We start from the raw sequence: 230,686 nt of genomic DNA, 5'->3' as shown, positions 1-230,686 counted from the left end.
TGGACCAGGTATTCGTTCGGGCATGTGGCGGTAGCCAATTTCTGGTAATGTTCCGCTATTTTCAGACCGAAGTTGCGGGAGCCGGAGTGGATGCACAGGAAGGCGTCCCGGTCTCCCTGCGCTATTTCAATGAAGTGGTTGCCGCCGCCCAGGGAGCCTACGGAACGGCGGTGCTTGTCCTTGTCCGTCCTCAGAATGTCCACGCAGATGCGGGCGATCTCTTCATCCAGTTCCGGATCGTCCAGCAGGGCCTGGTGGACAGCGGAACGGGCGTGCATGCCGGACGGTACGCGTTCGCGCAGACGGGCGTCAAACCCGGCAAAATCCGGAAGAGCGTCCAGACGCGCCGTGAGGACGCCGCAGCCGATGTCCACGCCGATCAGGTTGGGAATCACCTTGTCCGTTTTCAGTTCCGCGGTGAAGCCGATCACGCAGCCGGCTCCGGCGTGGACATCCGGCATGATGCGCACCCGGCTTCCTTCAAAGGCCGGGTGGTGGCAAACGTCCCTGATCTGGGTGCGTGCCAGGTCTTCCAGTTCATCCGTGAACACCCGGGCTTCCGTGTATTTTCCGTTGATGGTAATCATATGTCTCATTCCTATGGTTGAAGGGCGGCCGTAATGGCGTGCATGAAGTGCGGGAGGCGCCCTGTGACTTCGTGACCATAACGTATTTTCTGACTCTTGCATTATAGGAAGATGCATGTACTATGACTATATAGTCATGTTTGAGCATCTTTTTTCCGAACGCGGATTATCCCTGGACCGGTTGAAGACCCTGATTGAAGTTGCCCGGGCAGGCAGCATTGCCGGGGCTGCCCGGGGCGACAGTGCGCGGCAGAGCCTGTATTCCCGGCAGATCAAGGAACTGGAAGAATTCTTCGGCGTGGAATTGACACGCCGCCGCGGAAAGGTGCTGGTGCTCACCCGCCCCGGGTGGGAGCTGGTAAGGCGCGCCCATGAGAGCCTGTGCCTGCTGGATGATTTTAAGAGCCGCAGCCGGAATATGCCGTACCGCTTCACGATCGGAGCCGGGGACAGCCTTCACGCGTGGATTGCGGCGCCCGCGCTGGCGGAGATGCAGAAACGCGGATTGCCCTGGCTGTTTGCCCTGCAGAACCTGCGCAACAGCGACGTTCCTCTCAAGCTCCAGAACATGGACGTGGACTTCGGCATTGTCCGCACCAGCGCACTGGCGGCGGAAGGACTGGAAAGCCGGGTGATCCGGACCATGGACTATGCTCTGTACGTTCCTGCGGCGCTGGCGGGAAAGGGAACAAGCGGAACGTCCGCAGATTTTCCCCGTCTGATGGAAACGCTGCCTCTGGCCACATTGGCCGGCGGTTCCGGATTTTATGCCTCCCTGAAACGGAGCTGCATGGAATACGGAATAGACCTGCGGGTGCAGTGTGAAACTCAATCGTTCCCCTTTGCGGCGCGCATGTTGAAAAGCGGCGCCTTCATGGCAATCCTGCCCTGCATGGCGGAGGAGGAATTGGGAAAGGGTTTTTTCAAGGTCACCCATCCCGCGCTGGACAGACTGGCCCGCAGCATTTCCCTGGCCTGGAATCCGCGGCTGCTGCGCGTACGGCCTTCCGCCGGAAAAGTGATCGAGGCCTTTGCCGTTCCGGGACAGGTCTGACCGAGGAGGGCCGGGAGCTTCAGTCGGAATCCACGCCCAGCTTGTTTTTCCGGTAATGGTCCAGTGATATGCGGTAGAAATAGACAATGGCCAGCAGGTTCAGCAAGGCGCCTATGCCGAAGGCCCAGTTCAGGTTCAGGTACGCGTAAATCTTGCCTCCGCAGAACATGCCCGTTCCTACGCCGATGTCGAACGCTGTGAAGAAGGTGGAATTGACGGCTCCCCGGTGGCCGCGGTCCGCCATGTTCAGCTTCATGGTCTGGAAGGTGGGAATGAAGATGCCGAACCCGAAGCCGATCAGGATGGCGGCCGTGTAATACACCCATTCCAGCGGGAAGAGGGCCAGAGCGGCGAAACTGGCCGTCAGGATGCCCAGGGAAATGACGGAAAGCTCCGCCACGCGGCCGCGGTCGATCTGCCTGCCCACCATGAACCGCGAGACCAGCATGCCGATCCCCATCAAGGCATAAAACAGGCCCGCGTACTTGAAGCCGTACATTTTGCCGTACAAGGCGGAGTAAACGGCCACCACTCCGTAGGAAAAGGAAGCGATCATGACGTTGACCGCCAGGGGAATGCCCACGCGCAGCACGAGCCGGTCCAGCACCTTTTTGGGCGTTTCCTGCACGGGCTCCTGAACGGGGCGTTTGGGGGCGCGGATGAGGGAGGCAATGCCCGCTCCGGCCAGGCACAGGACCAGGGAGCTCCAGGTGATTACGTAAAAGCCGTACTGCTGGTACACCTGGAGGCCGATCACAGGCCCCAGGCACATGCCCAGCGTCATCGTCATCCCGAAAAAGCCCAGGCCTTCGCCGCGGCGGGAGGGCGGAATGATGTCCACGGCCATCGTCGGGCCGGACGTGGTCATGCCGCCCCAGATCAGCCCCTGGATAAAGCGCGTTGCAAAAAACATCAGGGCCGTGGCGGCAACGGCGTATCCGGAAAAGGACAGGGCCAGCAGGATGTAAACCGTGACGTAAATCTTTTTGCGGTCTCCGGAATCCACCCGGTGTGCGAACCAGGGACGGGACAGGATGGCCGCCAGCACGTAAATGGACATGATCCAGCCCAGCCAGCCGGAGGAGACCTGAAGCTGGCCCGTCAGGTACAGCGGAAGAACGGGAACCAGCTCGAAAAAGGCCAGCCCCATCATCAGGTTGGCGCAGCAGGCCAGCATATAGTCCCGGGTCCAGAGAGGGACTTTGACCGGTGGAATGGCTGCCGCCGCCAATTCATCTCTCGTCCGGTTCATGCAGGGGTTGTACAGCCATCTCCAAAAGTTTCAAATGATGGACGTGTCATGCGGAAGGGTGAGATGGAAAAGGAGAGGAATCACGGTTCTTTGTCTGAAGAAGCTTCAGGCTGATTGAAACTTACTCCGACCAGGGTGGACGGTTCTTTGATGGCATGGAGATAGCGGAACACTTCTCCGCAGGGAATATCATCGTCAACATGGAACATGAATGCCCTGCGTTGCCGGATATCGGCATTCGCCGTCGCGGCAAAAGCCATGAGGTCATTTTCCCGGGCGGCCGCATCCGTTTCTTTTTGAATGCGCCACCAGGTGAGCTGGTAGATTCCTCTGGCCGGGTCGCGCGACCGGATGGATTCCGTGAAGGGGTAGGAAAATGTTTTTTGGTTGGAATTGAGGGCAGGGGAGGAGTTGGCAGAAACGGGGATTTCCATGACCAGATGGTCTGAATTTTCCATTTCCGGCATGGGTTCAGGGCTGACGACGACAGGAAGGTCTTGTTCAAAGTAGTTCGGGAAAGCAGAGGCGGAGGCGTTTCCCTGGCGCAGGCGGATGTCCATGCAGAGGCAAAAGTTGTAGGCTTCTTGAATGCTTCTGGAAACGTGCGCCCAAGGAAGTTCCGGATGATCCAGGTTGATGATCAGGCGCCTGCCGGAGTCCGTAGGAAGAGTCTTCCATACCGGAAGGGGGCCCGGCAGCTCGGAGGCGTTCACGACCACGTCGCTGGTTAATGAATAAGGCTTGTCGTGAATGCATTCAAAGAATGGCAGGATAAAGAGAAATGAAAGCACGCAGGAGGGAAGTTGAATCATGGAGAAAATAGGATTAATGGTTTCAGTCTAATATTTTCACGCCCGGAAAGTCAAGGTAGGTAAGCAGGAAGGCAACCTGTTATTTTTGAAGCGTTGTATGAGTGCTTTTCCTGCGGGAATCATGCCTTCTTTTTTGCGTGCAGGCTGGGAATGGCATGATAGGGTACGGGGTATGAGCGTGATAACCAAGCGTGGAGACGATGGCGAAACGGATCTGATGTTCGGCAGGCGCAGCCCCAAAACGGCGCCGCGCATAGAAACATATGGAACCGTGGATGAATTGAATTCCCTGATAGGCGTCGTGCGGCATTCCGGAGTAAATCCGCGTACGGTGGTTGTGCTGGACGGCGTTCAGGCTCGTCTGGTGGGCGCCATGGGGGAACTTGCCACGCTGGAGGAGGATTTGCCGAAGTACGATGCCAAGGGTTATGCCCGTATTACGGCGGAGGACGTAGCATGGCTGGAGGAACAGGCCCACATACTGGAAAAGGAATGCGACATCCGTTTCAAAGGCTGGGCGCGCCCCGGCAAGGAAGGATCTTTGGGATCCGCCTATCTGGATCTGGCCCGTTCCGTCTGCCGCCGCGCGGAACGCCGGGTGGTGGCATTGAGGCTGGACAACGCCTTGAGCAATATAAACACCGCCCTGTTCCTGAACCGCCTGTCCGACCTCTGTTGGGTTCTGGCCCGTTTTGAAGCTCTCGACGCGAAGGAAAAGACAGGGGATGAGGGATAATGCTCCTTTACAGCCGCCCCTCCGGGAGACTGTGAAGCCCTGTTCCGTTTTGGAACGGCCTTGTACCCTAAAAGTCCTCTTATTCCAGGGAATGGGAGGGTTATACATTTTTACACGGGGTAATTAGATAGCAGGAACCATTAATTAACGCGTTTTTTCTTTAATCGGTTAAGGCGACAGATCAAGGGGAAAGAGTGTGTAGTTAATCTTCTTTACGTATAGTTTGAGGTTGTTTGAAGAAATTGCTGAGTTCGACATACCCCCAACTGAAAGAGTTTTCCGCAATCTAGAAATTTTCTTTAAAAATCTTTTTGCTTATACAAAAGAAATATTGGACCAATTCTGCTGTAGAAGCCGTAAGATATCCTTTTAATGACTGAGGAGAGGAAACAGAGATTGTTACACACATGCGTGAAGGATAGTGTGAGGCGTGAAATTTATAGATGAAATGATGGTGTTCTGTATAAGTAAGGAATTCATGACAAATGAATTATCGCCACATATTTCTATTTCTCTAATTTTTCTTTCATCCATCCAAGTATGTAGAGATCTCGGTCAAGCAGGAAATAGTAAATCGTTTTATCTGAAAGATCTCCCGCATTGGCCTTGGTGCGTCCCCATGCTGTTCTTGTCTCATACTCAACTATATATTTTACTTCATCGGCTTCTTTATTGCCGTGGTACCAATTGATGTGCAGGGAATTTAATTTCCCTTCCGTTATGTATCTGGCTGTGGCTCGCTCCAGCCGTTCTATATAGGACTGAAAGGCGGAATCATCCTGCCTGGGAAGAACTCTGTTTTTACCTAATCGTTGTTCTATATCGTATATATCTTTAGGATTTTTCTTGATAATTTCATCCATCATCCCAGGAGTCATCTCGGGGTTTAAAGTATATTTTAGATTTTCAACGGTTTGACTTAACCAATTGTATAATAAACTTTTAGCAAATTATTTAAGAAATAGTGGTAACGAGTTAGTAACCGTGCGAATTTCAGTGATTTGCGGTGCTACGCTGTCAAATAACTCTTTATAAAGTGCAAATATACGATTTTTCTAATTTACTCATCCCCATACAATATATATTTATCGTATGGGGATGTTATTTGAAACGGAGGAACAGGTATTTACTTATAAGAATCTTCTACTCCAGCTAAATAACCAGCAGCATAAGCTGCATGTGGGCTTTTATGCCTAACTGTTCCAGCTTGACTCTCTGGTAATGAATCCAAGTCCAAATCTAATTTTTCTTTACGATTTAGTCCATCTTCATACCCTCTCTCATAAGCACATCCAGCACAGCGATGTCTTCCTGCCCCACCTTGATCGACAGGTAAATTATTGTACTGAGGATCATAACGATGTTGTTTTTCACAAGCCATAATTCTTATTCTTTAAATTATTACTCTATTAGTTCTAATATCCAATTTATCCAAGATATAACAGTAGATGCCCTTCGTTTATATGTTTGTTCAGAATCAATATTATACAATTTTGCACTTTTCATTATTTCAACGACCTCGCCCTTTGTTGGAACATTGCCTTTATCAAAATACAGTTTCAAGGTGTTTTGAAATGCCGTATGTGCCAATATAAGTTTTACAAATTCCAATTGCCGTTCAATAATGGGCAGATTAAATATACGAGAGCCATTACGAGTTAGAATGCACCCTATTTGTTGATTCTCACGAACAACCTCTACTAATCCTAAATACTTTGCCGCATTTGAATAATAATCAGTTTGTCTGTGATCAAAGTCATAATTTTGCGTAATATCATCTTTACAAATAAATCCTTTTTGTTTTAATAGCTCGCAAAGATTAATTACTCGTTCAAAGCTATCGGCTTGAGGGAAAGGCAACTCAGGTTCTTTTACAACTTGAATACTATCCAAAATATTCTGTATATTCTCAACATTAATTCCTCCTTCTTGAACTGCATATTTTTTATGTTGTATTAATCGGATGGAATTATATAATTCAGGCGTAACAAATTCATATTCTCTCAAATGGAAAATACCATTTGAATACGTCAAGAATATTGGACGAACACGTTTCCCTATTTTATTACTCCATAATCTATATGGATAATATAGTTGTCGAATCAGAAAATCATCTGAAATATAATTTTTGGCTTCAATCAAATTTAAAGAACTATCTCCTTCATACCCTCCGTCTATTTCAATTTGTGAATTGTCAACATTAATTTTTAAAATGTTTTGTCCTGAATTAATCGTAAAATCAAAGACTGAAGAACTCATCCGACCAGAGACGGTAGGTAATAGATTTCCCTCTCCTGTAAAATCATGCAATATCTTAGATACAAAAGCACAATTTATAGCTATTGATTCACTCGTAATATCTTTATAATCTATACTTTCCAAGAAAGTTGGAAAGTCAATAGGAGTTATCTCTATATCATCTTTATTGAAATCACAAAAAGTTTTAAATTTTCCGATTTCATATGTGCCTCTGGATGTAGGTAATATTGATAAGTTATGATCTATAAACAATTTTGGAAGTTGAGATCTATGGTCAAACTTTGTCATTAAACGAGCCTCTCTAAACTGATTAATTTCTGTTGAAGAAATTGATATACGTTCATTATTGGCAAGTTTATCCAAGATGCAATACTTCTCAAAAATTTTCTCCCATGCTATGTCATTTTTGGATTTACTCATAATTGCTAATTAAAAATTCATCAACTTGCCCTCTTTTAGAAGAATCTGAATTTATAGCACGACTTGCCTGTACTACATGAATATTGTATTCCGCATAAATTTCTTTTATGAAATTAGATGCAGAATTTGATAGGAGAAATTTTATACCATTGCTATTTAATCTATTACAAACATCTCTTAGCCTAAGCTGATCCCTCTCACTCCATCCACCCTGCACGTATCCTGTAAAATTAGAACTCTCTGAAATAGGATGATACGGAGGATCTAAATACACAAATGAGTTTGTTGGTATATCTCTCAAAATCACCTCATAATCACCATTTGATATTTGAATCCGATTAGAACTTAAATATTTACTTACCGCCTTAATCACAGGCTCATTGACAATATTTGGATTTTTATATTTCCCAAATGGAGAATTAAATTCCCCGGCATTATTAACCCGATATAATCCATTATAGCAAGTTTTATTGAGATATATAATCCGCGATGCTCGCTCGATAGTGGTAAGATTTTTAAAAAGAGGTTGCCTATCCATAGATCGAATTTCATAAAAATACTCTGACGTATTTTTATGTTTCTTTAAATCCTCAATAAGTTCATTGGGATTGTCCCTTATAACCGTATAAACATTGATCAACTCTTCGTTATAATCATTTATAACAGCTTGTTTTGGCTGGAGTTCAAAAAATAAAGCTCCGCCTCCGATGAATGGCTCATAGTAGGGACGATTCGCTACCCCTTTGGGTAACATCTTTCTAATTTCTGGAATAAGTTGTCTTTTTCCTCCAACCCATTTCAAAAAAGGAACTACAAGTTTATTCTTAGCCATTTTATATAAAGTCTATTATATCAGTTACAAAGGTAACTACTTTTACTGATTTATCCTATAAGAATCCACAATAATTTGGTTGTTTTGATTTCAATTGCTGAGGTACAGCTAATTATTCGTTCTTAAATTCCCCTGCCTTTCCTTTGTGGCTGTATAGGTCGGTGTATGCTTTGCCGTAGCTTGTTGAATTGCTCTTTGAACCACTCGGCAATGGGCTTTCGGTCAATGGCAAGAACCAGTCTCGTCCCGTCCGTGGGGTCTTTCACGACTTGAAACCCTGCCTTTTCGGTCGTGAATTTCCGTCCGTGTTCCTCTGAATAAAGTTCCCCTGCATACTCCAACGGCTTTCCCTTGACGAGCGTTGCGGTCTGCCTTTCATCGAATCCCACAAGTCGGCAGAGGTTTTCGATACGGAGCATTTCACGGAAATAGGGAAACCATGCCGCCGCTCTTGCGATTACCGTTTTCAGGAACGATATTTCCTGCTTGTGCCTTGTGTCTTTGTCTGCTATCTCCCTGCCGTGCCTCTGCTGCATTTCCCGTATCTCTCTGCTGTGGTCTGCCTGCATGGTCTGTATTCTATCTTGCAGGGTTTCTATGGTTTCTTCGTGGTCGGCTATCTCCCTATGCAGGGCGGTGTTTTCCCTTTCCAATGTCTTGACCTTGTTACTACCGAAAAGAGAACCGACACTTTCAGCAATGTTGGTCACTGCTGTTGTGGCTGCGCCTTTCAGTTTTTCTGTCTGGACTTCTTTCCTGGCTCGTCTGAGTTCTTCCTGTGCCGTTTCTTTCTGATCCTGTAAATCCACCACTTCCGATTTCAAGTTGTCAGTAAGTTTCTGTATGTCCCGATAATACTGCTGCGTGGACTTGTGACAAGCCTTAGAACCGTCTATGCCACGTTGCAGACCGTACTTTGCCATAGCAACAGCATAACTGTCTTGGTAGGATTTCAGATTCAAGCGTGTCATGATGTCATCGGCACATAGCCTTACCGTATCGGCTGGTTTCTTGCGGTAGCGTTTCTTCGCCTGTTCCTCACGTTTCCTGCGCTTGCGCTCTCCCTTGACAATCGGGACGAGTGTAACGTGTATGTGTGGCGTTTCCTCGTCCATGTGCAGATGCGCTGCCACTATATTCTCCTTGCCGAACAGGTCGGCAAAGTATTTCATATTGTCGGTACACCATTCATCAAGTCTGCCCTCCCTTTCGATACGCTCCATATCTTCATGCGTTCCCGATACGTTGATGCGGATTGCACGAACTTGGTTGTTCCCGATTTTGCGTGTAAGCCCTGCTTCCTCCAATCTCTTTTGAATGGCTGCCGAGCGGTCTTTTATCCCATTGGGGTATGTGACAAGTTTTCGGTTAAGGTGCGTGCGGGTCGGGTCTGCGTTCTTCGGTATTATGAAACGCTCTATATGGGCGGTTGTTCCGCTGTCGGAACCGTGCGCCTTTTCCATGTGTAATACTACGAATCCCATATAATTTTCCTTTCTTATTTTGCTTGTGAAACAATGTTTGGTTATTATTATACGGCTGTTGCCGTTGGCTGGGGAGTGTCCAGAGAGGTGCAACCTCTTTGGCTTATTGGGGAATTTTCAGCGTTGCCTGCAATGCGGCTTGGAAAATTCCCTAATAAGCTACGGTATTTTCCCTCGGTAAATATCCGTGCCGCAGCAAGCCTGTTTCCCTCTACATTTTCAGCCTTCGCTTTTTCGGTGGCTGTATCATCCGTCTTGCGGATTGGACTTGCTTTGTCGGCTCTGTCTGATTAGCTGATTGTCTGTTGCACAGATACTCGTTCAAGTCGTTGTACCCTGCATAGTGTATCGACATATCCTGCAAGCGGTCGCCCAACATCCGTTTCAAGTTGTCGTATGCGTTCCGTCCTGCCGTGTCATTGTCAAGGTAGCAGCCGATTCGGGTGTAGGTCGCCAATATGCTTTCCGCTTTCGTGAGATTGGAAACGGAGTTCAGTACGATATAGTCCTGCGTTGTCAATCGTGGATATTGCGGATTGTTCTTCACTCTAATGGTGAGGAACGAGAGGTAATCCATGAAGCCCTCGAACAGATAACACACATTTCTCGGTTCGCCCTGTTGTCGGATATGGGTGATGTCTTTCGGGGCGACACACCCCTTGAAATATCTGTTGCGCACTTCATATCCTCCTGCCATATTCGGAAAGCCGATGGCAAAATAGGGTTTGTCGGCATTCATAAACCGAAGTTCCATGCATTCTCTTTTGGCGAGTTCGATGTTTATTCCCCTTTCTTGCAGATAGGCGATGAGCGCAGGGGAAGATAACTCGCCAACCCTTAAACCCCGATAAGTGCGGTTGTCGGATTGTTGCGCACTAAAAGAGAACGATGCAGGACGGATGTATGGTGTCCGTTCCTCTATGCGCTTCAACAGACAGGCTACATTTTCCGTATGGTAGAGTTCCGCAGCCAATGCGATGATGTTGCCGCCTTTGCCAAGTCCGAAATCATACCACCTGTTGAGTTCGGTGTTCACCTTGAAAGATGCGTCCCTTTCCTCTCTCAGCGGTGATTTGTACCAAAGGCTGTTGCCCTGTTGTTTGACGGGCGTATAGCCCAGACTTTGCAGATAGTCCGCAATGCGTATGTTCTTTGCTTCTTGTGTAGTCATAATTTTTCTACGGATTTAATGATAATTGTAAAAACGATGAATTGTTGAACGGGTAATGTAATCCGCTTATATACAGCACTGTATTTGCTCAACATCTTCTCAACAAACCACTCGCCAAAAGAGAAACCGACAATTGTGTGTTGTTCCTCTCTCAACTTCTCTTTTCGATTGTTGAGATTTTGTTGAAAGTGTATATTACTCATTACCAGTATGGTTATATACTTATTCATCAATTCAACAAAAAAAGAATGGTATTACAGGGATTCGAGTTGTTCTCTTGTGACGGTATAAAACCGCCCGACCCTTTTAACAGGCTCATACCGACATTCCCGATTATAGTCCAATTGGTAGGAGGTATAGGTCAGTCCGTTGGATGCAGGGGTAAGTTTCCAGCACTCCTGCAATACTTTCCTGACTTGGTGTTTCTCCACCTTTACCTGCGAATGTACCAGCAAAAGAAGAATGTCGTTGTAGCAGAACGAGAATGTGTCCGTGCCGATACTGTCCATAATGTCAAGTATAAGCTCGTGCATCTCTATCTCCAATCGGTTGCGGTTGCTGCGGATTATCTTCCGCAAGGCTTCTGTATGTAACAATGACGGAGCGAACCACATTCGGCTTTCCTTTTCGGTGGAAAGCTGCCTGTGTTGCAGGAAATGGAGAAAGGCGGGTATCTCCGCTTTCAGCCTTTGCAGGAAGTCGGTATCGTCCGACTGCAAGCGGTCTATCTTCCGCACCCAATAGCGTGTCTCCCCTGCGTCTATGATTACGGGCAGATACTCGTTATTGGAACATAATACGAACTTGGCGAAGAACGCTATCTCATCACGGTCTTTCCCTTTGGCTTCCATCTTGTAGGATAATGTAGTACTCAGGTTCTTCAACCGTTCGCTGTCCTCTCTGCGGTTGAGCAGCACCTCATCCACCACGATAAGGAGCTTTCCAGCCCAATCGGAATTGAATTGGCTGCGGAAGTCCTCGTTGGTGTTGAATGTCACGTTGTTCTGAAACAGGGCTTTCAGAAAGTTCAGGAACGTGCTTTTGCCTGTATTGCGTTCTTCCGATACCAACAACAGGATAGGCAGTTTTTGGATAGGTTGCAGGTAAAGCAGTTGCAGATAGTCCATCCCCAACTCGTATTGCTCCCCGAAGATGTGCTCCACCAACGAACGGATAGAGGGAAAATCACCCTGTCGGGGTACATGGTCTATCGGCTCATAGAGATTAAGGAACTTGCCGACCACAGGGCGGTAGCCGATGTGTTTGGGTACGGTACAAAAGCCGTCATACTTGGGAACGCTGCCGATGTAGTCCTTGCCGTAGTCTTGACGCAGGGTCTCGTTGTTCCACGCTATGCGTTTCCTTATATACCCTCCGTTCAGTTTGGGTTGCTCCACAATCTTGTAAAGCGTTGTCCCCACTCGGATGAATTCTTCCTTTGCCATGCCGTCATCCGATGGCGGTCGGTGGCTGTCTTGTTGTTTGTTAGCTGACATAATCAAATGGTTTTAAGTTTGAAAAATACCAGCTACAAAAGTATAAGCATTTAATGTATAGGTTGTTACGTAAAATATAGCAGAATGCGGAAAAAAGCCTCTCGAAACAAAAAAATCAATGGTTTGGTGCTGGAATCGGATTAGGAAGATGAAAAAACTCCCGAAAAACGAATTGTCGGATTGCGCTTTTCGGGAGAAAAATCAGAGTGCCTGTTTATACGTTTATGACAATGGTATGCCGTTTGTCCTGCCCATATTCAGCGAAAAGAAAACGGTTTGTTTTTCTTTTCGCAAGTATAGTCTTTTCAGAATGGCATTGCGCACTTGCTCCGCTCCGAATGTTCCGATGCGGAAAGCGAGGGCGATTATCGTTTCAAGATTGTAAGCTTCCATGCTGCAATTGTCGGATATGCGTATGGTACGCCTTATCCCATACTCCCTTAATGTGCCACTCTTGCAAAGAGCCTTTATCCCTGCCCGAATGGTCGGGACGGTTACACCGAACAAATCCAACAACTCGGCTTCGTTCATCCACACATCGGTTATATCTTTCGGCATAACCACATTGCCGAACTCGTCCATTGTGATGATATTTCTTTCCTTTTTCATTTCCGTTTGATTCAAGGGTTATTGAATGGCGTTGCAAATGTTCTTTTCCATATCCTCCAGCCTGTGCGACAGGGTTTCCATGTCCTGACTAATCTTTTGGGCGGTTATCTTTGCGTAGATTTGGGTCGTCTTTATGTTGGTATGTCCCAAAAGTCGGCTGACGGTTTCAATCGGTACTCCGTTGGATAATAGGACTGTAGTCGCTGCCGAATGTCTTGCGACATGATAGGTCAAACGGGATTTTATACCGCACAACTCGGCAATAGTTTTCAACTTCTTGTTGCAAGTCGTGTTGCTCGGCATGGGGAATACCTTGTTGTCCCTTGTCATGCCTTTGTACTTCTCTATTATCTTTCGGGGAACATCCAACAGTCTGATATTGGATTCCGTGTTGGTTTTCTTTCTTCGGGTGATAATCCATAGATTGCCGTCAAAGAATGTTTGCAGGTTGTCTTCCGTGAGGTTCTTGACATCGGAATACGCCAACCCTGTGAACGTGGAAAAGATGAACAGGTCGCGGACAAGCTCGTGTGTCTTGTCGGGCATATCGGTGTTCATCATCGTGTGTATCTCCTCATTTGTGATATATCCCCTGTCCACGCTTTCGGGCGAATTGATATATCCTGCAAATGGATTGAACGGCAAACGACCGTCATTCCTTGCTATGGAGATAATGTGTTTCAGCACAATCATGTAGCCCCAAATGGTATTGGTACGGCATTTCTTCTCCGTGCGCAAAAAATACTCGAAGTCGTTGATGAATGTGAGGTTCAATTCTTTCAGCGGAATATCCTCACGCTTGTAGGTATGGGACAGGAACTCACGGATGTGCTTACAAACGGTCACATAACGCTGGAACGTTCCCTTTGCTCTGCTGTGTCCCACTTTCTTGGAAAACTCGGTGTTGTGTTGCTCGAAGAGTTTTAGCAGGGTTTCCTGCTTGACACCGATACCGAGATAGGCATCCTTGAGTTTGGCGGCAGTAACATATCCGTCCGTCTGCATCAGTTCCTGATAGCGACGGTTTACTTCTACTCGGATTTTATCAACGGCAATGTTGATTCGCTGCGCTTCGACACTTTTGCCCGAAGCACGGTTGTTCTTCACATCCCACAGCCGCAAGGGAACATCCATCTTGCAACTGAATTGTTTAATCTCTCCGTCCACCGTAAGGCGGCACATTAAAGGCAGGTTGCCGTTGGTTTTCTCACTGCCTTTCTTTACATAGAACAAGACCTTAAAAGTACTTCTCATAACTCACTCATTTTTTTGGTTACAAAATTAGTTTATAGTGAGTTACCGACAGATACGACAAATGAAGCCAAACGATGCAAAATTTAGGTTTCGCAAAAAAATTGCATCATCACACGGGTAATGATGTGGTAACTGAACTTTTGCGTCATTTGTCTATATTATGGTTTTCTTTGGCTTTTTGCCGAGAGAAAAATATAGCATAACGAACGCTGTTCCAGTACATTCGCTACGCTTTTCTCAAATTTACTATTTCGCTATGTGTTTATTTTATGTATAAAAAGGGATACATGAAAGCAAACGGCATGACGATCCACATGACCCCCATTACAATAATAATGCCCGCAATGCATTTGAAAATAATTTTTATTGTTTTCATATTTGATATGTCGTTTGGAGGGTTCCATTCTAGGGATTCTGCAACATCCTCCCGGTAGTTTTGATTTTTCCAGGATCATATACAGCACTGTGGTCATCGTCAAAATCCTTGGTATATCTGGATCTGGCGCGGTTTGAGGCGCGGGGCATGAAGGAAAAGGCGCAGGATTAGGAATAATCTTTCCTTACGTCTATTTTCCCATAAATGGATGATCCTCAAATTTACAGCCAGAAGGTTTTTTAAAGAAACGGTTGATGGCCCTATGTTCTCCTGGAGAATCTGCTTGTTTCCATATCTTTCTATTTTTTATCAACACAATCTATTCTTTTTTGCAATTGACTTATCTACAATGCATAAAAGAAGGGAAAATTGTAGAGGCCAGGTATAGAAGCATGCTTTGCGCGTTTTACTGGGATATTACATTCAAAGGATGACGGCATGGAAAACGGCCGTGTGACTCGGCCGGAAAAATAAATCTGTTGGAATGGGCGCAGATCAGGAAAAGAAGAAAGAGCTAAGAAACTGCAAGACTATGGTCTTGATTCCATAGTTCAATATTCTGCTTTACAGGTTTTCTGATTTGGTTTTTTGATGTTTGGAAGAGATTTCCTTGAGATAATCAATGTGCCGTTGTGCATCGGCATCTCCCATTGCTTTGGCTTTTTCCAAAAATTCTATTGATTTTTTATAATTGATGGGAGCGTCTCCCTCGGTCCCATCATTAAATTCTCCGGCGTGAAGCAGGGCCAGATTGGTTAAAGCGGGGACATAGTTTTCCTGAACTGCTTTCAACAGCCATTTTTCAGCTTCCTTCAGGTTCTTCCTTGAATAAAAACCTGTCAGACAATGGTAACCATAATTGTTCATGGCCATGGCATCCCCACTCAGTGCTTCCCGTTTTAAAACGTCAACCATTCGCATTTTTTCCTGAGGAGAATAATTTTCGATGAGAGATGGTCCTGCAAGCATTAAAAAGGAAGCAAGCTTGTACTCCGCTTTTCGGTGATGCTGGTCGGCGGCAGACCGTAATGAAGAGATGAATTTCTCCCTCAAATGTTCCTTGAGGTCCGGATCGGATTGGTTCATGAAGCTGAGAAACAAATACGCTCCCAATTGATGTTGGGCCTCCGGCATTTTATTGACGGGCGGCCTGGACAACATGAAGGCGGCTATGCTCCAATCTCCGTCTGCCATATAGGTTTTTGCCTTTAGAATTATTCCAAGGGGATGATTGGCTTTGACAAGCTTTTCCACGCATTCTTTTTGCCGCTCCCCTGCCTGGTTCAAGGCTGCAATGTAAGTCAGGCGAGGAGATTGCAAAGCTAATTGGATCATGGCCTCGTCAATCTTGCCTGTGTCTTTTCCTGCCTGCTTCAGGAGTGTCTTCCGGGTGAGGAGAAGATACATTTGGGCTAGTGGAGAACCTTTTTCCGAGAGTTCTTTCAATTCTTGAATCTTTTCCGCAGATTCTTTCCCTTCTTCGAGGTCCTCTAAAATGCAGGCGGTCGTGAAAAGAACAGCCGCTTCCGGATCTCCCCCTTCTTTTGCTTCCTTTAAAAAGGAAAATGCATTTACCGGGGAAAAATCCGTGTACTGAAAATCAAGCAGCATTTGACCGATTATCCGTTTGGACACCTTGTCTCCCCGGCCTGCCGCCTTTTTCAGAATTTTAAGGGCATCAAGCCGGGCGTATGGGAGTTTTTCTCCTTGTAAATACATACCCGCTAATGCTCGGGCCGCACAGTTGTCTCCTGTTTCTTCCAGGGACTGGAGTTTTTTGACCACTTCAACAACGGGAATATGTTCGTCTTTTATCAGGCGGTAAGCATCATTTTCTTTTTCGGAAACGCTGAAGAAATCGGTTTTCCAATTACTGAAATCGTCAACAACAAGCTGAAAAGCCAATGAATTCTTTTCTTGCCGAATTTGTGGTACGAATTCAGTATGAACCGCTGCAGCCCCTAGGGGGCATATGAAGAAACAGATGAGATAAAATATGTATTTAATCATTTATTTATTATATTTTAAGATTATTATTTCTTTTTTGTTTCAATCATCATTTGTTGCTCAAAGTAAAATCGCGGAGAGTCGGTTTGTTTAAATTTTTTGTCACCTATCAACCAATGAATCAAATCTTGTCCTGCATGTGTATCTGTATAAAATCCAAAGCTATTGCCGCCTTGTCCGATTGATATTCCCCCCAATCCCCAGTTTAATGATTCTTGATAAGGTGTTTGATGATAAATCGTATCTGTCAGGCTCCTTTTTTCATTTAAATTAGCCTTCCCCGTAAACTGTTGATAAAGTAAAGAACAGATGGTGCCTTTGCCTAATTCTATATCTAATGCAAAAGTTGCCGTCCATGCCTGATCCGTTGTCGGATGCCACTTCTTTAACCATGATTGGTCATTTTGATACATGAGAACCACATTATCAAATTTCAATTGAACCAGGTTATGCGATGTTATCTCTGGAATGCAGGAGTTGAAATTGAATACATACCCGTAAGATATTTCATTTTGTGCGTGGGGAATGGGTGGTAGCTTGCCGTAGTTATTTAAAATTCTTTCCGGAATATTACTTCCATGAGGGCCACCCCATCCAACGGCGCCTTTTGCACCCCAACTAAAGTCAAATCCATCTCCCCCACCCTGATGGGGAGTTGACGGCATATTTTTTCTATACGATACTGTCCCAAAAAGTTCTCCTCTTATTCGGCAATCTCTATCTTGTGTAAATGCCGTGAGTGTGAGATCAATGGAATAGCCATCAGAAGGCGAAGAACCCATGCCGAAAAGATGAGTGAAATTTATAGCTATAGCTCCTCCGGAATTATTATTTTTTAACCCTTGATAATCATAATAAACAGAAGGAGAGTTGGAAACAAAACCATATAAATTTTCCCCTCCGTTTTCAGCAATGGGATCACGGCTGATCCATCTGCCGTCCAGGGGATTGAGATGGCGGTAATTGTAGTAGACAAGCTCCAGTTCATCATCCATGCATTCACAGGAAAACCTGAACCTGTTTTCCTGAGCCATGTCTCCCTGTGCCGTGATGAGGGCGCCAAAGGGGGCATACTCATAGCGTGCCCTTTGTACCTGCTGTTCATCGAAAATGGAGGTGACATTCTTCAATGCGTCATGGGTGAAGCAGAGATGTTCTCCAGCTGCCATTCCGTTTTCCTTCCAGCATGTCATCATCAGAATGCGCGTGGCTGTCGGCTCCGTCGGATCCCACAGGTAACTCTTTTCCAGTACGGGCATGGGATTCATCATGTTTAGCTCGGCAACTTGCAGATAACCTCGATACAGGTAATAGACGTGACTGATAGTTGATTCATTGAAAGTAACTTTTTTCTCAAAGCGTCTGCCCTGGTAGTCATAGAGGCAGGTGACGGCAGTCCGTCCATCCTGGCTGGTAAATTTTACAGGGCGGTTGTTGGCATCATACGAAACTTCCCAGATACCCGTTGCAGTCTTGATCCTGGTCTGGTTGCCGTCGGCATCGAAGGAGGGTGTGAACAGTTCTGCCTCCCCAGTCACGTCCGTGTACTGGTTGAGTTGGTTGGCCTCATAGGATACCTCTTCTTCCAGCTCCCGGGCGGACTTACGGTTGCCGATATTGTCATACTGATAACTGAAGCTCCCATCCTGACCGATCCGGTCTTCTACCAGTTCACTGCGGCTGTTGTAGGTGAAGTCCCTGGTGGTCACCGGTGTGGCGGCTTCCCAGGAATCCCTCCGTTGAACGGGACGCATCAGGCTGTCATACTCATACTGGTGAGCGGCAACTGTTTGCCCATTCTGGGTCTTCTCATAACCGATGGAGGTCAGGAGGTTGAGCTTGGGATGGTAAGTGTTGCTGCGGACCATGCCGTTGGGATAGGACAATTGATTAAGGAAACCACTGGCGTCATCGTATTCCCAAGTAAAGGGAGATGCCAAACCTTCCAGATTCATCCCGATCATGGCACCTTGACGGCCATAGTCAAGATGGGAGTGCTGAATGGTGCGTGATCCAAGCATGAGCCTGTATCCGGCGGGGCGTCCGAAGGCATCGTATTTTTCCTGGATGCTGCTTTCCGCCTGTCCAAAGGAAGTGTCCTGAATCATTCTGCCGTAGTTGTCATATGTGAGTTTCCTAAGTCCGGAGGTGTCCCGAACGGAAGTCATCTGTCCCAGATGGTTGTAGGTAAACTCCCATCCTGGAGTAGCGTCATTGTGGGAAACGGAGATGAGTTCCCCGGTCAGCGGCGCGTAGGCATAGGTTGTGGCGATGCCACGCGCTTTGGTGAATGTTTTCAGACGGTTGAGATCATCGTAAGTTTTGGAAATGAAAGAGCCGTCGGCATAGGTCTTCTTGAGTTCTAGCCCCGTAGCCACATCGTAGAGCCAGGTGGTGGTGTCTCCGTCGGTGCGGCCGGAAGGATCCGTAGTCACGTCTTCCTCTTTTGCCCGGAAAGTAGTCAGAGCAATCACTCGATCAGCCTCGTCGTAGGAGAAACAGGCCGGCTGGACGGCGGTGCCGTACTCGGCCGTCTTTCTGCCGCGGATGTCATAGGAATAGCGGGCAGTGCCTCCCAGGGCATCCATGATGCAGGTCACGGCATCGCAGCAGGGCAGGTAGCTGGTGGAGGTTATGTTGCCTTCTGCATCTGTTGTTTTGATGTTCCGTCCGGACAGGTCGGTTTCCATGGTGGTGACATTGCCGCGGCCGTCCGTCTGCTTCAGAATCATGCCTGTAGAGGTATAAGAGCATTCTTGTGAGGAATGAATGCCTGCATGATCGTTTTGATTGATCGTGAAACCGTCGACGACGAGGGATATTGCTGTGATATCAGAGGTTGGGATGCGGCTGAATTGAGTTCGCCGGGCAGGAGCAGTGTATTCTGACCATTGGATACTCTGTTGTCCGTAGACGTCGGTAGAAAGGACCTTGCTTTCCAGCACGGGATCTAGGTGGGAAACCATGGTTTCCGTAGTCTGGGTGATAGGAAGGCCCTCGGCATTGTAAGTAGTGGAAGTCTGAATCTGATAGATTCCGTCTTCCCTAATTTGGTAGCACATTGAACTTTCCGATATCCTATTTTTAGTGGGATCATCCGGATGGAGTTCATCCAGAAGGACGGTCTGCCTCACGACATTTCCCAGTTCGTTGTAAGCCGTAAGGGCAGGAGCCATACCCTCCATCTGGGAGTGCACAAGCTGACCTTTTCCATTGTATGAGTTTCTGGTAATGATGAATCCCCCGTGGGTATTGGGCTGTCCCTGGTGGCTGATTTGTCCGAAACCGTTTTTAAGAGTTCGAGACAGCACAACTCCGTGAGACAAGGTAGTCGTAAGAATGCCTTCTTTCGTCAACTCAACCTGGGTTTCCATTTCCCGTTGTCCCGTTCCTCCTGCCCAAAGGATAGCGCCATCATAGTACCTTTTTGTCACTAGAGTGGCGCCGGAAGGCAGTACTTCCGTTATGGCAAGCTGATTCTGACTATACTCGGTCCGGGTGATGCGCCCAAGAACGTCCGTTGTGGAAATAGTTCTTCCCAAGTCGTCGTACTCCGTGCTTTCAACTGTCGTCATGGCGCCGACATCGTGCCGTGTCGAAAGAATGCGTCCCGTGGCATCCCGCATGTAAGAGGTAATCGTTTCAGGCGTGGTTTCCGTGGCTGAACGGATGGTTTCCACGAGTTGTTTAGCCGAGTTGTAGCCATAGGTGGTCACTACTCCATCCTCGTCGGTTTCCGTCAAGGGACCGCAGCACATCCATTCCGTCGTGCTGAAGCGGCCGTTGCCCTTCGTCGTTTTGATTCGCTTGAGCTCGGCATCGTATTCATAGTCCTCCGTGGAAATCAATGACCAGTCTTCTCCCGTGTGGACATACTGCTCTTTTCTTGTGGTCGTGCCGTTTTCGGCAATGTATTGCACACTTTTGGTACTTTGGCCGGGAACAATGCTTCCATTAGCTTGCACAGTTTCTATCACTTTGTGAACGGCTCCATGGTCGGAGGCGGCTTCATAGGTATAGACGGTTTGCACTCCGTCAATACCCTGCCTCATCTTCTGTCTCCCCGGGCATAAGGGTACTGCGCTGCTTCTCCGTAGGTTTCCGAGACGCTTGTGTGAACCTGGTCGGAACCCAAAGCTGTTTCGGTCACTGTCGTGCGGTTGACTTCGGGGCTGTCTTCATAAGTGTAGCTCCTTTGGTTCAGAACGGTTTCCGTGCCGTCCGGAGCGATAATCACTTCTTTTTCCATTGCCGGCCTGAAATCATTGAAGCGCAGATCGGCGTAGGTGGTACGTGTTCCTCGCTCTCCTCCTCCAGCCCACGGCGTTGCTTGCAAAACTACCCGGCCCTGGTCGTCGTATTCATAACGCGTGTAGCCTCCGTTGGGCTTGATTTCCAAAGACACGCGGAACTGGTCGTTGTACGTGTAGAGGGTGGTCTGTTCACTGGAAGTATTGTATCCTTCCGTGCTGCTGATGGTCAGCCATCCCCCGTCGGTATACTTCTTCACTGTGCGTGTACTGCGGGAAGGCTGGGAATCATTGATGCCCCTGATAGTTTCAATGCGCTCCCACTTGGAGCCGGGCAGGGCGTTACGTTCAATCGTGCGCACGATGCGCTCATCCCCCTCTCCCTTGATGATGGTCACTTTGCCGTCTTCCTCCCGGCGTTCAATGAATCGAGGTTCCTCTCCGGCCCTCTGGTTGGTGATATGGGTCACTTTTACCCCATCCTCCATGGAAGTCTCATAAAGAGCCGTCTTGTAGGGCTCTCCGGTGACGGTAAATTCTCCATCGTTAGTGGGAGAGACATTCCCGGGAGCGTACCACTCCAGGGTGAGGCTGTTGTTTCCGGGAATGCTTCGCATCAGCCCCTGAGCCCGGGAATAAACACTGTTGAGCGAGCCGTCCGGGTTGTAGGCCACTTGGACCTTGCGGGCATACTCCTCGGCGGTCATAACGTGGCCTGAGGAGCTGGTGACGGAGACAACCTCTCCGGTAGAGGAAGAGAAGCGCAGGATCATGCCGGAAGGAAGCGTCATATCCATGTAGGACGGCATACCCTGTTGATTGGGAGTAAGGTCTTGGTTGAGCAGCCGTACCCGGTAGTCCAGTTTTCTGGAGCTGCCGACGGGAGAAGCATCAGAGCTGCCCGCTTCTGCCTTGAAATAGATATGGCTTCCGGAGGGGCGCTTGACGGTGACGCGCCGTTCGTCTTGGGAGAAGGAAGCGCTCCATGCCATGGGGTGGTTGTAGCGCAGGGAAGGCCCGCTGTTGGAGTTGAGGCTGGAGGGGGTGGAAGATCGCGCCATGCGCATGAACCTGACCGGAGCGGGGGGCGTTGGTCCTGTTGGAGAGGAAGGATTGATGCATGCATTTCCCTGGCAGTCCTGTTCATCGTCGGGGTCGCCCGGAGTGGGCTGCTGCTGGACGCAGTTTTCGTCGCCTTCTTCATCGCACGCATCGCATGGGCATGGACACGGTTCCTCTTCGGTGGGCGGTTCGCTGGAGGAAGAAGACAGGGAACTGGAGCTGGAACTGGAGCTGGAACTGGAGCTGGAACTGGAGCTGGAACTGGAACTGGAGCTGGAACTGGAGCTGGAGCTGGAGCTGGAACTGGAACTGGAACTGGAACTGGAACTGGAACTGGAACTGGAACTGGAACTGGAACTGGAGCTGGAGCTGGAACTGGAACTGGAACTGGAACTGGAACTGGAACTGGAACTGGAACTGGAGCTGGAACTGGAGCTGGAACTGGAACTGGAACTGGAACTGGAACTGGAACTGGAACTGGAACTGGAGCTGGAGCTGGAACTGGAGCTGGAGCTGGAACTGGAGCTGGAACTGGAGCTGGAACTGGAACTGGAGCTGCTTGACTTGGGATCAAACTCAAAATCATCCCCTCCTCCCTCCGAAGAGCTGCTGGAAGTATTCTCCTCTTCCTCGTCCCGATAAAGATTGACCAGGGTGATGACTTCCTCCCCTTCCTTGTCCGGAGGAGTTACATTGGGATTGAGGTAGGAATTGATGTCGGGCGCCTCCTCCTTGTCGGAAAGAATGGCAATACAGAACTCTTGTGCGGAGCCCAGGGCGGCATGGTGTTCATGGACGATTTGGCACCAGTAATACCCCTGTTCGAGGAGGACACTCTCCGGCTTCACGGAAAGGTCTTTTGCTTCGCTGGTCAGTTCCACATTCTTGAAGGGAATGGCCAGGGAGATGGAGGAATCGGCGTCCAGGGAAAGGAAATAGGTACCGCGTTTCATGATCTTGAGGTACCCGGTCCATTCGTGCCGGGTATCCTCGGAGACGGAGCGAGGGGAGATGAGAACGGGGGCGGTGATGCCGTTGACGTAGAAGTCGGCCTGCGGTTGCCCGTTGGCGAACATGGGAACGAAGGGATAGCGGGGATCCAGGGTAATTTGGGTATTGTTCATTGTCTTGTAAATCAGGATTGTTAAATGATTTGCAGACAATGTAGAACTACCGGTCGCCCAAATGAAAGACGCCTAAAATGTTATGCCGAAAAGCTCATTAGGATTTTATTTCTCAGGGCAGAGAATAGCTAATTCCCATATTTCTTAGAAGGAACTTTCTTTTCAGAAGCAAAACACGAACATTCCTTACTATAAAATATGCAATAAAATTTACGGACAGGAGCTTTTCCTGTCCGTAAATTGGCGAGCGGTTTTGTGTATAGGAAGGCACGTGTCAGGCTCAAATGAGCCACGTTCCGTATTGCTGGAGGCCCTTCTGCCTTCTCATGCTGTAATCAAGGATGTATTTAAGAATATCCGCCTGGGTGTAGCCGTGTTGTGCGGCCGCCAGGCAGATGGAGCCGCTTTTGCCCAGATGGCAGCAGATGTTCATTTCCAGAATGCGGCGTTCGCCCTTTTCAAAGTCGATCCTGTAGTCAATGCGAAAGTAGTCCAGGGGCCCCGGGGCCGCCCAAACTTTCCGGACGTCTGCAATGATATCCTGCTCCAGATCGTGCACGGATACAAGCTGGTAGCCCAGATGGTCATGCAGTTTGAGGTCTTCCGTGATGATGTTGCCGGGTTTGTCGGACTTCGGCTGTACGAATCCCAGGATGACGGGTTCTTCTCCCCCCAGCACTGGAACAGTAACGTCAATGCCTTCGCAGTATTGTTCCACAAGAACTTCATGCCCTTTTTCCATAAGGCGTTTGGCGCAGGAAGCCACAGCCTCCCAGGTGCCGCAGATGCTGTCTTCCCGGATTCCCCCGGAAGCGGCGCCAAAGCGTTTTTTGACGAAGTAGGGACCGGGGAAGGGGGCTTCCGCCGGAATTTCCCGCTCTTTGGAAAGTCCCATGCCCTCCGGCATGTTGAGGCCCAGGGAGCGGAAGACAAGCTTGGTCAGCAGCTTGTCTTCTGCAATGGCGCGAATGTTGGGAGGGGCGCCCAGATAGGGCACCTGGATGAATTCGCAGTAGGAGGAGATGAAGATTTCAGGCTTGGCCATCTGGAACCTGTTCATCAGGGAGAAGACATAGTCCACGTTTCCCTTGGCGAATTGTACGGAGTACGGCTTGGAGGAGGAGACTACATCATAGCCTATGTCCTGGATGGCTTTATAAATGTTGTAGTGGTACTGGGGATAACCTCCGTTGCCCGTGTAGGGTTTTTGGGAGAAATCGGGAGCGTCGGGCGCATAGGGGGCCAGATACAGGATTCTTGCGGGCTTGCCGTAGGCGTTTAATTGAATTTCCGGAACTTTGAACATACGTGGCGGTGATTGTGTGGAATGTTTCTTGGATTATGGAAATTGCCGACGTGTTCAAACAATATAAATAATAAGGGGCGGTATCACCGTCCCGGCGGAAGGAAGATGAAAAAGGAAAAGCGCCCGGGCCTTCCTATTTCCTGGTCAGGCCCCTTGCCAGCCTCTGGACATACTGCTCCATGGCTGGAAGTTCCTGTTCAATGCATTCCACCAGCTTAAGCTGGGTCCGGCAGCGGATCAGGTTGTGTCCGGGCCGGGAAACCTTGAAGTATTGGTCCCCTTCCAGATAATCCGTAAGGAAGCGGATGCCGATTTCCAGCGTGATAAGCTTTCCGGAAAAGGCGAGCTGATCTATTTCCGCTTGGGTCAGGAATCCGTGCGCGGCCTGCAGATAACCTTCCACAATGGATTGGAACATGGGCATGCGCATGCGGACTTTGCTCAGGTCTTCCTCATCTTCTTCCGTTGGCGGAGTGACGGTGCGCACCATGTCCCCGAAGTCGTACAGGACGAGGCCGGGCATAACCGTATCCAGATCAATGACGCAGACGGCGTGGTCCGTGTCTTCGTCCAGCATGACGTTGTTGATCTTGGTGTCGTTGTGGGTGATGCGGGTGGGCAGTATGCCTTTTGTCTGGAGGTCCAGGAGACGGTCTACGTCCTGCTCCCGCGCCCTGATGAATTCCAGCTCTGCCCGGCAGGAGGAAAGCCGCCCCCGGGGATCCTGCTCCGCCACTTCCATGAGGCGGTTGTAGCGATTCCGGGTGTGATGAAAGCCGGGAATGGTTTCCACAATGTCGTCCGGATTCATGTCGCTGATCAGGTCCTGGAAAGATCCGAAGGCGAAACCGGCCTGATAGGCTTGGCGCGTGTTTTCCACTACGTCGTACGTATGCGTGCCGGCCAGATAGTTGTAGCAGCGCCAGATGCCGTCTCCGGGGATGTCTATGTAGTTGCGCCCGCCGCGCGCCGGGTAGAGATTCAGGGTCTGCCCGGCGGAGTCTTTCACACGGCGCAGCACTTTCCAGTTGATATGGCGGGTGACTTTTTCCACGTTGCGCATGACGGCCCTCGGGTCTTTGAAGACATAGTCGTTGATGCGCTGCAGAATGTAGGAGTCTTCCGTCCCGTCGCTTTTGCGGTAGGTGGCTTTGTAAGTGGTGTTGATGTGGCCGCTGGGTATTTCCTTGCCGGTGACGAATTCCCCTTCAATGGCGAAGAGGTCTCCGATTCCGGCAATGCGGCACAGCAGCTGGTCGGGATCGGCTGGCGTGGAGAGCGGAGCGTTCATGGGGTTGTGTTTGAGGCAGTGTTGGGCGGAACGGGAATCAGTGAACGAATTTATAGCCTACGAGTTGATCGAGCTTGCTCTTGAGTTGTGCGATGCCGTCACCGTTGAGGGCGGAAAGGGGGACCACATCCACCTTCGGGAAGCGCAGTCTGAAGCTGGCCAGGTTGTCTTCCGCACCTTCCAGGTCCATTTTATTGGCGACGACAAACCAGGGTTGTTTGGCCAGGTCTTCGCTGTAAAGTTTGATTTCCGTGCGGAGGTTCTGCAAGTCTTCAATGGGGTCGCGCCCTTCGCTTCCGGCCATGTCCAGAACGAAGACGAGTACCTTGCAGCGGGTGATGTGGCGCAGGAATTCGTGCCCCAGGCCGCGGTTGCGGTGTGCGCCTTCAATGATGCCGGGGATGTCCGCTACCACGCAGCGGCGGAAACTGTTGAATTCCACCACGCCGATGATGGGTTGAAGTGTCGTGAACGGATAGTTGGCGACTTTCGGCTTGGCTGCGGAAATGTCGCCCAGCAGCGTGCTTTTGCCGGCATTGGGGTAGCCCACCAGCCCCGCGTCCGCAATGCGGCGCAGTTCCATGAAAAAGACGCCTTCCTCCCCTTCCCTGCCCAGTTCCGCTTCCGTGGGGGCTTGGTTGGTGGCGGAACGGAAGTGCCAGTTGCCTTTGCCGCCGATGCCGCCCTGGCACAGCGTGAACCGGGTTCCTATTTCCGTCAGGTCCGCGATTTTTTCCAGTTCAATGCCGTCGCCTTCCCGCTCCAGCCACGTGGCTTCCGACATGGAAGAGGCATTGCTGCGGTAGATGATGGTGCCGGGCGGAACTTTCCCGATGACGGATTTCCCGTTTTTGCCGTGTTTTTTAGCTCCCTGGCCGCCTACGCCGTCCGTAGCGATCAGCTTGGGATCGTAGAAAAAGGAACGCAGGTCATTCGTGTGTGGGTCCACTTCCAGAATGACGCTACCGCCATCGCCGCCGTCCCCGCCGTCCGGGCCGCCCTTGGGCACGAATTTGGCCCTGCGGAAGCTGACCAGCCCGTTTCCTCCCTTTCCTGCCTTGGCAAATATGCGGATGTTGTCAACAAACATGGCTTGATCTTAGGCATTTTTGGCCCGAAAGCAAGACAAGTGCAGGACTGTACGTCCGTTTCCACGGCATGGGATTCATGCCACCTAGGGGGGTGGAATACGTCCGGGAGGAATAAGACCGGCCCGATCGCTGCCTTCCGGATATTTTTCCGAAGGGCCGTATTGGTTTGTTTCCCGCTGGCTGTCCTCGCAAAAAAAGATGATGAGAAGGATGGGGCCCGCCAGCGGAATGAGGTTCAGCAGAAGAAGCGCGCCGCTTTTATTGGTATCATGCAGGCGTCTGCATCCCACGGCCAGAGAAGGGAGCAGCGTGAAGAGCGCCCATAACAGCACCGGGCTTTCTCCTGCCAGAACATGGTTGAAAACCCTGGAGGGCGGCATCTGCTGGGGATCATTGAAAATAAAAAGGTTCAGCATAAATGCCAGGCTGAGCATCCACAAGAGAATGAAAATCACCGTTTGTCCCAATGTCCAGTACCAGAATTCGGACAAGGTGGCGCGGCCTGAAAAGCGTGCGTATTTGCGGAAAACGCTTTTGACGGCTGTGGCCAGATTGTAGCCTGTAAAAGAAGGGGAGAGAGAAGGCACGAGTTATTAAATCACTATCAATCAGAGGTGTCAATAGATGGCATTGGTGCGGCTTTTTCCAATGGAATGCGTGCAAACGGTCTTTTGGATTGAAAAGAAGTGCCGGCATGGCATCATCAGCTGTAAATCATGCCCCGCCTTTCCATTCTGCTGCCTGACGGTTCCGAGAAAACCATTGTTCTCCCGAAAAACGGCGAATATTTCGCTCGCATCGGTCGGGATGAACATTGTGAAATTGCCATTCCCTCTCCTTCCGTATCAGGAGAACATGCGTTGCTCCAGTACAAGGACGGCGGTTATGTCATCGAAGACCTGGGTTCCACCAACGGCGTCAAAATCAACGGCCTGACTCCCATGGGGCCTGCCGCCCTGTATGAAGGGGACGATATTATTTTGGGAGAGGTGCATTTGAAGTTCTCTGAAGAACCGGTTTCCCTCCCGGTCTCCGAAACGGACCGAGAGAACAGTAAGGAAGAATCTATTTCTCCCGCCATGCAGAATTTGCAGCAGCTTGCGGACCAGGCTACCCGCACGGCCCGGAAAAATTACATGTGGATGGCTTTGTATGCCGTTCTGATGTTTTTCCTGGCGCTGTTCGCTGGGCTGACTTACAAGCATTACAAGGTTACCGGAGAACTCCTTCCTTTGCAGTGGCTGGGCATTGAGTCGCCCAAGGACGCCCTGAAATCCCTTGAGAATCAGGAAAACCAGGAGAATCAGGAGGAAGCTCCGCAGGAATAGGCTTTTTCCAGTTTTCCCGTCTTAACAGGTGGAGGAAAGGTCCCGGGACATGTGTTGCTCTTCCGGCAGGGGCAGGAAGGAAGATGTCGCCCCCTGTTCCAGTTCAAGCAAGTATTGTTTGATGGACAACCCTCCTGTATACCCAGTCAATTTTTTGTTGGCGCCAATGACCCTGTGGCAGGGAATAATAATGCTTATGGGGTTGTGCCCATTGGCTCGGCCTACGGGGCGGCAGGCAGACGGCCTGCCCGTTTGCCGGGCGATGTCGGCATAGCTTCTCGTCTCCCCGTAGGGAATGGTCAGAAGAGCCTGCCAGACGGCTTCTTCAAAGGGAGTGCCCTGCGGAGCGAGCGGCAGGTCAAAAATGCGGCGGACTCCCCGGAAATATTCGTCAAGCTGTCCGGCGGCATCTTTCAGCAGGGGAGTATCCTTCCATCGCAGTTGCTCCGGCCGCACCATGTGTCCCCAAAAGATATGCGTGATGGCCGTTCCGTTTTCCACGATGCCGACCGGCCCCAGGGGCGTTTGATGGAGCATCGCCGAGCATTTCTCCGGAAAATTTGTATTCATGGATGGAATATAACACAGGCAGGAGGCCATTTCTCCTTAAATTTTTACCAGGGCCTGAACAGGCTCGCTCCGGAATTTTCAATGGCAAGCATGCATGGGCTGGATTTTGATTGAAAGGCGGACCCTTCAAGTACAGTATTGGTCCATATGATGAAGAAAGGCCTGTTTGCCGTATTGCTGGCGGCGTGTCTGTGCACGTCCGGAAAGGGAGAAAACGTCAATCCTCCCAAGACCCTGCCGGGCGGCTGGGTGTACGTGTGGGGCGACGAGTTCAACGGCACCAAGGTCAACCCCAAGAAATGGCAGCCGGAACTGGGTGTTGTCCGCAACCAAGGTTCCCAGCAGACATATACCGCACGCCCGAAGAATTTGCGCGTGAAAGACGGCAATCTGGTGTTGGAGACCCATTTTGAGAAATTTGCCAACATCAATTACAAGAAAAGCAACGCGGAATGGATTAAAAACACCAAATTCATGCCTTATACTTCCGGCTCCGTCAGCACGCTTAAAACGAAGACTTTCCTGTTCGGCAGACTGGAAGTCCGCGCCAAACTTCCCAACAAGGCCAAGGGCATCTGGCCCGCCATCTGGCTGCTGGGCAAGAACAAGTGGGGATGGCCCACCAACGGGGAAATTGACATGATGGAAAATATTTCCCAGCAGCCGGACGTGGTTTATTCCACCTTCCATCTGAGCCCGGACGGCGTCTCCAAGAAAGACGCCTCACGCGGCGGCACGGTGAAGATCAACAATCTTTCCGACCATTTCCATATCTACGTCATGGAGTGGGATAAGGACAGCATCAAGCTGATGGTGGACGACAAGCTGGTAAAGTCCATCGACCTGAATACCACAAATTACGCGAATGGGGCGGGCAATCCCTTCCGGACGCCCTTTTACCTGATCCTCAATTCCGCCGTAGGCGGCAACTGGTGTGAAAAAGCTCCCCAGGACGGCACGGGATATCCGGTTGAGTTCCTGATTGACTACGTGCGTTTTTACCAGACCAAGGAACACATGGAGCAGGCCAAGCAGTTTGACCCGGAAACCGGTCTGCCGAAGAAGTAATAAGCCTGTTTTTTCATATTCCGATGTAAGGGGTTGGAACAGTTCCTCCCCTCTCATTCAGGATTAACTTTTAAGGAATCCTCCTGAAAGAAAAAGCCGCTCTTCCCGGAAAGAAGAGCGGCTTTACGGTTGAAAAGGAAACGGAATTAAAATTCCGTGCCCGTGTGCTGGGTCAGTTCCTGGAAGCGCGCCAGAATGCGGGCGGTCACGGGGCCGATTTTGCCGGAACCCAGCTCGTAGCTGTCCAATTTGGTGACGGGAACGCATTCTGCGGCCGTTCCGGTCAGGAAGCATTCGTCCGCGCACGTAACCGTGAAGCGGTTCATGGTTTTTTCTTCCGCCGGGATTTGCTGTTCACGGCAAATTTCCAGAACCACGCGGCGGGTGATGCCGTCCAGCGCACCGTCCGTCACCGGGGGCGTATAAACGGTACCGTCCTTCACGATGAAGATGTTGTCCCCCGTGCATTCCGCCACGTTGCCCTGGTCGTTCAGCATCAGGGCTTCCGCCGCTCCCTGACGCACGGCTTCCACCTTGGCCAGGATATTGTTGAGGTAATTGAGGGATTTCACCTGCGGGCAAATGGTGTCCGGACGATTGCGGCGGATGGAACTGGTGATCAGGGACAGGCCGTTTTCATAAACTGCCGGATCGTACAGGGATATTTTATCCGCGATGATATAAACGCAGGAACGCTTGCAGTTGAAAGGATTGAGCCCCAGGTTGCCGATGCCGCGCGTGACTACCAGGCGAATATAGCCGTCGTCCAGGCCGGAGGCCGCCGCGGTTTCGCAAACGGCTTTGGACAGTTCCTCCTTGCTGTAGGGCATGTCCAGCAGCAAGTAATGGGCACAGTTGAACAGGCGGTCCATGTGATCTTCCAGCCGGAAAACGCGCCTGTTATAAAAGCGGATGCCCTCAAAAATACCGTCGCCGTAAAGTGTGCCATGATCAAACACGGAGGTCTTGGCTTCCTCCTGTTCCACTAGCTTGCCGTCTAACCAAATCTTCATTGTCGTTTAAAATTAGGAAATTGTTTGTGCCGGAGCAGGATAGCCGCATTTGCCCGCCGGGGAAAGCTATAAATTCACGCGTGAGGGAAAAGTTCCGTCAATCACGGCACTTCGTGGAAGCCTCGCGCGCGTGGAATTATTATGACGGTATTCGTGGAGCAGGCTTGACATTTATTTTCCCGTGCCTTTAGCTCTCGCGCGAAATGTCAGATCCTTCCAAGTTCCGCAATCTCGCCATCATCGCTCACGTTGACCATGGGAAAACCACCCTGGTTGACCAACTTCTGCAGGCGGGCGGCGCCTACCGGGCCAACCAGGCCGTGCAGGAACGCGCCATGGATTCCATGGATCTGGAACGTGAAAAAGGCATCACGATCAAGGCGAAGAACACTTCCATCCTCTGGAACGGATACACCATCAACATCGTTGATACTCCTGGACATGCCGATTTCGGCGGTGAAGTAGAACGCGTGATGAAGATGGTGGACGGCGTTCTTCTGGTGGTGGATGCTTTTGAAGGGCCGCAGGCCCAGACGCGCTTCGTGCTTCGCAAGGCTCTCCAGGAAGGATTGATGCCTATCGTGGTGATTAACAAGATCGACCGTCCGCACGCCGATCCCGCCGCCGTGCATGACCAGGTGCTGGAACTGTTCCTGGAGCTGGGCGCTACGGACGAACAGTTTGAAGCCCCCTTCGTGTACGGCTCCGCCCGCGACGGCTATTTCATGAATTCCATGGAAGGGGAACCTCCCGTGGACTGCACGCCCCTCCTGTTCAAGATTGTGGAACATATCCCGGCACCGAAGGACGCCGACCCGGAAGGGGAGTTCAAGATGCTCGTTTCCAATATTGACTGGGATGATTACGTGGGCCGCGTCGCCATTGGCCGTATCACTTCCGGTTCCGTAAAGAAGGGAGACACCGTCTGGCTCCACCAGAGCGGAGGAACCTGTGTTTCCGGCAAGGTCACCCGCATGTTTGAATATTCCGGACTGGGCACTACGGATTCCGCCGTGGGCGTGGCGGGCAATATTGTGGGCGTGGCGGGGTTTGAGAACGTAAACATCGGTGAAACCCTCGGCGGTTCCCAGGAGACGGAAGCCCTGCCATTCGTGGCGATTGATCCGCCTACGATCTCCATGGAATTTTCCATCAACAACGGCCCCTTTGGCGGCCGTGACGGCAAGAACGTTACTTCCCGCGTGATTCGCGACCGCCTGATGCGGGAGATGCGTACGAATATTTCCATCCAGGTGGAGGATACGGACAAGGCCGGCGTGTTCTCCGTTTCCGCCCGCGGGGCCATGCAGATTGCCGTGCTTGTGGAAACCATGCGCCGTGAAAATTACGAGCTGTGCGTTTCCCGTCCCACCGTGATCATGAAAAGGGATGAGAACGACCGCCTGACGGAGCCGTACGAGACGATTTACGTGGAAGTGCCGGACGAATATTCCAACGGCGTCATGAAGCTCCTGAACGCCCGCAAGGGACAGATGGAAGACATGGTATGCAAGGAGGGCACGGGTCATACCTTCATCCAGGCGTACATCCCCACCCGCGGCATCATCGGGTTTGAATTCGAGCTGGTGAACCTGACGTCCGGCCACGGCATTTTCTCCCACTTGTTCCGGGATTACGGCCCCTACGCCGGGGAAATCACCACGCGCACCACGGGCACGCTTGTTTCCATGGAAACGGGAGTTTCCACCCCCTTCGCCCTGGCCGCCCTGGAAGAGCGCGGGCGCCTGTTCGTGGGACCGCAGGAGGACATTTACGAAGGGCAGATCGTGGGTGAAAACCCGCGCCAGATGGACATGCCCGTGAATCCGTGCAAGGAAAAGCATTTGAACAACATCCGTTCCGCCACGAAGGGGGACGGCATCCAGCTTTCACCTCCCGTCAACTTCTCCCTGGAACGCGCCATTGAATACATTGAAGCGGATGAACTGGTAGAGGCCACGCCTCATTTCATCCGCCTGCGCAAGCGCATCCTGAACGCCAACGACCGCGTCCGGGAATCCCGCAAGGCAGGGAACTAGAAGTGGAGGGTTGCAGGATTGAGTGAGGAGCTTGCCTTTCGTTGCCTCCGGAAGTTTTCCGGTCCAATATACGGGGGCTCCGGACGCCGGAACTGCAAATCTACGGTGAATCGGCATTTTTGCCGTTCCTTTTAGGGAACAGCATTCAGGATGCGGAGGGCTTGGGGTTTCCGGTCTATGCCTGTTTTTTAGAACCCCGGAAGAAGCGCTGTATTTTTCTCACAAGGCGCAGCAATTTCCTGGAGCGTTTCAAGGCACGGCTCCCACGGCCCCAGAAATACAGGACTTTCAGATCATCGGGTACGGGCTCGGGATACATGTACTTTGGCACAGCCCGGTCGAATCCGATACGGCGGTATTCCTCCAGGAAAGCCTGCCTTTCTTTCAGAGTAGCCAGTCTGGGGAAGAACCCTCCGTTCGTGAGGCTCATTTTCCGTGGACGCGTACACCAAATGAGAGAGGATTTGGCCGACTCGAAAGCATCCCTGCCTGATACCGTGTTGCACATGCACATGGAAATCCCCTTGTCGTCATTGGGAAAGCCTCCGTCGGAGGCGTCATAACCCCAAAAATCGCTCAAGGTAATGTCGGCGTAGCGTTCGTGCTTGCTGTATTTGCAGGTATAGCAGCTTTCCCTCAGGAAGTAGTCCCTCAGGAACCCGCGCATGAACGTGTCCTCCTCCCATGTACCCCGATAAACGGCCTTGCGGTTTTTAAATTCAGCTTTTGTATTGAAATGGTACCAGCTCCATTTCTTGTCACGGAAATTGTAATTTTTGACCGGGGATTTGTACTTGCGTTCAAGGTAGCTGATGTAGTCCGCAAAAATGACGGGAGATGGAACTCCGTGGCAGACGATGTCCACGGTCAGCAGTTTGTCATATTCTTTTCTGAGGAAGAGATGCAGCCCCGCCGTCTGGCACGGAGTTCCGGCAAACAGGACCTTTTCCCCCTGCTTCAGGAGCCGGAGGATGTCCCGGAAGCAGGTTCCGGTTCTGCTTTGCGTGTATTTGGATGTTCGCAGCCTGGGCAGCTCTTCCTCCGAGCGGATGATGACGTGGTGTACTCCCTTGAAATCGTCGTCATAGGATGCGGCGCAAACGTATCCTCCCTGTTTCAGCATCCATGAAGCCAGCGCGGAAAAGGCGCCTCCGGAGGAGGATGCCATGCGTATGTCTTCATCCCGGTGATAGGCCGCAAAAAACAGTTCTTCCGGGAGCCTGTCTTTACGGGACGGCGTTTGCCGGGCCGGGCAGGCCTTCCGGCACAGGTCGCGGTCAATGCAGAGGTCCTGGTCAATCTGAGGATGCAGAAATCCTTCCTGGTCCGGGATCAGGGTAACAGCATGCCTGGGACAGATGGAAAAGCATGCGGAGCATCCCGTACAGTCGGTTGTGGGGCAAATGTCGATCATGTATGGGGAAAATGAAGTTTCTCAAGGAGGTGGTCGTAATATTCCGTGGAAAAATAAGGCGGAAGAGGCTCCTTGGGCGGTTGGTCAACAATATGCTGCACATACCCGGGTACCTGGTCCAGCGTTTCGGCAAAATAGACGTGCCGGCTGAAAGATTCGGGGAACCATTGGACGCCGGAGGCGAGTTTATGGTCGCTGGAATTGAGGACAATGACGGGGGTGTTACCGATCAGGGAGAAGATGGTCCCGTGGTAGCGGTCCGTGACGACAGCCTGGAAGCGGGAGAAATAATCAAAGGTGGAATGGAGTATTTTCTTTCTGTCCGCAATGACTTCGCCGGGAGGAATATCGACGGTAGTGTCCGTTTGCTCCGTTGTGATAAACTCTTCCAGTTTCCGGCGGAGCTGTTCAATGGCTTCCGGCCGGTGGAAGGCTTCCTTGTCATTTCTCATGCAGAAGAGGACGCCCTTCCGAGAATATTCAGGCAGCTTGATGTTGCCGATGAGGGAGGTTACGATGTCCGGATAAAGAAAAAGGCGGCATTTATTGAATAATGCCCTGGCTGTTTCATAGGAATGCTCATCCCGGCAAAGGAGGGTGCAGTCGGGATGGGAGTTGAGAATGTCCGCCGTGGCTTGTGCATGGGAATCATCTTGATAATGAATAGTCTGGGGCAGAATGGTCAGAGGATGGTCGGGGAAGAGCTGGGCGATGCGGAGATAGTGGCTCTGTTCATTGTACAGGTCCGTCATATGGTAGCCGCTGTGGCACAGCAGGATGTCATTTTTCCGGATATGCCTGCGTATCATCTTCAGAAGCCTCGGGGAGGTATTCATGTAGGTGGCAATGAATATTTCGTGCCGGGGCAGATTTTTCCTGATCCAGGCAATAATGCATTCCGTCTGCGCCTGAGCCCCCAGATTAGAATGAAACGGGGAACCGAAAAGAAAGACGAACGGGCGTCTGAAAAAGCGGCGGAACCCCTTGGTCCATTCATGGAATGCCAGCCTGCGTTCCATGTTTTTCCGCTTTTTTTCAGAGAGTCCGGGAACATGGAAAGAGAGCTTTTGCAGGAGAGGGAGAATGGCCATGCTTGCTGAAGTGTCTGAGCCTGACAGTCTAACTTTTGCTTCTTCCGATGTGAAGAACAAAAGAGAAAACCCGGCCCCTTTCGGGAGGCCGGGTTTTGTACAAGCACCTTTCAGGTACTATTAGATCTTGCCGAAGAGGGTCTTGCCGGCGGACATGAGGTTGTCTGCGGCTTCCTGGAGACGGGCGGCAACGCCCTTTTCACCCTTGGCGAGATAGGAGCGTGGATCGTAGTCCTTCTTGTTGCCGACTTCACCGTCAATCTTGAGCACTCCGTTGATGTGCTCACAAATGTGGGTGACGATCGGGCGCGTGAAGGCATACTGTGTATCGGTGTCGATGTTCATCTTCACCACGCCGTAGGAGACGGCTTCACGGATGTCGGACAGTTCGGAACCGGAACCGCCGTGGAAGACGAGGGGCATGCGTGCCTCTTCGCCGTGCTTGGCGGCTACGGCGTCCTGACCGTCGCGCAGGATGCTGGGCTTCAGCTTGACGTGGCCGGGCTTGTAGACGCCGTGAACGTTGCCGAAGGTGGCCGCAAGCATGAATTTACCGATCGGAGCCAGGGCTTCGTAGGTCATCAGCATGTCTTCCGGGGACGTGTAAAGCTTGTCGGCCGGGTGGCCGGAATTGTCCACGCCGTCTTCTTCACCGCCCACGACGCCGATTTCAATTTCAAGGACGATGCCCAGTTCGGCGCATTCCTTCAGCAGTTCTTGGGAAAGCTTGAGGTTTTCGGCCATGGGCAGGGTGGAGGCATCCAGCATGTGGGAGTTGAAAAGGGGAGCTTCACCCCGTTCCACGCGGCGGCGGGATTCGGCCAGGAGGGGGCGCAGGAAGGTATCCACGTGTTCGGGCTGGCAGTGGTCCGTGTGCAAGCCTACGAGCACCTTGTGCTCTTCAGCCAGGCGGCGGGTGGCTTCCGCCAGAACAATGGCGCCGATGGCGGAGCTGCCGACGGAGGTGCCGGAGGCGAATTTGCCGCCGCCGATGGAAACCTGGATGATGCCGTCGCTCTTGGCTTCGGAGAAGGCGCGGAGGGCGCCGTTGATCACTTCAATCGTGGTTACGTTAACGGCAGGGTAGGCGTAGCCTTCCTTCTTGGCCGTTTCAAGCATGGTGATGTATTGTTCTGGTGTGGCTATTGGCATAACGGGGTTATGATAGGCGCTTTTTCAGGGAAGGGCAAGACTGAACTCCGGCGCTCGCGGTACGGCGCGGCGTCCGTGATTTTTCTGGGGTTCCGTTTACTCGCGGATCATTTTGGCATCCGGCTGCGCCGGTTCTCCGAAGTCCGTCCGGTAGTTGATCTTCAGGGCATCCAGGAAAGGCTTGTGTTTGTCCAGGCGTTCCTTGAAGTCCGTAAAGTCCCTGCGTTCCGCAGGCGTCCAGCCCAGTTCCGCCATGGCGAACATGCGGGAGAAAACCATATATTGCCACTTGGCCAGCGTGGTCATGTATTCACTCCAGCAGCTGGCTTGAACTCCCAGGACGTTTTTTCTTCCTCCCTGGTGAGGCCGGATGGAATGGGATTCATATTGTAACCCTTCTGGAGTGGAATAGTGGAGAAAGTAGCCATCTCGTATTGCGGACCTTCCGAATGGGGGCCTTCCTGCTGGATCACGGAAGCTTATTATTGATAATATATTTTTTCCAGTCACTGCAAGGCAACTCCATGAAACCTGATTTTCCGGATATATGAAAAGGCCGCCCCGGGAAAACGGAGCGGCCCTGGAAGCGGGACGGATTTCTGAAAGATATTACTTTTTCTGAACCAGTTTGGCGGTTCCCGTCAGGCCGGCTTTGGCTTCGCTGCTCTTCATCTGGACAGAAACGGTTACCTTGGACCCGGCAGGGGCTTTGACTGGGGCCTTGACCGTGCCGGAGGCGGGATTGTCCTTTTTGGCGACTTCCTGGCCGTTCACGAAGACTTGGGCGTTTCCTTTGACGCCTTCCAGCACCAGCTCCCAGTTGTTGCCGTTGGGCATGTCAAACAGGGCGCGGTAGGTAGCCCAGCCCTGCTTCTGGTCCCACTGGGGCTGGGGACCGCTGCCTACGGCAATGGGCTGCCAGGTGTTCATGTCGCCGTCCGCAATGGGGCGGTTGGGATTCTGCGGCTTGTCCGTGATTTCCGAGATGCGCCAGTCCGTCAGCACGATGCTGCCGTCAATTGTGGGATACTGGATGAAGCCGTTCCCCTTGCGGATGGAAAGCTTCAGGGAATAGGGCTTGAGGCCGGGAGAAGAGGCGGTTATTTCCAGCACGCCTTCTTCATCCCCGGGAGCCACGATGGCGGATGCCAGCCCATTGTACAGGGAACGTTCCGTAGCGATGTCCGGTTCATGGCAAAGTGGATCTCCATTGCCCACACCCAATACTTTTCCCCCCTTGACGGCGAAGGATACCTTGTTGGAGGCCGTAGGAACGCGTCGACCCTTGGAGTCCACGGCAAAGACGGTTACGGGCAGGGCGTCGCTAACGCCGGTCCGGGCGCTCTTGCGCTGCCAGTTGTCGAATTTCACTTCCAGGCCAAGGGCGACCGGTTCGCCCGTGGTCACTACTTTGGCTTCGGCATGCTTCCTTCCTTTTTTGTAGGCGACCATTTTCAGTTCTCCGGGCTGGTATTCCACATCATCCCAGTAGAGCTGCATGTACTTGTCCACAGGCTTTTTCCCCAGAGTCTTCCCGTTCAGGAAGAGTTCCGCTTCATCCCCGTTGGTGTAGGTGCCGACTTTCACTTTTTTGCCGATCATGTCCTTACCCAGATTCCAGTGGGGGAAGACGTGCGCCATGGGCTTGTCTGTCCAAAGGGCCTGCATCAAATAGAAGGAGTCCTTGGCAAAGCCGCAGGTGTCCACGATGCCGAAGTAGGAGGAGATGACCGGCCACGCGTTGACGGGGGTGGGTTCTCCGCGGTAATCGAATCCGGTCCAGACGAAGGTGCCTGCATCCCATTCCCGCGTATCCACGAATTTCCAGGTTTTGCGGAGGGAGTCCCCCCAGCCCACCCAATGGTTGTCGTAGTTGTTGTAAACGTGTTTTTTGTCCTGCCATTCCCCGCGGGAGGCGCTGTGGGATACGGATTCCGAGCTGTAGATGAGCTTGTTCGGGTACAGGTTTTTATGCACATGGTCGTGCACGCCCAGGGAGTAGTTGATTCCCAGCACGTCCAAGGGGGCGAACGCTCCGTCCTTGCTGAATCCGGCGCTCATGGCGCCCGTCACCGGACGCCTAGCGAAGTGGTCTCCGGCGTCGATGATGCGTTTCATGCGCTTCACCAGCTTGACGCCGCGCTCGTCGCCCTGCCAGTCTTCTTCATTGAAGGTGGACCACATCATAACGGAGGGGTGGTTGCGGTCGCGGCGCACTTGTTCATCCAGTTGGCGCAGGTAGTCCTCTCCGCTGTTGAAGAAGCGGTTTTCATTCAGAACCAGCATGCCCTGGCGGTCGCAGGCGTCCAGAATTTCCGGTGCGGGTGGGTTGTGAGAGCAGCGGTAGGCATTGACGCCGAACTGTTTGAGGCGGGTAATGCGGAAGCTGTGGATGGCGTCCGGCAGCGCCACTCCTACGCCAGCATGGTCCTGGTGCATGCACACGCCCTTGAATTTGACCGGTTTTCCGTTCAGGAAGAATCCCTTTTGCGGGTTGAATTCCAGGGTGCGGAAGCCGAAGTGGTCGCCGTGGGAGTCCACCTTTTTTCCATCCACGAACAGTTCCGTGCGGATTCCGTACAGATTGGGGCTGTTCAGGTCCCAGGGCTCCACCCTGTTTTCCGGGATGGCGAGGAATTGCTGGATTTTCGTGGTCTCTCCGCTTTTGGCGTCCACATCCCTGGTGGTCACGGCTACGGGCTTGCCCTTTTTATCCAGAATTGTGTTGACGACTTTCACACGGGCATCGCTCTCGCTTTCATTTTCAATGGCGGTTTCAATGGAGGCCTGCCATTTGCCGCCCTTCTTTTTGTCCGCACTAATGTAAACGCCGTAGGGCGCCACATGGACAGGATCAGCGATGGTCAGCCAGACATGGCGGTAAATGCCGCCGCCTTCGTACCACCAGCCTTGGGCTTCTCCAGGATCGCATTTGACGGAGATGACATTGGGGCGGTCGCCATAGTGGGCCACGTCGGAGATATCCACGCGGAAGCCGATGTAGCCGTTGTCGCTTTTACGGAGTTCCTGGCCATTGACCCATACCTGGGATTGTCCGAAGACGCCGTCAAAATACAGCCAGATCGTTTTGCCCCTGGCTTCCGCAGGAAGGCGGAATTTGCGGCGGTACCAGCCTTCTGGCCTGTCCAGGAAGCCGTGGGAGACCAGTTCCGGGTTCTGGGTGAACGTTCCTTCCACCACGTAGTCATGAGGAAGGTCCACGGTGCGCCAGCCTCCGTCGTCATACTGGAAGGCTGCCGGGCCGCGCCCTGCGCCGGCCTTGACGCTTTTATAAACCCAGTGGTGGCCTTTGGGCTTGGGTTGGTCTAGATGGCCGCGGTAGAATTTCCATCCCTTGTCTATCTGGTAGACTTCACGAGGGGATTCTCCCATGACCTGCTGGTCCACCCGCTGCGCGGAAGAGGAACCCGCAAAGGCCAGACAGAGGAACAGGAAGAAGGTTTTTTTCATGTGTATTGGCTTGTGATATGGTGTTGGATGATATGGTGACGTGTGTGAAGAAAGGGAATTGCCTACTCCCGGTTCCGCAAACGGAATTATTCCGGAATGGTTTCCCCGGCAATGAGGTCTTCCCAGGTCTGGCGGCGGCGGATGACGCTCCATTGGCCCCCGTCCACCAGCACTTCTTCCGCCATCGGACGGGAGTTGTAGTTGGAAGACATGGAAAAGCCATAGGCTCCGGCGGAAAGAACGGCCAGCAATTCTCCCTGCCGTACGTCCGTCATTTTCCTGTCCTGGGCCAGGAAGTCCCCGGATTCGCAGATGGGCCCCACGACATCCGCGGTGATGCAGGATTCCGAGAGATGTTCCCTGACCGGAATGATTTCATGGTATCCCTGATAGAGGGCCGGGCGGATGAGGTCGTTCATTCCCGCGTCCACTATCTTGAAAGTCTTTGCCTTGCCTGATTTTTCATACAGGCAGCGCGTGATGAGGGCTCCGGCGTTGCCGACGATCAGACGTCCCGGCTCCACAATGATATGCAGTCCCAGAGGCTGAAGGACGGGAACGACGGCCTGGGCGTATGTGCTCAGCGTAAGCTGGGCGCAATCCTCGTTCCACCATTCCTGAACGCCTGATTCCAGGGAGTTCTGGTAAACAATGCCTATACCGCCGCCGATGGAGAAGAATTCAATGCCGTGCTTTTCCTTCAGCCGTGCGGCCAGGGGCGCCACTTTCCTGACGGCCTCCATGAAGGGCTTTGCCTGGGTGAGCTGGGAGCCGATGTGCATTTGCAGCCCCTTCAGATGGACGTGCGGCAATGCGCGGGCGGCCATTTCATACAGGGATTCGATCTGTTCGAAATCCACCCCGAATTTGTTCTCCGACTTGCCGGTGGTGATATACTTGTGCGTGCCCGCCTCCACGTTGGGGTTGACGCGGACGGCTACCGGGGCCGTGAGGTTCATGGAGGCGGCAATATCGTTGATCGCTCGCATTTCCGCCTCGGATTCCACGTTGAAGCAGTAAATGCCCTGCTCCAGGGCATAGCGGATTTCCTTTTCCGTCTTTCCTACGCCGGCGTACGTGCATTTGGCCGGGTCTCCTCCGGCCTTGATAACGCGGAAGAGTTCCCCTCCGGACACGATGTCAAATCCCGCTCCATTGCGGGCCATGAGGTTCAGGATGGCAATGTTGGAGCACGCCTTCACCGCGTACGCTACTTCCGCATTCAGCGGTTCCAGGGATTCCCTCAGGCGGTGGAAGTGGCTCAGAATGGTATGTTTGCTGTAAACGTACAGGGGAGTCCCCTCCTTGTCCGCCAGTTCTTGGAGGTTGACGTTTTCACAGTACAGCAAGCCGTTTTTGTAAGCGAATGAGTGCATGGGTTTATTCCTTGTTGATGTTTTCGTTTGTTTTCCCGGAATGACGAGGAGGGAGCGGGAATCTGGATACGGGAGGATTGTCAACGAGCTGGGCGATCCACGCCAGATCCTTGGAGCTTTCCAGGCCCAGCTTCACCAGCATGGTGATGGGGACGGCCAGAAGCATGCCGATAGGCCCCCATACCCAGCCCCAGAAGATGACGGAGAGAAGGACCATGCTGGTGACGATCCCGAACTGGCGTCCCAGCAGCATGGGCTCCAGGCAGTTGCCCAGGGCCGTATTGATGAGCAGGTATCCTCCCGCCACGATGATGCCCGCCGTGGGGCTGATGAGCAGCAGGGCCAGCAGCGTGGGGGGAATGGCGGCGATGATGGAGCCGAACGTGGGAATGAAGTTGAGCGCGAAAGCCACGATGCCCCAGAGCAGGGGGAAGTCCACCCCCATGTAATAGCAGAGCAGGAAAGCCAGCAGACCGGTGAGGGCGCTGATGAATGTCTTGATGACCAGGTATTTCTGGACACCTTCAAGCGCTTTGGAGAATTTGCGGATACCCGTGTCGCTGTTGCTTCCCAGCTTGTTGATGTTTGCCCGGAATCTGGGGGCTTCCCCCAGGAAAAAGGTCATCAGAATCAGGATTAAGGTGGTGAAGGTGAGCATGGAGGCCAGTTGCCCCATGACCCCGGTGGAAAGAGCCACAATGCGCTGGCTGTTGAGGAGGTCGGGAATTTCCTGTAGCATCTGGTCTGCCAGATTGTTCCAGTCCCTTTCAATCAGGAACGCGCGGAATTCGTGGACTTTTTCAAACAGCAGGGGATAATATTTGGCATTGATGGTCTTGGCCAGGTCCTGTCCCAGATACTGGGCCAGATAACCGAGGCCGACCAGGACGCCGAAGTCCATGATGACCGTAAACAGGACTGCCAGCCAGTGCGGAAAACGGAGCTTGTTTTTGAAAAATGTGGTGATCGGGTAACTGACGATCGCCAGAAACCCGGACAGGACGATGGGGAGCAGCACCTGCTTGCCTGCCTGAAGGCCGGCCGTGATAATGATGGCGCTTGCCAGCATAAGCAGGATTTTCAAGCCTTCTTTTCCGGGTTCTTTCTGAGGAGTCATCAATGGATTGGGGTGAAATGAGCCGGATAATGTTGGTCGAATTTGCCGGGGATTGCAATATCAAAGGGCTGCATTTTGATGATTTGCATCCGCGGCGTGCTTTCGGAAAAAGGGTTCCAGGTCTTCAAACCGCGTCAGCAGCCAGTCGGGGCGGCGTTCTTCCAGTCCCTTGACGTCGGCTCCGGGAGCCCATCCCGCGGCAATGATGCGGACGGGTACGGCACGGCATGCGTCCACGTCCGACGGGGAGTCTCCAATGTAAACCGCTTCCCGTGCGGAAGCTCCCAGGCGTTTCAGAGCCCGGTTGATGCGGTCCGTTTTTACGCCGCCTTCCGGAGAACCCGTTTCCAGCACGGGGAAAAAACCGTCCAGATGAAAAAACTTGAGGGAAATATCCGCACTTTCCCTGCGTTTGCCCGTAACCATCGCCAGACGAATGCCGCTGTTGCGGAGACTGTGGAGCAATTCGACCGTGCCGGGAAACGGAGCGGGAGCCATTTCCGCATGCAATTCCTGATAATAATGGATAAACAATTCGCGCCCGTGTTCGTGCCATTCCGGTTTGCCGGGAAACAGCTTCCGGATGACGCCTAAATCGTCCGGACCGAAATTCCGTTCTATTTCCCTATCTGTCAGGACTCTTCCGTCCAGATCATTTACCGCCCGGCGGAAAGCTTCCAGGCACAAGGGGATCGTGTCTGCAAGGGTGCCGTCAAAATCGAAAATGGCAGTCTTGATCATATGGCCGTACCCTACATGCCGCATCCCGCAGGTTCAAGGGGAAAGCCGTGCCGGAATAGTCATGATGACAGAGGCCCTCGGATGGGCGGGAGACGTGTCATGCCGCGTGCAAAGATCAACGTTCCGGCGGCTGGCAGCCTCTAATTCCTTTATGCAAGGAGCGGCTCCCAAAGTTTATTTGTCCCTGTGGAACGTCATTGCATTGGGGATAGGCTCCATGGTGGGAGCGGGCATATTCGCCCTGATGGGTCAGGCGACCCTCATGGCGGGCAAAAACGTGTACTGGTCCTTCCTGATTGGCGGAGTGGCCGCCCTGCTTTCCGGATATACCTATGCACGCCTCGGGTCCCGTTATCCCGGTTCCGGCGGCATCATGGATTATTTCAACAAGGGATTCTCCCACAAAACGCTGGCTGGGGCCCTCACACTGATTTATCTAGGCACGCTGGTCATCACGGTGGCCCTAGTGGCCAAATCCTTCGGGGCGTACGCTTCCCGCCTGTTCCTGCCGGATGAATCCGTCACGGTGTTTACTACGGGTCTTTTTTCCAGTATTGCCATTCTGCTGCTTGGGGCGCTGAACATGGGAGGCGTCAAGGCCGTCGGCAAATCGGAAGTGGTGCTGGTAGCCTTCAAACTGCTGATTCTGACCATCCTGATGCTCGCCAGCTTCGGTTCTTCCGTGCCCGTTGGGGCGGACGTTATTCCCGTCAAGGGCCTGGACGGACTGCTGGGAAGCGTGGGCCTCACCTTCTTTGCTTTTGCCGGATACGGCATGATGGCCAACACGGCCGGCAATCTTCAAAATCCCGCCAGGACGCTTCCCCGCGCCATCTTTCTGGCGATCGGCGTTGTGATGGTTTTGTATCTGGTGCTGTCATACGTGGTGCTGACCAATGTCTCCGCGTCCTCCCTGGACAAGCATGCGGAAACCGCCGTGGCGCAGGCGGCCTTTCCTGTTTTGGGCGTGTGGGGATTCGTGGCCGTATCCGTGGCGGCCCTGATTGCGACGGCATCCGCAATCAACGCCACAATGTTCAGCATGCTAGACATTTCCCGGGGACTGGCCCGCAACGGGCAGTTGAACGCCATGTTCAAACAGCCTTTCTGGGGGAGGGGAACGCAGGGCTTCTTCTATCTGCTGCTGGGTATTCTGGTGCTGACCAACGCGTTTAATCTTGTCGCCATCGCCAACCTTGCGGGGGCCTGTTTCCTGATCAGTTATCTGGCCGTATTCGTAGCCCACTGGCGGCTACGGAAAGAGACGCACGGAAACGCCCTGCTGATCATTGCCGGATTTGTCCTGATGTTGAGCATTCTGGCGGCATTCTTCTACCAGATGTTTTTCAGCCAGCCTTACCTCATTCCGCTGATCGTGCTGTTTGTGGCCGGCTGCTTTATACTGGAAATCGTAATCCGGAAAAAGATTGGGCCCAAGGGCGCCTGAGAGTAGAATCTGATCTGAAAAGGATTTGGTTTGAGGAATTCTTTTTAAAATGCTCCCTGCGGGAAAACTTTCCTTTTGCTCTGGAAAAAATCTGACTATTAAGCTGAGGGATCATTGATTAATGATAGCTTAAATGGTCGTGAAAAGATGTGGGACATTCATGTAGCGCATGGCAGTACTAAGGCCATATCTTTTTTATTTTAATATATTTTCTGATTTGAAGCGGTGCTTGTAAAGAGCCTTATCATAAGAACAGATGAATTGCGGCATTTCATGGATGGGATACAGGGAGTGATTTCTTGGGGAAGTGGATTTTCCTGAATCAGACGGATCATATTTCCAGTCAGCTAGAAGAACCGTGGTTCTGGGAAGGTGATTAATCAATGCGACTGTTCTTTTGCGATCTTAATTAATGAGTTCTTCACTTGGGCACATTGCTCAAAAACTGCCCTGACTGCTGGCCAAAAAGCCCGCTCCCTCTATATCCTTTCTTCTCTTAAAAACGGGGGTGTTCACACGTAAACGTATAAGGCGTGGAAACCCTTGTGGCACAAATTATTGCCACAATCGTTCAAGGTAAGTTGCCTGTAACATTTTCTCCCTTTTCTCTCTTGTACCGTTGAATAAAACAACTAACTCTGATCCTGATTTTTACATTTTACAAATCATTCAAAAACCTAAGTTACAAGACAATGAACAATACCGACAACACCCTGGAACCCCGCTATCCCTTTGTTCCCATGTTCGCCAATGGCCTCCCGCAGGCCGACTTCTACGTCAACGGCATCACCGCTCCCGTTCTCATCTCCCCTCGCTCCGCTTCCGATGACACTCGCCATGAATGGACCGGGTACCTCAAGATCATGAAACGCGGTACCTATTTCCTCTCCCTGGACGCCGATTCCTCCATCTCCCTGTCCATTCCCTTCAAGAATGTGGAACTGACCAGCGAAGCAAAGGACCTTTCCGTGAAGCCGGAGAGCGTCGTGCTCGAACAGGGGTATTACTGGTGCCAAATCGTCCATGAATACCACCCCGCCCTGGGCTCCGGACAGGAGTTCTGCATTGCCGTTCTTTCCGACAAGGCGGAGGCGCCCGACATCAATTCCTACCTCGACCCCAATGCAACTCCTCCGGACAAGGAAGGGGAGGAAGTTATCACCCTGGTCAATCTTTATCGGGATGAAGAGGATGAGGGTACTTCAAGCAGTTCTTCGGAAGGAGGAGGGTTTGATTTTGAGTTTGATCCCAAGTCAAGCAGCTCCAGCTCCAGTTCCAGCTCCAGTTCCAGCTCCAGTTCCAGCTCCAGTTCCAGCTCCAGCTCCAGCTCCAGCTCCAGCTCCAGTTCCAGCTCCAGTTCCAGCTCCAGTTCCAGTTCCAGTTCCAGTTCCAGCTCCAGCTCCAGCTCCAGCTCCAGTTCCAGTTCCAGTTCCAGCTCCAGCTCCAGCTCCAGCTCCAGCTCCAGCTCCAGCTCCAGTTCCAGCTCTAGCTCCAGTTCCAGTTCCAGTTCCAGTTCCAGTTCCCTGTCTTCTTCCTCCAGCGAACCGCCCACCGAAGAGGAACCATGCCCGTGTCCCTGTGATAAGTGCGATGAAGAGGGCGACGAAAACTGTGTCCAACAATTACCTACTCCGGGCGATCCCGACAATGAACAGGATTGTCAAGGCGATGCATGTATCAATCCCCCTTTTGCAGGAACTCCTCCGCCTCCCTCTCCGACCAGGTTCGTGCGCATGGCACACTCTTCCACTCCCCTTACCCTCAATTCCAGCAGCGGCCCCTCCATGCGCTACAACCACCCCATGGCATGGAGCGCTTCCTTCTCTGAAGATGAACGGTGCGTCACCGTCAAGCGTCCCTCCGGAAGCCATATCTATTTCAAGGCAGAAATGGGAAGTTCCGAGGCTTCTCCCGTCGGCAGCTCCAGGAAACTGGACTATCGTGTACGTCTGCTCAATGAAAACCTCACTCCCAATATCCAGGACACTCCCGCCTACATGGACATGGTGCTTCCTTCCGGCATGAGCCTGCGCTTCTCAGCAGCCACCGGAGAGGTTGTCTCCGTCACCAGCTCCTCGGGCCACGTTATGACCGCCGAGGAGTATGCCCGCAAGGTTCAAGTGGCCTACAACCCGGACGGCTCTCTCAGCAGCGTCTATTCCCGGGCCCAGGGGCTGATGCGAAGCATTCCCGGAAACAACAGCCTTGCCCTGGAGTGGTACGCTCCCGGGAATGTTTCTGCCTCCCATGATGGGGAATTTGTGGTTACCGGAGAGCCCTACAAGACGGCCGTTTATAGAACTTCCATGGAGGATGGCGTAAAAGTGACTTACATCACCAATCAACGGGTCGGGCAGGAACCGCACTTCATCGAACGGCGGGAAGAAGGCAACAAGGTGAGCATCATCAAGGGAGAGGGGGATGAGCGTATCGTGCGCACGATTGAACGCAACGCCCTGCCCGGCTCCAAGTGGGAGCGGATTGAAACTATCAGGGGCATCAATGATTCCCAGCCTTCCCGCAGTACGCGCACGGTGAAGAAGTATACCGACGGCGGCTGGCTGACCATCAGCAGCACGGAAGGATACAATACTTCCAGTGAACAGACCACCCTCTACACGTACAACGACCAGTTCCGCGTGTCTTTGGAAATCCAGCCCAACGGAGGCTACACGCGCTACGAGTACGACGGCCAGGGCCGGGTAGTTTTGCAAGCTACGCCGTGGGCTGGAGGAGGAGAGAAAGGGATGCGTACCACGTACGCCGATCTACGCTTCAATGATTTCAGGCCAGCAACGGAAAAGGAAATTATCATTGCCCAGGACGGAACGGAAACCGTCCTGAAGACAAAGACCTACACCTATGAAGACACTTCTCAGGTGAACCGAACGACGATAACAGAAACGGCCTTGGGTTCGGACCAGGTTCACACAAGCGTCTCTGAAACCTATGGAGACGCAGCACAGTATCCCTATGCCAGGGGCAGACAGAAGATGAGCCAAGACATTGAAGGCATACAGACGCTCTACACTTATGAAACAACCGCGGAATATAGAGCCATCCACAAGGTGACGGAAACTGTTCAAGCCAATGGAAGCATTGTTCCCGGTCAAAGCACCAAAACCGTACAATACATCGCTGAAAACGGCACGATTTCCAGAAGTGAACAGTATGTTCACACCGGGGAAGGCTGGTCGCTGATTACCTCGGAGGATTATGAATATGACGACGAGCAGAGACGTGTCAAGACGACGAAGGGCAACGGCCGCTTCAGCACGACGGAATGGATGTGCTGCGGTCCCTTGAAGGAGATCGACGAGGATGGAGTAGTGACCACCTATGGCTACAACACGGCCAAGCAACTCGTGGAAACCATCCGCTCGGCAACGGAAACCACACCCGAAATAATCATTTCCTATATAAGGGATGCAGATGGACGCATTCTTTCCATACGGCGTGACATCGGTGCTCTGACAACAACTGAAAGCACAGAGTACGACGATTTAGGAAGAATTGTCTCTTCAACAGATACACTTGGCCGAGTAACCAAGACCGCATATAGTGACAATCATCTCACTAAAACCGTCATCACCCCTTCAGGGTCCACCTTGATTACCCAGACTTATTATGATGGCACCACTATTTTACAGGGCGGAACCGGTCAGCGGGAAATCGAAACTCAACTTGAGTTGAAAGAAGAAGGCATACTCACCACCACTCTTTCCAAGGGAATCATCCTCTCACGTTCTCTTTCCAACGGTTTTGGAGAAACCGTGTGGCAGGAACACCCCAATACTCTGGGAGGATTTATTGTCACCAAAAACACTTATAATAACAAGGGACAGCTTGTGCGTACCCAAATTGAAAACATGGCTCCCACCTTAACGAAGTATAATGAATTGGGCCAAACTGTAAAACAGATCATTCTTCTAGATGAACTTCAACCGGATAATCCTGCTAAAAACAGGATATCGGAAAGCTCCTCGTACTATCAGGCCCGGGAAGACGGCATTTATCAGGTTCAGACGTCTACTATATATAATTCCCAAGGACTGCCCTTGACACAAACTACCGAAACCATGGTTTCGCAGTTAAACTCCATATTAGAAAATAAAATTCTTTTTATTAATGCCTATGGACAACAAAGCACGCGATGGACAGAACACACTGCTCCCGCTAAACGCACCCAGTTCAGCAGTATTCCTACTTCCGATATCATAGCCGAAGCCATCATCATCGACGGGTTTACCATAAGTCAGGTCAACTATGCAGGCATCCATTCTTCGCAACAACGTTCTTTCACTTCCTCTGGAATAGTTCTGAAGCAAACCGATGCTCGCGGCAATATCACTACCATCGAAACCGACCTGGTCGGCCGCACCATCAGAACAACAGACGCACAGGGCAATATCACTACCACCACCTATCCTTCCTCTTGCGACACCCCTGCTTGCATTACCAACGCTTTGGGAGATACCACCTGTTATTCCTACGATATCCGGGGCAGAAAGACGGCCGAATACGGTACCGCCATTCAGCCGGCTTGCTTTGTCTATGACGACAATGACCATATGATTGCCCTGACCACTTTTAGGGTGGATGAAGGAGACATCATTACCGATCCTTCCAACCGTACCGATGGAGATACCACTACCTGGCTCTACGACACGGCTACGGGACTGGAACTCAAGAAAACCTATGCCGACGGCTCCTGTATTTCCAAAACCTACGACAGACTCAACCGCCTGGAAACACTCACCAAGGCCAGGGGCATTGTAACAACTTATCAGTACGCTCCGGCCACCGGGGAGCTTGTCTCTGTCTCCCACAGTGATGATACCCAGCCTTGGATCTATTCCTACAATCACCTTGGTCAGGCAATATCTGTTTCTGATGCTTCGGGCACCAGAGAATTCTCTTACGATGCCTATGGCAGGATGATCCAGGATACTACCTTTGGAACCATAGAAAACTGTCTCCAGGAAGAATACGATGCATTTGGTCGTTCTTGCGGATACCGCCTGATGCTGGGGACCCGCGCCGTGCAGCACTCCCATCTTGACTATGACCACAAAGGTGCCATTATTGGGATGAATCTGGAAGGTCTAGATACTCCTTTTATGTGGCAGTATGACGAAACCAGTGGTTTCCTCAACCAATTATCCTATCCCAACGGCATGGTTCGCAAGAATACCTACGATCCTACACTCAACCTCATCACCTCCATTGATTATGAAAATTCCGAGGATGGCAGTGCATCTATCGGATACGCTTACCAATACGACGAATTGATGCGCCCCATCCAGCGTCGAGATTCTAGAGAAGCGATCACATCCACCGCAACGAGAAACTTCACTTACAATAACCGTAGCGAATTGGTCAAGGATCAGTTCCAAGCTGGAGGAAGTTTCTCCTATCAGTATGATAATATCGGCAACCGTAAAACTGCCTATGAGTTAGAAAAAGAACTTTCTTACGAAGCTAATGATCTCAACCAATACACTAATATATCTACGGAAAAGACACTCTTCATTCCTGATTATGACACGGATGGCAACCAGACTAGGATTAAAACCTCCACAGGAATCTGGAATATTTGCTACGATGCCAATGATCGGCCTGTCACCTTCATAAGTGAAGATGAACGGATTGTCGTCACCTGTAATTATGACTGCCAAGGTCGTCGCTTTGAGAAAAAAATAGTCATTAATGGAACCACATCCGGCCACATCTACTATTTATACCATGGCTATCTGCAGATAGCGGAACTGGATCTAATGTATCCAATCCCAGCGTTGTTAAAAAGCTATTTGTGGGATCCAACAGAGCCGACAGCCACACGTATCCTGATGATGACCTACTGGAAGACGAACACCATGGAGATAGAAGAGCATCTTTATTACATGCACGATGTGCTGAAAAATGTCGCTTTTGTCTTTGATAGGGAGCAAAAACAAAGAGCCTATTACGAATATGCTCCTTTTGGAGGTCTTTTCACGGCATTGGGAGATATGGCTCAAGCCAACAAGTTCCGCTTTTCCTGTGAGCATATGGACGACGAGTTAGGGCTTATTTACTACAATTACCGCCATCTCAATCCCCAAGACGGCAGATGGATTAACCGTGATCCTCTTCAGGAGTCGGCAGGATGGAATTTATACAGGACTGTAAAAAATCTACCTACTAAATCTTATGATCGATTAGGATGTATTGGAATATTCGGAGCCTTAGGAGGAGCGTTAATTGATTACGGATTCCAAGTAGCTACTAACTATATAAAAGGTAAAGAAGAACCGTGGACAGATATTGATTGGGGTTCTGTTACTACATCAGCAGCTTTAGGGGCAGTAGGAGTGCCAGGAGCTCTCAAAACAGGAACCAAAATATATAAAAATATTCAAGGTGGATTGAAAATGCGTAAACGCATTAAAGCCGGTCAAAAGATTCGGATGTGTGATGGAAAGCCAAAAACGCCGCATGGTAGAAAACTTCACAAGAGACAACAAAATAAAAATGAGGTATACCAAATGTATAAAAACGGTGCTCAAGACAATGCATTGTTACTTGTTTCTATAATATTATTAAAACGTATTGGAAGTGAAATATATGAAGAGACGAAAAAAGAAATAGAACAACAAAACAAGGGGTGTTGTCAGGATATCATTGTTATAATAACAATAATATCAGTTCTTAGAATAGAAGATTTTGAAGAACATAATCCTTACGATCCTTACGATCCTTACGATCCTTACAACCCAATACAACCAATTGGACCATCCACTCCAGGACCAGATATCCTTGAGACAAATCCAAACTATATACCGCCTATACGTCCTTTTTATCCCTTAAGATAAATCCACATTATGAATTATTTGAGCGTAGTTTATTTATTTATTGCTTTCACTATTATAATTTATTTAAAAGGATGGAAGAAAGGTTTAATTTTAGGAATTATTACGCTCATTTTAATGATTTTATTATCTTGGGCAGAAGATATACTTTTTAATAATTCTTCTGTAATTACTGTAATTGTGTTGTTCATAATAAGTTTTTTATATGAATACATAGAAAAATATATTAAATCAAAAAATATTAGTAAAACACCTGTCGGCGAGTCAAATCTCAGTCGTCAGGCGTTTCCAAATGCTCGAATCAAACATGGAAAATCATACCATACATTTCGACGGCAAAAAAATAAGATTCTTCGAAAAGAATTAAAACATAAAAAAAGGAATTTTCATAATAAAAGAGAACCCTGATTATCTAAACAATTCAAAATATAATTCTCATATAAATTTTAGCTATTTTCTTCATTCATGATAATTTGAAGAATTTATAATTTATTTTCAACGGACAACAAATGTAAATGGCACGATGCACATAATGCGCCCTTCAGAGATAATCTATGACAGAAGGAGACATGGCTCAGGCCAATAAACTCCGCTTTTCCTGCGAATATGCAGACAATGAACTGGGACTTATCTACTATAATTACCGCTATCTCAATCCACATGATGGAAGATGGATCAATAGGGATCCAGTTGAAGAAAAAGATGGCTGGAATCTATACTCCTTTGTAAAAAATGCAACAACTTTGCATAGTGATTCTCTTGGGTTAGAGAGTATGATAAAAAGGTTTATTTCTGAAACAGAAAAGATAAAAAATGAAATTGTTGGAAATATAGAAAAACATTTAAATGACACAATAGAATGGACCACCTGTACCTATGAAGATAGTCGAAAACAAGGAAACAATATAGTTACTAGTAGTTTTAAAGCAGGGGCTACAGGTATGAGTAACTTCATTGGTGTAGTTGACATTGTAGAAGCCATTGAAGGAAGCCAAGTAGAATTTGTAAATTTTTCTCCTGTAACTATACCTATGGATGATGGAGAGCGTATGATTCACGGTGGTTTAGGAGCTCTTTCTGTTGCTCTTACAGTGGTGAGTTTAGGATGTGGAGGGGCGTCATCTACAAGTGGAAATGCTTTGAAAAATACTGCAAAAGTTAAACTTCAGCATATTACTACAAAAAAACTAGGGAATTAATTGGTCAATCTGGAAAAATAAAAGGTCCTGTTTATGCTGTGAATCGTAATCCTATGCAACCTATAACGCGTGGAACATTAGGAAGAGTAGGTGGGTATGGAAAACCTGATAACTTTGTTCAGATTCCGATACCTGAATCCGTATATCCTTATTTTAAAAATCCAGTGGGGGGCCCGATCTCTACAGTACAACGGATGTTGGGTCATTACCATTCCAGGTATACCATCACAATGAAAGGTACTGTCGAGGGATGTGCGAAAATTTTCCCTTTAAAGATATTGCAATGGCAAGCTTTGGACTCTTTGCTTAACGTCACTGCATTTCGTGGCGTCGAAGGTTTATATAACTATTTGCGAGATTTAATTAAATAATGAATTCTGGAGATTATAAAGTAATATCTGTTCTTATAAATGCATTTTTAGGTCCCGTATCGCTTAGATATTATCTTAATTATGGCTTACAGAGAAACAGTCTTAATGAATCTCTCTTTTTATATTCTTTGTTATGGTGGATATATTATATTATATACACATTTCCTTATTTCTTTAAATTATATTATGGAGAAGTATTTTTTTACTGGATATTATTTTGGATTATTATCATATTAATTTCTTTTATTATAAATAAAACTCATATATATTCTCGTTTAGAAAAATCAGTAAAAATATCTGGGGATGTAAGAAATGAGATAGAGAAAGCAAGTAATAATTTTTTCGTTTTCTGGTTTCCTGTTGGTTGTCTTATTTATTTCGGATACGCTCTCGCCAGAAGCTTTGATTCCAATTTAATTTATTATATATTTTTATGGTGGCTAATATGGTTTGTAATTTGGGTTTTCAGGCTATTGATTGTAATCTATTTTGGGAAGTTTATGATCTATGCTATTTCAACATTGTATAGAAAAAGAAAAAAATCTGTAATTAATCATATTTCATTTATATCAATATATAGTTGTGTATATGCATTTTCTTTTATAATATCCTTCATGAAATTTTTCTCATTATTTTTTTTAATAGGATTCTATGTGAAGAAAGGAAATTATTTAAATTTATTTTAAGATTAACTTATATTTTTAATTATGGTGAAAGATTATAATTTGGTAAGCACAGAAAAAAGTAAACTTAAAAAATGATAACCTCCTACTATTTTTTATATTCGGTAGAAATATAGTCGAGGTTCTAATCATCAGCGATTAATACAATTATGGATGCCTAAAATGGGAATCCACCGTAGCCGCCAGGATATCTGTAAAAGAACTCTTCGGAAAGTTTATGACCGCAGGAAGGACGTAAGGGGACTGGTGGCTGCCGCTTTGACGGAGACGGCGGCCAGTCCGGCCAGCCACGCGGACCTGCCTGCACGGCATGCCTGGGCGAATGCTTCCGCCATCAGGGAGGGGTTGCCTGCGGCGGCAATGGCCGTATTCACCAGGACGGCGTCCGCACCCATTTCCAGAGCTTCTGCCGCATGGCTGGGGGCGCCCAGGCCGGCGTCCACCACCACGGGAGCGGTGGCTTGTTCAATGATGATATTGATCAATTCACGGGTAAGTACGCCCTTGTTGGTGCCTATGGGCGCGCCCAGGGGCATGACGGCGGCGGCGCCCGCCTCCTGCAGGCGTTTGGCCAGTACGGGGTCTGCGTTGATGTAGGGAAGAACGGTAAAGCCTTCCCGGACGAGGGTTTCCGTTGCCTTGAGCGTTTCAATGGGGTCGGGCATCAGGTACTGCGCATCCGGGTGGATTTCCAGCTTGATCCAGTTGGGGAGTCCGGCCGCCACGGCAAGACGGGCCAGCCGCACGGCCTCTTCCGCCGTAGCCGCTCCGCTGGTATTCGGGAGAATGAGGTATTTTTCCGGATTGATGAAATCCAGGATGTTGGCGGCGGGATCGTGATTGCCCGTCAGGTCCGCTCGGCGCAGGGCTACAGTCACGATTTGGGAGCCGGAAGCTTCCAGCGCCTCCTTCATGCTCTCATTGGAGGCAAATTTCCCCGTTCCCATCATCAGGCGGGAGGTAAATTCACGATCGGCAATCCGCAAAGGTGTGTCTGTCATTGCGGCATGAAGACTACCTTCTCCACCTTCCGCGTGCAAGAGCGAATGCTGGAAGACAGGCCGCCTTTCAGCCAGGGCCGGATTACCGGGATGGGATGTATTCCGGAGAAAACGCGAGCTCCAGCTACTGCCGGAAACCTTGCAGGGCTTTCGGTTTCCCGAGGATTTCCTGATAGAGAATGGCCGTTCTCAGAGACTGGGAATGCCGAAGGGAATCTTTCAGGGGGCGGGGACCAGGAAGGGAGGAAGAAGGGATCGATTCGGGCTGCCGTTCCTTTTCCCGTTGCTGCAAACGCTGAAGAGCGGCCTGCTCCGCATCAGAGAGGGAACGGATGGATTCATGCGCTCCCTCCTCTGCCTTCACGTAGCGTTCCATCGTATTTCTGGCGGCTTCCTGCGCATGTCCGTGCCCCCAGTCCGGGACGGGGTCCGGTTGTGGACGCTGCTTGCGCTTCACGGAGGGATTCGGGAGTTCTACAGGGGAAGGTGCGGGTCGGGGCGCACGTGCGGCAACACGGGGCTGCGGCACTTCCTGGCGGGGAGCCTGCTGCGGGCGTTCGGGCACGGTTCGCCTCATTTCCGCAATGACTTCCCTGACGCGTTTTTCGTGATGGTCTTCCGTTTCCAGGTCGGGCTCTTCCTCGTTGTCTTCTCTCTTCGTTTTCAGGTAGCTGATCACACTTTTGCCGATAAAGACAATTGCTAGGACCAGATAGAACCACAGTTCCGGATTGCCGTCTTCGCCGCGCGCGGCAAGGATGTTTGCCAGTAGATTCATGAAGAAGGGCCGTGCGTCCGGCAGGAGGCTTTACATCCGCCGGACACCGGAAAGTTTATTTAATGGAGGAAGGAGTTGCTTCCGGTTTGGCGATGGAGTCCCTCATTTTGGTATCCGCCACCACGTTCTGGTAGCGTGCGTAGTCCAGCACACCCAGGTTGCCATTGCGGAAGGCTTCCGCCATGGCCATGGGAATCTGGGCTTCCGCTTCCACCACCTTGGCGCGCATTTCCTGCGTTTTGGCGGCCATTTCCTGTTCCGTGGCTACGGCGGCGGCGCGGCGCACTTCCGCCTTGGCCTGGGCAATTTGCTTGTCCGCTTCAGCCTGTTCCGCCTGAAGGCGCGCGCCCACGTTGCCGGCCACGTCCACATCCGCAATGTCAATGGAAAGAACTTCAAATGCCGTGGCGGCGTCCACCCCCTTGTCGCTGACGGTGCGGGAAATGACTTCCGGCTTTTCCAGAACGTCCTTGTAGGATGGCGCGGAGCCTACGGCGGAGACGATGCCTTCCCCGACGCGGGCCACCACCGTTTCTTCCGTGGCGCCCCCTACGAACAGGTCCAGATTGGTGCGCACGGTCACGCGGGCCCGTACCGCTACGGCGATGCCATCACGGGCTACGGCTGTCAGGCGCGTTTGTCCTGAACTCGGATTCGGGCAGTCGATCACCCTGGGATTGATGGAGGTCCGCACGGCTTCCAGCACAGTCTTGGAGGTGCCTTTCACCGCCAGGTCAATGGCGCATGCTCGGTCATAGCTCAGCGGAATGCCGGCTTTTTCCGCGGCAATCAGGGCCAGAACGCAGTCCACGATGTCGCCGCCGGCCAGGAAATGGGCTTCCAGCTCGTCCGTGCTGATGTCCAGCCCGGCCTTGGCCGCAGTGATGCGGGTGTCGACCACCAGGGGATAGGGCACCTTCCGCAGCCACATTCCGAGCATGTTGCCCATGGAAACGGGGGCTTTCGCCAGGCGCGCGCGCAGCCATGTTTTGAAAAATTTGGCAATGATGGCGAAGAAGATCACCAGGAAGATGACGAGAACGACAATGAGGAACGTTCCCCAGACAGTTGCATTGGACATGTCCGCTAACAGCAAATTGTTCATGCTTCCCTCCATACCATACTTGCCGGATGAGGGTAAAGAGATAATTGTGTTCCCCGATGTTCAAAGGTATTGACCTTTCGGCGGATTCGTGGCAATGCACTTGGCCGTGCGCACCATTGATTTTGATTATCCTCTGCCGGAGGAATTGATTGCGGACCGCCCTCTGCCGGACCGCGCCGCCTCACGGATGCTGGTGCTCCACCGGGATACGGGTTTGATGGAACACAGGCATTTCTGCGACCTGCCGGAGTACGTAAGGCCGGGAGACCATTTCATCCTCAATGATACCAGGGTGGTCCCCGCCAGGTATTTTTCCAATGACGGTTCCATTGAGATTGTCCGGGCCGAGGTGCTCAATCCCCTTCTGTGGAAGTGCATGGTGCGTCCGGGGCGCAAAATGAAGGTGGGACGCGCCGTTTCCATCGGAGAATCCGTGGGAATGGTGGAGGGAATCGATGCGGAAGGGTACCGCCTGATCCGGTTTGACCGGGAAGTGGACGAGGAAAAGTACGGACGGCTGGCGCTTCCCCATTACATGAACCGGGAGAGCGATCCTTCGGACAAGGAACGTTACCAGACGGTATACGCCAGGAATGAGGGGGCCATTGCCGCCCCTACGGCCGGTCTGCACTTTACACCGGAACTGCTTGCCTCCGTACCGCATGATTTTTTGACGCTTCACGTGGGCGTGGGCACGTTCCGTCCCGTCAAGGCGGACAATATTGAGGACCATCAAATGCACACGGAGCATTTTTTCCTGCCGGAAGCCACCGCCCGGGCGATCAATGAAGCCGAAAGAGTTATTGCCGTGGGCACTACCAGCGTGCGCGTACTGGAGCATGTGGCCGCGGCGGAGGGATTGCCCCTCCGTGAATGTTCCGGCTTCACGAACATTTTCATTTATCCGCCTTACAAATACAAGGTGGTGGATGCGCTGATCACGAATTTCCACCTGCCGCAAAGCACCCTGCTCATGCTGGTGAGCGCCTTTGCCGGAAAGGAGCTGGTCATGAAGGCATACATGGAGGCCATTCGGGAACGGTACAGATTCTTTTCCTACGGAGACTGCATGCTGATCCTGTAATGCTCAGGGCTTCTCTGCGTCCCGGCTGAATTCCAGCAGAGCCGTTCCGAGGTCCAGCGTGTTCTGGAGTTCTCCCAGAGTGTGAAGAATTTCACTGAGGATGACGACAAGAATGTTGGCATATCTGCCGGCGTCCGCCTTGTTGCAGATTCTATCCAGGCAGGAGGCTTCCAGGTCCGGGGCGTTCCATTTGCACCGGATGAAACGGCTTATGCGCGAATCCGGCTTCCAGATTTTCTCCCGCTGATCCGTCAGATAAGCTATGTAGCAGCTTCTGAGCAGGTCGATTTTGGGAAGCAGTTTGAAGCGGAACGTTTTCGTGCAGGCCGGAAGGTTGTGGAGCCTGTCCATCCGCATGTGAATGCCGGTGACGCAGAGAATAGTCCAGTAATGGATGGAGGCGGCCACGTCCCTGCTGCGTTTGTGGAACCGGCGGTGAAAATCAAGACTGAGGTCCAGGGCTGCCAGAGATTTTACATACTGCACGAGAACAAAAAGGTCATGCTTCCGGTCAATGAAGTGTTCCAGTTGCCTCCGGAGTGGACGGTCTTCCAGTTTCATCTCGCTTTTCAGGCTGTTCCATTGTCTGTTAAAATTGGAATGTTGTGGCATATCTTTGATAATATAATCATGGGTGAGACTATGATGTTCATGATTTAATTCAAATAAATAATAAATAATGATAAATAAAAGCGACATGAAAGGCGCCTACGCTGGCGGATGGGGACTCCGTTCACTGCGTTTTGTTCAGGAAAGGCGGCCAGGAGAAAGCCATGCCCGGCAGAATGGAGGCATGCCCTTTTTGAATCACGGTTGTGGATGCCGGTTAAGGAACGGGACCGTTGATACAATAAAACGGCATAAATCCATGTAACTCCCATGATCTCTTTTCTATCTTTCCCCGGACACGGTGAAAATACGGCTGTATCCGGGTGAAGCGCACTGCGTTCTTGTGGGGGCGGTCCAAACAGGATAGCCTTGAAAACCGCCGGGACCTTCACCAATTCCATCCCTCAGACCCGTCACTCCCCCATTTATGGATCACGATTTCAGCCTCATTCTTACATTCGTCGGCGGTTTGACCGCCGCTCTTCTCTTCGGTCTCATCGCCAGAAAGCTGCACCTGTCCCCGCTGGTGGGGTACCTGCTGGCCGGCGTTGTCGTAGGGCCTTATTCGCCGGGCTTTGTAGCGGACAGCCATACGGTGGAGCAATTTGCGGAGCTGGGCGTCATTCTGCTGATGTTCGGGGTTGGCCTCCATTTCCATTTGAAGGACCTGATTGCCGTACAAAAGGTGGCCGTCCCTGGCGCGGTGGTGCAAATCTCCGTGGCTACGGTGCTTGGGGTGATTGTGGGGTGGTGCTTCGGCTGGTCCACGATTTCCGGCCTTGTGTTCGGCATGGCTATTTCCGTAGCCAGTACCGTGGTTCTGACGCGGGTTCTTGAGGACCATCAGAATCTTCACACCCCCAGCGGGCATGTGGCTCTCGGCTGGCTGGTGGTGGAGGATTTGTTCACCATTCTTCTGCTGGTTCTGATACCCGCTGTCATGGAGGCCCGGCAAAGCGGAGCAGGGGGCTGGGACAGCATTCTTTCCGAATTAGGATGGATGTTCGTCAAGCTGTCCGTCCTGGTCGCGCTGACCCTGTTTGCCGGTAAAAAGATTATTCCGCTGGTCCTGCGTTATGTGGCGCGAACGGGCGCGAGGGACCTGTTTACGCTTGCCGTGCTGGTCATTGCGCTGGGGGTGGCGGTATGTTCCGCCGAATTTTTCGGGGCATCCATGGTGCTGGGCGCATTTTTGGCGGGCATGGTTGTCGGCCAGTCGGACTTCTGCGCGCGCGCCGCGGCGGAGGCCATGCTGATGAGGGACGCTTTCGCCGTTCTTTTCTTCGTCTCCGTAGGGATGATGTTTGATCCGATGTCCGTGGGCGACTGCTGGCCGCTGGCCCTGGCAACGCTGGCCGTGGTGATGATCGGCAAGCCCCTGGCCGCCTATGTGGTTGTACGCTGCCTGCGGAGGCCGCTGGCTTTGGCCTTGAACGTATCCGTGGCGCTGGCGCAGGTGGGGGAATTTTCCTTCATTCTTGCCGGAATAGGACTGGTGTACGGCATTCTGCCTCCGGAAGCCAACCAGGCCATCATTCTCGCCGCCGTCATTTCCATTTCATTAAATCCCATTCTCTATCGTAAGATTACTCCTGTGGTCAAATGGCTGGAAAGACGCGGCATCGGTCTTCCTGCTCACTCCCTGGCAAACGTCGTTCCGCCGCCTGAGGAAGATGCCCGGCGTGTGGTGCTGGTGGGGTTCGGCCCTACGGGACGCATGCTTAAAAGCATTTTAAACGACAACGGCGTGGAAGTCGTCATCGTGGAAATGAACATAGATACGGTCACCAGAATACGGGGACAGGGGGGTAAAATCGTGTACGGGGACGCGCGCCAGCGGGAGGTGCTGAAGCATGCGGGCATTGAATACGCGGAAAGCTTGATTCTTTCCTCCTCCATTCCGGATGCCAAGGATATTGTGGAGATGGCCATTGAACTCAATCCCCGCCTCGATGTGATGATTCACACCAAATACATGCGGGATGTGGACATTCTGAAAGAAGCCGGAGCTTCCCAGGTTTTCTCCTCGGAATCGGAAGTGGCCCTTTCCATGGCGGAATATTTCCTGCGCGAGGGTGGAGCGGACGATGAAAAGATCGTTTCCGAACGTTTGCGCATCCGGGCCGAACTGAATAACGAATGCACCTCCGATCTCTGCCATGAGGAACTGAACGCGTGAGGCGCGCTACTTTTTGCGGGCGGAAATGATGAGCATCATCGGGCGCCTCAACTCGTCCCGCATGCCGGGAACAGTATTCAGAAGCTCTCCGGAAGGCTGGGGCTCTTCCACGGCAATGATCTCAAATCCGTTTGCGGCTAGGGCGCCCAGGTAGGTGGTGAGCGTCCTGTGGTATTTGGTTACTTCCTCCCCCAGAAAGACGGCCTTGCGGGGGCCTTCCGCAAAATAACCGTCCACGGGCCAGTGCATGATGCCGCCGGAGCCGTCATAATGCCAGTCCTGGCGTCCCTGGGCGGTAAAAACGGGGTGCTCCACGGAAAAAACGAATGCGCCGCCGCTGCCCAGGCAATGGGAAACCTCCCGGCAGATGCGGGGGAAATCCCGCGTGTAGTGAAAGGCCAGTGAACTGATGACTATGTCAAAGGAAGAGGGAGGAAAATCAATGTCCTCCATGGGCATGCAGATGTAGTTGATGATATCCGTCTTTTCCATGCTTGCGGCTCTGGCGAGCATTTTTTCCGAAATATCCACCCCCGTGACGGAAGTCGCTCCGTGTTCCGCCGCATACCGGCAGTGCCAGCCGAATCCGCAGCCCAGGTCCAGAACCCGTTTCCCGTGAAAATCCGGCAGCATCCGTTCCAGCGTTTTCCATTCTCCGGCTCCGGCCAGTCCCTTGACGGAACGGTCCATTTGGCTGCATTTCCGGAAAAAGGAATCTTCGTCGTACTTGTTCTGCTTCATGGCGGAGGGAAAGGAGGAAAGAGCCTGACTGCCCCGGCTCAGGTCCGGGCCTCCGGCTTCAGGATGACGGTGACGCGGCCCAGATGGTGCAGCGCGTTTTCTATCTGGTCTTCCAGTTGCGAAGCTATCTGGTGGGATTGGCGGACGGTCAGCTCCGGATCGGCCGTGCAAAGACAGGTAAGGGTGGGGAAGCTGTCTTCCTTGTCCAGATCCAGCTTGACAATGTTGCGGATGTCGCGGTGCTGCTGGAGGATGAGGCGCACCTTCAAATGTACTTCTTCCGGGGAAACGTGTTCCAGGACGGAATTGGCCTTCATTTCACGGCAATCCGGTTCAATGCGGCAGACAACCTTTTCCGGCTGGAGCTCCTGGATAACGTCTTTCCTGAACGCTTCCACAACCTCGTATCCGCGGTCCAGCGGCCAGTCCGCGGGAACTTCCACATCCATGAAATAACAGGAGTCATGTTTGCCCCTTCCTTCATAAAAACCGTGAATGCGGACGTGATGGCGCAGGGCCAGGCGGTGGACGACCGCATCCGGCTCCATGCCGGCAAAGTCTTCATGGGCGGGTTCGATGTGCACGATGACATCCGCCTCCGGCAGCTCGTACTTCACAATCCCTTCTATGGACTCCGCCACGTCATGGGCTACGTCCACGTGCAATTCCGCCGGGGCTTCCACATCCAGTTCCACGAAAATGCGCGCCCCGCCGTCGCGCAGGCGGATGCGTTTGACCGGGTAATCCGGAGCGTTCTTCTTCATGGCAGCCAGCACCTGGTGCGTCAGGGCGGAGGAACCGCCGTCCATCAGGGCGTGGATGGAACGCTTGGCCAGGCCGTAGGCCACGGAACAGACCAGGGCGGCCACGAACAGGGCGGCCACGGCGTCCGCTTTTTCCAGAAGGCCGTGCCAGACGGAATCCGCAGGAACCAGGTGTGCCAGCCATACGCAGAAGAGGCCCAGCATCACCACGGCGGAGGACCAGATATCCGTCGTGAAATGCAGGGCGTCTGCTTCCAGAGCCTGGCTCTTGTGTTTTTTGGCTACCCGGCGGAGCATGGCGGAGCGGTTCACGTCCACCAGCAGGGAGACGGCCACCACGGCAAAGGCCCACCAGGTGAGAGTGATTTCCGCTTCATTGTAAAACAGGCGGTCTATGGCCTCCCAGACAATCCATCCGCAAGTGATCAGGAGCAGGGCCGTTTCCGCCAGGGCGGAAAGGTTCTCTATCTTTTCATGCCCGTAGGGATGGCTTTCATCCGCCGGGCGTGCGGCTATCCTTACGGCGTAAAAGGTCATTCCCGCCGCCATCAGGTCCAGTCCGCTGTGCAGAGCCTCCGAGATAATGCCCAGGCTGCCCGTTTTCACGCCGGCCCAGATCTTGATTCCGGTCAGGAAGGCAGACCACAGGACGGAGGAGAAGGCCGCGCGTGATTTTTCATGGTGGGCTGCTTGATCCATAAGACTGAAGAGAACGGAAAGCCAATCTAAGCCGGGTCCTCTCTCTTAGTCAACGATAACACATTCTTTGTTGAACGGGGCGACTGCCTTTTTGGGACAGCTATGGTTTCAGACGGCATACTGACGAAAAATCGTCAAGCCGGACGGAAGATGCGGGGAACAATTTTTGCCGGATGATGAAAGCTTCCTTGATGTTGAAGGCCAAATCATTTAATAAAAGACATTTGCCGTTTCCCATGCTCCACATGTGGTCAATTTTGCCCAGAGAATCTTTATCTTCCAGGTTATAGGAAGAAAATCATATGGATATGAAATATTTATTGGCTTTTTTGATGATGGCTCTGCCGGGGATGAGCCTGTTTGAAGGAGGTGTCCGCATGTTTGATGTGAGAGGATTGCCGGTGATGGACTTGTGGGAACCACCGAATCCCGGATATTTCGACCGAAAATATCCTCCCGTCAACTCCAGGAGTGTTGAGTTGAAGCCGATAGAATTCAATGGGCGGAAATTTCTGCAGTCAACATTGATTCTAGCCTGTGAAGAATGGGTGGATGCTCCTTCCCCGCCAACGGTGCGGCAGGGGGCGTTCTTGGATGTCCTTTCCAGTTTTTATCCCAAAAAAGAATACGATGAGGCAAACGACCGGAAGTGGACTGATATTCAGGATTACGGACTTTTCATTTACACGTATTTTACGATGGATGGCAAAATCTGCGAACTTGACGATCAGGGATACCATATGCGGGTAGTGGAAGAGAACAGGGGGAGAAACAGTGTTACTTTTTATAATGCGGAGGGAGAAGAATGCCATTGCGCAGACGGCTATCACCGCGGAGATGTAATTCAACAGGCGGGGTGGATTCTTCATGGACCTTTTGTTTTCAAGGAATCCTTTTTTGGAAAAGCGGAGAAGGAAAGCGGCATCTTCTATCAGGAGCCTGTAGATGTGGAGCGTCCGGCAATTTATCCGAAGGGGCGGACAATACGGTACCATCAATACAAGGCAACGCCCGCTCCCGGAGCCGGTGTGGCCTGCCTGGAAGTCCACAAGGGCTGGGAGGCGGAAGTGACGGCTTCTACGAGAAAAACATTTTATTTGAAGGGCAGGTTCGGCTACAACTATGGCATTGATGAATTACGAATGCTCCTGCCTGAAAAGCTGCTGCAGGCCAGATTTTATCTGGACCCCTACGACGTAGCCGAGGCGGAATATACGGACAAATTCGGACGGCTGACGCGCGGTCTGCAGGGCTGGGCACGGCGCTGCGCGGATCATTATGAACCTGGAAGTGATTTGGGAGGGGGTCGTGCCGTGAAGGAAATTCGTTACTATGACCAGCACGGCGAGTTAAGCTCCGATCACCGGCAGCAATGTGCGATTATCCGTTTTTCCTATCCGGAAAACGGTGTTCAACAGATCAGCTATTTTGACGAGCATGGCAGGGAGCTAAAGCATTTGCGGGAGGCGGAAGAAGGTCCTTTGGAAAGGAATGAATTTTATGCCTGTTTTTCCATGATTAATGAGGATGTGACCGCATATGAAGGCGGTAACCGCTATGATGATGAGGAGGAGGGAAATGAGGAATGAGGCATGAGCACAGCCCATATTTCTGGAAACTTTTACAAGTACCATGACCTTGATTCTGAATATGTGGAAAGGCATTCTTCTATTTCTGTTGCTGATTTCTCTGTGCATCTCCATTCTGTTGAATGTATTTTTAATTGTTGGAATCAGGGAAATGCGTGAAATAACGCCGGACCGCCTTTATAAAACGGTCTTGCGGATAGAACACTGGGGAGAGAGCAACTGGGAGCAGGCGTATTGTTTGCCTCCCGGTGACCCGCGGAGCGTTTATGCCGAATGTAAGGTTCCCCCGAGGCGTATCTGTCAATATGGGCAAATGGAAAGATGAAGAATTATGGGTAGGCTTGATCATTTATAACAAGTATTGGATACATTATTATACCGGTTCTCCCGATGAGTTTGCGATCCAATACGATAATGTTCCATAAAACTGGGATGAATGAGACTGAACATAAAAGAACCGTTTCCGAGGTCCCCAGGCATTCCTGGATGAAAAAGATGGCCATTGCTTTGGGGATCATTCTTTTGGCATCCGTTTCGCTGAATGTGGTGCTGTGGTTTGAAACACTGGAAGAAGTGCATACGAATATCTCTTCCGTAAGAGAAGAATTGAAGCAGATGGGTTTATGGGTCCGGGCTTTCCGTGAATCCCATGGACGCCTGCCGTCTGCCCGGGAGCAGGTTCAGTATGGGATGAAGGAAGGCAGGTACGAAGGGCTGGACATGGAAGTTTTCGAAGAGGATGACGGCATTCAGATAAGTTTTGAAATGAAGGATAAATATAAGGGGAAATATGATGTTTCCGGGCATCGGATTGTTTTCGACAAAGAACTGTTGAAAAAGTGGCGACGGGAAGCTGAAGAATAGCTTTCTCCCATTCCTGCCGGATTGGGATAAGACAGGAGAATCTCGTTTCAAATAAAGCCGGGAAAAAACTACGCAGAGGGAGATGATCAAAAATTCGGGAAATTTTCCGGCCGTTCTGTGGCTTTAATATTCCAACATCCATTGTCTGGAGGTTGGGAAAATGTCGGGAAAAGCGGCGCTACCGGAATAGCTTTTCCGGTAGGGACGGCAGTTTTTGTCTGAGAGTCGGAGTTCGAGGAGCCCCCGTTCCGACAGGGTATTTTCAAGAGTCGGAACCACGGCGGATTGTCCGGTCCATGCGGTGCAGGGACGCACGGAGGTGACCTAAAAAAGTATTGCCAACGCCGGGGAATGCTGTATTTTGCTTGCGTTGAGAGTGACTGCCAAGTGGTTGCCGTCATCCTTTTTGGGAGTTCGGCATATTTTCCGGCAGAGTATCTGGTCCCTGTAGCATGTTTACGGATGATCGAGCCCTGATCCCCCCCGCGTGGTATGATGCAGAAAGCAATATGTTCGCCCGGGTTGAAGGATAGCGCCACTTGCTAGTTCGTCTCTTTTCATTCACTTACTATTATCCCCAGTTAATTTCTATGTCCGGACATAACAAATGGTCTAAAATCAAGCACGTTAAGGCTAAGGAAGATGCCAAAAAGGGCAAGGTGTTCGCCCGTTTTGCCCATGAAATCATGCTGGCCGCCAAGAGCGGCGGGGGAGATCCGGACCTGAATCCTCGCCTGCGCGCCGCCATTGACGGAGCCAAGGCCGTGTCCACCCCCAAGGAAAACATTGAGCGCGCCATCAAGAAAGGAACCGGGGAATTGGGAGGAGCCTCCATTCAGGAAATTACTTATGAGGGCTACGGCCCGGCTGGAACGGCCTTCCTGATTGAAGTGGCTACGGACAATACGAACCGTTCCGCTTCCGAACTGCGTACCCTGTTCACCAAGAACGGCGGCAGCATCGGCACTCCCGGCTCCGTTGCCTACCAGTTTGAACGCAAGGGGGAAGCCCGCATCATGGCGGAAGGCCTCACGGAAGATTCCGCCATGGACCTGGCGCTGGAATGCGGTGCGGACGACGTGGAAACCGGAGATTCCGACAATGAATGGGTGTTTGTGACCGATCCCACGGAATTGAATAACGTATGCGCCGCCCTGCGCGCCGCTGGACACACGGTGACCTCCATGAAGCTGATTTCCGTGGCCCAGAATGTGACCATGATCAATGATGCGGATACGGCCAGGGCCGCCATGCGGCTGTATGAAGCGCTGGATGATTACGATGATGCGCTCAACGTGTTTTCCAATTTTGACGTGGCGGAGGAAATCCTCGAACAGCTTGACTAGCGCCGTTGTCTTTCAGGAAACGCTTTTTGCAGTTTAACCTTCTTTTTCATGTCTGATACTTCCCCAGATTTGACTCCGGAGCAGGGTTCTCCGGAGTCGGCAGTCAAAAAACGCACCGTGCGCAGGACCAAATCCTCTGCGGAGGCTCCGGCGGAATCCCTGGTGGACGCGCACTCTTCCGCATCCGCACAGGAATCTTCCCCCGCCCCGCGCAAGCGGACTGTCAGGAAAAAGGTGCCTGAAACGGAAATCAAAGGTGAAAGGGAAACGAAGGAGCCGGAAAAGAAGACCTCCGTCCGCAAGCGTACTGCCAAGGCCGTAGAAGAAGTCCCGGCGGAGGAAGCCCCCGCCAAACCCAGAAGGGGCCGTCCCCGCAAGAAGCCTGTGGAGGAAGTCTCCGATCAGGCCGAAACGCCTGCCCCTGCTGCGGAGACAGCAGTCAAGCCGGTGCGCAGGCGTTCCACAAAGACTGTTTCCGCCGGAGAACATGAGGCTGATGCCCCGGATTCCTCCACTCCCGCCCTGGCGCCGCAGCATTCCGCCACGTCCGCAGAATCTTCTTCCGGAGAAGCTGAGGAAAAGAAGCCCAAGGTGATCCGCCAGCGGTTCGTGAGAAAGAACCGGGCGCAGGATGCGGAGGGAAATCCCGATGCGGCACCTCCTGCCATCAGGGTGGTGCAGGAAGGGGCGGCAGACCTGTCAGACGAATCTTCCCGGGAACCCCAGCGGGGGAATGACCAGCAGCGCCAGCGTTTTGACCGGAACAACCAGCGCAATAACGACCGTTTTAACAAAAACCGGACCAACCGGCCCGACAACCGCAACGGAAATTATAATAATAAAAACGGCAACGGCCGATTTAAAAACCGCCGGAATGGCAATTTCCAGGACAATCCCTCCCCCCAGAACAATGCTCCGCGGGAACTGGGGCCGCCGGAATCGGTGGACGGCCTGCTGGAGATTACGAACAAGGGATTCGGCTTTCTGCGGAAGCCGGACAATGATTTTGACGCTTTTGCGGAGGCCGTGTACGTCCCGCAGGACATGATCCGCAAATTCGGCCTGCGCCCCGCCGTGTGGGTTCACGGGCAGGCTTGCCGCCATGACCGCGGCATTCTGCTGACGGAAATCACCTCCATCAACGGAGACCTTGCGGAGAAAGCCCGCAAGCATCCGCATTTTGAAGAACTCAAGGCGGTCAACCCGACCAAGCGCCTTTCCTTTGAAACCCGTCCGGAACGCTATACCACGCGTACGCTGGACCTGATTGCCCCCATAGGCCGCGGCCAGCGCGGGCTGATCGTCTCTCCGCCCCGCGCGGGCAAGACGACGCTCCTCCAGCATATGGCTGAGGCCATTCTGGAAAATTACAAGGACTCCGTCCACCTGATGGTGCTTCTGGTGGACGAACGGCCGGAAGAAGTCACGGAATTCAAGCGTTCCCTGCCCGGCGCGGAAATCTACGCTTCCTCCAATGACGGAAGAGTTCGCGACCACTGCCGCATGGCGGAACTTTGCATCGAACGCGCCAAACGCCTTGTGGAGGCGGGGCAGCATGTATTCCTGCTGATGGACTCCATCACCCGCCTTGCGCGTGCCTACAACAATGCGGACAAGGGGAGCGGCCGCACCATGTCCGGCGGCATTGACGCCCGTGCGCTGGAAATGCCGCGCCGCCTCTTTGCCGCCGCCCGCAACACCCGGCAGGCCGGTTCTCTGACCATTATCGCCACGGCGCTGGTGGAAACGAACAGCCGCATGGACGACCTGATTTTCCAGGAGTTCAAGGGAACGGGCAACATGGAGCTGGTGCTGAACCGCCGCATTGCGGAGCATTACATTTTCCCGGCTGTGGATATCCTGAAGTCCGGAACGCGCCGTGAGGAACTGATCATGCCGGATGCGTGGCTGTTCAAGATGAATCTGATCCGCCGTGCGCTGGCAGGCCACAAGCCCGTGGAAGCCATGGAACGCTTCCTGTTCTTCCTGAACAAGTACCCCAGCAATGCCCAGATGCTTCTGGATCTGAAGCAGAAGGCTTAGGGAACCAATATCTTCTTTTTTACGGCGTCCGTCCGATTTCGGAAAATACTGAAATCCGGTCAGACGCCTTTTTTACTGCCCCAAATGGCGATGTGCAGACGGTCGGAAAAGCGCAGACCGTAGCGCAGGCTCCATGCCACAACCCGCGGGCGCATGATGTCCAGTTCTTCCCGGCTGGCGGCCAGAGGCATGATGAGGATGCGCTCCGTAGGTATTCCCGCCTGTTGTGCCAGTCGCAAAACGCCTGCCACATCCTCTTCGCAGGAAGCCACAAATTTGAACCAGGCTTTTTTCGTTTCCGCCAGACGGCGCAGAATATCCGGTTTCCAGGCTCGGGCGGCATCATTGCCGGAATGGGGAAGCTTGGGGGAAACGTTGAACTGGCCGATATGGTGCAGCAACTCTTCATCCGGCAGGATGGCGCCGTTGGTTTCCATTTCCACGAAGTGTTCCGGAAGCAGCCGGAGCAACCCGGGAAGGGCCTTTTGCTGAACAAGAGGCTCGCCTCCGGTGATGACCAGGCGGCGGCACGGATAATGGAGGACGGCCGCCGCCGCCTCTTCAGGGGAAAGCTTCACAGCCGGGGATGTGCCGTTCCATGAATAGGCCGTATCACACCAGGAACAGGCCAGATTACACCCCGCCAGGCGCAGGAAAACACAGGGCGTACCCTGGGATGCTCCTTCCCCCTGAATGGAATGGAAGATCTCCGGTTCTCCGTGAAGCTGGGCCAGTTTTAACATCATCAAGCCGCATGAGACTACCATATCCCCCGCATCCGTCAACGCCTCCCTGCGGGAGCCGTCAGCCGTTGCTGCGGCGGAACGCGCCCACGGTGAATAGCAGCAGGATGAATCCGACGACGGAAACGGCTCCCGTGAATAGCTTCTGGAAGGAGGCATGGTCCTTTTCCTGCTTGTTCAAATCGGCCAGTTCCTCTTTGGAGGCTCTCCCCATGGCCGCCCGCGCCCTGTCATAGGCATGGGAAGCCTGTGCTTCTTCCTTCTGGGCCCGTGCGAATGCTTCCCGGACGGTTTTGGATTGTTCCCTGTATTCTGCGGTTGCCAGCAGATCGTCGTCCGTCACGTCCATCATGTCCGGCACTTTTTCCTCCCTGTCATCCGCCAGAGCGGTATCTTTCTGCTCAGTCAATTTTTTCTCGGCGTTCTGCAGGCGGAGTTCCAGCTTGACGGCCTTTTGTTCCTGGGTCGTCAGATCGGCGTCCAACTGGCGGATTTTTTCATTCGTGCCGGCGATTGCCTGGTGGATGCGGCCCAGTTGTGCCTGCAAGGCTTCCGTGTTGACTTTCTGGGAAGGGGCACGGGCGGCAGATTTTTTCTTGGTTTTGGAATCTTCCCGTGATTTTGCCGCCTCGCGTTCCGCATCCGCCAGTTCCTTTTGGATGCTCCGCTGCTTGTCTGTCAGTTTGGCAAGAAGGCCTCTCATCTGCTCTTTTTTCTGGAGCAGTTCCTGCCGGGCTGATTTGGTGCTTTCCCTCTGCTTGGCGGCGCGCTGCCGGAAGTGTTCCATTTTTTGGTTGTGATCGTTTACCTCCTCCTGATGGTCCTCCATGGCTTTCCGGTAGGAGGCATCGGCATTTTCCTGGTACTGCTGCCTTTTTTTATCCAGGTAATGCGCCTGGAATTTTTCCAACGCCAGCTCCGCGTCCCGCGTAGCGTCCTGGGCGTTGTTCAATTTTGTACGGCTTTCGTTGACGGTTTGCTGCAGTGTCACGGCTGCTTCTTCCATGGTCTGTTTCCGGGCGGCCAGGGCCTCTCCTTCCGGTGTGATTTTATGTTGGTAATACCAAACGGAGAGAGCGGCAGTCAGTATAGTCAGCAAGAGAAGTACGTAGCGCATGGGAATGTTCCAATGATTCGGGTAAAACTACAAAAATAAGGCTCTCTTGTCAATCAGGCAGAAATGAGAAAAGACCGCTCTCCCTCAGTATCAAGGAAAACGGTCTTTTTGGGGCCATTCCGGACAGGTTCCGGAAGCATGTTGCGGATCAGACGTCCAGAGAGAAGGCGGTTATGGCGTCTATCTCTCCGGCAATCTTGTTGAGCAACTCGTCGGAAACGGGCTTGTTGGTTTTGAGGACGGCCAGGGCTTCCTGGGTGGAGTGGTCGGCCGGGGCGGCGATGTTGTCGATATTGATGCCGTTGGAATACAGGGCCGAACCGATGGTGGCGATGATGCCGGGACGGTCCTTGTAGTGCAGGAAAATGGTCGTTCCGCGCAGGTCGGCATACAGGCCGTTGAAGTTGTTCAGTCGGGAGACCATGGGAATGCCCTCCGTCACGACGCCGCGCACACTGGTGTTGAAATATTCCCCTTCGTCCTCCATGACCACGTCCAGCGTGATGGAGTCTTCGTAGGGCTTGTCGTCCTTGGGTTCCCGGGCCTTGAAGACAATGCCGTGTTCCCGTAGCGACTCTTCCGCGGCGGGAGGCATGAGCCCTTTTTCCGCGTGCGGCAGCAACCCTTCCAGAATGGGGGCGGTGAACCATTTGCGGAAAACGCGCAGATTGCCGTAAAAGGTGCATTCCACGCGGCGTATGGGTTTGTTGCCGCCGGCCTTGCGGGCCAGGGCGGCCAGCAGGAAGGCCAGTTGCAGGTGGGCCGGATTGAGGCCGTTGGGGGATTCCCCGTTGACCACGCAGGAGGTATCCCCGTCGGAGAAATAAGCTACCATCTGTTCCGCGGCGCGTTTGGCGGCCTTGGTGTTGGCTTCCCTGGTATTGGCTCCCAAATGGGGCAGGAGCAGGTCCGCTACGGCGGCGGAGGGTTTCTCTCCGGCGGCGTCCTTGGGATGCACGTCCGTCAGGTAGCCGATGGTTTTGCCGGCGGCTTTTGCGGCGGCCAGGGCTTCTTCATCCACTACCCCGTAGCGGGAGCAGTTGATCAGGACAGCTCCATCCTTCATGCGACTGATGAGTTCCGCATTCACCATGTGGTGGGTGGAGGGACCGCCCGGAACGTGCAGGGTGATGATGTCGCACTGGGAGAAAATGTCTTCAATGCTGGTGGGCGTGACGCCGATGTTCAGGGCGCGCTGGCGGGCCAGGAAGTGGTCGTACCCCAGCAGGGTGGGTTCAAAGCCCTGGAGGCGTTTGACGAGGTTGCGGCCGATGTTGCCCAGGCCGATGATCCCCACGGTCTTCTTGGTCAACTCGCTGCCCATGTACTTTTTCTTTTCCCACAGGCCGGCGCGGGTGGTGGTGTCCGCCTGGACGAGATGGCGGTAATACGCCAGGATCATGGCCATGACTTCTTCCGCCACGGCATTGGAGTTGGCGCCCGGCGTGTTCATGACGTCCACATTCTTCTTGCGGGCGTACACGATGTCGATGTTGTCGTAGCCGGCTCCGGCGCGGATCACCAGTTTCAGGGAGGGGAGGGAGTCCATGATTTCCGGAGTGACTTTTTCACTGCGGACGATCAGGGCCACGGTATCCGGGTGGCTGGCCGCCTGTACGTCCAGGGGCGTGTCCGCGTCCTGAATGACTTCATATCCTGCCGTTTTAAGCGTGTTGGCCGCTACGTCGGAGAGTTTGGTGGGAATGAGAACCTTGTTCATGTTGGTATGGAGAGGGGAGGGTTAATGTTCAATGGTGTGGACGAAAAGCCCGCTGCGCAGTTTAGGCTCGAACCAGGTGGATTTGGGGGGCATGATTTCCCCGGCGTCCGCCACGCGGAACAGGTCGTCCATGGTGACGGGATACAGGGAAAAGGCCAGCGCCATTCCTTCGGCGCAGCGGCGTTCCAATTCTCCCAGGCCGCGGATGCCGCCCACGAAGTCGATGCGGTCGCTGGTACGCGGGTCGTCAATGCCCAGGATAGGGGCCAGCAGGTTGGCCTGGAGGATGGCGCAGTCCAGGCTTTCAATGGGATGGTTCGCGTCGAAAGTGCCCGGTTTGGCGGTGAGGGAATGCCAGCGGCCGTCCAGATACATGCCGAATTCATGCTTGGCGCGCGGGGCGTAGCCTTCTCCCGGAACGGTGTCGGCGGGGACCACGTCGAAAACAGTTTGGAGCCTCTCCATGAACTCGTCGCGGCTCAGGCCGTTCAGGTCGCGCACGACGCGGTTGTAATCCATGATGAACAGGTCCTCGTCGCAGAAGACAACCGCCATCAGGTAGTTAAATTCTTCCTGCCCCGTATAGTCCGGGTGTGCCTTCCGGCGTCTGGCCGAGACGGCGGCGCTGGAGGCCGTGCGGTGGTGGCCGTCCGCAATGTACAAAGCTTCCACTTCCTCAAATCCTTTCCGGATGGCCTCAACGGTTGAGGGTTCCGCAACAGGCCACAGAATGTGGGTTACGCCGTCCTCCGTGGTGAAATCGTATTCCGGCTTATGAAATTTGATCCATTCCCGGATGATGCGGGAAATCCCATCATGCTTCCGGTACGCCAGAAAGACCGGTTCCGTCTGCGCGGAACAGGCATCGAAATGCTCGATGCGGTCCAGTTCCTTTTCCCTGCGGGTCAGTTCATGCTTCTTGATGGTGCCGTTCGCATACTCGTCCACGGAGGCGCAGCCGACGATGCCCGTCTGCACGCGGCCCCACATGATCTGGCGGTAAATGTAAAAGGACGGTGCGCCGTCCCGGACGAGGTAGCCTTTCCGGATGAAGGCCTCCAGATTTTCCTTCGCCCTGGCGTAGGTTTCCGGGGCATGGATGGCTTCCTCGCTCGTATCAATGTCGGAACGGCAGATGTGCAGGAAGGAGGCGTCGTTTCCGGCGGCCATCTCTTTGGCCTCTCGGTGGTTCATGACGTCGTAGGGCAGCGAGGACACCCGGGCGGCCATATCCCGTGGAGGCCGCAGGGCGGGGAAGGGGTGGAGAGTGGACATGGAAAAGATGAACGGTTAGGAGTGACGGCGATGATACAGGGAGCGGATGGGGGAAACAAGCCCCGCCAAAATACATGCCGCAATGAACAGCGGTGCATGCCGGACGGGAAAGCCTGCCGAATCGGAAAAATGGAAGAATCCGGAAAATGCCCATCCGGGAGAATCTTCTCCCTGTGAAGCGGGTTGCCGTTCCCTCTTTCCCGGCTGTCCGGGAAAGAGGGAACGGAGTGGGATTGCTAAATCTTGAGGATGTCCACAATGTTGGAGGTGATGGAACGCATGTCGTCCATCGTCAGTTCGCCCATGTGGGCGATGCGGAACGTCTTGTTCTTCAAGTCGCCGTAACCGTTGCCAAGCTGCATGCCGCGTTCGATCAAAGCGTTGTTCAGCGCGGCTACGTCAATGTTGCGCGTGTTGCTGATCACCGTCAGGGTGCGGGAAAGGTGGTCGCGGTTGGCGAAAACGCTGAAATATTCGTCCGCCCAGGAGCGCACGAACTCGGCCATGGCTTCATGGCGCGCAAAGCGGTTGTCCACGCCTTCCTGCATGATGCGCTGGAGCTGGAGGTCCATGGCGTACATGATGGAAACGCACGGGGTGTTCGTGTACTGGTAATCCTTCTTCTGGATGGTGTCGTAAATGGAACGCAGGTCAAAATAGCAGCCGCGGTTGGGAACGGAAGCAGTGCGTTCGTAAGCCTTCGGGGAGAGCGTGCAGACGGCCATGCCGGGAGGCAGGGCCAGCGCCTTCTGGGTGGAAGTCACCAGCACGTCCACGCCCAGCTTGTCCGTTTCAATGCGGGAACCCGCGGCGGAGCTGACGGCATCCATGCACCAGACGACATCCGGGTACTTTCTGAGTACTTCCGCAATATCTTCCACCGGGTTTTGAATGCCGGTGGAAGTTTCGTTGTGCGTGATGCAGATCGTGTCGTATTTGCCGGTGGACAGGGCGGCGTCCACCATTTCCGGGGTGGTGGGCTGGCCGAGCTCGCTCTTGAAAATGTCGGCGGGGACGCCGTTGCCCGTGGCGATCTTGTACCATTTGTCGCCAAAGGCGCCCACGGAGAAAATGGCGGCGCGCTTGGCGGTGCAGGAGCGCACGGCGCCTTCCATCAGGCCCGTGCCGGAAGACGTGGAAAGCAGGATTTCCTGTTCCGTCAGCAGAATGCGGCGCAGATTGTCGGAAATGCGGCGCTGCAGGGCGGAGGCCGCCTTGGATCGGTGGCCCATCATCGGGCCGCTCATGGCGGCGAGTACTTCAGGTGCTACTTCGGTGGGTCCGGGAATGAATAATTTGGTTGCCATTGGTTTTAGAAACTGGGTACGTGTACTATAGCGTCTTCAAACCGTTTGGCTATTCAAAATTCTTTGCGGTTGGGGGAGGCGGATGGCTGGAAGTGCGGTTTCACCATGTCACGGCATTTCTCAGGCCATCCAGGCCGTCATTCCTTTCACAAGCCAGTAGCCGCCGAAGAAGAGCCACGCGTACAGCAGCGCCGCCAGCAGGAAGGGCCGCGCGCCCGCTTTTTTGAACTTCTCAAAGCTGGATTCCGCGCCCAGGGCCGTCATGGCCATGGTCAGCAGGAACGTATCCAGGGAATTGATGGCGCTTACAACGCCGGAAGGCAGCAGATGCAGGGAATTGAAGCCGATGACGGCCAGGAACAGGAAAGCGAACCAGGGAATGGTGATTTTCCGTTTTTGCCCCGTTTGTCCGGCAGCGGCTTCCCTGCGGGAAAGGATGATGCTCAGGATGACCAGTACCGGGGCCAGCATCATCACGCGGATCATCTTGACGATGATGGCCGGGTCTGAAATGGCCTGTCCCATGGCGTTGCCGGCGCCGACCACGTGCGCCACTTCATGCAGTGTGGCTCCCGTAAACAGGCCCATTTGTTCCGTCGTCAGGTCCAGCATTCCGGCCCGGAACAGGGCCGGATAGAGGAACATGGAGAGCGTCCCGAAGATAACGACGGTGGAGACGGCCACGGCCGCCTTGTACGGCTGGCTTTTCACGACGGGTTCCGCCCCCAGCACGGCGGCGGCTCCGCAAATGGAACTGCCGATGGAGGTCAGCAGGGCCGTATCCCGGTCCATCTTCAGCAGGCGGCCCAGTCCCGCGCCCAGCAAAATGGTGAAGGCCACGACGACCGCGTCAATGAGCAGGGCGGCGCCTCCGATGTCGATCACGCTCTGGAACGTCAGCTTGAATCCGTACAGGACGATGCCCGTTCTCAAAACCTGCTTGGTGCAGAACTGAATGCCGGGGACCCACGTTTTCGGCAGATGGTTGCGCAGGCTGTTGGCGTAAATCATCCCCAGCACGATGCCGACGATCAGCGGGCTGAAGGAAAGGTGCTTCACCCATTGGAAATCCGCAATGTAACAGGCGGAAAAGGAGAAGAGAACGATCAGCAGAATGCCGTGCAGGGGATTGGCGAGTCGTTTGGGAGACATGATTTTTAGCGGATGATGGTCCGGGCCGTTTGCGGCGTTCCGATGACCGGGGGCCGGACGGCTGAGCGGAATATATACTCCTGTTTCATGATGAAATCTAATCAAAAACGTTTATAGTTGATTAGATTTTGTTATAATAGTTCTTGCAGAACCTGATGAACAATTCGTTGATCCTGCTGTGGTCTCCATGTCCGGTCGCGAAATGGAAGGAACGGCGGATTTCCATATGGCGCAAGGGGATTCTTTTCAGGTTCCCGTTCTTGAGCTCTTCCCTGACGGCCAGGGAGGAAAGAAAGGCGCACGCCGGGGAATGTTCCAGGTAAAGTTTGATGCTCTCCGTATTGCCCAGTGTCATCAGGACATGCAATTCGGACGGGGAGACTCCCTGGGCTTTCAGCGCTTCCTCCACGATCCGCCGCGTGCCGGACCCGGGTTCCCGCATGATCAGGGGGATGCCGGAAAGCTGGGTGGCAGTGAGGCCGTCCCGGGGCGCCGGCGCGGCCTGCATCCCTCCTGCCAGAATGATTTCATCAGCCAGAAAGGGGAGGTAATGGAGGTCCTTTCTGGTTGCCGTGCCTTCCACAATGCCGAGCTGTACGGTTTCATCCTGCACGGCTTGTTCTATTTCTTCCGTATTACCGCTTTTCAACCGTATGCGGATATCCGGATAACGGCGGCTGAACAAAGCCAGGAGGGGAGGCAGCACGTACTGGGCCATCGTGGAACTGGCCCCCAGGCTCAGTTCGCCGGATACGGGTGCATTCCCGGCGGATGCCATGTCTTCGTTCAGCGCCTCGTATTCCTTCAGAATCCTGCGGGAATGGGCCAGCAGGCGGCTTCCTTCCTCCGTCAGGACGATGCCGCGCCCCTCCCGTTTAAACAGCCGAGCGTCAAGCAGGCGTTCCAGTTCCTTCACATGGCGGGTGACGGCAGGCTGGGTAATGAACAATTCCTCCGCCGCGCGGGTAAAGTTGAGCCGCCGCGCAACGGTTTCAAAAACTTTCAGTCGGAAATCCGTAATCATGGGAGGAATGATGCCATTCAACCATGCCGCCTTGGTTCCGGCAAGCTCCTTTCCTTCATCCGTTTTTTCCTGCTGAAGCTGATGGGAGTGAAAAACTTGTTATGACAGAATGCCGGCTCGTCCGGCTTGTCCGGAAGGAAGAGAACGGGGCAGCATGATAATCAGATTATGGACGATAGCCGCGGCCGCATTGTTTTTATTCGGATGGGCTTCCGGGAAGGAGTGGAATCAAAAGATGGATGAATGGCTGCTGCCTTCCGGTACGCTGAAAGCGTTTGCGGAATACATGCCCGCTTATGGCAAACGGGCGCTTCCCGGACCGGATGAACGCGAGGCGGCCCGCCTGGAACAGGCAGTGGATGCCGCCAGGAAAGCGAAGGATGCCCGCGCCCTGGCGGAAGCCGCCGCCAGGCTGGACGCCTATTGGCAGTCAAAGCTGGATTCCCTGTATGCTCCCGTGGTCGCATGGCTGGTTTCACGGTGGTTTGTGAAGGCGGAACTGATTCCGTTCAAAGGAGGCATGGCGTATGAAATGCCCATGCAGGAATTGCAGGATGAGCTGGTCATGCTTGCCTGGGCGGGGACGCAGGCCGCTTGGGAGAAATTCCTTCAGGCGGATGAAGAATTTTACCGGGCGTGGCTTCTGGCCGGACGGAAGCGCCAGGAATACCCGGACTTGGAGGAATCTTCATCCGGGGAGAAGCTGAGGGACACGGAAGAGGCGGAAGTGCTGGTGCACCGGGCTTTTAAAAAGATGGAGAGGGTCATGGCCATTGCCGATACGGCGTGTGCGACACATGCCTATCCCCTGGTGGATGCTGTTCCCGTCCATCCCGGCTGGCAGGAGGATGATCCAGTTCTGCACAGAGTGGAGCAGGCCGTATGTTCGTCCGATTATCCTTTCATCAAATCCATGATGATAGAGTACCGGAATTACTGGGAGGCCCGTCTGGACGGCATCAGGACAGCTCTGCTGAGAGAGGACGGCTACAGGCCCGGTATGGAAACCGGATGGGAGAAAAAACTGAAAATGGCGGATCGTGCCTGGAGGTATTATGTGATCATGTCCGTGGAATACGAGATACAACCCGGAATCTATTTCTGGAGTTCCGGTATTGACATTTACATGACGGCGCACTGGACATGGCTGTATCGGCAGCGGTGCCGGGATTTGATGACGCTGGCCGGCCTGGCTCCGGAAAGGAGGGCGGAAGGTTTTGAATGTCCTCCCCGTTCCTTTGCCGGATTCGGAGAGGCGCGTCTTGCGATGGAGCACAAGGCCGCCGCCGGAGGGCCTTTGGCGGCGCAATACGGGGAATTGGCGGAGAATCTGGAAAAACTGCGCACGGATTTGGAGGATGCCGTCTCTCCGTGGCAAGCCGTTTTTTTGGCCGTCAGGTTACAGGATGAAGACGCGCTCCGGTTTTTGACATCCCGTATCCGGCTGCATGAACAGCACGCTCTTCTCAAGGGCGCGGTTACGCCGCTCATGGAGGCCGCCGAGGCGGGTTCCTCCGGGATGGTCCGGATTCTGGGGACATGTTGGGGAATGATCAATGCGGAAGACTGGCGAGGGCGGACCGCACTGGACATCGCCCTGGAACATGGCCATGTGGAAGCTGCATCCCTGATCCGGGAGAATGGTGGAATGACCGGAGCGGAGAAAAGAAGGAAAGAAGAGAAGGAGGCTGCCCGCAAATAGAGACTTTTCCGGACAAGGCGCCTGCCGGGAGCCGGCTTGACGGCATGCTTCCATGGTTTCCGGAACATTTCCCCGGTGAATTCCGTACGAAGCCCGGACTGAAAAACGGCGTGGGGCTGATGAGGAAATGTCGGCGATTCATGCTTGTCCCTGTTCATTTTCAGCCGTCTGTTCCGTCATGGGTGACATTCTGTTGCCGCTCATCGTCTGAACGGTGACGCCCGGCGGGGACTCCAATGCTTATATGAAACTGCATTCCATGATCATTACCGGCGCCGCCGGACTTATGCTGTTGGGGGCCTGTTCCCCTTCTTCTTATCAGACTACGTTTCCGGAACCGGCTTATGTGAAGGTTTCCGCCAATAACGGCGCATACGTTCCGTATCCTGCCAATCCTCAGGGGCAGCAGGAATTGGTGTACTGGTACGAATCCCTGCGTGAACCCCTGACCGTTGTTGCGGAAGTGCCGCCCGCTCCCCTCGTCACCAGGGGCCCAGGTCCGGTAATTCTGGATTCCGACAATTTTTCCGCGAAGCTTTACCGCGACAGGACGGAAGTGAAAAAGAAGGACAAGGACGGCAAGTGGGTTACCAGCGTGCGTCCCACCACTCCGGCTGACCAGCGCATGAGGAATTACATCATTGCGAGCAGAAAATCCCGTTAACAGCAGTTTTTACTGCCCTTGAAAAAAAGAATCCGGCCTGTTCCTTGAAAAAGGGAACAGGCCGGATTCTTTAAAAGAGTCTGCGGCAGTTTCTTCCTGCATCCGGAAATGCGGGAGGAAACAACTCTCCGTGCTGTTTCCCGGCAGGCGGCCTTCAGCAGGGAGCAGGAGCCGGCATCCGCGGATGCGGACCTTCAATCACAGGTCTTCCAGCGTCCATTCATCCTTCCATTCCAGCTTGATCTGGTCGCCTTCCCATTTCATGGGCAGCCACAGGTAGCGTCCGTCGATGGCGTTTTTGGGCCGCCAGATGTCCGCCATGAAGATGAATTTGCCGGGCTTGCCCTGCACGGGCAGAATGTACGTGCTTTGGCCGCCGAAGGTGATGCCCGCCTTCGGGCCCACGCAGGGGTTTTTGAGTTCCTTCCACGGTCCGGCAATCCGGTCGGCCACGGCGCTGCGGGCGGCGTTGGGAGCCCAGCCGGAACAGCCGGAAGCGATCATGTAGTATTTGCCCTTGTGCTTGCAGATGGCGGGAGCCTCCATGTAGCGGTTGACGAAAGCCCGGACGTATTTCCCGTTATGCCCGGTGTAGTCCGGGGTGAGTTCCGCTATGTGGAGCGTGATGTTGCCTTCCGAGGAATAGATATGGTAGGCCTTGCCGTTGTCGTCCACAAAAATGGTCATGTCCCGGCTCATCTGGCCGCCGGGATAGTCACGCCTGATGATGCGGACGTAGTCGGGCATTTCCTTGGTGAACTCCGTGGTCTGGTCCTTTTTGTCCAGGTTCAGGGGCCATTTGCCCGGATTGACGCGCCCGGCCCTCAGGAACGTGAACGGCCCGGTCGGCTTGGTGGCCGTCGCCACTCCCGCATACGCGGAACCATAGCCTTTCCCCTTGAGCTCCAGATGGAACCACATCACGTACTTTTTGGTCTTCTTGTTGTAAACCACTTTGGGGCGTTCCAGGATGCACCCCTTGGCGATGGGGTGGGAATTGTCCCCTTCCACCACCTTCAGGGCGATTCCCTCGTCCTTCCAGTTGTACAGGTCTTTGGAGGAATAGCAGTGCACGCCCACCTGGGCGCGGTTTCCGGCGTCCCCTTCAACCTTATGTTCCCCGTACCAGTAATAGGTTCCCTTGTCGTAGAGGATGCCGCCGCCGTGGGCGTTGATGTGGACGCCGTTGTTGTCCGTCCAGATTTCTCCGGGTTTGAAGGAAGTGTGCTTGACGGGGACGTCCGCCGGAGAAAGGGCGGTCATGCCGTAGAACAGGCAGAGGGAGAAAAAGGCGGTTGAAAGTGTTTTCTTCATATTCTTGAAATAGTTTTGAGACAGGTTGCGGATTCGCGTTCTTACAGGTCTTCCAATTTCCATTCGTCTTTCCATTCCAGCTTGATCTGATCGCCGTCAAACTGGATGGGCAGCCACAGGTAGCGTCCGTCGATGGCATTCTTGGGCCGCCAGATGTCCGCCATGAAGATGAATTTGCCGGGCTTGCCCTGAACGGGCAGAACATAAGTGCTTTGGCCGCCGAAGGTGATGCCCGCCTTCGGCCCTACGCAGGGATTCTTGAGTTCCGTCCACGGGCCGGCAATGTGCTTGGCCACGGCGCTGCGGGCGGCGTTGGGCGCCCAGCCCGTACAGCCGGAAGCGATGAAGTAGTATTTGCCCTTGTGCTTGAAGATAGCGGGGGCTTCCATGAAACGTCCCGGGAAGACGCGTACGAATTTGCCCGTGTGCCCGGTGTAGTCCGGGGTGAGCTCCGCAATGTGCGTGGTGCTGTTTTCCTCGGAGGAATAAATGTGGTAGGCCTTGCCGTCGTCGTCCACAAAAATGGTCATGTCCCGGCTCATCTGGCCTTTTTCAAAATCCTTCTTGAACATGTCCTCGGAGCGGACTCCTTCCGGCAGGGCGCTGGAAGTAAGAGCGGGCACCCCCTTGAAGGTTTTCATGGTCTGGTCCTTCTTGTCCATGTTCGCAGGCCATTTGCCCGGATTGACGCGCCCGGCCTTCAGGAACGTGAACGGCCCGGTCGGCTTGGTGGCCGTCGCCACTCCCGCATAGGCGGCCCCGTAGCCTTTCCCCTTGAGCTCCAGATGGAACCACATCACGTACTTTTTGGTCTTCTTGTTGTAAACCACTTTGGGGCGTTCCAGGATGCACCCCTTGGCGATGGGATGGGAATTGTCCCCTTCCACCACTTTCAGGGCGATTCCCTCGTCCTTCCAGTTGTACAGGTCCTTGGAGGAATAGCAGTGGACACCCACCTGGGCGTAGTTGCCCGCGTCGCCCTCCACCTTGTGTTCCCCGTACCAGTAGTAGGTCCCCTTGTCGTAGAGGATGCCGCCGCCGTGGGCGTTGATGTGGACGCCGTTGTTGTCCGTCCAGATTTCTCCGGGCTTGAAGGAAGTGTGCTTGACGGGGGTGTCCGCCGCGGAAAGGACGGCGGCGCCGCAAAACAGGAGGAGGGACAGCAGCGGTTTGATGATATTGGTCATGGCTCTGAGGATGCGGAAGTGGTCAGTGAATGGTCGGGATGGCCGTACAGTTTGTCCCATGCTCTGGAAAGGGCGTACAGGGCATAACCGGTACCATAGAATTTGTGATAATTGTACAATGGATAGTCCCACCAGGAACCGTCTCTGCCCTGGCGCGCAAGGATGTCGCCGGCCAGCAGAGACGCATGACGTTTTACCTGATTGGGGGCCAGCATGTCCAGACACATTCCTGAATAATAATATCCATAATAGAAAAAGTACCCGGAATTCTGTGCGAAGCTTTCATGCGGAACCGGCTTGTGGAGGGCCATGGTCAGCCAGCCCCTGCGGCTCCACAGGCGGTCCAGTCCGTTCACAAGCTGGAGCATGGAAATATCTTCCGGTTCCCACAGCTTGATGGCGTAATCGCAGGCCGGGGTGCGGGCCAGGCTGCCGGTGTGGCGGTTGATGGGTCTGCCGGGATAATAGGAGTGGCTCAGGGAATAAACATAGGTTCCGGCTGGGGTACGCTGGGATTTGAGGAATTTCAGGGCCCGGCTGAACACCTTCTCATCCAGGGAGAGGCCGAATGTCTTACCGACCATCCATGCGGAAATGAGAACGGTCCCGGTCAGGAAGGAGGTGGGTTCCGATGCAGGCCGTTTGCTGAATCCGATGTAGGTGAGATAGCCCCAGCCCCCCTTGGCGGAAGCCAGTTCGTTGAGCCTGTCCACCTGGAGGCGAGCGCAGTCCATGAGTTGTTTGTAGCGCGGGCTTTCGCGGTCCAGCCCGGCCGCACGCATGCTCATGGCGTCCAGCACGTAGGTATGCGCCCAGATGTTGTAAACGCAGAGGGCGTCCCCCCGCTTCAAATGGGGCATCGTCCGGATCAGGTAATCTTCCGCGCGGGTCATGGCTTCCCGTACCTTTGGTTCGTCCCGCAGGGGAGTGGCGTTAAGTCCCGCGATGCACAGGGCCGTGCTCGCCGTCTTGAAGGTGAGCGGGCCGTCCGGATAGGGGCAGAGAATGTTCCATGTGCCGATCACCCGGTGGTCTCCCCAGGAGCCGTCCCTGTTCTGTTTTTCCAGCAAAAAATCCACGCCGCGGCGGAATGCCGCGCTGAATTGTCCGCGTTCAGCAGGGGGAATATCCGGAATTTTTGCAATGGGAATGGTATCCTTCCGGTCGCCGGGTACCGTTTCCGGTTCTCTGGCGGAAACAGTCAGGGACGCAAGCAGAAGCAGGCTGGAAAACAAAAGACGGAACATGGTCAGGAAGCGGGCGGGGTGGTGGGATAAAGCGCGCTCCGGACCCGGGAAACGGCGAACAGGGCGTAGCCGGTGCCATAAAATTTGTGATAATTGTAGAGGGGATAGTCCCACCAGGAGCCGTCCTTCTCCTGCATGGGCAGGATGTCGTCCGCCAGATGGGCCGCATGGCGCGGCAGCCGTTCCCGGGGTACCTGGTCAAGGCAGCGGGCGGCGTAGTAATACCCGTAGTAGAAGAAATAGCCTGCATTTTGCGCGAAGCTTTCATGAGGGATGGGTTTCTTCACCGCCAGGGAGAGCCACCCGGAGCGGCTCCAGATGCGTTCCAGCCCGTCTTCCAGCTGGCGTCTGGAAACAAAAGCCGGATCGTACTGGATCAGGGCCAGGTCTCCGGCGGGGGTGCGGGCCAGACTGCCGGTGTGGCGGTTGATGGGCCTGCCGGGATAAAACATGTGGGATATGGAATACACATAGCTCCCGGCCGGGGTCCGCTGTTTTTCCAGGCTGGCGACGGCGCGCTTGACGATCTGGGGATCGGCCTTGAGGCCGAATGCGCGTTCGGCGTCCTTGAAGGCGATCAACACCGTAGCCGTCAGGAAGGAGGTGGGTTCCCCCATCGGCCGTCTGGAAAAAGTTTTAAAGGTGTAGTAGCCCCAGCCGCCTTTGACGTCCGCCATCCAGTTCAGCGCCTCCACCTGCAGGGAGGCCACCTTCTTGAGCTCCGTGTATTGCGGGGAATTCTCCGGCAGGTTTTCAGCGGCGCGGCACAGGGCGGAGAGGCCGTAGGCATGGCCCCATACGCCGAGGACGGTGCGCGTGTCTCCGCGCTTGAGCAGGGGAAGGGTGGCAAGCAGGTACTGGACGGCCCGGTCAACGGCTCCCTTGACGGCGGGCTCATCCTTCAGCGGACTGGCGAGCAGGCCGATGACGCACAGGGACGTGCAGGCGGTCCTGAATGACCTGGGGCCTTCCGGGTAAGGGCAGATCACATTCAGCCCCTTGGTGCGCGTGTGGTCCCCCCAGGAGCCGTCCTTGTTCTGGCTGGCCAGAAGGAAATCCGCCGCCCTGCGTATGGACTGGTCCAGCGTTTCCCGGGAGGGGGGCTCCACGTCCGGAACCTTTTCAATGGGAATGGTGTCTCTTTTTTCCCCGCCTTCTGCCGGCATGGGTGCGCCAAGCGCCGTGCAGGCACTCAGAACGGAGAGGAAAAGGACGGCCTTGTTCATGCGCGGAAAAGAGATCAGGCCTGCTGATCCTTGATGGTCACCTGGACGGGCAGTCCGGGAGCGAATATCTGGCTGGCGGGAACCTTGGGCGTCACGATGATGCGGCGCTTGCCGTCCGCTCCGGGAATGGGGCTGGCTTCCGTGATGACGCCGGGAATCTGCATGTTCGTTACTTTGATGACGACGGTTTCCCCCACTTTGGGCGTGGCGGTGGAGTCCGGAAGGGTGGCCTGCACGATCAGTTCCGAGTCCGGGGGGACGATGGTGGCTATCTTGTCAAAGGCTTCCAGCTTGCCGCCGGGCTTGAGCTTTTCCGCCACGGGGATGGCCACCCATTTGTCCGCCACGTAGCCTCCGTAAAGCAGGATGCCGTTTTCCGGAGCCTTGAAGGAGGCCATTTCGCGGTCGGCTTTCAGCTCGTTGTATTTGTCCTGGAGGCGGCGCAGGGATACCTCCGCTTCCGTGAGGGCTATTTTTTTCTGTTCCAGGTCGAATTCCGCCTGCTTGCGGGCTTCCGCCAGGTCCGTCTGCTTCTCTTTCACGGCCGTGGCGAAATCTTCGCCCAGGCGGTGGATATTGCGCAGCTTGGCCAGTTCCGCGACCAGTTTGGCTCCCTGGACGGCGAACTCGCTTTCTCCGAGTTCATTCTTCAGCCGTTTCAGGATGATTTCCTCCGTTTCTTCCGCCACCTGGTCGTCCTTGTACATCTTGGTGAGCTGGTTCAGCTCCTCCTGCTTGTAGGACATGTAGCGCAGGGCCTTGTTGACGCGTTCCTCCTCTTCCGCCAGCATGCGGGCCTTGCGCTTTTCCAGGAAGTCCTTCTGGTCCTCCTCCGTGCGCGTCAGGGCCGTCTGGAATTTCTGGAGACTCATGGCGGAACGCTCCTTCTGCTGGTCCAGCGCGTAACGGAGTTTCAGCACTTCCAGGTTCTTGCTCTTGATGGCCCGTTCGTAATCTTCAATGCTCTTGTCCAGCGTACGGAAATCCGCCTGGGCCACGGAATCGCCTTTTTTGACGGAGCTGCCCTGGGGCATGATGCCGATCAGGAAAATGTCGGAACTCCCCTTGGGGGCAAAAGAGATGGACTTGGTATTCTTCTTGGGCAGCAGGATGCCCGGAGCGATGGAGTCGGCCAGGGCGGCTCCCCCCATGAGGAGAACGGCCAGAAGGCCGGTGGCGGTGAGGGATGTATGCTTCATATGCAATGGTGTACAATCAGAGATGAATCAGGATTGGCGCGCGGAAAACGGGACGAAGCGCCCCTTCTTTCCAAGTATAACGGTATGAAACGTGGTTTTCTTTCCTTTATGTGAAGCGGGCACCGCTTCCGTGTTGACTTCAAAGCCCGCTTTCTGCAGGGTGCGTACCAGCCGGGTGTCCGGACGGGCTACGGTGATGACCAGCAGGCCCCCCTGCTTGAGGGCGGCAAAATAATCGGAAGCTTCCGCTACGCTCAGGTTCATGCGGTCGTGCGTGGAACGGCACAAAATGGCGTGGAAACTCTTCTGCTGCTTGCGGGCTACCTGGAGAGCGGTGGAAAATTCCACGCTGACGCGGGGATCATGCAGGAATCCGGGACGTTCCCCATCCAGAAATTCCTGGTGCCAGTCCACCAGTTCCCTGCACGGTTCCGCCACGATGAAGCTGGCTTTTTCCCTCTGAACCTGGTCCATCAGGGAAAACAGGGTGAAGCCCAGACCCAGGCCATCCAAAAGGAAAGAGGGCTGGTTGGCCCTCTTGACGGGCGCCGTGGCGATGGCCGCCGCCGTTTCATTGCTTCCGTGAGAAAAACTGGAAGCCGTCTGCATGCCGTCCCTGAGCAGAAAATGGAAGCCGTCCCGTTCCCAGAGTTCAAGAATGGAGCCGTCGGGCAATTGTGTGGAAGCTAGTTTGGTAATGGGTTTCATATCAAATAATGCCGGTCGGACAGCGTAGGAAAGAACGCTTTTCAGGGCAAGTCCGGACAGCGTGTTTGGAGAGGAATACGGGCCTAATTGAAAAAAATTGCATGGAAAACGAACTTTGCGCATTCTTTTTCTTGATTTACGGACGGAAATAAGCGAGAGCTATCTTTCAGCACAGCTATTTTTTCCGATATGAGTAATCCACCACCCCCCTCCATTCCGGGCGGTACTCCGCCGCCGCCCACTCCTCCGCCGGCTCCGGCAGCGCCTTCCGTACCCCAGCCGCCCGTACCTCCTGCCGCGCCTCCCGTGTCCGGAGCACCCGCGCCGGCTGCTCCGCCCGCCGCTGCCGCTCCTACCATTCCCCTGCGTCCTGCCGGCCTGGGAGGAGGGATCAAGCTTGGCGGCGGCCTGAAGACGGTTGCCCTTGGCTCCGCCACCACTCCTGTGGCTCCCGCCGCAGCGGCTCCTACCGTTCCCCTGACGCCTCCCGGGGCAGGGATGGCTACCGCGCAGCTTCCGCAGGCCACCATCGGCCTGAATACGGCTCCCGCCGCGGCTCCCGTCTCTTCCGCTTCCTTTACGGCAAAGAAATTTGAACAGGACACCGAGGAAGGCTCCAATACCCTTCTGAATGTTCTTTCCTTCGTGGCCTTGGCTTTTGCCCTGGCATTCGTCGGTTACCAGTACGCTACGGATACGCTGGAATCCCGCAGCATGACGGGCTGGCTGGGCAGTGAAGAAAATCCTGCCGCCGCGGCTCCCGCCGCCTCCAGCGACGAGTCTGCCGATGACGCCGCCGAGGAAGCGTCTGAAACGTCTGACGAAGCCGCTGCGGATGCCCCTGCTGACGATGCGTCCTCCGATGTCGCCGACGACGAAGAATAAGTGAACATAACGGTTCTCCAAATACTCTAAGCGGTACTATGGCAAACGTATTTTCTGAAGCAAATTTTGAGGATGAAGTCCTGAAGTCCGACATCCCTGTGCTTGTCGACTTCTGGGCTACATGGTGCGGCCCCTGCCGCATGATCGCTCCGATCATTGACCAGTTGGCTACGGAACTTGCCGGCAAGGTCAAGGTGGGCAAAGTGGATGTGGACGCCAACAACGGCCTGGCCGCAACCTATGGCGTGCGCACCATTCCTACTCTCCTGATCATCAAGGATGGAGAAATCATGGACACCATGGTGGGCGCCACTTCCAAGGACGCCATTCTCCAGCGCCTGCGCCCGGTCATGTAACCGTTCGCGATTATTGATGTAATACCGGCCTCCGGTGGGAAAATCCTGCCGAAGGCCGTATTTTTATCCGGGGGTGCTTCCTCTGCCTCTTCTGGATGGCGCTTGGGGTGCCTCTTGATCTGCCGGAAAAGCAGAATTTGTTTTTGGCAAACAAACTTTGGACAAGACAGAATTTGCGCAGAACATGTGCCTGAAAAGGTGGGAAAAGCGTGGTTATCCTTTATTTCTCGTGTCCGGTTATTAGTTTCCCATGTGATTACATTTCGTAGGCACAGCCGGGGTTTCTTGTGAAAACAAGCGTTTTCCCTTACAATTGAGCAGAGAGGATATTCTGGTCCTTCCGGACGCGCCTCATTCCTGCATAGCGGTACGTAGCTGACAGCAGGGCCTTTCTAAAGAAACCCTGCGGAAAGAAGATCAAGGAAAAAGAGCCGTCAGGCATATTGGCTGCCGGATGCAGTACCTGCAGCTTGTTTCCCATTCTTGTGGGGGAATGAACGGACGATAAGAAATAGGGAAAAGCAATATTCGTCCTTATCAGAACCATGATATTTGTTTATCCCATATGTTGAATTTGCTGGAATAAATCCATAAATTTGCATATGATCCATAAATTTGATTTTTTCAAGACAAACATCTCATGACGAATAGGAGGAATAATTTCTAAAACATTTGCAAGCAACAATATATCGATAAAAAAGGAAGATATTATCTTCCTTGACTTCCTTCTGGATTATATATAAATTTAGTTAAATATGAAGAAAGTAATAAAAATAATGATTTTATTTTTATTAGGTGTCGCAGCACTGTTTGCAGCCTACTTGTATATTAAACAGCAGACAGTGGACAGCAGACAAAGATCCATGGCTAATACGGCGGCAATTTCAAGTATGTTTCTATCGTCCGTTTCCCAGCAGTACCACTGCCGTTTCTCTACTTTGGGCGGCACCTGGTCTCTGGAAAAATTCACGAAGTCATATGGATTGGCTTTTGAAAATGAAGGTAATCCTGAAGCCTGGCAAGAATTGAAACGGCGCATTAATGACGGGACGATAGAAAAAGAATTTTATAATTTGTGGATATACATCGGAGCTTCTCCCGCCATTGATATGGAAATTAATGAGGAGAATAAATTTATTAAAGTTATCATCAGTACGGAAAAGTCTCCATCCCAGAGTATGTTTTATCATTTATGAAAAATGGATAAAACAGGAAATAACCCCGCTTCTTATTCGAAAATCATATCGGTCGCACCATTTATAAAATTTATTTCGCGTAACGTATCTTTTTATTTTTCTTAAGAAATTGAAGGCATGCCTTTAATATTTTTATTTTTTATATTGTACTTGATCCCCTTGTTTCTTTCCGCCATCGCGAAAGATTCGGAAATATCTCTCATTTTTACTATTATAGCTATCATCTTCGGCAGTGTTCCTGTTGTTTTAATTACGCTTACACTATGTTTGGTCCATGGAATAGCATACGGGTTGCTTGCAGGATTATTGTTGTTTGGATTATTGTTTTTTATCAGCAAGGGGATTCGTTTTATTATTTTTAAAGCATTTCAACTAATGTAAATTGAAATCTCCTGAATATTCAGGAATATATAATACAAAATGAAGAATTATAAATGAATGGGGAGAAATGAATTTTCATTTTATCCCGTTTTTTATTGTTATGAAGCCGATCAAATTCCTTCTTGTTCTCGTAGCACTGTTTTTTGGACTGGGGAGTTGCATCGCTGCTGGAGATGCTGAACTCCCCGGCAAATGGACGACTTTCGGCAAAGGAGAAGAACGGGAGCGTTTTGCCCGGTGCTTCATCATCAGTTACCCAAGCAGTTTCACCATTGATCCCGCCAGTGGAATATCATTTAGTCTCGATATAGGAAGAGATGTTCGCATTCCGGAGGGAAACCTGCACACCCTTGTTTTGCATGATGAGAAAAAATCATTGGAAGTCAGGGCCAGCACCTACGGATTTATAACCGAGGACTTTTATGTCCCGCGTGGTTTTGAGACCCCGAGGGAGGTCATACTGACTGACTTTTTCAGGAATGCGTTGCTGACTAAAATTATCAGGACAAAGCATTACGATCTTTTTTGCAGTAAAACGGATAAGGAAGTGTTTGCACTTTATCTGTATCGAAAGGAAGGCTGGGATGTGAGTTACCAAACTCTCAGGTTTTTATTTCGCAATGGCACCACTTTTGAGGACCATGAGGAAATTGTTAAGAAAATCATGGAGGGGTTTATCCCGTGTTTCGCGCGTTCGGACTAGTTCATGTGAGCGGTGTCTCTCCCGGGGTAAGGTTGGGGAGCCGGAGTTGGAGATTATTAGACATAAAGTCTTGTAAAGCTCTTTCTCAGGAACCGCGGGGTTTCTTGATGGCTTTATTCCGGGAGTTGTTGATCCAGCCTTTTCTGTGTGTGTTTCCGGTTTTCCAGTCCTTTGCAGGCAAGAGGCCTTCCCGGAGAGGAAGGGGAGGATTGGGATTTTAACGGACAGGCGGGTTTAAATGGATGAATCCGGCAGACAATGTATATCGGGCCGTCTGCGGGGATGCAGGCCGTTGCGAAACCTGTTCCTGTCCGGCGGTTCCGCACCCATTTGCTTCATTCCTTTTTGCTTGGCATGAGGAGCATTGCGGCATACATTGAAGAATAAATTCCACTGGGTGGAGTTACCTTTCAACATCCCTGACGCCATGAAATTCATTTCTTTCTTTTTGTCCGTATTCGCGAGCTGCTGCCTGGTGTCCACTGCTTTGGCAGGCGGTGACATGGCTCCGGATCTGAAGTCCGGCTCCTTCTGGAGTTCGTCCAGGGAGGACTTGTTCGGCAAGTATTTTAATGGAGAAGCGGGCGGCTGGGTGGACAAGGAGAAAACCCAGCTCCGCATGGCCAGGCCCCGGATCAAGATAGGGGAAATTTCCCTGGGAGAGACTTTGGTGAACTGGAAGGATGATACACCCCAATCCATGACCGTCATGATTTACAACAAGGGGGACAACGGGGCGATTGACCGGGATGAGTTTGAAACGCGCCTGGAGCGCGTCAAGGCGGCCCTGGACACCCTCACCGGCGTGAAGTCCAAGGAATACCGCGCCTCCCGCCGTGAAGCCGTGGTGAAGGTGAACGGCTGGTCCTGGGTATGGGACAAGGGCGCCGCCGTGGTGGAGGTCAATTCGTCGCGTGAGGGCCGGGAGTTCGAGGCGGAATTCATCCGTCTGAAATTAGGGCCTACGGAAGCTTCCATCGCGCGGCCGGACACGTCCTCCCGCGCGAAAAAGGCGGACATCAAGCAGCATGTGAAGAAGGAAGGGAAGCGCATCGTGATTCAGGACATCCCCATGGTGGATCAGGGACAGAAAGGCTACTGCGTGGTGGCTACTGCCGCCCGTGTGTTCGCTTATTATGGAATGGATTATGTGGATCAGCACGAACTGGCCTCACTGGGCAATACGTCAGCTTCCGGAGGAACAAGCACTGCTGAAATGGCGGAAAACCTGAAGAAAATAGGAGCGCGGTTCCAGATCAGGATCCGTGTTCTGGATTCCCTGACGGATTACCGTGATTTCAATAATATATTGAAATCCTACAACCGGGCCGCTTCCAAGCTGAAGAAGGAGAAAGTGGACAGCCAGACGAGCTGGCCGGCCTTCTGGGACAACGCGGACGGGGAAGTGCTGAAACTGGCGCGCGCAGGTTCCCAGAACCAGGTGGACAAATGGATCAATTCCATCCGCCCCTATATCACTGCGGGCATTCCCGTGCTCTGGTCCGTGCAGTTGGGCATTGTGCCGGAACCCAAGAGGCTGTCCCAGACCCGCGGCGGCCATTTGCGCCTGATCATCGGCTTTGATGAGGAAAAGAAAACGGTCATTTTTTCCGATTCATGGGGCGCGGAGCATACGGAAAAGGAAATGCCCATGGCTGACGCCATCGCCATCACGACGGGACGCCAGGTCATGCAACCGTCCAAATAAGTACGGAAGGCTTTTTGCGGCCGAGCGGAAAGAACCGCAGATATTCCCCTTTCCGGGGCACTTCTGGCTGGTCTGCGGGCAGGAGCGTATTATACTTGCGCCATGATCAGCAGAACATTGGTGAAACATGCCCTGTCCAGTGAAGCGGAAATTCCGGACATGCTGGTTCAGGGCTGGGTGCGTACGCGCCGGGATTCCAAGGCGTTTTCCTTTTTAGAGATCAATGACGGCTCCAGCGTGGCCTCTCTCCAAGTGGTGGCGGATGAGGGCATCCCCGGTTATGAACGGATTGCAGAGATGACGACCGGGGCCGCAGTGAGCGTCCGCGGCGCCCTGGTGGCCGGGCAGGGGAAGCAGCGCTGGGAATTGCGCGCCTCTTCCCTGGAGCTGGTCGGCGCCGCTCCGGAATCCTACCCCCTCCAGAAGAAGGGGCACACGCCGGAGTTCCTGCGTTCCATCGCCCATTTGCGCCCCCGCACGAACCTGTTCGGCGCGGTGTTCCGCATGCGCAGCCGTCTGGCTGCGTCCATCCACCGGTTTTTCCAGTCCCGGGACTTTGTCTGGGTCAGTACGCCCATCATCACCGCCAGCGATTGCGAAGGGGCGGGGGAAATGTTCCGCGTGACGACGCTGGACGTGGGTGATGCCGCCTCCCGCGACACCGCGCGGGATTTCTTTGGAAAGGCGGCCTATCTGACCGTGAGCGGCCAGTTGGAAGGGGAGGCTTTTGCCTGCGCCCTGAGCAATATTTACACGTTCGGCCCCACGTTCCGGGCGGAAAATTCCAACACCACGCGCCATGCGGCGGAGTTCTGGATGGTAGAGCCTGAAATGGCTTTTTGCGACCTGCGCGGGGACATGGACATGGCGGAGGCATTTGTCCGGGAGCTGATCCGTGACGCCCTGGAGAACAGCGCGGAAGAGATCGAATTCCTGAACCGGTTTGTGGACAAGGGCCTGCGGGAGCGCCTGGAGCACGTGAAGGATACGCCGTTCGTGCGCTGTTCCTATACGGAAGCCGTGGACATTCTTCTCAAGAGCGGGAGAACATTTGATTTTCCGGTCTCCTGGGGAATCAACCTGCAGAGCGAGCATGAACGCTTCCTGACGGAGGAACATTTCAAGAGTCCGGTCATCGTGTACGATTATCCCAAGGAGATCAAACCTTTCTACATGCGTCTCAATGACGACGGCAGGACTGTCACCGCCATGGATGTGCTGGTTCCCGGAATCGGCGAAATCGTGGGGGGAAGCCAGCGCGAGGAACGGCTGGACATTCTGCTGGAAAACATGAAGCGGCAGGGCATGAACGAGGAAGCCTACCGCTGGTATGCCGACTTGCGCCGTTACGGTTCCGTTCCCCACGCCGGATTCGGAGCCGGGTTTGAACGCCTGCTGATGTTCATCACGGGCGTAACGAACATCCGGGACGTGCTGCCGTTTGCCCGCACGCCGCGGAATTGCGAGTTTTAACGTTCAGGCGGCAGGCCGTGCCGCCGTTTCCGGCCGTGAAGCATATGGACCTGCAGTCCCCTTTTTTATAGGGTAAACGGTCTTTCCGCGGAGCGGAGAAAATTAAAAGCTCGGCTTTCCCTGGGGAAAAGCCGGGCAAAATGGATTGCCGGGAAACGGTGGTTATTTTCTTCTGCGTCTCAAGAGCAAGCCTCCCAACCCCAGAATGCCCAGGGAAAAAGTGGCGGGTTCAGGGACGGTTTCATAATTGATAATTACCTTGGTAACGCCGTTTTCAGTGACCTGCGTGACGTTTGCCTGTACCTGAGAGGTGCTGGCAATGTTCAGGCCGCTCAGATCCAGTGTCAGGGGACCGTCCCACTGGTCGGATTTAATGCTGGCCAGCTCAATGGTACCGCTTCCGGTCAGGCTGTTCATGTCCAGCGTTCCGGTGAAATGGACGGAGTGGTGATTGACCCATAAATTGGCGATGTCAGTAGCGGTCCACGAACCGTGTTCCGAGGCGGTAAACGTTCCGAAGTTGAGAGTAAAGTCGCGGCCCAACCCAAAAGCGTTCGTTGATTCAAAAACCAGATGGGCATTGCCTTCCAGGGTGATGGAGTTGACATTGAGATCCCCCTTGGCCGGACTGCAGACCAATGTGCTTCCGGAACCGATCTGGATGGTGTTGGTGTCTCCGAAAAAAGCCTCGCTGTTTGACCAGGTAATGGTGCCCGCATTCTGCCCGATGACGGCATCGTCATTGGCGCTGTGCTGGGGATAATAGCCGTTCGGGGAACCGTTTACCGTCCAGTTGCCGGAATCCCCGTAAATCCCGTTGTTGGCCGCTCCGCTCCAGATATAGGTGGCTGCCTGGGAGATACCGCCCAGCATGCAGCAGAAAACACAAAATGCAGATAATTTCATTTCCAATAAATAGTTCAACGAGGCGGATGTAACGGATTCTCAATCCGGCTTTATAGTTAAGTTAATTGTTAAACATTTATTTGAAGCATGTTATAAATTAAAAGAAGCTTATTAAAAACTTCCTTCCTTTCTTTTTAAAAGCAGGAATGATTTCTTTTAAGGGGTTCTTTAAAAAATATTTGAATTGACGCCGGATTGAGAATCCGCAGGAAACAATATTTTATCTTCTTGGAAACATACAAGGAGCAGGAACATGAAAAAGTGGCTGCGCGGGAATGGAAAAACCCTTTCCCGCACAAGGCGGGAAAGGGCCTACCATAACCAAGTAAAAGCATGCGTTGAAACGCCGTCGTACTTAGAAAGTGTAGCTGATGGCGCCGTTGATGCCGTGGGCGGTCAGCTTGTTGCGGGTCTCGAACTGATAGCAAATACGTGCTCCCCAGTTGCTGGAGAAGAGTACGTCGATGCCGGCGTTCAGGCGGAATGCGGTGCGGCCCATGTTGACGCCGCGTACGTTCCATGCGCCCAGAGGCCCGGAGACATTGGATTTGGGATTCATGCGGCTTACATCCTGGGCCACGGCTACCGTCAGGGCCGGGGTGATAGTGGTGCCGCCGTCCGTCTGATAGGCGCGGGCGATGGTGATGCCGGCCGGAATGGTCCAGTTCTGAGCCCGGGCGTGGTCGAAGGTGCGTCCGTAGGGGCCGCTTTCGGAGAATCCCTTGAGTTCGGAAGTCATAAATTCAATCCCGGTGTAGGGCGTCACGTAGGCCTTGCCGAGGGCGAAGCGTTCCGTCCACGTGGCGTACAGGCCGCCGCTGAAGGTGTCGGAATTGACGTTGCCGTTGAGGTCGGAACCCATGATGTAGGAATTGCCCTTGAACTTGGAACGTCCGTAGGCGCCGTAGCCGTCCAGGGTGAACTTGCTTTCCCTGAAGGGATGCATGCGTCCGTAGATCATGGCCAGGAAGGAATCGACGTCATAGTCGGAACCGAAGTTCGACTTATCCTTGATGTCGCCGAAGCTCTGGCCGGCTGCGATACCGATCAGGGAACCCTGTGCGGCCTTGTAGTCGATACCTACGGCATAGCCGCCGGCATTGTACTTGTAACCGGAAACTCCTCCGCGGGCGTCCTGGTCGTCCCAGATGCCCATGCCGCCTACCCAGATATTGCCGTTGCCCCTGGCGATCGTCTTGCGGGCGATCGGAGAACCCTTGGCGTCCACTACTTCAATGGTGTCTTCCGTCTGGCGCGCCATGGAAGCGGCGGACTGGATGCGGCCCAGATCGGCGAAGCTTCTCAGGGTGCGGCTTGCAGCCCAGGTGAAGTTCACGATGTTTTCACCGCTCACGGACTGAATCATGTGGGCAGCCTGGTCGGCATTTGTCGCCCGGAACAGTTCTTCGTAGAACTCGGCGGCGGGAGAACCTGCGGCCGCGTTCAGACGGTTGTTTTCCAGGCCGACGGCCGTGGTGTAAACGTTGCCGTTGAAGCCGGACATGACGCCGTCAATGCCTCTCATATCCTGGGTGATGGTGGTGGTGCCTTCAACCGTTCCGGGAGCCATGGTGGTGGTCAGGAACAGGCCGTTCAGCAGACGGCCGGAAATATCCGTGCCGTTCAGCGTTACCGTCACGCTTTCCGTACCCTTTTTCAGCTGGGAGATCGGAACGGAATTGCCGTCGGAGTCGGAAACCTGGATGCCCACGCGGGAATCGTCCGTGAAGGTGGCCGGGGTGCCGAAGTCCAGAGTGGAGCCGTCTGCCAGAAGCAGTGTCGAATCGCCGCTGAAGGTGGCGGAGGCGCCCTTCATCGTGGAGTCCTGGGTCACGGTGACGCTGCCGGTCCGGATGTCGTACACCGTGGTGTCCGTGCCCATGACGGCGGAGTTGATGGATTCAGGGGCTGCAACTTTTCCGGTGGTGGCGTCCGGCGTGCCGAAGGTGGCGTTCCCGATGATCAGGTTGCCTTCAAGCTGCTGGTAGGTGCCACCGAAAGTGTCCGTGTCGCCCGTGCCACCGTACACCAGGGTGCCGGCTCCGGTCTTCGTCATCACGGCGGCCTGGTCGGCGGCCCGTGTGGCTGCGTCTGCGGTGGATGCCGCGGGGGCTGCGGTGGCGATGCCGTCACTGATGTAGGTGTAGGCGCCGGCGTCCGTGAATACGTTGATCTGGGTGTTCACGCCCGCATAAACGGAACCGCTCACGCCATTGGCCGTATTGCCGGAAAGAACGGTGTTGGAACCGATGTACAGTGTTTGGTCGTCCGCCAGGTTGATCGCGGCCTTGTCGGCGTCAGTTGCGGTGTTGTTCAGCACCTGCGTACCGTTGCCGATGGAGATTTGCCCTCCTGCCGTCACAATGCCGTCAGCGGCTGAATTGCCGGCGATCAGGCTGTTTTCCCCGATGGCGATGTCGTCGTCAGCCGTCAGGGTGGCATTTCCCTTAACTGTAGTATTCTGACCAAGGGCAATGTTGCCTTCAATAGTGTCCAGCACTTCGGGAGTGCCTTCTACGGTACCCCAGACACTGTCCGTATTGTTGTAAACGGTCTTGGTCAGGTCCACAGAATCTGCCTGAACGGTGGTGCCGTCCAGCACGGTGTTGTCTCCCAGGGAGATGTCGCCGCCGTTGGCTTTGATCGTGATGGCTCCCGCAGTCGTTTCACCAAGCGCGATGCCGCCGGAAACGCTGTTGTCCATGGATTGCGTGACGGTTTTGCTCGTCTGGGTATTGGAAGCGTCGAATCCTTCCGTCGTTACGGAACCGATCCCCGCATTGGAGGTCACGTCTCCGTTCAGCGTAACCTTGGAATCCGGGTCGCCGGTGATTTGTCCGGTTGCCGTGACGGCGCCCTGCAGGGACACATTGTCACCAAGTTGTACGGCTATTTCATTGGAATCCTTGAAAGAGGAAGTGGTCGTGCGCGTATAGGCCTGGCCCGCAGGAGGGGTTGCCGGATCCTGCGTCGTGGTGGCTACGCCGTTTACGGTGACGGTCTGGTCAATGACGACGTTGTCACCGACGTTCACCTGGCCATTCGTGGAAGTGATGGCCGTGCCGAAAACCTTGGAGGCCTTGGGGTCGTCAGATCCCACGATGGAAATGTTCCGGCCGTCAATGGTGGTGTTCGAGGCGTTGGTGACAACGATGTCATTGCTGCTGCCCGTAGGTTCGCTCAGCGTGATATTGTTGAATTTGACTTGTTCGTTGACTAGGTCGTAATTGAAATTGACCAGTTTTCCGCTTGCATCGGTCATCTGGACGGTGATGCTTCCCGTACCCGAGATGGCCGCCAGCTGGGCCTTCTGTTCCGGGGTCAGCGTAATACTGTCTGAACCAGAGGGAACGGTGATGGTGATGGTTGACGCTTCATTGGAAGCGGCAGCCTGGTTCCAGGCTGTCACCAGCGAATCGGCGCTGTTTGCAGTGTAGTCAGCCGCGGTGGCAACTGAGAAGCTGCCGAGGCAGGCGATGACGGCTGCCAGCAACATCTGTGGGAGTCTTAATTTCATGCTTTTTTTATTTGTTTAATGATTAGGTGGTTACGCATTCGTGACAATCACGGCGTCCAGCATTTTAGATGATCCCTGCGGGCACATGTTCAGCAGGATGACAAGGAGGGTTTTGTTGGAACGGGTATTTAAAATATTTAACAATGAAATGATTGCATTTATATTTACCATGTGTCATTCATGACGATGTTTTCATGATGGCTCCGGAAAGAAATTCGTTTTAACCCGTAACAGATGAAGATTTCTTTACAAAACAACTATACTATTGATTATGAAAATTATATGCGTATTGATGGCATTTTTTACGGGCTCTCTTTTGGTGTGTTCAATTAAAAATGCCTGCATGGGGAGGGAATGTGCGGCGCATGTACGGACCACACAGGCCATCGAGGAAAATATGAGCCTGTTTGACCGGTCGATGGTGCCCGGTCATCTGGACAAGGTGCTGGAGGAGCTGGAAGGTCTGGACGACCGTGACGGGCAGGGGAATGCGGCGCCGGAAATCCGGAGGTACAAGCTTCAGACCTACTTCCGCCTTTTCCGGATGATCACAGAGTCCGTGGATGCCAGCTACCTTCCGGGAAGGTACCGTATTCTGACGGGAAAAGGGGAAGAAAAGGCGCCCGAAAAAGCCCCGCGTCCTGTTCCCGCCAAGGTGGGAAGCGCCTATCTTTACGATTATATCCAGTCCGGACTCCGGGTGCTTCGTTTTCAGACCAGGGTGGCCGTCATGGACTATATCCGCTCCGCGTATTCCGGCAAGCCATCCCTGGAAGAACGAGAGGAGCTTTTGGCCCTTGCGGAAGGAGTGGAGAAGGAATTTTTCACCTTTCTCCAGAATTGGACGCAGACGGATGTGAACTGGATGCCGGACAAAGACTTCAATTGCCTGGACAAGCCTGCGCCGGAAGAAAAGCTGCGGGAAATGATAAGCTGCCTGCAATACATGCATTTTCTGGAATATGCCCGGGATCCCCTTTTTTTGGAGGAAGATGTCGCGTTCAGCAACATTGATCCGCCACCTCCTGTGGGGAAGGACGGCATGGCGTTTTCCGGTCAGGCTCCGGACAGTCTCCAGGAGCCGGAATCCCGCAGGCAGTATCTGATTGCCAGCCGGGAAAATATCAGGAAAAGCCGTGGAGCGGACCTGAAGAAAAAGATGCAGGATAAACTGACGGATGCCTATTGGAACGTTTTTACGCGGATTGAATCTGTCGAGTTCATGGACCAGGCATCCAGACGGGCCTTGTTGCACACGGCGGAAATGTTGGGGATGAATGACGATTTCAGGGACAATCTGCGGGATGTCTGCGCACGCAAGGATATTAATGAAGCGATTGACCGGTTTTCACAAACGAAAGACAGGAAGGACATGCAGGCCGCGGACGCTTTGATCGAAGCGTTTCAACAATGCCGGAAAGTATTGTGGGGAAATGAGTCATCCACCTTTTTCCAGTTGAAACGCTGGCTGCGGCTTAATCACATCGTCGCCACGGAAACGTCGTGGCCGGACGGCGAACGGATAAGGCGGGATCTGGAAGAAAAAATGATGGAGAACATCAGGTGCACGTGCGGCGATTCCCGTTTCTATTTGCAGGAGGCCAGATGGTGGCTGGCTGCCTATGGATTGAAGCCCCGCGCCTCGTACATTCATGATGAATGCCAGCGTATTCTGGAGATGGAAAAGAAAAGGATTGAGGACAGCCTTCTGCTTCTGGACGAGAATTTTTCCAGGGAAGGTTTGGAAAAGGCAGACCGGTTGATTGAGTCTTTACTGCATCATGATTATCAGCGGCATAAGAATATCCCGGGAATACTGGATTTCAAAACAGCCTCCTGGCTGCGCCTGCTTTTCATTTTGGAAAAACGCCTGGATCCTTCCCATGAAAGGCGGGAGGAGGTGAATTTGGTATTTAAAATACCGGAGGAGGGTCGGAAGGAAGAGTATGACGAAGACGCCCAGGAATTGCTGTACGGTCTGCACGCGGAAATATTTTCAGATCTGAGCTACAAGGTGGAATCGGAGTATGAAAAATCCAGGGAAACACAGCAGAAATTTTTGAAGCTTGCGGAAGGAATGGGCGCGGAACCCGAATTCCTGATGTATTTCAAACATCGGTTTGACGGCCGCAATTTGCATGAAGATCTTGATCAATTAAGAGAAAAGGGAAAGGGCAGTCCGGAACGGATAGCAGCCGCCATTGACGAATGGGCGGAACATCAGAAAATATACTGCAGCTCTCCTTATGGGTGTCTTGTGGAAAAGCTGGGTCTCCAATTTTCTTTGTTGAAAGCCATGCACAAGAGCGGGAATTCCGGGAAGGAGGGTTTTGGCTCGTCTTTCCAGGCGGCTGTGATGGAAGCTGTAAGCACCTCCATCGCGGATAATCAGGAAGGATTTTTAGCGTGGAGATATATCCTGGAACGTTCTGAAGGGAGCCCTTTGGAAACAGCCATAGCCGCTCTGTTTCAACAAAGGCTGGATAAGAAGGAAGAGCTTTTTCATGAAAAACTTGTAGCATTTGAAAAAGAGGGGCAGATGGGCGATTTACACACCGCCTGTGTCAGCCTGGATGATATCACGCGTGATTGGGAACTCGGGAAGGAACTTCCTGTTGACCGGCGGAGAAAGACGGAAACTTATTTGAGCCTGCTGAGGGTGGCCTCCCGCTTTCGTCCGCAGGAACTGGTGGATATGCAGAGAAAGCCCGTTTCCCAATGGGGGGGCCGATGGAATGACGAGCTGCCTCCCTTGCGGCGCATGGAACTGGAGCTTGATGTGATCCGGGACAGAGTGCGTACGGACTTTTTTTCACATATCCGTTACGGATATGGCAAAGGGCCGGAGGATGCGGAGGAAATCCGCCAGCTTGTCCGCAATGCCGGGATGAGCGGCCAATTCCTGCAAGAGGTGGAAGAGCGTTTGGCAGAGAAGGAATGAGGGCCGTCCGGATTATTCCACCTCCCATTCCTCCACCAGCGCGGCGGGGACTTCGTCCAGAAAGCGGGAAGGCATCTGCATGAAGGTGCCTCCCTGGGCGCGGCAGTTCCAGCGCGGATAGGTCAGGTAAAGCTGGTCCTTGGCGCGGGTGATGCCCACGTAGAACAGGCGGCGTTCTTCCTCCAGCCCGGCCAGGTCGCCGTCGTCAATGACGCGCTGGTGTGGGAACATGCCGTCACACAGGCCGATCAGGAAGACGACGGACCATTCCAGCCCCTTGGCCTGGTGGATGGTGGATAGGGTGACCGCCCCGCCGGAAAGGTCGGCCGCCGCGCTTTCGTCATCCGTATTGCCCAGCAGGGAAAGCTGGGACAGGAAATCTTCCGCGGAGTCGAACCTTTCGGAAAACCCGGCCAGGTGCAGAAGGTCCTGCCTGCGCTGGTCGTAGTTTTCAAAGGCGGACTGCATGTACTCGTCGTAAACCGCTTCATTGATGGAGACGAGCATGGAGGCCGGATTGGCTGTTTTCCCGCCGGGAGCCAGCTCGTCCAGCGTATAGCAGAGCTGCATCCATCCCGGCTTGGACTTGGCGGGAACCGGGAATTCCATCATCAGGGCGGAGAAGGATTCCGGAGGCGTTTCCGCCCTGTTTTCCGGGCATGCGGCCCAGCGCGCCCAGAGTTTTTGCGCCATGCCGGGGCCGATGCCGGGCAGGAGCATGACCATGCGGCGGAAGGACAGCTCGTCCCGCGGATTGACGACGAAGCGCATGAAGGCCACCACGTCCTTGATGTGCGCCTGCTCGAAGAACCTGATACCGCTGGTGATGCGGAAGGGTATTTCACTGCGCGTCAGTTCCATCTGCAATTCCATGCTGTGGAAGTGCGCCCGGTAGAGCACGGCTATTTCATTGGGGTCCGTACCTTCTTCAATAAGGTCCCGGATGCGCTGGGAAATGAATTTGGCCTGCATCCGGTCATCATTGAGCGGCACGAGGGCGGGCGGCATTTCCCCGGTGGGACGCACGGAACGCAGGCGTTTTTCAATCTGCATCTCGTTGGCGGCAATGGCCGCATTGGAAAGTTCCAGGATTTCCGGCACGCTGCGGTAGTTGGTTTCTATCTTGAAGGTTTTCGCCGACGGGTAGCGCGTCGTGAAGCTGAGGATGTTCTCCATGTCCGCGCCGCGCCAGGAATAGATGCTCTGGGCATCGTCTCCCACGACCATGAGCTGGCCGTGCTCCCGGGCCAGCATGTCGATGAAGCGGCTCTGGAGGTAGTTGGTATCCTGGTATTCGTCCACCAGGATGTGGTGGAAGCGCGCGCCGTACAGGGCGCGCAGGTGCTCCTGTTCCTGGAAGAGGCGCACGACGTTGAGCAGCAGGTCGTCAAAGTCCATGCTGTTGGTTTCCTGCTTGCGGAGGACGTACTGTTCATGCACGTCCAGAATGGCGTCCAGATGGTTGGAGAGGTAGGGATAGGCGTTTTCCAGCGTTTCCTGAATGCCGGCGCCTTCATTGTCCGCCAGGCTGAAAAGGGATGAGAGCACTTCCGGCTTCGGGAAGCGGGAGGATTTTTCGTCCAGCTTGAGGGCCTTCACGATGCTTTTGATCATGGATTTGCGGTCGTCCGAGTCCATGATCGTGAAGGCCGGCGTGTAGCCCAGGTAGTCCGCATGCTGGCGCAGAATGCGGTTGGCGATGGAATGGAAAGTGCCGCTCCACAGGCGGGAGAGGTCGATGGGAATCAGGGCGCGCACGCGTTCCGTCATTTCCCTGGCGGCCTTGTTGGTGAAGGTGAGCAGCAGGATGTTCCACGGGTCCGTGCCGTGGTCCAGAAGCCACGCCACGCGGTACGTCAGCGTACGCGTCTTTCCGGAGCCCGCGCCTGCAATGACGAGCGCCGCCCCCGGTTCCGAGGAAACGGCGGCATACTGCTCTTCATTCAGGGTCGCGTGGTAGTCGATCCCGGAAATGGGGGCGGAAGGAGCGGAGTCCTGCTTGATGACGTAGCGGCGGGCCATGTAGTTTCTGCGGCTGGCAGTCGGATGGTAGCGGCGGGGAATTTTTGAAAGGCTATACCCTCCATTCTCCGGCCGCCTCTTTAAAAGTCCAGATACATTTCTGCGCGGCGGTTTTCCTTGCGGGCCTCGTCGCGTTCCTCGTCGTTCGCGTTGGTGGAATAAGTGCGGCGCGGCTGGGATTTGCCGAATCCCCTGGTGACGATCCGCTCCGCCGGCACCCCGAATTCAATGAGCTGCGCCTTCACGGCGGCGGCCCGGCGTTCGGAAAGCCCCTGGTTGTAGCGTTCGCTGCCCACGTCATCCGTATGGCCGCTGATTTCCAGCTTTTTGCCGCCGTCCATCTTGATGGCTTCCGCCACAATCTGGAGCTGGCGTGCGGAACGCTTGGAGAGCGCGTCTTCATTGAACCCGAAGAACAGGGCCAGGGAATCTCCGCCCTGCGGGTTTTTCACGATGGGGATGAAGAAATCGTCCCCGGCGCCCTGCCGCTTGGTGTAGGCTTCCAGCATGCTGTCCAAGGAGGCTTCCGCAATAAGCCATTGGCCGTCCGTTTTCGCTACGGTCAAGCCCACGTTGCCGGCTTTCCGGCCCTGGGCGTCCTGCAGATGCACGAAGAACCCCGCGTTGGTGTCCGCCTCATACGCGGTTTTGATGGGGGCATCGTCCCGCAGGCGGAAGGTGCCTTCTTCAAACAGGATGCACAGGCCCGCCACGGTGGCGTCCTGCACTTTGGAGCCGTCCACGAATTTCCGGGCCCCGCGGAAATCCGCCTTGGCCACGGCATCCATGAAGGAGCTGACGATGCCCATCGGGTCGTTCATGACCATGGGGGCCGCCTTGTCCTTGGCCAGGTCCTGCTTGCTGGGGAGGGTGAGGGTGTCCAGCGTCCACTGCTGTTTGTCGTTGCGCTTCATGTCCAGGTAGCCGCGCGCGCCACTGCTGAAGTTGAGCGTATATCTGGCGGTGGGATTGGTGCCCTGGTTGTTGGCACCGATGCTGGTGATGCCGGGGGAGGACAGGCGCACGTGGCGCGCCTCCATGAGTTCCCGGATGGTCCGGCTCTGGGCCTCCGTAACGGCCTGCTGCACTTCCAGAGCCTTTAGCGTGTTCAGGTCCCTGTCCTGGATTACTTTGGCAATGGCCTGCGCCAGCGTCTGAGGAGAGCTGAGGTTGACCAGCGTTTCCGGGGTGGAAGTCTGCTTTTCAATGTCGTCCCTGGTGAGCGGGTCCACGGTAGGCTGGGGCGTCACGGTCTGGCGCGCCGGCTCTTCCGTAGTTGCCGCTGGGGAAGTATGTCCGGGTTCTTCCTCCTGGCGATTCATGAACAGGAAGACCAGGGCCAGGCTGCCCACGACCAGGAAGCTGATGATGAAAGCGGTGATGGTGGATGCGTTTTTCATTGGCGGAGAATGGTGAAGGGGTCAGTCTTGCAAAGCCTCCAGAAGTTTGGAATGGATGCCTTCAAAGCCGCCGTTGCTCATAACCAGAATAACGTCTCCCGGCTGGGCTTTCTTGCAGACGGCGGCTACGATTTCCTGCGCATGGCCGCCGATCAGGGCATCCTTGCCCAGCGCGGCCAGGTCGCCGGAAAGTTTATGCAGGTCCAGGCGATCCGCCAGCGCCACCTTGTCCGGATGGTCCACGGCGGCGACCACGGGGAAGTCCGCCGTGGCGAGCGCCAAGGCCAGCTCGTTCTGGAAGATGTTGCGGCGCGTGGTGTTGGAGCGCGGTTCGAAAACGGCCCAGATGCGGGCTTCCGGGTAACGCTGGCGCAAACCCAGGATGGCCTGTTTGATGGCCGTGGGGTGGTGCGCGAAGTCGTCCACGACGGAAATGCCGTTCACAACTCCCTTGACTTCCTGCCGGCGCGCGACGCCCTCAAACCGGGCCAGGGAACCCGCAAGCTGCTTGACGCTCAGCCCCGCGAACTGGGCGGCCGCGATGGCCATGGCCGCGTTGCGGATGTTGAATTCCCCGATCATGGGTACGTAATAGCGGGTGCCTTCCAACGTGAAAAGGCTGCCGTCTGTGGAGGTTTCCACGTCCAGGATGCGGATGTTGGAACTGTCTGAAAAGCCCAGCGTCTTGACGGGGCAGGGCGCGCCCTTCGCCACGTCCAGGCAGTTGGGATCGTCCGCGTTGACCAGCGCCAGCCCGTTGCGGGGGATGATCTGGGTCAGGCGCCTGAAGCTGAGCTTGATTTCCTCCAGGGAGTTGTAAATGTCCGCGTGGTCGAACTCGATGTTGTTGATGACTACGAGTTCCGGGAGGTAGTGCAGGAATTTGGAGCGCTTGTCGAAGAAGGCCGTGTCGTATTCGTCCCCTTCCAGCACGGAAAAGTCGGAATCCGTGAAGCGGCCGCCGCGGCCCAGGTTGCGGGCGATGCCGCCGATCATGAAGCTGGGGTTCATTCCGGAATCCTCCATCAGCCACGCGAGCATGGAGGTCGTGGTGGTTTTGCCGTGCGTTCCGGTCACCACGTAGTTGCGCTTGCCGCGCAGGAAGTATTCCTTCATCGTTTCCGGCAGGGAAAGGTAGCGCAGGCGGCGCTGAAGCACGGCTTCCACTTCCTCGTTGCCGCGGCTCATGGCGTTGCCGATGACGATGACGTCCGCTTCCGCCGGAATGTTGGAGGCCCTGTAGCCTTCAAACAGCGTGATGCCTTCCTGTTCCAGAAAGGTGGACATGGGGGGGTACACGTTGGCGTCGGACCCGGTGACGGTGTAGCCCCGGCGCGCCATGGCGGCGGCTACGGCCCCCATCGCGGTGCCGCAGATGCCCAGAAAGTGGAAATGCTTGTTCATGTCAGGTAAGGAATGAATGCGCTGGATGCGTTTTATTTGGAAAAGGAGGGTGCGGAGACGCAGGAATCCGCCAAGGCCCGGTCCCGGCGGCGAACGATGCCGTTGGCGATGTCCGTGACCATGCCGGCCAGCACGCGGGTCAGATGGCTGCCGGGCCTGTAGTCCGCCGGGGCGATGAAGTTCACGCGGTCGGAATTGGAAGCCAGGTTGTAGCATTTGCGGAAACTGCGCCCGGTCTGGTCTTCCGGATTGTAAACGGCTACGGCGTGGCCGCCGTTTCTGCGCATGACGGTGAAGCAGGGGACGTCCGTGGGACCGTCCCCGATGTAAATCATGTTGGCGAAGGGAATCGGGCGCATGTCCTCCGGCATGTGGTCGTTTACGTCCTGGTCGTAGTCCAGCATTCCCTTGTTGATGCGGAAAAGGTACTGCGTCTTCGTGGTGTGGGAGATGACCCGCTTGGGAAAGTCGATGTGGCCGTTCACCTCGCTGAATTCGCAGCCGAAGACGGCCTTGAAGTAGGGACGCAGGGCGGACCCGTCAATCAGAGCCTTCAATCCGGAAGAGATGATGTAATATTCAATGTTGATGCCCAGGTCCGCATGGAGGGGGGACAGGGTCATGGACGGGAACGATTCAAAAAAATCCGGCAGTCCGGGATAAAAGGTGAGGCGCTCGCCGAGCTGGGTCAGCCGCGCATTGCTGACGCGGTCCAGGGAAAGAGCGTCCAGCAGGCTCTTCATGTAGATCAGCTCCCCGTCCCATCCTTCCCGTTCTCCGGTGGCGTTGCACCTGGTCCAGAATTCCTCCGGGGAGATGCCGAACTCCGGGAAAATGGCCTGGTCCTGCATGTAGGACGGGCTCAGGGTCTGGTCGTAGTCGAAAACAAGGGCGATCGTGTTCTGGGGGGCGGACATGGAAGATGAAGCGGAACGTGCGGTTTACATGCGGAACTGGTCGCCCAGGTACTGCTTGCGGGCGATGGGGTCGTTGGCGATTTCCTCGGAAGAGCCGTGCTTGATTACTTTTCCTTCAAACAGGATGTAGGCGCGGTCCACGATGTGCAGGGTTTCCCGCACGTTGTGGTCCGTAATCAGGATGGAAAGCCCGTCCCTGTCGCTCAGCTCCATGACAATTTTCTGGATGTCGGAAACGGCGATGGGGTCCACGCCGCTGAACGGTTCGTCCAGCATCAGCAGTTTCGGATTCGTCGCCAGGGCGCGCGCTATGGTCAGGCGGCGCTTTTCCCCGCCGGAAAGCTGGATGGCCATGGAGCGGCGCAGCTTGGCGATGCCGAAGCGGTCCATCAGTTCCTGGGCGCGGTCTTTCTGCTGTCTGGCGGTCATGTCCTTGCGCGTCTGGAGAATGGCCATGAGATTGTCTTCCACGGAAAGCCGGCGAAAGATGGATTCCTCCTGCGGCAGATAGCCCATGCCGCGCCGGGCGCGCAGGTTCATCGGTAGTTCCGTGATGTCCTCTCCGGCGAATATCACGCGGCCTTCATCCGGCCGCACTAGTCCCGCCACCATGTAAAAGGAGGTGGTCTTGCCCGCTCCGTTCGGTCCCAGCAGCCCCACGATTTCCCCGTGGCCCACGTTCAGGCTGACCTGGTCCACGACGGTCCGGGTCTTGTAGGTTTTGCAGATTCCTTCGGCGTTCAACAGATAGTGGGAGGAAGAGTCGGTCACGGCTTGCGGGCGGGTTTTTGTTGTTTCCGTTCGGAGAGCTGCTTGTCCAGATCCCGGATGGAGGATTCGCCCCCCTGGGGGATGTAAACGTTCCCGTTTCCGTACACGCGGATGAAGCCGTTCCTGGTTTTGCTCTTAAAGATGGAGCCGCCGCGGGAAAGGGAAGGGTAGTTGCCCGCCAGAATGATTTCCCCGGTATTGGCATCGTAAGTGGCCTTTTCCGCCTTTGCCGTGCAGAGGTTCCCGTCTTTGTCCGTATAACGCAGCACGACGTTGCCGGAGGCCGTGACTTTTTTGATGGAATTGAAGTCGAAATTGCCGTCGTTGGGCAGCACGGGGCCGGATTTGTCAATTTCCTTTCCTTCTTCCTTCCTGCGGTCGGAAGGCTTCTTCTTGCCCTTCTTTTCCACATACTGCAGGTAGATTTTCAAAGGGCCGGTGCAGTCCAGGGAAAATTCCGGATTGCGGACATGCACGTTTTTCATGTACACCAGCAGCCCCTGCTCCATGTCGAAATACAGGCCGTCGTCGTACGTTATTTCCGTGGGAGCCCCCTTGTCGGTTTTCTCGGTCGCGGAATCGGCGGGCGCGGTCGTGACTTCTGCGGGGGTGGCGTGAATGGAAACATTGTATTTCTGCCGGAATCCATTGAGTTGTTCGTCCACTTCAGCGTCCTGGGCATTGGAAGCGGAGAGGGCTTTCTCTCCGTCTTCCGTCAGGGGGGCGGAAGGGATGGGAGCCAGGTCTTTTTCCCTTTGGGCCGTTTCTTCCGCAGTCAGGGGGCGAACGATGTTCGCCGGAGGCTGGAAGGCGGGTTCAAGCATGGGGTCCAGCTCCTTGGGCAGAGGCTGGACGATGTGGGAGGGGATGTCGGATGCGCCGAAGGCAAAGCCTCCGGCCAGAGCCAGCACGGTGAGAATTCGGATCATGGTAAGGTGGCGGTTACTTGTTGAGATTTTTTACGTGAATAATGGTCTTGCCGGGGCCCAGCAGGATACCCCGCCTGGTTTCCGTATCCAGATAAAGCCCTGCACCCCGGGCGGAGAAATTTTCCTCCCGGATGGTGGTTTCCGTGCGCGAGACGACCAGTTTCCTGTCCAGGAAGTAGGAGGCGTCACCGGAAAACAGGTGCGTAACCTGGCTGTTTTTCCCATACAGGTAAATGTTCAGCGTTTTTCCCGCGGCTTCGTGGGGAGCGACCACCGTCATGCTGGAGGCGGTCATCAGCAGGGAAAGACGCGGCCCTGCGTATTCGGTCACGCTGACTTTGGTCAGCGTGCTGCCCACGGGGAGGAGCTCCAGCATGGGCATTTTCTTATCCACCCCGGCCAGCGGAGTTTCCTCCGGCAGGGCAGCGTCCGCGGAGGCCGTCATGCAGAACATGAAGGACGCCAGCGCACATGTGGATAATGGTTTCAGCATGACCGGACTGCCTGATGAATGGCCTGGAGGCGTTTCAGCACGCCTTCAAGCAGGTGGAGGGGGATCTGGTTGGGACCGTCGGAAAGCGCCTTGGACGGATCCTTGTGCACTTCCATGAACACGCCGTCAACGCTGCCCGTCGCCATGGCGGCGGAAGCCAGAACGGGAGCCAGTTCGCTGTCTCCGCCCGTCGTCCCGCCCAGGCCGCCGGGACGCTGGACGGCGTGCGTGGCGTCAAATACTACGGGGAAGCCTTCCTGCTTCATCCAGTACAGGGACCGCATGTCCACCACCAGGTTGTTGTAGCCGAAGGTGGTGCCGCGTTCGCACATCATGAACCTGTCGCAGCCGAAAGCCCTCATTTTTTCCGCAATGTTTACCGTATCCCACGGGGCCAGAAACTGGCCTTTCTTGATGTTCACGGCGCGCCCGCTTTTGGCGCACGCCTCCAGCAAGTCCGTCTGGCGGCACAGGAAGGCGGGAATCTGGAGCAGATCCACGTATTCGGCGGCTATCTCCGCTTCCTGTGCGGTGTGAACGTCCGTGACGATGGGGAGATTGAGTTCTTTCCCTATTTCCGCCAGGATGCGGCAGCCTTCCTTCACGCCCGGTCCGCGGAAGGAGGTGACGGAGGTGCGGTTGGCCTTGTCGTAGGATGCCTTGAAAATCAGCGGCACGTCCATCTTTTCAGCGATGGACTTGATGGAGCGGGCCATTTCCCAGACAAAGGATTCGCATTCCAGGGAGCAGGGGCCCAGAAGGTAGAACGGCCGGGGGCCGCCGATTTCAACGGATTGAATATAAAACGACATAAGACGGAAACCTGTATGTCTCCCTATCATGACTGTTCCGGCCTCTCCGGTCAAGCCGCTATCCTGCCTCCGGCGGGAGATTCGGCCTCCGGGGGCCGTCCCGCCCGGAGTATTTTTTGCGGGAGTGCGTAATTCCATGACGGCGTGCGCAATAACAGGATTTTTCATGCCTGTGTGCCGGGGACCGGATACGGGAAACGGAAGGAAGGTGAAAGAAGAGGTATGGTATTGCCTGAATCCGGCGTTTCTGCTACAAACGGCGAATCATCCGCCTCCTTCCCGTTCCACTGATGACGCCGGGGGCTGAACGCCATTGCCCCGCCGGGGTCTTACCGACATGCCGAGAAAGATTTACAAGTTATGCGTCTCCTATGATGAGGCGGGGGCCCGGCTGCGGCAGAAAGTGGCGGAAGGCGTGAAGGGAGCGAGCGACTTTGTCTGGCAGGCATCCTTCCGCGACCTGGAATCTGCGGAGCTTCCTCCCGGCGACGGCGTGGTCTGGGTTTATCCCGTTTTCATGCAGACCGGCAGAACGGTGACGGAAACCCTGCCGGAATTGCTGCGTTCCCTGTATGCGGAGCGCGGCTTGTCCCCGGCTCTGGAATTCCGGCCCGTATGGGGAGCGGAGCGTACATGGAACCTTGGCGTGTGGAAATCCCTGGAGAAGGAATTGGAGCAGGGCGCTTCCCTGCTGGTGGTGGCCCACGGCGTGACGGGAAGGGAATTGCCCCCGGAACCGTCCGATTTTCTGGAACATTCAAAAGTATGGCTGCCGAAGGGAACGGAGATGGCGCTGGCGTACTTCGGCGTTTCTCCTTCCGTGGAAGAGGTTCTTCCTTCTCTGAAGGGAAAGAAGGTGCTTGTTCTTCCATTCCTGATCGGGGAAGGCAAGCACATGAGGGAGGACATGCCTTCTCCGGAGCTGGCTGCCAGGTTCGGCAAGGAGGTGAAGATACTGCCGCCTTTCGGCACATTTTATTTGCAGGCGGAGCACGCATCCCGGCCGGCGGAGCCGGAAGGAGGTGCGGAAAAAAATTCCGACTGGCCGGACATGGCGAATCTGGAGGATGTCCGGGCATGGTATCTGCGCCAATTTGAAGAGACGCGGGAGGAACTGGAACAGATACCGGAATACGGGGCAATGCGCGAAGGAGCGGCCCCCGTCATTGAGCAGATCGCCAAGGCATTTGCCGGTGTGGAACTGGGGAACGGAATAGGGCTGCTCCAGGCGGATTACAGGGATATGGAGGGATTCGGGGAGGTTTTTCGCGGACTGGCGGCCAGTGATGAACGGCACGACTGGACAAAACTGACGGCCGCGATGCTGAATCACTGCTTTACGGCCCTGTGCTTTACGGATCCGGAGGGCTACCGTTTTCTGGTCCCCGCATTCATGTGCTGTGACCTGCGGCGCAGGATGTGGAGCTACATGGAGGTAACGTGTTCCGAGGATTTCGCGGAATGGGGTTTGGAGGCTACGGCCCTGCTCAGTGCAGACCAGCGCCGGGCCATGGAAGCCTATGTGGATTTTTGCCGCTCCTGCAGAGAGGAAGGCGGAGAAGACAGGAAATTGCCCTGGCAATGGAATTGAACGGAAAAACACCGCCCGCCGGGTTGAAGGTCTACGGCTATTACCTGATCGAGCCTTTCCATGTACCCCCGGATTCCGGCTTTTTCCCGGTTTCCGTCATTCTTTCCGTCAGCGATTGCCTGTGCCGCCTTCATCCGGAGATGGACTGGGGTCGGTACGGACGTGCGGAGGAGGATTATCCCCGGAGCATGGGACTTTCCCCGCGGGAGGCGCAGCAGCTGCGTGAAGCGGCGGAAGAGTTCATGGACTGCTGGGTAGCCGACAATTTTCCCACTCTGGCGGGAGGCCGCCGTGTGCTTTCATTATTGTCTTCTTCCGGCCGCGAATTGGAGCTGGTCAGTATCTCCTTTGCCGGGGAAGATGACCGGGCCATGCGCGCGGCAGTGGAACGGGAACGCGGCGCCGCTCCGCAGGCGGACGAGCCGGAATGCGGGGAATTCCTGGGTTTCGACATCGTTGGGTTATGAATGCGGCTCCTTCCATTCCTGGCTGTGCAATGCCCTTTACAAAGATGTGGAGGAAAGTTATGGACTGAAGTTCAATTCCTTCGGATTGCTGGAAAACGACTGGGAAGAAGTGTGCGCCATGACCGCAGCCATTCAGGGCATCGGGGAACCGGTGGTGTGGACGCCGTGCGTTGTCCGCCGTTATGCTGCGGAGTAAAGAAGGCTTTCCTCCCGCCGTTATGCCGCCTGGCGTATGGATTCGCGTTCTTCCCCGGAGCATGGGGGAAAGGGCTGTTTCGTGGACTGTGCGAGCCTCTTTCTCGTGAAGAAGTAGGCAATGGCGAGCGGCACGCAGGAACCGATCCATGCGGCGGGGCTCGCCATGCTGGCCCCGGCAAAACCCAGGTACCGCGCCAGGATAATGGCGGCAAAGGCGCGCATCGCCAGCTCCATGACGCCCGCAAAGGTGGGCACAACGCTCTGCCCCAGCCCCTGAAGCGTGTAGCGGAATACGAACAGCAGGGCCAGTACCCAGTACATGGAGGCGTTGATGTTCAAATAGGTCTGGGCCAGCCTGACGACTTCCCGCTCTCCCGTTCCTACAAACAGCCGAATGAGTTCCGGTCCCCAGATGATGTTCACGACGGCTACGGCGATGCTGAATCCTACGGACATGAGGCTGCACTGCAGCACCCCCTGCCGGATGCGGAGCGGATTCCTGGCTCCGTAGTTCTGGGCTACATAAGTAGCCATCGCGATGCCGAAGGACATCATGGGCAGCGTGGCCACCATGTCGATTTTCTGGGCGGCGCTGAAGGCGGCTACGGCTTGGGCTCCCAGCCGGTTCAGCGCGAATTGCACGAGAATGGCGCCTATGGCGATGATGGATGCCTGGAAGCCCATGGGCAGGGCCAGGCGGATATGCGCCCAGAGGTAGCGGCGGCTCATGTTCCAGTCCGCCCGGGTAAGCCGGAGCATGGGAAACTTCCTGAACACGTAGATGGTGCAGAGCAGCCCGGAAACCAGCTGGGAAACGACCGTGGCTACGGCAGCCCCGGCGGGCCCCATGCCGAAACGCAGGATCAGCGCCAGGTCCAGGGCGATATTCAGCACGCAGGCCAGCACCAGGAAGTAGAGAGGGGTTCTGCTGTCCCCCAGGGCGCGGATGACGTTGGAAAGGAGGTTGAACAGCATGGCCGCGCCGATTCCCCAGAAAATAATGATGATGTAGGAATGGGCCGCATCCAGAATTTCCGGCGGCGTTTGCAGCAGTTCCAGCACGGGGCGGGCGAAGACGACGCTCACGGCCGTCAGCAGGACGGTTGCCGCCGCGCTTAGGAGGATGCACACGGCAAAACTGCGCCGCACGGCCCGTTTGCGTCCGGCGCCGAAACGCTGGGCCGTGATGATGGCAAGGCCGGCCGTGAACCCGATCACGAACCCGAGGATGAAAAACATCAGCCCTCCCGTGCAGCCTACGGCGGCCAGGGCTTCCACACCCAGCGTCCTGCCCACGATCAGGGTGTCCGCCATGTTGTAGAACTGCTGGAACAGGTTGCCGATCAGCAGGGGAATGGTGAACAGGAAAATCAATTTGGCGGGATTTCCGCTTGTCAGGGTCTTGGTCATCCGAAGCGGACGCATGGAACGCCCGCCCGGCGTTTTTTCCAAGTCCGTTTTGCGGCATGTTCATGTTTTTTGTACGATAAGTGTCCGCATGCCTCCCGGAAGGTCTGGAACGGCACGGGCGCCGGGAAGTGCGGCGGATGACGGAATGGTTTCGTAAATCAATGATTTATGCTTTGACAAGAAGGACTGCGCGCGGTATATTATCCGTCCCTCGCGCGATTCGGCGCAACCTAAACAATGGGGATCGGAGGGGTAGAAAGCGTCGAAGTCCCCAAAAAACGCTTTTCCTGCCGCAAGGAAAGCCACCTACATACATATATGATTAATGATCTGATTAACCAGATGGTTGAAGCCGGTGTTCATTTGGGCCACCAGACCCGCAAATGGCACCCCAGCATGAAGAAGTACCTCCTCAAGGACAAGGCCGGTATTCATATCGTCAACCTTGAAGAAACTGAAAAGTGCCTGGACAAGGCCTGCTCCTTCCTCGCTGATCTGGCCCGCCGCAACAAGAAGATTCTCTTCGTCGGCTGCAAGCGCCAGGCCCAGGAAGCCGTCCGCGAAGCTGCGGAAGCCACTGGTCAGTACTATGTGAACCACCGCTGGCTGGGCGGCATGCTCACCAACATGAGCACCATCCGCAAGAGCATCGAACGCCTTTCCTATCTCGAAGGGATTGAAAAGACCCCCGAGTTCAAGAGCATGTCCAAGAAGGAACTGGCCGCTCTGGACCGCGAACGCCAGAAGCTGGAACGCAACCTCCAGGGCATCCGCAACATGGGCGGCGCTCCGGACGCCATGGTGGCCATCGGCGCCGACCATGAAGACATCGCCATCCGCGAAGCCCACCGTCTGAACATCCCCGTCTGCGTGCTGGTTGACACCAACGCCGACCCGAAGGACATCGATTTCCCGATCCCCGGCAACGACGACGCCGTCCGCTCCATCCGTCTGATTCTTGACTGTATCGTCAAGGCCATCAACGAAGGCAAGGGCGCCGCCGCCAACGCCTAATCAAACCCCATTTAGAAAGAACAGAAAAACTATGGCAGAAATTACTGCTGCTCTCGTCAAAGCCCTCCGTGACAAGACGGATGCCGGCATGATGGATTGCAAGAAGGCCCTCAACGAATGCAACGGCGACATGGAAGCCGCCGTGAAGTACCTTCGTGAAAAGGGCATCGCCAAGGCTGCCGCCAAGGCTGACCGCGACGCCAAGGAAGGTGTAATCCGCACCGTCGTAGCTCCCTGCGGCTGCTGCGGCATCATCCTTGAACTCAACTGTGAAACGGACTTCTGCGCCAAGGGCGACAAGTTCCAGGGCCTGGTGAACGACGTTGCCAAGGCGCTCGCGGACTCCAAGGCCTCCACCCTGGAGGAAGCCCTGCAGGTCTCCATGCCTGAAGGCACCACGGAAGAGTACATCAAGGCCATGTGCAGCTCCATCGGCGAAAACATGGGCCTGCGCAAATTCGCCCGCCTGACGGTGGACGGCAACGGCACCATCGCCTCCTACATCCATATGGGCGGCAAGGTCGGCGTTCTGCTGTCCGTCAAGGCCGGCAAGGAAGAAACCGTCAAGAGCGACGCGTTCAAGGCCCTGGTCAAGGACCTGACCCTGCACATCGCCGCCGCCGCTCCCAAGAGCGTCAGCTCCGACAGCCTGGACCCCGCCTTTGTGGCTGAAGAACAGGAAATCGCGCGCCAGCAGCTCATTCAGGAAGGCAAGCCGGAACACCTGCTGGAAAAAATCCTGCCCGGCAAGCTGAAGGCCCTGTATGCCCAGTCCTGCCTGCTGAACCAGGGATTCGTGAAGGATCCTTCCGTGTCTGTGGACGCCCTGCTCAAGCAGGTCGGCAAGGAACTCGGCGACGAAATCTCCGTCGTCTCCTTCGTCCGCTACCAGCTTGGCGCGTAAGCCCGGATGAACTGAATTTCAGGAGCCGTTCCCTGCGAGGGGAGCGGCTCTTTTTCATGTTGCCGAATCCCTGGTCCCCTCTGGGGCGGCAGTTTTCCTGATGAGTGAATCATGGGTTATTCCTTGCGCATGCAGTCATGCCGCTCTTCAACAGGAAACCCGCCTGTTGACGGAAAAATCCATCATCCATGATCGGTGTCCGGATTCTCGCCATAACCGTCAGGGCGATGGTTTGCCGCTATTTTACCGTCCTGTTGCTGCCACAGGGATGAATCCGGGCGGTCTGTTCATTTCCCCTTTCTCCGGAATTGGTTGACCGGGAATACAGGCAGCCCGGACGGAAGCGTTTTTACTTGCTGCCGGGGGAATGTGCGGATAAAACGGCTTTCATGGAGCCTGGGGATGACAGGAAGGGCCTTGTGGAAAAACCGGTGAAGCATGATCCGGTTTTCCGCCTGCTCATGGGAGTGATCATCGGCATGTTCATCTGGAACATGGTGCTAGCCTCAAGCCTGTTGCAGCCCCTCTTCGGGCTTGTGTCCGGAGGCTGGTATTTTCTGCTTCTGCTGTGGTTTTTCGTGGGGACCGGACGGAAGTACAGGTGGGAGACGGTTACCTTTTTAATCATCGGCATCATTTGCCATTTTTACTGGCTGTGGTCGGTCGCCACGCCGGGATATTTGCGGAGCGACGCCCAGGCCGGGCTTATTTTCATTTTCGGGGGCTTTTGGGCCGGAGGAACGGCTATTCTCGGCGATGCGGCGGTTTATGTCCTGGTGCAGCTGTTCCGCTGGTCTTTCAAGCCGGAGGATGATTCTCCGGGCTCATGAAGAGAAAGGAAAGCCGCCCTGTTCTTATTACTGCCGGGATGAATTGCTCTGCCGGGAGGGCTGGCGGCGCCCATGTTGACGAAGCTGGCACGGTTGGTATCTTGTCTTGTTCCGGAACACCTGTTAAAGTGGGGATATGGCTTTTCTGGAACTGGATCATGTGAGTGTCGTCTTTCCTGCGGTGCAGGGGATGCTCTCCTCCCGCAAACCGGCGTCCGTCGTGGCGGTGGACGGGGTATCCCTTTCCGTGGAAAAGGGAGAAATCCTGGGACTGGTGGGAGAGTCGGGCTGCGGCAAGTCCACGCTGTCCCGCACGGTGATGCTGCTCCAGAAACCCACGGAAGGCCGCATTTTCCTGGAAGGGGAGGAACTGACGGCCCTTTCCCCGTCCGAGGTCAGGAAGCGCCGCCCGGATTTCCAGATGGTTTTCCAGGACCCGTACGCATCCCTGAATCCCCGCTTTACCGTTTATGCGACGCTGAAGGAGGCTTTGGAATGCCGCCGCCGCAAGAGAACTTTCTCCCAGATGCGGGATGATGTGGCGGAACTGATGGAAAGGGTGGGGCTGAGCCCTGCCCTGATGCGGAAATACCCGCATGAGTTTTCCGGGGGACAGCGGCAGAGGGTGGCGATTGCCCGCGCCCTGGCGCCGGAACCCCGGCTGGTGATTGCGGACGAACCCGTTTCCGCGCTGGATGTTTCCATCCAGTCCCAGATTCTGAATCTTCTCATGACGCTTGCCCGGGATTTGAACCTGACCATGATTTTCATTTCCCACGATTTGTCCGTGGTCCATTACATCGCGGACAGGATTGCCGTCATGCGCAAGGGGCGCATCGTCGAATACGGGGATGCCGACGAGGTATTTTCCTCCCCGTCCCATGAATACACGCAGACCTTGCTGGCGGCCGTTCCACGGTGATGAACATGCGGTTGATACGCATATTCCTATTCGTCTGATTCTTCTTTCATCCAGCCCAGGAGGCGCAGATTCCCGTCAAGGAGGAAATAGTAAGTCGTTTTGTCCGAAAGATCGCCCAGGTTGGCTTTCGTTCTTCCCCACGCTGTTCTTGTCTCATAGCCGGCTATATATGTTACTTCAGCGACCTGCGTATTCCCGCAATACCAGTTGACGGGCAGGGAAGTCAGTTTTCCCTCCGCCGCATATCTGGCCGTAGCTCGTTCCAGCCGTTCCCTGTAAGACTGGAAATCGGAGTCATTCCGGCCGGGAAGAATCCTCTTTCTATTCAATCGCTGTTCTATTTCGTATATGTCTTTAGGTTTTTCCTTAATGATCTTCTCCATCGTGGCAGGAGTCATATCAGGATTTAAGCTGTATTTGACGTATAAAAAAGGATACATGAAGGCAAACGGCATGGCGATCCATACGGCCCCTGCCGCAATCAGGAGGCCTGCTATCCATTTAAAAACGGTTTTCATTTTTTTCAGGTAAGTTTTTGTTGGGATAATTCTACCTGCCAAGAGGTGACGCATCTTTCCAATGCCTTTTATTTTTGCCGGAATCGCTTTCCGTGCTGCGGGCGTCGGCTGATTTCCGGTACAGACGCCGGCTTGTATGTTGTCCGGCATTCCGTGCCATTCTTACCAGAAGTACTATCCATAGTCGATGAAGGAGATGAAAAACTCCGGGGCATTATTTCTCTTTTAAACTGAAGTAAACGGATTCCATGGTCCGCAGCCCGTAAAGGGACCGGAGAAACCCGGATTTAGACACTTTAAGGAAATCCGGGAAATGTTTCCCATGGTATTTGCCCTTTCAGGGGATAGAGGCTGTCATGGCGAATTTGCCGCAGCATCCCCCCGGGCGAGTTTACTTTAAAAAGGCCGTCATATGATGGCACATTTTCATGAAATGGAAATGTGGAGGAATTGTCTGAATAAAAGACAACGACTCGTCTATTCAAACCATGAAAAAGTCTTATTGGTCCGTGGCGCTTTTTTGCTGCTGCCTGTCCGCGGCGGGTGCGCAGCAGACCGATGTGCAGTCCGTCGCCGGAAATGTGGTGGAATGGAGGCATCATCTCCACGAGAATCCGGAGCTTTCCTTCAAGGAATACAATACAGGCAGATATGTGGCCGACATGCTGCGCTCCTTCGGCAATATTGAAGTCGTCCGGCCTGCGGAAACTTCCGTCATAGGCATTCTCCGCGGAGCCAAACCGGGCCGTACCGTGGGTTTCCGGGCGGACATGGATGCCCTTCCCGTGCAGGAGGAAACCGGGTTTTCCTTTGCCAGCAAGACGCCGGGCGTCAGCCATGCCTGCGGCCATGACATGCATACGGCCATGCTGCTGGGAACCGCCAAGGTCCTTTCCGGCATGCAGGAGGAACTGCAAGGCACGGTTTATTTCATTTTCCAGCATGCGGAGGAAAAGTCCCCCGGCGGAGCCTTGCAGATCATCAAGAGCGGAAAGCTGAAGGGGGTGGACGCCATTTTCGGCGCGCACGTCATTCCCAACATGCCGGCGGGGTCCATCGGCATGCTGCCGGCAGGCGCCGCTTCTTCTTCATCGGACGGATTTTTCCTGACCATTCAGGGAAAGGGTTCCCACGGTTCCATGCCTCAGATGGGCGTGGACCCCATCGTGACGGGGTCTGAGATCGTGATGATGCTTCAGACCGTCGTGTCCCGCAATGTGACGCCCGGGGAAATGGCCGTGGTTTCCGTCGGAAAGTTCCAGTCGGGAGACGCTCCGAACGTGATTCCCGGCAAGGCGGAGCTGGCCGCGTCCATCCGCACCGTCACGCCGGAAACCCGCAAGTTGATGGAGGAGCGCGTCCGTTCCATCATCGGCCATGTGTGCGAGGCCAACGGGGCGGCGTACAAGCTGGATTACGTACTCGGCTACCCGGCTATTCAGAATGATGCCGCTCTCCGGGAACTGGCGAAGAAGGCCGCCATGGAGGCGGTGGGCGCGAAAAACGTGTTCGATGCCCCGAGACTTTCCGCCAGTGAAGATTTTTCCTATTATGCGCAGGTAGCGCCGACCTATTTCATGATCGTGGGTTCCGGTGACGGTCCCCCCAACCACAATCCCGGCTTCAGGGCGGATGACAGCGCCTTGCTCAACGGCGTGAAGGCGGAAGTGCGGATTATTCTGGATTATCTGAACGGCAAGTAGGTTTCCGGGGAAAGGCTCATTCTGCGGAAGCCGCCTGTACCTGCATTTCCCGGATGCATTCCTCCATCAGGGCGGCGTCTATTTCATGGACGTCCATTCCCTTTCCGATGCCGGTGAGCATCAGAACGGTCAGATGGCCGCCCAGGTGCTCGCGGAAGGCTTCCAGCCCTTTCAGGATTTCGCATGCGCCGTCCTTCGTTCTCCGGGTGAGAAGAGGATGGAAAACGGGCAGTTCCAGGGATTTCAGGACGGCAATGATCCGTTCCGCCTGCCGGGAGGGCAGCCAGCCTTTTTTGACGGAGTAAAGAATGTCCAGGCACATTCCCACGGAGACGGCTTCCGCATGGCCCAGCGTATAGCCGGACATGGTTTCCATGTAGTGCGCAGCCCAGTGGCCGAAGTCCAGGGGGCGGCTTGAGCCCATTTCAAAGGCATCTCCTCCGCGGGCGATGTGTTCCGCATGGAGCAGGGCGGAACGCTCTACGGCGTGTTCCAGTATGTCCGGCCTGCATGCGGCCAGGGCTCCGGCGTGTTCCTCCAGCCAGTCGAAGAAAACGGCGTCTTTCACGACAGCTACCTTTACCACCTCCGCAAGGCCCGCGCGTTTGAGGGAGAAGGGCTGGGAGTGCAGAAAGAGGAAGTCGTTCAGGGTGGCCCAGGGCACGGCGAAGGTGCCCAAATAGTTTTTCTGCCCCATGAAATTGATGCCGTTTTTGACGCCTACGCCGGAATCCGCCTGGGAGAGGGTGGTGGTGGGCACGCGCAGCAGGCGGATGCCGCGGTGGGCGGTGGCGGCCGCAAAGCCCGCCACGTCCAGAAAGGCTCCGCCGCCCACGGCGACGATATGGGAATGACGGTCGATCCCCGCTTCCACGATGTGGCGCAGGGCCGCTTCCCAAGCGGCAAAGGTGGTTTTGGCCGCCTCCCCGCCCGGTACGGTCCGGCGCCCGGCATAGTCCGCTGTTCCGGCCCGTTCCGTGAAGTAGCGGTCGATGTCCGCCGGGAGGGAGGGGTAGAACCGTTCCAGTCCTTCTTCCACCAGGACGAGGACGCGGCTTCCCTCTCTCTGCTCCATCAGCCCGGCCAGTGCGTCGTTTTCCGGCCGGAAAACCCCGTGGGTGAAGGCGACCCTGTAGGGAAAATCCAGATGGATGTTCAGCGTGTGGAGGGACATTTCAGAACGTATGCTGTAAAACGGCGGCGTATCGGGACGGCAGGCTCAGTCCCTGCGGAGTACGGGAACGGCCCGCATCTGGATGAAGCGGTCCGCCTTGGCCGCCTCCTGCTGTGACATGTACATGGTGTACGGCTGCTGGCTGACTTCAATGCGGTGCGTGCCTCCGGGGGCGGGCCTGTCCAGAAGCTGGTTGAGGTGTTTGAAATTCTTTACCTGGATTCCGTCCACCTTTTCCACGATGGAGGGGCTCATGGTGGCGTACCCCAGGGTGGCCTGCGTGGGAAGGGCTACCAGAAAGACCACGATTTCATCCACGCCTTTTTTCCGGATTTCCTCTTTCTTTTCGATGGCCTCAACCAGGTTGAGGGGAGGGCGGTTTTTGCTGAGCTTGTTGATTTCTCCCACCAGGGCGCCCGTCAGCGGAACGAAGACCAGGCCGCCGTAAATGCGGTAGCGCGGTTCCGCGACAAAGGGGGCGGGATTGACCAGGTCCCCTTCCAATGCGCCGCGGTCCAGCGTGACGTCCACCGTCATGGGCCGGCTGACGCCGTCCTTGTCCTTGCGGCGGATGCCGAGCGTGATGACGTCTCCGGGTTTGGCGGAGTCGCGGAACAGGAAGTTGGCGGAGACGGGTCCCAGGGAGGGGTCCTTGATCAGCCCCTTGCTGTCCAGCGGGATGCCGTTGACGCTTTCCACAACGTCTCCGGAGCGTATGCCGGCCTTGTAGAAGGAACTGTAAACGGGCAGTTTGGCGACGTAGAGGCCGCCGCCGTTTTCAGGCAGCCCCAAGTATTTGCGGAAGACGGGGTCCGTCAGTTCCGTGACCTGTGTGCCGTCCGCCGGGAAGCCGGAGTATTTGCCGGACTGCGCCTGTTCAAGGAAGCGGGAAATCATGGTCTGGGTGACGGCCAGCACCTTTTGCGCGGAAGGGTTGCAGCTGGCGCTCAGGCCTATCAGCTCCTTCCCGGTCATGACGGGGTTGCCCGCGCCGCCCCTCAAAGGAGTGACGGAGGATTTGACATTGTACAGGACGAAGGGTTCGCCGCTGGTGAACGGGCAGGAGCTTTCCGTCGCCAGGATGGAGCCGGACGTGGTGATGGGGAGGCCGTCCGCGTTAAACTGCCAGAATTCCACCTTGTCCCCCAGTTTGGGGGCTTTCCCCAGCGTGACGGGGACCAGCTTGTCCAGGAAAGCGGCGTCTTTCTCGTTTTTCAGGCGGAGCAGAGCGAGGTTGGCTTCCGGGTCAAAGGCCGTAACGGTCACGGGAACCGTCTGGGAGCCGTCGGAGGAAGTTACTTCCACAAAGCTGGCGGAATAGACGATGTTGGCGGCAGTGAGGATGTTGCCGTCCCCCAGATAGATGCCGAAGCCTTCACTGTAGGACGGGTTTTCCTTGCTCCACGGCTGGACCATGGCATATCCCTGATTGGTGGCGTTGATGCCCACCATGGAGTTGGTGGGGGAAGGCACGGGGAGGGGTGTGGGAGGCGTTTCCTCCGGTTGTTCCGGAGTTATGGCGGGGGCCTGCTGCTGTTCCGGTTCGGGAGCCGGGGCCGGGATGGAGGATTCGCGCGGCTGGCATCCGGCAAGAAGGACCAGGGAACCGAAAGTAAGAAGAGGAAGGAGTTTCATGGCTGTTAGTTGGCGGGAGTTTCTTTACGGGAGGGCTGGCGGCCGGGAATGGCGCTGTCAAGCCGGGCGTTTTTGGGGATATTGTAGGTTTTAGAGATCCGCTTGTTGGCCGCTTCCATGGCTTTTCCTTCAAAGATCAGGGGGCGTTCTCCGTCTTTCAGTTCAATAATGACATATTCCGGCATTTTTTCCGGGTAAAGCAGTTTGTAGGCATGGCTGAGGCCCTTGACCTTCACGCCGTTGATTTTTTCCACGATGGCGTTGGAAACGGATCCGGAAAGGCGGGCGTTTACTTCGTCGTCCAATACCTTGGTGATGATGACCATGTCTTCATAGTCCACGCAGCCTCCGTCTTCCTGGTAGTCCCGGATGTCCAGGGCTACGTCCAGCATGGAGATGTCCGCCGCAGCCAGTACGTTGCGCTGGATGGGCTGGAATACCAGGCCGCCGAAGACGACGTAGCGGGGCATTTTGTCATATTCCTCCATCAGCAGTTCCTTGGCGCGGGAGGGTTTCATGACCATTTCCACTTTCATGGGCTTGCCGTCCCGGATGATGTCCAGGGGCAGCCTGTCATCCTTGAAGCAGCGTTCGATGAGCTCTTTCATGCTGATTTTCTGGCCTTCCAGTTCGATCATGGCGGAGCTGTCCACATCGTAGCCGTCCACCTTCATCAGGATGTCCCCGTTCCGGAGAGCGCCGTCCGCGGAAGAGCCTTTGAGAACCTTGCCGATCAGGACGCCCTTTTCGTCATCCGGCAGCCCGAATGCCTTGCGCATGGCGGGGTTCAGGATGGGGGCCGCCTGGATGCCCATGTCCACGTAGCCGTCATAGACTCCGTCCTTGATGTCCTCCAGAAAATGGCGGATGACGGGGGTGGGAATCACATACCCCGTGTTGTTGGCGTTGTTCAGACCCTGGAAGGCCACGCCGATGACTTTATTGCCCATGAGTGCGGGGCCGCCGCTGTTGCCCGGGTTGATGGCGGCATCCACCTGAATGGTGAGGTGTTCCATGTTCCGGGGATGGGCGTACGGGGTGAAGTCAATGCGGGAGACGACGCCGCGCGTGACGGAGAGCCTGTTGCCGCCGATGGGGTAGCCGATGACTCTTACCTCGTCTTCCAGATTGGGCAGGTTCTTGCTGAATTCGAAGGGCTTGATTCCCTTGAACGGCTTGAAATCCTCCACTTCCAGCAGGGCGAGGTCGGCATCATGGGCGATGAATTTGACCCTGGCGGGAATTTTGCGGGAGTCCCCGTACATGGAGATGTAGATGCGTTCCGCGTTGCTTACTACGTGCGCATTGGTCATGAAGGCGTTTTCACCGATCAGGAAACCAGTGCCGATGCCTCCCTGGTAGCGGCCCGTATCCCACGGCGTGGCGTAGTCCGGAGTCAGGGAGTCCACTTCAATTTTTACAACGCCCTTGTACTGGTCATTGATGGAAACGACGGGGCCGGACATGACTTTGTCCACCCCGAAGTCGGAAAGGGAGATGGCTGGCTCGTCCGCCGGAGAGAGGGATACTGCGGCGAGAGCCAGGAAGAGTCCCTGGAGGCATGTATGAAAACGCATGATGATAGATGGTTGGATGTGGTGCAAGTGCAGGCGGAGGATATTACAGGTTGCTTTTCCTGCTTTGGGTTGCCAGGCTTTCCTGGAAGGAGCTGACTTCTTCAAGCAGGGAGGAGAAGCGTTCCCGTACTTCCTCCCCGATGTGCCGTCCGCTGCCGTTCAGGGCGGAGACGGTCTGGCGCGTCTGCTCCACGCACAGGGCCATTCTGGCCGCCAGCGTGCAGTAGTCCGCGCCGTTTTCCTTTTCCTGCAGAAGGCAGGAAAGAATGCGGGGAGTGATGTAACGGATGCAGTAGAAGATTTGGCCGAGGGGTTCCGGCGGTTCCGTCCTGTTCCGCTGGGATTTGTTGATTTCCCTGCTGAACTGGCGCTGGCACAGGTCCGTCAATTCCATGACCTGATGAAACAGAGGATGGAACATGCAGGATTGGACTTCCTGCGCTTCCTGCTCGTTGAGAATGTCAAAGAGGCTGAGCATGCCGGAGCTTTTGCAGGAACAGGGGGTGCCCGTTTCTTCCGACTGCGCGATGTCGTCCAATACTTCGTCCCAGCCCATGACAAACGCCACGCGGATGTCCCCGGTGGGGTTCAGCCTGTATTTCTGGAAGACTTCCTGGTAGGCGATGGCAATGGCTTCCGCCTCCCGCAGCCGCCTGTCCCACGCATGGTCCGGCAGGTTGCCGTCTTCCCGGTTGTTGGCGTAGTTTCTGGCCCACGTCTTGACCTGGGTGCGAAGCATCTGCTGGTTGGCCATGATCTGCACCTGTTCCTCGCAGGCGTCCATGGTCCATTCCGGCAGGGATACCCTGACGGAGTAGGCGGCGCTTTCCATCAGGACCATGTCCTGATGGTCCGTGAACCATTCCATGTACAGGGAGTTTTCCAGGGTTTTTCTCCCCTTTACGGGCATGCGGCGGCTGGCCGTCATGTCTCCCGTAACGCCGCGGATGACGTCCGGCAGAGCGGTCAGCTCCGCCGGAAGCATCTGGGGCGCGGGATTTTCAAATTCCACCAGGCAGCCCGCCAGGTCCTGAAGGCAGTCTCCCTGCAGGGTAATGCGCACCGGGTGGGGCATCCCCATAAGATGCAGGACAAGCCGTATGGTTCCGCGTTCGCGGTTGTCCAGCGTGCCCCGCTGGACGTAGTCTGTAATTCTGAAGATCATATGGGGATAGGGGGAGGGGGTGGTAGTTGAATCAGCAGGAGGCCGAAACCTGGGGGAGTTCCGCATTTTTCTTTTCCACGGCGTCCAGGTTGACGAGCAGTTCCGCAATGGAGTCCCAGCGGCCCCGGGTCAGGGCTTCGCGGGCTTCCGCAGGCATGCGGATGGGAATGGAGCCGTCCGGCCAGGAGGCGGTCATGGACTGAAGGTCGATGGTGATTTCCGTTTCCGGGTGTTCGGAGACGTACCGGGACAGGGCGGCGATGTCTTCCGCGGAGGCGCACACGCAGGGCAGGCCGATGCCTGTGCTGTTGCCGAAGAAGATTTCCGCAAAGGATTCCGCGATCACGGCCTTGATGCCGGAACGCCTGATGGTTTGCGGAGCATGCTCGCGGGAGGAACCGCAGCCGAAGTTGGCGCCTCCCAGGATGATGGAGGCTCCCCGGAAACGGGGATCGTCCACCGGATGGGACTTGGACTTCCCGTTTTCGTCAAAGCGTTCGTCCCAGAACATGACGTTCGCCAGCTCGTCAAACGTGATGCATTTGAGGAAGCGCGAGGGGATGATGCGGTCCGTATCCATGTCCGGTCCGGGGACCGGGACGCAGGCGCCGGTGATGGAAGTGAATTTGGTCAGAGACATAAGATCGGGAGATGAAAGGTTAGTTCATGGAGAACACTTCACGGGCATCGGAGACTTTCCCCGTCAGCGCGGCGGCGGCCACCATGGCGGGGCTCATCAGAAGCGTGCGGCCCGTGGGGCTGCCCTGGCGTCCCTTGAAGTTCCGGTTGGAGGAACTGGCGCAGAGCTGGTCGCCCTGGAGCTTGTCCGGGTTCATGGCCAGGCACATGGAACAGCCGGCCAGGCGCCATTCGAATCCGGCCTCGCGGAAGATGTCCGCAATGCCTTCCTCCTCGCATTGCCTGGCCGTCATTTGGGAGCCCGGCACGGCCAGCGCCCTGATTCCGGGAGCCACGTGGCGTCCCTTGATGAGGGAGGCTACTTCCCGGAAGTCGGAGATGCGGCCGTTGGTGCAGGACCCGACGAAGCACACCTGGACGGGAAGTCCCTTGAGGGGCATTCCGGCGGGAAATTTCATGTATTCCAGCGCTTCACCGATCATTTTCCGTTCGTCGGCGTCCCCGGCGGATGCGGGATCCGGCGTTGTGCCGCTGATGCCCGTGTTCTGGTCCGGGGAGATGCCCCATGTCACGGTAGGTTCGATGGAGGCTCCGTCGATTTCCACAATTTCGTCGTATTCCGCGTCCGCGTCGGAGGCGAAGCTCAGCCAGCGCTCCACGGCCTTGTCCCAGTCCGCACCTTCGGGGGCGAACAGGCGTCCCTTGATGTATTCCACCGTGGTCATGTCCGGGTTCACATAGCCGCAGCGCGCCGCGCCTTCAATGGACATGTTGCAGAGGGTCATGCGTTCGTCCATGCTCATGGCGTCAATGACGTCGCCGCCGTATTCATAGGCGAATCCCAGGCCGCCCTTGGCTCCCAGGAGCCCGATGATGTGAAGGGCCACGTCCTTGGCCCGCACGCCGGGGGCCAGTTTGCCGTTTACGTTGATGCGGCGCACCTTCAGCGGACTGAGGGCCAGCGTCTGGGTGGCCAGCACGTCGCGCACCTGCGTGGTGCCGATGCCCATCGCGATGGAGCCGAACGCTCCGTGGGTGGCCGTGTGGGAATCTCCGCACACGATGGTCATGCCCGGCTGGGTGATTCCGAGTTCCGGCCCCACCATGTGAACAATACCCTGGAGGCCCGTAGGAAGATCAAAGAAGCGGATGCCGTTTTCCGCGCAGTTCCTGCGGAGTTCCCGGATCATGGCGTCCGCCGTGGCGTCCGCGAACGGTTCCGCCTGGTTGTCCGTGGGAATGATGTGGTCCACGGTGGCGAAGGTGCGTTCCGGATGGCGCACAGCAAGGCCGAGGTCGCGGACCATGCCGAAAGCCTGCGGAGAAGTGACTTCATGCAGAAAGTGTGTAGCGATGAACATTTGCGTCCTTCCGTCCGGCAGAATGCCGACGGAATGAGCATCCCAGATTTTTTGGAAAAGTGTTTTTCCCATAACTGATACCAAGCATCCGTCCGTTCGGTAACCGCGTCAAGATGCAAGGACGTATTGCTGACACGGTTTGTGTCTTACTCAGGGCGTTTTTTTGAACATTTCCCTTGCATGTATGGTCTGAATTGGTCATTTGCCAGCCTTTGGCGTATTTTCACCTGCAAAGGAAGGCGGAATTCGCGCCTGGAATGACGCTGGCCGGGAGAGCCGGATATTGTTCAGGAATTTTTCTCCCAAATCTCCGCGAAAACGTCTCCGAAGCGCCGCATCAGCTCCCCTTTTTCCCGTGATGCGGGCATTTCATTTTCCAGGCAGGTCATCTGGACGTCCTGAATGCCGCAGGGGGTAATGGCCAGGAAGGGGGCAGGGATTCCCGCGTCAGGTTGATGGCGAAGCCGTGCATGGCTATCCATTTTTTCACTCCCACGCCGATGGAGGCTATTTTGCGGTCTTCCACCCAGACGCCCACCAGACCTTCCCGGATGCGGGCGGCGACGCCGAACCGGGCGCAGGATTCGATCAGGGCATTTTCCAGGGAGGTGACGTAGGCGTGCAAATCCCTGCCGCGGCGGTTCAGGTCCGTGACGGGGTAGCCCACAAGCTGGCCGGGCCCGTGGTAGGTGGCCTGTCCTCCCCGGTTGATTTCATGGACGGGGAAGGGCAGCACGGTGCCGGGATGAAGGCTGGCATAGTCGCGCGTGCGGCCGATGGTGTACACGCCGGCGTGTTCCAGCAGCAGCAGTTCGTCTTCCCGTTCCGGGTCGTCCTGGTGGGCCCGCACCAGTTCTTCCTGCATACGCAGGGTTTCCTGATAGTCTGCCAGGCCGGGAATGCGGATGATGTTCATGTGCGGGCAGGGCGGGGATGCGTCCCTCAGCGTGTTCTGCGCGCCTGCTGGCCCAGGGCCGTGCGGTACTGGTGTACGGCGGCGGCCAGGGAGGAGGCCATGAATTTCTGGTAGCGTTCCGTGTTGATGAGCAATGCTTCCTGTGCATGAGACATGAAGCCCCCCTCCACCAGGATGGCAGGGTGCTTGATGGTGCACAGCACGGAGTAGCGGGCGCGCTTGATGCCGCGGTCAACCATGGAGATTCCTTCCTTGATGGCGAGCGGGCCTTTCAGCATGTGTCCCTGCACGGCGGTGGCCAGGGCGATGTTCATGCTGTCCTGGGAGTTGCCCTGCAGGGCTTCCTGCCGAATGTTGCGGGACATGGAGGAAGACGTGCCGGCAGGGGCCAGCGTGAAGGTTTCCACCCCGCGGGCGGACGGGCCGCCGTCATTGAAATGGATGCTGATGAAGATGGCGTTGGAATATTTGTTGGCAATCCGCACGCGGTCCTGAAGAGAGATGAAGTTGTCCGTCTCACGGGTCATTACCGTCTGGTAGCCCATGCTTTTGAGGCGGTCGCGCAGTTTTTTGGCCACGGACAGGTTGAGGTCCGCCTCCCGGCTGATGCGGTTGCGCGCGCCGCTGTCATGGCCGCCGTGGCCGGGGTCAATGACTACCGTGTTGAATCCGCGGCGGTTGGCGATGTAGGTGGGCCGCAGAACGGGATCAATGATTTTGTGAAGGTCCAGGTTGGAGACCATCAGCCCCTTGGAGGGGTGGTCCGCCACGGGGTAGGACAGGATGAACTTCATGTTGTTCATGTACATGTCCTGGCTGTGGGCCTGCATGCGGATCTGAATTTTTTCCGGCACCTCGTAAACTTTCTGGCGTCCTTCCGTCCGTTCCCGCGTGAGCTTGTAATGGGTGCGCACTTCCGACATGGGGATGTACTGCACTCCGTTGATGGTTTCCGGATTCCATCCGAACGCCGTGGACAGCGTCAACAGGAACATGCCCAGAATGCCGAGCATGGCTGTGCAGGATGTACGAGAGGACGGATACATAGGACGATATCAGGCACAGACTAACGGATTTTTCATGACGCACAAGAGAAAAGTTGCCGTGAAAGATCCTTTTGCAAAGAGAGGGAACGGCGTTCTTTCATTTTTTCCCGACATGGCGGAGAGCGCAGCCCTGATGGCCACCTGCCGGGAAAAACCGTTTCCGCGGCGTGCGGAAGATAGTTCCGGGTTCTTGTAAATGACGCGTTTCCAGTGCATGCGTGTACGCCGGAAGGATGAGGGCTTATCCGGAGGCGTGGGCATCGCGGAATTCCGGCAGGAAGGCCGGGGAATGCGGTTTCCTGAGATTGGCGGGGATTAGCCGGAGGGATGAAAAAAGCGGACTCCCCGTAAAGGGGAGTCCGCCTGGTTGAAGGAAGAGTAAAGACGGCGGTTACTTGGCCGCCTTTTCGTCCATTTTGGCTTTAACCTGTTCTTCGATTTCCGAGTACAGTTCCTGATTGGATTTGAGGGCCTCCTTGGCGGCGTCGCGCCCCTGGGCGATCTGGCTGCCGTTGTAGCTGATCCAGGAGCCGCGCTTCTGGATGATGTCGTATTCCATCGCCAGGTCCAGCAGGCTTCCAACGGAGGAGATGCCTTCATTGTACATGATGTCGAATTCGCATTCCGTGAAGGGAGGGGCCACCTTGTTCTTGACCACCTTGATCTTGGTGCGGTTGCCGGTCACGGAGCCGTCGCTGCCCTTGATCTGGCCGATGCGGCGGATGTCCACGCGCACGGAGGCATAGAATTTCAGGGCGCGGCCGCCGGGAGTGGTTTCCGGATTGCCGAACATGACGCCGATTTTTTCACGGATCTGGTTGGTGAAGATGCAGACGGTCCGGGCCTTGGAGATGAAGCTGGTCAGCTTGCGGAGGGCGGCGGACATCAGGCGGGCCTGTGCGCCCACGGTGGAGTCGCCTATTTCGCCTTCCAGTTCCTGTTTGGTAACCAGGGCGGCTACGGAGTCCACCACGATGACGTCGATGGCGTTGGAACGCACCAGGGCTTCGCAGATTTGCAGGGCTTCTTCACCCGAGTTCGGCTGGGAGACCAGCAGGTCGTCCAGGTTCACGCCCAGGCGGGCGGCGTATTGCGGGTCCAGGGCGTGTTCCACGTCAATGAACGCGGCCAGACCGCCGGATTTCTGGGCCTGCGCGATGGCCGTGAGGGTGAGGGTGGTTTTACCGGAGGATTCCGGTCCGTAGATTTCCACGACGCGTCCGCGGGCGAACCCGCCCACGCCCAGGGCGCGGTCAATGAGAAGGTTGCCGGTGGGGATGACATCCACTTCCATTTTGGCATTGTCGCCAAGACGCATGATGGCGTTTTCACCGAAGTCTTTTTGAATCTGGGTCAGGGCAAGATCAAGGTTGCGCTTGCGTGCGGCCGACAGTTTTTCCGCTTCGGGAGATAAGGGTGTATCGTTGCTCATATATCGTGAAAAATTATAGCTGAACGTGGTCTGTTTGCAAGCGTTCAGTGGGTCTTTCCAAGGTCATTTTCCCTTGATGCAGAGTAGAATTCTGACATGTGGGAAATCCTGTGAAAACCCGCGGGAGCAGGGTTATTCCTCAATGGGCTCCGCCAGCGGGATGTCCTCATAGGCTCCGTCAAAGAGGACGGGAACGTTGTGTTCCGGGATGAGGTTGATGGCGTTGATTTTACGGTGGGTCTGCCGTGCGTGTTCCAGCGCCTGTTCCAGCTTGTCCACCTGCCGTTCCAGCCCGTAGTGGCTGAATGTGGCCTGGCAGTCGTTGGAGAAGCGCACGCAGAAGGACCAGTCGTTGGGCGTGGAGATGGAGACGATGCCGGGCAGGAATTCGGACACCGCGCCGGACAGCAGTTCAATCAACTGCATGGGCGCTTCCAAATCCCGCGTGCTGACGCCGTAGGAGAGCTGTCCGGAACTGGGTGGCCTGAGGGAGACGGAAGGCAGGTGTTTCCCCTGGATGTAGGGCATGTGGACCGTTTCCATGCACGGAAACATGACGCCGTCCTTGTCCGCCAGTACGCCGTATTTGGCGTCTCCGGGATGGATGCCCAGCTCCGGACAGTCGATCCAGGCCGCGGGGATGCGCGCATCAATGTCCACAATCAGCGTGGGGTTGGAGGAGACCTGGTACTTGACGTCCGCCCGGCGGATGGCGGGGCATTTCTGCAGGCGCTGTTCCAGTACGGAGGCGTCTATGGAAAAGATGTTGTCCTGCGGCCCTACGCCCATGACGGCGAAGGCCTGTTCCGCATTGAAGATGCCGTTGCTGTTCAGCGTAACGGTGTCGATGGAGAGCCAGTCGTACTTGAGGATGTAGTTGGTCCACAGGAAGACGATGGCGCCGATGAGGCCGATGATGAGCGCGTAAACGACGACGATGTGGTACAGCTTGCGCCGGAAGAGCCAGAAACGGTAGTTCTTGCCCTTGCGTTCGATGGCCTCTTTTCTGGCCTCCCGTTCCAGCAGAAGCATTTCCTGCCTTTTGGCGGAGGGGGGGACTGGCGTTGTGACTTTATGCGACATCGGGGGTGTGGGATGGGCGACTCCCCGCCCTTTGTCAAATACTACGCTCTTTCCTGGGGGTGGCTAGCGATAATTCCGCAATTTTTTCACAGAGGGCTTCATAGGACCAGCCGGCGGCTGCCGCGGCCTTCGGGAGCAGGCTGGAGGGGGTCATGCCGGGAATGGTGTTGATTTCCAGCACGAAGGGGGCCTCGTCCCCGTCGCGGAGCAGCACGTCCACGCGGCCGTAAATTTCCACGCCAGCGGCGCGGTACGCCTGAAGGGCCGCTTCCTGCACTTTTTTTGCGGTTTCCTCCGGAAGGTCCGCCGGGCAGATGTAGTCCGTGCCGCCGCCCATGTTCATCCAGGGGTATTTGTTGCTGAGGTCATAGAAGCCGGAGCGGGGACAGATATGGATGACGGGCAGGGCTTCTCCGTCCAGAATGCCCACGGTAAGCTCCCTGCCCTGGATGAATTCCTCCACCAGCACTTCCGGACCGTGGGTGACGGCTTTCTCCATGGCGGGCAGCACGTCTTCCTGCCGGTGGACGATGTGGACGCCCACACTGGACCCTTCGCAGGGCGGTTTGATGACGAAAGGCAGCGGAAGGGACGGCATCACGATGCCGTTGGAGCAGTCCAGGATTTCCGCTTTCGGGGTGGGGACTCCGGCAGCCGTGAAGATTTTTTTGGATTTGGCCTTGTCAAAGCAAACGGCGCTGGAACGGGAGCCTGCGCCGGTGTACGGGATGCCGCGTTCTTCCAGAATGGACTGGAGCGCGCCGTCCTCCCCGAAGGTGCCGTGAATGATGTTGTAGGCCAGTTCCGTGCCTTCCGGCAAACGGAAGTCCGGGCCTTGCAAGTCCACCCGGGTGACGTTGGTGAATCCGGCCCGGACCAGGGCGTCGTAAACGGAGCTGCCGGAGACGAGGGATACTTCCCGTTCGGCTCCCGGTCCGCCGAGGAGCAGGGCGATGCTGAGGTCGCGCTTGAGGATGCTCATGATGAATCAGTGAATGGTTGGTTAGAATTGAGGTTCGCGGTCGCCGATGACCTGGGCTTCCGATTTCAGGTCGATTCCCCGGTTTTCCATGGCTTCCTTGCGGATCATGTCGATCAGAATGGTGATGTCCCTTGCCCTGGCGTGGCCCCGGTTGATGATGAAGTTGGCGTGCACGCTGGAGACGCAGGCGTCTCCCACACAGGCGTTTTTCAGCCCCAGTTCGTCAATCAGCTTGCCTGCGGGGATTTCCTCCGGGTTTTTGAAGATGCAGCCGGCGCTGGCGCCGGAGGGCTGGGACAGCCTGCGTTTGGCGCGGGCGTCTTCCAGTTTTTCTTCAATTTCCTCCCTGGCGCAGGGGCTGCCTTCAAAGACGGCCTGCAGCACGAAGTTGTGGGCCAGGTCCGGAATGGAGCGGTACTGGGCGTTGAGGTCGCCGGAGGGGTGGCTGCGGATTTCCCCGTCTTCATCCAGGCAGGTGACGGAGACGAGGTTCCGGATCATGTCCCTTCCCATGGCTCCGGCGTTCATGCGGAGGCTTCCGCCCACGTTGCCGGGGATTCCGTCCATCCATTCCAGGCCGCCGAGGCCGCTGCGGAGAGCGGCGGAAACCATTTTTTTCAGGCGTACGCCCGCTCCTGCCGTGATGAAGTTGTCCCGGACTTCCAGTGTGCCGAATTCTCCGCCGGAGGGGTGGATGACGGCGCCGCGCAGGCCGCCGTCGCGCACGATGATGTTGGAGCCGCGGCCTACGACGTGGACCGGGATGTTTCTGTCCCGGCAGTAGTTGACGGCCGTCTGCATGGCGGCGAAGGTGGAGGGCTCCAGCCAGAATTGGGCGCAGCCGCCCACGCCCATGGTGGTATGGCGGGACATGGGCTCATACAGCGTTCCGTTCAGGGATTCTCCCGCCGTGCGTTCCAGGTCCTCCAGCAGGGCGAGGTCCCGGGCGATGCGCATGCCGCATTCGTGGACGTTGCCCGCCCCCAGCGTCAGGAAGAGGTCGCCGGGTTTCAGGGCGTTGCCGATGGCGTGGTGGGCCGTGTTGAGGTCCGGCAGATAGGAGGTTTCCACCCGGCCATGCCTGTGCATGGCGTCAATGATGGTTTGGCCGCTGATTCCTTCAATGGGAAGCTCGCTGGCGGGATACACGTCAGCCACGAAGACGAGGTCCGCGGCCTGAAGCACTTTCCCGAAGTCTTCCGCCAGCATCTGGGTGCGCGTGTAGCGGTGCGGTTGGAAGTACACGACGAGGCGCTCCGGCTGGAGGGAGCGGGCCGTTTGCAGGGTGGCGGCTATTTCCGTGGGATGGTGGCCGTAGTCGTCCACGATCCGGATGGAGGGAGAAAGGTATTTGGTTTCAAAACGGCGCTTGGCTCCGGCAAAGGAGGCCAGTCCGCGCGTGACGGAAGGGAAGTCCACACCCAGTTCCGTGACCAGGGCGATGGCGGCCAGGGCGTTCAGCACGTTGTGGCGGCCGGGAATGCCCAGCTCCACGCGGCCCAGTTCTTTCTCTCCCTTGAAAACGGTGAAGAGGGTGCGGCCGCGGCGTTCCACCACGTCGGCCGCGGTGTAGTCCGCGTCAGACCATCCGTAGGAGACGGCATTGGGATATTTGGCGCAGACGTCCGTCGCGCCGGGATGGGCCTTGCAGTAAATGATTTTTCCGCGGGTCTGGGTGCATAGCTGGTTGAAGACGGTTTTGATTTCATCTAGGTCCTTGTAGTGGTCCAGGTGTTCCGGCTCCACGTTGAGGACGATGCTGTGTTCCGGAATGTAGTTGACCAGCGTGCCGTCGCTTTCGTCCCCTTCCGCCACCAGATATTCGCTGTCTTCATTCCAGTGGGCGTTGGTTCCCAGCACGGGGATTTCCGCTCCCACGTAATGGCAGGGGCGCATGCGGCCTTCCCTCATGAGGTGGGCGCAGAGGGCGGAAGTGGTGGTTTTGCCGTGCGTGCCGGAGACGACTACGCCCTTCTTTCCGTTCAGGATGGCGGCCAGGCATTCCGCCCGGCGCATGCAGGGGATATTGAGCTGGCGCGCGGCGGCCAGCGCCGGATTGTCCTCCCGGATGGCGCTGGAATAGATGACGATTTCTGCGTCCGCCACGGCGTCCGCGGAGTGCGGGCAGGAGAAGGCCAGCCCCAGGCTTTGCAGACGTTCCGTCTCCGTGCTGGTTACGCGGTCGCAGCCGCTGACCCTGTGCCCCATCTCCATGAGCATGAGAGCCAGGCCGGACATGCCGGACCCCGCCACCCCGATGAGGTGCAGGCGCGCCGGGGACTTCCTGTTGATGAGACGTTTGCGCAGGGTTTCAATCATGGCTGGCTGGAGAGTCCGTGTTTTCAATGACATTGGCGATGCGGGATACTGCATCAGGCATGTCCAGACGTAAAGCACATTCATTCATGGACGCCAGCAGGGCGGAGTCTGTGAATACTTCCTTCAGGAACGCGGCGATGTCGTCCGGCGTCAGCGTGTTTTCCCGCATCATCCGCGCCGCGCCGTGGGCCGCGAAAACGCGGGCGTTGTGGGCCTGGTGGTCGTCCGCGGCAAAGGGGTAGGGCACCAGTAGGGCCGCCTTGCCCATGTGGGCCAGTTCCGTCAGGCTGGAGGCTCCGGAACGGGAGACGACTACGTCCGCGGCGGCGTATGCGGAGGCCATGGCGGAGCAGAATTCAATGACGTGCACGTGGGGCATGTCCGCCGTCAGCTGGCTGACCCGCTCAAAGTCAGCCGATCCGGTGATGATGAGGAAGTCGCACAATTCCGCGCATTGCCTGGCCGCCTCAATGACCAGGGAGTTGAGGTTCCTGGCTCCCTGGGAGCCGCCCATCACCAGGACCATGCGGCGGTCCTGAGGCAGGTTGAGTTCCTCCCGGGCTTCCCTCCTGTCCTTGCGGACCTCCATTTCCTGGCGAACCGGGGTGCCGGTGACGATGCATTTGGCGGGGTTGAAGTAGTGTCTGGCTTCCTCAATGCCCAGCAGCACGTTCGTGCAGCATTTGGCGGTCATGCGGTTGGCTTTGCCGGGCAGCGCGTTGGAGTCGTGCACGTAGGTGCGGATGCCCTTGCGGTGCGCCGCATATACGGGGGGGAAGGAGGTGAAGCCGCCCATGCCGATGACGGCGTCCGCGCTGACTTCATCCAGCAGGTTGCGGCTGAAGCGGATGGTTTTGTACAGCCTGAGTCCGAAACCCAGCAGGCCCAGGGACGGGATTTTGGGCATGGCGATGGCTTCAATGACGCGGAAGTCAAGATCGCCGTAGTTTTTGCTGGCCTGGGCATCCACTTTTTTCTGGGAGATGAGCAGGGTGACCTTGTGGCCGCGTTTCTTGAGTTCCTGGGCCACGGCTATTCCGGGGAAGAGATGGCCGCCGGTGCCTCCGCAGGCAATCACGATGTTCAGCGGGCGGCGTGTGGGAGAGGGCTGGGTCATAATCTTACGTCAATGGAGCGTTCGTCTTTGCGGGTGATTTCACAGTTGGGCTGTGCGCCGGTGGAAAATCTCTGGATGCTGGTGAGCATTCCCAGTGCGGCCAGGGTAAAGACAAGGTTGGTGCCCCCGAAGCTGATGAAGGGCAGCGGCAGCCCGGAGTTGGGCACGGCATTGGTCACCACCGCAATGTTCAACATGGCCGGGCAGAAGATGATGGCCACGATTCCCACGGCCAGGAACCGCCCGTAGGCGTCCCGGCACTGCATGGCCACGCCGATGCCGGCGTATGTCATCAGGAAGTAGGCCAGAAGCACGGCCATGGTTCCGTAAAAGCCGAATTCCTCTCCAAGCGGGGCGAAGATGAAGTCCGTGTGGGCAAAGGGGAGGGTGCCGTGCTTTTCCGCGCTGTTGCCCAGCCCCACGCCTTCCAGGCCTCCGCGCGAAAGGGCGATGGCGGCGCGGTACTGCTGCAGGCCGGCCCCCTGGCTGTGGGCGTCCAGGTCCTTCCAGGCCAGGAAGCGTTCCAGGCGGTTGGCGTTGCTCTGTACGAGGAAGTAGAGGGATGCCCCGGCCACGATCAGGGCGGCGCCCAGGTAGATTTTACGCGTGCCTGCCACGAACATGACGCAGAAGGCGGCCAGGGCCAGGGCCACGGAGGTGCCCATGTCTTTTTCAAACAGGATCAGGGCCAGCGGAATGCCGAAGATGACGCCCGGCATCACGAACCCCCACCAGAAGGAAGTGGTGCGGTCCCGGTACAGGGCCAGCCAGTGGGCCAGGGCCATCATCATGCAGAGTTTGGCGCATTCGCTGGGCTGGAATTGCATGCCGATGGTGATCCAGCGGCGTTCCCCGTTGATTTCCTTCCCGATGCCCGGCACGTAGCACAGGACCAACAGGAAGGAGGCGAAGCCCAGGATCCACCAGATATATTTCCGCCACAGGCGGTAGTCTATGCGGGAAAGAACTAGGGCGCCCACCAGCCCCGCGCAGGCGAAGGCCGTCTGCTTGAAGAGCGGTTCGTACGGATGCTTGGTTTCCTCCGCCCACGCGGCTGTACTGGACACCATCACCAGACCCACGACCAGAAGGCAGATGACGAAGAACCAGACCAGAATCATGCAGACTTTGGAAGACATGGCGGCAGCCGGGCGGACCGGAAAGGACTATTTCTTGGGGATCATTATTTTTTGGCCGATCTTGAGGCGCGCCACGTCCTTGTCGCTCATCTTGTTGAATTTCTGGATATTCCTCCAGTTCATTTTATACTTGCGGGCAATGACGGAGAGCGTTTCCCCCTTTTTCACGATATGGATGGTTCCGGTCAGGGCCGTGTCGGCTTCGGCGGGTTTTTCCTGGACGAGATGATCGCCGGGGCGAGCCGGGATGACCAGCGTGGTGCCGCTGACCAGTTTCTGCATGTTGGGGTTGACGGCTTTCAGGTCCGCGACGGAGACCCGGTTGTCGCGGGCGACGCGTTCCCAGGTGTCACCCGTGCGCACGATGTGGCGGGCCGGACCTGCCACCGGGGCGGCATCGGGGATATGTTCCTGAGCGGTCGGGGCCGGAGCGGCCTGTTCCTGCCTGCCGGGGCGCGCGTCCACTACCTGTTCCGGCTGGGTGATGGTCACCGGGGCGGCGGGAGCCGCCTGGGGAACGGCGGGGGCCGTTACGGGAGCTGCGGTGGGGACGGGGATTTGCGGGACGGTGGGCGGGGAGGGCAGAGTGGCGGTCATTTCTACCATTTCCGTGGTGTTCTTGAACCAGGTGCTGCGCACCCACACCCCGCCGATGACGAGAAGATGGAGGAGAAGGAGGACGACGAGCCAGCGCACGACGGTGCTGCTGGGTGCGTCGTCTTCAAATTCGGAGACGCGGGCACGGTACCTGCTGAGTTTGGCGCGGAGTACGGTACCCAGCTTGCGCTTCGGACGCGTGCGTCCGGTCGGATTGTGATCGGGGTTTTTGGTCGTTTTCATGATGATGGTTTTGGTGGGATGGTCAGGAGAGGGGGGATAGGGCATTCACGGCGTCGCGAAAGGCCTGTCCCCGCTGGGCGTAGCCGGTGAACATGTCGAAGGAGGAGGTGCCGGGGGAGAACAGGACGGTGTCTCCCGGCCGGGCGAGCAGGCGCGCTTTTTCCACGCAATCCGCCACGTCTGCGGCTTTTTCCGTGGGCGCCGCAGGAGAAAAGGAGTCGTAAAGCTGGTCCGCAATCTGGCCGAAGACCACGCAGGCGCGCACTTTTTCCTTCAGCATGGGGCGGAGGGGGAGGTAGTCCAGTCCCTTGTCCTTGCCGCCGGCAATGAGGACGACGGGGGCGTTCTGCGATTTCAGCGCCGCTTCCAGGGCATGCAGGTTCGTGGCCTTGGAGTCGTTTAGCCACAGCACGCCGTCCAGCGAGCGGACGGCTTCACAGCGATGGCTGGGAGGGGTGAATTCCTCCAGCACTTCCGCGGCGGTTTCCGCCGGGATGCCCAGGTGGCGGCAGGCCAGCACGGCGGCCATGACGTTTTCCGCGTTGTGGCGCTGGCTCAGGGAAGTCCCTGCCAGGTTAAGCAGGGGGGAGTCTCCTTCCATGACAAGGGGTTCCCGGTAGTACAGGTCCGCTTCCGGGGATTCGGAGCTAAATGTCCGGACGAGAGCTTTCAGGGCGGGCAGATGTTCTCCGAAGCGCACCACGGCCAGGTCGTTTTCCGTCTGGTTGTCGAAGATGTGCAGCTTAGCCTTGTAATAGTCTTCCACGGCGGTGTAACGGTCCATGTGGTCCGGCGCGAAGTTGAGCCATACGGCCACGTCCGGATGAAAGTCGCGGATGGTTTCAAGCTGGAAGGAACTGACTTCCAGCGCCAGCACGTCCGGAACGGCATCCCGGAGAAGCACTTCCGCCATGGGCACGCCGTAATTGCCGCAGGCAACGGCCTTTTTCCGGCGCGGAGCAGGATTTTTTCCACCAGGGACGTGGTGGTGGTCTTGCCGTTGGTGCCGGTGATGGCAATGATTTTTCCCCGGTAGAAGCGGGAGGCCAGTTCCATTTCGCCGATAGTCTCCACGCCTTCCCGTCCAAAGGATTTGACAAAGGGGCAGTCCGTTTCAATGCCCGGGGAAATCACAACCAAGTCCGCGCGGAACGCGTGCCCGTCTTCTTGCGTGGCGCCGGCATGCAGAGGGATGTCTTCCGGCCAGCCTGTGATTGCCGGAGAAGTGTCGAATACGCATACGCGTCCGCCATGCTTCATGGCCAGGCGCGCCGCGGCGCGTCCGCTTCTGCCCGCTCCCAGAACGGCTATGTTGAGGTCGTGAAGATTCATGGGCTGGTTATGCGGTGGTGATGAGGAACAGGCCCAGGAACGCGAGCAGGAGGCTGATCATCCAGAACCGGGTGATTACCTGCGTTTCCTTCCATCCCTTAAGTTCAAAGTGGTGGTGAATAGGGGCCATGGCGAAGATGCGCTTGCCGTGGCGCAGCTTGAAGCTGCCTACCTGGAGGACGACGGACGTGGCTTCCATGACGAAGACGCCGCCAATGACGATGAAGAGGATTTCCTGCGCTGTGCAGACCGCCGCCATGCCGAAGGCGCCCCCCAGGGCCAGGGAGCCGGTGTCCCCCATGAAGACCTTGGCCGGGTAGCAGTTGTACCACAGGAAGCCCAGGCAGGCTCCCACGACGGCCATCATGAAGACGCTTATTTCATTGGCCGCCGGATGGAAGGGGATGTTCAGGCCGTCCGCCATCAGCCAGTTGCCGGCCAGCGCGGCAAGGATGGCGTACGTGATGCCCGTGGCGACGGAACAGCCGGAGGCCAGCCCGTCCAGTCCGTCCGTCAGGTTCACCGCATTAGAGGCGGAGACTACGACCAGCGCGCCGAACGGGATATAAACGTACCACGGCAGATTCACCTGCCCGTAGAACGGGATGAAGAGGGAAGTGACGTAGTCGTGCAGTTCCACGCGCGGCTGCCCTTCCGGATACAGCCACAGGAAAGCGACGCCCAAAAGACCCACCAGGACCTGGACGATGAGCTTTTTACGTGCGGAAATGCCGTCGGAGGTTTTTTTGGTTACTTTCAGGTAGTCGTCCCGGAAGCCCAGCAGGCCCAGCGCCACCGTGACGAACAGGCAGGAGATGATGAAGGGGTTGCCCATTCTGGCGCACAGCAGGGTGGCCGCCAGCGTGGCGCCCACGATGAGCACGCCGCCCATGGTGGGAGTGCCCGCCTTCGCTCCGTGAAGTTCCGCCAGTTTGTGAACCTCTTCCGCCGTCCTGATGGGCTGGCCGATTTTCAGGGAAATCAGCGCGCGGATGACCCTGGGCGCGAATGCCATGGTCAGGACGAAGGAAAGCAGGCAGGCCAGCAGGGCTCTCCCTGCCGTGCCTGCAAGCCCGCATCCGGGGCAGATATGTTCGATGAGGGAATACATGATTTACTGGGGCGGAAAAGTGAGGTTCATGACTTGCTCCATGCGGGCGGCGCGGCTGCCCTTGAAGAGGACAATGTCACCCGGGGCGACGTGGTTTCGGAGCCATTCGGCGGCTTCCTCCGGCGTGGCGAGATACAGGGCCTGGGTGGCGGAACCGGGAGGGATGGCGTCCGTGATTTGCGCGGCGTCCTGCCCTACGCTGACTACATAGTCGAAATGGAGTTCCTCCGCCGTACGGCCCACCAGGGCATGGCCTTCCGCGGAGAAGGTGCCCAGTTCCCCCATTCTGCCCAGCACGGCAAAACGCCTGCCCGTGCAGGGGAGGCCGGCTGCCGTGCGCAGGGCCGCCTGCATGGAGTCCGGGTTGGCGTTGTAGGTGTCGTCTATCACCAGGATGCCGTCGCTCTGCTTGCAGTGCAGCCTGCCTCCCGTCAGCTTCGCCTCGTTCAGGCCGGAGACGATTTGTTCCTTCGCAAGACCTGCCACCCAGCCGGCGGCGGCTGCGAGCAGTGCGTTGCAGACCATGTGGCGGCCGTGCACGGGCAGTTCCACCGTTTCCCGGCAGAAGTCCGGTATGATGAGCGTGAACCGCGTTCCGTCTTCCGTGGAAACGAGGTTTTCCGCACGCACCGTGCCGGAATCAATGCCGCAGTCGATGCAGGCGGCGCGGGTGGATTGCCGGATCATGTCCGCATAGTCGCAGTCCGCGGGAAAGATCATGTGGCCGTTTTCCGGAAGGCATTCGGCAACCGTGCATTTTTCCCGTGCGATGTTGTCCCGGGAACCCATGTATTCAATATGGGAAGTGCCGATGCTGGTGATGATGCCGATGTGCGGCCGTGCCATTCCGCACAGCGGGGCCAGTTCCCCGGGATGGTTCATGCCCATTTCCCAGACGGCCATTTCATCGTCGGGTTCCGCTTTCAGGATGCTGAGGGGGACGCCGATGTGGTTGTTCAGATTGCCTTCCGTGGCGACGGTGCGGAATTTCCGGGAGAGGACGGCGGTAGTCAGGTCCTTCGTGGAGGTTTTCCCATTGGACCCGGTCAGGCCCACGACGGTCAGCTTCAGGTTGGAGCGCCACCAGGAGGCCAGCTTCTGCAGGGCGGCCAGCGTGTCTTCCACCAGGATGACGGCGCAGGAGGGGTCGATGCCGGGCTCCACGCGGCTGACGACGACGGCCGCCGCGGTGCGGGAGGCCTCCGGAGCGAACAGGTTCCCGTCGAATTTTTCTCCGCCCAGGGCAAAGAAGACGGCATGCGGCGCCAGGGCGCGGCTGTCCGTGCAGACGCCGCCGGAAGCGACCCTTTCAAAGGGGCCGCTGACCAGCTGTCCGCCGATGGCATTGCAGATGCCGTGTGCCGTAAGGGAAGTCATGGGAGTGATGGACGTGTATTATGCCTGCGTGAACTCGTCTTTGATGCGCATGTTGCGGCGCACTTCCTTGGCGTCGCTGAAGTCGATGCGCCCCGTGGAAAGTTCCTGGTAGTTTTCATGGCCCTTGCCGGCAATGAGAACGATGTCTCCCAGCCGGGCCTGGTCGATGGCCGTGGCAATGGCCCGCGCGCGGTCCGGGATAATGGCGTACCGGCCTTCCGGCATGCCCGCCGTGATCTGGTTGATGATGGAGAGGGGCTCTTCACTCCTGGGATTGTCCGACGTGACGATGCATGCGTCCGACAGGCGTGCGGCCACGGCGCCCATCAGCGGGCGCTTTCCCTTGTCCCGGTTTCCGCCGCAGCCGAATACGGTGATGAGGCGGCGGGAGCACAGTTCCTTGAGCGTTTTACAGACGTTTTCCAGGGCGTCCGGGGTGTGGGCGTAGTCAATGAAGATTTGTGCGCCGCCCGGATGGGTGAACAGTTCCAGTCTGCCGGGCACCTGCGGAATGTTCTGGAGGCTGGCGATGGCGTCCCTCACGGGGATGCCTGCACAGATGACGGCCGCCAGGGCCGCCAGGCTGTTGTACATGTTGAATTTGCCGATCAGGGGCACGCGGACCAGGTAGCTTTTTCCCTTGTATTCCAGCTCATATTCGCTGCCCCTGGCCGTGGCGTGGTGCACCAGCATGCGGAAGTCCGCGCCCAGGGCGGAACCATAGGTTTTCACCGCCATGCGGCCGGAGAACATTTCCGCCAGGCGGCGGCCGTAGGCGTCGTCAATGTTGATGACGGCCACGGGCTTGCGGCGGGATTTGGTGTCCGCCGCCATTTGCTCGAACAATTTCACCTTGGCCTGGAAGTAGTTTTCCATGGTATGGTGGTAGTCCAGATGGTCCTGGGTCAGGTTCGTGAAGATGCCCACATTGAAGTTGATGCCCGCCACGCGTTCCTGGTCCAGGGCGTGGGAGGAGACTTCCATGGCTACGCCGCGGCAGCCGTTTTCCAACATTTCCTTCAGCAGGTGTTCCAGTTCCAGAGGACCCGGCGTGGTGTGCGTGGAGGGGGTGATTTCCTCCCCGTTGTCGTAGGCGATGGTGCCGATCAGCCCGGCGCGCAGCCACGATTGCTTGAGGAGGGAATGGGCAATGTAGGCCGTGGTGGTTTTCCCGTTTGTTCCGGTGACGCCGATCATGGACATGTGGCGGGAGGGGTGGCCGTTCCAGGCCGCTCCCATCAGGCTGACGGCCAGCCGGGAGTCGTTCACTTCCACCCAGGAGACCTTGCCGTCCCTGGCTTCCTGCGTGCAGGGGGATTCCGCCACAATGGCGCATGCTCCGCGCCTGATGGCCTCCGGAATGAAGGCGTGCCCGTCGGCCTGCGTTCCTTTCAGGGCAATGTAGCATGAGCCGGGCAGAACGCGGCGGCTGTCGCATTCCAGATGGGAGATTTTCACCTGGCCGGAACCGGTGAGCGTATGTTTGGGAAGATCTTTGAGAAGAGTAAGTAGCTTCATGATGTGGTTTTATCTGCGCGGCTGGTTGGACGGGGAAGCGGAGGCGGGAGCCTGGGACGTTTTCTTGTCCGGATCTGCGGAAGGAGTGTTCTTGGGAATGTTCATGGCCGCCGCCAGGCGCGTGGCCAGTTTCTGGAAGATGGGGGCGCAGACGGTGCCGCCGCCGGGGTGGCAGTGCTTGGAGGTGGGGTCGTCAATAACCACCAGGCAGACGAAGGCCGGGTCTTCCACGGGCAGCATGCCCACGAAGGAAACGGTATAGCGGTTTTCATAGTAGCCTCCGGTCGGCTTTACCTTGTGGGCGGTGCCCGTCTTGCCGCCCACGTTGTATCCTTCAATGCGGGCGCGCTTGGCGGTGCCGTCCATGTCCGTGACGTGGAAGAGCGCGTTCCGCAGGTTTCTGGCCGTTTTTACGCTCATGACACGGCAGACTTCCACGGGAGGGGAGGGCTGGAAGTTCTTGTCATCCACGTAAATGCCGTCCACCAGGCGGGGGCGCATGCGCACTCCATCGTTGGCGATGGCGGCGTACGCCATGGCCACCTGCAGCGGGGAGACCATCAGGGAGTAGCCGAAGCTGATGCGGGAGAAGTTGACGAAGTTGCTGCCATCCTGGCACTGGCTGTTGGTCTCCCCCGGCAGTTCGATGCCCGTCTTGGAGGAGAAGCCGTACAGGTCAAAGTATTTTTTATAGGTGGGCCAGCCCGCTTTCAGGGCGATGCGGAAGGCGCCGGGATTGCTGGATTTTTTCAGCACGCCCGCCAGCGTCAGGGCGCTGTAGAAGCGGGGCTTGTCCGTCACGGGGCGGGAGCCGGGCACGATGTAGGGCGTGCAGTTGATGGTGGTGTCGAATGAGGCCTTGCCGGAATCCACGGCGGCCGTGGCCGCCACGATTTTGAACGTGGAGCCCGGTTCATAGAGGGATTGCACCGCGAAGTGGTAGGCTCCTTCCTGGAGGCCTTCGCGCGTATTTAAATTATAGTGCGGCCTGCTGGCCATCGCCAGAATGTTGCCGGTCTTGGGGTCCACCACGATGATGCAGCCCCTGGGTTTGTGGGTGCTGTCCGTATAGAAGGAAATGGCCGCGTCCAGTTCCTCCTCCACAATGGTCTGGTATTCCATGTTCACCGTCAGGCGCACGTTCAGTCCGTCCACGGCGTCCTTGAAGCGGGAGTCCGCGGAAGGGATGATGCGCCCGCGGCTGTCCTTCCGGCATTCCCGGATGCCGTCGTGGCCCAGAAGCTGGTCGTCCAGCTGTTTTTCAAGGCCGGCGAGCGCTACGGGGTAGGCGCCGCTGGTTTCCGTCTGGGCGATGTAGCCGAGAATGTGCACCATGCATTCCGGCACGGAATAGATGCGTTTGGAAGAGGTTTCAAACCGGAAGCCCCGGATGCGGGCGTTCTGGATGGCTTCGCGCAGGAGTTCCGCTTTTTCCTCCGACAGGTTTTTGGCGATGACGATGCGCCTTTTGGGAATTTCCCCGTCTTTTTCCACGGCGCTGATGATGTCCTGGACGCTCATGTCCGGCAGAAAGGGCGCGATCACCCTGGCGGCGTATTCCAGATGGGCCTGAACGTATTCCTGCACCGTGGCCGGGTCATAAAGTTCTTCCATCCTTTTTTGAGCCTTGTCCGCTCCTTCCGGCCCTTCCTCCGGTTCCTGAAGGAGGATTTTTGCTAGGTTGTATTCCTTGCTGCCGTTTTTTTTGCTGGCAGCCTGGTTGAGAATTTTCCTGCGGAATCCGGAAACGAGCTTTTCCTGGTCCTTTTCCGTTTTGGTTTCCGCCCACAGCGGGGAGTGGACCGCCTTGGAATAGGCGAGCGCGTAGCTGATAACCTTGGGGTCGCTCAGGTGGTAGCCGTCCGCAACCAGGATGGAGCTGTGCATGTTGTTGGTGAGGATTTCCTCATTGGCATCCATGATGCGGCCGCGCTGGGGGCGCAGCACCTCCCGTTCCAGAATGCCGCCGCTGGGGAGGCCCCCCGTTTTCCTGGGAGAGACAAGCTGGATGTTGACCAGGCCCAGCATCAGCCAGATGACCACGGCGCCCGCCACGCCGCACAGGACGAGGCTTCTTCTGGCGAATCTGGATTTCGTGAGCGTGGTCATGAATGGCGCGACGCGTTTAGTTGCCGGCCGCGGCGATGCGGGAGGCGTTTTCCGGGGAAATGTATTCTACGGCTGCGGGGTCGATGGGCTGAAGGTTGGATTTGTCCTGGGCCAGCCTGTCGCGGATGGCCCAGCGGCTGGTCAGGGAGGAGGTCTTGGAACGGTAGTATTCCCCGGTAAGTTCGCAGGACGCGATTTCGTCGTTCATCTGCTTGATGTCGCGCGTAACCTGGACCTGGTCGTTTTTCAGGACTGCATAGGTGATGCCCGCGCCGCAGGTAAGGGAGGCGAAGGCAATGAGCCACATGATCATGCTCACGCTGATCTGGTGGCCGGTGAAACGCTGTTTGAATTTTTTCATGATGGTGGGAGCGGGAGAGCGGTGTCAGATGATTTTTTCCACGCCGCGCAATTTGGCGCTGCGGGAACGGGGGTTGGTTGAAAGTTCTTCCTCTCCCGCAGTAACTGGCTTGCGGGAAAGCAGGCGGAAGCAGTAGTCCGGGTTGGGGCGCGGGGCGGGCCATTCCGGACGGTCGATTTCCGGACGGCTGCGCAGGTCGAAGAATTGCTTGACCCTGCGGTCTTCCAGGCTGTGGAAAGTGATGATGGTCAGGCGCCCCCCCTTGCCGAGCAGACGCACAGAGGAGTTCAGCAGGGAGTCCAGCGCGTCCAGCTCTCCGTTCACGGCGATGCGCAGGGCCTGGAAGGTGCGGGTGCCCGGATGTTGCCTGCCTTTGCGCGGCAAGACGGATTCCACCACCCGCGCGAGCTGTCCGGTGGTGGTGATGGGGGCCTGGGCACGGGCCTTCACGATGGCGCGGGCGATGGCGCGGGAGGCCCGCTCTTCCCCGTACTGCCAGAGAATGTCTGCAAGTTCCTCTTCCGGGGCTTCATTCACCAGGTTACGGGCGGAAAAGGCGGAGCGCGTGTCCATGCGCATGTCCAGGGGGCCGTCTTCCCGGAAGGAGAAGCCGCGGGAAGCGGTGTCAAGCTGGTGGGAGGAAACGCCCAGGTCCGCCAGCAGGCCGTCCACCCGGGAAACGCCCTGCTGGGCGAGAAGGGATTCCACATCCTGGAAGTTGCCGGCAAGCACCTTGAAGCGCGAGCCGAAGCGGGCCAGCTTGAGCGCGGCGGCGCGGCGCGCGTCCGGATCGCGGTCAATGCCCCATACGGTGGCTCCCTGTTCCAGCAGAAGTTCCGTGTGTCCTCCTCCGCCCAGCGTGCAGTCCACGATGAGCTTGCCCGGGGCGGCGGCGAGCATGTCCACCGTCTCATGTAGCAGGACGGTGATGTGGCGGAAGTTCCCGGCGGAGCCTTCCTCCCCTTCCTGCGGAGCGGGGGCGGCCACGGTTTCCGCTTCGCCGATTTCCGCTGCCAGTTCATCCAGTCTGGCGCCGACTTCCGGCGCTTTCAGGGCTTCCGCGTGGTACGCGCTTTCCCAGTTCACGGCGGGGGCCAGGGCCTTCCAGGAGCAGACCAGTTCATCCACTCCCATTTCTCCGGTCAGCTCCGCGATTACGTGGACGTGGTTGCGGCAAATGCTCCAGGCCAGCAGGCGGCAGGCCGTGCTGGCCGAGATACCGTCCGCGAGCGCCTGGACGGCCTCCGTGCGGATATGGGCGCCCGCGCCCGCGCGTAAAGAAAGCTCAACATGGTCCTCAAAGGCCCGGTTCAGGTCGGAGGACAATGCGCCCAGCTTGCCGTAGGCGCCCTTCTGGCCGGCCAGGGCCATTTCCGCGGTGATGCGGGCCTTCTGCTCCTGCCAGGCGATCATGTCCTGTGCCGGCAGGGCGTCATGCAGCCAGAAAACGATGGAATACGCTGTGACTTCCGCATCCAGTCCGGTCCTGGCGGCAATGCCCAGGCGGGAGACAAGCCAGCCCGGGCGCAGCGCAAGCGTTGCGAACGGGTCTGCCTGGTGCACGGACTGTGTAGACGGATCTGGAGGCATGAGAGGAGATCAGAAAATGCCGAAGGATTGGTTAATGTCAGAAATGCTGGCGTTTTCGCGCAGGGCGACTTCTTCATAGGTTGAGGGTTCCCATAATTCGAAATAGCCGCCGCGGCCGGCAAGGCGCACTGCGGAACTCAGTTGTGCATGCTCACACATAGGTTTGGGAATCAGCAGCTTGCCCTGGGCGTTGATGATGGCTTCCACGCAATTTGCGTATAGTTTGCCGATGAACAGGTCGATCTGCGCTTCACTGTAGCCTGGCGCAGATTTGATTTTTTCAATGAGTTGCAGGAATTTGTCCCGGGTATAGACTTTCACCGTCGGCAGGTCAAGGCGCCGTCCGGATAACAGGAGCAGGGCACAGCCTTCGCTTGGCCTCCATTCTGTCGGAATCGCAATCCGGTTTTTGGGGTCAAGCTTGTGCGTGTATGCACCAAATAGGTTGTCTGATACACTGCTCATCGCCTGCAAGTACACTACGTAGTGCTTTCAATACACTTTAATGCACTTGAAATGTCAACCCTGTACTGGAGAAAGTCATTCTTTTCTTGCATGAATGCCGGAAAAAAAGCATTGATCCGGTCTTGCCCCGCCCGCGGGGGAAGATTATATTTCCGCCCATGATGCAGTTTTGCGTGTTGGGCAGCGGCAGCGGAGGAAATGCCACCATTGTGAAAACGGGGGATACCGTGCTGCTGGTGGATGCCGGATTCAGCGCCGCAAGACTCAGGGAAAGAATGAGATATGCTGGAGTGGAGCCGGATGATCTTGATGCCATTCTGCTTACTCACGAACACGCCGACCACATGAAGGGCGTGCACCAGTTTACCAGAAAGCACGCCGTGCGCGTGTACGCCACGCGCCATACCGCCCTGTGCGTCCAGGAAAAGGCTCCGGAAGCTCCCTGGACTTATTTTGAGAAAGGGCAGTCTTTCAAGATAGGGGATATTGTCATCACGCCTTTTCCCACTTACCATGACGCCGTGGACCCTGTGGGCTTCAAGTTTGAGACGGAACAGTCCAGCCTGGGCTTTATCAGCGACACGGGGCAGGCCCCCGGATGCGTGGCGGAATACCTGTCCATGGTGGACAGCCTGGTGGTGGAGTCCAATTACGATCCGGAAATGCTGGCGGCCACGCCCAAAAGACCGTGGCCGCTGAAGCAGCGCATAGCGTCCGGGCACGGTCATCTTTCCAACGAGCAGGCGTGCGACCTGCTGAGGCGCGTGGCGCACAATGCCTTGAAAAATGTCGTTTTGGCCCACTTGAGTGCTGAAAGCAATTCTCCGGCATTGGCAGAAAGCCTGATGCGTGCTACATTGCATGACATGGGCCTCGGCTCCACCTCCCTGTTCTGTGCCATGCAGGACTCGTCCCTTCCGTGGATACGGGTGTGCTGAGCCCGGTTTCCCTTCCTTCCCCCCGCCTCTCGTCATGTTCCTCTCCATTTGTGAAATCATGAGTACCATCATTGGCGCCCTGGCGGGGTCCATTGCCTCTTCCCGGGTGAAGATGGACTTGTTCGGCGTCATCGTGTGCGGAACGCTGGCGGCTCTGGGCGGAGGAACCGTGCGCGACCTGCTACTGGATATCCCGGTGTACTGGACGCTTCCCAGCGGGGAGATTTTTGTTCTTGCCGCCGTCATTACCAGCCTGGCGACTTTCTACCTGGCCCAGAAGTATCCGCCCCCCCTGGGCACCATCCGCGTGGCGGACGCCATCGTACTGGCCCTTTTCGGCATGATCGGCACGGAAAAATCATACTTGCACGGCTATACGCCTACCGTTTCCGTGATGATGGGGATCTGCACCGGCGTGGCGGGCGGCCTGCTGCGCGATGTCCTGACCGGGAACGTCCCCTATGTCTTCCGTCCCGGTGAATTGTACGCTACGGCGGCGCTCATGGGCGGCGTGGCCTATGCCGCGCTCTCTTATCTGGGCATCGACTCCTCCACCTGCTTTGTGACGGGGTTCGTCGTGACGCTTTCCGTACGCCTGGCGGCCATCCGCTGGAACTGGAACCTGCCTTCCTACATTCCGCTGTTTTCTCCGGAAGCGGAGGCGGAGGTTTCCGAAGATTCCAAAGATTCCGGGCCGTAAGGCGGAAAACCCTTCGTGAAAAATTAAAGGGAACGCCGTCTGCGCAGAAGGGCGCACCCCGCAAAAACAAGAACCGTGGAGTAGGAAGAAGGTTCCAGAACATTGTAAAATGGAAGTATTAAGGCGTCGTAGGCGTTGATCCAGTTGTTGCTGTTTTCGCTCCCCAAATGCAGGCGGTGGTCCGTTTCATTGTAAACGACGGCTCTTTTTTCAAGCCCTTTGTCATTGTCGGAATCCGTAACGTAAACAAATTCGATCATTCCCGTCGTTTCATTGATCTCCACTCCACAGCAGCTGATCACATGGCCGTTGTATTGGTTCTCTTCATGGTAGGTAAGGAAAAGGGCTATGCATCCGCCCCTGTCGAAATATGATAGGAAAAGCGTTCCAAGACTTTGAACATCCTTGAGTCCACTGATGTATTGCCCGGTAATATAGGGACAAGGGTAATTGATGATGTCCGTGGAAAATCCCATTAATTTGACGTGTTCCTCCCAATACCTGCCGCTTTGCCTGGCTTCTGCTTCTCCGGTCTTGAAATCGTTTTGATAAATATTGCTGTTGAGCGTGTACCCTCCCATATACCATTCCATTGCGGACGCTGCACTTCCTGGTGTATTTTTTCCAATTGGCAATGAAAGTATTATAAATTTCCGTACGTCCGTTTTCCCCCAGTGGATGCAGGAATGCCGGAAGAATTGTCCTGCCACCATTGCAGCAGGTTGCTGGCTGTTGCCGCCCAGCACAAATTCTAATCGGAGCCGTCCCATAATTTTTTGGTATTCACCCACCCGGAATCTACGGAGACATTCTGGGCAAAATAGGTTTCTGCCTGGACAGGGAAGATAAAGAGGCAGGAAACAGCGAGAAAAGAAAGTAAACTACGCATGAGAGAGGTATATTAAAAACATACCGATAAGATTTGTTATCATTATTGTCAAGGTATTACTTCCCCAGGCAGAAGGAGGAAAAAATGGCGCCCAGTACGTCTTCCGTGTCAACGGCTCCGGTAATTTCTCCCAAGTGTGCCAGGGCTTCCCGCAGTTCCAGAGCCGTGAATTCCGGGCTTTCCTGCCGGGAGATGAATTCCGAAGCCAGGCGGACGTGTTCCAGGCACAGGCCCAGTTCATGCTGGTGCCTGGTATTGATGGCCACCAGGGAGCTTCCCGCTTCACTGGGCAGTTGAGATGCGAAAATGCGGACAATGGCTTCTTCCAGCTCTTTCCGGCCTTCTCCCGTGGAACAGGAGAAACGGATTCCGGAAGCTTCCCGCCAGTCCGGATGGATTCCCAGGTCGCACTTGTTCAGGATCAGCAGACTGGGCGTGTCGCGGTTTTCAGTCAGAAGGGGGGAGGAGCGGGGGAGGGAGGCGTCCGCCACTTCCAGAACCAGGTCTGCCGCTTCAAGCGCCCTGTTGGTGCGCAGGATGCCGGCCTGTTCGATGAGGTCGGACGATTCCCGGACTCCTGCCGTGTCAATCAGGCGCAGGGCCAGACCGGCGATCTGGATGGATTCTTCCACGGTGTCCCGCGTAGTTCCGGCAATATTGCTGACGATGGCGCGCTCGTATCCCAGCAAGGTATTGAGCAAGCTGGATTTGCCGACGTTGGGCGGTCCCGCGATGGCCGTCCGGATGCCTTCCCTCAGCAGACGGCCCGCGGCAGCCGAGCCCAGCAGGCCGGAAAGCTGTTCTTGCGCGTTGGCGAGCCGTGAGAGAAGGGCGGAGGCTGTGTCCGGGGAAATGTCCTCGTCCGGAAAATCAATATAGGCTTCCACATGCGCCAGGACGTGGACAAGTTCGTCCTTGAGTTCATCCACCCGTGCGCCGATGCTTCCGTTCAGTTGGGATTGCGCGGCTTTCAGCGCCAGATCGCTTCCCGCGGAGATCACGTCCATGACGGCTTCCGCCTGAGTCAGGTCCATCCGTCCGTTCAGGAAGGCCCTTTTCGTAAATTCTCCCGGTTCTGCGGGAGATGCTCCGCACTGGTACAGCCGTTTCAGGAGGCGTTCCGTCACCAGCATGCCGCCGTGGCAGGAAATTTCCACCGTATCTTCCCCCGTATAGCTGGCGGGAGCCGGGAAGTGCGTGACCAGCACCTGGTCGATGGGGGAGCCGTCCTCTTCCAGAATATGGGTCAGCGTAGCGCAGCGCGGCCGGAGGCGTGCGGGGAATCCCACCGGAGTGCAGATACCCAGAACATCCGTGCACCGGGTTCCGCTCATGCGGATAACGGCGATGGCTCCCTGGCCCGCGGCAGTAGCCTGGGCGGCTATGGTGCGTTCCGGATCAATCATGGCTCTATGGATTCAAAAAAGCCGCCTCCCAGCAGTTTGCCTCCGTCGTAAAACGCACAGACCTGGCCCACGGCCAGGGCGCGCAGAGGCGTTTCAAAGCTCAGGCGCACCCTCCCTTCTTCCAGATACTCGCAGGCGGCCCATTCCGCCTTGGCACGGTAGCGGGGCTGGGCCATGACGCGGGGGGGCAGAGGCGACAGGGTGTTGGAGATGCCGCCGACAACCGCATGGGAGGCATACAGGCCCCGTGTGGAGGCCTCTTCGTACCCCAGAATCAGAAAATTGCGTTTGACATCCTTGCCCACCACGACATAGGCGATGCCCTCCCGCGGGGAGGCGATTCCGTGCCCCTTTCTCTGTCCCATCGTGAACAGGTGCAATCCCTGGTGTTCGCCAAGAATTCTGCCTTCCGTATCCACGATTTTTCCGGGTTTGTCCGGCAGGTAATGCCGCAGGAAGTCGCTCATCTTCACCTGGCCGATGAAACAGATGCCCTGGCTGTCTTTTTTTCGGGCCGTGGGCAGTCCGTATTTATCCGCCAGCGCGCGGACTTCCGGCTTCAGCAAGTCGCCGAGGGGAAACATGGCTTTGGCAATCTGGCCGGGCCGCATCAGGGAAAGGAAATAAGACTGGTCCTTGTTCGGGTCCCGTCCGCGCAGGATGAACGATCCCTGCGGCGTCTCCAGCCTGCGGGCATAGTGGCCCGTGGCGACGTACTCGAAGCCTTGTTCCAGGGCATAATCCAGAAATACGCCGAATTTCATTTCCCGGTTGCACAGCACGTCCGGATTCGGCGTATATCCGGCCCGGTAGCCTTCAATCAGGTAGTTCACGATGCGTGCGCGGTATTCCTCCACGAGGTCAATCACGCGGAATTCGATCCCGATTTTTTGGGCGACGGCCAGCGCGTCCCGAATATCCTGTTCCCACGGGCATTCTCCGGGAATGCCTTCATCGTTCACCCAGTTTTTCATGTAGGCCCCCACGACTTCATGGCCCTGCTCCACGAGCAGCGCCGCCGCAACGGAACTGTCCACTCCGCCGGATAAGCCTACAAGAATACGTGCCACTGTGCTGAAAGGGGAATTGATGCCGGCGTCCCGGTCTCCGTTTGCGGAATCCGCTGCGCCTGCCCCTGTAAATCAAATATGGACCGGCAAGCCAAGGAAAAAGTAGCACCATTACATGATGGGAAAGGCTTGCCCATCGGTCAGAAGGACGGCCTACCGTGGCCGGACACGGTGTTAACTGTCTTCCAGAAGAATTTTCATGGTGCTGTTTCTTGTACGTTTGAAGCGATTCTAATAATCCCCCGAAATTTTATTCTAGTGATGATTAGCCCGAATAATGTTAAAAACCCTCTGTGTTTAATTTTTTTTCATTGACTCCAAATTTCTAATCCGCATAAAGAATGCGCCTATTTGACAGGTTAGACTTTATGAAGAAATTTCTTTGCTTGATTGCGGTTTGTGCGCCTGATGCGATTTATGAAAGGCCCGGTTTTTTGAGAAACTGTTTTTCTTGACCATGACGTTTCCGGACTGTTTTTGATCCGTCTCATCATTAAATTTTGAATGCTTTTGTCATGTACCAGAACAAATTGAATGGAGCCGTACGCGTAGCTTTCTGGATGCTTTATGCATTGTTGTTTTGTTATTACGGCAGTTGTCTTTCTTCCCTTTATTCCATTCCGATGAGTTACGATCCGATCATCTACGGCATTGTAGGCAATGGATGGATGGAAGGGCTGATGCCATACAGGGATTTATTCGATCAAAAAGGTCCGTTGATCTTTTTAATCTATGGAATATCCTTTTTACTATTCAAATCATTTTGGCTGGTCTTTTTGCTGGAGTGGGCGGCCATATTCGTTTCCATGGTGTTCAGCTATAAAATTGCAGTGCTGTTTATCTCCGCAAGGAAAGCATTTTTTATTTCTTTGTTGCTTGTTTTGCTGCTTTGCAATTTTCCCTATTATGGGGGAGGCGGGCATCCTTCAGAATTTTTACTGCCTTTTCAGCTTGCATCTCTTTATTTCCTGATTCGTTTGAGGCAGGGGGGCGGTTCAGCTGCTGTTACCGGCATTGTTTTTGGGTTGAGCATGGGAATAGCCATTTTGCTGAAATTCAATTTGGCCGTCTTCTGGTTCATCCCCTGTATTTATGTGTTCATACTGGCCTGGAGAAAAGGAAAGGCTCTGCCTTTTAGTGCATGCTTGATTTCCGCCATGGTCATTACGGTGGCTCCTCTTTTATTGTACTTTCATTTGAGCGGAATTCTGGATGATTTTTACCGGGGGTATTTCCTTTTCAATGTAAGGTACGGTGGGGGCGGGGATTCGCTTGGCAGCATCATTTGGAATTACGTCAAGTGGATCAAAAGGGAAGTCATGGATCCGAATATTTTCATGTGGGTGGCAGGCGTAGTCGGGATAGGATTCAGCCGTCTGCCGAAGGCGGACAAACTTGCCTTTGCATCTGCCTTTCTGCTGACATGCCTGGGAGTACAGGGAAATGGCTGATGCGCTTTCTGCCATTATGATCATACATTGATCCCTTTTGGACTGGCGGGGTGCATTCTGGTTGCTGGAATGGTCAATCCGGGAATGATCATTGAGCGCCGTTTCCGCACTTCCTTTTTCCTGATATCAATTGCATGCCTGGCCGTTTATTCGGTTCGTCAATGCATTAACTTTGGACTCCCCGAGAAGGCGGATTTGCTTTACAAGTCATTCCGTGTGGAACGCGAGATGCTTGAAGGGACCTGTGTGGCCGTGGGATCGAATGCCGTATGGTTCTACCACGCCAATAAGTTGATACCGCCTGTTCGCACGTTTATCATTTGTGCGTCCGATGCCGCCATGGGAGAAAAGGAAAAAATGAAACAGTTTGCGGAGATTCGCCAGAGAGATGCGGATTGTATTGTCGTAACTGAAGGTTATTTTAATAAGAGGAAGGAAGAAAGCCCCTCCCAGCAGGCCATGAGGGCATTCCTCCAGGAAAAATATTATGCCGCAGCTTTGGTCAAGGGTGATGAGCAGGTGCGGGATGTCTTTGGGAATGTGGTCAGCTTTTGTATTTACAGGCGCGTTCCTGGAGAACTGAAAGGGGAATGAGGGGCTAGGGTGAGACTTTGGGGATTGAATTGCGTTGATATACGCAAAGAAGGTTCCCCTGTGCGGGAACCTTCTGAATGGATGCCCGTTGCCTTTTTTCTTAACGGAACGGGATTCCTGGATGCCGCTTGTTCGAGAAACTTGCCGGAATGATGATTTAATGACCGTGAATGTATGGGTGTTTGGCCTTGCGTTCAAGTTGGACAAGTATGCCGGGGCCGGAAGGGTGTTTTTGCGGGAATGGGAGTAAGTCGCTGTATTCAATTTGATTGGGAGAATATATGTTTACTGTTTATACTTTGCCACGTATCAGAATGGATGAAATGCAGCATTGGTATACATGAAATCCACTCGATGAAAATAAATACCATACCAGGTGCGCATTATGCCCTTACTTGTACAACTGGCTGTTCCGTGAAAGCCATTCGTAATGATGGAAGAGAACCCCTCACCATACTGGAAGTGTCTTCCGCCGGGCAGTTCGGCTTTACTGCTCCTACGGAAACCGTAGAGGTTTCCGACGAACATGCCCTTGTGACACAGACTTTTAAAGGAGCCGCCTTGGGATCGTCTGCCCAGGACGGCGGTATTAAAAACGGGGAGGATGCCGTTCTGAATAATCTGGCGGCCCAGAGCGGTACGTTTTCCTACACTGTCAATGCCAACGGCGGTGTCAATATTCCGGTAGCGCCATCCACTGATACGGAGGCGGCCAGATTCCGGGAGTTACGGTTGCTTCACGAGATGGAGTTTTCCGCGTTGCGTACCTATTTCGCATCTCCCAATCCCTTTCCCTGGGGAATAGTTGTAGACCGGTTTTGGTGGGCTGCCGGGCGAGACAACATGCCGGCATGGACTGTGGTCACGGCTGATTTTAATATGCTTAATCTCGACAATAACAATTCAGCTTACGACGGCTTGACCAGTTGTTATTTCCCAATGTCCTGCGGTCTGGGATATGGCCGGTGCTTTGATTCGATCGCCATAGGCAATACTTATTTCAATACGGATTACGCGAGCCTGGATGATGATCCGTTTACCACGCCCGCAGGTTACATGCGGTACTGGATCGATATACAGATTAGCCGTCCGGCTAATGGCCAATGTGCCGTGTCTGTCCGCATGTCCCGGTGGGATAATGCGTCCAGTACTGCCGTCAATACCACCCACCAGTGTTCCGTGCCCGACAGCCTTGCCTTGCGGGGAGTGGCTTTGTCCATGACGAGTAAGCATTCCGGTGTCTGGCTGGTTGGGTTTGATAAAAGCGCCGGGCGTCTTGTTTCCTACAAGGTTTTGTCGGAGACATTTACGTTGGATTCTTATAACAGAGCGATGTCCAGCAGGCTGTCACTGGCAAAAACGGCGGGACATTGCTCTGTAGGGGTTCATGCACCATGTTATTATGGAGGAACTATCCTAGGCGAATGGTGCGATTTGATACAAATAAATTAACCGATTAACAGTTATGGATAACACCCAAATACAGATACAGTTTCCTTCGCCCGGGGCGTGGGAGAAGTTCACGATGACGGCCGTGTTTCCCGATAAGGATGGATTTGTGCAGCACTGCCGCTATACGCAAGAAAGAATACCTGACAATTATCTGGAGGCTTTTGCGGGAGTGGTGTCTGTCCTGTGCGTTTTGTCGGACGACTGGCAGGCCAGACAGGTGTGGGCGTGTTTGCATGATGTTGCTGCCCTGGAAGAGGAAAATTTCCCGGATTTCCCGAATATTGTAGAAGCCGTAGTCCTGACGGTGGAAGCCGTTAGTGCCCGGGGAGGACGCCGCATGTTCACATCCGCGGATTATCCGGAGTTCACGATCAGGACTGATACTGCCGTCGCGTTTTTCAAATATTTTACCGGTTCCGGTGACAGCGGCGTGAAGAATGGAATGGAAAAGGTTGTACGGGGATAGTTACCGCGACATGGTAAAAATCAGGATTTTAACTCCTGCATGATGCGCTCTGCAAGTTGCCGGGTGGAAGAATTTTCATCGGCCGGCAATTCCCGGAGCCATTGTTCCCGTTTCAGCCAGGTGCGCTGGCGTTTGGCGTATTGCCTGGTGGCAAGCGCCAGTGCTGCCTGGCATTCCTCCCTTGTGATTTTTTCGTGGAGCATGCTGCGTATCAGCTGCAGGCCCAGGGTCCGTTCCGCCGTGGAGGAACATGGCCCCAACGCGGCGACTTCTTCCACGGCGCCTTCACGGAGCATGCGGGCTGCGCGGAGGGCTATTCTGTGGTCCAGTTCCGGGACATTCCGGGTGATGGTCCAACCGGGGCCGAGAGGTTTTTTTTGCCAGTTCCGCCTCCAGAAGGAAAGCGGTTTGCCGCCGGCAAGGACAATTTCCAGGTTGCGTTCCACATAGCGCCGGTTGGAAGGGCTGGTGGCGGCCGCGCCTGCCGGATCCAGAGAGAGGAGGCGGGCGTACAATTCCTCCGTGGAACAGGTTGAAAAGGAAGCCCGGATTTCCGGATTTCCTGGGGGCGCTTCCGACAGGCCGTGGGAGAGGAATTTAAAGTATAGTCCTGATCCACCCGTAATGATGGCTGTTTTCCCTCTGGCATGGATCTGCCGGATGTTCTGCATGGCCCGGTGGTAGTGTTCCGTGGCATCCCATGGAGTTTGAACCGGAATGATGGAAATCATATGATGAGGCACCCGGGCTTGTTCTTCCGCAGAAGGAGCGGCGGTGAGCACCGGAATTTCCCGGTACACCTGGTAGGCATCCGCACTTACGATTTCCGCGTTTAGCAAATCCGCCAGTTCTACGGCTATTGAGGATTTTCCTGATCCTGTGGGTCCGGCGATAAATAATACGGCAGGCGGATGATTCATGGGAAAACAAAGTGGAAACGTATGCGGATAATATCGTGCAGAAGATATTATGGAAACAATAAAGCCCCGGAAGTGATTCTTTACCGGGATGGTATTGCCGGCTCTGAGGCATTTCCGGGAGGGTAACCGGATACCCCATTTTTTTGATTCAGGATGTCTGGTCGGAATGTTTCCGCCCCGGCATGTTGTTCCGTAGCAGAGTGCGGCATCCAGTCTGGAGAATCGGTCAGGTGATGTTCTCTGATGGTTTAAAAATCGGAATTCAACATGGTGCGGTAGCGTGTAAGGCATCCTTCAACCGTCCGGTTTACATTCAGCAGGGCACGGCATTCCTGGCGGCCCTGGCAGCCCATATTCAAGGCAGTTTCCCGGTCATGCGTCAATTTCAGCACAGCTTCCCGAATGGCTGCGCTGTCTCGTATGGGAATAATATACCCGGATTCGCCGTCCTTGACGTATTGCGTTTGACCTCCTTCCTCGGTAGTGATGACCGGCAGGCCCATCACACGGGCTTCCTTCACAATGTTGGGGGAGTTATCGCCCAGTGTAGGATGCACCAGGCACCATGCGGAAGACAGATGCTGCTGGAGAGTTTCCCGCGAAACGGCGCCCAGCCAATGGATATTGGGAGTGGACTCCGCCTTTAGAGCAGCCGTCAGAGATCCTTTTCCGGCAATGTAAAGTTGAACGTGGGCTAGGTCGGGATGCCTGAAAGCTTCCACCAGGTAGGAGATGCCCTTCAACTCGTAAATAGTACCGCCGAAGAAGCATGAGGGAGTATCAGAAGGAGTCCTGTCTAGATGAAAGAAAGATTCCTCTACTCCATACTCCATGAGTGAAACATCGGAATCAGGTGCAATTTCCCTCACTCTGTCCACGGCCCATGGGGATTCACATGTGATCTGACCATAATGTTTGACGGCAAGCCTTTCCAGAAACGCCTGCATTCTGAACAGGAAAACCTGGGGAGCGCGTTCGCAGTAGGCAGTAAGAGCTCCTTGGTAGGAAAGGAGTTTTTTCCCTTTGAAATTTTTGCATGCCATGGCATAAGACTCTTCCACTCCCCAAACATGAACCAATGAAGGCCGGATGGAATTAAGCAGCTTGCGGATTTGGAAGGAAGGCCTCAGATGCATGGTAAGAAGGTCCAGGGCTATGCTGCCCTGCGGAATGATATGCAGAGTTTGGCCATTGATGTGCCTGCATTCAGGTTTGGATACGAGTTTGCTCAAAGTGATCCAGTGGATATCATAACCATAGTTTTGTTGACGTGCTAAAGCATGGAACAAAGCAAAAATCCAGGGAAAAATCCTGTGGTCCTTTTCGCTGAATTCGTCAAGTAAACGGCCTAAAGGAATGCTTGCCAGAATGGCGATAACAGGTTTTTCCGGGAAAGATTCAGTAGTAACGTGCCCCATGGCACCGATGAAGGGGGATATGGTTCCGCTTGTCAAGTTTTGAATGGGGAATGGATATCAGCGGATTCGCTGCGGCTGCATGTGGATACCCTGTTTTTCTTCAAAAGATCATTGAATAGTATTTCCCACTGCTGATAAACAACTTTTGGAGAATAACGGTGACACCAAAACTGCTTGCCCGCCAGCGACAGAATTTTCCTGGTGTTTTCCTGGGTCATTTGAAGCAAGGCTTGCTGCAGATTTCTGGTATTGCGTTTCTTCAGAACAATGCCGCCCTGGAGGGTGGAGATTCCTCCTACATCCGGAGCAATCCAGGGAACGCCGCATGACATGGCCTCCAACAACGTGAGAGGCTGTTGTTCCTGGATGGAATATAAAAATACGGCGTTGCTTTCTATGATGGCGGCTTGTACCTCGTGGCGCGGCAGTCCATAAAAAAACCGGAATGCCGGATCTCCATCCGCTTCCTTTTCCATTTGCTCGGCATAGGAATTGTATTGAGGAACAAGAAAGATAAATTGGATGCCTTTGATATTGCTTTTTTTAACATGCCGGATGAATGCCTTCTGGTTTTTTCTGACGCTGGCACTGGCGGGACAACTGAATAACAGAGAATGCTCCAGATGATATTTTTTCCGGAATGAAAATGAAGAAGGCTGTAAAGGGAGAAAAGTATTGGGGATGACTGTAAAGTTGGGCATCCCCCGTTTTTTGGCATAATAATAATCGTACCCTTTAAACAGGCTTCCATGGTCGTCAAGACAGACAAGATGCAGATGACCTGTTATTTTATTTACGTTACGGCGAATAGTCGGAAAGGAGGTTATCCATTTCTTGATACCGAAAAACGGAGGATACTGGATTCTGAAAAATGAGTGGAAATCAGTGTGGCAGCCATGAGACCTGATAATCATGGGGATATTCCGTTCCCGGCAGAGAGCGGCCATATAATCCAGATGCCAGTCCTGCCAGGAATGGAAAATCACCAGGGAGGGGTGAATGTGCTCCAGACAAGCGTCAATCCGGTGACGTGTTTCATGAGAAGAAACGAAAGAGATCCGGGTGACGGAACACGGATCAGGCAGAGAGGAATCGGGAGGAAGCCCTGATTCCGGGGTCAGGACATGAATGTCCCATCCCAGACACTGTAGATCCCGGGCCATTTCATAAGTTGCCATGGCTACCCCTCCTTCCATCGGCGGGAAAGACGGCGAGACAAGTAAAATGACCCCTTTGCTCATGCAAGATTGACTATAGACAGATATTGTGAACGGGCAAGACGGGAATTGTATGGAATAGACGGACGCGCGTATCTTTCATGAATGAAAAAAGGAGGGGAAGAATGCCCTCAAGGTAAAAGGGAGGTGGAAGAGGGGAGCGCCAGTAACCGTACAAGGAGGGCTAAAATGAATTTCGATTCACTTTCTCTCAAGGTTGTCTCTTTTTATGTTTAGTGTTTTAACAAACATTGGACTGGAGCAGGTTTGACGGAATAGGGGAAATGTCCCGCTGCAAGCAAGTAGTGCAAGGAGTCCGGCTGAGGGAGATTACTTCCTGGATTTGCGATGGAGAAGAGGGATGTTCCGGAGGATTGCAGGGCCGGGATGTTGTGCTAGTCAATCCGAGCAGATTGAAGTATAGTTCACACATTCTCCTTCTCTCCCCTATCACTATCCGTCATGAATCCTTCGGAACTCCCTTCCATCAGCATCATCCTGACCGGGTATAATGAAGAAGATAGCATTGAAGATGCCATCAGGAGCGTGTTTCAACAGGATTATGAAGGGCCGGTTGAAATCATTTTATCCGATGATGGCTCCTCTGACCGTACATTTGCGGTCATGCAGGAAATGGTGCTTCAATATGACGGCCCGTACCGGGTGGTAATGAACCGGAATGAAACTTCTCTCGGGCTTGGATTACATGTCCGCAAGGTTCTGGATATGGCGTCTCATGAATGGATACTCCGGCAGGATGGAGATGATTGTTCTTTTCCCTGGCGTTGCAGGGTATTTGCCCAGGCAGTGATGGAACATCCGGATGCCGTTGCCGTCGTCAGTCAAATGACCCGTGTGTATGAGGAGGTCGGAATTCCTTTTGAATTCCCGGCTTTTCCTTCGGCCCCGGAAGATTCTGTGCGGGTGGAGCTTCAGCAGGGACCTTTTTCTTCTTCAGCTCATTATGGAGGAAGCATGATGATCAGGAAAGATGTTTATCGGTGGAATGAATCGCTGCCGATGACGACCTTTTTTGAAGATGACTTGATAGGCTTCTATGCGTGGTTGCAGGGAAACATTTATGAATTGCCGGAAACATCCCTGTATTATTACAGATTTGCCGCCAAAAACATCTGTGCCGTCAGCAGTATGTTAAGGTTTGTGGATATGAAAACAGCCTTGGCCTTCGAAAAGAGGGACACGGATATACAGAGCCATTTGAAAAAAAGTAAATGGACCGGATTGGAGTTATGTGAGAAGTTGTTGGAATCAGGTACTTCCGTCTTCCGCTCACGGGAGGAGTTGAAAGCTGAAGCAGCAGAAAGAAGGAAGATTATAGATGACATTAACCATCGGCAGAACTGGTGGAATTATTCCTTTTCCCGGAGATGGGCTTTGAGAGGGAAAGGCTGGATGGGGATGGCTCATTGCCTGCCGCAAAAACTGTATTTGTTCTGCATGGTCTCCTTTTTTAAACTCAGAAAGATAAAAAAAGCCCTGATGGAATAAAGGGGAATATTTCGTGATGCATCCGGCGGGAAAAGAATTGAGGAAGGAGGCCGGACTGCCGGGGAAGGGGTCATCAATCTGGATCATAACCCCCGTTCTGCGTGGTTTTCATTCAGTCCATCATAAAATACTACGGTATATTATCCGTTTTTCTTCTTGTCGGGAAAGGATAGGTGAAAAGATTCCCATCACTATCTCCGGGAAATCCTGATGATCTTTTTATTGAATCCAAATTTAAAAACCAGTACCTTCCCATGGACGCTGGAGCTATGGAATTGGAAAAATGAAATCAAACGTATCGCAACCGGATGACGGCATAGAGTTCAGCGTAATTTTAATAGCCTATAATCTGGAAAGCTGTCTGGGGAAGGCCATTCATGCCGTCTTGAAGCAGGAATTTAAAAACTTTGAACTCATTATTGTTAATGATGGTTCAACGGATGGGACTTTACAGGTGGCCATGTCTTTTCAGGACACCCGGATCAACGTTATTTGCCAGGAAAATGGAGGCGCTTCACACGCGAGAAATACTGGTTTAAAGGCCGCGAGAGGAAAATATGTGGCGTTTCTGGATGGAGACGACTATTGGTATCCGGATCATTTGCAGATGGCATTTGAGTTTTTTAGAAAACATCCTGGCGTGCGTGCCTATGCTGCCAGATATGCATGGGCACAAGAGGACAACATTCCCTGTCGGAAGGAACTGTCTTGCTCGTTTGTAGTCAGAAAATTGGGATTGAGAGGGCTTCTCGCTATCCATACAAGTAGTGTTGTTCTGGAATCCTCTCTGGCGGCTTCGCTTCCTCTGTGGGAAGTCGGCAAGAAATATGGAGAGGATGTTCTCTATTGGATGAGGCTGATGAGGGAGACGGATCTAATAGGGCTGGGAAACAAGACAGGTTCCATTTATGTGCAAAGGGAAGGGTCCGCGATGCATGACCGGGCCTATGGGGATATTCCCGTGGAACATCTGCTGCATGGGTTGCTGAAGGAATGGCGACTCATGCCGCGCAGACAATGGATGTTTGCCGTGCATTTTCTCATCGTTCGGGAATTGTGGCCGGAAAGACTGTTAAACATGGAAAGAAAAGACCGTTCCCGGTTTCTGCAGGAGGAAATCGGTGTGGGGCTGAATATATGGATGGAACGTTCCAGTTGGAATGCGTATGTGGAAGCGTGTGAGCAGGAATGCCTGGCCGACATGGAAAAGGCATTTAAAAAACTATTGTCCCGGGTGCAATATTGGTGCGTATGGGCGGATAGAGTGGAGCGCTGGTGTTTGAGGCCCTTGTGTGTTTTTATTGGTAAACGGACCCTATAAAAAAGCCGGGATATCGGTAGTGTCCCCCTTCATAAGGCCCGGGTGCCGGGAAAGGAACCCACATGAGAAGATAAGCTGGCTTCATCCCCCTGCAATTGATACAGGTACTTTGTGTGATCTCTGCCGAAAAAATCCCTCCATATTTACTTATGGAGGGATTGTGGGAAGAAAATCTAAACTGTCTTAGTACACGTCGCGCTGGTATCTGTGGTGTTTCTTCATATCCGCTACGTATTCCGCGGCTTCTTCCGGGGACTTTCCGCCCCAGGTCCGGATCACTTCATGAAGAGCCGCGTCCACGTCCTTGGCCATGCGGGAGGCGTCTCCGCAGACATAGAAGCAGGCGCCGTTTTCCAGCCATTTCCACAGTTCCTCTCCTTCCTGAACCATCAGGTGCTGCACGTAAACTTTCTTTTCCTGGTCGCGGGACCAGGCCACGGATAACTTCAGCTTTCCGTCTGCGGTCAGTTTGACCAGTTCGTCTTCATAACAGAAATCGGTGGCCTTGTACGGATTGCCGAAGAACAGCCAGTTGCCGCCCTGGGCGCCGGAGGCGGTGCGTTCCTCCCAGAAGGCGCGGAAGGGAGCGATGCCGGTGCCGGGACCAACCATGATGATGGGCGTATCCCCGTTTTCAGGAAGGCGGAAATTCTTGTTGGTGTGCACAAACACCCTGGCCGTATGGCCGGGCTGGAGGCGGTCCGCCATGTAGGTGGAACACACGCCGCCACGCTTGCGGTCACGCGCCGTATAGCGCACGGCTCCTACGCACAGGTGCACTTCCTCCGGATGGGAGTTCGGGCTGGAAGCGATGGAATACAGGCGGGGCATGATTTTCTTCAGCATGCTCACGAAAGCTTCCGCGGACTCAAAAGAGGCGGGGTATTCCGTTGCCAGGTCCAGCACGTCGCGGCCCCACAGGAAATCGCTGATGGCTTCCTTGTCCCCGGCCAGCAGGGTTTCCAGCTCCTGGCTGCCGGAGGCCGCCGCCCATTTGGTCAGCAGAGCCTTGTTCACATTCGTGATGTCGTAATGGTGGATCAGGGCGTCGCGCAGATCCGTGCTTTCACCTTCAGGTGTGGGAACGGCGGAGCAGGGGCAGAAGCCGAGCTTTTCAATCAGGGCGTCCGCCAGGGCGGGATCATTGGTGGGAATGACGGCCAGAGCGTCTCCGGCGATGTATTCCAGGCCGGAGCCGTCCAGGCTGTATTCAATGTGAATGGTCTCTTTGGGGCTGCCTTCCGCGGTGAGGTGCTTGACGGAGAGTACGGGAGCGGGGAACGGATTCTTCTTGCCGTATGGTTCGGTAGTCATGTGTAAGAATAAAGTCTGGATGAATAAAGGAGATTACCAGCGGATGGCGGCTGCGGCCCATGTCAGTCCGGCGCCGAAGGTGACCAGGACGACGTTGTCCCCCTTGCCGAACCTGCCGGAGCGGCGCGCCTCGTCAAAAGCGATGGCCACGGCGGCGGCGGAGGTATTGCCGTATTTTTCAATATTGATGAACACTTTTTCTTCCGGAATGGAGAGACGCTGGGCCACGGCATTGATGATGCGGAGGTTCGCCTGGTGCGGGATGATCAGCTTGATCTCGTCGGAAGTCAGGCCGGCGCGTTCAATCACACTGGCGGCGGAATCCTTCATGCGGGGAACCGCCTGGCGGAAGGTCTCCTTCCCGCGCATGGCGAGTGTGGCCAGGCGTTCATGGGCGTTCTCCGCCGTGGTGGGGCAGCGGGAGCCGCCTCCGGGAATCTGGAGGAGGTCATGCAGGGAGCCGTCCGTGCCGATGTCCGTAGCCAGGATGGAGCCTTCCCCCTCTTCCCCCGTGGCGGCCTGGAGCACGGCGGCGCCGGCTCCGTCCCCGAACAGGACGCAGGTGGTGCGGTCCTCCCAGTTCACGACGGTGGAAAGCTTTTCCGCGGCAATGATAAGCGCCGTTTTCATCTGGCCGGTGCCCAGGTACTGTACGGCCGTCTTCATGGCGAACAGGAAGCCGGAGCAGGCGGCGGAAATATCAAAGGCTGCGGCATTCTTGGCCCCCAGGGCATCCTGGATGTAGCAGGAGGTAGCGGGCGTGAACGTATCCGGTGTGATGGTGGAGACGATGATCAGGTCGATGTCTTCCGGCTGCAATCCGCAGGACTCCAGCGCGCGCTGGGCGGCCTTCGTACCCATGTGGGAAGTGTACTCGTCAGGGGCGGCGATGCGGCGTTCCACGATGCCCGTGCGTTCGATGATCCATTCGTGGGAAGTGTCCACCATCTTTTCCAGATCCGCATTGGTCAGGCGGCGTTCCGGAACATAGGAGCCCGTGCCGATGATCTTGACGGGCAGTCTTTTAAAAGCGATTTCAGAATTTGCGGCCATAGCTTTAGGCGTATGATGAACAGAAAACGTCCTGACGTTTAATGTGGAAACAGTCTAAAAGAAAGGAAGCCCCATGACCAGCACAAAACGCAGGACTCCTGCCATGCCGTAAAGGGGTGTCCTACAACAGCCATCCCTGGCCGTTGGCGGGCGGAGTGGCGCCCATCTTCAGATAGGCGGAAGGCATGGCGACGCGCCCCCTGGGCGTGCGGTTGATATAGCCCTGCATGATCAGGAAGGGTTCGTGCACGTCTTCCAGCGTGGAGGCGTCTTCTCCCACGGCCACGGCCAGGGAGGAAAGGCCCACGGGACCGCCGTTGAACTTGTAAATCATGGCCTCCAGCAGACGCTTGTCCATTTCGTCCAGGCCGTCGTCGTCAATCTCGATCATGGTCAGGGCGTCATGAGCTAGCTGCTCCGTGATGATGCCGTTGCCGCGCACCTGCGCGAAGTCCCGCACCCAGCGCAGCAGGGAATTGGCTACGCGGGGGGTGCCGCGGGAACGCAGGGCGATCTGGAGCGCGCCGGCCGGTTCCACGGGAACGTTCAGCAGACCGGCGGAACGTTCGATGATGGCGCACAAATCCTCCTGCGTGTAATAATCCAGCCTGTTTACCAACCCGAACCGGGAACGGAGAGGGCTGGTCAGCATGCCGGCGCGGGTGGTAGCCCCCACCAGGGTGAACTTGGGAAGATTCAACTGGATGGAACGGGCGTTCGGCCCCTGGTCGATGATAATATCCAGCCGGAAATCCTCCATGGCCGGGTACAGATACTCCTCAATGGCCGGATGAAGGCGGTGAATCTCATCGATAAACAAAATATCCCCCTTCTCCAGATTGGTCAGCACGCCGGCCAGGTCCCCCGCTTTCTCAATCTGGGGGCCGGAAGTCGTGTGAATCCGGCATCCGACGGCATTTGCGATAATATTGGCAAGCGTCGTCTTCCCCAGGCCGGGAGGGCCGCTCAACAGAATATGGTCCAGCACGTCGTCGCGCTGTCTGGCGGCCTCCACCATCAGCATCAGGCGTTCCTTGATTTTCTCCTGTCCGCGGAATTCGCTGAAAGCAGGAGGTCTCAGGGATAAATCAAAAGCGGAGGGGGGTGTCTCCGTGGTGCGTGTGTAAAAGGACTCTCCCATGCGCAGGACTAGCAAACCCGTCTTTCAGCCATCCGTCAAGATGGAAGTGTACGCGAGAAGCCCCTTTTCCGGGACATGCCGGAGGCGGCTGGCCTTTTTTGATTGCGGCGGGAATGCTGTTCCGTCAGAATCATGGGCAATGAAATGGCGTATATTACCTCTTCTGTTAATGATGAGCGGCGGCATCTTTGCCGCGGACGACGTGGAATCCCGTCCCTATCAAATCATCCCGGAACCGGCCAAAGTCAACACCTCCGCCGGCGTGTGTTCCTCTCCTAAAATCCTCAAACAGGCGGCTGACAAATCCCTGGGGCCGGAAGGATACAAGATCACGATCAAGCCGCAGGGCGTGGAAATTCAGGCGGGTGACCGCGCCGGCCTCTTCTATGCCAAAAACACGCTGGAACAGCTCCAGGCACAATACAAGGACGGCGGCATCCCCTGCGGCGTCATCGAAGACAAGCCCCGGTTTGGATGGCGCAGCATGATGATGGACACCGCCCGCCACTTTGTGCCGGTGGAGGATGTCAAAAAATTCATTGATGTGATGTCCTTTTACAAATTCAACAAGCTCCACTTCCACCTCACGGATGACCAGGGCTGGCGCCTCCCGGTGCCCGGGTACCCCAAGCTGGAAACCGTGGCCTCCAAGCGTAAGGAAACCTTTGGCAACAAAACACCCCACGAAGGCATGTACACTAAAGAACAGCTCAAGGAGCTGGTGAAATATGCCGCCGCCCGGAACATTGAAATCATCCCGGAAATAGACGTGCCCGGCCACAATCAGGCCCTCTGCACCGCCTATCCGGAATTCCTCTGCTTCCCGAACCCCAAGCTGGAAGTGCGTACGAATGCGGGCATCTCCTACACCCTGGTATGCCCCGGCAATCCGGATGTCTGGAAATTCTACAACGCCGTCTTCAATGAACTCAAGGACATCTTCCCGTCCCAATATGTGCATCTGGGCGGGGATGAAGCCCCGGAAGACAACTGGATGAAGTGCCCCAAATGCGCCGACTTCCGCGAAAAAGCCGGCATCCGGGATGAAAACAAGAAAGCCGCCGCTCAAAAGGAAATGGTGGAATTCTTCACCCGGTGCGCCAAAATGCTGAAAAGCCGCGGGAAAACGGCCGTCTTCTGGTATGAACCCATGGGCAAATATCCGGACGGAGTGATCGTCACCACGTGGAGAGGCGGCCACACGCCTAAAACGGTAGCCAATACCACGGGAGACAAGGTGGACGTCATCTGCGCGCCCAACGGCAAATGCTACTTTGACTATCCCCAGCTTCCCGGCGATTGGCCCTCAGGCCAGCCGGACACGGGCTGGATGCCCGTCAACAAGCTGGAAAACGTGTACTCCCTGGAACCGGGCCACGGCCTCTCTGCCAAAGAAATGGAACGCGTGCGCGGCGTAGACTGCTGCCTGTGGGCGGAACGCCTGCCGAACATTGAACGCGTCTTCTACCAGGCTTACCCGCGCGCCCTCGCTCTGGTGGAAACCGCGTGGTCCCCCAAGGAGGTGAAAAACCTGGACCGCTTCAAGGACAAACTGGAATTCCACAAAAAATTCATGCAGGAAAAATGGGGCATCAGCCTTGAACGTCCGGAAAAGAAATAAGGACTAAACGGCAAGAGTCCCTTCCTGAAAGATGTAAACGCCGAAAAAATAAGAAGAACGTTCTTTGCCCTTCTAAAGAAGAAGGCATCGGGCACGAAGGACTCGACCTTGTTCAATGACAGGCTTCTGTAAATAACAGAAGCCTGTTTTTATATGGTATGCATGGGGGGATCTCACCATCTCATTGTCAGAATTCCCTGGATACCTATGCGCTTTCATCCTTTTCCGATAACAGACGGAAACGCGGGAAGAGTTGGAGGAAAACAGGAAAACGCCTCCCAAGTGAAAAAAAGATTGCCAACCCTCTCTTCTACCGTTAAATTGCTCCCGCTTTCCTATCTAACACAATCTATCAACGGGCAGGTGTCAGAGTGGTCGAATGAGCACGCCTGGAAAGTGTGTGTACTGGCAACAGTACCGAGGGTTCGAATCCCTCCCTGTCCGCCATTTTATTCTTTTCGTAACCTTGCAAAGTCCTTGATTTTGCAAGGTTTTTTCATATCGTGATTGTACGGTATTCGACCCGATTGCATGAAAAAGGGGTACATATTAGGGTACACTTTTTCGATATGTACCCTAATGTACCCCATCGCAACTTTCAACTGATTTTTAAGACTATGGCTGGATTGAAAAAACGGAACAATACATGGTTCGCCTCCTATTACGTCAACGGCAAAAGAGTCATCAAAACGACCAAAATAGAGGTCTCCCCTTCGGCGATTCTCCCCGGGAAGACAAAAGTCAAAATGGAGGCCGAGCTCAAGCTGAATGCACAAATTATCGCCAATGAATTGGAGAAGGCAGCCAAAGGAGAAAAGGCAAACACCGAAATCGTCCATGCCGTAGCCGGATCTTCCAAGGCAAAGGCTCTGCTCAAAGGCAAAGCCCATATGCAGGGAGTGGATGATTTTTTGAAAGACTGGATGAAGTCCCGTACGGAAAAAGGGGCTGTTGACCGTGATGGAAAAGCTGTCCGACAATTCTTGTGCTATCTGGATGACCGCAAAACCCTTCCTCTGGATGCCGTTACTCCTCATCATGCAGAAGAATTCATGGTAAAAGAATTGGAGCGTGTATCCAGCGGAACAGTAAAGAGGTATCTTGAATCCTTGACGTGTGCCTTCAATAGCGCCGTCAGCAAAAGGATCATTACAGTCAATCCTTTCAAAGGAGTCATTCCTTCCAAAAGCTCTCGGAATGACAGGCAGGAACGAGATGCCTTTTCCGTAGAGGAAGTACAAAAAATGATTTCCGACTTTCCGAATGAATGGCCCGATATGATACAGGTCTGCCTGTATACGGGAGGGCAACGTTTGGGTGATATCGCCAAGCTGAAATGGGAGCAAATCGATTTGGAAGGAGGGCGAATCTCCATGACCTCGGAAAAGACAAAGAGAAGAATGAACAAGCCTGTTATTGAGCAATTGAAAGAAATTCTACAGAGACGGCACGAGAAAAAAATCAATGATTACGTCTTCCCTCTGGCGGCCATGCGCCACTCACAAGCAGGCAACTCAAGCAAGCTCTCATGGGACTTCACTGAGCTGTTACGCAAACATGGATTGATTGTCCGGCACGATCGGAAAACCCTAGGAAACAGAAGAACCCTTGCGGAAAAAAGTTTCCATAGTTTAAGAGCCACTGCCGTTACCATGCTGCGCTCCATGGGTGTGTCTCCGGATATGGCCCGTTATATTGTTGGTCATGATTCGGAGGACATCGAACGAGGCTATTACCGTCCACAGGAAGAAGCGGTAGCTGAATCCATAGCTCAACTAGGACAAGCCATATCGCCGCAATCCCCCTCCAAGCCTGCATAATTATTCCTCATTCAACTGCATAACATAATCCCCCTGAGTATCCGTGAGAACTCAGGGGGATTTTCATTTATCATGCAGTTTCCGTCAGACTATTCGACATTTTTCATAATATGCTTTCAATCAAATTGTTTTATGTCTCTTTCATGTCTCCATTCTGTGATTCTGTCGACAAATCGAATTCGAGCAATGACTTCACGGCTTCGATAGGAATGGCGACGCCCTTGTGTTTGGAGTTTCTTACCCGCTTTTCCGACAACCAACTCGCTTCGGGGTGATTTCTCAGCACGTCTCCCCAGCAGTTGGCCCAATCCGTACCCTGGAGTATATTGGATAGTTGCCTGTTTTGGGCGGAAATGAATAACATTTGTGAAGAGCCATTTCCTCCTTGAGGACGGTATACGCTGATGCCAATTCCATCCAGGAGCTTCTTTGCGTCTTGTCTTTCAGAAGCGAAATCAGCGTGAAGATTGCTTAAAATGGCTTGTCCTACCGTCTCCGAATTGCCGACGACGCGACTTTCAAGAATCTCACGCAAACAGCGTTCCGCATCAGTCTCCTGATTTTCGTCTAGAGATCCTGTATTCATCGCTGCCGTATAAGTGTCGATTTCCGGCTCGCTGATAATCCCTGCACGAGTCAGAGCATACGCCCCCGCCAGGATATTACCCAGCAGTTCCGCGCGTCTTCCGGCAAGTGCCGGATGTGCAGACAGCTTTTGCTGAATGAGGTTCGCATTGGTCTTCATCACAGACGCCAGCGACATCATTCGGGCAATCAACTTACCGGGAGAAATCCCCGCCAGTTTGTTAGCTGCATCATCTCTCTTCTCAAAGCTCTCCAGTCCTTTATTGGGCCTGATATGCAAGTTAATAAACCTTGATTTGTCAGCTGTGCGTTGCAGTGAATTTCCAATACTCAACAGTAAAAAAGACGAACGAGCTCGAAATTCGATAGGAATAGACTCCTTGCTTCCTATAATGGACGTTTCTCCATCAGTCGCCCTCCGGACCAGAGACATAATTTTTTCTACCTTCTGCCTGGAATACTTATCCTGGTTGGCCGCCTCCATTTCGTCCAACAGAACAAGCCGGGCCCCTGAACCGATTTTTTGCCTAATGCCGGCTTCCGAAGTTCCGCCAGTGAAGGAAAGGGAGTAATTCCCAAGGAGATCCTTCAACCTCGAAACCAGAAACGTTTTTCCCGTGCCGGCAGGAGCATTGATCCAAACATGAGCCCGGGTATCGATGAATCCTGCCGTGATGCCTTGTGCCAGAAAGCCGGATAAAAGCAAGCCTCCCATTTCTTCGCGCCAGGCGAAGGAATTCAGGTAATCAATAATGGCCTGTCCTTCTTCATCGCTCATCGGGATAGTTTCCGGATGTGGAAGGCTTTCGGAACGTTGGTAGATTGTTCCTTCCTCCCTAATATTGCTTGTCTCTATGATCTTTCCGCTTTCGATGGTAAAGCACCGATCTCCCGCATTGTAAATAATAGCATTCTTCTCTCTCCAGAATCCAACGCCACGAATTTTATCAGGAGAGTAGTGTTTACGCCCTTGTTGTCCAAAACAATAGCCGGCGGCATCAGTAACGGTCCATTTCTCTCCCAACTTCTCTGCCCACCATGCTTCGGAAGCCAAAGTGATCAGGTTCAACTTACTGTGTTCGCCCGGTTTCAACTCAATTCGGCTGTCACTCATTCGGGAATAGTACACATATTTGTCACCGCTCTTCCCTAGGCAGATGAAAGGCATTTCTGCCTCCTTGAAATCAAGAGTTTGCTGATCCCGATTTTGTTCAAGTCCTTTTAATAAAGGGCTGATAGCTTCATGGAATTCACGCTTACAATCATCCTCATGCATGGCAAACCTCCTTTACTACAGGAGTTGAAAAAGAGTTAAGAGCGGAGAGAATGGATTGATACAAAGCTAGGTTTCCCTCGGAAGCCAATAAAGAACGAGCGTCTTTGTAAGGGCTTGGAGGAGTCCAATCCACAACAATGCAGCCGATATCCGCAAGAGTTTGCCGAATCTCTTTTGCGGCTTTCCGTCCGGCAGGATCGGAATCAAGCCCGAGGATGACGATCTTCCCTTTGAAGAATCCTGCCCACTCTCGTTTAAAACTCTGAGCGCCGGGAATAGCTACGGCGAAAGGAACCAATTCCGCACTTCCCGCATGCGGGACATTTCCAAATACGGAAGAATCTTCGGGTATAAGACAGCCAAATACCTGATTGATAGCCAGAGCATCGGATTCTCCTTCACAGATAAGAACGATCTTTCGCTGCTCTGCGAATTCCATCCCCCAAGGTTGATAAGCTTTTCCGGCTACCCACATGAAACGCGAGCTCTCAGCGTTCATTGTGCCGCAAGATGTCCATTTGCCTTCTTTCAAATAGAGCTTGGGGTTGGGATGGTTGATTCTGCAACGCAGTTTGGCTCCCGTATACGTGATGTCCCCATCACTTCCCCTGGCCGTATAAAGATACAGCAAGCGTCCGTCTTCCGTCGCTCCAAGAAGACCTCGCAAACTAGGATGGGAAACGGTAATGGCAGAGAGCATCAATTCTTCATTCAAGTTCAGTTCGGAACTTAAAAGGGAACGCAGGGGGATATCCTCTTCCAGCCGTTTGCGGCAAATTTCCAATTCCATCACATTAGCAGGTTCAAGAAACACAGGAGATTCTGGACGGTGCATCAAACCTTTTTGAAGAATAGACATTGCGCCTGCTCTTTTACGGCTTGAGGAGGAATAGCTTCTTTTGCTCATCTTGCCATCCAGAGAGATATTCAATACCTCCGCCACATGTTCCAAGACATCCGGAAATTGCGCTTTGATATCAAGCTGCTTAAGCTCTGCGGCCAGAGTAAAAATATCCCCGCCTTTGTCACATGCCCAGCAACGCCATAATCCTACTCCGTCACATTCGTTGACATGCAGTTTGAGGCGCCGATGTTCTCCAAATGGACAACGGAAGAGCTTCACCCTTCCGATGTCCTTGTGGGTTCCCAACATGCACGCACAGTACTCCAGAAGGAATTTCGGTTGTTTTAATTCTTCGGTATTCATGGTTTACTGTTTGTTAAGGTTCCCCGAAATAGACACCATATAGGAATCAAGTTCCGCAACATGGTACTTTTGGACTCCATTGTTTGGACGTATCATCTGAACCTTGCCTGCACTTACGGCTTCCGCCAGTATCCTGCAAATCGTAGACTTGCTCGTATCGTAGCGTTTGGCGAGAGTTGCCTGACTGGCCCAGACTACAGAACCGGAGTCAGTCGGTAGTTTGGCAAGGGAGTCAAGACGCTCACGGATGGCATTTAGTGCCGTATAAACGTCTTCAGCTGTGAATAGGGGTGTATTAATTTGTTTCATAACAATTATATTGTTAATGTTATGCTTGAGTCAGCTGCCTCAATCCCCTATAATAAGTTCCTACTAAAGAGATCATCATTGAGTGATTCAGGCCTGCCTCGGAATTTGGATTTCCGGGGCAGTTGCTTTTTCAAGCGGGTTGCTTGGAAAGTCCTCTTTGTTGGTCCGTCTGGATCTTGGAACAAAGAAGAACCTCTTTCCGGCAATCAATGAACCACAGATGATGAAAATAATGTACCTGCCATTTCCTCTGTAAGTTGTATGGAGGTGATGAATGTTTATAGCAAATGACTTACAATATTATTTAATCCGTGCTTTTTCCAACCATGAAAATCCCCACCGTTCAAGAAACCGGCTTCTGTTGCGAGATCGTTGATCTTTTTCTGCCTTGTTGTATGTACTCAAGTCCTTCGCAATCCGTCCCAGTGTAGTTTCCGTATACTGGGAGTTTCCATATCTCCTGACGAAGATATCTCCAACCTCTTTTTGTGTAGGAATCCTCTGATGCTCCATTACAAATTCTTTCATGATCTCCTTCAACGCTTCCCATTCAGTATCATCTGATTGTTCTCTCAAGACATCAATACTCATTTGATCTATCAATTTTCCCCATACGGCAATCTGAGCAAAGTTTTCAGAGTCTCTGGATTCTTTGAATTTTTGAGCGAACTCAGTCCCGGCATGGTGACTCTTTTCCAAAAATTCAATTTGCAGTCTTAATTGAGCCATGATTCCTTGTTGATATGCCATCCATCCCTTTTCAAGTAATGATGGATCGTTCATCAAATAAGAAAAATGTTGTTTCAAAAACCTTAACTTCCAAACAATCTTTCGATTATCCGGATAACGGCGTTCAGCGTCCTTCAAGCATCCCCACAATAATCGGAGTGATTTTTGACCTGAATGAGTATTTAATATGTTTAGTTCAACAGAAGACCATTCTACATGCTTAATATCAGAATTTATGACTTTCTGTAGCTGTATTTCTTTTTGAATTTCCTCAGCCTTGAAATGCCATAACGCAGCTGCAAAATCAGGGTTTAGCCTTTTTCCTTGGAGAATACCTTGTTTTTGCAACGATCTATTGCCTTTGGTAGGAACACTGTGCTTTTTACAAAATGCCAAAATGCTTGTTTTAATGTCATGTCGGACATGTATAGATTTTTCCTTCCCGTCATAGATGATGTAGCCATCCTGCAAGTCGTCAGAGCAAAAGAGTCTATACTCAGTCTGAATTTCCGGAAGACATTTTGAGAGAACACAATTCAGTAGTAACTGGTGTTCTTTCCAAAAAGCAGTCCAGTCCCATGAAACTAATTTTCGGGCTTCAATAGGTTTTTCCTCAGCTGACATGGTCTGTCAGCATACACCCACGAATCCCCGGGATACAAGAGACAAATCCCCGCCTAAAGTTTTCCAAACAACTTTGGATATTTCTTCCGCATCTCTTCGTGATATCCTCTGTCAATGATCCTCGCACGGAGACTTTTAATGGCTTTCTCCCTCTGCTCGTTATCGGGATTCACCTCCAGATAACATTCCAGGTCGTTACTGAGACGACGGCCATCCTGAAGGATCGTCGTGTTGTAATAGGACAGAGGTTCCGTCACCTCCTCAAAAACATAATCCGCCTGCTCCGGAAGGTGCGTTTCTTCAAAAGGAAAAGCCGACATCAACAATCCAGTATTGTTTACTCGGAACACTAAAGGGCCGAGTTCTTTGAAATCCTGTGTATAATGAAGGGAGGAAAGAGGAGAGTGGCACCACCGAATATCAGAGCTATTCAGAAAATCACTTATCTGCTGAATACCAATATCCCGTGGCTTCATTACATAAAGACGTTTGACAACTTTCCTGCGCTTATGATTCCTCTTCAAAGAGGCCAGCAGAGAATCTGCGTCCCGCAGGCAAATGATACGTCCTCTGCGGCAGATAATAGAGTCTTCTTCCATGGTCTTGAGAGCCTTATTCACTTGTGATAATGAAATCTGGCCGGATTTTTTCAGGATGGAATTGCATATGTGCTTCTGACTGGGGAGGAAATTGCAGTTCAACAATGTCTCCGCGACCTGAATAGCCACGCCCGTATAGGGATTCTTCATGGCAACCGGCAAAGGCTTGAACTGATTTCTGAATCCGTTTCTCATCATGAAAAATCCTTTCCATAAAAGAACTCCGTTTCCGCAAAAGTCGACGCCACATAAATTGTGTTGCTCCAGGGTTTCCAAATTTTGTGTCGAAAGATAGGGAGTAATGAGCAGTGGTCGGGGAGAAGAAAAGGCGGCCTCCAAACTGTCGGATGAAAGACAATTCTTTTGTTTGAGTTCTTCCAGCACCTTCAGAAATTTCTTGGCAGTCAGTCGCTCTGCCTCAACAATAGTGAAATTGCGTGTTGTGCCAGGTGCAGAAGGGCTTTTGCCAGTCAGTTCGAATCTAGCCTGATCAGAGTGAGGATCTATCTCATTATCAAAAAGAGGGGACTGAGTTTTAAAAACCATACGTCCCCCCAGAAAGGAACGGTGTGATTGAAGAAATGTTAACTTACGATTCATGTCAGCAATTATAAAACATGCTGCCGTAAGAACAATATCTCAAATAAACGTAATTCTTTTGTAATCAATCATGAAAATCACTTTCGTAAGATTATTCTCGCGATGAAATGCATCCCTTTTCTTTCTCCTCGTCAGCCAATCTTTTTTTCCTTATTCCGCAAGGCAAAGGACATATCAGTCTTTATAGCAACAGACATGATGAAACGTGAAAATTCATGGAATTTGTCTATGATGAAACGATCTGGAATATTGTCATACAAACTTTCACAGGCGCTCAATTTCTTCCCTGCTGTGTGATTCAGTCAAAACCAGCCCGGTTGAGTGCAAAAATCCTGGAATTACAGGAGGAAACTCATGAAAATTTCTTCTAAAACGCATCCATTTCAATAGATGTATACTTATAAAGCATTCATCAAGAATGCGTAATTGATCACTCTATTCGAAATTTCATGATTCTGAGATTTTATTTTCTTATCCTACGGAGTCATCCTCCCAAGTCCGCTCCAATTCTCAAACTCTTAATCAGTATTATTTTCCATATTTTTTCCTCCGAAGACGATAAGCACCTTCTTGATTTCGACAAAGGTGTAATACAGTAATATGGCTTCAGGAATCCCTATGGCATAGGATAGCCATAAGGGTTGAGCGGGGATGAATGCAGAAAGACCATCAATAATGAAGGCAATCACGTATCCGAGAGCATATCTGGGATGAAAAACAATATTTTTCATATTCAGGTGGTTTGCCATTTTTTGAGCGCGTTCCAGTAGCCCGGGCCATGCGGTAAACGCCCAATAAAAATTGAAGAGAGGAATAAAGAGAAAGCCAACTGCTTTTTCAGGTGAAGGTATGGGTTCTCTCGAAGGAATCAGGCAACTGAGAGGCTGAATATATTTCCATGCTTCATACAGTTTCATGAGGACGTAAATCATCAGCCCCAGAAATAACAGTAGGCCTACTACACTCATCGTGTCGTTACCCTTGATTTCTGCCTGGGTCATGAAATGAGACGCTGTGACATAGGCCATCACAAACCAGCCCAATCCCTTTTTGGCTTTTTTATCTACTTCCTCTACATCAAAACTATGATTATTTACAGGGGGCGGAGGGAATGAAGAGTTTTCTCTGAAATCGGGTTCATCAGTATTTTTGATTAGATGATGAATAGGTTCCCAATTGTCCATACCTTCCGTCCAAAAATAATCTGAAGGTTGGGCCTTCCCCTGTCGCAGCATATCTCGAAGAGTTGAGATGTCGAAAGGGCCAGTTTGAGTGCCGTCTTGAGCCAAAAGGCGATATTTTTTCTCTTCCTGGTGCGAAGAATTCGGCGAACGCCTTGCCTCCAGAACAAGATGGATAGGGCTCCACGAGGAAAGGCCATTCTGTGAGACCAATTCGTCCTTGTCGAGACGTCCGGCTTTCAACATGCTGCGGAGCTGCTCTTCATCATAAGGGCCTTCATGCTTTCCTTGCTTGTTGTAAATGTAATAGGACATGATTGTTAATTGTTTGAATTTAGTAATATCTCCTTTGCCTCAAAGCATCCTTTATGGTTTCAGCTTGGGGATTGCCATACACTCTTCCCTGTCCGCCGCAGTTGGGACAGACGGAACGGAATCCATTGGAATATAAAATACCGGTACCGTCACATTGCAGGCATGGTAAGGCCTGTTGAGGTACTGCCTGGCGTTGCGCTTGGGTCGCCATGCCTGCTCCTATCAACATTCCTATGGCAGCCGCTTCATCATTGGACATGGATGGGGAATAAGACGACTGAGGGAATGAAGATGAATATCCACGATCATAATAAGGTTGTCGGCTTGGTTCATTGCCTGCCAAAAGGATAATGAAAAGAAGCGCGACAAAACCAATGCCAGCTCCTATGATTATTTTCATTTTTTTAGTCAGGTTGAAACCTGAAGGCGGATTTACCTGATGATTGCGCCAGCTGCTCTGAGAATGAATATCATCAAGAACTTTGTATAGAGGCATCCATTGATTCATTCCCTCACACCAAACGAGAGCCGCTCCAGGAATTTCCTTTCTTTCCATCATGGATACAATTTGGGCAGGAGAATATGGACCGTCCGGTTGTCTCCCGGCCCGGTAGATGTAATAGGCTTTCATAGTTTACTCATGGATGCTAATTGTTATAGAAGAGGCCTTTCCGCTTCCCGGAGGGAAAAGAGCCTGTTTCGTCTTTCTTCTTCGAGAAACTGCCGAACCCATGGTTCTATTTCCATGGATGCCGAGGGATCGAAAACGGACAAGCTCTCTTCAGAGAGAAAAGGAGGCGTATTCCAATGCTCCCTGAAAAATTCGTCTTCGGAGAACGTTTTAAGCTGTTGTTCAAAGGTGAGAAGCGAACAGGAGCAACACAGCATTTGTTCCTTTTGGGCATTGGCAACCATGATTTTTCCTATTTGCATGGCCGTAAATCCCAGGAAAGCTCCAGCCGTGAAATACCCCGAAGCTGAACTGAGTGCTCCCAGAAGAGCTGATCTGGCCGATGTTCCGAGAAGGGCCCTACAAAGGGCATCCTTATCCTTCTTCCTGTTCAGTGCATAGGAAAACCCAGCTCCCAGAATAGCGGCGGTTATCGAATGCCCAAAAAACGAAGCAGGATCAACGTAGTCGGTAAAGGTTTTCAGAGTAGAGACACAACCGGCCAGGATGTTTTCTATCCCCGCTCCGATTAACAAAGGATTTTGGGTAGAGTACCCCAATACCAATTCTATCCCACCCTCTCCGAATGTATCAAAAGCCGTCCACGCATCCATAGGGACATCCCCGGACATAGCGGAAATTAGATCGCCGGAACCTTCTCCCACAGCTAATAAGCCGATGCCGGCATCCATCATGTTGAGCGATAGATATCCTTTCGGTATTCCGATATCAACCAGCAGGGAACCCAAACCTGATTGTGAAAAACCGGGAATGGGAATCCCTGCCTTGGTGGGGAAATCTGTCAGGAGGATATGCCCCGCTTGTTTGACCGCATGAACTGGGCGCCGGAAAAACTGACCGATGATATCCATAATCAGATCATGGCCATGCACCCATCTATGGCCAAATCCCGAAACGGCATCAGCTACTGCGTTCTTGGCCAAGGAGGGAAACAGCCCATCTACCGTATTTCGCAAGACATCAGCGGGGATGTGCATGTAGGCACATTGAGTTCCGCCAGCTGCCGATTTTATGCAGACTTCCCATAAATCTGATGGAGACATATGATAGGAGGATTATTAATTATCCGACAAATAACGATTTCCCAATTGGCCTCCTCGCTCCTTCCAGTATTCAGTCAAGGCTCCTCTGATCCCCTTGCGCAGGGCATCAATGGCTTTGTTTGACAGAGTTGGTGCATCGTTGTCAAAAATGAAATACCCGGCAATAACGGCCAGCATGGCGCCTCCAGCCATAGCAGCGATGGGCCCCAACATGGATGTTCCAATGAAAAAAGCAGTAACGGTCGTGACAATGCCCGCCCCCCATCCCAAAGCAGCCCCTACGCCGGCCAGGATGATAGCTATTCCCGTCGTTCCGGATGTAAGAGAAATAACCTGCTTCATCAATTTGAGCTTCGCTTTTTTATCAGGAGCCAGCACTGCTTCGGCTAAATAGCAGGCCATTTCCACTCCCTGGGGAACCTCGTTGAATTGCTTGACGCAAGCGCTCTTCACAACAAGACAGACTTCCTGCATATCGCGCCAGTTCAGGTAGTGTTGATCCTGTGGTTTGGAGGAAAGAATCTCCGATGCCTTGGCATTGATGAGCTGTTCCATCCCGACGGTAATTTGATCCAATGTCATAGCTGTTAATGGGGTATTGCTGAATGTTCAGAAGAACGCGATCGAGATATCAGGATTGCCTTGTTGGGTATCTCCATTTGATTGGCAATGTAGTAGGCTATTTCCCGAAGCGCGTCGGTAAGAGGAAGAGATCGCCATGCTGCATACCTGAGCAAGAAAAGCCTGGCTTCATTGCTAAGCTTTCCCAACAGCTCCAGAACATCGCATTGACTGTTCTCCATATGGCAAAACTATGACGCATCAAAAATATCCGTCAAGATATTTTTGATAGAAATAAACCACGCAAAATATCCACGACGCTCAATAGTGTAGCTTCCCTGCAAGTCTTTGAATAGCACTTTATCTCTATGAAAAGCTCCAGAATTGACTTGCTTAGCAAAAAAGATAGTATCGAGAAAATGACTCCAGAACTCCGACCACAACAAGACTTGAAAGCCGACGTAAAACGTTGGCTGAAAGCCCGTGGTTTGGACTACAAATGGTTGGCTGAAAAATGCTTTGTCAGTGAAGTGACAGTTTACAACTGGATGGCCAAAAAAAGGATACCGGAAGTCAAAGAACACATCATTCGTTCTTTGATGGCTGAATTGCCCGTCACCCTGCCGTCCGTCAAGGTAGAGACAGAGTCGCGTGTAATCCTCCAACTCCCTTCAGATGTCCAAGCGGCATTGGAACGCAAAGCACTCGACAGCAAAATGACATTGACCGATTTTCTGGCGACAAAAATCAATGAGATCGTTCACAACGATACCTTGTCCGGATATCCTATCGCTGATATGGCTGAACATAATGAATTTTCGGAAGACGAGAATTAATGCTAATATATTTGATGGAGGACAATTAAAATTGCTGAATCGAACTTCCGCACTTGATTGTATGAACTCTTCAGGCGGCACGAATAAAAAACAACGGAATTTTCGTAGTCTGTGATTCGCAAAATAAAAATTCGGGCAACTTCAGGTGGCATTCATTTGTTCAATCGCGCAACTGGAATAAATGTGTTAATTGATGAGATTTGCTCAGAACCCGAAAATTTTTCATTGGCGCCAAGACAAGTCTCTATCGCATTGACGAATGCTTGTAACCTGAGTTGTGCATACTGCTATGCACCTAAGACGCCAGCTAGTCTTTCCTTCGAAGCTCTAGTGGCTTGGCTCCGAGAACTTGATGAGAATGGTACTGTCGGCGTTGGTTTTGGGGGAGGTGAGCCTACTCTCTATCCCCGACTCGAAGAACTCTGTAAATTTGTGACTACCGAAACGAGCATGGCTGTTACTCTCACAACTAATGCTCATAGACTTAACGAACAACTTTTCCAATCTCTTCAAGGAAATATTAATTTTATCCGAGTGAGTATGGACGGAGTAGGTTCAACCTATGAAGCGAATCGTAAAAGTAGTTTTGATGATTTCATTGAGAATATCAAATTGCTCCGTGATATTGCTCCTCTTGGAATAAACTATGTGGTCAATTCGGATACGATTTCTAATTTAGACAAGGCACTTGAAGTAGCCACAGCATTGGCGGCTCGTGAATTCCTTCTTCTCCCAGAAATGCCTACATTTCGGAGGCCCGGCATGGATGAGCGCACCAGTCGAACTCTGGTCTCTTGGGTTAAGAGTTATAGCGGAGTGGTCCCTCTTGCTGTTAGTGAAAACAACGCTGACGGTTTACCTACGTGTGATCCGTTCTCGTTTGAAAAGGGATTAGCTGCCTTTGTACATATTGATGCTACGGGAATGCTAAAACATTCGTCATATGATAATTTAGGTGTACAAATCGAATCTACTGGAATCATCTCTGCATTAAAAAATCTTGAAAAGAAAACTTACAATACTGAATTATGAAAATCTGGAACGGTTATGGATCTGAACACTCGGCGAATCTTGTAATGATTGGCCACTTCAAAAGTGAGGAAGATGCAAAGGAAACTCAGAGAATCATCGATAAACTTTCTGCCGAATTGGCAGAACAAATTGAAATAGGGAATCCTCGTGATCACTTTGGTAAGGAAGTTCTTGATATGTTGAGGGCTTTAAATTGTTATTATTTAAGTCCTTGGGAGCTCGAGCATTTTCTTTACGATGTCAGTACCTGTGTCAAAGGAGATAGTATTGTTCTTACAACAGATGAAACTGAGGTTTCTGCATTTTTTAAACTCATGATCGAGCACGGAGCTAAAGTTGAAATCTATTCTGCTCATGATTACCCAAAATGTGAAAATGACCAAGACAAGTAAGTTAATTTTTATAGTTAATTCTTGAACGATGTCACAATTAGATTGGGTTAAATTTAACGCACTCGCAGGTAGCCGCCCCCAAAACTTCGAGAACCTCTGCCGGGGGTTAATGCATCTACATTTCGAAAGCGTAGGTGAATTTCGCGCTCTGAAGAATCAACCTGGAGTTGAAATGCACCTGAAGCTTACGTGCTATTCTCCTACGCTGGGTTTACCTCCTCGATGGTGGGGATGGCAATGCAAAGTCTACGCACGAACAAGCGAAGGGAATTTGCTCCCTGCGGGTAGAGAGGGTATTGAAAAATCTTTAAGAAAAACCGAAGAGTATCTACCTGAGCTAACAGACTGGGTTCTATGGACTCCGTATACTCTTAGCAAAAAAGATCAAGAATGGTTCTATGGATTAAAGACAGCCATGGTTTTGCATCTGTGGACAGCAGAAGAGGTAAATACCTATCTGAGCGGCCCAGGAAGCATTCTTCGAAATACATATTTTGGTGACTTAATTGCAACTTTCGAGGAACTAGCTAAACGTCATCAAGAATCTATTCAGCCAATAAAAGAAAGATGGTTTGAACCGGTTCATCAAATAACGGAAACAGAGAGAACACTGCGGTGTATGCTTGGCGAACCAAAAGCGTGGGCGCATCTGTTAGAAGTAGGGGAACGTCTCCAAAATGCAGCTGTAATCATGGCGGAATCTGTCAATTCCGTTGATTCGTTCCCTAAAGAAATCATCACAAAATTTATAGAATCATGCCAATCATTCAGCGAAACGATTTCACAATTTTATAAAGAATTAGTAAATGGGGATATTGAGACAGTAAAACAACAGCTTAAAGATTATCAATTCTTCCTTGATGACGATATAAAATCTACGCCACGTCTTTTACGTAGATTCAATGCGCCAATATCTCTTGATGCAACCAATGCTTTGTACGACATGCGCATGGGTCATAAACTTTTAGATGAAGTCGAAGATTTTCTATCTATTGGGCTTGTCGCAGTATTGGCTGACGCTGGAGGGGGGAAAACTCAACTATCTGCTGCTATCACTACATCTGAGAAAACAAAACCGGCGGGTATATTTCTTCATGGTAGAAATCTTCATCGCGGTCAAAATCTTAATGATTTGGCAAAAACTTATACATTGAACGGCAAACCTATCGAGAGTTTTGAACAACTACTTGCGGCCCTTGACGCTGCTGCAAAGAGATATTGTTGCCGTTTACCCGTTGTTATTGATGGTTTGAATGAAGCCGAAAACCCTAAAGACTGGAGGGCCCCACTTGCTTCTCTCGAACAAACGGTCAAGTCCTACCCCAATGTCCTAGTCATATGCACGCTTCGAACGGGTGAACATAAACGGAAAAGATCAATAGGTGTTAATGATTCTCATGCAAATACAAGAGAATCATTCGCTGTGATGGCCCTTCCCATGGGGATAAGACGAATTGAAAGCGAAGGTTTTGGGGCTGATACAGAGGAAGCAATTGCAAAGTATTTTTCTCATTTCAACATTGATGCAGATGATGCCGAGATTCCTATGGAATTCCTCGAACATCCACTTACTCTTCGAATTTTTTGTCAAGTTACCAACCCCAGCCGACAATCCATAGTTCACGTCCATTACTTTCCAGCATCACTTACTTCCCTATTTGAAAAATACCTTGAAAGTTCAGCACAACGTATAGCTGAACTACCCAATCTCAGTTATTCTTATAGTGAAGATGATGTTCTAAAAGTCCTCCACTACTTTGGCCAGATGCTCTGGGAACAAGGTGCTCGCGAAATTAAAGAAGAAGATCTCATAAACGCTGCAGGATATTCTAGGAAACCTTGGCAAAGTAGTATAATCAATTTGCTAGTTCAAGAGGGTCTCATTTTTCGAAATCCGGGAGAGACCCCTTATGATTACGTGATAACACCGGCTTATGATGCACTCGGTGGTTTCATGATTGCTCGCTCGCTCCTCCAAACTAATGTAAGGGATAGGTCATTCAACTGGTTTAGACTTTCTAAAACCATCGACTTATTCGTACATGAAGACCAAAGTCATCCGTTGGCGTTGGATATCTTTAGAGCACTTGTGTCATTAACTCCCGTAAGGACGCGACAACAATTATGGAGAGTCGCCCCCGAAAATTTGAGAAATGCCGCACTTTTGTTTGCCATTGAACTTGATCCACAATACTTGGATAGCGAGACGGTGGAAGCTCTTCGTTTGTTCTTTGCAGAAAATCCTGAGAAACGATTCCGGTTTTTTTCACGAATATTTTCAACTCGTGCCGTGGTTGAACATCCATTGAATTCAGAATTTTTAGACAAAATTCTTCGATCAATAACATCAGTGGGAGAGCGTGACCTATCATGGTCTGAATGGATACGCCAGTCTCGTGAAAAAAGGCTAGCTGATGTTATAGCCTTGGAAAAAAAATGGGAATTGCATGTAGACAGAAAAGAATCTGATCGGTTGAAGTTAAAATGGCTTATGTGGCATTTGACAAGCACAGATAGAGAATTGCGAGACATAGTAACTCGTGCTCTATATTGGTTTGGACGAAAGGCTCCTTCAGTTCTTTTTGATGAGACAATAAAATCATTGGACATCAACGATCCATACATTCCTGAGCGTATGCTGGCAGCTAGTTATGGAGTTGCGATGGCTCATCAAGGGAATTTCGAGTATGCATCGTTTACGTCACATGAACTATCAAGGTTTGCAAGAGAAGTGTACAATTCCATTTTCTCTGAAGGAGCACCTTATAAAACAACGCATATTTTACTTCGCGAGTATGCAATGCGAATCGTAGAGCTTACCAATTTTTATGATTCTACCTTTTTTTCAGATGAAGAGATGACGAGGGCTACTCCTCCATTTCAAATGGCGGATTTCGATCAATGGGGGATGAAGGATGATCCTGTTTATCCTGCATCCTCTCCGTTCCGAATGGATTTTGAGAATTATACGATAGGACGCTTAGTCCCCAACCGCAGCAATTACGATTACGAACATGCAGGGTATAAAGCTACTAAGGCTCGTATTTTGTGGAGAATTGAGCAACTCGGATGGTTTTCTGGTAATTTTGATCAAATCGATCGCCAAATTGTGGAAGATCAAAATTGGGGTCGGACCGATCTCGAACCCAAAAAAATCGATCGGTATGGTAAGAAATATTCTTGGATTGCTTACTTCGAAATATCAGGGTTACTACATGATCTGAAACTGATTGATCGAACTCATGATCGAGAGAGGATTGCTGATGTCGATATTGATCCGAGTTTCCCGACGCAAGTTCAAAAAGCTATTTTTTTTGATGGTAATCTCTTAGGTTCAGCTGACTTGAAAGTCGTCGACTGGATTTCAACTGAAGCTCAGATTGACATGTCTCCCTATCTCAGAGCGGATAAAATAGGAGAGAATGACGGTCCTTGGGTCACTTTAGATGGTTATATCGGTCAAACAGATAAAAGACTTGGGCGTAGGTCGTTTTGTTTTGTGAGGAGTTTCATTGTGAAAAACATAATCGCAGAAGAATTTTTAAAGTATTTGTCTCATCAGGATATTGGTGGACGATGGGTCCCAGAAAAACCATCTGTTTATTATACTTTTGCAGGAGAAATACCATGGTGTACGACATATTCAGAATCGGGGGAAATAAATTTCTCATTTGTGAAAAACGAGAAAATCGTGAAAGTTGAAAAGACACATGATGAACTATATCTTGATGACCGAAAACTGAATATCTCTAAATTCGATTTAATTAGCCGAAAAATATTTGGGACAAGTCTAGAAAATAGAGACGTAAATGTTCTGTCAGAAGCAGATATCGAAAGGATAGAAGTACGGCAAGTCCCATTCGAGGCTGATGAGTTGCAACAAGAATTCGCGGAATATGAAGCAATAATGCCTGGTTGTGACTTTGAGTGGGAACGTTACCATTCTGTAACGAATGATTCCGGTCATGCCGTTATCCTTACAAAAGAAATTGCAGATGATCTTAATTTAATTAATCGAGCCCAAGAATTCGATTTATTTACGAAAGAAGGCACTAGAGCTACTTTAAATATTTCAGACCATAGTGGGGATTTCTACAATCAACAATCATTTTTCTTTCTTAGAGAAGATCTCCTACAATTGTACTTAAAGAAAAATGATTCAACTCTAATTTGGATAATCTGGGGAGAACGACAGTATTCTTCAAGGCGGGATGATATTGTATTTTGTGATAAAAATTACCCAGATAATATGCACGGAGATATAAAAATTGTTATGGTGTATCCTTTAAAATAAATCTGCAAAATGTTTGTGATAAATAAGGAGATGAAAATTGGGAGCTAAAATTTCCCTTGAAATCCCCCTCTATTTTTTATAAATATTGATGACCATTTTTTAGTAAAAGCTTGGGATATCAGATTACTCTAGCTTTGTTTCCTCTCCTTCTTGTCAAAGTAACCTCAAAAATAGAAAGATCCAACATCATGATGGAAATTTATAAATTAATGAGCATTTTTGCTTTGGAAGTTATGGGTGCTGGTGCAGAGCTTCTGCAAGGATAGGTTTGGGTTGGAGTAATCTACCCTTTTGGGGGTCTCCCGGAGAAGCTCTCAAGGTTCGATTCCTTGGCCTTGCATCCAACGTATATTAGCTAAAAAAGAGGGAGTCGATTCGACTCTCTCTTGAACTCCCTCCTCAGACAACATGTCGTCTTGGAAGGCATATCTCATCGTCGGGCGATGAGATTGTAAATGGCCTGTAGCAGTTGGGCGAGGATCATGGAATCAGCGAGGTGGATGTTGAGACCAGGGATCTTCCTCTTCTTCTTCGTAAAAGGAAGGAGGACGAGGGCCGCTCCTCTGCTTGTTCCGGATGAACTCGCCGACTTTGTCGGAGGCGTAGCCCAGCAGGAGGCGGGTGAGCTCGAACAGGATGATTTTGATCATGGGCATGGTGGTTGTGGTTTGGTGACGGCGTCGATGAGGATTTGCTCCAAAGCCTGGACAATGGCCTCGGCGCCTTTTTTGTACACGACGACGGCGAGCAGTTTTCCATTGTGATGGAGTACCGCCCAGTAGCGTGTGTCCTTATATTTTACGATGTGGTACATGGTTCCGGTGTCTGGATGAATGTCTCTTCAAAGAATGCAGAACCACAGAAGCAGCCCTGCCACCATCAAGCCGAAGGCCAGCACGATTCCCCATTTGAGGAGCGCGAACAGCCAGGGGAACAGGAACCAGCCTGCAACGGTCACGAGGAGGATTGTCAACATACGGAGGAGGGGTTATGGTGAACTTCCTGTTCGATGACTATCCGGGAACCGTTTGATTCCGGAGTATTCCTGCCAACCAGCCGGATGTTGCCCAAATAGGCGGCCCATTCCAGCAGGGCTATTCGACCGTCCCAGGTGGGATGCCAGGTGCGGGGGAAGACGAAGGGATCGTCTTCCCCCGTTTGGCGGATGAGCAGCCCCCTGCGCTCCAGCAAGCGAATGATTTGCCTGACTCTCCCCCGTTCTTCTGAGTGGAAGGAGCCAATCAATTCATCGCTCGTTTGCCCGGATACGGATTGCGCGAGGATCAGGACTGCGGCTTGCGTTCCCGTCAATGAGTAGGATGGATTCATGAGATGTTTCCTTTCCTGTTTTTTAACTACGCTCAGGCGATCAGTCCGCAGACGGAATCGCACAGGCCGTGCAGGGCCTGGCTCCGCTTGGCGACCACATGCGGGTTGACGGCCTTGAACTGCTCCGTGAAGGCGTTGAACAGGCTCCAGACGGTACGGGATCGGAATTCTTCATGAAGGGGCTCCCGCCAGTACCGGATGACTTCCGGTAGGACGGTCGGCGTGATAGCCCGACAGTCGACCGCACGAATCAGAAGATCATGCGCCGCCTTGTCGGTCAGCCTCTGCTTTTTGTAGGCAGCAATCCGTTCGTCTTCGCGATGGAATTGCTCTCCCAACCTGCCGACAGCCCGGGAGGTCATGAAGCGCAGATCCCGTACGGCGAATCTCGTATGCTTCCGGGAGAGTTTCACTTCTCCGTTGAAGGCAAGGTTGTCGCAAACGAACACACGCGTTCCCATGACCAGAGAGGCCGGGAAAGTCTTATCGTGGGAGTTGCGGATGCCGACGATCCACGAGTAGTCGCCGGGGCCGTCGTCTGGACGCAGGATTTGGAGAACTCCGAAATACCGTTTCCCTTCATGGCTGAGGGCGTGGGTGGTTTCCCCAATCCCGAAGCCGTGGGCGGTGAGCTGGGATTCCACTTCCTTCAGCAGGAAGTCATGCGGAAGCGGGAACCATGATTCCGTGCAGGACGGGGTTTCCACATGAGACAGCGTTCCCCTGTCGACGGCTTCAGCCCCGCAATGGAGGAGAAGCCCCTTACGGAATACGGTCGGAGGAACTACCGGAGCCGCTGCCGGTTCCGGCATGACGTTTCTCCGTTGGAGGTGAACTGCCTGTCTGGTATCTTCCAAAGGCAGGATATGCCGGACTGACGCCGGAGGATGAGGCAATGCGATGATAGGATGCATATTGATGATGAATGTGGGTTGAAACGAAAACACCCGCTTCCCAGCGAAGGGGAAACGGGCGTTGAGGAATGAAGGCAGAAGCTAAATGCCTGTCTTCAAGTCTATATAACGGGCAGCCAGCAAGAATTGCTGCCTACCGCCAACCGTATGAGTGAATAGAAGGATGTCGGGACTGTTCACCTGAACTTGTGCGGTACTTGTATTGAGCTTGTTCGGAACTTACTTGGTACGGAATTGCTTCCACCCCTTTCTCTCAAAGGAACGTTTCAAAATCTTAAAATGATTGCGTAAATATACTGTTTGTGTGTATTTGCACAATCAAATCACGAAATGGAAAGATTAACCGTCAGATCCAGGATACAGGCCGATCCAACAACTCTTTTCAAAGAACCACTCCTTAACGAAATGAACAATTTGTTGACAAATTGAATTTATTGATTACATTTTGTTCATATTCATGATTGTCATCAAATCACGTCAGGAGGAACAAGCTTCCCGGAAAACGTATTCCTCCCGTACTACTTTATACAATGAGGAAGACCGCGACAGGCTGGTTCGCATCATGCCGGGTGTTTTTGTGGAAGCGGACGCTTCCATGAGCGACATCAACGTCATGCAATGGCTCACTCTGCGACAGCCGCACTCCATCATGAACCTCATTTCCGCCTTATCCTTTCATCAGGCGACTACTCAAATCCCTCAATATCTTTCTGTCGCATTGCCCAGAGGCGTCAGATTGCCCAAGGTATTGGTCATGCCTGTCAAGGCGTGGTTTGTCACGCCGTCTCTGCTTCTTGACGGGTATGAGGCTCATCAGGGGGACTATGGAGCGTTCAACGTGACTACCCTGGAACGCACCTTGGTTGATTGTTTCAAGTACCGCAATAAAATCGGATTGGATATCTTCATTGAAGCCCTCGAATTGACAAGAGGGAAATGGAATGCCTGGAAATTGCAGAAAGAAGCAGACAGACTGCGCGTCCTGTCTGCCATCACCCCCTATCTGAAAATGGCTCAATGAACAATCCTTCCGTTTACCTCAAAAACCTCTCTAAAGCATCTGGCACGCCTTATTCCCTTCTGTGCCGTCACTATGCGATGGAACGCTTTCTTCACCGCCTGGGCTTGTCGCGCCATTCCCATTCCTTTTATCTCAAGGGAGGAATGCTCCTCATGGGCTGGGGATCATCCTCGGCCAGGCCGACCTTGGACATCGACCTGCTTGGCCATATCGCCAACACTCCCAATACGATCATCAAAGTTTTTCGGGAGATCCTGCGGACACAGCCTCAAGTCCAGGACGGAGTTAGCTTTTTGACGGATATCGAAGTGCGGGAAATTACCAAGGAAGCCTTATACACGGGGCTTAGAGTCCAATTTACCGCCCAGGTTCAAAGTGAAAAGATCCCCATGAAAGTGGATATAGGCTTTGGCGATGACCTGTATCCCGAAGCCATGGAATTGCAGTACCCGGCCCTGGTTCCGGAAATGCCACCCGCAACGGTCAGATGTTACTCCAAAGAATCTCTGATTGCGGAAAAATGGCAGGCTATGGTGCAGCTGGGGAGCTTCAACTCTCGCATGAAAGATTTCTATGATCTTTGGATGCTCTCCCGGGAGCATACTTTTCATTTGTCGGTCTTGAAAGAGGCCATCCGCAGAACTTTCTCTCATCGGAGTACGGATTGGAATGCCTACCTGAATTTGAAGGATGATACATATTGCCGTCTCCAACAACCGGAATGGGCCGCCTTTGTCCGGAAGATGAAAGCGGCGGCGTTCCAAAGAAAATTGAACATAGAGCTTCCATCCATACAATTTGCCGACGTATTGGAAACGATTCTGGACTGGCTGGAACCCGTCATGATGACAGATGCGGAAGCCCGCTGGATACCGGGAAAACACTGGGAGAGAAGATAACAGCCCTTTGCTTTTGTTTCTTATAAAACTATAAATATTATTAATGATGGATTGGGGAAACATATTGGAAAACAGCTTGCCTACGAGTCTGATGACATCTGTTCTCGTAGGATTAATAGCATGGTATGGCGGGATTTGGAGAAACAGGATACGAGATCGGGAACACCTGGAAGGACTGACCAAACTGCAAGAACAAATCACTCAATTAAATCACACACTAACCACAGAGAGAGATGCAAGAGCAGACTTGCTCAAAAGAGGCACATTAATTTTCCAAGCCCAATTTGAAAAAGAATTTGAAATCTACGTTTCCCTTTCCAATCTAATGGGAGCACTTTACTCCAGCGTCGTTGCATTGGCTCAGGAAAGATTACATAACATTGATGCCCCACAAGAAAGATATACTACCTTCCCGACAATTGCTCATGAATCAGTGAAACCACTGATTCAAATGGTAAATACCGACTGTTCAGAAAGAGTCAAAAAGGCATTTGATAATTTTTCAGAGCTTTTGGAATCATGTATTCCATTCGTGGATAATGAAATATTCATTAAAGTAGATGAATTTAGAAAAGATATAATCCGCTATGTTTTCAGTGTATATAAATCGTTCAGAAAAGTTCAAAAACATGTAAACAAATGTATACCCATTGAGATAGAAATACATAAAATGGATCACCCAAACTGGACCGGTGACTACATTGAACAAGATGAATTGGTTGAAGTCAACATGAATGCCTCCAATTTGGAATACATGATGGCGAGGCTAAAAGAAGTACGGCAGGAAGCCTTGGATTTGATTAGTAATCGAATCAAATCATTGAATGTCATCAAAAATGATTAGCGATATAAAAGAAGAAACGTACGGAATATTGATAAAAGTACGGAATATTGATGTATGCGAATGATTAATCTTTTTTGATTATAGTTTAAGACTGCTTTCGAAGGTTCAATGCATAAACTTCCATTCAATAATTCAGTAGTGAGAACGCAGTAGATAAAATAAAGCTCTTTACCAGCCCCTCTATAGAAAGGACTGGTAAAGGAAGCATAAGCAGATGTTCGATTGACTATTATAAAGGGGAAAGTTACAAAAGATTCTAAAAATGGCTAAGAAGAAGTACCCCAGTTTGAAATCAACGAGCGGAGCAGGGTTTTCCTTTGAAGATAAGGTTGCTGCTTTGCTTCTTGCCGAAATGTTTTCAGGCATACCTTCTCTTGGGGCATCGTTCCAAGCAATTCAAAAACTCGAAAGGCAAGCGATTGATTGGGAACCATTCGGAGATCTTTTATTAGATATTCCCACGTGTAAAGGAACCGTTATCCATTGTGCAGTTTCAGTTAAAAGCAACCGCACTCTGAATAGCAACGGGTGTGATCCAGAGGTCTGCAAAGGAATGTGGAAAACCATGAAGAACACGGTCTTCAATGCAGAATCAGATTTACTATTATTGGCTTCTGCACCATTGCCTCTTGCTGTAAAAGATCACGTTAACAGTTTATGTCAACAAGCCAAGGGCTTGGACTCAAACAGACTCGATCAAAAAATCGTTCATGGTGATGTTCGTAAAATCTACGAGTCATTTCGTAATACTAACGATACGACGATAAATGGCCTTCCTGGCAATCTTTTGTCCAAACTGATTCATCGAGAATTCGATTTTGAGGAATCAGTCTCTCGCAGCGAAAAAGAAGCATTTGGCCTATGCTGTGATCTACTTCAGAGTAGAGGTAAGGCCAGCGAATTGTGGGAACGGTTATGTAAGCTTGCCCAGGATTTACGAGTTTCTGGCGGCTCGATGGATCGAGCCGGTTTGTCCGCTGAGCTTCGAGAACAATTTGATCTGAAAGATGATCCCTCCGATACGCAAGCCTGGGAAAAGATTCACATTTTTTCCCAAGATGCTATGGTAGAGATTAATGACTCTTTACCAGGAGGTATTCAGCTGCCTAGAAAGGATGTAACTGAAGCACTACGAAAAGCTCTTAGTAATTCTCCGTCATGCCATCTTTTAGGAAATTCAGGTTCAGGGAAAAGTGCAATAGTCAAAAAATATGCTGCTGAACTTGAATCAACAGGTGGCGAGATTGTTTGGATAAAAGCAGAACGATGGGATTCTATCAATTCAGATTTATCCCATCTTCTTGATGTCCTTGTTCGCTGTAGAAAATCATCTGCACTTTTGGTTGTCGATGCACTTGAATGCTTGAAATCTCAAATGTTCAATAGTTTAGCAAAAATGGTTGCAACTCTTGAACGAATTGAAAATTCGCCATGGACGATAATTTTTGTATGCCAAGCATTAGATTGGAACCGGGTATCGTCACACTTTCTTAGTTATTTAGGCGGAAGTTCAATACTTAGGAATCGGGTGAAATGCGAATTGCTTGCTAAAGAAGATCTAGAGCTTATCTGCAATTCTTCGCCAACTGTAAAAAGGCTTTTCCAAGATCTAAAATTGCGGAAATTATTATCTACACCCAAGATGCTTGATGTGCTCTTATCAGGGCAGATTATAGAAGGGCTACCAATTGCGGGAGAGCCGGATTTGGTGGATTGGTGGTGGGCTCAACAAGTACGAGGAGCAAACAATATTTCTTCTCAAGAACGTGTGGCTCGGGATCTCGCCTATCATATGGCAAATGAGCTTTGTACGGAACTTCCTCTCGACTATGTTGCTGGAGCAGAAACAGCAGCTGATATATTAATTCGCAATCGTGTTTTGCAACGTACTCAAGATGGACTGTTACGTTTTGAACATGACCTTTTGGCAGATTGGTCTCGCGTTATATTCCTTAAAGGCCTAGGGCAAGATAAGCTTAAATTTCTTAAGGAGCACTTTGAAAATCCTCCTTGGCAACGCGCGGTTCGTATTTTATCACAACACTATTTAGATAGAGTTTCTGATCTATCTAAATGGCGTAATTTTATAAAAATATCTGGAGCAATTGAACAAGAAAGTGACAAACTAGACGCTGAAACTCTTCAAATTATTGATGTGTGGCTTGAAGGTATTATTTTCTCTTTGGAGCCGCGACAAATTTTAATGGAATTGTCTGATGACCTTTTCGCCAATGATGGCTGGCTATTACGGCGCATGATACGAAGATTAATGATTGTGGGAACAATTCCCGACCCTGTGTTTCAAAAGCGTATTGCCGAGGTGGATACAAAATTAGCAGAACAAATCATTAATCGTTACCGATTACCATGGTGGCCTGTTTGGTCGCCAACCATAGATTTTTTGGTTTCGTTCCCAGACCAAGTTACAGATATGCTCCCTGTTGAACTCGGAGAAATTGCCGAAATGTGGGCTCGTTTCGAGGATTATATTAAACTCGAATGGCCAGAACTAGCCGGAATTGTCATGTTGAATGCCGAGAAAGAACTGCGTCGCGAGGCCTCTGGTGAATTTCGCCATGATAAAGGTTCTGCCTATATAGGAAGAGGAAGCCAGGGAAGAAAGACTATTTATGCAGGTTCATTATTAGCTGCTAATCAGCAGCCTGACAGGGCAATAAAATTACTCTCAAAAGCTGCTGGAATTATTCCTTGGGAAGACGGAGATACAGAACCTGATACCCAATTATCATGGTTGGGAGAGTGGGAAGAACCAAAGAGTATATTTAGTCGCCGATCCGGTGTAGAACATCCCCCTACGTCCTGGCCAGATGGTCCAATTCGCAAGACAAGTTCGGATTTTTTTAATGCCTGGTTTGACTCTAATGCATCCATTCGTCTTTTCCGTCTTTTCCCAGATGCAGCAAACAAAGCTACCCTAGGTTTTCTACTGGATTGGCCTAAACGTACACTTTCTCCAAGAGAATATCATGGTATTGATAAGGATCACTATGGATTTTCCTTTTTGGAGGATCATGATATGTATCCTCCCTTTTATACAAAGGGGCCTTTTCTCCATTATTTGCGCATTGAGTGGGAACACGCGATGGACCTTATTGTAAAACTCATCAATTTTGCAACAGATCGATACTATGATTGGTGGTACAGTAATGGCCCCGAATCTTTGACATTCCCAACGGAATATGGAGAAGTATCATGGTTTGGGAATCAGCAAGTTTATGGATGGTCACGATTTCACATGAATACTGTTGAAGTAGTTGGCTGCGCGCTGATGGCTTTTGAGAAATGGCTGGAAGAACAGATTGATAAGAAAGAATCAATTGCAAAACCAATTCAATTTCTGTACGAACAAGGACGCTCATTAGCATTTGCTGGCGTGTTAATAGCGTTGGGGAAACGTCATCCCGAATTATTTCTCGTTGAACTTAAACCTCTGCTTTTTGTACGTGAGCTATACATGCTCGATAGCCATACTGTTATGGAAAATTTGGGAACAAGTTTCTGGTTTCATGATGGCGAGGTTATCAACAATCTTCGTCGTGAATGGGAATCTATGGATGGACGTCAAACTCATTTACACGAACTTGCGTATAAATGGATGGTAGAGAGCGAAGATTTTCGACGAACTTTCAACGAAGTTGCTTCAACCTGGCGCGCTCAAACAGATGAACTTCCTGATAATTCTGAAGAACGCCTCTCATTGTTGCGCTGGGCCGCAAGATTTGATTGGTCAAACTGGAAGAAGTTCACATTGGATGACGGAAGAGTGGGCTGGCAATGCGAACTGCCGGACGATTTACGTGATATAGAAGGAGAGAATGAATTCCAACAAAGACAGGCTCTTATGTCTATCCCTTACCAATGTAGGGAATGGTTAGAAAAAAGAACAATCCTCAGTCACAATCAATTGAATGAAATATGGGAACAGCTTCACCATTGGACTGGTATTGAAAGAGCATCAGAGCAGATGGGAAATGAGAAAAAAACTATTCTCCAAGACCATCGTCATGCCCGTGCAGCCCTACTTGCTGTATTACTTTCTATCGGAAACGATTGGTTGAATAACGATGCTTCGCGTCGCCCTTGGATAGAGGAAGAAGTGAAAAAATTGTTAAGCAATCCACCTGAGTTTTTTTACTGTACATTTCGTGATATTCATGTCGATGGTGAGGAATTCCTTGCACGTTGTGTCGTCCAGTGCTGGATTCATTCTCCAAGTGATCAAAATTGGAGATCTCATGTCGCTTATTTCGCTACTGCTGATAGGTATCGAACCATCAAAGTTTTGTTCGAGGATGCTTTTAAAGAACGCTCTAGACTTGGCGATGCTTACCGTGATCTTGAAGGTTTCATTCTTGCTTTTTCTGTGGTTAGGAGGAGAGCAAATCTTGAAGGATTTAAACCTCAGCCTGAACTAATTCACAAATGGTCTAAAAAATGGATATCAAAATTCAAACGAGGTTGTGGTCCAAAATGGACCGACCATTGGGAGAGTATTGAGGTTAAAGAAGTATTTCCTCCATCTGATGATTCAAATCAATCATACATAATCTCTAAAAAACTTAGACGACGGAATTTTGGTCTCGATGTTGAAATCCTGCTTGCCGCTTTTGGAGGGCTCCCTCCATTAACGGAGGCCAAAGACAGCTCAGAACGTAAGCATTGGATGACGATTTTTAGAGAAATGCTTTCCGTTTATCTTAGAACATTACCTTCGGAAGAAGGAAATGACCAGGAATGGGAATATGAAAATTGGGAAGTTGACCGCAAGATTCTTGGGATCATCGCAAGTCGTCTTTTTCAATGTACATCGATAGAACAACGACGTTTATGGGAGCCTATCCTTAGTCTTCCTCCTGCAGCTCATCATCATATCAGCCAATTTTTGGGCGACGTGCTCATGGAAACAATTAGAGTTGAACCAGCAAAAATCTCTGAATTAATTCCAATATGGCGAGCGATGGTTGAATTCCTTTTTGATTCACCTCTGTGGACAGGTACATCAAATCGATATGGACATAAAGTATGGAAATGCCTTTTTTTCTATGATGGTTGGAATCGCTCTGTTCGAGATGAAGATCATGCACCCCTTGTCGCTGCACTTCATGATCTTTTTGCCCGCCATGCTAGTACATTAGGACATGATGCATACGGCCAATCTGATTTTGCTGCGTTTGTGATAAGCGATGCAGGAAAGCAACTTTTGGTTGATGTTTTTGAATGGTTGGAGCCTAATTGGCAGAATGCAGGTTCATATTTTTGGAAAACTGTAGCTACTCAAGGTCATTTTAAAAATATGTTGCAGCTAGCATGGCAGAATCATTTCAATGATATTCGTCAAAGACCAAAGGCTTTGAAGGCCTTTAAAATATTGACTATGAATCTTGCTGCTCAACAAGACTCGATAGCGATTGAAATTCAAAAACAAATAGCCGATGGTAACTATACACCTTAACCCCTCTATCCCACTCCTCTGCCGTCCTTCTGTAGTCCATTTTCTCTGTTTCCTTTCTCCATTAGTAATCATGCCACTCCTCCATACACTCTCCCCAATCTCAAACTATTCATTGTGGGAACAGGATAAAGATCCAGATAATTTTTATGAAGATGATCTTTTAGAAGTTCTTAGAGATTCTCAATATACTGCTTACGTTCATAGGGGAAAAACGGGAGAAATGAAGGATCTTTTTTACCGGAATCGTCGGATATCATAGGGATGGGAACTCCCGTTCCATCAGGAAATACGGAGCAGGCACACAATGAATCGTCCTGACAGATACCTTGATATCCTCGTGATAGTTTTCGGTAAGAATCCGGCCATGGCGCACGTTCGTTTCCTCCATAGCAGCAGTGAGTGCCCGTACTTCACGAGCTTTTGTCGTTTCATCTTCCAATAACTCGCAAGCCTGTACCAGCATCTTTCCTCCATCGGGCGGGATAGCCAGTAAATTCACCTCATACCCTTGCCTTGTTTTGTAATAATAAGTCGATTCTTCTTCCCTCCGCAGACGCCCTACGAAAAGTTACCATTGAGGAAATATCTGGATCTCGTCAAAAAAGAAATACACCTTCTCCCTGTGTCTCTTCTCAGGATACATCCCGTAATAGTCCTCATGAATCCCGCCCAAGCCTTCCACAGTGCCAAGGGGGAGAGCCTATCGTCGGCAAAATTGATCCAAATCATGTTTTCTCGGCTTACTCTGCTCTCCACCTGCTGCTGCATGATACCTTCCATGAATGTGGACTTACCCCCACGCAAATACTTGCTTTTCGGGGAAGTGTTTCGTTAACCCAATCCCGGGGACTTCCTGGCTCAAGACATAAGTCGCCTCCTTTTTGTACGAGATAGAAACAGATTTCATGGGAATCATGATTCCAGTAATCTATTTCTCTACAATTTTCATTTCACGATAGGGGTCAAGGACGTAGCAGATAAAATAAAGCCCTTACTTGCCCCCTTCCATGGAGGAGGACAAGTAAGAGGGACACAAGCAGATGTTCACCGTATTCCAAACACAATTCTTGTCTTGTGTCAGGCATAGTTCCCGGGGGAGGAAATCTTCCGTGATGTTCCTCCGAATGATTCCATCAGTTCTTTGATCAGGGTAGATGCTTCCAACTTGTTCAGCTGAGAGACGGCCCTGCCGAAACAGAGTACAGCAAGATCATGAAGAGCGGAATCGGCCATTCCGTTTTTACGAGCCAGAGAGAGTATAACCTGCTTCTGTTTTTCCGAACAATGCCATGCCGGATTATCGGAGGTGGGCGCAGGATGTTTTTCCAGGGACGGCTGCATAGGAATCCGCGGAACCTGACGTATGGCAGGAAGCGGAGCGCCGGATATACTTCCCGAACCATAAGAAGCATCGGGGACAAATCCGACCTGCCGGATTTGGGCATCCACAGCGGACTGGAGCGAGCTATAGATACGTTCTGCGGCGAAATCTAGTTCAGAGGTGTTTCCGATCTCCGTTTCTATGGAGACTTCGAACTGATGGGAAGAATACCCCGGCAGGCCGAGGCGTTTGCTGTAGTTGGCGATGAGTTTGATAGCCATGATGATATATTGATGGTTGATGATGAAAAGGCCTCTGCACGCAAATGCATGCAGAGACCGGGAAATGGCGAATACTTGCCCCGCTCATCTTCATATAACGGATTAATACTCCCAATTGCTCTCTATCCAGTAGAGAAGACAATACGACAGGGACAAGACATCAGAATAGACACCTAACTTACTAATAATCTTCCATTTGAAAAGATAATCCCTATTGTCTAAAAGGTTGTTGCATAAAAACCACTTTTCATTCAAATAGAGCACGTATTTCCTTCAATCGGTAGCCAGTTTCATTGGACAAACCTCTTTTGGGAATCTATTATTCCATCGTGTTGCGTGTCATCTCAACCGCCATTTGATCCGATAAAAAACGCCTCAAGGGGTACACTTTAGGGCACATATTTATGATATGTAATTGACTATCAATTGAAATAATCCCTCCCTGTCCGCCATCAATTTTTTCCGCAATATATTCGTAATGAGTATATTGCGGTTTTTGTTTGTTGAGATATGGCGGAAATATTGGGAAACAAGATTCAATATTTTCATTTATTCATTCTCTTTTTCTTTGCAGAAAAACAAAAATATTCTATTCTTCAAAGAGAACTTTTTTATAATTCTCGATACTTTTACAAATGGATACAAAGATAATCTCCTTCAAAGAAGCTCTTTCTCAGTGTACTGGCAAGAAGCACATATTATTAGGAAATGGTTTTAGCATTGCTTGTCGTAGCGAAATATTTTTGTATAAAAATTTATATGAATCAGCAGATTTTTCAAATAACGAGCACATAAAATCTCTTTTTAGTAAATTGGGAACATATGATTTTGAAGAAGTTATACAAGTTTTAGACAAATCATCTTTTATTCTTCCTTTGTATAATACGGATCCTAATTTACGAAATTCATTAAAGGACGATTCTTCTTTATTAAAAGAAATACTCCTAAAAACAATATGCGGTAAACACCCTGATCTACCTAGCGAAATACGGGATTCAGAATATTTAAATTGCGGATTATTTTTACAAAATTTTGATTGCATTTATACTTTAAATTATGATTTATTATTATATTGGACAATAATGAATTTAATGAATAGAGAGGATATTAAAATCAAGTGCAATGACGGATTTAGCACATCTCAAGAAAAAGATGGATTTGTGGTATGGAGTTCTGAAAATCATAATACGAATGTTTATTTTTTACATGGAGCATTGCATATTTTTGACGATGGAGATAAAATGGTTAAATTTACTTGGTGTAAGACGGGTATACGATTAATTGAACAAATTCGTTATGCTCTTAAGACAAATAGATTTCCTGTGTTTGTATCAGAAGGAACTAGTAAAGAAAAAATGACACGTATAAATCATAATGCCTATTTATCTAAGGCTTATAGAAGTTTTGCATCCATAGCAGGAAATTTGTTTATATATGGCCATTCTTTAGCCGAAAACGATAAACATATCATGAATTTAATTGCTGCTGGAAAAATTAAAAATTTATATGTTAGTATATTTGGCGATGAAAATTCTAAAAATAATATTAAAATAATAGAAAACGCAAACTCTCTAGTAAATGAAAGATTAAATTACAATCCAAAAATTCCTTTAAATATAACTTTTTTTAGATCGGAAAGTGCAAAAGTCTGGCGATAATTCAAAGAATTAGAAAACTATTAATGAAAGTACTTCGTAATTTTAAACATTTCTTTAGCTCTATAACTCATCTTCAAAGTGCAATCAACACCATTGACAGTAACTTAACTTCAAATTGGGCTAAGGATCAAAATTGGAGTAATGAATCATCGAAGGGAGCTCTTCAAGATGGTATATACCATATATATGTCTACAAAGGGAATGATCTGCCTAAAGCTGGATTATGTTTCATGCAAAGGGAGAAGTCACTAGAAGTAGTCAACATAGTTCCTACAGAAAAATCGGAATTAAGTGTTGATGAATATAACGAGCTTTTAACGGATTTTATCTCTACAGCATTCTCAAAATTGATGAAATTCATTTCACCAGATGCGGCCAATCTCCGCACTTATTTATCCCAAACAAGCGAAAAACTGCTTGCTAACTTTTCTTATTTGGCAAACCGTCGAACAGTCCATCATCACCCTTGTGATAAAGAAAATTGGTATCGATTTATTCTTTCTGTGTACAGAAGACGTGAATACAAAAAGCTACATGAAGATAACCTTCGCATACTTTTACAAGAAACCTACGGCTGGTCTGAAGAAGCCGCAGATGAATTAGCCTCGTCATATAGAGAAAGCCTAAACCTAATTCGCTTCATTAAAAAGGGGCGCATTGCATAAAACTATGAGCGAGGAAATAACCTATTTATCAGAACATATCGCTACAATTGGTAAAAATTTCATCTTCATTGACGCCTGCTCTTTCTTAGATATTCTGAAAATCCCTTATCGAAGCAATAATGTTAAAAATACAGCTTTACAGGTCAATGATTATAAACTCTTAAGAGATTCTCTTCAAGAAAAGAATATTATCCTGGTGACCCGGGAGTTGGTACTTCATGAATTGAAAATCATCGACCTAATATTGAACATCAACTATCCACCGAATTGGAGAATTTATCTCTAAGGTTAGATATTTGCCATACTTGCCGAGCTTTGGAATCTCCGTTATTGACGAAATCTTATATTGATAGTTTCAAAGACGAGTTAATTCTTCTTCTTGATGAAATATTGAGCTATGGCCTGATTTTGAAAATGGATGATTCTTGTGATTTAAGAAGAACCATGGCATGTCCTCCTCCTGCAAAAAAGGGAAAATCAGCAGACGATTGACGTATTTATGAACATTTTTTGGAATTGGCCTTCCAGTGCAGAAAACAAAACTTCGTAGGATCTATCACATTTCTCTCGTCTAACACAAAAGACTACGGCAAACCTTCGGAAGGATTGATACAAGAAGATGAAAATAGACTTGATTTTTCATACCATAGCTATATCGCTGGAACGTTAAAACATATAATAAATGATCTGTCTCCCCAAGGTATGTTTATACGTTAGGTTGTGAGTATCCCAAATTGAGACTATCTGAAATGTGAAATACTTGGGATAGTCGATTCTGAAGCTACCTTATGTACACATGCCCCTTTGACAAATTTTCTTCAATTCTCTTCCTTCAGTCTCTTCCATTCCTCCATCTTTCTTCTACGATCCATTTCCTCTTGTTCATTACTACATTCCTCGTCATGCTAATTTTCCATACATTTCCCAAACTCATGGGATCATCTGGACTGAGATCATGGCTCCAAAATCTGCTCTAATTAGGATTATCTTGTTCCAATATATTATCTATTAGCTGACAGTTCAGTTATTCTCATTCCTCTAAATTATCTCAAACTTTTTTCTATTCTCTCTATTGGCATTACCTCCATACTCTAAACAATTTCTACAGAAATTATTTTAGAATTAATTGCTTATAATGATTTTTTTGAAAATGTCTTCGCACTAGTGGAGAATAAATTATTCTGAATGTTGCTAGGAGTATTTATAAGGATTTCATAGGAATAATTGATATTAATATCTGTAAATCTGAAAAAATTAATTTTTCCTTTCACATGCTTAAATGAGCTTTTCGATTTTTTCTTGTGATACATTTCCTAATGGAGAAAAGATTTTTCATTTTTTACTAAAAGGTCACGGTATATCTTTTCTTGGAAGGAGTAATCAGAAGTTTCTAATAACCCTATTCACTTATTCCAATGATGTCAGTTTTATGTTTCGGGTAGGCTTTATCGGCAATCCATTTTTTTGTTTCAGCCACCATTTCGGGAGTGACGATGAAATCGTAATTAGCGTAGTCACCGATGTGGAATTGTCCGGTTTTGAAGAATCCCCATTTCTCGAAGAAGTCAGTCAGGTCGGTTTTTGTGACGTCGCAGCAGGCTTTGATGAATTCGAACTGGTATTTGATCGTTTCATTCCCACCGTAGTTTCCCGCGTTGTTGCGCAGGTATTCCATCACGTCAGGATAAAAGTCGGGATGCCCGTTTTTGGTAAAGTAGAGGTGGAGCTGCCACAGGGGGACCAGCTTGTTGAAGACATCCTTTGATTCCAGGTAGGCGATTTTTCCGTCGATGATTTCTTTGCGCGCTTTGTCGTAGCTGCCCTGGCGCTTCAAGCGGCTTTCGTTGCCTGTTTTGGCGGCGGCTTGAAGAGAGAAAATATTGTTACTGACCTCCGTCATGCCGCCCCAGGTCATCGGGCGCATTTGCATGACGTGTCCGACTTCGTGGGAGAAGCCCCAGCAGGCGTCGCCCTTGAGGACGTTTTCCGGATCGGTTACCATCCGCATGGTGCCGTTGTCTCCCAGGTAGGCGACTCCATCGCCATCGCGGAACATGTAGTAGTTGAAGTTCACACGGGCAAAGACGCGGTTTTTCGGGATTTTGCCGTATTTCTCAAGGCCCATCAGCTGGTATTGGATGCCGATCAGTTTGTCGTAGGCGTTGATGAGTTCAGTGCCGCGGTCCCTGGTGAATTTTTTCAGGAATTCAACGGGGTAGGCAACCTGGATGTATTTTCCCCGGGCGTCCATAATCGGAGAGACGGCCTGGTCCAGCAGGCGCACCCAGTCTTCGTTGGTGTCGCCCCGGGTGGTGTCGAAATACCCGTTGACCTTGCCCGTCACGAAATGGACGGGGATTTTCGGAGCCGTATCGGCATCGTTGCTGAAGTAGCTGATGTAGGCGTTGGCGGGCGTTTCCACATCAATGATATTGATTCCTTCCTTGAGGGGAATTTGCTTGTTGTGCAGTCCCCAGCCGTTGGGGTCTTTCGTCGGCTGCACTCCTTCGGCCGGCTTGCGCATCAGGTTCGGTAGAAGGAGGCTGATTTCACGTCCATCCGTCTTGCCGACCAGAACCACATGCTGGCCCTTCTCGAGATAGACGCCCGTCATGTTGTCGTATTTGCTGAATCCATCTCCGATTCTGAGATTTTTGCCCGTCTGGCGGGGTGAGGGGAGGGCCCGGTATTCGGCATACAGATAGTCCGGCTTGTAGTTGCCTGCCAGGATTTTGCCCGCGAGTTCCTTCATCGCGTCAGACTGGAAGGCGGAAGTGTCCTTAACATCCTGTTTCAGGGCCGTGCAGGAGGCATCCTTGAATAGCTGGAGGTCATTGCCAATATTTTCCGGCGTATTGGCGGCAAATACCGTTGCGAGCGAAAGCAGGGGAAGGGAGAGTAATGAAATAATCCGGATCATAACAACGTGGGGAGTGAATGATTTTACGATGTTAGAAGTTACACTCTCCGTTTTCCTCTTCTTTCACCATTCCTCTTTTTATCGGCAAACGGAAATCCACCCGGCTTCAACACAAGGCCCGGGCTGTTTGATGAAGGGGAGCGCTTCAGTATGGTACTGTCAATCTTCTTTGCTTGTGATTTTGAAGGCTTCCATTGTTTTAATCCCTGGCCTCCCCCTGCTGCGGTTTCCGTGACAGGGGCATTCGCTGCTGTCATGCTTGAGCCATTTGCCTCGGGTGAAGCATTTTCCCCAGGTTCAGAACACGTTAGCGGGGCTTCCCGGTTCATGGCGTTCCATGGCGCTGGTTTCTACCTTGGGGACATTAAAGTTGTAACATGGTACACCTTTCCTTCTTCTTGAGAGTCTTATTCTTGAACGGAGAGGCTTCGATACTGTTTTAACAGGAGAGTAGCCTTCAACCGTTTTTCCAATTCCAGCTTCTGATGAAAGGGTCCTTCATTTTCCAAATCAGGTTATTGTTTTTGCGGGCTAACAAGCTGCTTTGGGTCAAGGCCACCTATTTTGCCCTGCTGGCTATTATTACGGCTATTGCATCGATTTACCTGGGTGAGTTTGTACCATTTGATATTTTTCAGAAGATCGGAGCCGATACGGTCGATACGATTTTAAATATCCTGGCTTCAAGCATGCTGGCGGTTACGACTTTTTCTTTAACCACGGTTGTTTCCGCCTACGCAGCGGCTACGTCAAGCGTGACACCCAGAGCCACCAAGCTGTTGATGGAAGATTCTACTGCCCAGAATGCACTTTCCACGTTCATCGGATCCTTCATTTTCAGCCTGATTGCGATCATCTTTCTGAATTCCGGCATGTACGACCAGAAAGGGAGAGTCGTGCTGTTCGTTGTCACGCTGGGGGTCATTGCCATTATTCTGGTCACGCTCATCCGGTGGATTGAGCATTTATCCCGGCTTGGCCGGGTAGGCGAGACTTCAGAGCTTGTAGAGGGAGTAACGCAGAAAGCGTTGCTGGCGCGCGCCAGAGAGCCGTATCTGGGGGCCAATCCCCTGGTTGACCGGGAGCTTGATATTCCGGAAAATGCCGTTCCCGTCAGGAGCGATCAGACAGGCAATATCCAATATATTGACATGGAGAAGCTGGACCACCTTTCCAGAGATAAGGATCTTAATATTTACGTTGTTGCGCTACCGGGGGATTTTGTTTCCGTTACCTCGATTCTGGTTTATGCTGACAAACCTGTGTCAAATGAAACCCGACGTGAACTGCTTGGAGCTTTTGTGATTGGCCATGAGCGCAATTTTGAACAGGATCCCAGATTCGGATTGTGCGTACTTGCTGAAATTGCCGCCCGGGCCTTGTCCGCGGCCGTCAATGATTATGGCACAGGGATTGATATTATCAACCGGGGCGTCCGGTTGCTGACGAATTACGCCCAGGCGGAACGCCATGCCGAGGTGAAGCATGAGAGAGTCTGGGTGCCTCCTTTAACTGTCTCCAATCTGTTTTCGGATATTTTTGCCCCTATCCTTCGGGATGAAGGAGGCATTACGGTTATTGACATCAAGCTGTTGAAGGCTTTTACCGCGCTGTACGGCCTGGATAATGAACAGTTCAAAGTAGCAGCCCGGAAATATTCCCGGTTATGCTATGAACACGCGGTCAGAACCGTAGTACTTGACGAAGATAAGGAAGCCTTAAAAAAGCTGGTCATTGATTAGACGGTTGGTTTCTCCGTGAGAAAGGGAAGTCCGGTCAAAACCGAGCGGACTGAATTTTGAAGACAGCGTGAAGCTTCCCAAATGCCTGGGGTCGTAACAAAGGATTTATTCCCGAGCAGACTTCGTTGGTGAAAATCGGCCCGGAAAATGGAAAGGCTCCCGACATTTTTATTTCATCAATGGAGGCAGGGCGTGGCTGTTTCGTGTTGTTATAGCTGATGGTTAATGTTTTAGAATGCCGTCTTTTCAGGGATGATCAAGTTTCATCGTTTCCTGATGATTTCTTCCCCGCATGGAAATTTTAATGAGGACCCGGCCGTACATGCTCATGATCTTGTGATCTTATTATGAAGATGAATACATGTGTCCGTTCCGGGGTGCTTTTCTGCCTGTTGATGGCGGGTGTCCCTTGCAGTTTTGCTCAGAAGCCCGTTTTAACGGACTGGAATTACCTGCCGTCCTATGGGCAGTCGCTTTCCGTAGGGCGGACGGCCAAGCCGGTCGTGATCACGGAGCAGAAGAACGGCAATTTGATGTTCAAGGGCGGTGTGCGGCCTTTTGAGGGCGACAATGACCGGAGCGCCGCCGTTCCTCTGGTGGAGAGAGTTTCTCCGGACGGCGCCAGGGGGGAGACACCCGTTTCCGGAGCATCCGGTAATTTCATGCGCCTGCTGAAGAAGCGCGATGCCGGAAAGGCTGCCAGGGTCCGGTTCCTCTGCTCTGCCGACGGCGTGGGAGGCGTCAGCATCGGTGTTCTTTCCAAAAGCAACGCTCCTTATCAGCGCATTCTGGATGATTTGACAGCGGGCCGCGAGCTGGCGGACAAGGCCGGAAAGACTTTTTCCATGCCTTGTTTCCTGTGGACGCAGGGGGAAACCGACCAGCAGGACAAAAAAACAAGGGAATGGTACAAGGAGAAGATGCGCGCTGATTCAGGATATTGACGCGGACGCCAAGGCCGTTACCGGGCAGAAGAATGACGTGCTGTGCTTCGGATACCAGGTTTCTTCCCACCTCAATTATTTTGTCCAGAATCCCACGGATTACCCTGTCATTGCCGTGGCCCAGCTGGATCTGGCCCTGGAGAAGGACAGACGGTACATCATGACCACGCCCATATATCATTTCACCTATAGCGACGGGGTGCATTTGACGGCTCCCATGTCCCGTCTTTACGGGGAGTATGCCGGATACGTCATGTATAAGGTGATGGTGGAAGGCGTGAAATGGAAGCCCATCCATCCCGTCGCCCATGTCATCGGCAGGAAAGGGCAGGATTGGACGGTAGACGTAAAGTTTTTCGCTCCTGTGCCTCCTCTGGTGCTGGATACCAGGACGATTCTTGATCCGGGCAATTACGGTTTTTCCCTGGTGAATAGCCGGGAAGAGCCTCTGGAGATTAAGCCCGTCAGCTTGAACGGCAGCAATGTTGTCCACATTGTAACATCATCAGACCCTTCCGGCAGCGGCCTCCGGTACGGAAGACCTTGAAGGAGAAGCTTCCCTCCGGTCCGCGTACCAGCGCGCGCGGGTGCCTGCGAGATTCCCAGGGGGAGAAGGTTAAGACCCGGATTCAGGACGTGGTGCACCGCATGGATAACTGGTGCCCGTTTTTCGATTACCCCCTGGAATCCCGGGGCAGGATGAACAAGACGGATTCCAGGTAGATTTCCATAGGGAGGCCGGAGCCGCTTTTGTTCCTTTCTTCCTGCATGGTTTATCCATTCCTTCTACAAGACATGGAGTTCCTGTTCTGGTTTTAGTAGCCTATACCCCAAATTGGAGTCGGTTCAAATGAGAGAATTCTAAGGCCTGGTTATCGTTTGTAGATTGTTTGTCCAGCGTATAGTTTAGAAAATAAGAAGGGTCGAGAATTTTTCCTATTGCTGTTGCAACTTGTCTCATTCTAAGCTGGCCGGACTTTTCTACGAACGAGACAGCCAATGAAAGCAAGCAAGCCAAGCATGGAGGTCGAAGGCTCCGGAATAGCATCACGCACCATGCCGTTGAGCCGTATGTTGCTAATCGCCAAACTTTCCTCAACATCTTCGGTCGTGTTGGCAAAAGCAATTCTGAATGTGACTTCGTTTATGTTGCTGTAGGTTTGGCTCCAGGAAGTTAAGTCGAAAGATACACTTTGATCAAAAGTTTTGAATCCTGCATCTGTTCCAACATTAATGATGCCTCGCTGGCTTGTCAGACCAAGAGGTATCCAATCCTCTCCGCCTATGTTGGCGAAAATTTCAAATCCGAACCGTGAAGTTACTGTTGTCGGTTCCAGGACAGCCGCCCCCCAATCAAATGTAATGTTATATAAATCAAGGGATTTTCCTTCTTCTGCCTTGGTTGAAAATTGAATATATGATTTGTCGTAGTGTGGGGTGTCGCTCGGCGTTGTATGATCATTGAACAGGGCCCAATAGTTGCCACTGCCACCCGATACGGTTGGGAAGCTGATCTTATCCTGATTTCTGCTGTAGGTGAATGAAGTGATGGCCCCCTCATAAGTAGTCATCTGGCTGCCTCCCGAAGAGTCAATGCCGGGTACTGTGGCAGCGTGGTTATAAGGGCTTTCCTGCCCGTCAAGGAAATGGGACAGAAGTTCGGCTTGAACCGAGCTACAAGCTGCAAATGCCACCAGAATGAGGAAAAAGTTTTTCATTGAAAATATTTTTTACTGTTTATATTAAAGTAAGTGCTGGTGAAAATGTTCGATATCATCTATATGTAATTTACATTAAGTGGTTTATTTTGTTCTGCGCAACACTTTTTCCCATGGTGCCACAAAGCGACGAACATATTAAGTTTCTGTAGTTCAATAGACGCCCCAGTTTTTGGAATAGACATTAACGCGCTTTTTTCCGCTTGTTCAGGATTGTCATACGTTCTTCCGAAATTGCCGTGCGGCCTCGGTCGATATCCGATTTTGTAACTTGGCGGATATTCCATGATTGATCATCTTTTCCGCAGAAGTCGGCCCCGTTAGACAGGCAGAACCGGGCCGAGTGCGTCCAGTTGCCTATTCTCCAATGATTTCGATAAAGATCAGCATTTTACCCCCTCTGTTCCATGAAGCTTCAAATGCCTGTTTCATCTGGGAAAGCATCCATTATGTCCATTTAAATTAATTCCATTGCCGACTTTGGGAAATACCCCATATCTGTAGTAAGGTGATGCGCGAAAGTTGCCGCCCCCATGACAATAAAGAAGCAGACAGTATGTAGAGCCTGTTGTTTTACAGAGGTTTCAGAAGGAGCCGCAGTCCCTTTTTGTCCGTCCGCACATTCTTCATTCTTGAGCAGACATTCGGCACGGCTTGCAGAGAAGCGTCTTATTTTCCCTTCCGGGGAAGGTTTCCTTACCCGGACGGAATGCGGGAGAAGGAAGGTTTTTCATCAGAAGAGCGGCGTTTTCCCGAGATGAAGAAATTATCCGGTTTGGAATAAGAACTGGAGATAGGGACCATCTGTACCTTGCGGACAGGCACAAGATATTTTATTCCTTCCCGTTTGATTTCCAAGGGAAAGGGATGAAACCACATGGCAGGCTTCATCCCTTGGTGGCAAATAAACAACCGTTTTTACTCAGTCTGCATTTCCGTTGGAACGGTTTCCTCGGAAAGAAAACTTATGCCAGTTACGGCATCTATTTCGGGAACGGCGTTTTAAGCCTGCATTTTCGCAATGCGTTCAATCAACTCCATGCACATGCGTCCGTTGTGGTAAGGACCTTTCCAGGCGTTTACCCGGAATTCGTTGTCTCCGTCCTGGGCATCCAGGTCTCCTCTGGAGAGCCATTCCCGGAATTTGCCGTCGCTGTGGTCGGAGACATAGTTCCTGATGTAGTCCACCACATTCATTGTGAGCGCCAGGTATTTGGGATCATTCGTCAGCTGGAAGGCATTGAAGAAGCCGATAACCGCTTCGCTCTGCACCCACCAGGACATCTGGCGGTCTACCAGCCCGTGTTCGTTGGCTTCTGCATACAGGCCTCCCGTATCCGGGTTGATTCCGTCCGCGCACGCATCGGCAATCCGGACGGAAACGGGTTTGCATTTTTCCACCAGTTCCTTGCCGCCGTATGCTTCTGCGGCTTCCGTCAGCAGCCACGCTCCCTCAATGTCGTGGCCGAAGGAAAAGAGGGTGTCCGTCGATTTCCAGTCGTCAGTCATGTAGGGTTTGTAGTGGAAGTATTCCTGGTCCAGCAGCTTGTTGGTCATGATGTCAATCAGTTCGCCTACGGTTTTCCTCAGCTTGGGATCATCATCCACGAGCATCAGAGTCGTATAACTTTCAATCATGTGCAGATGGGTGTTGAGCGCCTTGGACCCCAGGGAAGGGTCCGGAATATTGAAGCTGTCATCCCTCCTCTTCCAATCCCGAGTAAAGGTTTCAAAGTATCCCCCGTGTTTGGAGTCAAGGGCGTGTTTTTCCAATGCTTCATACATATCCCGGGCCAGTTTCAGGCCGTCTTTGCTGCCGCTTGCCCGCGCCAGTTCCGCTCCTCCATAGATGATGAAGGCAATGCCATAGGGATATTTGGACTCATCGACGGGGTTGCCATGGGCATCCACTACCCAGTAGGCTCCTCCGTATTCCTTGTCCACAAAATGTTCCTTGATGTAGTCCTTCGCATGGTTGGCCATTTCCAGGTAGCGGGGATCCTTCAGGAGGCGGTAGGCGCTTGCAAAGGTCCACATGAGCCTGGCGTTGAGCACGATGGAACGGTCCGCCTCCCTGACCGGTTCCAGTGTCCTCAGAACGGCTCCGTAAAAACCGCCTTTGGGGTCATAATCATAATTGATATAAAAATCCAGGATGTCCTTTAATTCCTGTCTGGACCATTCGTCCAAAGATTGCAATGTTTCCTTAGTTTCCATCGTATGTCTTTCGTTGCATTTCATGGGCATTCCGTTTGTGGACGCCCCCTGTTTCCCGGCTGCAAATGCATGGTAAGCGGGTGTTTTCCATCCAGGCGGGAAAGGATGCACGCTGCTGCATGGATCATCGTTTTTTTGTTTCCTCTGAAAGGATTTCCGCCGGGACTGGGAACATGTCACGTCTGCATGTTCGTATCGGTTTTGACAGGCTGCCATATTTTCATGTTGAGAGTATGACCTCGGCACGAAAGCTTCCGTAAGGGAAAGGCTCCTTGCCGCAGGATTCCTTTTAACAGATGTTCATTGCATGTATGACCGGAACGGCATGTGGGTGGATTTTCCATTGTTCCGGAGACGGCTCATTTTTCTTTCCGATTTGACAGTCAGAAAGTTTTGTCAATGTCTCATGCTGCATGAATTGTTGTTGCCGCTGTTTTTTCACATTCTGAGAACCCGGACGGCAAATTCTCTCAGGAAGAGGGAAAAAGAGCGCGCACGACTATCGAGTCATGAATTCCGCAAAGGGTCTGTTTTTTCCCTTTTCATTCTTTTTCCGGCGCGCGCGTCAGGGCGGGGAGGAGGTTTTGGAAAGTCGAACTGATTGTCCTCATTATTCAAGGGTTCCTCTGGTCTTCACTCCAATTCATGACATGGCTGTTGTCTGGAAGGAGGAAATGGAATAGGATGGGAAGGATGATGAATTCCGTGTTCAAGTGTTTGATGAGTGTTGCATGTGCCGTAGCATTGCCGGCATTGGGGCAAGAAGAAAAGGCCGGCTTTCCCACGGACAGGGCCGTGACCGTGTTCAGCGCCGGGGAGGGGAATCCTTATGCGTCCATCCGCATTCCGGCTCTGCTCCAGATCGGGAAGGGACAGCTTCTGGCGTTTGCCGAAGGCCGATACAAGAATACGGACCAGGGGGAAAACGATATTATCATGAGTGTGAGCAAAAATGGGGGCAGGACGTGGAGCTCGCCCCGTGCCATTGCCAAGGCGCACGGAGCCACCTTCAACAATCCATGCCCTGTTTATGATGCCAAAACGAAGACGGTGACCGTCGTCTTCCAGCGTTATCCCGCCGGGGTGAAGGAACGGCAGCCCAATATTCCGCAAGGGTGGGATGATGAAAAGTGCATCCGCAATTTCATGATCCAGAGCAAAAACGGCGGTTCTTCCTGGAGCAAGCCCGTGGATATTACCAGGACGACCAAGCGGCCCACAGGGGTGGATATCATGGCTTCCGGCCCGAATGCCGGAACGCAGCTGAAGAGCGGCCCCCACAAGGGGCGGCTGGTAATTCCGATGAACGAAGGCCCGTTCGGCAAATGGGTGATTTCCTGCATTTACAGTGACGACGGCGGCAAGACATGGAAACTGGGCCAGCCGACCACGAATATGAAGGGCTTGGTGAATGAGACATCCATCGCGGAGACGGATAACGGCGGCGTTGTCATGGTGGCGCGCCACTGGGGCGGCGGGAACTGCCGCCGCATCGTGTGGTCTGAGGACGGCGGGGAAACATGGGGCCAGGTGGAAGACGCTCCGGAGCTGTTTTGCGACAGCACGCAGAATTCTCTGATGACTTATTCCCTGGCCGACCAGCCTGTCTATGGTGGTAAAAGCCGCCTTCTGTTTTCCGGACCCAGCGCCGGACGGCGCATCAAGGGGCAGGTGGCGATGAGCTATGACAACGGCAAGACCTGGCCGATGAAAAAACTGTTGGGAGAAGGCGGTTTTGCCTATTCCAGCCTTGCCATGGTGGAGCCCGGCGTAGTAGGCGTGCTTTATGAGGAGAACCAGCCGCATATCAAGAAGCTGAAGTTTGTTCCCATCACGATTGACTGGCTGACGGACGGGAAGGACACGGGGCTGGCCGCCGGCAAGAAAGCGCCGGAGATCAAGTAAGCCTTCTGCAAGTCTGCCTTTTATGGGCGGGGCCGGTTTTCCGGCCCCGCTTTTTTGTTGTGAAAAAAGGAGTGGGGATATCCCTTTGGCCGGAATGATGGTTTACATGGAGATGGAAAACCCTTCCCCCATACAGTGTAAATCGTGGTAACCTTAAAAGCAGGAGCGGGCAGCAGAAATTTCTTATGAAATGGTACCGGGACCCCCGAACGGGGTCGTGCCTGCACATCATAGACGATCTCGGCGGCCGTATAGCTGAACAGAAGAAGGCGGATAGGAGCCTGGATAATATTAAAAATCTTTTGTAGGGATTGTATGGGCTTGGGCTATTGTCCCGGTTGATTTTCCTTCCTGTTTCTGATTGTCCGGACATGTCCTTTCTCCACGGATGGAATGGCAGGATTGGATGTGGAATTCGGCGGCATGACAGAGAGCGCATGGATTGCAGTCTTGATTCCGCGGCGTCCGCAGGTACCCTGCAAGGCATCCGTTGCCCTTGGAGCGTTCTCATTCGGGAAGGCCGGCAGACGGCAAGACGATTCCTATTCTCATCTATGTCCTGGATTTATCTGGTGTTGGCCGGTCTCTGCGAGATCGGATGGCCTCTGGGGTTCAAGCTTTCCCAGGCGCCCGGCACGGGTTCCGGCAGGTTTGCCGCCTGCATCGCCTTTTCCATACTGAGCATGGCCCTGAGCGGCTTTCTGCTGTGGCTGGCCCAGCGGAATATTCCCATAGGCACCGCTTATGCCGTATGGACGGGCATCGGCGCGCTGGGCACCTTCATGGTGGGCATCATCTGGTTCGGGGATTCCTCGAACGTCTGGCGCATGCTGGCGGCCACCTTCCTGCTGATCGGCATCATCGGGCTGAAAATGGCGCCCGGCCATTGACGGAGTGCCGTGAAAGAGGCGTGAGCCTTTTCCCTTGCTGAATGAAGCCGCACCCTGCGCGCCGGGTACGGGAGTTCAGGAAATTTGATCGGTCCAGATGGTTCCGCACGCGTCGGAAGGCATGCGCCAGTCGCCGCGCGGGGAGAGGGAGATGGTGCCTACCTTGGGGCCGTCCGGCATGCAGCTGCGCTTGAACTGCTGCTGGAAAAAGCGGCGGATAAAAATGTCCAGACAGCGGCGGATGAATTCCGGCTGGAATTCGTTCCGGAAGGCGTGTTCCGCCAGGTAAAGGATCTTGTTCGGGGGCGCTCCGTATTTGATGAAGTGGAACAGGAAGAAGTCGTGCAGGTCATAGGGGCCCAGCACGTCCTCCGTCCGTTGTTCGATGGTCCCGTCGTCGGAGGGGGGCAGCAGTTCCGGGCTGACCGGGGTATTGCTGATGTCCACCAGGGTGGCGGCCAGTTCCGGCTCGGATTCTTTCGCAATGTGTTCGATCAGGCAGCGGATGAGCGTCTTGGGGATGGAGCAGTTGACCGCATACATGGACATGTGGTCCCCGTTGTATGTGCTCCAGCCCAGCGCGATTTCCGACAGGTCCCCGGTGCCGACGACGAGGCCCCTCGTCTTGTTGGCCAGGTCCATCAGGATTTGCGTACGCTCGCGGGCCTGGACGTTTTCGTAAGTAGTGGTGCGTTCCGCCGGATCGTGCCCGATGTCGCGGAAGTGCTGCAGGCAGGCGTCTGAAATGGGGATTTCCCGGAGTTCCGCTCCCAGCAGGCGGCACATGCGCACGGCGTTGCTCCGTGTTCTGTCCGTGGTGCCGAATCCCGGCATGGTCACGGCCAGGATGTCTGACGCGGGCCGTCCCAGAAGCCGGCAGGCGCGGGCGCAGATGAGCAGGGCCAGCGTGGAGTCCAGCCCCCCGGAGATGCCGATCACGAGCCGCTGGACGCGCGCGTGTTCCATTCTTTTGGCAATTCCCGCCGTCTGGATGGAGATGATTTCCTCACAGCGTTCGTCCCGGTGTTCCGGAACGGGCAGGAAGGGGCGGGGCGGGTTGAAGGCGTATTCCAGACCGGGAGAGGCGGGAACATCCGTCTCCAGCGTCACGTGGAGCATTTCCCCGGTGGAGGGAAGGGGTTTGTTGTCGTTGAAGGAACTTTCCGAAAGGCGGCCGGCCGCCAGCCGTTCAAAGTCCACGTCCGCCAGGATGAGGAAATTTTCCCTGAGAAAGCGCGCGCTTTCCGCCGCCAGCCTTCCGTTGTCCGCAATGAGGCAATGGCCGCCGAAGACGACGTCCGTCGTGGATTCATGGACGCCGGCGGAAGACAGCGCGTAGGCGCAGAGGCATCTGCCGCTCTGCTGTTTGACCAGCTCGCGCCTGTAGGCGGCCTTCCCGGTGAGTTCCGTCCCGGCGGACGGGTTGAGAATGGCTCTGGCTCCGTGCAGGGCCAGCGTGGAACTGGGGGGAATGACGCTCCAGAGGTCTTCGCAGATTTCCACGCCGAAGCTGAACGGAGAGGACATATCGTGAAAGACAATATCCGTACCAAAGGGAACTTGAGCGCCGTTGACGGTTATTTCCCGTGTTCCGGTTCCCAGGGCCCTGGCGGAGGTAAATTGCCGCTTTTCATAGAATTCCCGGTAGTTGGGCAGCATCGTTTTGGGAACCAGCGCCAGAACGCGTCCGGCCTGCACGACGGCGGCCGTGTTGTACAGGGCATCCCCGTACAGGAACGGAAGGCCCACGATGGCGACCGTGCCGGATTTTTCCGTGGCCTCCGTAAAACGGCGCAGGCCTTCCAGGGCCGCCTGTCTCAGACGCGGCTGGAAGAAAAGGTCTCCGCAGGAATATCCGGTGATGCTCAGCTCCGGAAAAACGACGGCGGCGGCCTGCTTTTCAGAGGCTTCCCGGAAGCCCGCAATGAGCCGGTCAACGTTGTAGTCCACATCAGCTATCCGGAGCTGGGGGACGGCGGAGGCAAGTCTGTAGTATCCGAACATGGGCGGCGCTGTCTGGAAAATGGAACCCGCGGATAATCTTTTTCCCGGAATCAGAATGCCATCCGGGAAGGGCGGGCCTGCTCCGGATACTAAAAGCTCGTGAAAGAGTTGTAAAGCCATCAGTGGGGATTGGACTTCCACCTGTTTTCAGAGGCATGGAGGCGGAGGAGGAAAAAGGGGACCCGGCAGGCCGCCAGCAACGGGCCGGACACGGGCGGCGGGATTCATGCCTCTTCCCCTAAATCCGGCGGGAAGGCGTTTTTTCATGCTCCGGGGACGGAATTGAAGCTGGAAAGGCGGGAGAAAAGAGTCAATCATGCCGCCAAGACCGATGAACCATACCGACCGATTTACAGGGAGAGCCGGGGCCTACGTGCAAGGGCGGCCCGGATATCCCGCCGCCGTTCTTGAACTGCTGACGCAGGAAACGCGCCGGAAGAATCCCCGCCTGGCGGACATAGGTTCCGGAACGGGCATTCTGTCCCGCGCCATGCTGGAACGCGGCTGGACCGTGTACGGCGTGGAACCCAACGACGACATGCGCCGGGAAGCGGAATTTTCCCTGAAGGATTTTTCCTCCTTTCATTCCATTCCGGGAACGGCGGAGCATACGTTGCTGCCTTCCGGGACCGTGGATATGGTTGCGGCGGCGCAGGCGTTTCACTGGTTTGACGCCGCTGCGTTCAAACGGGAGTGCCGCCGCATTCTGACCCCGGAAGGCAGGGCGGCCCTCCTCTGGAATTCAAGGCTGGAAGACAGCCCCATTGTCCGTGAGGAGGGGAGTATTCACCGGCTTTATTGCCCGCATTTTCATGGATTCAGCGGAGGCCTGGCTGAATTGACGGGCAGGATTGGGGAGTTTTTTGATCACCGCTTCCGGATATTCCGTTTTCCGAATGATCTGGCCTACACGCGGGAACAATATCTCCAGCGCATGATGTCCACCTCCTATGCCCTGATGGAGAAGGATGAACGGCGTTCCTCCTGGCTGGACGCCCTGAATGGGCTGTTTGACCGGTTTGAGGAGAATGGCCGTTTGACGGTTCCGAATGAAACCGTCGTGTATCTGGGAGACTGCCGGAAGTGAGCCTTTCACGGTTCGCCTCCGAGGAACCAGGGTTGGGAGGAGAAGCCCGCTTTTTCCTCCGGCAATAGTGTATTTCCGGGCAGGCACCGCCCATTTCCCCTGGCAGAAGGCCTGGATTCAAGGAGCCTGTTTTGCCGCTTGTTCGGGAATTGAATGAAGGAGTAAAAAGGCCTCCGGCTAGAAGTTGGGGGAACGGAAAAGTAGGAAAATCGCGATTCCCAGAACCAGCAGTCCGATGATGAGGGAAGTATAGAAATGGGTTTTGTTTACATACAGTGTCCATTCCTCCTTAAGATGGGAAAAGTCTTCCCCCGCGGCATAACGGGAAAAAAGGTCACAGAGCTGGGAGTAGTTCACATTGTCGGGAGCCACGTAGAGCTCCCTCTTCTTTCCGGCGGCAAACGACATTTCGCAATGGTAGCTTTCCGGGTCATCGCAGATGGCCTGGAGGAAATCGTTTCCGCGGGTGCAGATGATAAAAGCCTCCATGTTGTTTTTGATGGCGGAAAGGGCTTTTTCCTGTGTTTCGCAGGGATCGCCGTCCACCTCCCACGTGACGGACGGAAAGGGTGAGTCAGGATTCATAGGTGAAAATAGAGATACTTGAAATATGAAGGGCGGGTTCTTCAAAAGCCAGTAAAAATGAATTCCCGGGTTTATTTCCTTGGGAGAGCCGGAAGCTCCCATGCAGGAAATTCCTTTTTCCCATGAATTCATCATCTCATCGGCCATTTTCTTCAAGATTCCCCTCTCCGGGCAGGCAGTCCCTGGAAGATGGGATGAAGTCCCGCATTGCTGCGCGGAATCTTATGGAAAATCCAGAGGCCGTGCATGCGGCGACGGGAGATGAACGTCCAACGATGGCCGTTTCCGGCTCCATTCCAGCGTGGCACGGTTTCTTCCCGCCTTTTTCCCGTTCGGTTTTTCCGGTCAGTCCTTCACCAAATTTTCCGCATCCGGACGGGAATACCTTTTCATGCCCTGTGGGGAACGGCCCGTGAAGGTGCGGGGCCGGGATTCTTCTTTCACGCTATTCTTGCTTTATCCGCGGGCGTTTTCCGTGCTACAATCATCCACCGTCATGACGCAGCAGCCTTTTTCTCAAGAACCTTTTCTGGTCTCCGGATTGCACGGGGACCAGATTCTGGGTGCCCGCAGCAATCAGCAGGATTCCTTTTCCATTCTGGCCGGGGAGGATGCACTGGTTCTTCTGCTGGCGGACGGCATGGGCGGCTACAGCGGCGGGGAACTGGCCAGCCGTGCCGCCGTGAACGGCTTCACGCGGACATTTGAGAGGGAAAACCGCCATTCTCCGGGAAAGCGGATGAAGGCCGCCGTAGTTGCCGCCAACGAGGAAGTGCGCGCCGCACGGAAGAAGAGAGGAACGGACGACGACATGGGAACCACGCTGGTGGGCGCCTGGATAGGCCCGGAAGGGCTGAGGTGGGTCAGCGTGGGGGATTCCCTCCTTCTTTTGATCCGGGAGGAAAAAATGTTTCTGCTCAATACCCTGCATCAGTATTCCACGGAACTGGAACAGATGGTGGAAGAAGGCTCCATCAGCCGGGAGGAGGCGCTCAGCCATCCTTCCCGCCACTCCCTGACATCCGCCCTGATGGGCAAGGAGGTCCCCCTGGTGGACCTGCATGATGAATGTTTTCCCCTGCTGCCCGGAGACCGTTTGCTGGTGGCCAGCGACGGAGTGGGCCCCTACCTTGATTCCCTAGGACCGGCGGGAATGCGGTATTTGTCCCTCCTGTCCGCCGAGGAACTGGTGCGTTCCGTTCTGGACGGCATCGGCAGGGACGGCGCTCCGAACCAGGACAACGCCACGCTGATATGCGTGGAAATAACGGGGGCGTGATTTTTTAACGGATTTTGACGGAAGGATTGTTTCCGTTCATGGAGACAGCCTCCGAAAGCATGGAAAACCCTTCTGCCAGAGAGAAGAGAAAAACGCCTCTGCGGAGCGCTCCGGAGGAAGCCCGGGCTGGAGCGGAGGGAGGGCGGTATGCGGCCATGAAGGGAAACGGCGAAGGTTCGGCCCGGGCAGGGATGGTGAAGGATGAATGTTTCTTCCAACACCGCCTTTCTAAGTAACGGCAGGACTGCCGTCGATAAAAGTTGCCGGGAGCGGTAAAAAATAAAGAGGCCGCCCCACTCCCGGCGGGACAGCCTCCTTGATTGTCAGCAGTTCTTCCGTTCTCAGGAATGGTACTCCTGCAGGGAGCGGGGAGATACCTTCACGTGCTGGGCGGAACGGATGCCCTCCACCGTGGCCCTGGCGGCGGCGATGGTGGTCATGTAGGGAATCTTCTTCTGGATGGACTGCATGCGGATGAAGGAGTCGTCAATCATGCTGGTGCGGTCCACCGGAGTGTTGATGATCAGGTCAATCTGCTTGTTGGTGATCATGTCGCCCAGGTTCGGGCGGCCTTCGTGCAGCTTGTTGACCACTTCCGTTTCCACGCCCTGGCCCCGCAGGTATTCCGCGGTGCCTCCCGTGGAGACGATCTGGAAGCCCAGGGAGATGAGGTCCCGGGCGATGGGTTCGATGAACTTCTTGTCGCGGTCGGAGACGGTAACGAGTACCTTGCCGGAGGTGGGCAGGATGCATCCGGCGGCTTCCTGCGCCTTGTAGTAGGCCATGCCGAAGTTGTCCGCAATACCCATGACTTCCCCCGTGGCGCGCATTTCCGGCCCCAGGACGGGGTCCACTTCCGGGAACATGTTGAACGGGAAGACGGCTTCCTTCACGCCGATGAAGCGGCAGGGCTGCGGTTTCAGGTTCATGTCCTTCAGCTTTTTGCCCAGCATGATTTCCGTGGCGTGGCGCGCCATGGAGATGCCCGTCACCTTGGAGACGATGGGCACCGTGCGGGAGGCGCGGGGGTTGGCTTCAATGATGTACACTTCATCGTCGCAGATGGCGAACTGCACGTTCAGGATGCCCTTTACCTGGAAGTCCCTGGCTATCTTGGCCGCGTGTTCCTCAATGGTGCGCACGTGCTTGGGAGCGATGGTCACAGGAGGAATGGCGCAGGCGGAGTCCCCGGAGTGGATGCCCGCCAGCTCGATGTGTTCCATAACGGTGGCCACAAAGGTGTCCGTGCCGTCGGCCAGGGCGTCCACTTCCGCTTCAATGGCGTTGTCCAGGAAACGGTCGATGAGCATGGGGTATTCCGGGCTCACCTGGATGGCCTCCACGCCGTAGCGCTTCAGGTTTTCTTCATCGTAAATGACTTCCATGCCGCGGCCGCCCAGAACGAAGGAGGGACGGACCATCACCGGGTAGCCGATCTGGCGGCCCAGTTCCACGGCTTCCTCCAGGGAACGGGCGGTGCCGCTTTCCGGCTGGCGGATGTCCAGGGCAATCATGCGTTCGCGGAAGTATTCGCGGTCTTCCGCCAGGCGGATGCCTTCCGGCTGGGTGCCCAGGATCTTTACCCCGGCGTCCTTGAGGGCCTGGGCGATGTTGAGCGGGGTCTGTCCGCCGAACTGGACGATGACGCCTTCCGGCTTTTCCTTTTCGTAAATGGTCAGCACGTCTTCCACGGTCACGGGCTCGAAGTACAGCTTGTTGGCCGTGTCGAAGTCCGTGGATACCGTTTCCGGGTTGCAGTTGATCATGATGGATTCATACCCGTTGTCGCGCAGCGTGAAGGCGGCGTGCACGCAGGTGTAGTCGAATTCAATGCCCTGGCCGATGCGGTTGGGACCGCCGCCGAGGATCATGATCTTCTTCTTGTCGCTTACGGCCACTTCATCCGGGGCGCCGCTGTAGGTGGAATAGTAGTATTCCGCGTTTTCCACGCCGCTGACGGGAACGATGCGGTAGGCGGCCACGATGCCGTTTTCGATGCGGCGGGTGCGGATGGCCTTTTCCGGAATGTCGAAAATCTGGGCCAGATACTTGTCGGAGAAGCCCATTTCCTTGGCCTGGCGCAGCGTCTTGAGGGGCAGGGAATCCCATGTCTGGGCGTCCAGCTCGTAGTCGAAGTCCGCCAGTTCCTTCATTTGTTCAATGAAGTACGGGGTGATGCGGGTCAGCTTCACGATTTCCTCCACGGTGACGCCGCGGCGCAGGAGTTCGTAAATCTGGAAGAAGCGCTGGCTGTTGCCATAAGTGATCTTTTCACGCAGTTCCGGCGTGGAGAGGGCTTCCAGCTTCTTCACGCGGCCCAGGCCGGCGCGGCCGATTTCCAGGGAGCGCACGGCTTTCTGGAAGGCTTCCTTGAAGTTCTGGCCAATGCTCATCACTTCGCCCACGGCCTTCATCTGGGTGCCCAGCTTGTCGGAGGCCTTCGGGAACTTTTCAAAGGCCCAGCGCGCGAACTTGACGACCACGTAGTCGCCGTAAGGTTCGTATTTTTCCAGGGAACCCTTGCGCCAGTAGGGCAGTTCGTCCATCGTGATGCCGGAGGCCAGCTTGGTGGACACGGAGGCGATGGGGAAGCCCGTAGCCTTGGAGGCCAGGGCGGAGGAACGGGACGTGCGGGGGTTGATCTCAATGACGATGATGCGGTTGTCCTCCCGGTTGTGGGCAAACTGCACGTTCGTGCCGCCCGTCACGCCGATGGCGTCCAGAATGCGGTAGGAGTAGTCCTGAAGCCTGTCCTGCACGTCCTGCGGAACGGTCAGCATGGGAGCCACGCAAAAGCTGTCCCCGGTGTGGACGCCCATGGGGTCCACGTTTTCAATGAAGCAGACGGTGATCTTCTGGCCCTTGGCGTCGCGCACCACTTCCAGTTCCAGCTCTTCCCAGCCCAGCACGCATTCCTCCACCAGCACCTGGTTGATGAGGGAGGCGGCCAGGCCGCGGGGAACCACCTGGCGCAGTTCCTCCACGTTGTACACGATGCCGCCGCCGGTGCCGCCCATCGTGTAGGCGGGGCGGAGGACGACGGGATAACCGAGCTGGGCGGCCACCTTTTCCGCTTCCTCCACGGTATAGACCGGTTCGGATTTGGCCACGGGCACGCCGATCTTATCCATGGTTTCCTTGAAGATGATGCGGTCTTCGCCGCGGGCGATGGCTTCCAGGTCCACGCCGATGACTTCCACGCCGTACTGTTTCAGGATTCCTTCCTCATGAAGCTTGGAGGCCAGGTTCAGGGCCGTCTGGCCGCCCAGGTTGGGCAGCAGGGCATCCGGGCGTTCCTTTTCAATCACCGCCGTGATGCGTTCCACGGTCAGGGGCTCAATGTAGGTGTGGTCCGCCATGCCGGGGTCGGTCATGATGGTGGCGGGGTTGGAGTTCACCAGAACGACGTCGTAGCCTTCGGCCCGGAGGGCCTTGCAGGCCTGGGTGCCGGAGTAGTCGAACTCGCAGGCCTGGCCGATGATGATGGGGCCGGAGCCGATGATGAGGATTTTGCGGATGTCTTCGCGTTTTGCCATGGTATGATGCCTCTATATATAATCCGTGGTGGTTAACAATAAATGCCGGAAACAGGGTCCGCCCAAGGTGCGTTGCCTCTCCGCTCCGCATACCCGGCGCGTGACCTGACGCACAGTAAGGGACGCCGCGCGATAAGTCCAGACAAAACAACAGGAAGCTTCAGGAGAAGGTTTGTGCCGGAACCGGGCGTTTTGAACGGAAAAGGGAAGACGCGGCCATTTGCCTGTGCCCGTTCTTCATTCCTTGCCGTCAGGGCCCGGAAAGCGCCGTCGCCCAGACCGGACACGGGATTTCTTCATGCGGTCCTTGCAGGCCCGGACGGGACTTTCCCAGCTTCATCCGGCTTCATCCGGCGTGCGTGCCCCTTTTATTTTCTCGGGCTCCGGTCCGGGGGAACTCCGCATCACTCCGTTCTTGCCATTTTCCGCCGTGGCTATACTCTGGGGGAAGAAGATGAGGAATGTTCTGATGTTGTTTTGCTGTCTCGGCCTGCTGTGTTCTCCGGCGGCCCTGTCGGCTGGTTCTTCCGCCGCGGCCCGGCCGTCTGCCGGACAGCCGGAAAATGAGGCCGCATGGTACCGGTCCGTGAGGAGCGGACTGTCCCGGTTCAAGGACGGGGGCGGTTACAAGGCCAACCGGCAGGCGCTGGAAGCCCTGGTGCAGAAAGCCTGCCGCTGGGATGCCAAGGCCGGAAAGCCCGTTTTCCTCATTCAGGAAGCCAGGCCCTCCTTCTGTTCCTCCGCGTGCTACCTGCTTCTTCTTAAAGCTCTGGAAACGTGGGATTCCGGACGGTCCGGCCCTGTCATTTCCGAGCGCGCGTGGCTGGCCCTGATGCCCCGCATCGGCCAGCATGACGGCGACGGTCCGTGGGGCTGGGCCAACGCGAACGGACCGGGATTTGCCGTGCTGGTGCATTCCCTGGGCGCGGGGGTGAACTTCGAGGACTGGGGGCAGGCCCGTCCGGGCGATTTCATGAAGATTTTCTGGACGGACCACATTGGACGAAGGGAATCCGGGCACCTGACGGTGCTGGTGAAGGACGGCGGGGACGAAGTAACTTTCTGGTCTTCCAACGTGCCGGACGGCTATGGAGCCAGGACGGTTCCCAAATCCAAAATCAAAAGGGTCATTTTCACGCGCATCACCCGGCCGGAACGGTTTAACCTGGCCCCTTCCATCGGCCATCATGCGTGGCTGGCTTCCCTGCTGAAGCAGGACGTGAGCATGAAGGAGGTCCGCAGGCACTGCGGCATGAAGGAACCCTGAACATCCCGGCACGATGGAGGAAATTCAGCAATCTGGGGAGAAACGTTCCTTTCCGCCGTCCGTGACGCCGGAATGTTCCGTGCTGGTGCTTGGCTCCCTGCCGGGGGACGAGTCCCTGAGGCAGGTGCAGTATTACGCCCATCCGCGCAATGCGTTCTGGAAAATCATGGGCGAATTGCTGGGGTTCGACTTCTCCCTGCCGTATGAGGAACGCCTGCGCCTGCTCAACAGCGGGGGCGTGGGGCTGTGGGACGTGGTGGCCTCCGGCGTCAGGCCCGGAAGCCTGGACCAGCACATCACCCGGGAACGGCCCAATGACATCGCCGCGCTGCTGGAACGCTTTCCCGGCATTCGCACGGTATGCTGCAACGGCACCGCCTCCTACAAGTACCTTAAACGGTATTTTCCGGAACTGTTTCTCCGGGAATCCCCCCGCATCATCCAGATGCCGTCCACCAGTCCGGCGGCGGCGCGGCTGAGCTACGACCAGAAGCTCCGGGCGTACGGAGAAGTGATTCTCCCCCGCCTCCAGGGCATGGCGGAATAGGGAAGATCGGGGCAATTCTCGGAAGGTTCCTATTTCAGTTCCCTGGAAGTCTTTGCCCCGGCGGTTTTCAGAAGCTTGACCATCGCGCTCTTTTGTGTGGCAATGGCCCGGTCCAGCGGCGTGGTCCCGTTCGGGGCGCGGTAATTCACGTCCGCCTTGTATTCGATCAGCAGTTTGGCAACTTCATTCGTGGAGCTCTCCAGAAGGCCCGTGGTGTCCGCCACGACCCAGAGGGCGGATTCCGAATTGGCCGGCTTGTAATGCCCGAAGCGCGGCTTGCCGTTGAGCTTGTTGGGGTCCGCCCCGTAACTCAGGAGGAGTTTGACGGTCTCCGTGCTTCCATACCGGGAAGCGGTGATTAGCAGGGTTCTTCCGTCATTGCACACGTAATCCGGATCAGCTCCGTTTTCCAGAAGGTAAACAGCTTTGGAAATGGCTCCGCCGAAGTTGTTTCTGCTGAGGATGGAGGAAGAACCGTTTTTGAGATTGTCGCTGCGGCCTATTTCCAGATTGATATCCGCCCCGTTGGCAATGAGCAGGTCAGCCAGTTCGTAAAACTCCATTTCCACGGCCAGGGCCAGGGCGCAGGACTTGTCACCCCTTTTATCTTCCCCCTGCCAGTTGACGTCCGCTCCGGCGCGGATGAAGGCTTTCACTTTGGAAAGATCGGGTTTGGTTCCCTGCTCGGGGAGTTTTTGATAGGTAGTTTTTCCATTGATGGTTGTGGAAGAATTCCTGTTTTCCCGTGCGGGCCTGTAATCCTTGAGTTTGTACAGGTATTCGTACAATTCCAGCCCTTTTTTCTCCCGCGTGGCCTGGTCGATGGACGGATCGACGGGCAGGGGAGCCGTCTTGGGAATCAGGCGCAGGGAGCGTTCCGCCGTGCGGTGTCCCTGTTTGGCGGCCTTGGAAAACCAGAATTTGGCCTGGGACGGGCTGCGCTTGACTCCGTCCCCTTTCAGATAACAGAATCCCAGCCGGTACTGGGCTTCCGCCTTTCCGGCCTTGGCTTCCATGTAAATTTGCCTCCCTTCTTCCGGAGTGACGGCCTGGGCGGCCGTTAAACCGGCAAGGACGGCGGACAACAGCAGGGATAAATATCGATTCATGTTCGTGTAGGTAGTGGAAATAGTGGACGGGAAGGACTTCCCTGAAAAATGCGGCGTTCCGGAAGTGTGCGGACGACCGGGAAGCCGCACGTTCTTACTTGCCTGATTCCTTGGAAGTTTTGGCTCCCGCGGCTTTCAGGATGCGGACCAGTCCATCCCTCTTCCGGGCAAGGGCGCGGTCCAGGGCCGTCGTGCCGTCCTTGGCGCGGCGGTTGACGTCCGCCTTGTAACGGATCAGCAGGCTGGCGACGGCTTCCAGGTCCGGGTCATCGGCATTGGTGGAATTGGCCGCGGCCCAGAGGGCTGTTTCTCCGTTGCCGGGCTTGTAGTTTTTTTTGCGCGGCAGCGTCAGCGTTTTGTCGGGGTCCGCCCCGTATTCCAAAAGCATGGCTACGAATTCCTTCTGCCCGTGCCTTGCGGCCCAGACAAGCAGGGGATAGCCCGAATCCCTTACGTAGTCGGGGTCGGCTCCGTTTTCCAGCAGGTATTTCGCCTTGGAAAGAGGATAGTCGTTGGAATAGCGGCTGAGCAGGGAGAACGAATTGCCGATCTTGCCGTTTTCCTTCAATTCCACATTGACGTCCGCACCATTGGCAATGAGCAGGTCCGCCAATTCGTAAAACTCCATGTTGACGGCCAGGGCCAGGGGGCAGGATTTGTAATTCTTCGTATCTTCTCCCTGATAGTTGACGTCCGCCCCGGCGCGGATGAAGGCGCTGACTGCGGCCAGGTCCGGAGCCGTCCCCTGCGCGGAGATTTTCCCTTTCCTATCGCGGCCCGGTGTTTTGACGACCACTTCTCTCTCCGCCCTGTAATCCTTCAGCTTGTACAGATATTCGTACAGTTCCAGACTCTTTTTTTCCCGCGTGGCCTGATCGATGGACGGATTCACGGGCAGGGGAGCCGTCTTGGGAATCAGGCGCAGGGAGCGTTCCGCCGTGCGGTGTCCCTGTTTGGCGGCCTTGGAAAACCAGAATTTGGCCTGGGACGGGCTGCGCTTGACTCCGTCCCCTTTCAGATAACAGAATCCCAGCCGGTACTGGGCTTCCGCCTTTCCGGCCTTGGCTTCCATGTAAATCTGTTTGCCTTCTTCCGGGGTGATGGCGTGGACGGGGGCCAGGCCGGCAAGAGCGGCGGCCAGGAGCAGGATGCATGGGTGTGTGTTCATGGGGTGTTGGTTTGGGAAAAAGGGGGATGCCCGGTCAGGAGGAGCCTACGGCGGTCAGCAGGTGCACATCCAGGGCCAGAGCCTCGTGAATGTTGAAGTTCAGATCGTCCCGCAGTTTGTTGAGCGCTTCCATGCGCCGCAGCAGTTCGTTCACGGGCATCTGTGCGGCCAGGGTCTGCACCTCCGGATGGATGGGCGAGACTCCCGGAGCGCCGGAAGCGATCAATGCCGCCTGCCCGAACCAGCTGATCAGCAATTCAAGGGCCTGGCTGCGCTGTTCCAGGTATTCCGTTTCTATCTGGGCGGCGTTGGCGTCCTTGTTGCGGGACTCCCAATCCGTGGTATCCGTGCCCTGGGCGGCCTCCTTCGCTTCATCTTTCAGGGCCTGGTTCATGTTTTTGGTGATGGAGGCCTTCGCTTCCGCCATGACGTCGAGGAACTTGCTGCGGAAGGCCAGGGCCGCCAGATCGTTGTTCAGGTTGCGGCAGGTTTCCAGCCAGTGGGGAAGCAGGGCCTCCTGGATGGGAGTAAGCCTGAATTCGCCGGATTGCAGGAGATTGACGCGTACGCAGCGTGAAATAATCGTCTGCAGGAGCTGGTCCGGCTGGGCGGTGGTCAGGATGAGCAGGCATTGGCTGGGCGGTTCTTCCAGGGTTTTCAGGAAGGCGTTGGCGGCTTCGTCATTCATGCGTTCCGCATCCATGAACACGGCAATCTTCCATTTTCCCTCCGCCGCGCACTGCTGGAGAAAGGGCTCCACGCCCCGGATGTCGTCCCGCAGAATGCGGCGGGACTTGGATTTGGGGCGCACCAGCCGGCAATATTCGTCGCGCACGCCGTCCAGATGGTCCGCCCGGATTCCGTTGATCAGTTCCAGCAGCTGCAGGATCAGGCGGGACGCGCCCTGGTGCTCGTCCCCCACGATGAGAAGGGCATGGGGAAGCCTGTTGCGGGAGAAGGCGGTGCGGAGCAGGTCGAACGCTTGGGATGCCGTGAATGCCATACCGCCCTATGAAAGCATTTCGTTGCGTCAGAGCAACAGAAAAGATTGGTATATGCCGAATATTTCATGTACTAAGGGGGCCGGTTATGGAACAAAATGACATCGCATCCAGGATTGTCTTTGCCGACCGCGGCAAGGTGAATGTGGAAAAAGGCGTGGAATTCGCCCCCAAATTTGACCAGAATGGCCTGATTCCGGCCCTGGCCATGGACCATGTGACCCATGAACCCCTGATGCTGGCCTACATGAATGCGGAATCCCTGCGCATGACCATGGAACTGGGGGAAGCCGTTTATTATTCCCGCAGCCGCCAGGAAATCTGGCACAAGGGGGCGACCAGCGGGCACGTGCAGAAAGTGAAGCAAATATTGATTGACTGCGACCAGGACGCCCTGATCGTGCTGGTGGACCAGTGCGGCGCCGGAGCCTGCCATACCGGGCACCACTCCTGTTTTTACCGTTCCGTCCCGTTTGGCGACGAACTGAAAGCCCAGCCCCAGGGGCAGCCCGTTACCCTGCGGGAAGCGGACGGCGGCGTGGTTTTTGACGCCGAAGCCGTGTACGGCAAGGGCCATTGATTCTTCTTTTGCGCGTCAATCTGCGTTCACCGGGTTGACGCGGTCTCGTTGCCTCCTGTAAAGTCATGAATGTGAAAAAGCCGCTTGTCATCATGGCCGCCGTGGCCGGAACCTTCGTGCTGTGCCAGTGTTCTTCGGAAGCGCCCCCGCCCCCCGGAACCGTCCGCATGGTGGACCAGAAAGCCATCTCCCTGATGCAGGAAGCCAGGGGGAAGGAGGAGAAAAACGACCTTTCCGGAGCCATCAAGAAGTACAAGCGCGTGGTGGAAAAGCATCCCCTTTCGCGGGAAGCCCCTCAGGCCAGATTCAGAATGGCGGAACTGTACGAGGCCAGGAAGGACCCTGCCGAAGCGTTCGACCAGTACCAGAAGCTGATAGACCGCCACCCGGACAGCCCCCTGTATGCCAAGGCCATGGAACGGCAGAAGGAAATGGCCTTCGGCGCGGCCAGCGGCGCGCTGACCAACCGCGTTCTGTGGATGTTCGACGTACGGATGGACCCCAGAAACGTGACGGAATGGCTGAACCACGTGCGGGACAACGCTCCGTATGCGCCTTCCGCCCCGCAGGCCATGAACGTGCTGGGCAATTATCTGGCAACGCGCGGCCGCATGAAGGAAGCCATTGAAGCCTACCAGAATCTGGTGGACAACCATCCGGATTCTCCGCTGGCCCCCACGGCCCAGCTCCAGATTGCCACCCTGTACCGCCAGGCGGCTGCCGACGGCGACCGCAACCACGTCAACGTGGCCCGCGCGCAGGAAGCGTATGAAGACTACCTGCAGCGCTACCCGAACACCGCGAAGGCCGGAGCCGCCCGCGCGGACCTGGCCGCCATGAAGAGGGAACTGATAGCCCAGCAGCTGGAAGTGGCGGAATACTACCTGACCAAGATGAAAGACACGAACGCGGCCATCTTCTGCTACCAGGAAGTAGCTTCCAAGGGGGGAGCCAATCCCGCCGCCGCCGCCAAGGCGAAGGCGCGCCTGAAGCAACTGGGTGTGACCGTCAGGTAACAGAATCCCTCCCTCCATCATGAACCGTATCCGGACCGTCCTGAAACTCCTGCTGCCCGTTCTCTGCCTTCTGGCCGGGTCCTGCGGTTACCAGCTGGGGGGCACCAAGCCGCCCAAACTGGAATTTGCGCAAACCGTCAAGGTGGACCTGTTTGCCAACAACTCCCTGGAACCCCGCGCCGCCACGCTGGTGACCGGAGCGCTGGCGGATGAGTTGCAGAGGGACGGAACCTACCGGCTGAGTTCCCGCGGAAATGCGGACATCCGGGTGCAGGGGGAGGTTTACTCCATCTCTTTCGACCAGCTCCGTTCCTCCCGGGAAGACACGTATAAAAGCTCGGAACTCGGCTTGCGCCTGTCCGTCAAATACCGCGTGTTGGACGGCAGGACGGGGAAAGTCCTGTACGAAGGATCGGCGGAGGAAGTCAGCCAATTCTTTGACGTGGGCAACATCCAGACGGCGCGGACCAATGCCCTTTCCTACGCGGCGCGCCTGGTGGCAACTTCCATCGCGGAAATGCTGACCAACGGCTAATGTTCCGCATTACTCCGGGAGCATCCTTCACATGGCGGAAATAGAATACAGCGTTTACTTTGTTCCGGTTCCCATCGGCAACCGGGCCGATGTCACCCTGCGCGCCCTGGACGTGCTGCGCAAGGTGGACGTCATCGCCTGCGAGGACACGCGCCATTCCGGCCTTCTGCTGAGCCATTACGAAATACGGAAGCCGCTCCTGAGCATGCACGACCACAACGAGCAGCCGCGCGCCGCGGAAATCGCTTCCCGCGCCGCGGGCGGAGAGAGCTTTGCCGTCATCAGTGACGCGGGCATGCCGGGTGTGAGCGATCCGGGCTACCGCCTCATCCAGACTCTCAAGGAAAAAGGAGTGAGCTTCACCGTTCTGCCGGGGCCCTCCGCCGTGGTGACGGCTCTGGTGGGGTCCGGACTGCCTACGGACGCTTTCTTCTTTGGCGGTTTTCTGCCCGTCAAATCCGGGAGAAAGGGGGCCATGCTCCAAAGCGCTGTTGAAGCAAGCCATACGAGCATCTTCTACGAATCCCCCCACCGCATCGTCAAGACCGTGCAGACGCTGGCGGAAATTGATCCGGACGTGCCCGTCTGCGTGGCGAGGGAACTGACCAAGACTTTTGAAACCTACCATCGCGGCTCCGCTTCCCGTTTGGCGGCGGAATTTGCCGAACGGCCGCCCAAGGGGGAAATCGTTCTGCTGGTGGGCGGAGTGAACGCGCCGCGCCTGCCCTGAGCCGTCCCCGGCTCCGGAACGGTTCTGTGGCGGATGGGCCGGGACATGTGGAGTTTTGGCAGCCGGGCCCCCTCTTTTCTTGCACCGGGTGCCGGAAAACCGCGCCGGACTTATCGACTTGACCCTCGAAATGTGTCATGATAGTGTTCTAACATCATGCTTGAGGATAGAAGATCACGTTCCTCGCGCAAAGCACCCGATTTGGTGACTGACGAGCTTATTGTCATTCTTCATGAGGCCGGCATGCTGGAATTCAATGAAATCTTTCAGCGTACCGTTGTCGTGATGAAGGAGAAGCACATGTCCCTGGGCGGCGAGGAAATCCTGAGGCTGAGAATTTATGAAAAGCTCCAGAACCTGGTCAGTTCCGGCGGCCTGGTAAAGAAGGGCCGCGAATACACGGCGCAGCCCAAATTGATGGCCCTGAAATCGGAGCCTCTGCCGGATATCCGCTTGTAGGCGCACTCCTTCTGCGTGGTTCCGGAGCATGTTTTTCATGCCGGAGAATACAGGTTCCGTTTTTCCGGGCAAGACGGAAGCCGCCCCGCATGAAGGTGCGGAACGGCTTCCCTGAATGGACCTTAATGTATTTGCCGGCATTTAGAAGTTGGTGCGGAACGCGATGTTGTAGCTCCAGCCGGTGAAGCCCTTCTTCTTGCTGGCGTCCGTACCGTTGGAATGGGCGTATTCGATGCCCGCCATGATCTTGGCCATGTTCGGATTGCATTCGAAGATGTAGTAGTTGACGCCCAGATAGAGGGCCTGCATGCAGTCGGAAGTGCCGGAATAGGTGGAGTTCTGCGTGTAGCGCTTTTCCCACTTCACGGCGTTGCTGCCTGCCGCCATTTGGTAGCGGACCACGCCTTCCCAGTTCGGCGTGAATTTGTAGGAGGGCATGATGGTCACGCCGAAGACGTTTTCAGCGCCGGCTTTCATGCCGATGACGTTGAACCCGGCCATGACTTCCGTCATCAGGGAGAAGTTGCCCTGGGAGCCTTCCCAGGTCAGGGCCACCACGTCCTTGGCGCCCGTGCCCTGGTACTTGGTCTTGAAGCTGTAGTCGTGCAGGGTGTCGTATGCCTTGTTCTGGGCGTCGTCGCCCCATTTGGTGAAGTTGTGGGCATAGTCCAGCCACAGGCGGCTTTTCTTGAGGAACACGTCGTTGGAAGTGTCGTAGCTCAGGGTGCCGGTAACGAAGCAGTTGTCCTGGGAGTTGAAGGCGGGTTCAATGCGGTTGTTGAAGCTGCCCGTCCCGGTGCCGCCGTTGCCGTTCAACCAGATGCCTGCCGCCCAGCCGATCTTGTCGTTCTTGTCGGAATTATTCATCTGGAAACCGTAGTTGGTTTCCGAACGGAGCTGGTTGACCAGCATGGAACGTTCGATGGTGAGGATGGCGGAGGAGGAGGTGCGGTATTCACCGGTGATGCGCGGCTTGATTTTGCCGATGGCGTAGGTGATGGGGCCGCCCTTGTATTCCAGGTTCAATTCATAGAGGGAATAGGTCAGGTCGGAAGTGTCCCAGCGGTTTTCAGACGCATTATAGCTTTCGAGGCCGTCCATGCCGCCGATGTTCCAGACGTTGTTGAACTTGAAGTTTTTCAGGAACTTCATGTTGAATCCGGCACGGAAGCGGCGCCATTCATCGTTGAAGCGGCGTCCGTTGCCTTCCTTTTCACCCATCACGCGGCCTTCGCCGTTCGGGTCGATCCAGTCCATGCCGTACTGCATGCGCAGGGAGACGTTGAATTCCTGAATGTAGGGATTCTTGTGGTCCCGTTCGGCATTGAACCATTTGAAGCGGTCGCCGAGCCACTGGCAGGTGGAGAAGCTGTCGCGGGCCAGCAGGACGTCCCCGGTGGAGGCCTTGGACGGCGTCGTGTTGGCAAAGGCGGCGGCTCCGAGGGTCATGATGCCGATGACGGGGAGGGTATAGGTTTTCATTTTTGTTCTATGGTTGGTGTGTCTGTGAGAAGGTCTTCCGGGGAGTTCTTCCTCACGGAGACGGCTTCTGTCTATCAAACCAGCCATAGGGCTGTCCAAGGCTTAAGAGTGACAAAATAGCCACTTGTTCCGCCGGCGTTTACAAGGTGATGCGGAGCCATTCCCGGCGCGTCAGGGCATCCGCTGCGGCCGCTACTTCCGCCTTTCTTTTGCTGGAGCCACGGCCGGCGCCGACCGCATGGCCGTGCCAGAATACGCGTGATTCAAAACGGTCCGCGGAGTCCCTGGCTCCCTTTTCCTCCGTTTCATAAGAGGGTGTTTCCGGCAGGATGTCCTGAAGGATGGCCTGGAGCTCCCCTTTCGGGTTGATTTCCTTGGGATGGCTGGCGGCGGAGTTCAGGGCGTCGTGCAGAACGCGCAAAGCGATGGCCCTGGCCGTTTCATAATCGGAATCCAGGGACATGGCGCCGAAGACGGATTCAAAGGTGTTGGCGATGATGGAGTTTTTGTTTCTGCCGCCGGCTTTTTCCTCTCCC

At 53.6% G+C, this 230,686-nt stretch carries 192 protein-coding genes, 1 tRNA gene and 1 pseudogene (2 of these 194 cut by a window edge); 73 read left to right on the top strand and 121 right to left on the bottom strand.

Features of this window, described 5'->3' with window-relative positions; translation table 11 throughout:
- Positions 1-587, bottom strand: the 5' portion of a protein-coding gene (locus OQH67_RS04475) for an RtcB family protein (protein WP_215435439.1). Its footprint begins 532 nt before the window's first position; 587 of the gene's 1,119 nt are visible here — the first part of the coding sequence; the start codon lies at positions 585-587; its stop codon lies beyond the left edge, outside the window.
- Between the two features lie 115 nt (positions 588-702).
- Here OQH67_RS04475 and OQH67_RS04470 point away from each other — a divergent pair, with 115 nt between their 5' ends.
- Positions 703-1,641 carry a LysR family transcriptional regulator gene (locus OQH67_RS04470; RefSeq protein WP_265145666.1) on the top strand — a complete coding sequence of 313 codons (939 nt, stop codon included), beginning with the start codon at positions 703-705 and terminating at the stop codon, positions 1,639-1,641.
- Between the two features lie 19 nt (positions 1,642-1,660).
- On the opposite strand, the gene OQH67_RS04465 is transcribed toward OQH67_RS04470, so the two are convergent.
- On the bottom strand, positions 1,661-2,893 hold the full coding sequence (locus OQH67_RS04465; protein ID WP_215435437.1) for an MFS transporter: 1,233 nt from the start codon (positions 2,891-2,893) through the stop codon (positions 1,661-1,663).
- Between the two features lie 80 nt (positions 2,894-2,973).
- Positions 2,974-3,705, bottom strand: a complete 732-nt coding sequence (locus OQH67_RS04460) for a hypothetical protein (protein WP_215435436.1) — start codon at positions 3,703-3,705, stop codon at positions 2,974-2,976.
- 172 nt (positions 3,706-3,877) lie between these two features.
- Between OQH67_RS04460 and OQH67_RS04455 the strand changes: the two genes are divergently transcribed.
- A complete protein-coding gene (locus tag OQH67_RS04455; RefSeq protein WP_215435435.1) occupies positions 3,878-4,441 on the top strand; it encodes a cob(I)yrinic acid a,c-diamide adenosyltransferase in 564 nt (187 codons plus the stop codon).
- 506 nt (positions 4,442-4,947) lie between these two features.
- Here OQH67_RS04455 and OQH67_RS04450 read toward each other — a convergent pair.
- The 12 genes from OQH67_RS04450 to OQH67_RS04395 form a co-directional block, all read right to left on the bottom strand.
- Complete coding sequence (locus tag OQH67_RS04450; protein WP_215435434.1) at positions 4,948-5,307, bottom strand: hypothetical protein; 360 nt, start codon at positions 5,305-5,307, stop codon at positions 4,948-4,950.
- Positions 5,308-5,567: 260 nt separating this feature from the next.
- Positions 5,568-5,822, bottom strand: coding sequence for a hypothetical protein (locus OQH67_RS04445; RefSeq protein ID WP_005866995.1), 255 nt, complete (start codon positions 5,820-5,822; stop codon positions 5,568-5,570).
- Between the two features lie 20 nt (positions 5,823-5,842).
- A complete protein-coding gene (locus OQH67_RS04440) occupies positions 5,843-7,120 on the bottom strand; it encodes a type II restriction enzyme (RefSeq protein ID WP_215435433.1) in 1,278 nt (425 codons plus the stop codon).
- Positions 7,113-7,952 carry a DNA adenine methylase gene (locus OQH67_RS04435; RefSeq protein WP_195426698.1) on the bottom strand — a complete coding sequence of 280 codons (840 nt, stop codon included), beginning with the start codon at positions 7,950-7,952 and terminating at the stop codon, positions 7,113-7,115. The genes OQH67_RS04440 and OQH67_RS04435 overlap by 8 nt, the downstream gene beginning before the upstream one ends.
- Before the next feature lie 122 nt (positions 7,953-8,074).
- Positions 8,075-9,436 carry a MobV family relaxase gene (gene mobV, locus OQH67_RS04430; RefSeq protein ID WP_215435432.1) on the bottom strand — a complete coding sequence of 454 codons (1,362 nt, stop codon included), beginning with the start codon at positions 9,434-9,436 and terminating at the stop codon, positions 8,075-8,077.
- Positions 9,437-9,647: 211 nt separating this feature from the next.
- Entirely contained in the window at positions 9,648-10,607 is a 960-nt protein-coding gene (locus OQH67_RS04425; protein ID WP_215435431.1) for a DUF8464 domain-containing protein, read from the bottom strand.
- 254 nt (positions 10,608-10,861) lie between these two features.
- Positions 10,862-12,103: a primase-helicase family protein gene (locus OQH67_RS04420; protein WP_215435430.1), complete on the bottom strand. Its 1,242-nt coding sequence runs from the start codon at positions 12,101-12,103 to the stop codon at positions 10,862-10,864.
- A gap of 222 nt (positions 12,104-12,325) precedes the next feature.
- Positions 12,326-12,712, bottom strand: coding sequence for a virulence RhuM family protein (locus tag OQH67_RS04415; RefSeq protein WP_120467691.1), 387 nt, complete (start codon positions 12,710-12,712; stop codon positions 12,326-12,328).
- Positions 12,713-12,730: 18 nt separating this feature from the next.
- Complete coding sequence (locus OQH67_RS04410; RefSeq protein ID WP_215435428.1) at positions 12,731-13,966, bottom strand: site-specific integrase; 1,236 nt, start codon at positions 13,964-13,966, stop codon at positions 12,731-12,733.
- A 940-nt stretch (positions 13,967-14,906) separates the two neighbouring features.
- Positions 14,907-16,352, bottom strand: a complete 1,446-nt coding sequence (locus OQH67_RS04405; RefSeq protein ID WP_215435427.1) for a tetratricopeptide repeat protein — start codon at positions 16,350-16,352, stop codon at positions 14,907-14,909.
- A gap of 23 nt (positions 16,353-16,375) precedes the next feature.
- Entirely contained in the window at positions 16,376-20,401 is a 4,026-nt protein-coding gene (locus tag OQH67_RS04400) for an RHS repeat domain-containing protein (protein WP_265145662.1), read from the bottom strand.
- Positions 20,398-21,660 (bottom strand): hypothetical protein, encoded by a 1,263-nt coding sequence (locus tag OQH67_RS04395; RefSeq protein ID WP_265145661.1) that lies wholly within the window; start codon positions 21,658-21,660, stop codon positions 20,398-20,400. Before OQH67_RS04395 ends, OQH67_RS04400 begins: the two co-directional genes overlap by 4 nt.
- Here OQH67_RS04395 and OQH67_RS04390 point away from each other — a divergent pair.
- Together OQH67_RS04390 and OQH67_RS04385 are read left to right on the top strand one after the other, a co-directional pair.
- Complete coding sequence (locus tag OQH67_RS04390) at positions 21,644-22,303, top strand: hypothetical protein (RefSeq protein ID WP_265145660.1); 660 nt, start codon at positions 21,644-21,646, stop codon at positions 22,301-22,303. The two genes, OQH67_RS04395 and OQH67_RS04390, sit on opposite strands and share 17 nt — an antisense overlap.
- 149 nt (positions 22,304-22,452) lie before the next feature.
- Positions 22,453-22,809: a hypothetical protein gene (locus OQH67_RS04385; RefSeq protein WP_215459017.1), complete on the top strand. Its 357-nt coding sequence runs from the start codon at positions 22,453-22,455 to the stop codon at positions 22,807-22,809.
- Positions 22,810-23,065: 256 nt separating this feature from the next.
- On the opposite strand, the gene OQH67_RS04380 is transcribed toward OQH67_RS04385, so the two are convergent.
- The 4 genes from OQH67_RS04380 to OQH67_RS04365 form a co-directional block, all read right to left on the bottom strand.
- On the bottom strand, positions 23,066-24,091 hold the full coding sequence (locus tag OQH67_RS04380; protein ID WP_215437721.1) for a D-alanine--D-alanine ligase family protein: 1,026 nt from the start codon (positions 24,089-24,091) through the stop codon (positions 23,066-23,068).
- Positions 24,092-24,224: 133 nt separating this feature from the next.
- On the bottom strand, positions 24,225-25,382 hold the full coding sequence (locus OQH67_RS04375; RefSeq protein ID WP_215437718.1) for a phosphotransferase enzyme family protein: 1,158 nt from the start codon (positions 25,380-25,382) through the stop codon (positions 24,225-24,227).
- Between the two features lie 37 nt (positions 25,383-25,419).
- Positions 25,420-26,472 carry a GTPase ObgE gene (obgE, locus tag OQH67_RS04370; protein ID WP_215437715.1) on the bottom strand — a complete coding sequence of 351 codons (1,053 nt, stop codon included), beginning with the start codon at positions 26,470-26,472 and terminating at the stop codon, positions 25,420-25,422.
- Positions 26,473-26,556: 84 nt separating this feature from the next.
- Positions 26,557-27,060, bottom strand: coding sequence for a DUF805 domain-containing protein (locus OQH67_RS04365; protein WP_215437712.1), 504 nt, complete (start codon positions 27,058-27,060; stop codon positions 26,557-26,559).
- 129 nt (positions 27,061-27,189) lie between these two features.
- On the opposite strand from OQH67_RS04365, the gene OQH67_RS04360 reads away from it, so the two are divergent.
- Entirely contained in the window at positions 27,190-27,801 is a 612-nt protein-coding gene (locus OQH67_RS04360; protein WP_215437710.1) for an FHA domain-containing protein, read from the top strand.
- A gap of 21 nt (positions 27,802-27,822) precedes the next feature.
- Here the strand turns inward: OQH67_RS04360 and OQH67_RS04355 are convergent, their stop codons facing one another.
- Complete coding sequence (locus OQH67_RS04355) at positions 27,823-28,371, bottom strand: methylated-DNA--[protein]-cysteine S-methyltransferase (protein ID WP_215437707.1); 549 nt, start codon at positions 28,369-28,371, stop codon at positions 27,823-27,825.
- Positions 28,372-28,518: 147 nt separating this feature from the next.
- On the opposite strand from OQH67_RS04355, the gene OQH67_RS04350 reads away from it, so the two are divergent.
- Positions 28,519-29,439 (top strand): glycoside hydrolase family 16 protein, encoded by a 921-nt coding sequence (locus OQH67_RS04350; RefSeq protein WP_215437705.1) that lies wholly within the window; start codon positions 28,519-28,521, stop codon positions 29,437-29,439.
- A gap of 146 nt (positions 29,440-29,585) precedes the next feature.
- Here the strand turns inward: OQH67_RS04350 and ilvE are convergent, their stop codons facing one another.
- Positions 29,586-30,452 carry a branched-chain-amino-acid transaminase gene (ilvE, locus tag OQH67_RS04345; protein WP_215437703.1) on the bottom strand — a complete coding sequence of 289 codons (867 nt, stop codon included), beginning with the start codon at positions 30,450-30,452 and terminating at the stop codon, positions 29,586-29,588.
- 203 nt (positions 30,453-30,655) lie between these two features.
- Between ilvE and typA the strand changes: the two genes are divergently transcribed.
- Positions 30,656-32,491 carry a translational GTPase TypA gene (gene typA, locus OQH67_RS04340; RefSeq protein WP_215437701.1) on the top strand — a complete coding sequence of 612 codons (1,836 nt, stop codon included), beginning with the start codon at positions 30,656-30,658 and terminating at the stop codon, positions 32,489-32,491.
- Positions 32,492-32,666: 175 nt separating this feature from the next.
- On the opposite strand, the gene OQH67_RS04335 is transcribed toward typA, so the two are convergent.
- The 8 genes from OQH67_RS04335 to OQH67_RS04300 form a co-directional block, all read right to left on the bottom strand.
- Entirely contained in the window at positions 32,667-33,905 is a 1,239-nt protein-coding gene (locus tag OQH67_RS04335) for a Coenzyme F420 hydrogenase/dehydrogenase, beta subunit C-terminal domain (protein WP_265145659.1), read from the bottom strand.
- Positions 33,902-34,924, bottom strand: coding sequence for a polysaccharide pyruvyl transferase family protein (locus OQH67_RS04330; RefSeq protein ID WP_265145703.1), 1,023 nt, complete (start codon positions 34,922-34,924; stop codon positions 33,902-33,904). The genes OQH67_RS04335 and OQH67_RS04330 overlap by 4 nt, the downstream gene beginning before the upstream one ends.
- A 192-nt stretch (positions 34,925-35,116) precedes the next feature.
- A complete protein-coding gene (fbaA, locus tag OQH67_RS04325; RefSeq protein WP_215437677.1) occupies positions 35,117-36,148 on the bottom strand; it encodes a class II fructose-bisphosphate aldolase in 1,032 nt (343 codons plus the stop codon).
- Positions 36,149-36,244: 96 nt separating this feature from the next.
- Positions 36,245-36,658 (bottom strand): family 20 glycosylhydrolase, encoded by a 414-nt coding sequence (locus OQH67_RS04320; RefSeq protein ID WP_215437674.1) that lies wholly within the window; start codon positions 36,656-36,658, stop codon positions 36,245-36,247.
- Positions 36,659-36,757: 99 nt separating this feature from the next.
- The gene (gene galA / locus OQH67_RS04315) at positions 36,758-39,619 is read right to left on the bottom strand and encodes a beta-galactosidase GalA (RefSeq protein ID WP_215437671.1); all 2,862 of its coding nucleotides are present in this window, start codon (positions 39,617-39,619) and stop codon (positions 36,758-36,760) included.
- An 86-nt stretch (positions 39,620-39,705) separates the two neighbouring features.
- Positions 39,706-40,995, bottom strand: a complete 1,290-nt coding sequence (lysA, locus tag OQH67_RS04310) for a diaminopimelate decarboxylase (RefSeq protein ID WP_215437667.1) — start codon at positions 40,993-40,995, stop codon at positions 39,706-39,708.
- 4 nt (positions 40,996-40,999) lie between these two features.
- Positions 41,000-42,079 carry an AI-2E family transporter gene (locus OQH67_RS04305; RefSeq protein ID WP_161981378.1) on the bottom strand — a complete coding sequence of 360 codons (1,080 nt, stop codon included), beginning with the start codon at positions 42,077-42,079 and terminating at the stop codon, positions 41,000-41,002.
- A 93-nt stretch (positions 42,080-42,172) separates the two neighbouring features.
- Entirely contained in the window at positions 42,173-42,853 is a 681-nt protein-coding gene (locus OQH67_RS04300; protein WP_215437664.1) for an HAD family hydrolase, read from the bottom strand.
- A 151-nt stretch (positions 42,854-43,004) separates the two neighbouring features.
- Here OQH67_RS04300 and OQH67_RS04295 point away from each other — a divergent pair, with 151 nt between their 5' ends.
- Positions 43,005-44,300, top strand: coding sequence for an APC family permease (locus tag OQH67_RS04295; RefSeq protein WP_215437652.1), 1,296 nt, complete (start codon positions 43,005-43,007; stop codon positions 44,298-44,300).
- Between the two features lie 677 nt (positions 44,301-44,977).
- Here the strand turns inward: OQH67_RS04295 and OQH67_RS04290 are convergent.
- Both OQH67_RS04290 and OQH67_RS04285 read right to left on the bottom strand, forming a co-directional pair.
- Entirely contained in the window at positions 44,978-45,325 is a 348-nt protein-coding gene (locus OQH67_RS04290; protein WP_215711640.1) for a hypothetical protein, read from the bottom strand.
- Between the two features lie 149 nt (positions 45,326-45,474).
- Positions 45,475-45,852 (bottom strand): hypothetical protein, encoded by a 378-nt coding sequence (locus OQH67_RS04285; protein ID WP_215719991.1) that lies wholly within the window; start codon positions 45,850-45,852, stop codon positions 45,475-45,477.
- Between the two features lie 232 nt (positions 45,853-46,084).
- On the opposite strand from OQH67_RS04285, the gene OQH67_RS04280 reads away from it, so the two are divergent.
- From OQH67_RS04280 to OQH67_RS04270, 3 genes are all read left to right on the top strand, one after another.
- Complete coding sequence (locus tag OQH67_RS04280; protein WP_215458997.1) at positions 46,085-51,154, top strand: RHS repeat-associated core domain-containing protein; 5,070 nt, start codon at positions 46,085-46,087, stop codon at positions 51,152-51,154.
- A gap of 9 nt (positions 51,155-51,163) precedes the next feature.
- On the top strand, positions 51,164-51,559 hold the full coding sequence (locus OQH67_RS04275; RefSeq protein WP_215434283.1) for a hypothetical protein: 396 nt from the start codon (positions 51,164-51,166) through the stop codon (positions 51,557-51,559).
- Between the two features lie 161 nt (positions 51,560-51,720).
- On the top strand, positions 51,721-52,350 hold the full coding sequence (locus OQH67_RS04270) for an RHS repeat-associated core domain-containing protein (RefSeq protein WP_215434284.1): 630 nt from the start codon (positions 51,721-51,723) through the stop codon (positions 52,348-52,350).
- 1,269 nt (positions 52,351-53,619) lie between these two features.
- Here OQH67_RS04270 and OQH67_RS04265 read toward each other — a convergent pair.
- The 3 genes from OQH67_RS04265 to floA form a co-directional block, all read right to left on the bottom strand.
- Positions 53,620-54,405 (bottom strand): thiazole synthase, encoded by a 786-nt coding sequence (locus OQH67_RS04265; RefSeq protein ID WP_215434285.1) that lies wholly within the window; start codon positions 54,403-54,405, stop codon positions 53,620-53,622.
- 124 nt (positions 54,406-54,529) lie between these two features.
- Positions 54,530-55,183, bottom strand: a complete 654-nt coding sequence (locus OQH67_RS04260; protein ID WP_215434286.1) for a hypothetical protein — start codon at positions 55,181-55,183, stop codon at positions 54,530-54,532.
- A gap of 55 nt (positions 55,184-55,238) precedes the next feature.
- Positions 55,239-56,264, bottom strand: a complete 1,026-nt coding sequence (gene floA / locus OQH67_RS04255; protein WP_215434287.1) for a flotillin-like protein FloA — start codon at positions 56,262-56,264, stop codon at positions 55,239-55,241.
- A gap of 118 nt (positions 56,265-56,382) precedes the next feature.
- On the opposite strand from floA, the gene queA reads away from it, so the two are divergent.
- A complete protein-coding gene (queA, locus tag OQH67_RS04250) occupies positions 56,383-57,372 on the top strand; it encodes a tRNA preQ1(34) S-adenosylmethionine ribosyltransferase-isomerase QueA (protein ID WP_215434708.1) in 990 nt (329 codons plus the stop codon).
- A 3-nt stretch (positions 57,373-57,375) separates the two neighbouring features.
- Here queA and OQH67_RS04245 read toward each other — a convergent pair whose 3' ends face one another.
- Positions 57,376-57,984 carry a hypothetical protein gene (locus OQH67_RS04245; RefSeq protein ID WP_215434288.1) on the bottom strand — a complete coding sequence of 203 codons (609 nt, stop codon included), beginning with the start codon at positions 57,982-57,984 and terminating at the stop codon, positions 57,376-57,378.
- Between the two features lie 424 nt (positions 57,985-58,408).
- Between OQH67_RS04245 and OQH67_RS04240 the strand changes: the two genes are divergently transcribed.
- Entirely contained in the window at positions 58,409-60,160 is a 1,752-nt protein-coding gene (locus OQH67_RS04240) for a cation:proton antiporter (RefSeq protein ID WP_215434290.1), read from the top strand.
- 6 nt (positions 60,161-60,166) lie between these two features.
- Here OQH67_RS04240 and OQH67_RS04235 read toward each other — a convergent pair whose 3' ends face one another.
- Entirely contained in the window at positions 60,167-60,901 is a 735-nt protein-coding gene (locus OQH67_RS04235; RefSeq protein ID WP_215434292.1) for a class I SAM-dependent methyltransferase, read from the bottom strand.
- A gap of 38 nt (positions 60,902-60,939) precedes the next feature.
- The gene (locus OQH67_RS04230) at positions 60,940-62,364 is read right to left on the bottom strand and encodes a cation diffusion facilitator family transporter (RefSeq protein WP_215434293.1); all 1,425 of its coding nucleotides are present in this window, start codon (positions 62,362-62,364) and stop codon (positions 60,940-60,942) included.
- Positions 62,365-62,672: 308 nt separating this feature from the next.
- Here OQH67_RS04230 and OQH67_RS04225 point away from each other — a divergent pair, with 308 nt between their 5' ends.
- The 4 genes from OQH67_RS04225 (at position 62,673) to rho (ending at position 68,206) form a co-directional block, all read left to right on the top strand.
- On the top strand, positions 62,673-63,953 hold the full coding sequence (locus tag OQH67_RS04225; protein WP_215434294.1) for a hypothetical protein: 1,281 nt from the start codon (positions 62,673-62,675) through the stop codon (positions 63,951-63,953).
- A 486-nt stretch (positions 63,954-64,439) separates the two neighbouring features.
- On the top strand, positions 64,440-64,817 hold the full coding sequence (locus tag OQH67_RS04220; RefSeq protein WP_215434296.1) for a hypothetical protein: 378 nt from the start codon (positions 64,440-64,442) through the stop codon (positions 64,815-64,817).
- Positions 64,818-65,407: 590 nt separating this feature from the next.
- A complete protein-coding gene (locus OQH67_RS04215; protein ID WP_067572120.1) occupies positions 65,408-66,163 on the top strand; it encodes a YebC/PmpR family DNA-binding transcriptional regulator in 756 nt (251 codons plus the stop codon).
- 48 nt (positions 66,164-66,211) lie between these two features.
- Entirely contained in the window at positions 66,212-68,206 is a 1,995-nt protein-coding gene (gene rho, locus OQH67_RS04210; protein ID WP_215434297.1) for a transcription termination factor Rho, read from the top strand.
- Positions 68,207-68,265: 59 nt separating this feature from the next.
- Here rho and OQH67_RS04205 read toward each other — a convergent pair whose 3' ends face one another.
- The 7 genes from OQH67_RS04205 to OQH67_RS04175 all read right to left on the bottom strand — a co-directional run bounded on the left by OQH67_RS04205 (position 68,266) and on the right by OQH67_RS04175 (position 76,544).
- The gene (locus OQH67_RS04205; protein WP_215711636.1) at positions 68,266-68,952 is read right to left on the bottom strand and encodes a 7-carboxy-7-deazaguanine synthase QueE; all 687 of its coding nucleotides are present in this window, start codon (positions 68,950-68,952) and stop codon (positions 68,266-68,268) included.
- A gap of 58 nt (positions 68,953-69,010) precedes the next feature.
- A complete protein-coding gene (locus tag OQH67_RS04200) occupies positions 69,011-70,066 on the bottom strand; it encodes a hypothetical protein (protein WP_215434299.1) in 1,056 nt (351 codons plus the stop codon).
- Positions 70,067-70,214: 148 nt separating this feature from the next.
- Positions 70,215-71,786: a 3-phosphoglycerate dehydrogenase family protein gene (locus tag OQH67_RS04195; RefSeq protein ID WP_067572116.1), complete on the bottom strand. Its 1,572-nt coding sequence runs from the start codon at positions 71,784-71,786 to the stop codon at positions 70,215-70,217.
- 21 nt (positions 71,787-71,807) lie between these two features.
- On the bottom strand, positions 71,808-73,061 hold the full coding sequence (locus tag OQH67_RS04190; protein ID WP_215434300.1) for a DUF1015 domain-containing protein: 1,254 nt from the start codon (positions 73,059-73,061) through the stop codon (positions 71,808-71,810).
- 236 nt (positions 73,062-73,297) lie between these two features.
- Positions 73,298-74,368: a pyridoxal-phosphate-dependent aminotransferase family protein gene (locus OQH67_RS04185; protein ID WP_215434302.1), complete on the bottom strand. Its 1,071-nt coding sequence runs from the start codon at positions 74,366-74,368 to the stop codon at positions 73,298-73,300.
- Positions 74,369-74,488: 120 nt separating this feature from the next.
- Positions 74,489-75,520 carry a YeiH family protein gene (locus OQH67_RS04180; RefSeq protein ID WP_215434303.1) on the bottom strand — a complete coding sequence of 344 codons (1,032 nt, stop codon included), beginning with the start codon at positions 75,518-75,520 and terminating at the stop codon, positions 74,489-74,491.
- 121 nt (positions 75,521-75,641) lie between these two features.
- Complete coding sequence (locus OQH67_RS04175) at positions 75,642-76,544, bottom strand: LysR substrate-binding domain-containing protein (RefSeq protein ID WP_215434304.1); 903 nt, start codon at positions 76,542-76,544, stop codon at positions 75,642-75,644.
- A gap of 154 nt (positions 76,545-76,698) precedes the next feature.
- Here OQH67_RS04175 and OQH67_RS04170 point away from each other — a divergent pair, with 154 nt between their 5' ends.
- The gene (locus OQH67_RS04170; protein ID WP_215434306.1) at positions 76,699-78,246 is read left to right on the top strand and encodes an ankyrin repeat domain-containing protein; all 1,548 of its coding nucleotides are present in this window, start codon (positions 76,699-76,701) and stop codon (positions 78,244-78,246) included.
- Positions 78,247-78,490: 244 nt separating this feature from the next.
- On the top strand, positions 78,491-78,910 hold the full coding sequence (locus OQH67_RS04165) for a hypothetical protein (protein WP_215434308.1): 420 nt from the start codon (positions 78,491-78,493) through the stop codon (positions 78,908-78,910).
- Positions 78,911-79,108: 198 nt separating this feature from the next.
- On the opposite strand, the gene OQH67_RS04160 is transcribed toward OQH67_RS04165, so the two are convergent.
- The 6 genes from OQH67_RS04160 to OQH67_RS04135 are packed head-to-tail and all read right to left on the bottom strand — an operon-like array spanning position 79,109 to position 85,791.
- Positions 79,109-80,224, bottom strand: coding sequence for a glycoside hydrolase family 43 protein (locus OQH67_RS04160; RefSeq protein WP_215434310.1), 1,116 nt, complete (start codon positions 80,222-80,224; stop codon positions 79,109-79,111).
- A 41-nt stretch (positions 80,225-80,265) separates the two neighbouring features.
- Positions 80,266-81,411, bottom strand: coding sequence for a glycoside hydrolase family 43 protein (locus tag OQH67_RS04155; protein ID WP_215434311.1), 1,146 nt, complete (start codon positions 81,409-81,411; stop codon positions 80,266-80,268).
- Complete coding sequence (locus OQH67_RS04150; RefSeq protein ID WP_215434312.1) at positions 81,408-82,658, bottom strand: prenyltransferase/squalene oxidase repeat-containing protein; 1,251 nt, start codon at positions 82,656-82,658, stop codon at positions 81,408-81,410. The genes OQH67_RS04155 and OQH67_RS04150 overlap by 4 nt, the downstream gene beginning before the upstream one ends.
- Positions 82,659-82,660: 2 nt before the next feature.
- On the bottom strand, positions 82,661-83,884 hold the full coding sequence (locus tag OQH67_RS04145; RefSeq protein ID WP_215434313.1) for a prenyltransferase/squalene oxidase repeat-containing protein: 1,224 nt from the start codon (positions 83,882-83,884) through the stop codon (positions 82,661-82,663).
- A gap of 14 nt (positions 83,885-83,898) precedes the next feature.
- A complete protein-coding gene (locus OQH67_RS04140; protein WP_067572095.1) occupies positions 83,899-85,083 on the bottom strand; it encodes an HlyD family secretion protein in 1,185 nt (394 codons plus the stop codon).
- Positions 85,084-85,110: 27 nt separating this feature from the next.
- On the bottom strand, positions 85,111-85,791 hold the full coding sequence (locus tag OQH67_RS04135) for a hypothetical protein (protein ID WP_215434314.1): 681 nt from the start codon (positions 85,789-85,791) through the stop codon (positions 85,111-85,113).
- Between the two features lie 189 nt (positions 85,792-85,980).
- Here OQH67_RS04135 and OQH67_RS04130 point away from each other — a divergent pair, with 189 nt between their 5' ends.
- From OQH67_RS04130 to asnS, 6 genes are all read left to right on the top strand, one after another.
- A complete protein-coding gene (locus OQH67_RS04130) occupies positions 85,981-86,676 on the top strand; it encodes a hypothetical protein (RefSeq protein ID WP_215434315.1) in 696 nt (231 codons plus the stop codon).
- Positions 86,677-86,714: 38 nt separating this feature from the next.
- Entirely contained in the window at positions 86,715-87,032 is a 318-nt protein-coding gene (gene trxA, locus OQH67_RS04125) for a thioredoxin (RefSeq protein ID WP_067572089.1), read from the top strand.
- A 755-nt stretch (positions 87,033-87,787) separates the two neighbouring features.
- A complete protein-coding gene (locus OQH67_RS04120; RefSeq protein ID WP_215434316.1) occupies positions 87,788-88,228 on the top strand; it encodes a hypothetical protein in 441 nt (146 codons plus the stop codon).
- A gap of 481 nt (positions 88,229-88,709) precedes the next feature.
- Complete coding sequence (locus OQH67_RS04115; RefSeq protein WP_215434320.1) at positions 88,710-89,312, top strand: hypothetical protein; 603 nt, start codon at positions 88,710-88,712, stop codon at positions 89,310-89,312.
- A gap of 427 nt (positions 89,313-89,739) precedes the next feature.
- Entirely contained in the window at positions 89,740-91,020 is a 1,281-nt protein-coding gene (locus tag OQH67_RS04110) for a C39 family peptidase (RefSeq protein ID WP_215434322.1), read from the top strand.
- Between the two features lie 105 nt (positions 91,021-91,125).
- Entirely contained in the window at positions 91,126-92,493 is a 1,368-nt protein-coding gene (asnS, locus tag OQH67_RS04105) for an asparagine--tRNA ligase (protein ID WP_343195910.1), read from the top strand.
- 162 nt (positions 92,494-92,655) lie between these two features.
- Here asnS and OQH67_RS04100 read toward each other — a convergent pair whose 3' ends face one another.
- Both OQH67_RS04100 and OQH67_RS04095 read right to left on the bottom strand, forming a co-directional pair.
- Positions 92,656-93,399, bottom strand: coding sequence for a PEP-CTERM sorting domain-containing protein (locus OQH67_RS04100; protein WP_215434325.1), 744 nt, complete (start codon positions 93,397-93,399; stop codon positions 92,656-92,658).
- 355 nt (positions 93,400-93,754) lie between these two features.
- Complete coding sequence (locus OQH67_RS04095) at positions 93,755-96,916, bottom strand: autotransporter outer membrane beta-barrel domain-containing protein (RefSeq protein ID WP_215434327.1); 3,162 nt, start codon at positions 96,914-96,916, stop codon at positions 93,755-93,757.
- Between the two features lie 397 nt (positions 96,917-97,313).
- Here OQH67_RS04095 and OQH67_RS04090 point away from each other — a divergent pair, with 397 nt between their 5' ends.
- Positions 97,314-99,857 (top strand): hypothetical protein, encoded by a 2,544-nt coding sequence (locus OQH67_RS04090; RefSeq protein ID WP_215458832.1) that lies wholly within the window; start codon positions 97,314-97,316, stop codon positions 99,855-99,857.
- Between the two features lie 12 nt (positions 99,858-99,869).
- Here OQH67_RS04090 and OQH67_RS04085 read toward each other — a convergent pair whose 3' ends face one another.
- From OQH67_RS04085 to kdsA, 8 genes are all read right to left on the bottom strand, one after another.
- Entirely contained in the window at positions 99,870-101,879 is a 2,010-nt protein-coding gene (locus OQH67_RS04085; protein ID WP_215434334.1) for an ATP-dependent helicase, read from the bottom strand.
- Between the two features lie 80 nt (positions 101,880-101,959).
- Complete coding sequence (locus tag OQH67_RS04080; RefSeq protein ID WP_215434341.1) at positions 101,960-103,279, bottom strand: OmpA family protein; 1,320 nt, start codon at positions 103,277-103,279, stop codon at positions 101,960-101,962.
- Positions 103,280-103,300: 21 nt separating this feature from the next.
- Positions 103,301-104,683: a UDP-N-acetylmuramate:L-alanyl-gamma-D-glutamyl-meso-diaminopimelate ligase gene (mpl, locus tag OQH67_RS04075; RefSeq protein WP_215434343.1), complete on the bottom strand. Its 1,383-nt coding sequence runs from the start codon at positions 104,681-104,683 to the stop codon at positions 103,301-103,303.
- Positions 104,684-104,715: 32 nt separating this feature from the next.
- Complete coding sequence (locus OQH67_RS04070; RefSeq protein ID WP_067572069.1) at positions 104,716-105,600, bottom strand: HAD family hydrolase; 885 nt, start codon at positions 105,598-105,600, stop codon at positions 104,716-104,718.
- Positions 105,601-105,624: 24 nt separating this feature from the next.
- Entirely contained in the window at positions 105,625-106,371 is a 747-nt protein-coding gene (lptB, locus tag OQH67_RS04065) for an LPS export ABC transporter ATP-binding protein (RefSeq protein WP_215434345.1), read from the bottom strand.
- Positions 106,368-107,300, bottom strand: coding sequence for an LptA/OstA family protein (locus tag OQH67_RS04060; RefSeq protein WP_215434346.1), 933 nt, complete (start codon positions 107,298-107,300; stop codon positions 106,368-106,370). Before OQH67_RS04060 ends, lptB begins: the two co-directional genes overlap by 4 nt.
- 13 nt (positions 107,301-107,313) lie before the next feature.
- Positions 107,314-107,793 carry an LptA/OstA family protein gene (locus OQH67_RS04055; protein WP_215434347.1) on the bottom strand — a complete coding sequence of 160 codons (480 nt, stop codon included), beginning with the start codon at positions 107,791-107,793 and terminating at the stop codon, positions 107,314-107,316.
- Positions 107,787-108,605 carry a 3-deoxy-8-phosphooctulonate synthase gene (gene kdsA, locus OQH67_RS04050; protein ID WP_067572168.1) on the bottom strand — a complete coding sequence of 273 codons (819 nt, stop codon included), beginning with the start codon at positions 108,603-108,605 and terminating at the stop codon, positions 107,787-107,789. Before kdsA ends, OQH67_RS04055 begins: the two co-directional genes overlap by 7 nt.
- Positions 108,606-108,942: 337 nt before the next feature.
- Here kdsA and OQH67_RS04045 point away from each other — a divergent pair, with 337 nt between their 5' ends.
- Genes OQH67_RS04045 through OQH67_RS04035 form a run of 3 tightly spaced genes read left to right on the top strand, consistent with a single transcriptional unit; the run spans position 108,943 to position 110,859 of the window.
- Complete coding sequence (locus tag OQH67_RS04045) at positions 108,943-110,196, top strand: DUF6714 family protein (RefSeq protein WP_215434348.1); 1,254 nt, start codon at positions 108,943-108,945, stop codon at positions 110,194-110,196.
- Positions 110,187-110,663 (top strand): hypothetical protein, encoded by a 477-nt coding sequence (locus OQH67_RS04040; RefSeq protein ID WP_215434349.1) that lies wholly within the window; start codon positions 110,187-110,189, stop codon positions 110,661-110,663. Before OQH67_RS04045 ends, OQH67_RS04040 begins: the two co-directional genes overlap by 10 nt.
- Entirely contained in the window at positions 110,653-110,859 is a 207-nt protein-coding gene (locus OQH67_RS04035; protein WP_215458833.1) for a hypothetical protein, read from the top strand. The genes OQH67_RS04040 and OQH67_RS04035 overlap by 11 nt, the downstream gene beginning before the upstream one ends.
- A 20-nt stretch (positions 110,860-110,879) precedes the next feature.
- Here OQH67_RS04035 and OQH67_RS04030 read toward each other — a convergent pair whose 3' ends face one another.
- Complete coding sequence (locus OQH67_RS04030; protein WP_215711634.1) at positions 110,880-112,271, bottom strand: MATE family efflux transporter; 1,392 nt, start codon at positions 112,269-112,271, stop codon at positions 110,880-110,882.
- Positions 112,272-112,589: 318 nt separating this feature from the next.
- On the opposite strand from OQH67_RS04030, the gene rpsB reads away from it, so the two are divergent.
- The 5 genes from rpsB (at position 112,590) to OQH67_RS04005 (ending at position 115,941) form a co-directional block, all read left to right on the top strand.
- Positions 112,590-113,285, top strand: a complete 696-nt coding sequence (gene rpsB / locus OQH67_RS04025; RefSeq protein ID WP_067572164.1) for a 30S ribosomal protein S2 — start codon at positions 112,590-112,592, stop codon at positions 113,283-113,285.
- 31 nt (positions 113,286-113,316) lie between these two features.
- Positions 113,317-114,189: a translation elongation factor Ts gene (gene tsf / locus OQH67_RS04020; RefSeq protein ID WP_215434353.1), complete on the top strand. Its 873-nt coding sequence runs from the start codon at positions 113,317-113,319 to the stop codon at positions 114,187-114,189.
- Between the two features lie 100 nt (positions 114,190-114,289).
- Positions 114,290-114,505: a hypothetical protein gene (locus OQH67_RS04015; protein WP_215458834.1), complete on the top strand. Its 216-nt coding sequence runs from the start codon at positions 114,290-114,292 to the stop codon at positions 114,503-114,505.
- Between the two features lie 73 nt (positions 114,506-114,578).
- Positions 114,579-115,019 carry a hypothetical protein gene (locus tag OQH67_RS04010; protein WP_215434355.1) on the top strand — a complete coding sequence of 147 codons (441 nt, stop codon included), beginning with the start codon at positions 114,579-114,581 and terminating at the stop codon, positions 115,017-115,019.
- Between the two features lie 136 nt (positions 115,020-115,155).
- Positions 115,156-115,941, top strand: coding sequence for an ATP-binding cassette domain-containing protein (locus OQH67_RS04005; protein ID WP_067572057.1), 786 nt, complete (start codon positions 115,156-115,158; stop codon positions 115,939-115,941).
- Between the two features lie 26 nt (positions 115,942-115,967).
- On the opposite strand, the gene OQH67_RS04000 is transcribed toward OQH67_RS04005, so the two are convergent.
- On the bottom strand, positions 115,968-116,609 hold the full coding sequence (locus OQH67_RS04000; RefSeq protein ID WP_215434357.1) for a hypothetical protein: 642 nt from the start codon (positions 116,607-116,609) through the stop codon (positions 115,968-115,970).
- A 338-nt stretch (positions 116,610-116,947) separates the two neighbouring features.
- Between OQH67_RS04000 and OQH67_RS03995 the strand changes: the two genes are divergently transcribed.
- Complete coding sequence (locus tag OQH67_RS03995; RefSeq protein ID WP_215434358.1) at positions 116,948-118,162, top strand: M20 metallopeptidase family protein; 1,215 nt, start codon at positions 116,948-116,950, stop codon at positions 118,160-118,162.
- Positions 118,163-118,178: 16 nt separating this feature from the next.
- On the opposite strand, the gene OQH67_RS03990 is transcribed toward OQH67_RS03995, so the two are convergent.
- From OQH67_RS03990 to OQH67_RS03880, 24 genes and pseudogenes are all read right to left on the bottom strand, one after another.
- Complete coding sequence (locus tag OQH67_RS03990; RefSeq protein WP_215434360.1) at positions 118,179-119,336, bottom strand: 3-dehydroquinate synthase; 1,158 nt, start codon at positions 119,334-119,336, stop codon at positions 118,179-118,181.
- A 45-nt stretch (positions 119,337-119,381) separates the two neighbouring features.
- Complete coding sequence (locus tag OQH67_RS03985; protein ID WP_215434362.1) at positions 119,382-120,971, bottom strand: S1C family serine protease; 1,590 nt, start codon at positions 120,969-120,971, stop codon at positions 119,382-119,384.
- 5 nt (positions 120,972-120,976) lie between these two features.
- Positions 120,977-122,548 (bottom strand): S1C family serine protease, encoded by a 1,572-nt coding sequence (locus OQH67_RS03980; RefSeq protein WP_218957810.1) that lies wholly within the window; start codon positions 122,546-122,548, stop codon positions 120,977-120,979.
- Between the two features lie 43 nt (positions 122,549-122,591).
- Complete coding sequence (locus OQH67_RS03975) at positions 122,592-123,713, bottom strand: hypothetical protein (protein WP_215434364.1); 1,122 nt, start codon at positions 123,711-123,713, stop codon at positions 122,592-122,594.
- A 31-nt stretch (positions 123,714-123,744) separates the two neighbouring features.
- On the bottom strand, positions 123,745-124,353 hold the full coding sequence (gene leuD, locus OQH67_RS03970) for a 3-isopropylmalate dehydratase small subunit (protein ID WP_215434366.1): 609 nt from the start codon (positions 124,351-124,353) through the stop codon (positions 123,745-123,747).
- 19 nt (positions 124,354-124,372) lie between these two features.
- Positions 124,373-125,785, bottom strand: a complete 1,413-nt coding sequence (gene leuC / locus OQH67_RS03965; protein ID WP_215434368.1) for a 3-isopropylmalate dehydratase large subunit — start codon at positions 125,783-125,785, stop codon at positions 124,373-124,375.
- A 313-nt stretch (positions 125,786-126,098) separates the two neighbouring features.
- Positions 126,099-126,629 carry a lipoyl(octanoyl) transferase LipB gene (lipB, locus tag OQH67_RS03960; RefSeq protein WP_265145652.1) on the bottom strand — a complete coding sequence of 177 codons (531 nt, stop codon included), beginning with the start codon at positions 126,627-126,629 and terminating at the stop codon, positions 126,099-126,101.
- A 26-nt stretch (positions 126,630-126,655) separates the two neighbouring features.
- Positions 126,656-127,675, bottom strand: a complete 1,020-nt coding sequence (locus tag OQH67_RS03955; RefSeq protein ID WP_215458835.1) for an N-acetylmuramoyl-L-alanine amidase family protein — start codon at positions 127,673-127,675, stop codon at positions 126,656-126,658.
- Between the two features lie 391 nt (positions 127,676-128,066).
- Positions 128,067-129,107, bottom strand: a complete 1,041-nt coding sequence (recA, locus tag OQH67_RS03950) for a recombinase RecA (protein ID WP_067572044.1) — start codon at positions 129,105-129,107, stop codon at positions 128,067-128,069.
- Between the two features lie 132 nt (positions 129,108-129,239).
- Positions 129,240-130,190, bottom strand: a complete 951-nt coding sequence (locus tag OQH67_RS03945) for a cell division protein FtsQ/DivIB (protein WP_082770052.1) — start codon at positions 130,188-130,190, stop codon at positions 129,240-129,242.
- A 34-nt stretch (positions 130,191-130,224) separates the two neighbouring features.
- Positions 130,225-131,172: a D-alanine--D-alanine ligase gene (locus tag OQH67_RS03940; protein ID WP_215434374.1), complete on the bottom strand. Its 948-nt coding sequence runs from the start codon at positions 131,170-131,172 to the stop codon at positions 130,225-130,227.
- 21 nt (positions 131,173-131,193) lie between these two features.
- The gene (gene murC / locus OQH67_RS03935; RefSeq protein ID WP_215434376.1) at positions 131,194-133,491 is read right to left on the bottom strand and encodes a UDP-N-acetylmuramate--L-alanine ligase; all 2,298 of its coding nucleotides are present in this window, start codon (positions 133,489-133,491) and stop codon (positions 131,194-131,196) included.
- Positions 133,484-134,608 carry an undecaprenyldiphospho-muramoylpentapeptide beta-N-acetylglucosaminyltransferase gene (murG, locus tag OQH67_RS03930; protein WP_215434383.1) on the bottom strand — a complete coding sequence of 375 codons (1,125 nt, stop codon included), beginning with the start codon at positions 134,606-134,608 and terminating at the stop codon, positions 133,484-133,486. The genes murC and murG overlap by 8 nt, the downstream gene beginning before the upstream one ends.
- A complete protein-coding gene (locus tag OQH67_RS03925; RefSeq protein WP_215434385.1) occupies positions 134,605-135,747 on the bottom strand; it encodes an FtsW/RodA/SpoVE family cell cycle protein in 1,143 nt (380 codons plus the stop codon). The genes murG and OQH67_RS03925 overlap by 4 nt, the downstream gene beginning before the upstream one ends.
- A 27-nt stretch (positions 135,748-135,774) precedes the next feature.
- Entirely contained in the window at positions 135,775-136,632 is an 858-nt protein-coding gene (locus tag OQH67_RS03920) for a LysM peptidoglycan-binding domain-containing protein (protein WP_215458836.1), read from the bottom strand.
- On the bottom strand, positions 136,610-137,500 hold the full coding sequence (gene murD, locus OQH67_RS03915) for a UDP-N-acetylmuramoyl-L-alanine--D-glutamate ligase (RefSeq protein ID WP_265145648.1): 891 nt from the start codon (positions 137,498-137,500) through the stop codon (positions 136,610-136,612). Before murD ends, OQH67_RS03920 begins: the two co-directional genes overlap by 23 nt.
- A 158-nt stretch (positions 137,501-137,658) precedes the next feature.
- Positions 137,659-137,919 (bottom strand): annotated as a pseudogene (locus tag OQH67_RS13165) (hypothetical protein); the annotation flags it as partial.
- Between the two features lie 7 nt (positions 137,920-137,926).
- Entirely contained in the window at positions 137,927-139,030 is a 1,104-nt protein-coding gene (gene mraY / locus OQH67_RS03910; RefSeq protein WP_067572022.1) for a phospho-N-acetylmuramoyl-pentapeptide-transferase, read from the bottom strand.
- A 3-nt stretch (positions 139,031-139,033) separates the two neighbouring features.
- The gene (locus OQH67_RS03905; RefSeq protein WP_215434391.1) at positions 139,034-140,407 is read right to left on the bottom strand and encodes a UDP-N-acetylmuramoyl-tripeptide--D-alanyl-D-alanine ligase; all 1,374 of its coding nucleotides are present in this window, start codon (positions 140,405-140,407) and stop codon (positions 139,034-139,036) included.
- Positions 140,408-140,425: 18 nt separating this feature from the next.
- Positions 140,426-141,925 carry a UDP-N-acetylmuramoyl-L-alanyl-D-glutamate--2,6-diaminopimelate ligase gene (locus OQH67_RS03900; protein WP_067572020.1) on the bottom strand — a complete coding sequence of 500 codons (1,500 nt, stop codon included), beginning with the start codon at positions 141,923-141,925 and terminating at the stop codon, positions 140,426-140,428.
- A gap of 9 nt (positions 141,926-141,934) precedes the next feature.
- A complete protein-coding gene (locus OQH67_RS03895; protein WP_215434393.1) occupies positions 141,935-144,034 on the bottom strand; it encodes a peptidoglycan D,D-transpeptidase FtsI family protein in 2,100 nt (699 codons plus the stop codon).
- A gap of 16 nt (positions 144,035-144,050) precedes the next feature.
- The gene (locus OQH67_RS03890; RefSeq protein ID WP_067572017.1) at positions 144,051-144,395 is read right to left on the bottom strand and encodes a hypothetical protein; all 345 of its coding nucleotides are present in this window, start codon (positions 144,393-144,395) and stop codon (positions 144,051-144,053) included.
- Positions 144,396-144,419: 24 nt separating this feature from the next.
- Positions 144,420-145,985 (bottom strand): 16S rRNA (cytosine(1402)-N(4))-methyltransferase RsmH, encoded by a 1,566-nt coding sequence (rsmH, locus tag OQH67_RS03885; protein WP_251828146.1) that lies wholly within the window; start codon positions 145,983-145,985, stop codon positions 144,420-144,422.
- Between the two features lie 9 nt (positions 145,986-145,994).
- The gene (locus tag OQH67_RS03880; RefSeq protein ID WP_215458837.1) at positions 145,995-146,450 is read right to left on the bottom strand and encodes a division/cell wall cluster transcriptional repressor MraZ; all 456 of its coding nucleotides are present in this window, start codon (positions 146,448-146,450) and stop codon (positions 145,995-145,997) included.
- A 158-nt stretch (positions 146,451-146,608) separates the two neighbouring features.
- On the opposite strand from OQH67_RS03880, the gene OQH67_RS03875 reads away from it, so the two are divergent.
- Positions 146,609-147,388 (top strand): MBL fold metallo-hydrolase, encoded by a 780-nt coding sequence (locus tag OQH67_RS03875; RefSeq protein WP_147549450.1) that lies wholly within the window; start codon positions 146,609-146,611, stop codon positions 147,386-147,388.
- Between the two features lie 58 nt (positions 147,389-147,446).
- The gene (locus OQH67_RS03870) at positions 147,447-148,088 is read left to right on the top strand and encodes a trimeric intracellular cation channel family protein (protein ID WP_215434397.1); all 642 of its coding nucleotides are present in this window, start codon (positions 147,447-147,449) and stop codon (positions 148,086-148,088) included.
- Positions 148,089-148,111: 23 nt separating this feature from the next.
- Here OQH67_RS03870 and OQH67_RS03865 read toward each other — a convergent pair whose 3' ends face one another.
- The 3 genes from OQH67_RS03865 to mnmA form a co-directional block, all read right to left on the bottom strand.
- The gene (locus OQH67_RS03865) at positions 148,112-148,681 is read right to left on the bottom strand and encodes a hypothetical protein (RefSeq protein WP_215434398.1); all 570 of its coding nucleotides are present in this window, start codon (positions 148,679-148,681) and stop codon (positions 148,112-148,114) included.
- 352 nt (positions 148,682-149,033) lie between these two features.
- Entirely contained in the window at positions 149,034-150,383 is a 1,350-nt protein-coding gene (mnmE, locus tag OQH67_RS03860) for a tRNA uridine-5-carboxymethylaminomethyl(34) synthesis GTPase MnmE (protein WP_215434422.1), read from the bottom strand.
- The gene (mnmA, locus tag OQH67_RS03855; RefSeq protein WP_215434424.1) at positions 150,380-151,453 is read right to left on the bottom strand and encodes a tRNA 2-thiouridine(34) synthase MnmA; all 1,074 of its coding nucleotides are present in this window, start codon (positions 151,451-151,453) and stop codon (positions 150,380-150,382) included. The genes mnmE and mnmA overlap by 4 nt, the downstream gene beginning before the upstream one ends.
- 515 nt (positions 151,454-151,968) lie before the next feature.
- On the opposite strand from mnmA, the gene OQH67_RS03850 reads away from it, so the two are divergent.
- The 4 genes from OQH67_RS03850 to OQH67_RS03835 all read left to right on the top strand — a co-directional run bounded on the left by OQH67_RS03850 (position 151,969) and on the right by OQH67_RS03835 (position 155,416).
- On the top strand, positions 151,969-152,904 hold the full coding sequence (locus OQH67_RS03850) for a glycosyltransferase family protein (protein ID WP_215434426.1): 936 nt from the start codon (positions 151,969-151,971) through the stop codon (positions 152,902-152,904).
- Positions 152,905-152,988: 84 nt separating this feature from the next.
- A complete protein-coding gene (locus OQH67_RS03845) occupies positions 152,989-153,498 on the top strand; it encodes a hypothetical protein (protein ID WP_215434429.1) in 510 nt (169 codons plus the stop codon).
- A 354-nt stretch (positions 153,499-153,852) separates the two neighbouring features.
- Positions 153,853-154,950 carry a hypothetical protein gene (locus tag OQH67_RS03840; protein WP_215835917.1) on the top strand — a complete coding sequence of 366 codons (1,098 nt, stop codon included), beginning with the start codon at positions 153,853-153,855 and terminating at the stop codon, positions 154,948-154,950.
- 13 nt (positions 154,951-154,963) lie between these two features.
- Entirely contained in the window at positions 154,964-155,416 is a 453-nt protein-coding gene (locus OQH67_RS03835; protein WP_215434435.1) for a hypothetical protein, read from the top strand.
- A gap of 20 nt (positions 155,417-155,436) precedes the next feature.
- On the opposite strand, the gene miaA is transcribed toward OQH67_RS03835, so the two are convergent.
- The 3 genes from miaA to OQH67_RS03820 all read right to left on the bottom strand — a co-directional run bounded on the left by miaA (position 155,437) and on the right by OQH67_RS03820 (position 158,995).
- Positions 155,437-156,336 carry a tRNA (adenosine(37)-N6)-dimethylallyltransferase MiaA gene (miaA, locus tag OQH67_RS03830; RefSeq protein WP_215434438.1) on the bottom strand — a complete coding sequence of 300 codons (900 nt, stop codon included), beginning with the start codon at positions 156,334-156,336 and terminating at the stop codon, positions 155,437-155,439.
- Between the two features lie 248 nt (positions 156,337-156,584).
- Positions 156,585-157,379, bottom strand: coding sequence for a glycosyltransferase family 4 protein (locus OQH67_RS03825; RefSeq protein WP_167506707.1), 795 nt, complete (start codon positions 157,377-157,379; stop codon positions 156,585-156,587).
- Between the two features lie 407 nt (positions 157,380-157,786).
- Positions 157,787-158,995, bottom strand: coding sequence for a glycosyltransferase family 4 protein (locus tag OQH67_RS03820; RefSeq protein WP_215434453.1), 1,209 nt, complete (start codon positions 158,993-158,995; stop codon positions 157,787-157,789).
- Positions 158,996-159,433: 438 nt separating this feature from the next.
- Here OQH67_RS03820 and OQH67_RS03815 point away from each other — a divergent pair, with 438 nt between their 5' ends.
- Together OQH67_RS03815 and OQH67_RS03810 are read left to right on the top strand one after the other, a co-directional pair.
- Positions 159,434-160,480, top strand: a complete 1,047-nt coding sequence (locus tag OQH67_RS03815; RefSeq protein WP_215434456.1) for a glycosyltransferase family 2 protein — start codon at positions 159,434-159,436, stop codon at positions 160,478-160,480.
- Positions 160,481-160,763: 283 nt separating this feature from the next.
- The gene (locus OQH67_RS03810; protein ID WP_215434459.1) at positions 160,764-161,801 is read left to right on the top strand and encodes a glycosyltransferase family 2 protein; all 1,038 of its coding nucleotides are present in this window, start codon (positions 160,764-160,766) and stop codon (positions 161,799-161,801) included.
- A gap of 183 nt (positions 161,802-161,984) precedes the next feature.
- On the opposite strand, the gene OQH67_RS03805 is transcribed toward OQH67_RS03810, so the two are convergent.
- The 3 genes from OQH67_RS03805 to ruvB all read right to left on the bottom strand — a co-directional run bounded on the left by OQH67_RS03805 (position 161,985) and on the right by ruvB (position 165,309).
- Positions 161,985-163,115: a sulfite reductase subunit alpha gene (locus OQH67_RS03805; protein WP_215434463.1), complete on the bottom strand. Its 1,131-nt coding sequence runs from the start codon at positions 163,113-163,115 to the stop codon at positions 161,985-161,987.
- A 33-nt stretch (positions 163,116-163,148) separates the two neighbouring features.
- Entirely contained in the window at positions 163,149-164,168 is a 1,020-nt protein-coding gene (locus OQH67_RS03800) for a beta-ketoacyl-ACP synthase III (RefSeq protein ID WP_272501874.1), read from the bottom strand.
- 121 nt (positions 164,169-164,289) lie between these two features.
- On the bottom strand, positions 164,290-165,309 hold the full coding sequence (gene ruvB / locus OQH67_RS03795) for a Holliday junction branch migration DNA helicase RuvB (RefSeq protein WP_215434466.1): 1,020 nt from the start codon (positions 165,307-165,309) through the stop codon (positions 164,290-164,292).
- Between the two features lie 139 nt (positions 165,310-165,448).
- Between ruvB and OQH67_RS03790 the strand changes: the two genes are divergently transcribed.
- The 3 genes from OQH67_RS03790 to OQH67_RS03780 all read left to right on the top strand — a co-directional run bounded on the left by OQH67_RS03790 (position 165,449) and on the right by OQH67_RS03780 (position 168,750).
- On the top strand, positions 165,449-166,930 hold the full coding sequence (locus tag OQH67_RS03790) for a beta-N-acetylhexosaminidase (protein WP_215458842.1): 1,482 nt from the start codon (positions 165,449-165,451) through the stop codon (positions 166,928-166,930).
- Between the two features lie 357 nt (positions 166,931-167,287).
- A tRNA-Ser gene (locus OQH67_RS03785) sits at positions 167,288-167,377 on the top strand.
- Positions 167,378-167,547: 170 nt separating this feature from the next.
- A complete protein-coding gene (locus OQH67_RS03780; RefSeq protein WP_215434472.1) occupies positions 167,548-168,750 on the top strand; it encodes a tyrosine-type recombinase/integrase in 1,203 nt (400 codons plus the stop codon).
- A 130-nt stretch (positions 168,751-168,880) separates the two neighbouring features.
- Here OQH67_RS03780 and OQH67_RS03775 read toward each other — a convergent pair whose 3' ends face one another.
- The 9 genes from OQH67_RS03775 to OQH67_RS03735 all read right to left on the bottom strand — a co-directional run bounded on the left by OQH67_RS03775 (position 168,881) and on the right by OQH67_RS03735 (position 178,491).
- Positions 168,881-170,611 (bottom strand): hypothetical protein, encoded by a 1,731-nt coding sequence (locus tag OQH67_RS03775; protein WP_215434475.1) that lies wholly within the window; start codon positions 170,609-170,611, stop codon positions 168,881-168,883.
- Positions 170,604-171,818, bottom strand: coding sequence for a toprim domain-containing protein (locus OQH67_RS03770; protein ID WP_215434478.1), 1,215 nt, complete (start codon positions 171,816-171,818; stop codon positions 170,604-170,606). Before OQH67_RS03770 ends, OQH67_RS03775 begins: the two co-directional genes overlap by 8 nt.
- Before the next feature lie 3 nt (positions 171,819-171,821).
- Positions 171,822-172,127 carry a helix-turn-helix domain-containing protein gene (locus OQH67_RS03765; protein ID WP_215434480.1) on the bottom strand — a complete coding sequence of 102 codons (306 nt, stop codon included), beginning with the start codon at positions 172,125-172,127 and terminating at the stop codon, positions 171,822-171,824.
- Positions 172,128-172,427: 300 nt separating this feature from the next.
- Positions 172,428-173,480: a hypothetical protein gene (locus tag OQH67_RS03760; protein ID WP_215434482.1), complete on the bottom strand. Its 1,053-nt coding sequence runs from the start codon at positions 173,478-173,480 to the stop codon at positions 172,428-172,430.
- Positions 173,481-173,533: 53 nt separating this feature from the next.
- A complete protein-coding gene (locus OQH67_RS03755) occupies positions 173,534-174,679 on the bottom strand; it encodes a hypothetical protein (RefSeq protein ID WP_215434485.1) in 1,146 nt (381 codons plus the stop codon).
- Positions 174,680-175,197: 518 nt separating this feature from the next.
- Positions 175,198-176,175: a DUF4339 domain-containing protein gene (locus tag OQH67_RS03750; RefSeq protein ID WP_215434488.1), complete on the bottom strand. Its 978-nt coding sequence runs from the start codon at positions 176,173-176,175 to the stop codon at positions 175,198-175,200.
- Positions 176,176-176,194: 19 nt separating this feature from the next.
- Entirely contained in the window at positions 176,195-176,806 is a 612-nt protein-coding gene (locus tag OQH67_RS03745; RefSeq protein WP_215434500.1) for a DUF4339 domain-containing protein, read from the bottom strand.
- A gap of 23 nt (positions 176,807-176,829) precedes the next feature.
- A complete protein-coding gene (locus OQH67_RS03740; RefSeq protein ID WP_215434503.1) occupies positions 176,830-177,909 on the bottom strand; it encodes a hypothetical protein in 1,080 nt (359 codons plus the stop codon).
- Positions 177,910-177,924: 15 nt separating this feature from the next.
- Positions 177,925-178,491 carry a hypothetical protein gene (locus OQH67_RS03735; protein WP_215434506.1) on the bottom strand — a complete coding sequence of 189 codons (567 nt, stop codon included), beginning with the start codon at positions 178,489-178,491 and terminating at the stop codon, positions 177,925-177,927.
- A 347-nt stretch (positions 178,492-178,838) separates the two neighbouring features.
- Between OQH67_RS03735 and OQH67_RS03730 the strand changes: the two genes are divergently transcribed.
- The 4 genes from OQH67_RS03730 to OQH67_RS03715 all read left to right on the top strand — a co-directional run bounded on the left by OQH67_RS03730 (position 178,839) and on the right by OQH67_RS03715 (position 185,024).
- Positions 178,839-179,306, top strand: coding sequence for a hypothetical protein (locus OQH67_RS03730; RefSeq protein ID WP_215434510.1), 468 nt, complete (start codon positions 178,839-178,841; stop codon positions 179,304-179,306).
- 111 nt (positions 179,307-179,417) lie between these two features.
- Positions 179,418-180,338: a radical SAM protein gene (locus OQH67_RS03725; RefSeq protein ID WP_215434513.1), complete on the top strand. Its 921-nt coding sequence runs from the start codon at positions 179,418-179,420 to the stop codon at positions 180,336-180,338.
- Positions 180,335-180,730 (top strand): DUF6375 family protein, encoded by a 396-nt coding sequence (locus OQH67_RS03720; protein WP_215434516.1) that lies wholly within the window; start codon positions 180,335-180,337, stop codon positions 180,728-180,730. The genes OQH67_RS03725 and OQH67_RS03720 overlap by 4 nt, the downstream gene beginning before the upstream one ends.
- Before the next feature lie 28 nt (positions 180,731-180,758).
- The gene (locus OQH67_RS03715; protein WP_215434519.1) at positions 180,759-185,024 is read left to right on the top strand and encodes an NACHT domain-containing protein; all 4,266 of its coding nucleotides are present in this window, start codon (positions 180,759-180,761) and stop codon (positions 185,022-185,024) included.
- Positions 185,025-185,512: 488 nt separating this feature from the next.
- Here the strand turns inward: OQH67_RS03715 and OQH67_RS03710 are convergent, their stop codons facing one another.
- The 5 genes from OQH67_RS03710 to OQH67_RS03690 are packed head-to-tail and all read right to left on the bottom strand — an operon-like array spanning position 185,513 to position 187,165.
- A complete protein-coding gene (locus OQH67_RS03710) occupies positions 185,513-185,674 on the bottom strand; it encodes a hypothetical protein (RefSeq protein WP_215434522.1) in 162 nt (53 codons plus the stop codon).
- On the bottom strand, positions 185,671-185,838 hold the full coding sequence (locus tag OQH67_RS03705; RefSeq protein ID WP_180972382.1) for a hypothetical protein: 168 nt from the start codon (positions 185,836-185,838) through the stop codon (positions 185,671-185,673). The genes OQH67_RS03710 and OQH67_RS03705 overlap by 4 nt, the downstream gene beginning before the upstream one ends.
- 27 nt (positions 185,839-185,865) lie before the next feature.
- Positions 185,866-186,000 (bottom strand): hypothetical protein, encoded by a 135-nt coding sequence (locus tag OQH67_RS03700; RefSeq protein WP_257227009.1) that lies wholly within the window; start codon positions 185,998-186,000, stop codon positions 185,866-185,868.
- Positions 185,994-186,353, bottom strand: a complete 360-nt coding sequence (locus OQH67_RS03695; protein WP_215434525.1) for a hypothetical protein — start codon at positions 186,351-186,353, stop codon at positions 185,994-185,996. The genes OQH67_RS03700 and OQH67_RS03695 overlap by 7 nt, the downstream gene beginning before the upstream one ends.
- A gap of 32 nt (positions 186,354-186,385) precedes the next feature.
- The gene (locus OQH67_RS03690; RefSeq protein ID WP_215434528.1) at positions 186,386-187,165 is read right to left on the bottom strand and encodes a DUF932 domain-containing protein; all 780 of its coding nucleotides are present in this window, start codon (positions 187,163-187,165) and stop codon (positions 186,386-186,388) included.
- A gap of 559 nt (positions 187,166-187,724) precedes the next feature.
- On the opposite strand from OQH67_RS03690, the gene OQH67_RS03685 reads away from it, so the two are divergent.
- The 4 genes from OQH67_RS03685 (at position 187,725) to OQH67_RS03670 (ending at position 195,504) form a co-directional block, all read left to right on the top strand.
- Entirely contained in the window at positions 187,725-188,288 is a 564-nt protein-coding gene (locus OQH67_RS03685; RefSeq protein ID WP_215434531.1) for a type IV toxin-antitoxin system AbiEi family antitoxin domain-containing protein, read from the top strand.
- Positions 188,285-189,187: a nucleotidyl transferase AbiEii/AbiGii toxin family protein gene (locus tag OQH67_RS03680; protein ID WP_215434535.1), complete on the top strand. Its 903-nt coding sequence runs from the start codon at positions 188,285-188,287 to the stop codon at positions 189,185-189,187. Before OQH67_RS03685 ends, OQH67_RS03680 begins: the two co-directional genes overlap by 4 nt.
- A gap of 91 nt (positions 189,188-189,278) precedes the next feature.
- Positions 189,279-190,031, top strand: coding sequence for a hypothetical protein (locus OQH67_RS03675; RefSeq protein WP_215434538.1), 753 nt, complete (start codon positions 189,279-189,281; stop codon positions 190,029-190,031).
- Positions 190,032-190,293: 262 nt separating this feature from the next.
- On the top strand, positions 190,294-195,504 hold the full coding sequence (locus tag OQH67_RS03670) for an NACHT domain-containing protein (protein ID WP_215434541.1): 5,211 nt from the start codon (positions 190,294-190,296) through the stop codon (positions 195,502-195,504).
- A gap of 1,077 nt (positions 195,505-196,581) precedes the next feature.
- Here the strand turns inward: OQH67_RS03670 and OQH67_RS03665 are convergent.
- Positions 196,582-197,106, bottom strand: a complete 525-nt coding sequence (locus tag OQH67_RS03665) for a hypothetical protein (protein ID WP_215434545.1) — start codon at positions 197,104-197,106, stop codon at positions 196,582-196,584.
- A 635-nt stretch (positions 197,107-197,741) separates the two neighbouring features.
- On the opposite strand from OQH67_RS03665, the gene OQH67_RS03660 reads away from it, so the two are divergent.
- The 3 genes from OQH67_RS03660 to OQH67_RS03650 are packed head-to-tail and all read left to right on the top strand — an operon-like array spanning position 197,742 to position 199,715.
- Entirely contained in the window at positions 197,742-198,764 is a 1,023-nt protein-coding gene (locus tag OQH67_RS03660; protein WP_215434548.1) for a DUF4917 family protein, read from the top strand.
- 23 nt (positions 198,765-198,787) lie between these two features.
- On the top strand, positions 198,788-199,429 hold the full coding sequence (locus OQH67_RS03655; RefSeq protein WP_215434551.1) for a hypothetical protein: 642 nt from the start codon (positions 198,788-198,790) through the stop codon (positions 199,427-199,429).
- A 4-nt stretch (positions 199,430-199,433) separates the two neighbouring features.
- The gene (locus tag OQH67_RS03650; protein WP_215719857.1) at positions 199,434-199,715 is read left to right on the top strand and encodes a hypothetical protein; all 282 of its coding nucleotides are present in this window, start codon (positions 199,434-199,436) and stop codon (positions 199,713-199,715) included.
- 1,113 nt (positions 199,716-200,828) lie between these two features.
- Here the strand turns inward: OQH67_RS03650 and OQH67_RS03645 are convergent.
- Positions 200,829-202,349: a M60 family metallopeptidase gene (locus OQH67_RS03645; protein ID WP_215434558.1), complete on the bottom strand. Its 1,521-nt coding sequence runs from the start codon at positions 202,347-202,349 to the stop codon at positions 200,829-200,831.
- Positions 202,350-202,499: 150 nt separating this feature from the next.
- On the opposite strand from OQH67_RS03645, the gene OQH67_RS03640 reads away from it, so the two are divergent.
- The 5 genes from OQH67_RS03640 (at position 202,500) to OQH67_RS03620 (ending at position 205,758) form a co-directional block, all read left to right on the top strand.
- A complete protein-coding gene (locus tag OQH67_RS03640; RefSeq protein ID WP_215458845.1) occupies positions 202,500-202,751 on the top strand; it encodes a hypothetical protein in 252 nt (83 codons plus the stop codon).
- Positions 202,752-202,834: 83 nt separating this feature from the next.
- Positions 202,835-204,091, top strand: a complete 1,257-nt coding sequence (locus tag OQH67_RS03635; RefSeq protein ID WP_215434564.1) for a DUF2254 domain-containing protein — start codon at positions 202,835-202,837, stop codon at positions 204,089-204,091.
- A gap of 353 nt (positions 204,092-204,444) precedes the next feature.
- A complete protein-coding gene (locus OQH67_RS03630; protein ID WP_215434567.1) occupies positions 204,445-205,035 on the top strand; it encodes a sialate O-acetylesterase family protein in 591 nt (196 codons plus the stop codon).
- Between the two features lie 37 nt (positions 205,036-205,072).
- A complete protein-coding gene (locus OQH67_RS03625) occupies positions 205,073-205,582 on the top strand; it encodes a hypothetical protein (protein ID WP_215434576.1) in 510 nt (169 codons plus the stop codon).
- Positions 205,579-205,758 (top strand): hypothetical protein, encoded by a 180-nt coding sequence (locus OQH67_RS03620; protein WP_215434579.1) that lies wholly within the window; start codon positions 205,579-205,581, stop codon positions 205,756-205,758. Before OQH67_RS03625 ends, OQH67_RS03620 begins: the two co-directional genes overlap by 4 nt.
- 239 nt (positions 205,759-205,997) lie before the next feature.
- Here OQH67_RS03620 and OQH67_RS03615 read toward each other — a convergent pair whose 3' ends face one another.
- Both OQH67_RS03615 and OQH67_RS03610 read right to left on the bottom strand, forming a co-directional pair.
- Complete coding sequence (locus tag OQH67_RS03615) at positions 205,998-206,753, bottom strand: hypothetical protein (protein WP_215434583.1); 756 nt, start codon at positions 206,751-206,753, stop codon at positions 205,998-206,000.
- A 1,002-nt stretch (positions 206,754-207,755) separates the two neighbouring features.
- Entirely contained in the window at positions 207,756-208,994 is a 1,239-nt protein-coding gene (locus OQH67_RS03610; RefSeq protein WP_215434587.1) for an AGE family epimerase/isomerase, read from the bottom strand.
- A 696-nt stretch (positions 208,995-209,690) separates the two neighbouring features.
- Between OQH67_RS03610 and OQH67_RS03605 the strand changes: the two genes are divergently transcribed.
- Both OQH67_RS03605 and OQH67_RS03600 read left to right on the top strand, forming a co-directional pair.
- On the top strand, positions 209,691-210,875 hold the full coding sequence (locus OQH67_RS03605; protein ID WP_215458846.1) for a sialidase family protein: 1,185 nt from the start codon (positions 209,691-209,693) through the stop codon (positions 210,873-210,875).
- Between the two features lie 554 nt (positions 210,876-211,429).
- Positions 211,430-211,765, top strand: coding sequence for a DMT family transporter (locus tag OQH67_RS03600; RefSeq protein ID WP_067571975.1), 336 nt, complete (start codon positions 211,430-211,432; stop codon positions 211,763-211,765).
- 75 nt (positions 211,766-211,840) lie between these two features.
- Here the strand turns inward: OQH67_RS03600 and OQH67_RS03595 are convergent, their stop codons facing one another.
- Positions 211,841-213,769: an NAD(+) synthase gene (locus OQH67_RS03595; protein ID WP_215434593.1), complete on the bottom strand. Its 1,929-nt coding sequence runs from the start codon at positions 213,767-213,769 to the stop codon at positions 211,841-211,843.
- A gap of 331 nt (positions 213,770-214,100) precedes the next feature.
- On the opposite strand from OQH67_RS03595, the gene OQH67_RS03590 reads away from it, so the two are divergent.
- The gene (locus OQH67_RS03590; RefSeq protein WP_215711612.1) at positions 214,101-214,856 is read left to right on the top strand and encodes a class I SAM-dependent methyltransferase; all 756 of its coding nucleotides are present in this window, start codon (positions 214,101-214,103) and stop codon (positions 214,854-214,856) included.
- Between the two features lie 177 nt (positions 214,857-215,033).
- Here OQH67_RS03590 and OQH67_RS03585 read toward each other — a convergent pair whose 3' ends face one another.
- Positions 215,034-215,441 carry a hypothetical protein gene (locus OQH67_RS03585; RefSeq protein WP_215434599.1) on the bottom strand — a complete coding sequence of 136 codons (408 nt, stop codon included), beginning with the start codon at positions 215,439-215,441 and terminating at the stop codon, positions 215,034-215,036.
- Positions 215,442-215,916: 475 nt separating this feature from the next.
- On the opposite strand from OQH67_RS03585, the gene OQH67_RS03580 reads away from it, so the two are divergent.
- A complete protein-coding gene (locus tag OQH67_RS03580) occupies positions 215,917-216,720 on the top strand; it encodes a PP2C family protein-serine/threonine phosphatase (RefSeq protein WP_265145641.1) in 804 nt (267 codons plus the stop codon).
- A 341-nt stretch (positions 216,721-217,061) separates the two neighbouring features.
- Here OQH67_RS03580 and carB read toward each other — a convergent pair whose 3' ends face one another.
- Positions 217,062-220,256 (bottom strand): carbamoyl-phosphate synthase large subunit, encoded by a 3,195-nt coding sequence (carB, locus tag OQH67_RS03575; RefSeq protein WP_215434620.1) that lies wholly within the window; start codon positions 220,254-220,256, stop codon positions 217,062-217,064.
- Positions 220,257-220,725: 469 nt separating this feature from the next.
- On the opposite strand from carB, the gene OQH67_RS03570 reads away from it, so the two are divergent.
- Together OQH67_RS03570 and OQH67_RS03565 are read left to right on the top strand one after the other, a co-directional pair.
- Positions 220,726-221,523, top strand: a complete 798-nt coding sequence (locus OQH67_RS03570) for a hypothetical protein (RefSeq protein WP_215458847.1) — start codon at positions 220,726-220,728, stop codon at positions 221,521-221,523.
- Between the two features lie 13 nt (positions 221,524-221,536).
- The gene (locus tag OQH67_RS03565) at positions 221,537-222,070 is read left to right on the top strand and encodes a DNA-deoxyinosine glycosylase (protein WP_215834894.1); all 534 of its coding nucleotides are present in this window, start codon (positions 221,537-221,539) and stop codon (positions 222,068-222,070) included.
- A gap of 29 nt (positions 222,071-222,099) precedes the next feature.
- On the opposite strand, the gene OQH67_RS03560 is transcribed toward OQH67_RS03565, so the two are convergent.
- From OQH67_RS03560 to OQH67_RS03550, 3 genes are all read right to left on the bottom strand, one after another.
- Complete coding sequence (locus OQH67_RS03560; protein WP_215434629.1) at positions 222,100-223,179, bottom strand: ankyrin repeat domain-containing protein; 1,080 nt, start codon at positions 223,177-223,179, stop codon at positions 222,100-222,102.
- Between the two features lie 94 nt (positions 223,180-223,273).
- On the bottom strand, positions 223,274-224,347 hold the full coding sequence (locus OQH67_RS03555) for an ankyrin repeat domain-containing protein (protein WP_215434631.1): 1,074 nt from the start codon (positions 224,345-224,347) through the stop codon (positions 223,274-223,276).
- A 34-nt stretch (positions 224,348-224,381) separates the two neighbouring features.
- Entirely contained in the window at positions 224,382-225,350 is a 969-nt protein-coding gene (locus OQH67_RS03550; protein ID WP_215434634.1) for a DNA polymerase III delta subunit-related protein, read from the bottom strand.
- 86 nt (positions 225,351-225,436) lie between these two features.
- Here OQH67_RS03550 and hisI point away from each other — a divergent pair, with 86 nt between their 5' ends.
- From hisI to OQH67_RS03525, 5 genes are all read left to right on the top strand, one after another.
- Entirely contained in the window at positions 225,437-225,928 is a 492-nt protein-coding gene (hisI, locus tag OQH67_RS03545; RefSeq protein WP_215434636.1) for a phosphoribosyl-AMP cyclohydrolase, read from the top strand.
- 65 nt (positions 225,929-225,993) lie between these two features.
- On the top strand, positions 225,994-226,944 hold the full coding sequence (locus OQH67_RS03540) for an outer membrane protein assembly factor BamD (protein WP_067571952.1): 951 nt from the start codon (positions 225,994-225,996) through the stop codon (positions 226,942-226,944).
- A gap of 19 nt (positions 226,945-226,963) precedes the next feature.
- Positions 226,964-227,479 (top strand): LPS assembly lipoprotein LptE, encoded by a 516-nt coding sequence (lptE, locus tag OQH67_RS03535; RefSeq protein ID WP_215434640.1) that lies wholly within the window; start codon positions 226,964-226,966, stop codon positions 227,477-227,479.
- A gap of 31 nt (positions 227,480-227,510) precedes the next feature.
- Positions 227,511-228,209, top strand: coding sequence for a 16S rRNA (cytidine(1402)-2'-O)-methyltransferase (gene rsmI / locus OQH67_RS03530; RefSeq protein ID WP_215434642.1), 699 nt, complete (start codon positions 227,511-227,513; stop codon positions 228,207-228,209).
- A gap of 204 nt (positions 228,210-228,413) precedes the next feature.
- The gene (locus tag OQH67_RS03525; protein ID WP_215434653.1) at positions 228,414-228,668 is read left to right on the top strand and encodes a hypothetical protein; all 255 of its coding nucleotides are present in this window, start codon (positions 228,414-228,416) and stop codon (positions 228,666-228,668) included.
- A gap of 141 nt (positions 228,669-228,809) precedes the next feature.
- Here the strand turns inward: OQH67_RS03525 and OQH67_RS03520 are convergent, their stop codons facing one another.
- Positions 228,810-230,150 (bottom strand): porin family protein, encoded by a 1,341-nt coding sequence (locus OQH67_RS03520; RefSeq protein WP_215434656.1) that lies wholly within the window; start codon positions 230,148-230,150, stop codon positions 228,810-228,812.
- 139 nt (positions 230,151-230,289) lie between these two features.
- A protein-coding gene (gene rnc, locus OQH67_RS03515; protein ID WP_215434658.1) for a ribonuclease III crosses the window boundary here: on the bottom strand, positions 230,290-230,686 show its 3' portion. Its footprint extends 299 nt past the window's final position; the window shows 397 of its 696 coding nt (coding positions 300-696); the start codon falls outside the window, past its right edge — the gene reads right to left on this strand; the stop codon is at positions 230,290-230,292.

The sequence above is a fragment of the Akkermansia biwaensis genome (assembly GCF_026072915.1).
GTDB classification, from domain to species: Bacteria; Verrucomicrobiota; Verrucomicrobiia; order Verrucomicrobiales; family Akkermansiaceae; genus Akkermansia; species Akkermansia biwaensis.
Note: the sequence above shows the minus strand (reverse complement) of the source record. Positions and strands in the feature narration are given on the sequence as shown.

Bases quoted from the DNA above. Each gene is read 5' to 3' on its own strand.
- OQH67_RS03520 (WP_215434656.1), bottom strand. From the start codon at position 230,150: ATGAAAACCTATACCCTCCCCGTCATCGGCATCATGACCCTCGGAGCC.
- tsf (WP_215434353.1), top strand. From the start codon at position 113,317: ATGGCAGAAATTACTGCTGCTCTCGTCAAAGCCCTCCGTGACAAGACG.
- OQH67_RS03815 (WP_215434456.1), top strand. From the start codon at position 159,434: ATGAATCCTTCGGAACTCCCTTCCATCAGCATCATCCTGACCGGGTAT.
- recA (WP_067572044.1), bottom strand. From the start codon at position 129,107: ATGAGCAACGATACACCCTTATCTCCCGAAGCGGAAAAACTGTCGGCC.
- OQH67_RS03780 (WP_215434472.1), top strand. From the start codon at position 167,548: ATGGCTGGATTGAAAAAACGGAACAATACATGGTTCGCCTCCTATTAC.
- OQH67_RS03920 (WP_215458836.1), bottom strand. From the start codon at position 136,632: ATGCCCTATCCCCCCTCTCCTGACCATCCCACCAAAACCATCATCATG.
- OQH67_RS03655 (WP_215434551.1), top strand. From the start codon at position 198,788: ATGAAAGTACTTCGTAATTTTAAACATTTCTTTAGCTCTATAACTCAT.
- OQH67_RS04120 (WP_215434316.1), top strand. From the start codon at position 87,788: ATGAAGAAAGTAATAAAAATAATGATTTTATTTTTATTAGGTGTCGCA.
- OQH67_RS04170 (WP_215434306.1), top strand. From the start codon at position 76,699: ATGATAATCAGATTATGGACGATAGCCGCGGCCGCATTGTTTTTATTC.
- OQH67_RS04010 (WP_215434355.1), top strand. From the start codon at position 114,579: ATGGAGCCTGGGGATGACAGGAAGGGCCTTGTGGAAAAACCGGTGAAG.
- OQH67_RS03615 (WP_215434583.1), bottom strand. From the start codon at position 206,753: ATGAAAAACTTTTTCCTCATTCTGGTGGCATTTGCAGCTTGTAGCTCG.
- murD (WP_265145648.1), bottom strand. From the start codon at position 137,500: ATGGCGGAAGTGCTTCTCCGGGATGCCGTTCCGGACGTGCTGGCGCTG.
- OQH67_RS04395 (WP_265145661.1), bottom strand. From the start codon at position 21,660: ATGGCGCGATCTTCCACCCCCTCCAGCCTCAACTCCAACAGCGGGCCT.
- OQH67_RS03720 (WP_215434516.1), top strand. From the start codon at position 180,335: ATGAAAATCTGGAACGGTTATGGATCTGAACACTCGGCGAATCTTGTA.
- OQH67_RS03670 (WP_215434541.1), top strand. From the start codon at position 190,294: ATGGCTAAGAAGAAGTACCCCAGTTTGAAATCAACGAGCGGAGCAGGG.
- OQH67_RS04190 (WP_215434300.1), bottom strand. From the start codon at position 73,061: ATGTCCACTCTCCACCCCTTCCCCGCCCTGCGGCCTCCACGGGATATG.
- OQH67_RS04060 (WP_215434346.1), bottom strand. From the start codon at position 107,300: ATGATCCGAATTCTCACCGTGCTGGCTCTGGCCGGAGGCTTTGCCTTC.
- OQH67_RS03760 (WP_215434482.1), bottom strand. From the start codon at position 173,480: ATGTCAGCTGAGGAAAAACCTATTGAAGCCCGAAAATTAGTTTCATGG.
- OQH67_RS04220 (WP_215434296.1), top strand. From the start codon at position 64,440: ATGAAAAAGATGGCCATTGCTTTGGGGATCATTCTTTTGGCATCCGTT.
- OQH67_RS03775 (WP_215434475.1), bottom strand. From the start codon at position 170,611: ATGCATGAGGATGATTGTAAGCGTGAATTCCATGAAGCTATCAGCCCT.
- OQH67_RS04235 (WP_215434292.1), bottom strand. From the start codon at position 60,901: ATGAAGCAGAACAAGTACGACGAAGATTCCTTTTTCCGGAAATGCAGC.
- OQH67_RS04150 (WP_215434312.1), bottom strand. From the start codon at position 82,658: ATGTTCCGTCTTTTGTTTTCCAGCCTGCTTCTGCTTGCGTCCCTGACT.
- queA (WP_215434708.1), top strand. From the start codon at position 56,383: ATGCACTTGGCCGTGCGCACCATTGATTTTGATTATCCTCTGCCGGAG.
- OQH67_RS03560 (WP_215434629.1), bottom strand. From the start codon at position 223,179: ATGAATCGATATTTATCCCTGCTGTTGTCCGCCGTCCTTGCCGGTTTA.
- OQH67_RS03805 (WP_215434463.1), bottom strand. From the start codon at position 163,115: ATGACTACCGAACCATACGGCAAGAAGAATCCGTTCCCCGCTCCCGTA.
- OQH67_RS04055 (WP_215434347.1), bottom strand. From the start codon at position 107,793: ATGCTGAAACCATTATCCACATGTGCGCTGGCGTCCTTCATGTTCTGC.
- obgE (WP_215437715.1), bottom strand. From the start codon at position 26,472: ATGTTTGTTGACAACATCCGCATATTTGCCAAGGCAGGAAAGGGAGGA.
- hisI (WP_215434636.1), top strand. From the start codon at position 225,437: ATGGAACAAAATGACATCGCATCCAGGATTGTCTTTGCCGACCGCGGC.
- OQH67_RS04260 (WP_215434286.1), bottom strand. From the start codon at position 55,183: ATGAATCTACTGGCAAACATCCTTGCCGCGCGCGGCGAAGACGGCAAT.
- OQH67_RS03810 (WP_215434459.1), top strand. From the start codon at position 160,764: ATGAAATCAAACGTATCGCAACCGGATGACGGCATAGAGTTCAGCGTA.
- OQH67_RS03750 (WP_215434488.1), bottom strand. From the start codon at position 176,175: ATGTCCTATTACATTTACAACAAGCAAGGAAAGCATGAAGGCCCTTAT.
- OQH67_RS03945 (WP_082770052.1), bottom strand. From the start codon at position 130,190: ATGTCGCATAAAGTCACAACGCCAGTCCCCCCCTCCGCCAAAAGGCAG.
- murG (WP_215434383.1), bottom strand. From the start codon at position 134,608: ATGACCCAGCCCTCTCCCACACGCCGCCCGCTGAACATCGTGATTGCC.
- OQH67_RS04040 (WP_215434349.1), top strand. From the start codon at position 110,187: ATGGAATTGAACGGAAAAACACCGCCCGCCGGGTTGAAGGTCTACGGC.
- OQH67_RS03820 (WP_215434453.1), bottom strand. From the start codon at position 158,995: ATGAGCAAAGGGGTCATTTTACTTGTCTCGCCGTCTTTCCCGCCGATG.
- OQH67_RS04355 (WP_215437707.1), bottom strand. From the start codon at position 28,371: ATGAATACAAATTTTCCGGAGAAATGCTCGGCGATGCTCCATCAAACG.
- OQH67_RS03875 (WP_147549450.1), top strand. From the start codon at position 146,609: ATGATGCAGTTTTGCGTGTTGGGCAGCGGCAGCGGAGGAAATGCCACC.
- mpl (WP_215434343.1), bottom strand. From the start codon at position 104,683: ATGAACAAGCATTTCCACTTTCTGGGCATCTGCGGCACCGCGATGGGG.
- OQH67_RS03685 (WP_215434531.1), top strand. From the start codon at position 187,725: ATGATTGTCATCAAATCACGTCAGGAGGAACAAGCTTCCCGGAAAACG.
- OQH67_RS03540 (WP_067571952.1), top strand. From the start codon at position 225,994: ATGAATGTGAAAAAGCCGCTTGTCATCATGGCCGCCGTGGCCGGAACC.
- OQH67_RS04155 (WP_215434311.1), bottom strand. From the start codon at position 81,411: ATGACCAATATCATCAAACCGCTGCTGTCCCTCCTCCTGTTTTGCGGC.
- OQH67_RS03985 (WP_215434362.1), bottom strand. From the start codon at position 120,971: ATGAAACTCCTTCCTCTTCTTACTTTCGGTTCCCTGGTCCTTCTTGCC.
- OQH67_RS04110 (WP_215434322.1), top strand. From the start codon at position 89,740: ATGAAATTCATTTCTTTCTTTTTGTCCGTATTCGCGAGCTGCTGCCTG.
- OQH67_RS04180 (WP_215434303.1), bottom strand. From the start codon at position 75,520: ATGTCTCCCAAACGACTCGCCAATCCCCTGCACGGCATTCTGCTGATC.
- OQH67_RS04360 (WP_215437710.1), top strand. From the start codon at position 27,190: ATGCCCCGCCTTTCCATTCTGCTGCCTGACGGTTCCGAGAAAACCATT.
- OQH67_RS03645 (WP_215434558.1), bottom strand. From the start codon at position 202,349: ATGATCCGGATTATTTCATTACTCTCCCTTCCCCTGCTTTCGCTCGCA.
- OQH67_RS03730 (WP_215434510.1), top strand. From the start codon at position 178,839: ATGAAAAGCTCCAGAATTGACTTGCTTAGCAAAAAAGATAGTATCGAG.
- OQH67_RS03755 (WP_215434485.1), bottom strand. From the start codon at position 174,679: ATGAATCGTAAGTTAACATTTCTTCAATCACACCGTTCCTTTCTGGGG.
- OQH67_RS03850 (WP_215434426.1), top strand. From the start codon at position 151,969: ATGTACCAGAACAAATTGAATGGAGCCGTACGCGTAGCTTTCTGGATG.
- OQH67_RS04335 (WP_265145659.1), bottom strand. From the start codon at position 33,905: ATGATCGACATTTGCCCCACAACCGACTGTACGGGATGCTCCGCATGC.
- OQH67_RS04240 (WP_215434290.1), top strand. From the start codon at position 58,409: ATGGATCACGATTTCAGCCTCATTCTTACATTCGTCGGCGGTTTGACC.
- trxA (WP_067572089.1), top strand. From the start codon at position 86,715: ATGGCAAACGTATTTTCTGAAGCAAATTTTGAGGATGAAGTCCTGAAG.
- OQH67_RS04140 (WP_067572095.1), bottom strand. From the start codon at position 85,083: ATGAAGCATACATCCCTCACCGCCACCGGCCTTCTGGCCGTTCTCCTC.
- OQH67_RS04080 (WP_215434341.1), bottom strand. From the start codon at position 103,279: ATGAAAAACGCATCCACCATCACCGCTTTCATCATCAGCTTCCTGGTC.
- OQH67_RS04300 (WP_215437664.1), bottom strand. From the start codon at position 42,853: ATGATCAAGACTGCCATTTTCGATTTTGACGGCACCCTTGCAGACACG.
- OQH67_RS04270 (WP_215434284.1), top strand. From the start codon at position 51,721: ATGGCTCAGGCCAATAAACTCCGCTTTTCCTGCGAATATGCAGACAAT.
- floA (WP_215434287.1), bottom strand. From the start codon at position 56,264: ATGTCCAATGCAACTGTCTGGGGAACGTTCCTCATTGTCGTTCTCGTC.
- OQH67_RS04045 (WP_215434348.1), top strand. From the start codon at position 108,943: ATGCCGAGAAAGATTTACAAGTTATGCGTCTCCTATGATGAGGCGGGG.
- mraY (WP_067572022.1), bottom strand. From the start codon at position 139,030: ATGTATTCCCTCATCGAACATATCTGCCCCGGATGCGGGCTTGCAGGC.
- OQH67_RS04030 (WP_215711634.1), bottom strand. From the start codon at position 112,271: ATGACCAAGACCCTGACAAGCGGAAATCCCGCCAAATTGATTTTCCTG.
- OQH67_RS04385 (WP_215459017.1), top strand. From the start codon at position 22,453: ATGGACGATTTGGCACCAGTAATACCCCTGTTCGAGGAGGACACTCTC.
- OQH67_RS04185 (WP_215434302.1), bottom strand. From the start codon at position 74,368: ATGGCAACCAAATTATTCATTCCCGGACCCACCGAAGTAGCACCTGAA.
- rho (WP_215434297.1), top strand. From the start codon at position 66,212: ATGTCTGATACTTCCCCAGATTTGACTCCGGAGCAGGGTTCTCCGGAG.
- OQH67_RS03790 (WP_215458842.1), top strand. From the start codon at position 165,449: ATGAAATGGCGTATATTACCTCTTCTGTTAATGATGAGCGGCGGCATC.
- OQH67_RS04195 (WP_067572116.1), bottom strand. From the start codon at position 71,786: ATGAACAAGGTTCTCATTCCCACCAAACTCTCCGACGTAGCGGCCAAC.
- OQH67_RS03675 (WP_215434538.1), top strand. From the start codon at position 189,279: ATGACATCTGTTCTCGTAGGATTAATAGCATGGTATGGCGGGATTTGG.
- fbaA (WP_215437677.1), bottom strand. From the start codon at position 36,148: ATGCCAATAGCCACACCAGAACAATACATCACCATGCTTGAAACGGCC.
- OQH67_RS04465 (WP_215435437.1), bottom strand. From the start codon at position 2,893: ATGAACCGGACGAGAGATGAATTGGCGGCGGCAGCCATTCCACCGGTC.
- OQH67_RS03865 (WP_215434398.1), bottom strand. From the start codon at position 148,681: ATGGAATGGTATATGGGAGGGTACACGCTCAACAGCAATATTTATCAA.
- OQH67_RS03905 (WP_215434391.1), bottom strand. From the start codon at position 140,407: ATGACTTCCCTTACGGCACACGGCATCTGCAATGCCATCGGCGGACAG.
- lptE (WP_215434640.1), top strand. From the start codon at position 226,964: ATGAACCGTATCCGGACCGTCCTGAAACTCCTGCTGCCCGTTCTCTGC.
- OQH67_RS04435 (WP_195426698.1), bottom strand. From the start codon at position 7,952: ATGGCTAAGAATAAACTTGTAGTTCCTTTTTTGAAATGGGTTGGAGGA.
- OQH67_RS04415 (WP_120467691.1), bottom strand. From the start codon at position 12,712: ATGAAAAAGGAAAGAAATATCATCACAATGGACGAGTTCGGCAATGTG.
- carB (WP_215434620.1), bottom strand. From the start codon at position 220,256: ATGGCAAAACGCGAAGACATCCGCAAAATCCTCATCATCGGCTCCGGC.
- ruvB (WP_215434466.1), bottom strand. From the start codon at position 165,309: ATGGGAGAGTCCTTTTACACACGCACCACGGAGACACCCCCCTCCGCT.
- OQH67_RS03995 (WP_215434358.1), top strand. From the start codon at position 116,948: ATGAAAAAGTCTTATTGGTCCGTGGCGCTTTTTTGCTGCTGCCTGTCC.
- OQH67_RS03990 (WP_215434360.1), bottom strand. From the start codon at position 119,336: ATGTCCCTCCACACGCTGAACATCCATCTGGATTTTCCCTACAGGGTC.
- rsmH (WP_251828146.1), bottom strand. From the start codon at position 145,985: ATGCCTCCAGATCCGTCTACACAGTCCGTGCACCAGGCAGACCCGTTC.
- OQH67_RS04100 (WP_215434325.1), bottom strand. From the start codon at position 93,399: ATGAAATTATCTGCATTTTGTGTTTTCTGCTGCATGCTGGGCGGTATC.
- ilvE (WP_215437703.1), bottom strand. From the start codon at position 30,452: ATGAAGATTTGGTTAGACGGCAAGCTAGTGGAACAGGAGGAAGCCAAG.
- OQH67_RS04205 (WP_215711636.1), bottom strand. From the start codon at position 68,952: ATGATGTTAAAACTGGCCCAGCTTCACGGAGAACCGGAGATCTTCCAT.
- OQH67_RS04295 (WP_215437652.1), top strand. From the start codon at position 43,005: ATGCAAGGAGCGGCTCCCAAAGTTTATTTGTCCCTGTGGAACGTCATT.
- OQH67_RS03890 (WP_067572017.1), bottom strand. From the start codon at position 144,395: ATGAAAAAATTCAAACAGCGTTTCACCGGCCACCAGATCAGCGTGAGC.
- OQH67_RS03740 (WP_215434503.1), bottom strand. From the start codon at position 177,909: ATGTCTCCATCAGATTTATGGGAAGTCTGCATAAAATCGGCAGCTGGC.
- OQH67_RS04445 (WP_005866995.1), bottom strand. From the start codon at position 5,822: ATGGCTTGTGAAAAACAACATCGTTATGATCCTCAGTACAATAATTTA.
- OQH67_RS03660 (WP_215434548.1), top strand. From the start codon at position 197,742: ATGGATACAAAGATAATCTCCTTCAAAGAAGCTCTTTCTCAGTGTACT.
- OQH67_RS03770 (WP_215434478.1), bottom strand. From the start codon at position 171,818: ATGAATACCGAAGAATTAAAACAACCGAAATTCCTTCTGGAGTACTGT.
- OQH67_RS03630 (WP_215434567.1), top strand. From the start codon at position 204,445: ATGAATACATGTGTCCGTTCCGGGGTGCTTTTCTGCCTGTTGATGGCG.
- OQH67_RS04070 (WP_067572069.1), bottom strand. From the start codon at position 105,600: ATGTCCGCCCCCCAGAACACGATCGCCCTTGTTTTCGACTACGACCAG.
- OQH67_RS03715 (WP_215434519.1), top strand. From the start codon at position 180,759: ATGTCACAATTAGATTGGGTTAAATTTAACGCACTCGCAGGTAGCCGC.
- OQH67_RS03870 (WP_215434397.1), top strand. From the start codon at position 147,447: ATGAGTACCATCATTGGCGCCCTGGCGGGGTCCATTGCCTCTTCCCGG.
- OQH67_RS04275 (WP_215434283.1), top strand. From the start codon at position 51,164: ATGAATTATTTGAGCGTAGTTTATTTATTTATTGCTTTCACTATTATA.
- OQH67_RS04115 (WP_215434320.1), top strand. From the start codon at position 88,710: ATGAAGCCGATCAAATTCCTTCTTGTTCTCGTAGCACTGTTTTTTGGA.
- OQH67_RS03880 (WP_215458837.1), bottom strand. From the start codon at position 146,450: ATGAGCAGTGTATCAGACAACCTATTTGGTGCATACACGCACAAGCTT.
- OQH67_RS04175 (WP_215434304.1), bottom strand. From the start codon at position 76,544: ATGATTACGGATTTCCGACTGAAAGTTTTTGAAACCGTTGCGCGGCGG.
- OQH67_RS04095 (WP_215434327.1), bottom strand. From the start codon at position 96,916: ATGAAATTAAGACTCCCACAGATGTTGCTGGCAGCCGTCATCGCCTGC.
- OQH67_RS03925 (WP_215434385.1), bottom strand. From the start codon at position 135,747: ATGTCTTCCAAAGTCTGCATGATTCTGGTCTGGTTCTTCGTCATCTGC.
- lysA (WP_215437667.1), bottom strand. From the start codon at position 40,995: ATGCACTCATTCGCTTACAAAAACGGCTTGCTGTACTGTGAAAACGTC.
- OQH67_RS04225 (WP_215434294.1), top strand. From the start codon at position 62,673: ATGAAATATTTATTGGCTTTTTTGATGATGGCTCTGCCGGGGATGAGC.
- OQH67_RS04000 (WP_215434357.1), bottom strand. From the start codon at position 116,609: ATGCCGGACAACATACAAGCCGGCGTCTGTACCGGAAATCAGCCGACG.
- OQH67_RS04350 (WP_215437705.1), top strand. From the start codon at position 28,519: ATGATGAAGAAAGGCCTGTTTGCCGTATTGCTGGCGGCGTGTCTGTGC.
- OQH67_RS03940 (WP_215434374.1), bottom strand. From the start codon at position 131,172: ATGAGCATCCTCAAGCGCGACCTCAGCATCGCCCTGCTCCTCGGCGGA.
- OQH67_RS03980 (WP_218957810.1), bottom strand. From the start codon at position 122,548: ATGCGTTTTCATACATGCCTCCAGGGACTCTTCCTGGCTCTCGCCGCA.
- rpsB (WP_067572164.1), top strand. From the start codon at position 112,590: ATGATTAATGATCTGATTAACCAGATGGTTGAAGCCGGTGTTCATTTG.
- OQH67_RS03610 (WP_215434587.1), bottom strand. From the start codon at position 208,994: ATGAAATGCAACGAAAGACATACGATGGAAACTAAGGAAACATTGCAA.
- OQH67_RS04405 (WP_215435427.1), bottom strand. From the start codon at position 16,352: ATGATTAAATACATATTTTATCTCATCTGTTTCTTCATATGCCCCCTA.
- OQH67_RS03835 (WP_215434435.1), top strand. From the start codon at position 154,964: ATGGATAACACCCAAATACAGATACAGTTTCCTTCGCCCGGGGCGTGG.
- OQH67_RS03590 (WP_215711612.1), top strand. From the start codon at position 214,101: ATGAACCATACCGACCGATTTACAGGGAGAGCCGGGGCCTACGTGCAA.
- galA (WP_215437671.1), bottom strand. From the start codon at position 39,619: ATGAAAAAAACCTTCTTCCTGTTCCTCTGTCTGGCCTTTGCGGGTTCC.
- OQH67_RS03745 (WP_215434500.1), bottom strand. From the start codon at position 176,806: ATGAAAGCCTATTACATCTACCGGGCCGGGAGACAACCGGACGGTCCA.
- OQH67_RS04410 (WP_215435428.1), bottom strand. From the start codon at position 13,966: ATGAGAAGTACTTTTAAGGTCTTGTTCTATGTAAAGAAAGGCAGTGAG.
- OQH67_RS04085 (WP_215434334.1), bottom strand. From the start codon at position 101,879: ATGGCCCGCCGCTACGTCATCAAGCAGGACTCCGCTCCTTCCGCCCCC.
- OQH67_RS03735 (WP_215434506.1), bottom strand. From the start codon at position 178,491: ATGACATTGGATCAAATTACCGTCGGGATGGAACAGCTCATCAATGCC.
- OQH67_RS04245 (WP_215434288.1), bottom strand. From the start codon at position 57,984: ATGCCACAACATTCCAATTTTAACAGACAATGGAACAGCCTGAAAAGC.
- OQH67_RS03650 (WP_215719857.1), top strand. From the start codon at position 199,434: ATGAGCGAGGAAATAACCTATTTATCAGAACATATCGCTACAATTGGT.
- lipB (WP_265145652.1), bottom strand. From the start codon at position 126,629: ATGAACATCATCCGCATTCCCGGCCTGGCAGACTATCAGGAAACCCTG.
- OQH67_RS04380 (WP_215437721.1), bottom strand. From the start codon at position 24,091: ATGTTCAAAGTTCCGGAAATTCAATTAAACGCCTACGGCAAGCCCGCA.
- OQH67_RS04455 (WP_215435435.1), top strand. From the start codon at position 3,878: ATGAGCGTGATAACCAAGCGTGGAGACGATGGCGAAACGGATCTGATG.
- mnmE (WP_215434422.1), bottom strand. From the start codon at position 150,383: ATGATTGATCCGGAACGCACCATAGCCGCCCAGGCTACTGCCGCGGGC.
- OQH67_RS03605 (WP_215458846.1), top strand. From the start codon at position 209,691: ATGAGTGTTGCATGTGCCGTAGCATTGCCGGCATTGGGGCAAGAAGAA.
- OQH67_RS04330 (WP_265145703.1), bottom strand. From the start codon at position 34,924: ATGGAACGCAGGCTGGCATTCCATGAATGGACCAAGGGGTTCCGCCGC.
- OQH67_RS03555 (WP_215434631.1), bottom strand. From the start codon at position 224,347: ATGAACACACACCCATGCATCCTGCTCCTGGCCGCCGCTCTTGCCGGC.
- leuD (WP_215434366.1), bottom strand. From the start codon at position 124,353: ATGTCTCTGACCAAATTCACTTCCATCACCGGCGCCTGCGTCCCGGTC.
- OQH67_RS03710 (WP_215434522.1), bottom strand. From the start codon at position 185,674: ATGATCAAAATCATCCTGTTCGAGCTCACCCGCCTCCTGCTGGGCTAC.
- OQH67_RS03840 (WP_215835917.1), top strand. From the start codon at position 153,853: ATGAAAATAAATACCATACCAGGTGCGCATTATGCCCTTACTTGTACA.
- murC (WP_215434376.1), bottom strand. From the start codon at position 133,491: ATGATTGAAACCCTGCGCAAACGTCTCATCAACAGGAAGTCCCCGGCG.
- OQH67_RS03595 (WP_215434593.1), bottom strand. From the start codon at position 213,769: ATGTTCGGATACTACAGACTTGCCTCCGCCGTCCCCCAGCTCCGGATA.
- mobV (WP_215435432.1), bottom strand. From the start codon at position 9,436: ATGGGATTCGTAGTATTACACATGGAAAAGGCGCACGGTTCCGACAGC.
- miaA (WP_215434438.1), bottom strand. From the start codon at position 156,336: ATGAATCATCCGCCTGCCGTATTATTTATCGCCGGACCCACAGGATCA.
- OQH67_RS04290 (WP_215711640.1), bottom strand. From the start codon at position 45,325: ATGGACGATTTGGCACCAGTAATACCCCTGTTCGAGCACGACGCTCTC.
- OQH67_RS04090 (WP_215458832.1), top strand. From the start codon at position 97,314: ATGAGCCTGTTTGACCGGTCGATGGTGCCCGGTCATCTGGACAAGGTG.
- OQH67_RS03800 (WP_272501874.1), bottom strand. From the start codon at position 164,168: ATGGCCGCAAATTCTGAAATCGCTTTTAAAAGACTGCCCGTCAAGATC.
- OQH67_RS04280 (WP_215458997.1), top strand. From the start codon at position 46,085: ATGCGCTACAACCACCCCATGGCATGGAGCGCTTCCTTCTCTGAAGAT.
- OQH67_RS03640 (WP_215458845.1), top strand. From the start codon at position 202,500: ATGGTACTGTCAATCTTCTTTGCTTGTGATTTTGAAGGCTTCCATTGT.
- OQH67_RS04015 (WP_215458834.1), top strand. From the start codon at position 114,290: ATGAGTGAATCATGGGTTATTCCTTGCGCATGCAGTCATGCCGCTCTT.
- OQH67_RS03705 (WP_180972382.1), bottom strand. From the start codon at position 185,838: ATGTACCACATCGTAAAATATAAGGACACACGCTACTGGGCGGTACTC.
- OQH67_RS04450 (WP_215435434.1), bottom strand. From the start codon at position 5,307: ATGATGGATGAAATTATCAAGAAAAATCCTAAAGATATATACGATATA.
- OQH67_RS03975 (WP_215434364.1), bottom strand. From the start codon at position 123,713: ATGATCTTCAGAATTACAGACTACGTCCAGCGGGGCACGCTGGACAAC.
- OQH67_RS03845 (WP_215434429.1), top strand. From the start codon at position 152,989: ATGATCATTGAGCGCCGTTTCCGCACTTCCTTTTTCCTGATATCAATT.
- OQH67_RS03585 (WP_215434599.1), bottom strand. From the start codon at position 215,441: ATGAATCCTGACTCACCCTTTCCGTCCGTCACGTGGGAGGTGGACGGC.
- leuC (WP_215434368.1), bottom strand. From the start codon at position 125,785: ATGGGAAAAACACTTTTCCAAAAAATCTGGGATGCTCATTCCGTCGGC.
- OQH67_RS03895 (WP_215434393.1), bottom strand. From the start codon at position 144,034: ATGACCACGCTCACGAAATCCAGATTCGCCAGAAGAAGCCTCGTCCTG.
- OQH67_RS04420 (WP_215435430.1), bottom strand. From the start codon at position 12,103: ATGTCAGCTAACAAACAACAAGACAGCCACCGACCGCCATCGGATGAC.
- OQH67_RS03600 (WP_067571975.1), top strand. From the start codon at position 211,430: ATGTCCTGGATTTATCTGGTGTTGGCCGGTCTCTGCGAGATCGGATGG.
- OQH67_RS04215 (WP_067572120.1), top strand. From the start codon at position 65,408: ATGTCCGGACATAACAAATGGTCTAAAATCAAGCACGTTAAGGCTAAG.
- typA (WP_215437701.1), top strand. From the start codon at position 30,656: ATGTCAGATCCTTCCAAGTTCCGCAATCTCGCCATCATCGCTCACGTT.
- OQH67_RS04440 (WP_215435433.1), bottom strand. From the start codon at position 7,120: ATGAGTAAATCCAAAAATGACATAGCATGGGAGAAAATTTTTGAGAAG.
- OQH67_RS04160 (WP_215434310.1), bottom strand. From the start codon at position 80,224: ATGAAGAAAACACTTTCAACCGCCTTTTTCTCCCTCTGCCTGTTCTAC.
- OQH67_RS03680 (WP_215434535.1), top strand. From the start codon at position 188,285: ATGAACAATCCTTCCGTTTACCTCAAAAACCTCTCTAAAGCATCTGGC.
- OQH67_RS04165 (WP_215434308.1), top strand. From the start codon at position 78,491: ATGAAACTGCATTCCATGATCATTACCGGCGCCGCCGGACTTATGCTG.
- OQH67_RS03955 (WP_215458835.1), bottom strand. From the start codon at position 127,675: ATGTATCCGTCCTCTCGTACATCCTGCACAGCCATGCTCGGCATTCTG.
- OQH67_RS04005 (WP_067572057.1), top strand. From the start codon at position 115,156: ATGGCTTTTCTGGAACTGGATCATGTGAGTGTCGTCTTTCCTGCGGTG.
- rsmI (WP_215434642.1), top strand. From the start codon at position 227,511: ATGGCGGAAATAGAATACAGCGTTTACTTTGTTCCGGTTCCCATCGGC.
- OQH67_RS04470 (WP_265145666.1), top strand. From the start codon at position 703: ATGTACTATGACTATATAGTCATGTTTGAGCATCTTTTTTCCGAACGC.
- OQH67_RS04145 (WP_215434313.1), bottom strand. From the start codon at position 83,884: ATGAACAAGGCCGTCCTTTTCCTCTCCGTTCTGAGTGCCTGCACGGCG.
- OQH67_RS03690 (WP_215434528.1), bottom strand. From the start codon at position 187,165: ATGCCGGAACCGGCAGCGGCTCCGGTAGTTCCTCCGACCGTATTCCGT.
- OQH67_RS03700 (WP_257227009.1), bottom strand. From the start codon at position 186,000: ATGTTGACAATCCTCCTCGTGACCGTTGCAGGCTGGTTCCTGTTCCCC.
- OQH67_RS04460 (WP_215435436.1), bottom strand. From the start codon at position 3,705: ATGATTCAACTTCCCTCCTGCGTGCTTTCATTTCTCTTTATCCTGCCA.
- OQH67_RS04425 (WP_215435431.1), bottom strand. From the start codon at position 10,607: ATGACTACACAAGAAGCAAAGAACATACGCATTGCGGACTATCTGCAA.
- OQH67_RS04400 (WP_265145662.1), bottom strand. From the start codon at position 20,401: ATGAGGCAGGGTATTGACGGAGTGCAAACCGTCTATACCTATGAAGCC.
- OQH67_RS04375 (WP_215437718.1), bottom strand. From the start codon at position 25,382: ATGAACGCTCCGCTCTCCACGCCAGCCGATCCCGACCAGCTGCTGTGC.
- OQH67_RS03825 (WP_167506707.1), bottom strand. From the start codon at position 157,379: ATGGCATGCAAAAATTTCAAAGGGAAAAAACTCCTTTCCTACCAAGGA.
- OQH67_RS03565 (WP_215834894.1), top strand. From the start codon at position 221,537: ATGGAGGAAATTCAGCAATCTGGGGAGAAACGTTCCTTTCCGCCGTCC.
- OQH67_RS03765 (WP_215434480.1), bottom strand. From the start codon at position 172,127: ATGAAACAAATTAATACACCCCTATTCACAGCTGAAGACGTTTATACG.
- OQH67_RS03900 (WP_067572020.1), bottom strand. From the start codon at position 141,925: ATGAAGCTACTTACTCTTCTCAAAGATCTTCCCAAACATACGCTCACC.
- OQH67_RS04135 (WP_215434314.1), bottom strand. From the start codon at position 85,791: ATGAAACCCATTACCAAACTAGCTTCCACACAATTGCCCGACGGCTCC.
- OQH67_RS04200 (WP_215434299.1), bottom strand. From the start codon at position 70,066: ATGCGCTACGTACTTCTCTTGCTGACTATACTGACTGCCGCTCTCTCC.
- OQH67_RS03635 (WP_215434564.1), top strand. From the start codon at position 202,835: ATGAAAGGGTCCTTCATTTTCCAAATCAGGTTATTGTTTTTGCGGGCT.
- OQH67_RS03550 (WP_215434634.1), bottom strand. From the start codon at position 225,350: ATGGCATTCACGGCATCCCAAGCGTTCGACCTGCTCCGCACCGCCTTC.
- kdsA (WP_067572168.1), bottom strand. From the start codon at position 108,605: ATGTCGTTTTATATTCAATCCGTTGAAATCGGCGGCCCCCGGCCGTTC.
- OQH67_RS04265 (WP_215434285.1), bottom strand. From the start codon at position 54,405: ATGACAGACACACCTTTGCGGATTGCCGATCGTGAATTTACCTCCCGC.
- OQH67_RS04130 (WP_215434315.1), top strand. From the start codon at position 85,981: ATGAGTAATCCACCACCCCCCTCCATTCCGGGCGGTACTCCGCCGCCG.
- OQH67_RS04230 (WP_215434293.1), bottom strand. From the start codon at position 62,364: ATGGATCAAGCAGCCCACCATGAAAAATCACGCGCGGCCTTCTCCTCC.
- OQH67_RS03695 (WP_215434525.1), bottom strand. From the start codon at position 186,353: ATGAATCCATCCTACTCATTGACGGGAACGCAAGCCGCAGTCCTGATC.
- OQH67_RS03570 (WP_215458847.1), top strand. From the start codon at position 220,726: ATGTTGTTTTGCTGTCTCGGCCTGCTGTGTTCTCCGGCGGCCCTGTCG.
- OQH67_RS03665 (WP_215434545.1), bottom strand. From the start codon at position 197,106: ATGGCTATCAAACTCATCGCCAACTACAGCAAACGCCTCGGCCTGCCG.